199 protein-coding genes and 11 pseudogenes (2 of these 210 running past the window's edge) are annotated in these 230,686 nt (G+C 61.6%); 133 read left to right on the top strand and 77 right to left on the bottom strand.

The features are described 5' to 3' along the window. On the bottom strand, positions 1-789 hold the 5' portion of the coding sequence (locus V1279_RS23100) for an alpha/beta fold hydrolase (protein ID WP_334440555.1). It extends 18 nt beyond the left edge of the window; 789 of the gene's 807 nt are visible here — the first part of the coding sequence; it begins with the start codon at positions 787-789; the stop codon falls past the left edge of the window. Positions 790-1,522: 733 nt separating this feature from the next. Here V1279_RS23100 and V1279_RS23095 point away from each other — a divergent pair. After that, positions 1,523-1,729, top strand: coding sequence for a hypothetical protein (locus V1279_RS23095; RefSeq protein ID WP_334440551.1), 207 nt, complete (start codon positions 1,523-1,525; stop codon positions 1,727-1,729). A gap of 179 nt (positions 1,730-1,908) precedes the next feature. Here V1279_RS23095 and V1279_RS23090 read toward each other — a convergent pair whose 3' ends face one another. The 5 genes from V1279_RS23090 to amrS form a co-directional block, all read right to left on the bottom strand. Next, positions 1,909-2,340 carry an adenylate/guanylate cyclase domain-containing protein gene (locus tag V1279_RS23090; protein WP_334440549.1) on the bottom strand — a complete coding sequence of 144 codons (432 nt, stop codon included), beginning with the start codon at positions 2,338-2,340 and terminating at the stop codon, positions 1,909-1,911. A 122-nt stretch (positions 2,341-2,462) separates the two neighbouring features. Then, a complete protein-coding gene (locus V1279_RS23085; protein WP_334440546.1) occupies positions 2,463-3,005 on the bottom strand; it encodes an alpha/beta fold hydrolase in 543 nt (180 codons plus the stop codon). A gap of 260 nt (positions 3,006-3,265) precedes the next feature. Continuing rightward, a complete protein-coding gene (locus V1279_RS23080; protein WP_334446543.1) occupies positions 3,266-4,024 on the bottom strand; it encodes a C13 family peptidase in 759 nt (252 codons plus the stop codon). Between the two features lie 5 nt (positions 4,025-4,029). Continuing rightward, the gene (locus V1279_RS23075; protein WP_334440544.1) at positions 4,030-4,386 is read right to left on the bottom strand and encodes an Mth938-like domain-containing protein; all 357 of its coding nucleotides are present in this window, start codon (positions 4,384-4,386) and stop codon (positions 4,030-4,032) included. Positions 4,387-4,448: 62 nt separating this feature from the next. After that, entirely contained in the window at positions 4,449-5,549 is a 1,101-nt protein-coding gene (gene amrS, locus V1279_RS23070; protein ID WP_334440542.1) for an AmmeMemoRadiSam system radical SAM enzyme, read from the bottom strand. 358 nt (positions 5,550-5,907) lie between these two features. On the opposite strand from amrS, the pseudogene V1279_RS23065 reads away from it, so the two are divergent. Beyond that, positions 5,908-6,337 (top strand): annotated as a pseudogene (locus tag V1279_RS23065) (SOS response-associated peptidase family protein); the annotation flags it as partial. A gap of 34 nt (positions 6,338-6,371) precedes the next feature. Here V1279_RS23065 and V1279_RS23060 read toward each other — a convergent pair. From V1279_RS23060 to V1279_RS23050, 3 genes are all read right to left on the bottom strand, one after another. Continuing rightward, positions 6,372-8,435, bottom strand: coding sequence for an ATP-dependent helicase (locus V1279_RS23060; protein WP_334440540.1), 2,064 nt, complete (start codon positions 8,433-8,435; stop codon positions 6,372-6,374). A 64-nt stretch (positions 8,436-8,499) separates the two neighbouring features. Beyond that, the gene (locus tag V1279_RS23055) at positions 8,500-8,949 is read right to left on the bottom strand and encodes a hypothetical protein (RefSeq protein ID WP_334440538.1); all 450 of its coding nucleotides are present in this window, start codon (positions 8,947-8,949) and stop codon (positions 8,500-8,502) included. A 38-nt stretch (positions 8,950-8,987) separates the two neighbouring features. Beyond that, complete coding sequence (locus tag V1279_RS23050) at positions 8,988-9,356, bottom strand: hypothetical protein (RefSeq protein ID WP_442894800.1); 369 nt, start codon at positions 9,354-9,356, stop codon at positions 8,988-8,990. A gap of 215 nt (positions 9,357-9,571) precedes the next feature. Here V1279_RS23050 and V1279_RS23045 point away from each other — a divergent pair, with 215 nt between their 5' ends. Next, entirely contained in the window at positions 9,572-9,781 is a 210-nt protein-coding gene (locus tag V1279_RS23045) for a hypothetical protein (RefSeq protein WP_334446778.1), read from the top strand. A 6-nt stretch (positions 9,782-9,787) separates the two neighbouring features. On the opposite strand, the pseudogene V1279_RS23040 reads toward V1279_RS23045, so the two are convergent. Then, positions 9,788-9,838, bottom strand: a pseudogene (locus tag V1279_RS23040) (hypothetical protein); the annotation flags it as partial. A gap of 273 nt (positions 9,839-10,111) precedes the next feature. On the opposite strand from V1279_RS23040, the gene V1279_RS23035 reads away from it, so the two are divergent. Both V1279_RS23035 and V1279_RS23030 read left to right on the top strand, forming a co-directional pair. Continuing rightward, positions 10,112-11,338, top strand: coding sequence for an acyl-CoA dehydrogenase family protein (locus V1279_RS23035; protein ID WP_334440532.1), 1,227 nt, complete (start codon positions 10,112-10,114; stop codon positions 11,336-11,338). A gap of 10 nt (positions 11,339-11,348) precedes the next feature. Continuing rightward, on the top strand, positions 11,349-11,903 hold the full coding sequence (locus V1279_RS23030) for a flavin reductase family protein (protein WP_334440529.1): 555 nt from the start codon (positions 11,349-11,351) through the stop codon (positions 11,901-11,903). 53 nt (positions 11,904-11,956) lie between these two features. Here the strand turns inward: V1279_RS23030 and V1279_RS23025 are convergent, their stop codons facing one another. After that, positions 11,957-12,832, bottom strand: coding sequence for a polysaccharide deacetylase family protein (locus V1279_RS23025; protein WP_334440526.1), 876 nt, complete (start codon positions 12,830-12,832; stop codon positions 11,957-11,959). Between the two features lie 25 nt (positions 12,833-12,857). Continuing rightward, positions 12,858-13,964: an LLM class flavin-dependent oxidoreductase gene (locus V1279_RS23020; RefSeq protein ID WP_334440524.1), complete on the bottom strand. Its 1,107-nt coding sequence runs from the start codon at positions 13,962-13,964 to the stop codon at positions 12,858-12,860. 175 nt (positions 13,965-14,139) lie between these two features. On the opposite strand from V1279_RS23020, the gene V1279_RS23015 reads away from it, so the two are divergent. Both V1279_RS23015 and V1279_RS23010 read left to right on the top strand, forming a co-directional pair. After that, positions 14,140-15,021: an FAD binding domain-containing protein gene (locus V1279_RS23015; protein WP_334440521.1), complete on the top strand. Its 882-nt coding sequence runs from the start codon at positions 14,140-14,142 to the stop codon at positions 15,019-15,021. Then, positions 15,018-17,891 carry a molybdopterin-dependent oxidoreductase gene (locus V1279_RS23010; RefSeq protein WP_334440518.1) on the top strand — a complete coding sequence of 958 codons (2,874 nt, stop codon included), beginning with the start codon at positions 15,018-15,020 and terminating at the stop codon, positions 17,889-17,891. Before V1279_RS23015 ends, V1279_RS23010 begins: the two co-directional genes overlap by 4 nt. A gap of 37 nt (positions 17,892-17,928) precedes the next feature. Here V1279_RS23010 and V1279_RS23005 read toward each other — a convergent pair whose 3' ends face one another. Next, positions 17,929-19,083 (bottom strand): zinc-dependent alcohol dehydrogenase, encoded by a 1,155-nt coding sequence (locus V1279_RS23005; protein WP_334440515.1) that lies wholly within the window; start codon positions 19,081-19,083, stop codon positions 17,929-17,931. Positions 19,084-19,271: 188 nt separating this feature from the next. Here V1279_RS23005 and V1279_RS23000 point away from each other — a divergent pair, with 188 nt between their 5' ends. From V1279_RS23000 to V1279_RS22970, 7 genes are all read left to right on the top strand, one after another. Further along, positions 19,272-20,279: an ABC transporter substrate-binding protein gene (locus V1279_RS23000; RefSeq protein ID WP_334440512.1), complete on the top strand. Its 1,008-nt coding sequence runs from the start codon at positions 19,272-19,274 to the stop codon at positions 20,277-20,279. Between the two features lie 37 nt (positions 20,280-20,316). Beyond that, positions 20,317-21,132 (top strand): ABC transporter permease, encoded by an 816-nt coding sequence (locus V1279_RS22995; protein WP_334440509.1) that lies wholly within the window; start codon positions 20,317-20,319, stop codon positions 21,130-21,132. A gap of 4 nt (positions 21,133-21,136) precedes the next feature. Beyond that, positions 21,137-21,922, top strand: coding sequence for an ABC transporter permease (locus V1279_RS22990; RefSeq protein ID WP_334440505.1), 786 nt, complete (start codon positions 21,137-21,139; stop codon positions 21,920-21,922). Continuing rightward, positions 21,919-22,980, top strand: coding sequence for an ABC transporter ATP-binding protein (locus V1279_RS22985; RefSeq protein ID WP_334440502.1), 1,062 nt, complete (start codon positions 21,919-21,921; stop codon positions 22,978-22,980). The genes V1279_RS22990 and V1279_RS22985 overlap by 4 nt, the downstream gene beginning before the upstream one ends. 8 nt (positions 22,981-22,988) lie before the next feature. Next, entirely contained in the window at positions 22,989-23,828 is an 840-nt protein-coding gene (locus tag V1279_RS22980; RefSeq protein ID WP_334440500.1) for a phosphodiesterase, read from the top strand. A 142-nt stretch (positions 23,829-23,970) separates the two neighbouring features. Further along, positions 23,971-24,939 carry a Bug family tripartite tricarboxylate transporter substrate binding protein gene (locus V1279_RS22975; protein WP_334440498.1) on the top strand — a complete coding sequence of 323 codons (969 nt, stop codon included), beginning with the start codon at positions 23,971-23,973 and terminating at the stop codon, positions 24,937-24,939. 477 nt (positions 24,940-25,416) lie between these two features. Continuing rightward, positions 25,417-26,163: a Crp/Fnr family transcriptional regulator gene (locus V1279_RS22970; RefSeq protein WP_334446541.1), complete on the top strand. Its 747-nt coding sequence runs from the start codon at positions 25,417-25,419 to the stop codon at positions 26,161-26,163. A gap of 26 nt (positions 26,164-26,189) precedes the next feature. On the opposite strand, the gene V1279_RS22965 is transcribed toward V1279_RS22970, so the two are convergent. From V1279_RS22965 to V1279_RS22925, 9 genes are all read right to left on the bottom strand, one after another. Continuing rightward, complete coding sequence (locus V1279_RS22965; RefSeq protein ID WP_334440496.1) at positions 26,190-26,876, bottom strand: cyclase family protein; 687 nt, start codon at positions 26,874-26,876, stop codon at positions 26,190-26,192. 35 nt (positions 26,877-26,911) lie between these two features. Then, positions 26,912-28,201, bottom strand: coding sequence for a TRAP transporter large permease (locus V1279_RS22960; RefSeq protein ID WP_334440494.1), 1,290 nt, complete (start codon positions 28,199-28,201; stop codon positions 26,912-26,914). Positions 28,202-28,206: 5 nt separating this feature from the next. After that, complete coding sequence (locus V1279_RS22955) at positions 28,207-28,653, bottom strand: TRAP transporter small permease (RefSeq protein ID WP_334440492.1); 447 nt, start codon at positions 28,651-28,653, stop codon at positions 28,207-28,209. Between the two features lie 169 nt (positions 28,654-28,822). After that, positions 28,823-29,824, bottom strand: coding sequence for a TRAP transporter substrate-binding protein (locus tag V1279_RS22950; RefSeq protein ID WP_334440490.1), 1,002 nt, complete (start codon positions 29,822-29,824; stop codon positions 28,823-28,825). Positions 29,825-29,870: 46 nt separating this feature from the next. After that, positions 29,871-30,569 (bottom strand): GntR family transcriptional regulator, encoded by a 699-nt coding sequence (locus tag V1279_RS22945; protein ID WP_334440489.1) that lies wholly within the window; start codon positions 30,567-30,569, stop codon positions 29,871-29,873. 160 nt (positions 30,570-30,729) lie between these two features. Then, complete coding sequence (locus V1279_RS22940) at positions 30,730-31,449, bottom strand: molybdate ABC transporter substrate-binding protein (protein WP_334440486.1); 720 nt, start codon at positions 31,447-31,449, stop codon at positions 30,730-30,732. Continuing rightward, a complete protein-coding gene (locus tag V1279_RS22935) occupies positions 31,446-33,587 on the bottom strand; it encodes a xanthine dehydrogenase family protein molybdopterin-binding subunit (RefSeq protein WP_334440483.1) in 2,142 nt (713 codons plus the stop codon). The genes V1279_RS22940 and V1279_RS22935 overlap by 4 nt, the downstream gene beginning before the upstream one ends. After that, complete coding sequence (locus V1279_RS22930; protein ID WP_334440480.1) at positions 33,584-34,054, bottom strand: (2Fe-2S)-binding protein; 471 nt, start codon at positions 34,052-34,054, stop codon at positions 33,584-33,586. Before V1279_RS22930 ends, V1279_RS22935 begins: the two co-directional genes overlap by 4 nt. Positions 34,055-34,075: 21 nt before the next feature. Beyond that, positions 34,076-35,050, bottom strand: coding sequence for a Bug family tripartite tricarboxylate transporter substrate binding protein (locus V1279_RS22925; RefSeq protein WP_442894906.1), 975 nt, complete (start codon positions 35,048-35,050; stop codon positions 34,076-34,078). 156 nt (positions 35,051-35,206) lie between these two features. Between V1279_RS22925 and V1279_RS22920 the strand changes: the two genes are divergently transcribed. From V1279_RS22920 to V1279_RS22860, 13 genes are all read left to right on the top strand, one after another. Next, positions 35,207-36,295 carry a hypothetical protein gene (locus V1279_RS22920; RefSeq protein ID WP_334440475.1) on the top strand — a complete coding sequence of 363 codons (1,089 nt, stop codon included), beginning with the start codon at positions 35,207-35,209 and terminating at the stop codon, positions 36,293-36,295. Between the two features lie 19 nt (positions 36,296-36,314). Then, on the top strand, positions 36,315-39,089 hold the full coding sequence (locus V1279_RS22915; RefSeq protein ID WP_334440472.1) for a xanthine dehydrogenase family protein molybdopterin-binding subunit: 2,775 nt from the start codon (positions 36,315-36,317) through the stop codon (positions 39,087-39,089). Next, complete coding sequence (locus tag V1279_RS22910) at positions 39,086-39,610, top strand: (2Fe-2S)-binding protein (RefSeq protein ID WP_334440470.1); 525 nt, start codon at positions 39,086-39,088, stop codon at positions 39,608-39,610. Before V1279_RS22915 ends, V1279_RS22910 begins: the two co-directional genes overlap by 4 nt. 22 nt (positions 39,611-39,632) lie before the next feature. Continuing rightward, positions 39,633-40,250 carry an Isoquinoline 1-oxidoreductase subunit gene (locus tag V1279_RS22905; RefSeq protein ID WP_334440468.1) on the top strand — a complete coding sequence of 206 codons (618 nt, stop codon included), beginning with the start codon at positions 39,633-39,635 and terminating at the stop codon, positions 40,248-40,250. A 117-nt stretch (positions 40,251-40,367) separates the two neighbouring features. Then, entirely contained in the window at positions 40,368-41,435 is a 1,068-nt protein-coding gene (locus V1279_RS22900; RefSeq protein ID WP_334440466.1) for an ABC transporter substrate-binding protein, read from the top strand. A 5-nt stretch (positions 41,436-41,440) separates the two neighbouring features. After that, positions 41,441-42,814: an MmgE/PrpD family protein gene (locus V1279_RS22895; protein WP_334446539.1), complete on the top strand. Its 1,374-nt coding sequence runs from the start codon at positions 41,441-41,443 to the stop codon at positions 42,812-42,814. Positions 42,815-42,820: 6 nt separating this feature from the next. Continuing rightward, complete coding sequence (locus V1279_RS22890) at positions 42,821-43,573, top strand: 3-oxoacyl-ACP reductase family protein (protein ID WP_334440463.1); 753 nt, start codon at positions 42,821-42,823, stop codon at positions 43,571-43,573. An 84-nt stretch (positions 43,574-43,657) separates the two neighbouring features. Beyond that, complete coding sequence (locus V1279_RS22885; RefSeq protein WP_334440460.1) at positions 43,658-45,754, top strand: molybdopterin-dependent oxidoreductase; 2,097 nt, start codon at positions 43,658-43,660, stop codon at positions 45,752-45,754. A 71-nt stretch (positions 45,755-45,825) separates the two neighbouring features. Further along, entirely contained in the window at positions 45,826-46,608 is a 783-nt protein-coding gene (locus tag V1279_RS22880; RefSeq protein ID WP_334440457.1) for an enoyl-CoA hydratase/isomerase family protein, read from the top strand. A gap of 449 nt (positions 46,609-47,057) precedes the next feature. Further along, complete coding sequence (locus V1279_RS22875; RefSeq protein ID WP_334440454.1) at positions 47,058-47,393, top strand: helix-turn-helix transcriptional regulator; 336 nt, start codon at positions 47,058-47,060, stop codon at positions 47,391-47,393. Next, a complete protein-coding gene (locus tag V1279_RS22870) occupies positions 47,383-48,663 on the top strand; it encodes a type II toxin-antitoxin system HipA family toxin (RefSeq protein WP_334440451.1) in 1,281 nt (426 codons plus the stop codon). The genes V1279_RS22875 and V1279_RS22870 overlap by 11 nt, the downstream gene beginning before the upstream one ends. Before the next feature lie 184 nt (positions 48,664-48,847). Next, positions 48,848-49,291: a DUF2384 domain-containing protein gene (locus V1279_RS22865; RefSeq protein WP_334440448.1), complete on the top strand. Its 444-nt coding sequence runs from the start codon at positions 48,848-48,850 to the stop codon at positions 49,289-49,291. Beyond that, positions 49,292-49,987 (top strand): RES family NAD+ phosphorylase, encoded by a 696-nt coding sequence (locus tag V1279_RS22860; RefSeq protein ID WP_334440446.1) that lies wholly within the window; start codon positions 49,292-49,294, stop codon positions 49,985-49,987. A gap of 60 nt (positions 49,988-50,047) precedes the next feature. On the opposite strand, the pseudogene V1279_RS22855 reads toward V1279_RS22860, so the two are convergent. After that, positions 50,048-50,326: pseudogene (locus V1279_RS22855) on the bottom strand (SOS response-associated peptidase); the annotation flags it as partial. A 121-nt stretch (positions 50,327-50,447) separates the two neighbouring features. Here V1279_RS22855 and V1279_RS22850 point away from each other — a divergent pair. The 7 genes and pseudogenes from V1279_RS22850 (at position 50,448) to V1279_RS22820 (ending at position 59,819) form a co-directional block, all read left to right on the top strand. Next, the gene (locus V1279_RS22850; protein WP_334446537.1) at positions 50,448-50,945 is read left to right on the top strand and encodes a thermonuclease family protein; all 498 of its coding nucleotides are present in this window, start codon (positions 50,448-50,450) and stop codon (positions 50,943-50,945) included. 1,092 nt (positions 50,946-52,037) lie between these two features. Next, positions 52,038-53,000 carry an ArdC family protein gene (locus tag V1279_RS22845; RefSeq protein WP_334440443.1) on the top strand — a complete coding sequence of 321 codons (963 nt, stop codon included), beginning with the start codon at positions 52,038-52,040 and terminating at the stop codon, positions 52,998-53,000. Between the two features lie 183 nt (positions 53,001-53,183). Beyond that, a pseudogene (locus tag V1279_RS22840) lies at positions 53,184-55,952 on the top strand (strawberry notch family protein); the annotation flags it as partial. Then, positions 55,952-57,016, top strand: a complete 1,065-nt coding sequence (locus tag V1279_RS22835; RefSeq protein ID WP_334440441.1) for a DUF7146 domain-containing protein — start codon at positions 55,952-55,954, stop codon at positions 57,014-57,016. The pseudogene V1279_RS22840 and the gene V1279_RS22835, both read left to right, overlap by 1 nt. A 315-nt stretch (positions 57,017-57,331) precedes the next feature. Then, a complete protein-coding gene (locus V1279_RS22830; protein WP_334440439.1) occupies positions 57,332-58,264 on the top strand; it encodes a DUF2493 domain-containing protein in 933 nt (310 codons plus the stop codon). A gap of 173 nt (positions 58,265-58,437) precedes the next feature. Next, complete coding sequence (locus V1279_RS22825; RefSeq protein ID WP_334440436.1) at positions 58,438-58,962, top strand: hypothetical protein; 525 nt, start codon at positions 58,438-58,440, stop codon at positions 58,960-58,962. A 536-nt stretch (positions 58,963-59,498) separates the two neighbouring features. After that, positions 59,499-59,819, top strand: coding sequence for a DUF736 domain-containing protein (locus tag V1279_RS22820; RefSeq protein ID WP_334440433.1), 321 nt, complete (start codon positions 59,499-59,501; stop codon positions 59,817-59,819). Positions 59,820-60,157: 338 nt separating this feature from the next. Here V1279_RS22820 and V1279_RS22815 read toward each other — a convergent pair whose 3' ends face one another. Further along, the gene (locus V1279_RS22815) at positions 60,158-60,409 is read right to left on the bottom strand and encodes a helix-turn-helix domain-containing protein (protein ID WP_334440430.1); all 252 of its coding nucleotides are present in this window, start codon (positions 60,407-60,409) and stop codon (positions 60,158-60,160) included. 196 nt (positions 60,410-60,605) lie between these two features. On the opposite strand from V1279_RS22815, the gene V1279_RS22810 reads away from it, so the two are divergent. The 24 genes and pseudogenes from V1279_RS22810 (at position 60,606) to V1279_RS22695 (ending at position 82,382) form a co-directional block, all read left to right on the top strand. After that, entirely contained in the window at positions 60,606-60,887 is a 282-nt protein-coding gene (locus tag V1279_RS22810; RefSeq protein WP_334440427.1) for a DNA -binding domain-containing protein, read from the top strand. Between the two features lie 153 nt (positions 60,888-61,040). Then, positions 61,041-61,229, top strand: coding sequence for a transcriptional regulator domain-containing protein (locus tag V1279_RS22805; RefSeq protein WP_334440424.1), 189 nt, complete (start codon positions 61,041-61,043; stop codon positions 61,227-61,229). 205 nt (positions 61,230-61,434) lie between these two features. Continuing rightward, a pseudogene (locus V1279_RS37895) lies at positions 61,435-61,810 on the top strand (DUF2285 domain-containing protein). Between the two features lie 132 nt (positions 61,811-61,942). After that, positions 61,943-62,224: a helix-turn-helix transcriptional regulator gene (locus V1279_RS22790; protein WP_334440415.1), complete on the top strand. Its 282-nt coding sequence runs from the start codon at positions 61,943-61,945 to the stop codon at positions 62,222-62,224. Positions 62,225-62,245: 21 nt separating this feature from the next. After that, positions 62,246-63,127, top strand: coding sequence for a replication initiator protein A (locus V1279_RS22785; protein WP_334440412.1), 882 nt, complete (start codon positions 62,246-62,248; stop codon positions 63,125-63,127). A 250-nt stretch (positions 63,128-63,377) separates the two neighbouring features. Further along, complete coding sequence (locus V1279_RS22780) at positions 63,378-63,842, top strand: DUF2840 domain-containing protein (protein WP_334440410.1); 465 nt, start codon at positions 63,378-63,380, stop codon at positions 63,840-63,842. After that, positions 63,839-64,351, top strand: coding sequence for a S26 family signal peptidase (locus V1279_RS22775; RefSeq protein ID WP_334440408.1), 513 nt, complete (start codon positions 63,839-63,841; stop codon positions 64,349-64,351). The genes V1279_RS22780 and V1279_RS22775 overlap by 4 nt, the downstream gene beginning before the upstream one ends. Before the next feature lie 285 nt (positions 64,352-64,636). Beyond that, positions 64,637-65,701, top strand: a pseudogene (locus V1279_RS22770) (IS110 family transposase). Between the two features lie 548 nt (positions 65,702-66,249). Further along, a pseudogene (locus tag V1279_RS22765) lies at positions 66,250-68,008 on the top strand (relaxase/mobilization nuclease domain-containing protein). 263 nt (positions 68,009-68,271) lie between these two features. Further along, on the top strand, positions 68,272-68,850 hold the full coding sequence (locus V1279_RS22760; protein ID WP_334440406.1) for a ribbon-helix-helix domain-containing protein: 579 nt from the start codon (positions 68,272-68,274) through the stop codon (positions 68,848-68,850). A 130-nt stretch (positions 68,851-68,980) separates the two neighbouring features. Next, entirely contained in the window at positions 68,981-70,162 is a 1,182-nt protein-coding gene (locus V1279_RS22755) for an MFS transporter (protein WP_334440404.1), read from the top strand. 229 nt (positions 70,163-70,391) lie between these two features. Then, positions 70,392-72,395, top strand: a complete 2,004-nt coding sequence (locus V1279_RS22750) for a conjugal transfer protein TraG (protein WP_334446535.1) — start codon at positions 70,392-70,394, stop codon at positions 72,393-72,395. Positions 72,396-72,406: 11 nt separating this feature from the next. After that, positions 72,407-72,841 carry a CopG family transcriptional regulator gene (locus V1279_RS22745; protein ID WP_334440401.1) on the top strand — a complete coding sequence of 145 codons (435 nt, stop codon included), beginning with the start codon at positions 72,407-72,409 and terminating at the stop codon, positions 72,839-72,841. Positions 72,842-73,021: 180 nt separating this feature from the next. After that, the gene (gene trbB / locus V1279_RS22740) at positions 73,022-73,942 is read left to right on the top strand and encodes a P-type conjugative transfer ATPase TrbB (protein ID WP_442894799.1); all 921 of its coding nucleotides are present in this window, start codon (positions 73,022-73,024) and stop codon (positions 73,940-73,942) included. 11 nt (positions 73,943-73,953) lie between these two features. Next, a complete protein-coding gene (locus V1279_RS22735) occupies positions 73,954-74,262 on the top strand; it encodes a TrbC/VirB2 family protein (protein WP_442894905.1) in 309 nt (102 codons plus the stop codon). Next, positions 74,262-74,525, top strand: coding sequence for a VirB3 family type IV secretion system protein (locus tag V1279_RS22730; RefSeq protein ID WP_334440396.1), 264 nt, complete (start codon positions 74,262-74,264; stop codon positions 74,523-74,525). Before V1279_RS22735 ends, V1279_RS22730 begins: the two co-directional genes overlap by 1 nt. 7 nt (positions 74,526-74,532) lie before the next feature. Next, on the top strand, positions 74,533-76,974 hold the full coding sequence (gene trbE, locus V1279_RS22725) for a conjugal transfer protein TrbE (RefSeq protein ID WP_334440394.1): 2,442 nt from the start codon (positions 74,533-74,535) through the stop codon (positions 76,972-76,974). Further along, positions 76,971-77,708: a P-type conjugative transfer protein TrbJ gene (gene trbJ, locus V1279_RS22720; RefSeq protein WP_334440392.1), complete on the top strand. Its 738-nt coding sequence runs from the start codon at positions 76,971-76,973 to the stop codon at positions 77,706-77,708. Before trbE ends, trbJ begins: the two co-directional genes overlap by 4 nt. Next, positions 77,705-78,091, top strand: coding sequence for a putative entry exclusion protein TrbK-alt (gene trbK-alt / locus V1279_RS37890; protein ID WP_442894798.1), 387 nt, complete (start codon positions 77,705-77,707; stop codon positions 78,089-78,091). The genes trbJ and trbK-alt overlap by 4 nt, the downstream gene beginning before the upstream one ends. A gap of 5 nt (positions 78,092-78,096) precedes the next feature. Next, positions 78,097-79,335, top strand: coding sequence for a P-type conjugative transfer protein TrbL (gene trbL / locus V1279_RS22715; protein WP_334446531.1), 1,239 nt, complete (start codon positions 78,097-78,099; stop codon positions 79,333-79,335). Further along, complete coding sequence (gene trbF, locus V1279_RS22710) at positions 79,335-80,018, top strand: conjugal transfer protein TrbF (RefSeq protein ID WP_334440389.1); 684 nt, start codon at positions 79,335-79,337, stop codon at positions 80,016-80,018. Before trbL ends, trbF begins: the two co-directional genes overlap by 1 nt. Positions 80,019-80,050: 32 nt before the next feature. Continuing rightward, on the top strand, positions 80,051-80,995 hold the full coding sequence (trbG, locus tag V1279_RS22705) for a P-type conjugative transfer protein TrbG (RefSeq protein WP_334446529.1): 945 nt from the start codon (positions 80,051-80,053) through the stop codon (positions 80,993-80,995). Further along, positions 80,995-82,185, top strand: coding sequence for a TrbI/VirB10 family protein (locus tag V1279_RS22700; protein WP_334440386.1), 1,191 nt, complete (start codon positions 80,995-80,997; stop codon positions 82,183-82,185). The genes trbG and V1279_RS22700 overlap by 1 nt, the downstream gene beginning before the upstream one ends. Further along, entirely contained in the window at positions 82,182-82,382 is a 201-nt protein-coding gene (locus tag V1279_RS22695) for a DUF2274 domain-containing protein (RefSeq protein WP_334440384.1), read from the top strand. The genes V1279_RS22700 and V1279_RS22695 overlap by 4 nt, the downstream gene beginning before the upstream one ends. A 19-nt stretch (positions 82,383-82,401) precedes the next feature. Here V1279_RS22695 and V1279_RS22690 read toward each other — a convergent pair whose 3' ends face one another. From V1279_RS22690 to V1279_RS22675, 4 genes are all read right to left on the bottom strand, one after another. Then, positions 82,402-83,529, bottom strand: a complete 1,128-nt coding sequence (locus V1279_RS22690; protein ID WP_334440381.1) for a LysR family transcriptional regulator — start codon at positions 83,527-83,529, stop codon at positions 82,402-82,404. 936 nt (positions 83,530-84,465) lie between these two features. Then, on the bottom strand, positions 84,466-84,894 hold the full coding sequence (locus tag V1279_RS22685; RefSeq protein ID WP_334440379.1) for a GlcG/HbpS family heme-binding protein: 429 nt from the start codon (positions 84,892-84,894) through the stop codon (positions 84,466-84,468). Between the two features lie 29 nt (positions 84,895-84,923). Continuing rightward, complete coding sequence (locus V1279_RS22680; RefSeq protein WP_334440377.1) at positions 84,924-87,866, bottom strand: FAD-binding and (Fe-S)-binding domain-containing protein; 2,943 nt, start codon at positions 87,864-87,866, stop codon at positions 84,924-84,926. Positions 87,867-87,964: 98 nt separating this feature from the next. Beyond that, positions 87,965-88,690 (bottom strand): GntR family transcriptional regulator, encoded by a 726-nt coding sequence (locus tag V1279_RS22675; RefSeq protein ID WP_334446528.1) that lies wholly within the window; start codon positions 88,688-88,690, stop codon positions 87,965-87,967. A gap of 120 nt (positions 88,691-88,810) precedes the next feature. Between V1279_RS22675 and V1279_RS22670 the strand changes: the two are divergent. The 3 genes and pseudogenes from V1279_RS22670 to V1279_RS22660 all read left to right on the top strand — a co-directional run bounded on the left by V1279_RS22670 (position 88,811) and on the right by V1279_RS22660 (position 92,204). Then, positions 88,811-90,014, top strand: a pseudogene (locus V1279_RS22670) (pyridoxal-phosphate-dependent aminotransferase family protein). 156 nt (positions 90,015-90,170) lie between these two features. Then, positions 90,171-91,370, top strand: a complete 1,200-nt coding sequence (locus tag V1279_RS22665; RefSeq protein WP_334440374.1) for a pyridoxal-phosphate-dependent aminotransferase family protein — start codon at positions 90,171-90,173, stop codon at positions 91,368-91,370. A 36-nt stretch (positions 91,371-91,406) separates the two neighbouring features. Beyond that, entirely contained in the window at positions 91,407-92,204 is a 798-nt protein-coding gene (locus V1279_RS22660) for an enoyl-CoA hydratase/isomerase family protein (RefSeq protein ID WP_334440371.1), read from the top strand. Positions 92,205-92,242: 38 nt separating this feature from the next. On the opposite strand, the gene V1279_RS22655 is transcribed toward V1279_RS22660, so the two are convergent. After that, positions 92,243-92,572: a hypothetical protein gene (locus V1279_RS22655; RefSeq protein WP_334440369.1), complete on the bottom strand. Its 330-nt coding sequence runs from the start codon at positions 92,570-92,572 to the stop codon at positions 92,243-92,245. Positions 92,573-93,247: 675 nt separating this feature from the next. On the opposite strand from V1279_RS22655, the gene V1279_RS22650 reads away from it, so the two are divergent. Further along, a complete protein-coding gene (locus tag V1279_RS22650; protein ID WP_442894904.1) occupies positions 93,248-94,225 on the top strand; it encodes a Bug family tripartite tricarboxylate transporter substrate binding protein in 978 nt (325 codons plus the stop codon). Between the two features lie 104 nt (positions 94,226-94,329). Here V1279_RS22650 and V1279_RS22645 read toward each other — a convergent pair whose 3' ends face one another. Then, complete coding sequence (locus tag V1279_RS22645) at positions 94,330-94,980, bottom strand: class II aldolase/adducin family protein (RefSeq protein ID WP_334440364.1); 651 nt, start codon at positions 94,978-94,980, stop codon at positions 94,330-94,332. A 91-nt stretch (positions 94,981-95,071) separates the two neighbouring features. Between V1279_RS22645 and V1279_RS22640 the strand changes: the two genes are divergently transcribed. From V1279_RS22640 to V1279_RS22625, 4 genes are read left to right on the top strand one after another with little or no spacing between them, the layout of a single operon-like run. Continuing rightward, positions 95,072-95,947 (top strand): S-methyl-5'-thioadenosine phosphorylase, encoded by an 876-nt coding sequence (locus V1279_RS22640; protein WP_334440361.1) that lies wholly within the window; start codon positions 95,072-95,074, stop codon positions 95,945-95,947. Continuing rightward, positions 95,944-97,047 carry an S-methyl-5-thioribose-1-phosphate isomerase gene (gene mtnA, locus V1279_RS22635; protein ID WP_334440359.1) on the top strand — a complete coding sequence of 368 codons (1,104 nt, stop codon included), beginning with the start codon at positions 95,944-95,946 and terminating at the stop codon, positions 97,045-97,047. Before V1279_RS22640 ends, mtnA begins: the two co-directional genes overlap by 4 nt. Positions 97,048-97,107: 60 nt before the next feature. Continuing rightward, positions 97,108-97,650 carry a tripartite tricarboxylate transporter TctB family protein gene (locus V1279_RS22630; RefSeq protein ID WP_334440357.1) on the top strand — a complete coding sequence of 181 codons (543 nt, stop codon included), beginning with the start codon at positions 97,108-97,110 and terminating at the stop codon, positions 97,648-97,650. 37 nt (positions 97,651-97,687) lie between these two features. Then, positions 97,688-99,199, top strand: a complete 1,512-nt coding sequence (locus V1279_RS22625; RefSeq protein ID WP_334440354.1) for a tripartite tricarboxylate transporter permease — start codon at positions 97,688-97,690, stop codon at positions 99,197-99,199. A 595-nt stretch (positions 99,200-99,794) separates the two neighbouring features. On the opposite strand, the pseudogene V1279_RS37885 reads toward V1279_RS22625, so the two are convergent. The 5 genes and pseudogenes from V1279_RS37885 to V1279_RS22595 form a co-directional block, all read right to left on the bottom strand. After that, a pseudogene (locus V1279_RS37885) lies at positions 99,795-100,968 on the bottom strand (IS110 family transposase). Positions 100,969-101,763: 795 nt separating this feature from the next. Continuing rightward, complete coding sequence (locus V1279_RS22610; RefSeq protein ID WP_334446526.1) at positions 101,764-102,357, bottom strand: GIY-YIG nuclease family protein; 594 nt, start codon at positions 102,355-102,357, stop codon at positions 101,764-101,766. A gap of 821 nt (positions 102,358-103,178) precedes the next feature. Beyond that, positions 103,179-103,898, bottom strand: coding sequence for a methyltransferase domain-containing protein (locus V1279_RS22605; RefSeq protein WP_334440345.1), 720 nt, complete (start codon positions 103,896-103,898; stop codon positions 103,179-103,181). A gap of 79 nt (positions 103,899-103,977) precedes the next feature. Beyond that, positions 103,978-106,029, bottom strand: a complete 2,052-nt coding sequence (locus V1279_RS22600) for an acyltransferase family protein (RefSeq protein ID WP_334440343.1) — start codon at positions 106,027-106,029, stop codon at positions 103,978-103,980. Continuing rightward, complete coding sequence (locus V1279_RS22595; RefSeq protein ID WP_334440340.1) at positions 106,029-107,435, bottom strand: hypothetical protein; 1,407 nt, start codon at positions 107,433-107,435, stop codon at positions 106,029-106,031. Before V1279_RS22595 ends, V1279_RS22600 begins: the two co-directional genes overlap by 1 nt. A 351-nt stretch (positions 107,436-107,786) precedes the next feature. Here V1279_RS22595 and V1279_RS22590 point away from each other — a divergent pair. Beyond that, positions 107,787-109,173, top strand: a pseudogene (locus V1279_RS22590) (recombinase family protein). A 225-nt stretch (positions 109,174-109,398) separates the two neighbouring features. Continuing rightward, positions 109,399-109,605, top strand: a complete 207-nt coding sequence (locus tag V1279_RS22585; protein WP_334440337.1) for a hypothetical protein — start codon at positions 109,399-109,401, stop codon at positions 109,603-109,605. 556 nt (positions 109,606-110,161) lie between these two features. Here V1279_RS22585 and V1279_RS22580 read toward each other — a convergent pair. From V1279_RS22580 to V1279_RS22560, 5 genes are read right to left on the bottom strand one after another with little or no spacing between them, the layout of a single operon-like run. After that, complete coding sequence (locus tag V1279_RS22580) at positions 110,162-110,821, bottom strand: hypothetical protein (protein WP_334440334.1); 660 nt, start codon at positions 110,819-110,821, stop codon at positions 110,162-110,164. A 15-nt stretch (positions 110,822-110,836) separates the two neighbouring features. After that, on the bottom strand, positions 110,837-111,313 hold the full coding sequence (locus tag V1279_RS22575) for a type II 3-dehydroquinate dehydratase (protein ID WP_334440331.1): 477 nt from the start codon (positions 111,311-111,313) through the stop codon (positions 110,837-110,839). A gap of 54 nt (positions 111,314-111,367) precedes the next feature. Then, positions 111,368-112,648, bottom strand: a complete 1,281-nt coding sequence (locus tag V1279_RS22570; RefSeq protein WP_334440329.1) for a TRAP transporter large permease subunit — start codon at positions 112,646-112,648, stop codon at positions 111,368-111,370. Positions 112,649-112,675: 27 nt separating this feature from the next. Next, positions 112,676-113,191, bottom strand: a complete 516-nt coding sequence (locus tag V1279_RS22565; protein WP_334446524.1) for a TRAP transporter small permease — start codon at positions 113,189-113,191, stop codon at positions 112,676-112,678. A gap of 15 nt (positions 113,192-113,206) precedes the next feature. Beyond that, a complete protein-coding gene (locus tag V1279_RS22560; RefSeq protein ID WP_334440326.1) occupies positions 113,207-114,214 on the bottom strand; it encodes a TRAP transporter substrate-binding protein in 1,008 nt (335 codons plus the stop codon). A 192-nt stretch (positions 114,215-114,406) separates the two neighbouring features. Between V1279_RS22560 and V1279_RS22555 the strand changes: the two genes are divergently transcribed. Then, complete coding sequence (locus tag V1279_RS22555; RefSeq protein ID WP_334440324.1) at positions 114,407-115,081, top strand: GntR family transcriptional regulator; 675 nt, start codon at positions 114,407-114,409, stop codon at positions 115,079-115,081. A 179-nt stretch (positions 115,082-115,260) separates the two neighbouring features. On the opposite strand, the gene V1279_RS22550 is transcribed toward V1279_RS22555, so the two are convergent. Next, complete coding sequence (locus V1279_RS22550; RefSeq protein WP_334440321.1) at positions 115,261-116,454, bottom strand: CaiB/BaiF CoA transferase family protein; 1,194 nt, start codon at positions 116,452-116,454, stop codon at positions 115,261-115,263. Positions 116,455-116,797: 343 nt separating this feature from the next. Between V1279_RS22550 and V1279_RS22545 the strand changes: the two genes are divergently transcribed. From V1279_RS22545 to V1279_RS22510, 8 genes are all read left to right on the top strand, one after another. Continuing rightward, positions 116,798-119,869: a M10 family metallopeptidase C-terminal domain-containing protein gene (locus V1279_RS22545; RefSeq protein WP_334440318.1), complete on the top strand. Its 3,072-nt coding sequence runs from the start codon at positions 116,798-116,800 to the stop codon at positions 119,867-119,869. Positions 119,870-120,325: 456 nt separating this feature from the next. Further along, complete coding sequence (locus V1279_RS22540; protein ID WP_334440315.1) at positions 120,326-121,504, top strand: acyltransferase family protein; 1,179 nt, start codon at positions 120,326-120,328, stop codon at positions 121,502-121,504. A gap of 394 nt (positions 121,505-121,898) precedes the next feature. Then, positions 121,899-123,452, top strand: coding sequence for a lipopolysaccharide biosynthesis protein (locus V1279_RS22535; protein WP_334440312.1), 1,554 nt, complete (start codon positions 121,899-121,901; stop codon positions 123,450-123,452). A 3-nt stretch (positions 123,453-123,455) separates the two neighbouring features. Beyond that, entirely contained in the window at positions 123,456-125,291 is a 1,836-nt protein-coding gene (gene asnB / locus V1279_RS22530; RefSeq protein WP_334440309.1) for an asparagine synthase (glutamine-hydrolyzing), read from the top strand. A gap of 1 nt (position 125,292) precedes the next feature. Beyond that, positions 125,293-125,883: an acyltransferase gene (locus tag V1279_RS22525; RefSeq protein WP_334440306.1), complete on the top strand. Its 591-nt coding sequence runs from the start codon at positions 125,293-125,295 to the stop codon at positions 125,881-125,883. Between the two features lie 4 nt (positions 125,884-125,887). Continuing rightward, positions 125,888-126,955 carry a glycosyltransferase family protein gene (locus V1279_RS22520; protein ID WP_334440303.1) on the top strand — a complete coding sequence of 356 codons (1,068 nt, stop codon included), beginning with the start codon at positions 125,888-125,890 and terminating at the stop codon, positions 126,953-126,955. 32 nt (positions 126,956-126,987) lie between these two features. Further along, complete coding sequence (locus V1279_RS22515; protein ID WP_334440301.1) at positions 126,988-127,845, top strand: class I SAM-dependent methyltransferase; 858 nt, start codon at positions 126,988-126,990, stop codon at positions 127,843-127,845. After that, the gene (locus V1279_RS22510) at positions 127,842-128,771 is read left to right on the top strand and encodes an NAD-dependent epimerase/dehydratase family protein (RefSeq protein ID WP_334440298.1); all 930 of its coding nucleotides are present in this window, start codon (positions 127,842-127,844) and stop codon (positions 128,769-128,771) included. Before V1279_RS22515 ends, V1279_RS22510 begins: the two co-directional genes overlap by 4 nt. Here V1279_RS22510 and V1279_RS22505 read toward each other — a convergent pair. Further along, positions 128,759-129,145 (bottom strand): hypothetical protein, encoded by a 387-nt coding sequence (locus tag V1279_RS22505; protein WP_334440295.1) that lies wholly within the window; start codon positions 129,143-129,145, stop codon positions 128,759-128,761. The two genes, V1279_RS22510 and V1279_RS22505, sit on opposite strands and share 13 nt — an antisense overlap. A gap of 156 nt (positions 129,146-129,301) precedes the next feature. Here V1279_RS22505 and V1279_RS22500 point away from each other — a divergent pair, with 156 nt between their 5' ends. Next, positions 129,302-129,928, top strand: coding sequence for a glycosyltransferase (locus tag V1279_RS22500; RefSeq protein WP_334440293.1), 627 nt, complete (start codon positions 129,302-129,304; stop codon positions 129,926-129,928). A 73-nt stretch (positions 129,929-130,001) separates the two neighbouring features. Here the strand turns inward: V1279_RS22500 and V1279_RS22495 are convergent, their stop codons facing one another. Next, complete coding sequence (locus tag V1279_RS22495; protein WP_334440291.1) at positions 130,002-131,354, bottom strand: hypothetical protein; 1,353 nt, start codon at positions 131,352-131,354, stop codon at positions 130,002-130,004. 550 nt (positions 131,355-131,904) lie between these two features. Between V1279_RS22495 and V1279_RS22490 the strand changes: the two genes are divergently transcribed. From V1279_RS22490 to V1279_RS22450, 9 genes are all read left to right on the top strand, one after another. Next, positions 131,905-132,969 (top strand): Gfo/Idh/MocA family protein, encoded by a 1,065-nt coding sequence (locus tag V1279_RS22490; RefSeq protein ID WP_334440289.1) that lies wholly within the window; start codon positions 131,905-131,907, stop codon positions 132,967-132,969. After that, complete coding sequence (locus V1279_RS22485; protein WP_334440286.1) at positions 132,966-133,433, top strand: acyltransferase; 468 nt, start codon at positions 132,966-132,968, stop codon at positions 133,431-133,433. The genes V1279_RS22490 and V1279_RS22485 overlap by 4 nt, the downstream gene beginning before the upstream one ends. Positions 133,434-133,444: 11 nt before the next feature. Continuing rightward, positions 133,445-134,545: a DegT/DnrJ/EryC1/StrS family aminotransferase gene (locus tag V1279_RS22480; protein ID WP_334440284.1), complete on the top strand. Its 1,101-nt coding sequence runs from the start codon at positions 133,445-133,447 to the stop codon at positions 134,543-134,545. Between the two features lie 179 nt (positions 134,546-134,724). After that, positions 134,725-136,020 (top strand): O-antigen ligase family protein, encoded by a 1,296-nt coding sequence (locus tag V1279_RS22475; RefSeq protein WP_334440282.1) that lies wholly within the window; start codon positions 134,725-134,727, stop codon positions 136,018-136,020. 218 nt (positions 136,021-136,238) lie between these two features. Further along, positions 136,239-137,237, top strand: a complete 999-nt coding sequence (locus V1279_RS22470; protein ID WP_334440280.1) for an NAD-dependent 4,6-dehydratase LegB — start codon at positions 136,239-136,241, stop codon at positions 137,235-137,237. Between the two features lie 5 nt (positions 137,238-137,242). Beyond that, a complete protein-coding gene (locus tag V1279_RS22465; RefSeq protein ID WP_334440278.1) occupies positions 137,243-138,469 on the top strand; it encodes a LegC family aminotransferase in 1,227 nt (408 codons plus the stop codon). After that, positions 138,469-139,857 carry a capsular polysaccharide export protein, LipB/KpsS family gene (locus tag V1279_RS22460; protein ID WP_334440275.1) on the top strand — a complete coding sequence of 463 codons (1,389 nt, stop codon included), beginning with the start codon at positions 138,469-138,471 and terminating at the stop codon, positions 139,855-139,857. Before V1279_RS22465 ends, V1279_RS22460 begins: the two co-directional genes overlap by 1 nt. Positions 139,858-139,915: 58 nt before the next feature. Next, positions 139,916-141,241 (top strand): lipopolysaccharide biosynthesis protein, encoded by a 1,326-nt coding sequence (locus V1279_RS22455; RefSeq protein ID WP_334440272.1) that lies wholly within the window; start codon positions 139,916-139,918, stop codon positions 141,239-141,241. Positions 141,242-141,337: 96 nt separating this feature from the next. Then, on the top strand, positions 141,338-142,960 hold the full coding sequence (locus V1279_RS22450; RefSeq protein ID WP_334440270.1) for an O-antigen polymerase: 1,623 nt from the start codon (positions 141,338-141,340) through the stop codon (positions 142,958-142,960). Here V1279_RS22450 and V1279_RS22445 read toward each other — a convergent pair. Next, the gene (locus tag V1279_RS22445) at positions 142,957-143,925 is read right to left on the bottom strand and encodes an NAD-dependent epimerase/dehydratase family protein (RefSeq protein WP_334440268.1); all 969 of its coding nucleotides are present in this window, start codon (positions 143,923-143,925) and stop codon (positions 142,957-142,959) included. The genes V1279_RS22450 and V1279_RS22445 overlap by 4 nt on opposite strands. 143 nt (positions 143,926-144,068) lie before the next feature. Between V1279_RS22445 and V1279_RS22440 the strand changes: the two genes are divergently transcribed. Beyond that, positions 144,069-144,869, top strand: a complete 801-nt coding sequence (locus V1279_RS22440; protein ID WP_334440266.1) for an FkbM family methyltransferase — start codon at positions 144,069-144,071, stop codon at positions 144,867-144,869. Positions 144,870-144,908: 39 nt separating this feature from the next. Here the strand turns inward: V1279_RS22440 and V1279_RS22435 are convergent, their stop codons facing one another. From V1279_RS22435 to V1279_RS22425, 3 genes are all read right to left on the bottom strand, one after another. Then, positions 144,909-146,063, bottom strand: coding sequence for a phytanoyl-CoA dioxygenase family protein (locus V1279_RS22435; RefSeq protein WP_334440263.1), 1,155 nt, complete (start codon positions 146,061-146,063; stop codon positions 144,909-144,911). Between the two features lie 101 nt (positions 146,064-146,164). After that, positions 146,165-147,343 carry a UDP-N-acetylglucosamine 2-epimerase gene (gene neuC / locus V1279_RS22430; RefSeq protein WP_334440260.1) on the bottom strand — a complete coding sequence of 393 codons (1,179 nt, stop codon included), beginning with the start codon at positions 147,341-147,343 and terminating at the stop codon, positions 146,165-146,167. Continuing rightward, positions 147,340-148,086 carry an acylneuraminate cytidylyltransferase family protein gene (locus V1279_RS22425; RefSeq protein WP_334440257.1) on the bottom strand — a complete coding sequence of 249 codons (747 nt, stop codon included), beginning with the start codon at positions 148,084-148,086 and terminating at the stop codon, positions 147,340-147,342. The genes neuC and V1279_RS22425 overlap by 4 nt, the downstream gene beginning before the upstream one ends. Before the next feature lie 139 nt (positions 148,087-148,225). Between V1279_RS22425 and neuB the strand changes: the two genes are divergently transcribed. The 8 genes from neuB to V1279_RS22385 are packed head-to-tail and all read left to right on the top strand — an operon-like array spanning position 148,226 to position 155,150. Next, positions 148,226-149,308: an N-acetylneuraminate synthase gene (gene neuB / locus V1279_RS22420; protein ID WP_334440254.1), complete on the top strand. Its 1,083-nt coding sequence runs from the start codon at positions 148,226-148,228 to the stop codon at positions 149,306-149,308. Then, entirely contained in the window at positions 149,305-149,937 is a 633-nt protein-coding gene (locus V1279_RS22415) for an acetyltransferase (protein WP_334440251.1), read from the top strand. The genes neuB and V1279_RS22415 overlap by 4 nt, the downstream gene beginning before the upstream one ends. Before the next feature lie 6 nt (positions 149,938-149,943). Continuing rightward, positions 149,944-150,984 (top strand): nucleotidyltransferase family protein, encoded by a 1,041-nt coding sequence (locus tag V1279_RS22410; RefSeq protein WP_334440248.1) that lies wholly within the window; start codon positions 149,944-149,946, stop codon positions 150,982-150,984. Beyond that, positions 150,981-151,793 carry an SDR family oxidoreductase gene (locus V1279_RS22405; RefSeq protein ID WP_334440245.1) on the top strand — a complete coding sequence of 271 codons (813 nt, stop codon included), beginning with the start codon at positions 150,981-150,983 and terminating at the stop codon, positions 151,791-151,793. Before V1279_RS22410 ends, V1279_RS22405 begins: the two co-directional genes overlap by 4 nt. Before the next feature lie 37 nt (positions 151,794-151,830). After that, positions 151,831-153,009, top strand: coding sequence for an N-acetyl sugar amidotransferase (locus V1279_RS22400; RefSeq protein ID WP_334440243.1), 1,179 nt, complete (start codon positions 151,831-151,833; stop codon positions 153,007-153,009). A gap of 42 nt (positions 153,010-153,051) precedes the next feature. Beyond that, complete coding sequence (gene hisH, locus V1279_RS22395) at positions 153,052-153,690, top strand: imidazole glycerol phosphate synthase subunit HisH (protein ID WP_334440239.1); 639 nt, start codon at positions 153,052-153,054, stop codon at positions 153,688-153,690. A gap of 13 nt (positions 153,691-153,703) precedes the next feature. Next, entirely contained in the window at positions 153,704-154,480 is a 777-nt protein-coding gene (locus V1279_RS22390) for an imidazole glycerol phosphate synthase cyclase subunit (protein WP_334440236.1), read from the top strand. A gap of 4 nt (positions 154,481-154,484) precedes the next feature. Then, positions 154,485-155,150 (top strand): hypothetical protein, encoded by a 666-nt coding sequence (locus tag V1279_RS22385; RefSeq protein ID WP_334440234.1) that lies wholly within the window; start codon positions 154,485-154,487, stop codon positions 155,148-155,150. Here V1279_RS22385 and V1279_RS22380 read toward each other — a convergent pair whose 3' ends face one another. From V1279_RS22380 to V1279_RS22345, 8 genes and pseudogenes are all read right to left on the bottom strand, one after another. Next, positions 155,151-156,464 carry an aminotransferase class III-fold pyridoxal phosphate-dependent enzyme gene (locus V1279_RS22380; protein ID WP_334440232.1) on the bottom strand — a complete coding sequence of 438 codons (1,314 nt, stop codon included), beginning with the start codon at positions 156,462-156,464 and terminating at the stop codon, positions 155,151-155,153. Positions 156,465-156,645: 181 nt separating this feature from the next. Next, on the bottom strand, positions 156,646-157,815 hold the full coding sequence (locus tag V1279_RS22375) for a glycosyltransferase family 4 protein (protein WP_334440230.1): 1,170 nt from the start codon (positions 157,813-157,815) through the stop codon (positions 156,646-156,648). A 44-nt stretch (positions 157,816-157,859) separates the two neighbouring features. After that, positions 157,860-158,867 (bottom strand): GDP-L-fucose synthase, encoded by a 1,008-nt coding sequence (fcl, locus tag V1279_RS22370; protein WP_334440228.1) that lies wholly within the window; start codon positions 158,865-158,867, stop codon positions 157,860-157,862. Then, positions 158,848-159,924: a GDP-mannose 4,6-dehydratase gene (gene gmd / locus V1279_RS22365; RefSeq protein ID WP_334440225.1), complete on the bottom strand. Its 1,077-nt coding sequence runs from the start codon at positions 159,922-159,924 to the stop codon at positions 158,848-158,850. The genes fcl (V1279_RS22370) and gmd (V1279_RS22365) overlap by 20 nt, the downstream gene beginning before the upstream one ends. A 1,124-nt stretch (positions 159,925-161,048) precedes the next feature. Further along, positions 161,049-161,546, bottom strand: coding sequence for a D-glycero-alpha-D-manno-heptose-1,7-bisphosphate 7-phosphatase (locus V1279_RS22360; RefSeq protein ID WP_334440222.1), 498 nt, complete (start codon positions 161,544-161,546; stop codon positions 161,049-161,051). Between the two features lie 373 nt (positions 161,547-161,919). Further along, the gene (locus tag V1279_RS22355; protein WP_334440219.1) at positions 161,920-162,918 is read right to left on the bottom strand and encodes an NAD-dependent epimerase/dehydratase family protein; all 999 of its coding nucleotides are present in this window, start codon (positions 162,916-162,918) and stop codon (positions 161,920-161,922) included. A 186-nt stretch (positions 162,919-163,104) separates the two neighbouring features. Further along, positions 163,105-163,281, bottom strand: a pseudogene (locus V1279_RS22350) (DUF968 domain-containing protein); the annotation flags it as partial. A gap of 87 nt (positions 163,282-163,368) precedes the next feature. Continuing rightward, the gene (locus tag V1279_RS22345; protein ID WP_334440216.1) at positions 163,369-164,595 is read right to left on the bottom strand and encodes a phenylacetate--CoA ligase family protein; all 1,227 of its coding nucleotides are present in this window, start codon (positions 164,593-164,595) and stop codon (positions 163,369-163,371) included. Between the two features lie 92 nt (positions 164,596-164,687). Here V1279_RS22345 and V1279_RS22340 point away from each other — a divergent pair, with 92 nt between their 5' ends. Continuing rightward, on the top strand, positions 164,688-165,848 hold the full coding sequence (locus tag V1279_RS22340) for an AGE family epimerase/isomerase (protein WP_334440213.1): 1,161 nt from the start codon (positions 164,688-164,690) through the stop codon (positions 165,846-165,848). Between the two features lie 72 nt (positions 165,849-165,920). On the opposite strand, the gene V1279_RS22335 is transcribed toward V1279_RS22340, so the two are convergent. The 7 genes from V1279_RS22335 to V1279_RS22305 form a co-directional block, all read right to left on the bottom strand. Continuing rightward, positions 165,921-166,757, bottom strand: a complete 837-nt coding sequence (locus tag V1279_RS22335) for an ABC transporter ATP-binding protein (protein ID WP_334440210.1) — start codon at positions 166,755-166,757, stop codon at positions 165,921-165,923. A gap of 172 nt (positions 166,758-166,929) precedes the next feature. Continuing rightward, positions 166,930-168,210, bottom strand: a complete 1,281-nt coding sequence (locus V1279_RS22330) for an ABC transporter substrate-binding protein (RefSeq protein ID WP_334440208.1) — start codon at positions 168,208-168,210, stop codon at positions 166,930-166,932. Between the two features lie 56 nt (positions 168,211-168,266). Further along, entirely contained in the window at positions 168,267-169,340 is a 1,074-nt protein-coding gene (locus tag V1279_RS22325; protein WP_334440206.1) for a branched-chain amino acid ABC transporter permease, read from the bottom strand. 6 nt (positions 169,341-169,346) lie between these two features. Continuing rightward, a complete protein-coding gene (locus V1279_RS22320; RefSeq protein ID WP_334440204.1) occupies positions 169,347-170,240 on the bottom strand; it encodes a branched-chain amino acid ABC transporter permease in 894 nt (297 codons plus the stop codon). Next, complete coding sequence (locus V1279_RS22315; protein ID WP_334440202.1) at positions 170,237-170,392, bottom strand: hypothetical protein; 156 nt, start codon at positions 170,390-170,392, stop codon at positions 170,237-170,239. The genes V1279_RS22320 and V1279_RS22315 overlap by 4 nt, the downstream gene beginning before the upstream one ends. Continuing rightward, a complete protein-coding gene (locus V1279_RS22310) occupies positions 170,389-172,320 on the bottom strand; it encodes a long-chain fatty acid--CoA ligase (protein WP_334440200.1) in 1,932 nt (643 codons plus the stop codon). Before V1279_RS22310 ends, V1279_RS22315 begins: the two co-directional genes overlap by 4 nt. Next, positions 172,317-173,138 carry an ABC transporter ATP-binding protein gene (locus V1279_RS22305; RefSeq protein WP_334440198.1) on the bottom strand — a complete coding sequence of 274 codons (822 nt, stop codon included), beginning with the start codon at positions 173,136-173,138 and terminating at the stop codon, positions 172,317-172,319. Before V1279_RS22305 ends, V1279_RS22310 begins: the two co-directional genes overlap by 4 nt. A gap of 303 nt (positions 173,139-173,441) precedes the next feature. On the opposite strand from V1279_RS22305, the gene V1279_RS22300 reads away from it, so the two are divergent. The 4 genes from V1279_RS22300 to V1279_RS22285 all read left to right on the top strand — a co-directional run bounded on the left by V1279_RS22300 (position 173,442) and on the right by V1279_RS22285 (position 177,312). Beyond that, a complete protein-coding gene (locus V1279_RS22300; RefSeq protein ID WP_334440196.1) occupies positions 173,442-174,116 on the top strand; it encodes a Crp/Fnr family transcriptional regulator in 675 nt (224 codons plus the stop codon). A gap of 91 nt (positions 174,117-174,207) precedes the next feature. After that, entirely contained in the window at positions 174,208-175,293 is a 1,086-nt protein-coding gene (gmd, locus tag V1279_RS22295; RefSeq protein ID WP_334440194.1) for a GDP-mannose 4,6-dehydratase, read from the top strand. Further along, complete coding sequence (gene fcl / locus V1279_RS22290; protein ID WP_334440191.1) at positions 175,274-176,218, top strand: GDP-L-fucose synthase; 945 nt, start codon at positions 175,274-175,276, stop codon at positions 176,216-176,218. The genes gmd (V1279_RS22295) and fcl (V1279_RS22290) overlap by 20 nt, the downstream gene beginning before the upstream one ends. Before the next feature lie 113 nt (positions 176,219-176,331). Beyond that, positions 176,332-177,312 carry a Bug family tripartite tricarboxylate transporter substrate binding protein gene (locus tag V1279_RS22285; RefSeq protein ID WP_334440188.1) on the top strand — a complete coding sequence of 327 codons (981 nt, stop codon included), beginning with the start codon at positions 176,332-176,334 and terminating at the stop codon, positions 177,310-177,312. Here V1279_RS22285 and V1279_RS22280 read toward each other — a convergent pair. After that, positions 177,309-178,154, bottom strand: coding sequence for a uroporphyrinogen-III synthase (locus V1279_RS22280; protein WP_334440186.1), 846 nt, complete (start codon positions 178,152-178,154; stop codon positions 177,309-177,311). The genes V1279_RS22285 and V1279_RS22280 overlap by 4 nt on opposite strands. A 139-nt stretch (positions 178,155-178,293) precedes the next feature. Here V1279_RS22280 and purU point away from each other — a divergent pair, with 139 nt between their 5' ends. After that, positions 178,294-179,157 (top strand): formyltetrahydrofolate deformylase, encoded by an 864-nt coding sequence (gene purU / locus V1279_RS22275; RefSeq protein ID WP_334440184.1) that lies wholly within the window; start codon positions 178,294-178,296, stop codon positions 179,155-179,157. On the opposite strand, the gene V1279_RS22270 is transcribed toward purU, so the two are convergent. Continuing rightward, on the bottom strand, positions 179,154-179,432 hold the full coding sequence (locus V1279_RS22270; protein WP_334440181.1) for a hypothetical protein: 279 nt from the start codon (positions 179,430-179,432) through the stop codon (positions 179,154-179,156). The two genes, purU and V1279_RS22270, sit on opposite strands and share 4 nt — an antisense overlap. A 355-nt stretch (positions 179,433-179,787) precedes the next feature. On the opposite strand from V1279_RS22270, the gene V1279_RS22265 reads away from it, so the two are divergent. The 9 genes from V1279_RS22265 to ahcY all read left to right on the top strand — a co-directional run bounded on the left by V1279_RS22265 (position 179,788) and on the right by ahcY (position 190,195). Next, positions 179,788-180,966, top strand: a complete 1,179-nt coding sequence (locus V1279_RS22265) for an ABC transporter substrate-binding protein (protein ID WP_442894797.1) — start codon at positions 179,788-179,790, stop codon at positions 180,964-180,966. 180 nt (positions 180,967-181,146) lie between these two features. Then, positions 181,147-182,016 (top strand): branched-chain amino acid ABC transporter permease, encoded by an 870-nt coding sequence (locus V1279_RS22260; protein WP_108513269.1) that lies wholly within the window; start codon positions 181,147-181,149, stop codon positions 182,014-182,016. A 7-nt stretch (positions 182,017-182,023) separates the two neighbouring features. Next, positions 182,024-183,055: a branched-chain amino acid ABC transporter permease gene (locus tag V1279_RS22255; protein WP_334440171.1), complete on the top strand. Its 1,032-nt coding sequence runs from the start codon at positions 182,024-182,026 to the stop codon at positions 183,053-183,055. Further along, on the top strand, positions 183,052-183,804 hold the full coding sequence (locus V1279_RS22250) for an ABC transporter ATP-binding protein (RefSeq protein ID WP_334440169.1): 753 nt from the start codon (positions 183,052-183,054) through the stop codon (positions 183,802-183,804). The genes V1279_RS22255 and V1279_RS22250 overlap by 4 nt, the downstream gene beginning before the upstream one ends. Further along, on the top strand, positions 183,797-184,513 hold the full coding sequence (locus tag V1279_RS22245) for an ABC transporter ATP-binding protein (protein WP_334440167.1): 717 nt from the start codon (positions 183,797-183,799) through the stop codon (positions 184,511-184,513). The genes V1279_RS22250 and V1279_RS22245 overlap by 8 nt, the downstream gene beginning before the upstream one ends. Before the next feature lie 20 nt (positions 184,514-184,533). Beyond that, on the top strand, positions 184,534-185,652 hold the full coding sequence (locus V1279_RS22240) for a cobalamin-independent methionine synthase II family protein (RefSeq protein ID WP_334440164.1): 1,119 nt from the start codon (positions 184,534-184,536) through the stop codon (positions 185,650-185,652). Between the two features lie 288 nt (positions 185,653-185,940). Continuing rightward, positions 185,941-187,296: a hypothetical protein gene (locus V1279_RS22235; protein WP_334446522.1), complete on the top strand. Its 1,356-nt coding sequence runs from the start codon at positions 185,941-185,943 to the stop codon at positions 187,294-187,296. Between the two features lie 57 nt (positions 187,297-187,353). Further along, positions 187,354-188,547: a methionine adenosyltransferase gene (metK, locus tag V1279_RS22230; protein WP_334440161.1), complete on the top strand. Its 1,194-nt coding sequence runs from the start codon at positions 187,354-187,356 to the stop codon at positions 188,545-188,547. A gap of 214 nt (positions 188,548-188,761) precedes the next feature. Then, the gene (gene ahcY, locus V1279_RS22225) at positions 188,762-190,195 is read left to right on the top strand and encodes an adenosylhomocysteinase (protein WP_334440158.1); all 1,434 of its coding nucleotides are present in this window, start codon (positions 188,762-188,764) and stop codon (positions 190,193-190,195) included. Between the two features lie 21 nt (positions 190,196-190,216). Here ahcY and V1279_RS22220 read toward each other — a convergent pair whose 3' ends face one another. Both V1279_RS22220 and V1279_RS22215 read right to left on the bottom strand, forming a co-directional pair. Then, positions 190,217-191,488 (bottom strand): S8 family serine peptidase, encoded by a 1,272-nt coding sequence (locus V1279_RS22220; RefSeq protein ID WP_334440155.1) that lies wholly within the window; start codon positions 191,486-191,488, stop codon positions 190,217-190,219. 168 nt (positions 191,489-191,656) lie between these two features. After that, positions 191,657-191,950, bottom strand: a complete 294-nt coding sequence (locus V1279_RS22215; protein WP_334440153.1) for a hypothetical protein — start codon at positions 191,948-191,950, stop codon at positions 191,657-191,659. Between the two features lie 239 nt (positions 191,951-192,189). Here V1279_RS22215 and V1279_RS22210 point away from each other — a divergent pair, with 239 nt between their 5' ends. Both V1279_RS22210 and V1279_RS22205 read left to right on the top strand, forming a co-directional pair. Further along, positions 192,190-193,653: a flavin-containing monooxygenase gene (locus tag V1279_RS22210; protein WP_334440151.1), complete on the top strand. Its 1,464-nt coding sequence runs from the start codon at positions 192,190-192,192 to the stop codon at positions 193,651-193,653. Positions 193,654-193,813: 160 nt separating this feature from the next. Continuing rightward, a complete protein-coding gene (locus V1279_RS22205) occupies positions 193,814-193,966 on the top strand; it encodes a hypothetical protein (protein WP_213290892.1) in 153 nt (50 codons plus the stop codon). Between the two features lie 46 nt (positions 193,967-194,012). Here the strand turns inward: V1279_RS22205 and V1279_RS22200 are convergent, their stop codons facing one another. Both V1279_RS22200 and V1279_RS22195 read right to left on the bottom strand, forming a co-directional pair. Continuing rightward, on the bottom strand, positions 194,013-195,230 hold the full coding sequence (locus V1279_RS22200; RefSeq protein WP_334446262.1) for an IS4 family transposase: 1,218 nt from the start codon (positions 195,228-195,230) through the stop codon (positions 194,013-194,015). Between the two features lie 1,048 nt (positions 195,231-196,278). Next, positions 196,279-196,593 carry an EthD family reductase gene (locus V1279_RS22195; protein WP_334440148.1) on the bottom strand — a complete coding sequence of 105 codons (315 nt, stop codon included), beginning with the start codon at positions 196,591-196,593 and terminating at the stop codon, positions 196,279-196,281. 200 nt (positions 196,594-196,793) lie between these two features. Here V1279_RS22195 and V1279_RS22190 point away from each other — a divergent pair, with 200 nt between their 5' ends. Beyond that, the gene (locus V1279_RS22190) at positions 196,794-197,459 is read left to right on the top strand and encodes a class I SAM-dependent methyltransferase (protein WP_334440145.1); all 666 of its coding nucleotides are present in this window, start codon (positions 196,794-196,796) and stop codon (positions 197,457-197,459) included. A gap of 157 nt (positions 197,460-197,616) precedes the next feature. Here the strand turns inward: V1279_RS22190 and V1279_RS22185 are convergent, their stop codons facing one another. From V1279_RS22185 to galE, 3 genes are all read right to left on the bottom strand, one after another. Further along, entirely contained in the window at positions 197,617-198,318 is a 702-nt protein-coding gene (locus V1279_RS22185) for a fumarylacetoacetate hydrolase family protein (protein ID WP_334440143.1), read from the bottom strand. 44 nt (positions 198,319-198,362) lie between these two features. Next, positions 198,363-200,183: an ABC transporter ATP-binding protein gene (locus V1279_RS22180; protein ID WP_334440141.1), complete on the bottom strand. Its 1,821-nt coding sequence runs from the start codon at positions 200,181-200,183 to the stop codon at positions 198,363-198,365. 103 nt (positions 200,184-200,286) lie between these two features. Next, positions 200,287-201,300, bottom strand: a complete 1,014-nt coding sequence (galE, locus tag V1279_RS22175) for a UDP-glucose 4-epimerase GalE (RefSeq protein ID WP_334440139.1) — start codon at positions 201,298-201,300, stop codon at positions 200,287-200,289. Between the two features lie 168 nt (positions 201,301-201,468). Between galE and V1279_RS22170 the strand changes: the two genes are divergently transcribed. Beyond that, positions 201,469-202,524 carry a glycosyltransferase family 4 protein gene (locus V1279_RS22170; RefSeq protein ID WP_334440137.1) on the top strand — a complete coding sequence of 352 codons (1,056 nt, stop codon included), beginning with the start codon at positions 201,469-201,471 and terminating at the stop codon, positions 202,522-202,524. A gap of 90 nt (positions 202,525-202,614) precedes the next feature. On the opposite strand, the gene waaF is transcribed toward V1279_RS22170, so the two are convergent. Continuing rightward, positions 202,615-203,679: a lipopolysaccharide heptosyltransferase II gene (gene waaF / locus V1279_RS22165; protein WP_334440135.1), complete on the bottom strand. Its 1,065-nt coding sequence runs from the start codon at positions 203,677-203,679 to the stop codon at positions 202,615-202,617. Positions 203,680-203,840: 161 nt separating this feature from the next. On the opposite strand from waaF, the gene rfaD reads away from it, so the two are divergent. The 5 genes from rfaD to V1279_RS22140 all read left to right on the top strand — a co-directional run bounded on the left by rfaD (position 203,841) and on the right by V1279_RS22140 (position 210,849). Continuing rightward, on the top strand, positions 203,841-204,818 hold the full coding sequence (rfaD, locus tag V1279_RS22160; RefSeq protein WP_334440132.1) for an ADP-glyceromanno-heptose 6-epimerase: 978 nt from the start codon (positions 203,841-203,843) through the stop codon (positions 204,816-204,818). A gap of 18 nt (positions 204,819-204,836) precedes the next feature. Further along, positions 204,837-206,309 carry a D-glycero-beta-D-manno-heptose-7-phosphate kinase gene (gene rfaE1 / locus V1279_RS22155; protein ID WP_334440129.1) on the top strand — a complete coding sequence of 491 codons (1,473 nt, stop codon included), beginning with the start codon at positions 204,837-204,839 and terminating at the stop codon, positions 206,307-206,309. 65 nt (positions 206,310-206,374) lie between these two features. Then, positions 206,375-207,595 carry an O-antigen ligase family protein gene (locus V1279_RS22150; protein WP_334446520.1) on the top strand — a complete coding sequence of 407 codons (1,221 nt, stop codon included), beginning with the start codon at positions 206,375-206,377 and terminating at the stop codon, positions 207,593-207,595. Positions 207,596-207,683: 88 nt separating this feature from the next. Next, entirely contained in the window at positions 207,684-209,600 is a 1,917-nt protein-coding gene (locus V1279_RS22145; protein WP_334440127.1) for an SDR family NAD(P)-dependent oxidoreductase, read from the top strand. Between the two features lie 46 nt (positions 209,601-209,646). Then, positions 209,647-210,849, top strand: a complete 1,203-nt coding sequence (locus tag V1279_RS22140) for a glycosyltransferase family 4 protein (RefSeq protein ID WP_334440126.1) — start codon at positions 209,647-209,649, stop codon at positions 210,847-210,849. Here V1279_RS22140 and V1279_RS22135 read toward each other — a convergent pair. Then, the gene (locus tag V1279_RS22135) at positions 210,846-211,868 is read right to left on the bottom strand and encodes an MraY family glycosyltransferase (RefSeq protein ID WP_334440124.1); all 1,023 of its coding nucleotides are present in this window, start codon (positions 211,866-211,868) and stop codon (positions 210,846-210,848) included. The two genes, V1279_RS22140 and V1279_RS22135, sit on opposite strands and share 4 nt — an antisense overlap. A 28-nt stretch (positions 211,869-211,896) precedes the next feature. After that, complete coding sequence (locus V1279_RS22130) at positions 211,897-212,856, bottom strand: lysylphosphatidylglycerol synthase transmembrane domain-containing protein (protein ID WP_334440122.1); 960 nt, start codon at positions 212,854-212,856, stop codon at positions 211,897-211,899. 181 nt (positions 212,857-213,037) lie between these two features. On the opposite strand from V1279_RS22130, the gene V1279_RS22125 reads away from it, so the two are divergent. The 8 genes from V1279_RS22125 (at position 213,038) to V1279_RS22090 (ending at position 223,602) form a co-directional block, all read left to right on the top strand. Further along, entirely contained in the window at positions 213,038-214,027 is a 990-nt protein-coding gene (locus V1279_RS22125) for an NAD-dependent epimerase (RefSeq protein ID WP_334440120.1), read from the top strand. A 7-nt stretch (positions 214,028-214,034) separates the two neighbouring features. Further along, the gene (locus V1279_RS22120) at positions 214,035-215,447 is read left to right on the top strand and encodes a mannose-1-phosphate guanylyltransferase/mannose-6-phosphate isomerase (protein WP_334440117.1); all 1,413 of its coding nucleotides are present in this window, start codon (positions 214,035-214,037) and stop codon (positions 215,445-215,447) included. A 171-nt stretch (positions 215,448-215,618) separates the two neighbouring features. Further along, on the top strand, positions 215,619-216,635 hold the full coding sequence (locus tag V1279_RS22115; RefSeq protein ID WP_334440114.1) for a Gfo/Idh/MocA family oxidoreductase: 1,017 nt from the start codon (positions 215,619-215,621) through the stop codon (positions 216,633-216,635). A gap of 27 nt (positions 216,636-216,662) precedes the next feature. Next, positions 216,663-217,814, top strand: a complete 1,152-nt coding sequence (locus V1279_RS22110) for a DegT/DnrJ/EryC1/StrS family aminotransferase (protein WP_334440111.1) — start codon at positions 216,663-216,665, stop codon at positions 217,812-217,814. Between the two features lie 36 nt (positions 217,815-217,850). After that, positions 217,851-219,395, top strand: a complete 1,545-nt coding sequence (murJ, locus tag V1279_RS22105) for a murein biosynthesis integral membrane protein MurJ (RefSeq protein WP_334440109.1) — start codon at positions 217,851-217,853, stop codon at positions 219,393-219,395. Positions 219,396-219,565: 170 nt separating this feature from the next. Continuing rightward, on the top strand, positions 219,566-220,438 hold the full coding sequence (locus tag V1279_RS22100; RefSeq protein WP_334440106.1) for an outer membrane protein: 873 nt from the start codon (positions 219,566-219,568) through the stop codon (positions 220,436-220,438). 302 nt (positions 220,439-220,740) lie between these two features. After that, positions 220,741-223,050 (top strand): xanthine dehydrogenase family protein molybdopterin-binding subunit, encoded by a 2,310-nt coding sequence (locus V1279_RS22095; RefSeq protein ID WP_334440103.1) that lies wholly within the window; start codon positions 220,741-220,743, stop codon positions 223,048-223,050. Between the two features lie 105 nt (positions 223,051-223,155). Then, positions 223,156-223,602 carry a c-type cytochrome gene (locus V1279_RS22090; RefSeq protein ID WP_334440101.1) on the top strand — a complete coding sequence of 149 codons (447 nt, stop codon included), beginning with the start codon at positions 223,156-223,158 and terminating at the stop codon, positions 223,600-223,602. A gap of 212 nt (positions 223,603-223,814) precedes the next feature. On the opposite strand, the gene V1279_RS22085 is transcribed toward V1279_RS22090, so the two are convergent. Next, entirely contained in the window at positions 223,815-224,237 is a 423-nt protein-coding gene (locus V1279_RS22085; RefSeq protein WP_334440099.1) for a CHRD domain-containing protein, read from the bottom strand. Between the two features lie 168 nt (positions 224,238-224,405). On the opposite strand from V1279_RS22085, the gene V1279_RS22080 reads away from it, so the two are divergent. After that, the gene (locus V1279_RS22080) at positions 224,406-225,341 is read left to right on the top strand and encodes a c-type cytochrome (protein ID WP_334440096.1); all 936 of its coding nucleotides are present in this window, start codon (positions 224,406-224,408) and stop codon (positions 225,339-225,341) included. Positions 225,342-225,365: 24 nt separating this feature from the next. Here V1279_RS22080 and V1279_RS22075 read toward each other — a convergent pair whose 3' ends face one another. After that, positions 225,366-226,169 (bottom strand): J domain-containing protein, encoded by an 804-nt coding sequence (locus V1279_RS22075; protein ID WP_334440094.1) that lies wholly within the window; start codon positions 226,167-226,169, stop codon positions 225,366-225,368. A gap of 326 nt (positions 226,170-226,495) precedes the next feature. Here V1279_RS22075 and V1279_RS22070 point away from each other — a divergent pair, with 326 nt between their 5' ends. After that, positions 226,496-227,752: a lanthionine synthetase C family protein gene (locus V1279_RS22070; protein ID WP_334440092.1), complete on the top strand. Its 1,257-nt coding sequence runs from the start codon at positions 226,496-226,498 to the stop codon at positions 227,750-227,752. Positions 227,753-227,884: 132 nt separating this feature from the next. Beyond that, the gene (locus V1279_RS22065) at positions 227,885-228,247 is read left to right on the top strand and encodes a DUF6665 family protein (protein ID WP_334440089.1); all 363 of its coding nucleotides are present in this window, start codon (positions 227,885-227,887) and stop codon (positions 228,245-228,247) included. 229 nt (positions 228,248-228,476) lie between these two features. On the opposite strand, the gene V1279_RS22060 is transcribed toward V1279_RS22065, so the two are convergent. Then, on the bottom strand, positions 228,477-228,722 hold the full coding sequence (locus tag V1279_RS22060) for an Lrp/AsnC ligand binding domain-containing protein (protein ID WP_029583462.1): 246 nt from the start codon (positions 228,720-228,722) through the stop codon (positions 228,477-228,479). 133 nt (positions 228,723-228,855) lie between these two features. On the opposite strand from V1279_RS22060, the gene thiD reads away from it, so the two are divergent. Then, positions 228,856-229,656 (top strand): bifunctional hydroxymethylpyrimidine kinase/phosphomethylpyrimidine kinase, encoded by an 801-nt coding sequence (thiD, locus tag V1279_RS22055; protein WP_334440087.1) that lies wholly within the window; start codon positions 228,856-228,858, stop codon positions 229,654-229,656. A gap of 248 nt (positions 229,657-229,904) precedes the next feature. Beyond that, positions 229,905-230,686 carry the 5' portion of a UDP-2,3-diacylglucosamine diphosphatase gene (locus V1279_RS22050; RefSeq protein ID WP_334440084.1) on the top strand. 31 nt of this gene lie beyond the right edge of the window, so 782 of the gene's 813 nt are visible here — the first part of the coding sequence; its start codon is at positions 229,905-229,907; the stop codon falls past the right edge of the window.

The following is a 230,686-nucleotide window of genomic DNA, read 5'->3' as shown; positions in this document are numbered from 1 at the left end:
GAGGAAAGCAAGCATGACGCTGTTGAATTGCCTCGGCCTTTGCAGCGGCGCGAAATGGCTCACACCAGGCAGGATCTTCAATTCCGCTGTCGCGATACTCCGTGCAAGATATTCGGCATGTTCGGGCTTGATGAACTCGTCGTGCTCGCTCTGCACGATCGCAACAGGCACACGGATGTGGGCGAGCTCGCCTGCAGAATAATTCGGTTCGGTCTTCATCATCTGGCCGACAGCTTCAACCAATGCGTCGAACTGGTCCGGCGTGGCTGATAGCTGGGCATAGTCCTTGGCGTGCCGTCCGAAACACCGGTCGAGAACCGGGCTGGGCTCGATTTCTTTTGTGCCGCTGGGGTCCATGTTGCAGCCGAAGAAAAACACGCCTGCAACGTGTTCGGGGGCCTTCATGGCGAGGATCAAGGCGGTGCAGGCGCCATCGCTCCATCCGACGACGGCTGCCTTGTCCACTTGCAGCGCATTCATCACGGCCAGAACGTCGGACGCCATCAACTCATACGTGAAAGGCCGCGAATCGCGCGTGCTGCGGCCATGGCCGCGGCTATCGATCAGCACGGCGCGATAACCCGACGCGACCAGCGCCGGAACCTGATAGCCCCAGTTGCCGCTATGCCCAAGGCCGCCATGCAGCAAGATCACGGGAGCTCCCGACCCGTACGTCGCGTACCGGATTCGAGCACCGTCGTGTTCCACAAAGCCTTGATTGATCGCGGTGGGCAGGGGCGCAGCGCCATGCGCCTCGAAACATTTAAGGTCGTCGTCGTATGATCCCATTCGGATTTGACCCAAAGCTTAAGATAGGGAGACCTGCAACCGCCGCTGATATCACCCCGACAAACTGTTGACGGTCGATATAGCACCCGCGACCTGACTGAATCAAATGTCCGCTTCTAGGCGCTTTCTGCTCGTACTCGACGAACGACGCCATTCCACCATTGCCAATGTTCGATCCTTGCTATCGAATGTCCGCAACGGGTCTTGGCCGTGTAAAAACGCCCTTCCCGGGGAAGTCGATATCGGCGTTCGATCACGGCACGTCGCGAAGCGGCGAACTCATCCGCTCGCATGTATTTTGCTTTCACATGACCGTCTCGGGGCCATAGGCGCTTGAAGCGGACCGTCCGCGCTAAACGCGCGAGAGCCGCCGGGATGTCCCCAGCGGCTCGCGCGTTGCGTAGCGATGTGGTGCGACGCGCAGCGTCGCGTGGCGGAACGTTGCGATGCGCCAAAGCGCGCCGCGTTGCTTACCGTGATGTCGACAAGTCCTACGCGTCTCATCAACTACGCTAACATAGCTGGGCGCGAGGCGACTTCAAGACAGCGCTGCTGCCGTAGTCGCCATCTCTTTTGATTGCGCCGCAAAGCCGCGACCGTCGGAGGGGGATGTAACAAAACCTGTAACGGTCAGTTTTGGCGCTGACGACTACGGTGCTTGCACATGGTGCCGTTGAGCCATCGCACCTGCCAAAAGCGTGATATGCTTAGCGGAAAGCAGCGGGAAATCTAGATGTCAGAAGACGCCCTTATCGTCATAACAAGCGCCATCAAAACCGCTCTCATTGATCATCCCAGTTCTGGGCACGGCACGACGTGGGACCAAGTCACGAAAAGTGACGAAGAAAGCATTCATCTCGCCAAGGCTGTGCTGGTTGCTCTTCGCAAAGCCGGATATTCCGTTAACAAGGTTGAAGACGAGAATGCCCCGAACCCCTAAGGACGAGAGGCTCATGCCGACGCAATTGGGGATGCCATTTGCAGGTACCGGGTCTGCTTGCTCGTGCGTTGAATTGGTGTGCCGGTAAAGCAACCCTAGCGGCGAACATCGACGCATCCCGCGTCTGCTGTTGCGCGGTAAGCAGCCGTCCGCACTTCCGAGAAGTGCCGTGCACGGACTTATTGAGCGGCAGCGAATAAATCCCATTGGCCGGGAATGCCTTTGAGATCGAACGCGCCGCGTTCCGTAAATTGGAGTCCGGCGCCGGCGACAAGATCGGTTACAACGCGCGACACAAGAACCTCGTTCGCGCCGCATTGCGCCATGACGCGCGCGGCGGCGTGCACCGCGATCCCGCCGACATCCTGGCCCCGTACCTCGATTTCGCCGGTGTGAAGGCCAGCGCGTAGAGGGAGACCCATTTGCTGCGCGGCTGCGCCGAAGGCGAGCGCGCAGCGCACCGCGCGCCCCGGTCCGTCGAAAGTTGCGAGAATGCCGTCGCCTGTGCTTTTCACGAAATTTCCGCGATGCTTCTCGACCGTCTGTTTCGCCAGACGATCGTGACGATCGAGCAGTTCGTGCCAGCGGTGGTCTCCGACTTCCACCGCCATACGCGTGGAGCCGACGATGTCGGTGAAGAGAACGGTCGCCAGGACCCGATCCGTTTCCGAAACAGCGCCATCGCGATGTCCGGTGACGAATTCCTCAATGTCGCCGATCAGCCCCTCGCAAGCTACTTGCCCAATAGCGCCATTTCGCGCTCGTTTCCGTCGTGGGTACCGGTCACGCGCTTCATCGACAGGCCGGTGCCCCATGCTGCAACGGTGGCCGTGAAGAAGGCTTCGAACGCTTCGTCGGTCCTCAAGGAGTTAGCGTAACCGCCGAAAAGAATTAGATGCGATACCCGTTCGAGATAGGTCGCGGCGAACAATACGCTCATGGGGCTGCCCTCGGAGAACCCAAGCAAGACAGCCCGCTTCGAGCCGACCGCATCCATGACGGCGCGAACATCGTCCATTCGTTCTTCCAACGACGGCACACCGGACACGCGATCCGACAGGCCTTGTCCTCTCTTGTCGAAGGTTACAACGCGCGCGAACCCGGATAGCCGGTGCAAGAACGCCGTAAATCCGAGCAGTTCGTGGTGGAATTCGACTTGGGAAATCGAACCCGGCACGATGACGATGTCGAGCGAACCATGCCTTATCGTCTGATAGGCGATATTGATGTCGCCGCTTTGTGCGTAGCGCGTCTCGGGCATACCCAAGTCGGTCATGGGTCCCCCAATCTCCGCCCATATTACCCTGACGACCGATCTGGAACAATCATGCAACTGGGCTTCGTCGACGCGACACAAGGTCCGGGTCAGAAACGGACTTGCCGGGAATGGCGGCTATTAGCGCGCAAAGCGGACATCGGGCGCGATAGCGAATTCGGTCGAGTGCCATTGGCAGACATGCGGCGCGCTTCGGTTATTAGATCAATACGGACGCGGTTTTTGGCAGACAGTCGTCGGCCGCGAAGGCGGCCGGTCGCTCAAGGACGCGAAATGAGCAACGGCTGCACGTTTTCGCCGCCTGCCATTAGGGGATTCGACGGCTCGAAGCGCTCGCGCGCTTCTCGCTTTTTGACGAGCGAGCGCGCAACAACAAAGGCGTCCTTCAGGCTCTTGGCTTGCCGAAGTGCTATATTGAAAAAGGCGTTGCCGAAATAGGTCCATTTGGCTTTGTCCCGGCAGCCGAACGATGGATGGTCGGCATCGGCCGCGGTGATTACCAGCGTATCGGGGTTTGCGAGACGAGGGATAAAGATCCCGGAATAGCAGGCCGAGATAACCACCACCTTGTATCGCATGCCGGTGCGCGCCAGCATGTAGGCGAGATTAGACGGCGTGAGCGTTTGCGTAAGCCGCCCCGCTTTGACTGCAAGGCCGGCGCGGGAGCCGTGCGAGGTGAGAATCAAAAACAGAATGTCGTTGTTGGCGTCCATCCCGTTGGCCGCCGCTTGCAAGGACATGGCCAGGCCTTCGATCGTTGCACCTCCGCCTTTCTTCGAATTGTATTGCACGTTGATCGGGGCGCCCCCGAAACGGCCCGCTACGATCCGGGCTGCGCCGGTCGCCTCGCTTCTAAACACGCCTTGATCGCCGAAAAGGCCGAAGGACACCACGCTCACCTTGCGAGCATCCTCAACGGCGTGCACCGTCGAAACCGACGGCGCAACGGTCAAAACAAAAGCAATGAGCGGCGCGCCAATCCGGCTGATCCAACGTGCATACACAGCGTCACCAGGCATTTCTTTCAACAGGTCACGTGAAAGAGTCCGCTTCTCTTTGCGCGCGACCGGTTGAACATCCGGATTGCATCGGGTGTCGGCTTCAACACGACCTCGCAGCCCTTTCTTTCAAAATAGGCTTCAGCTTCCGGTGATAGGTGCACGTTGCCCATCTGACCCGAGCCAATGACGACCTGATCGCACCCCTTCTCGAAGAGAAACTTTGCCTCGTCTTTTGAAAGCACGTGCGAGGTACCATACAGCTTCTCTGATAGCTTCTTTTTCCGCTTCACAACTTCGCCGGAAAGACGAACGACCACGTCGTGCTGATACGTCTTTCCGTCAATCGTAATCGCGCCAAATATGGTGCTGTCAATCTTCATCGTGACCTCCTAATCACGCTCCCGCAGCAGGGAGGCGCCTCGGCGTCGGCAATCATTCTCATTCACGACCGTTCCAGTCTGCCGATCCGGATCGGGACGCGCCGCTGCCCCCAGTTGCCCGGGTGCGCCTCGAACAAGCCGGGGATTGCCGTGGAGCAAATACCGCAGCGGCCGTCCCCTGTGAGCCGCCAAGTGGTGATGTCATACCAATCTCGGCCGATGATCCGCTCACTGCAGCCCGGGCAGTACGTGCTTTGGCCCCTCTCGTCATGGACATTGCCGGTGTAGACGAAATGCAGCCCGACCTTGCGCGCGATATCGCGAGCCGTCGTCAGCGTGAAGGCCGGCGTACGGGGCAGATCCAGCATCTTGTAGTCAGGGTGGAAGGCGGTGAAATGCAAGGGCACGTCAGGTCCTAGTCTTGTCATCACCCACTCGCTAAGCTTTTTTACCTCCTCTGAGCTGTCATTGTGACCCGGGATCAGCAGCGTTGTGATTTCGAACCAGACCTTCGTCTTGTTCTTCAGATACTCGAGCGTCTCGAGCACGGCGCCAAGACGCCCCGTGCACATCCGCTTATAGAACGCCTCGGTGAACGCCTTGAGGTCGACATTGGCGGCGTCCATGAAGGTGTAAAACTCCTCCCGCGCCGCCGCGTCAACGTAGCCCGCTGTGACCGCCACGTTCTTGATCCCGCGCCGGCGCGCCACCTTTGCAACATCCACGGCATATTCCAGGAAGATGACGGGGTCATTGTAGGTGTAGGCGATGGAGCGCGAGCCCGTGGCAATCGCGGCCTCGACAATATCTTCCGGCGAGGCTGCGTCCTGGAGCCGGTCGAGTTCGCGCGCTTTGGAGATGTCCCAGTTCTGGCAGAATTTGCAGGTCAGGTTGCACCCGGCGGTGCCGAACGACAACACGGGAGTTCCGGGCAGATAGTGGTTCAGTGGCTTCTTCTCTATTGGATCGACACAGAACCCCGAGGAGCGGCCGTAGGTCGTGAGCACGATCCGATCATCTTGCCGGCCACGCACAAAGCACAGGCCGCGCTGGCCTTCGTTAAGCCTGCAATAGCGCGGGCAGACATCGCACTGGACACGCCCGTCTTCGAGCCGGTGCCAGTAGCGGCCAGGAACGCCTTCCAAATGCTCGGGTTCAGTCATGGAATTCGTCGTGTGGATCGCTGCGCAGACCTCAGTGTGTGGCCAACGGGCGTGACGGAGAGTTGCCACGATATCTAGCCGGGCCCGCCTAAGGGCACGAACGCCCGTGGACGTCGGCTCATCTTATTCCTGATGGGCGGAGATGGTAAGCCGAACCGTCGACAATCTCGGCCGTTGAGGTCCAAGGGTGCTCCCGCCGCTGCGGCATTGTTACTCCCTGCCAGTGGCGCAGGCCATCGTTCCTGGTGGCCTGGCGATGACGGCCTCCTGTTGATGCTGAGTCATTCAAGGATCATGAGGGGACAGGTTTGCTCTAAACGGAGCCGTTGCGAACCATGGGGGCTTCTCGAGCTCAGCGAAGCTTCAAGCCAAGGGCAAGCCGGTCGACTTCAAGGAACTGCTCCGAATGGAGCCTGACGGCGGAACGACAGTATCCGCACTGTAAAGAGCAAGCATTGGACGAGATGGCTCGGAACCAATAGCCGCTGCGTGGTGCCGTTCACGTCATTCAGCGAATTCAACAAAGCCGAGGGAGGCGATATCTGATTCGCCCTTGACGAGAGCCTACCCTGCTTCGCCGGCATCTGGACAAACTGGACGTCCGTGCGAAAGGTGAGACTATCAACGACCTATTCGCGTTCCTCACGACTGAGCCGAACTCGGAGGTCGGCGCCATCCATCCGAACGCAATGCCAGTAATCCTGACAACGCCGGCCGAAGTGGAGACCAGTCCCCTCACGACGCGAAACAGCGCGATGATGGCGGCCTGGTTGGTGGTGATCGAATAGAGATTGCACACGGTGGTTCCTTAGCATCCCCCGTCTATCGCCACATGCCGCGCATGCGGGATCCAATATCGAGCCTTGGTCCCTGGCCGGCGGTGCGTGCCGTGGCGCCGGCCGGCACGACTGGCCAAGCCGTCCGCTCGAACAGACCCAGCAGTTTTTCGGGAATGAAGCGCGTCCTGGAGGCATAGAGGTGACGATCTCCCTGTGCGTGCTGGCCGTGGACGAAGAAGCGCTGCGGCACGACCAGATGGAGGTCATCCTTTGCGCGGGTCATAGCCACATAGAGCAGGCGGCGTTCCTCCTCGATCTCGGCCGAGGTGCCGGCTCCAAGGTCGGAGGGCATGCAGCCGTCGACGACGTTGAGCAGATAGACCGACTTCCACTCCTGGCCCTTGGCGGAGTGGATCGTGGACAGGATGAGGTAGTCCTCGTCGAGCAGCGGCACGCCGGCCTGGTCGCTGGTCGCGTCGGGCGGATCCAGGGTGAGCTCGGTCAGGAAACGCTCGCGCGAAGGATATCCGGAGGCGATCTGCTCGAGCTGGATCAAGTCAGCCCGCCGCGTGTCAGCATCTTCGTGGATGCGCTCGAGATGTGGTTCGTACCAGAGGCGGGCACGCTCCAGGTCGACGGGCCATTCCGAATATCGGAGATTGCCCAAGGTCTCGACGAAGCCCTTCCAGTCGTCGCCAGCGCGCGGTGGCGTCGGTAAGCCCGCGAGCGCTGTGATGGGGTCGGCAGCCTCCGCCATGTGATCGAGCACGCGCTGCGCGGTTGCGGAGCCGATGCCAGGCAGCAGATGCAGCAGACGGAACCCCGCGACACGATCGCGCGGGTTTTCGACGAACCGCAGCAATGCCAGCAGGTCCTTGATATGCGCGGCATCGAGAAACTTCAGTCCGCCAAACTTCACGAACGGGATGTTCCGACGCGTCAGTTCGATTTCAAGCGGACCGCTGTGGCTGGACGTCCGGAACAGGACGGCCTGCTCTTTGAGGAGCGTGCCGGACTCGCGGTTCTCCAGGATGCGTTCGACGATGAAGCGGGCCTGGTCGGCCTCGTCGCGGACCGAGACGAGTTGGGGCTTCGCGGCGGAGGTGCGTTCGGTCCAGAGGTTCTTGGTGAAGCGTTCCTTGGCGAGACCGATTACGCCGTTGGCCGCGGCGAGGATCGTTTGCGTCGAGCGATAATTGCGATCGAGCGTGATAATGTTCGCGGGCGGCGAGAATTGGTCGGGAAAGTCGAGGATGTTACGTACGGTCGCGGCGCGGAACGAGTAGATCGATTGAGCGTCATCGCCGACGACCGTCAGACCACGGCCTCCGGGCTTGAGCGCCAGCAGGATCGAGGACTGCAGGCGGTTCGTGTCCTGATACTCGTCGACGAGAACGTGATCGAAGCGGCCGCCGATGTCGTCGGCCAGGCCGGCGTCGCCGACCATCTGCGCCCAATAGAGCAGGAGGTCGTCGTAGTCGAGTACGTTCTGCTTCTGCTTGGCCTCGACATAGGCCGCGAACAGTTCCTTGAGCTCCGTCGCCCACCCGGAGCACCATGGATACGACGTGCCGATTACCTGCTCGATCGGCATCTCGGCATTGACGCAGCGCGAGTAGATCGAGAGACACGTCCCTTTGGTCGGGAAGCGGCTTTCGGTCTTCGAGAAGCCCTTCTCATGCCTGACCAAGTTCATGAGGTCCGCGGAGTCTTCGCGGTCGTGGATCGTGAAGGCGGGGTCCAGGCCGATCTGTTCGGCGTATTCGCGCAGCAGCCGGGCGCCGATGCCGTGGTAGGTGCCGGCCCAAGTCAGCGCGTCCGTCATGACCCCGGCGTTGTTGCCCATCAAGTTGCGCGCGATGCGTTCGACCCGCTTGGTCATCTCGGACGCGGCGCGACGTGAAAACGTCATCAACAGGATCCGGCGGGGGTCGGCACCCTGGACGATCAGATGGGCGACCCGATGGGCGAGGGTGTTGGTCTTTCCGGACCCTGCTCCTGCGATGACCAGCAGCGGCGGCGCCGCCAATCCTCCCGCAGCGCCGTACTCGACGGCACGCCGCTGCTCCGGATTGAGAGTTTCGAGGTAGGCGGTTGCCGTCTGCACCTTGGGCGTCCGTTCATGGTCGGAATAAGCGACGGTCGATGATTCCTGCTGTGACCGCAACCTTCTAGACCTCCGCTCGGGGGTGGCGCGACTGCCAAGCAAGCTGGAGCAACGTCGCCGGCGGACGCCGCCCGGTCTCGGCGCACTTCCGGCACCGCAGCCGGCTCGCAAGATCGTGCACGAATGTCGTCGGCGGATGCTTAAGCGCCGCGAGATCGACGTCATTCGGAGTCATGCATCTGGCGCACTGGATCTCCAACCTTGGGAAGCCGCCGTTGACGGCCTGGTCAATGGTGGGCGACGGGTCGCCCGGCTCGTCATCGCTCCACATCCGCTCGTTCCAGCTTTCGCAGAGAAGCTTATCGGCCTGCTGGATCAGCGCAGCGCCCTTGGCACGCATCTCCGCTGACTGCGTAGCCAAAATGCCGGTCATCGCGCGTGCCTTGCCGAGCTCCTTCATCAGCCCCTTTCGATCGCCGCTCGAAAGGGGCGTGGGGTGGTGTTTCGGCGCCATCCGGACAAATCCAAACGCAGACCAAATCGGTGTGCAGGCTAGGTCATATCGAACCCCGGCCAGCACCCATCGTCCTTATGGCTACCGGTCCTTTGCCGGCAGGTATCGTCCAGGAGCCACTGCCCGACGTCTTTCCAGATCGCGTTACGGCCATAGAGGCGGACCGCATCTGCGGTCTGGATTTCCACGGTACGCTCGCAGCGGCGGCAGGAGACGCGCAGAAGGCGGCGGTGGATATCCGAAAGCCTTCGTTGCGATAGTCGAAGCCCATTCGTGCCGGCGCGAGGATCCTTGAGCACCGATTCCCAGTATTCGGCGGGGAGCGCCGCGTCCGGAGCCGGAGCGGGATTCGTTAATTTCCGGACCGCTTCCGCGGCCAGCTTTTCCATCTGTTTCGGGGTCGGCATGCGCCAGCTCGCGGGTCGGTCGGCCATTTTCTTGACTAGAACATAACGAGAACAAAGTCGAGTCCGCCCAGGTTGAAATTTGGGCTGGGTCAGCAGGCCGGCACCGATGGGGGACGATCAAGATCGTCTCGCGTATTGAACGGCCGGCATCCTTGTCGGACAAGGAGGCGGCGTCCTACTGGCGTAGCGCAGCGGCCTGAACCGGAGAAAATGTAATGTCAGCGACCATCCCACCGGCCACCATGAAGGAGCCCGCAATTTTTCTGGCGCATTTCATTGGCGATGCGCAGCCGTTTGACAGCTTCGATGCCATCTGCGGCTGGGCGGCTGGACTCGGTTACAAGGGCGTTCAGGTCCCGACCTCCGATCCACGCCTGCTCGAGCCCACCGCGCGCCGCCATTTCCCATTCGCCTTCGGTCGATAGCCGCGTTCCCGACCAGTGGCAATAAGCGACGGCGTCGTCCCAAGAGACATGCGCCACGGGGTGATCGAGCCGGCCGACGACGGTGCTTTCCGGCCCCCGGCTGCGCCCAATAGCAAGGGGAGACCAAAACGTCTCAATAATATGCGCGGCTGTATAATATGCGCGGCTGTCGCAGGTTCATCTGTAGATACTAGCCCGACATCCAGTTCACGACATCGAAGATGAGAGCGAAGTCAGCTTCGGGTCACGATCGACGCCTTGATCATTGCCGGTCAGCCGGTAGACTGACAAAGCTCGAGCGGCGCAAAGCACGGAGCAGGCGAGGAAAATATGGCTGGAGACGGCGGAAAGCCGGATGCAGGTTCGCCCGCGGGGCCGGACGCGGACAGCTATGTCGCCATGGTCGCGCGTGCCAAGGCCCTGATTCCAGAATTGCGCGATCGTGCGTCAAAGACGGAGGAGCTTCGGCGCCTGCCTCCGGAGACCGAGCGCGATTTGCATGACGCAGGTTTGTTCCGAATCGTGCAACCCAAACGCGTTGGAGGTGCCGAGCTTGACTATGTCGCTCTGGTCGATTGCGCCGAGGCGCTGGGGCAGGCGGACGCGTCCGTGGCGTGGAACTTCGCCAATCTTGCCAGTCATCACTGGATGCTGGGCATGTTTGACCGGCAGGCGCAGGACGCCGTCTGGGACAGGAATGCCGATGCGTTGATCGCGTCGTCCTTCATATTTCCAGCCGGCCGCGCGAGAAAGGCGGATGGGGGATATTTCCTTCGTGGTCACTGGCCGTTCTCCTCGGGCGTCGAGTCTTGCGACTGGAACATGCTTGCCGGCGTGGTATCTTCCGAAGATGAGGCTGACGGCATCGAGTATCGAATATTCCTGCTTAACAGGAGCGACTACAAGATCAACGACACCTGGAATGCGACGGGGCTGTGCGGCACCGGGTCAAATGACGTATGGGTTGAGGATGCCTTTGTCGCGGAGAAAATGACTGTTGCGGTGAGCGAGCTGACCGGCGGACCGACGCCGGGAAGCATAGTCAACCCAAACGCGCTGTATGCGCTGCCGGTATTCACTCTCTTCCCTTACGTGTTGTCGGGCGTTGGCTTGGGTAATGCGCAGGCTTGTCTGAATGACTACGTCGAATTCGCGCGGCATCGCGCCTCGACCTACAATCGCGCCAAACTAAGCGACCTGCAGACGACCCAAATCAAGATCGCAGAAGCCTCCGCCAAGATCGACGCGGCCCGCCTCGTCATGCGCACGAACTGCGCCGACGCGATGGCTGACGCAAGGCGGGGCCACGTTCCCGACCTTGCGGCCAAGACGAGATTGCGGCGGGATGGTGCGTTCGCGGTGAACCTCTGCACCGAAGCGGTCTCGTTGTTGTTCGCGGCAAGCGGTGCGCGCAGCCTGTTCACGTCAGGCGCACTGCAGCGGCAATTCCGCGACGCCCACGCGGTGAATTCGCACCTCGCATTCAATTTCGATGCGGCAGGAACCAATTATGGACGCGTGGCGCTTGGCCTGCCGTCCGAAAATCTGACGCTCTGAGGCCTGGCGGATGTCCGACGCACCCAAACATCCGGCCGATCCGGCCAACGAATTTGCCAGCGACAATTCGGCGATCGATCCCCGGGACTTTCGCAATGCACTTGGCACTTTCGCCACGGGCGTCACCATCGTCACGGCGATGGCGGCGGATGGAAGGCCGTATGGCGTGACCTGCAACTCCTTTGCCTCAGTGTCGCTCAATCCGCCGCTGGTATTGTGGAGTCTGGGGATGTTTTCTCAAGGACTCACGATCTTCCAGAATGCCAGCCATTTCGCGGTCAATGTTCTCGGAGCTTCCCAAGAAGCACTGGCGTCTCGGTTTGCAAAATCATCGGACGACAAGTTCGCTGGCGTGAACTGGACGCCGGGTCTTGGCAACGCGCCGGTGTTGACCGACAGCGTCGCCAATTTCCAGTGCCGCGCGGCAAATCGATATTACGGCGGCGACCACATCATCTTCCTCGGCGCCGTCGAAGCCTACGCCTATAATCGGCAGGAACCGCTGCTGTTTGCGCGCGGCGGCTTCGGCCGGTTTATTGCCGGGGATGGCAACAAGTCCTCGTGAGCGGACCGCCGAATCTCGTTGGACCTTCTGCGGCCCTGTCACAGACCCGCAATCTAAGTCCTTGCCATCTCTGCGCGATACCAGTCGCCAATCTCGCTGGCTGTCATCAGTGCCACGCCGTCGTGGCCGAGGACGTAGTCGAGCAGCGCCTCCAGATATTTGATGCGATGCGGTATGCCCGTAATGTAGGGGTGAATTGAGATCGCCATGATCCGCGCGTTCGATGTGCCTTCGAGATATAGCCGGTCGAACTGATCGGTGCAGCGTTTCAGGAATTGCTCGGAAGGCAGATGCTGCAGCGCGTGGATGACGATATCGTTGGTTTCGACCGAATAGGGGATCGTGGTGATGGTGCCGTGAGGCGTCGCAATGTCCTGCGGCAGATCGTCGATCACCCAGTCCGCGACATACTCGATGCCGTTCAGGCGCAGCAGATCGAGGGTCTCCTCGGTCTCGGTGAGGCCGGGGCTTTCCCATGACCGTGGCGGTTTCCCTGCAAATTTCGAAATTGTCTCGACCGAGCGCTTGATGGCGTCCGCCTGGTTCTCGACCTTGTGCATCGGCCCCTGCACGAAACCGTGACCCATGAATTCGAATCCGGCGTCGAGCGCAGCGGATGCGACGCGCGGGTAGGCGTTGCAGACATTGGCATTGAGCGCCAATGTCACCGGCATTTTGCGATCGGTCAGCGCCTTGAACTGTCGCCAGAATCCGGCGCGCATGCCGTATTCATGCCATGACCAGTTCGGCACGTCGGGCAAGAGCGGCTGACCCATTGGCGGGCTCAGCACCGTGCGAGGCATGGCGTTCTCGATCCGCCATTCTTCGACATTGAGGATAACCCATACCGCAAGTTTCTTGCCGCCGGGAAGCGTCAGCTTCGGTCGGTCGACTTGTGCTTGATAGGGGATGCGATCGCTCAGTGCCACGGCAAGCTTTCCTGGTGTAGATGGTCTATTCGGCGGCCTTGGAGGAGCCGGATGCGCTGGCATTGACTCGTGGCATGACCTTTTCGGCCATCAGGATCATCGACTGGCGTCCGAGTTCGCGATCCTTCCAATCCTTGCCGGCATAGAGCAGTGTGCCGAAAGGCCCGGTCTCCTCCTGAAAAGCCAGCAGTTGATCTGCTACGCTCTCCGGCGTGCCATGAATGATCAGCTTGTCGCAGATCGACTCCAGCGTCACCTCGTCATCGGGCTGATCGCGGCGCGTTTTGAACAATTCGATACGGCCACCGCGCTTCAGCTTGGTGAACAGCGAGTGATAGTAATAAACATAGGGCCCATTCGGATCGGTGGCGTAGGCCTTCGCCGTTGCTGCGTCCTTGGCGACGAACACGCTCTTGGCAACGCGCCAATTCGCCGGATCCGCAGGGCGGCCGGCGCGTTCGCAGCCTTCGACATATTTCGGCCAGTGGCTTTTCACCCAGGCTGGCATCAGGAAGTTTGCTGAGATCGGTTCCCAGCCGCGTGCGGCGGCTTCCGTCACGCCCTTTGAGAACGGCGCCACTGCGGTGACCACGATCGGCGGGTGCGGCCGTTGCAGTGGGCGCGGGATGAAGCCCTGGCCGATGTCCTCTATCTGGGTCTTCTGAACCGATATGTTCCAGAATTGGCCTTGCAGATTGTAGGGCGGCTCGCTCGCCCAGATCTGAAGCACTTGATTGATCGCCTCCAGGAACATGGCATTCCTGTCGGCCTCGAGATTACCGAACACTTCCGCGTCCGATAGCAGGCCGCCGGGGCTGATGCCGAAGATCAGGCGTCCGTCGAGCATATGATCGAGCATCGCGATCGAGGCTGCAACTGCCGCCGGATGAGTGTTCGGCATGTTGACGGTGCCGGTGCCAAGCTTGATCTGCCTGGTTGCGGCTGCGAGCCACGCGATGAAAGCTATGCAGGAAGTGATATTCTCGGCCTTGTCGGTGACGTGCTCGCCGACATAGGCTTCGGTAAAGCCGAGTTCATCGGCCAGCAGGAAAGCCTCGCGATCCTCCTTGAGCGAAAGCCGCCAATCCTTGTCGACAGGATGAACCGGCATCGTAAAGAACCCAAGCTTCATGGTCTGCTCTTCCCCAAGGCAGGGCTTTTTGTTTGGCACCGAACGTGCGTCGTTCGCCGCACGAAAACAAGCTCAAAGTCGAAATAATCACCCGACAACAAACTTGACCTTTGGCGGTCTCAGCCGTCTAATCCCGCAAAAATGCCGATAGTTGGTCGGGGAGGTCACGCAAAAAATGAAGGCCTCGGCTTTCGCTTACGCCCGCGCAACCAGCGTCGCAAATGCGCTGGAATTGCTGACCGCACATGGCGAACGGGCCAAGGTGTTGTCGGGCGGCCAGAGCCTGCTGCCGGCGATGAATCTGCGCCTGGTCGCGCCCGAACTCATTATCGATATCGGCGAGTTGGCCGAATTACGAGGAGTTGTGGTGAAGGGAGGCATCCTCACCATCGGTGCGCTGACACGCCATGCCGATCTCTTGAAATCTCCGGAAATAGCAGCCCATGCTCCCTTGCTGACGGATGCGGTCGCCCATGTCGCCCATCCTGCAATCCGCAACCGCGGCACCCTCGGGGGAAGCCTTGCGCATGCAGATCCAGCTTCCGAACTGCCGGCCTGCATGCTCACGCTTGGCGCCACCATCATTGCTCGCGGGCCGCGCGGCGAGCGGCGGATTGCGGCAAGCGAGTTTTTCGCCGGGATCTACGAAACTGCGCTTACGCCGCAGGAATTGCTGGTCGGCGTTGAGCTGCCGGTGCTTCCTAAAAACCCGACCTATTTCTTTCATGAGTTTGCCCGTCGACATGGCGACTACGCGATCGTCGGTCTCGCAGCGCAGGCCTTCGTCAAGGATGGACGGTTTACTGATGTTCGCCTTGGTTTCTTTGCGGTCGGCGATCGCCCGTTGCTAGCCAAGTCTGCCGGCAGACTGGTCGATGTCGCCATTACGTCTACGGTGTTGTCCGAGGCGTTTTCCGCGTTGGATGAAGAGCTCGACCCTCTGGAGGATCATCAGGCGACACCCGCCATGCGCCGGCACCTGGCGAAGGTCCTGTTGGCGCGTTGCGTATCCTCGCTGCTCGATTGCCCTGATCTCCACGCGGGAGCATCAGCGTGACGACTGCGGCTGCGATTTCGCTTGTTGTCAATGGTGAACGTGTTGAAGCGAATGTACTGCCGCGCCTGAATTTGGCGGATTTTCTTCGTGAGCATCTTAAGCTGACCGGCACGCATGTCGGTTGCGAACATGGAGTGTGCGGTGCATGCACGGTCCGCGTCGATGGCGATATCATCCGTTCCTGTCTGCTGCTTGCGGTGCAGGCGCACAATGCGACGGTTGAGACGATCGAGGGGGTCTCCGACAGCGGCGAGATTGCGGATTTGCAGTCTGCATTCCGGGAGCGTAACGCACTGCAATGCGGCTTCTGTACGCCGGGAATGCTGATGGCGGCGCAGGATCTGCTGAAGCAATCGCCGTGTCCGGATCGAGAACAGATTCGCGAACATCTTTCCGGCAACTATTGCCGCTGTACAGGCTATCAAGCGATCGTCGACGCCATCGCGACTACAGCGCGGGCGCGCCGGGCGCTTGCCATGACGTCAGCACAGGAAAATTCGGAAACGCTTTCTGTGCTGGACCGTCCGAACTCCTATATCGGCAAGACGGTGCCGCGGCCGAACCTCGACCGGCTGATGCAGGGGCGCGGGCTCTATGTCAGCGACATCGAGCTGCCGCGTATGGCGCATGTCGTGTTCCTGCGCTCGCCGCATGCGCACGCGAAGATCAATGGCATCGATGCTTCGGCGGCCAAGCAGATGCCGGGAGTGATCGCCGTCGTCTCGGGCAGTGAACTCTCGACCGTCATCACGCCGTGGGTCGGCGTACTCTCGCATTTGAAGGGTCTCAAATCCGCTCCGCAAAGCGCTATCGCGGTTGACCGCGTGTGCTGGCAGGGCGAAGCGGTCGCGGCCGTGGTGGCGAGCAGTCGCGCTCAGGCCGAGGACGCCGCGGAGCTTGTCTTGGTCGATTATGAAGAACTCGATGCCGTAACGGACATGCGCACCGCGCTTGATCCGGCAACCGTCGTGATCCATGCCTCGCTCGGCGACAATCTGGCTTTTGAGCGCAATCACGATGCGGGCACCGTCGATCGGGCCTTTGTCGAATCCGACGAGGTGGTGGAGGCAGAGTTCGTTTTCGGACGGCACACCGGCGTGACACTCGAACCGCGCGCGGTGGTAGCAGACTGGAACGCCGCGGAAGCGAGACTGACCATCTATCAAGGCACGCAGGCGCCGCATATGGTGCAAAATATCGCGGCGCTCCATCTCGGTTTAAGGGAATCGCAGGTCCGCGTGATCTGCAAGGACGTCGGCGGCTCCTTCGGCATCAAGGTTCACATTTATGCCGACGAGATGGCGACTTACGCGCTGTCAAAGCTCCTGCGGCGTCCGGTCAAATTCGTCGCCGACCGAGTCGAGAGCTTCAATACCGATATTCATGCCCGCGACCATCGCTGCAAGGGAAAGATCGGCGTCAAGCGCGATGGCACCATCACGGCATTCGAGATCGACGATCTCACGGGGATCGGGCCCTATTCGATGTACCCGCGCACCAGCGCGATCGAGGCCAATCAGGTCGTCAATCTCGTCGGCGGTCCCTATGTGACGAGGAATTATCGTGCCCGGGCCCGCGTCGTGTTCCAGAACAAGAACGTGATGTGCCAGTATCGCGCCGTCGGTCACCCGATCGCCTGCTCGGTGACGGAAGGCCTGGTCGATCTGGCGGCCATGAAGATCGGCATGGATCCGATCGAGATCCGTCGTCGCAATCTGATTGCCGATGACGCTTATCCCTGCGCTTCGCCGTCAGGTTTGCGCTTCGAGCAATTGTCGCACCATGCAGCGCTCGCCAAGCTCGTCAAGATGATGGACTACGAGGCGTTGCGCACCGAGCAGGCTGCCCTGCGAGCGAAGAACATCCATCGCGGCATCGGCATCGCCAGCTTCATCGAAGTTACCAATCCCAGTGCGGCGTTTTATGGCGTCGGCGGTGCTAAGATATCTGCGCAGGATGGCGTCGCGGTGCGGCTCGACGCGCAGGGGTCAGTGATCTGCCAAACAAGTATCACCGAACAGGGGCAGGGATCGGAATCGCTTACCGCACAGATCGTCGGAAGCGTGCTTGGCGTCTCGATGGATCGCGTCCGCGTGATCCTGGGCGATACCGACAATACACCGTATGGCGGGGGCACCTGGGCCTCCCGCGGCGCCGGCATTGGTGGCGAGGCCGCGCTGCAGGCTACCAAGGTACTGCGCAGGAACATCCTCGACGTTGCGGCCGCCATCCTGCAATCGACGCCCGGAGAACTCGACATTGTCAACAATGGCGTCGTGAATACCGTCGATGGTACGCTGCGGATCGATTTGAGCGAGCTCGCGCGTATTGTTTATTTCCGTCCCGATACGCTGCCGCCAGGCATTCAGCCTGAACTGATGGCTGTCAGGCATTTTGTCCCGCGCGCATACCCCTTCGCCTTCACCAATGGCGTTCAGGCCTCTTGGTTGGAGGTCGATACCGATACCGGCTTTGTGAAGCTGCTGAAGCATTGGGTGGTCGAGGACTGCGGCACCATCATCAACCCCCAACTGGTCGATGAGCAGATCAGGGGTGGCGTGGTGCAGGGCCTTGGTGCCGCGCTGTTTGAGAAATGTGTGTATGACGAACGCGGCCAGCTCACCAACGCCAATATGGCCGATTATCTGGTTCCGATGTCCGGTGAGATGCCGGATATCGATGTCGGGCATGTGGTCTCACCGACCTTGGAATCGGAGCTCGGTGCGAAGGGCGCGGGCGAGGCCGGGACGGCAGGTGCGGCAGCGGCCGTAACCAACGCGGTCAACGACGCCCTCCGGCCGTTTGGGACAATCATCACGGAGATTCCACTGACGCCTCAGGTTATCCTGACCGCCTTGGGGCGAATCTAGTACGAAGTTCGAAGGGCGGTGACCGCCGCCACTTACGCTATTCAGCCGCCGCGCTCGCGATCGCGCCCGCCTGCCGGTTGGTGACAACGACCTTGATCGCATCTTCGACGCGCTCGCGGGCATAGCGCAGCGCAGTCGGCAGGTCGGCCAGCGGAAATGTGTGGGTGTGGATCTTCGTCGCATCAAAGCGCTTTTCCGCCATCAGCGCCATGGCGCGGCGGGTGGCGCTGCGGCCTTCGCCGCGAATTCCGTAGGCATAGATATTGTTCTTCACGAGATGCGCGAGATCCATCGTGACTGGATCGTGCGGAAACGCAGCGAGGCAGATTTTCCCGCCGCGGTTGGTCATGTGAATGGCCTGGTTGATCGTCGATTCGCTTCCGGCACACTCGACCACATAGTCCGCGCCGATGCCGCCGGTGAGTTGCCTGACCACCTCAACCGCATCCTCGTCGTTGATATTGACGACACGGTCGGCGCCGAGCTCCCGGCCGATCGCCAGCCTTCTGTTGCGCGTCCCGGTAAGGATGACCGGGCTGGCGCCGAGCGCCTTGGCGACGGCCACCGCGAGTAGTCCGATCGGCCCCGGACCAATCACCACGACGCTCTCGCCGGCTACCAACCCTCCCAACTCCGTCAATCCATACATCGAGGTACCCGCGGTGACGACCAAGGTCGCCTCGGCGTCGCTCATGGTGTCGGGCACCCGCGCGAGCGTATTGATGTGATTGATGGCGTATTCGGCAAAGCCGCCGTCCGTCGTGAAGCCGTTTGCGCGATGGCCCTTCTCCGGCTTCCCGTAATTCAGACACGACGTATACATGCCCTGGCGGCAACGCTTGCACTGGCCGCAGCCGGCGTGGATCTCCACGCTGATCCGCTCTCCGATCTTGAATTCGTCGACGTCGGGCCCGAGTGCGGCGACCGTCCCCATATATTCGTGGCCGGGCGTAAAATTCTTGTTGAAGGGCAGGCCGCCTTCGATGCTGGCCGGCGAACCTGAATGAATGACTTCGAGATCGGTGGCGCAGATCGCAACGGCGTCGATCCGGATCAGAACTTCGGCGCGTGAAGGGACGGGCACCGGCTTTTCAAGCAGCAACAGCTGGTCCGGGTCGCCCAGCACCCAGGCCTTCATCCGCTCGGGAATGGGCAGTGCGGGCGATGTCTTCACGCCTGAGGGTTGGTACATGGGCGTATCCTTTCGCTTCGGATGCTACCGGAAATCGCCGGCCGACAAAATTGCCGAATACGGGCGGCGTTTGCCGGGGGCATTTGCTGCATAGCAAAACGCATGTCGCAAAACCTTCATACGCGGCCTATACTTGCACACCGGTTGGTAATGAGATCGTCAATTGCCGCCCTAAACCGGAGTGACCCATGAAGACCGCTCGTTTTGTACTTGCCTTGCTCGCGCTGTCGCTGATCGCGCCCTGGCACTCAGCCAAAGCGGCCGACGTCATCTGCTACAATTGTCCGCCGGAATGGGCGGACTGGGCTTCCATGCTGAAGGCGATCAAGGCTGACCTCAACTACGATATTCCGCACGACAACAAGAATTCCGGCCAGGCGCTGGCTCAGATCCTCGCCGAGAAAAACAATCCGGTCGGCGATATCGGCTATTTCGGTGTCACCTTCGGCATGAAGGCCAAGGCGCAGGATGCGCTCGAGCCCTACAAACCTGCGAAATGGGATCAGGTTCCTGCCGGCCTGAAGGATGCCGATGGCCACTGGACCACGATTCATTCCGGCACGCTTGGCCTGTTCGTGAACAAGGACGCGCTTGGCGGCAAGCCGGTGCCGGCCTGCTGGAAGGATCTTCTGAAGCCTGACTATAAGGGCATGGTCGGCTATCTCGATCCGTCGTCGGCGGCCGTGGGATATGTCGGCGCGGTCGCACTCAATCTGGCGCTTGGCGGCTCCGAAGCAAACTTCGATCCAGCGATTAACTTCTTCAAGGACTTGCGGAAGAACGATCCGATCGTTCCCAAGCAGACTTCCTATGCCCGCGTCGTCTCCGGCGAGATGCCGATCCTGTTCGACTATGATTTCAATGCCTATCGCGCGAAATATTCGGAAAAAGGGAATTTTGAATTCGTGATCCCCTGCGAGGGATCGGTGGTGTTTCCCTACGTCGTCGGCCTCGTCAAGAACGCGCCCGACAAGGACAAGGCCAAGAAGGTGCTGGATTATCTTTTGTCCGACAAGGGGCAGGCGATCTGGACCAACGCCTACCTCCGCCCGGCGCGGCCGATTGACCTGCCCGAGGCGGTGAAGAAGAAATTCCTGCCTGACAGTGACTATGCGCGCGCGAAGAACGTTGACTGGGGACGGATGGAAAGCATGCAAAAAGGCTTTGTCGACCGCTATCTCGCCGAGGTCCGCTGAGGCAATATGGCGCCTCTCGCCGGGGCGCTATCTTCTGATGTCACATAGGTCTTTTGTCTGGTTTTGCCTGCTGCCGCTTGCGGTGGTGACGGCGGCATTTTTCCTGTTGCCTATGGCGCGGCTCGTCGTAACCGGGGCAGGCGGATCGCAGGGGCTCGCGGGATATCTCGCGATCGTGACCGAGCCGCGTTACCGTGCGACGCTTGTCAACACCGTCCTGCTTGCCGCCGCGACCACTATCGTGACCCTGATCGTGGCGACGATTGCCGGGATGTTTCTGCAACGGCATCGTTTCCCGGGTCGCGCCGTTCTGATTGCGATGCTGACCTTTCCGCTGGCGTTTCCCGGCGTGGTGGTCGGCTTCATGATCATTCTCCTCGCCGGGCGACAGGGCCTGATCGGCGATTTCTCCAACCGCCTGTTTGGTGAGAAGCTGGTTTTTGCCTATTCGATCTACGGCCTGTTTCTCGGCTATCTGTATTTCTCCATTCCGCGCGTCATTCTCACCATCATGGCCGCGGTGCAGAAGCTCGATGTCGGCCTGGAAGAAGCCGCGCGTTCGCTCGGCGCGGGCCCGTGGGCAGTGCAGCGCGATGTCGTCCTGCCGGCCCTGGCGCCGGCTTTCGTTGCCTCCGGCGCCATTGCCTTTGCGACCGCGATGGGTGCGTTCGGTACGGCGTTTACGCTGGCGACGAACATCGATGTACTCCCGATGCTGATCTATACCGAATTCACGCTGGCCGCGAGTTTCTCCACCTCGGCCGCGTTGTCGGTCGGGCTTGGCATCATTACCTGGTTCATTCTTGCGCTTGCTCGCTCCTTCAGCGGAAGCGCCGTCGCTGCGACCGGATGAGACCATGCGCGATCGTCTGATCTTCACCGGCCAATTCATCTTTACGCTGCTCGTCGCGGCATTCCTGGTGGTGCCCGCGATCCTGTCGATCTCCGCCGGCGTCACGGTGAACTACTTTCGCGGCATCCAGTCCGGCGTGACCCTGCAATGGGTCGTGCAGGTATGGGAGCTCTATGCCGGCACTATCCTGCTGTCATTCGTGGTCGCATTTGCGACGCTTGCGGTAACGCTCGCCGCGGGCGTTCCAGCCGCCTATGCCTTGCACGTGCGGGGAGGGCGCCTGTCGCGGATCGTCGAGGAGATCATCACCCTGCCGTTGGCGATCCCTGGCCTGGCCATCGCGCTGGCACTGCTGTTGACCTACGGAGGTTTCGGCGATTTTCGCCGCTCCTGGCTGTTCATTCTCGTGGGCCATGTCATCTTCACCATGCCCTTCATGGTGCGATCGGTCATGGCCGTGTTCGCGACAGTCGACATCAAGACGCTGGACGAGGGCGCGGCGTCGCTCGGTGCATCGCCGTGGCGGCGCTTCCGCGATGTGATCGTACCTAATGCCGTGCCGGGGATATTGGCGGGCAGCCTGATGGTGGTGACGTTGTCGCTCGGTGAATTCAACCTGACCTGGATGCTCCACACGCCGTTGACCAAGACGCTGCCGATCGGACTGGCCGACAGTTACGCCTCGATGCGGCTGGAGGTGGCGTCTGCCTATACGCTGATCTTCTTCGTGATGATCATTCCACTGCTGGTTGCCATGCAATTGTTTGCCGAGAAGGAATCGAAGAGATGAGTGCGCAGGCCGGACACGGCGCCTCGGTGCGTATCGAGGCCTGCGGCAAGACGTTTGCCGACGGAACGCGTGCGCTCGAACCTGCAACGCTGGACATCTCCCGTGGTGAGACGCTGGTGCTGCTCGGCCCCTCTGGTTGCGGCAAGACTACCATGCTGCGCATCATCGCGGGGCTCGAAGTGCCCGATACTGGCGGCAGGGTGCTATTCGACGGCAAGGACATGACGGCGGTGCCGATCGAGCGGCGTAACGTCGGCATGGTGTTCCAGTCCTACGCGCTTTTCCCCAACATGACCGTATCGGACAATATCGGCTATGGTCTGAAGATCCGCGGGATACCGGCCAAGGAGCGGGTGGCACGCGTCGCCGAACTGGTGGCGTTGACCAATATCTCCGGGCTTGAAAACCGCCGCATCGACCAGCTTTCCGGCGGGCAGCGTCAGCGCGTCGCGCTGGCGCGCGCGGTTGCGATCCGGCCGGGCATCCTGTTGCTCGACGAGCCGCTGACGGCGCTCGACGCCGCGCTGCGCGACCGGCTGCGCGGCGAACTGAATCGCCTGCTGCGAGCGCTGGGTATCACCACGATTTACGTGACCCACGATCAGTCCGAGGCCATGGAGCTCGGCGATCGCATCGTCGTTATGCAGAAGGGAGCGATTGCCCAGATCGGCACGCCACGCGAGATCTACTTCACGCCGCAAAGCCGCTTTGTCGCCGAATTCATTGGCGCCGCGAATATCGTCGAAGCGGCTATCGAGAATGGTCACTTGGTATTGCCGGGCGGACGGCAGCCGATTGACGACGATGCAAATATGCCGGCGGCTGTTGCGATGATCCGCCCCGAGACCATAAGCGTGGTGGAAGCCGGAAGCGCGCCGCTGTTGGGCACGATCGACAGCGTCAGCTTCATCGGCGACAGGCAGCGGCTGGTCGTTAGTGGCGCGTCCAACAGGTTGCTCACCGTCGACGCGCCGAATACGGTTCAAGTCAGGCCCGGCGAACGGATCGGATTGTCGATTTCGCCGGACGCCGTCCGCCTGTTGCCGCTCGGTAACTGAGAAGGTCGATGTCGCCAAAGCCGGTTCATATTGCCCAGATCTCCGACCTGCATATCAAGCCGCCCGGATCGCTTGCCTATGGCAGGGTCGACACCGCCAAGGCGCTCGAGCGGTGCGTCGCCGCACTGAACGAATTCGAGCCGGTACCCGATTTCGTGGTGATCTCCGGCGATCTGGCGGACACGCCGACGGCCGAGGAATATCAATATCTCAAGCGGCTGCTGTCGCCGCTCAAGCTTCCGTTTGCCGGCATTCCCGGCAATCACGATTCGCGCGAGTTGATGCGTGCCGCGTTTCCTTCCGCTTCGTATGCCTTCGTGTCCGGGCCACTTAATCAGAAGATCGAGGTCGCCGGGCTCGATCTGCTGTTGCTGGATTCAAGCGTATACCGAAAGCCGCATGGCGAACTCGACGGGCCCACGTTGCAATGGCTTGATGGGATGCTGGCTTCGTCGCCCGACAGGCCGGCGCTCTTGTTTCTGCACCATCCGCCGTTCAAGGCGGGCATTTGGCACATGGACCGCCAGAACCTCCTCAACGCGGGCGATCTCGCGCCCATCGTGCGCCGTCATCCCCGCGTGCAACTGATCGCAACGGGGCATGTCCATCGCGCGACACTGACCATGTTTGCGGGCGTGCCGACCACGATCTGTCCAGCCCCGAACCATGCCGTCGATCTCGATCTGGCCGAGCTGCGCGAACCCTCCTTCAAAGTCGAGCCGCCCGCCTTCCACCTCCATAGCTGGTTTCCAGGCGAGGGGTTCGGCACGGTCGTGACGCATCAAGTCCCCATAGGTACCTTCGATGGGCCGCATCCGTTTTTTGGACCGGACGGCAAGCTCCTTTAGTCACCGCGCGCCCCTTGGTCGGCATTCGCTGCCCCGGGGCAGTCCACTTTCCGGACCGATTGCAAAGCGGAGAGTTCGAGCGCAATCTTTCCTCAAGAGAGGCGGCTGCGATTGCGCAAGCCTGCCCGATCAGGGGAAATGTATGCGTCTGGTCCATTTGCTGATTCCGGCGCTCGCGCTGCTCTCAAGCCAGCAAGCGATTGCCCAGGGGAGTTATCCCGACCGGCCGATCAAGATGATCGTGCCGCTTGCCGCGGCAAGTGCGGTCGATGTTGCTGCGCGGATCGTCACCCAGAAGATGGCCGACAATATGGGCCAGCAAATCGTGATCTTGAATCAACCGGGCGCGTCGGGGCTGATCGGGGCGGAGGCCGTCGCCCGCGCCGAACCGGACGGTTACACCATTGGCGGATTCAATGACAGCATCATGACGATGGTGCCGAACCTGCAGTCCAGGATGCGCTGGGACATCCTGAAGGACTTCGAGCCGGTGTCGCTGGTTGCGACGGTGGAGTGGGGGCTGATTGCCAACAATCAGGCCAGCTTCAAGAGCGCAGCGGATCTGATCGTGGCAGCGAAGGCGGCGCCCGGCAAGATCGACTATGGCTCGGGCGGGCCAGGAAGCCCGCAGCATCTGGCGATGGCGATGTTCGCGTCGGCTGCCGGCATATCGCTGACGCATGTGCCCTACAAGGGCGCCACCCAAGCCGCAACCGACATTGCCGCCGGCCAGATTCCCGTTGGTTTTCAGGGCTTGGGCACGGTCGCAACGCTTGTGCGCGGCGGTCAACTCAGGCTGATCGGGGTGACCACCGAGAAAAGATTGTCGCAATTCCCTGATGTGCCGACCGTCTCGGAATCCGGCCTGCCCGGCTTCTTCTTCAACTCGTGGTTCACGATTCTCGCCCCTGCCAATACCCCGAAGGACATCATTGCCCGTTTGAATGCCGAGGTGCTGAAGGCCGTCGGTGATCCCGACGTGCGCCGCAAACTTGAAGAGCTGGGTTTTGCGGTGCGCGGCAGTTCGGCGACGGAATTGCGTGTCATGACGCGCGATCAGCTCGCCAAGTACGCGCGCGTGATCAAGGAAATGGGAATCGCCAAGGAGTAGCCGCCGACGGATGGCGACACAGGCGCCAGCGGCCGGCAGTCCGTCTCGCAAATCAATAGCAGGAGTAACGGCGGCCGCCGCGGCCGATCGCAGGTCTCTTTACCCATGCCGAAGGAGTTGTCTCTGCGGCATCCGGCTATTTCTACGCGACGGGCCTGGTTTACGGGTTTATGGCCGCATTTGTGATACTGTTTTCCGCCTATCAGGGATGGGACAGGCGACGGCTCCGCTTCTTGTCAGCCTGTTGAGGGTAGCTATCGTACTGGCCGGCGGATGGATGCTGCTGCAGCAAGCGCCTCGGCTCGATTGGCTGTACTACCTTGTCGCAGGTTCCACGGTTATTGGAGCGTTAACACTGGGCATCGTTTTCGCATACCGGCCGCCAAATCGACGCGTTTTGATGCTTTCCGGTTGAAAAGCCGGCCCGCGTTGATTACGGAAGGGCTGCAATCCCGTGTTCCCAGGAGTTTGACTGGCGTGCCTCAACAAAGGACGGGTGAAGCTCACGGATTCTCGAGCAGCAAACTGTCGGTCTTGCGCAAGCACCCGATTTTTGCCGACCTCGAGCCAGAGGCTTTCGAGCAGCTCTGCCGTTACGCCAAACACTCCACGCTGAAGCGGGGGACCACGCTGTTTTCCAAAGGGGACCCCGGTCACAGCCTGTACGCGGTCATTTCGGGTACGGTGAAGATGAGCATTTCCTCGCCGGACGGCCGCAACGCGATCCTGAACATCGTTGGGCCTGGGGAAATTTTCGGCGAGATCGCGCTGCTCGACGGACAAGCCCGCTCGACCGACGCCATCGCAAACAGCAATTGCGAACTCTTCGTCATCGACCGGCGCGAATTCATCCCCTTTGTGAAGGCTCAACCGGCGTTGGCAATGAAATTCATCGAATTGCTCTGCGAGCGGTTGCGATCGACCAGCGATCAGGTCGAGCAGATTATCCTGCAGAATCTGCCAGGACGGCTGGCCAGTGCGCTGCTTCGCCTGTCCGAAAAGCACACCTCTGCCCCGCAAGGCCGAACCATCGCGATCACGCAGCAGGAGATCAGCGAGATGGTCGGCATGACCCGGGAGAGCATCAACAAGCAGTTGCGCGCCTGGGCCGGCCGCGATTGGGTGCGTCTCGAGCACGGTGCCATCGTTGTGCTGAATGCCGAGATGCTTCGTGAGACGGCAGAAGCGGGGTCCGGGCACGTCGAGAAGGGAGATTGGGCCTAACCGGCTGACACCGCCCCTCGCGACCTTCACATGTCAAACACCGCAACCGCGCGGATCGGCGAAGCCGTCCCGCCGCGCCACTTCATCGGCAGGCCGATGAAGGTGAATTGGCCGCGGCCAAGCAGCGCTTCGAGATTACACAGGCTCTCGATATGGGTGATGTCGAGGTCGAGACAGGCCTTGTGGACAAGGGCATTCACCTTGCCCTCGGGTCCCGGCCGCATCGAATCGATGCCGAAATGCACGACGCCCTGCTGCGCCAGCCATTCGGTGGCAGCGACGTTTACGCCGGAATTGTCGCTGGAATATTCCTTGCGGGGGAATGTTCGCGCGTGGTGACCGGTGCAGAGCAGCACGGTGCCCCCCTTTGGCACCGGCACGCCGGCCTTCGTCACCGCCGCCTCGAGATCGGCGGGCGTAATCTCGGCGCGCGGCGCAATGTGGCGCAGGTCGATGCAGATGCCCGGCACGATGCATTTTTCCAGCGGATACTCATCGATGGATATGCCGCTCTTGCCGAAATGTCTGGGTGCGTCGATATGGGTTCCGGCGTGGTCCACCATGGAGATGAACATCGACGCCAGCCCGTGCACATTGCCGGACTCGGCAAAGGATTCCTCGTGGGTCTTCCAGACGCCGTGCATGACCGGCGGATGGCCGGGATAGCTCGGCGTGCGGTGATAGAGCTCGCGGCTGAGGTCGACGATCTTCACGCGGAGTCTCCCCGCCGCGAACTGCGGCGCCTACTCTAGAACCCGAACGCCCTTGGCAGCGCCAGCGACAGCCAGGGCACGTAGGTCACGATCATCAGCACCGTAAACATCACGTAATAGAATGGCCAGATGCCGCGCATCACCTCATCGACCGAAACCTTGCCGATGGCGCAGCCGACGAACAGGGTGGTCCCCACCGGCGGCGTCAGCAGGCCGATGCCGAGATTGAGCAGCATGACGATGCCGAAATGCACGGGATCGATGCCGAAGCTCTTCACGACCGGCAGCAGGATCGGGGTGCAGATCAGCAGCAAGGGCGCGAGATCGAGCGCCGTTCCAAGAACCAGCAGCATGATGTTCAGCCACATCAGCAGCACGTATTTGTTGGCGGATATGGCAACGAAGAATTCGGTCATTTTCGCCGGCATCTGCATCAGGGCGGCGACATAGCCGAAGCATGATGCTGTGGCCACCAGCGTCAGTACCATCGCCACGGTTTGCAGCGTCTTGTAGACCAGCAGCGGCAGTTCGGACCATTTGTAGTCGCGATAAATGAACATGGTGACGAAGAACGCCCAGACACATGCGACTGCACCCGCTTCGATCGGGGTAAAGACGCCGGTGAGGATGCCGCCCAGAACGATGACCAGCGTCACGATCCCCCATACGGCGTCACCGAGCATCCTGATCGCCTGTCGGATCGGCACAGGCTCCCCCTTGGGATGCTTGTCGCGATAGGCGTAGAACAGGCAGAGCACCATCAGCGAAAAGCCGAGCAACAGGCCGGGGAGCACGCCGGCCAGGAACAGGCTGGTAATCGACACCACGCCGCCTGTCGCCAGCGAATAGATCACGGAATTATGGCTCGGCGGAATGATGATGGCCTGCAGCGAGGCGCTGATGGTCACATTGGTTGCGAACACGCGCGGATAGCCTTTGGCGGCCATCTGCGGAATCATCACCGAGCCGATCGCGGATGTATCGGCGACCGACGATCCAGAAATGCCGCTCATGATCGTGGTCGCGAGAATATTGACCTGCGAGAGGCCACCCCGCATCCGCGTGAAACCGACGACGACGGCTGCGAAGTCGACCAGTCGCTTGGCCATGCCGCCCTCGGCCATGATGGCGCCTGCCAGCACGAAGAACGGGATGGTCAGCATCGAAACCTTTCCGACGCCGCTGGCGAATTGCTGCATGACCGCGCCAACCGGCAAGTCGATCCAGAGCGCGCCGACCAGCGAGGACATGGCCAGCGCATAGGCGATCGGCATGCCGATCGCGAAGAAGAAGCACATGCTGAGAAGCAGAACCGCGATATCCATGGAAATTACTCGACCGGTACGTGGGCGTCGCTGCCGTCACGCGGCGGCGGGCCAATGGTGAGGCGTTCGACGACGAACAGAAGCATCATCGCGCCGCTGACCACGATCGGGAGATAAGTGATGCCGACCGACAGCCACGGAAATTCGTCGACCGAATTATCCCAGGTGGTCTGAACAAGCCGCAGCCCCCAAAAGACCATGAAGATCGCAATCACGCCCATCAAAACTTCGCTGAGGAAGAGAGAAGCGCGGCGTAACGGCGGCGGCAGCAAATCGGTGCCGACAGTCATGTTCATGTGGATGCGCTGGCGATAGCAGTTGGCCGAGCCGATGAAGGTAATGCCGACGGTCAGCAGCACAGCCATCGGCTCAGGCCATGACGAGGCGCTGTTCAGGATGTATCGGGTATACACGGCCCACGGGATGACCGCGGAGACCAGCACGAGCGCCACGCACGCGATCACGGCGCCGGTCCAGTAAACTGCATCGTTTACACGCCGGAAAATTCCGGCCGGAGAATTCGACATTTTGACCTCGGAGAATAACAGCGCTTCAACCGCTTCGGCGGCTCGGAGAGGCGGTGGCCGGAACGGACGTCGCCGGCCACTCGCCAACCGCGAGCTAGTTCACCGCCTCGATGCGCTTGACCATCGCAGCGTATTTCGCGCCGTACTTGTCCCAGACCGGTTTGACGGCATCCTGGAATGGCTTCTTGTCGATGTCGGTGATGATTTCGGTTCCGGACGCCTTCATTTTTTCGATGGCCGCGTTCTCCGCTTCATACCAGAGCACGCGCTGCTCGGCCTGCGCTTCCTTCGAAAGTTTCTTGATCAGCGCTTGATCTTCCGGCGACAGCTTCTGCCAGGAGATTCGTGAGAAGACCAAAAGCTCCGGAATGATCAGGTGCTCGGTCATCGTGAAATATTTGGCTACTTGATAGTGGTTCTGCGCTATGAACGATGGCGGATTGTTCTCTGCGCCGTCGACCACGCCTGTCTGCATCGAGCTGAAAACCTGATCGAAGCCCAGCGCGACGCCGTTGCCACCCAGCGCATTCATGGTGTCGACGAAGAGCGGATTGCCCATCATGCGGACCTTGAGGCCCTTGAGGTCGGCAATGGTCCGGATCGGCCGCTTGTTGTTGTAGACGTTGCGCGAGCCGGCGTTCATCCAGCACAGCGCGATCAGGCCGGTCTTTTCGGCCGAGGAAATCTTCGCCAGCAATTCGTCGCCGATCTCGCCGTCGATCACCTTCTCCATGTGCTTGGAGTTGCGGAAGACGAACGGCATGTTGAAGACATTGACGTCGTCCACAACGGGGCCGACGGCGCCGACCGAAATGCGGGCGATCTGCAGCGCGCCGAGCTGCGCCTGCTCGATCATTTCCTTTTCGCCGCCCAACTGCATCGAGGGGAACATCTGGATCGTCAGCCGGCCGTTGGTGGCGGCTTCCAGCTTCTTGCCCATCCGGACGACGGCTTCGACCGTCGGATAGCCCAGCGGATGAACGTCCGATGCCTTCAGCACTATCTTCGTTTGAGCAAATGCGGATGACAGCGGCGTTGTGGCCGCCATCGTGGCTCCGAGCCCTGCACTCAGCTTGATGAAGTCGCGGCGTTTCATGGTGTTCCTCCTGATGTTGTTTATCGTTGTATGAGCTTTTCGAACTCTAAGGTCGCTCGTCGAAGTACTCCGGATTGATATGTTGAGTAGCTGAGATGTTCTCGAGAAGGCTTTCGAGGTGGATTTCCATCGCCCGCCTTGCGCCCTCTGCGTCATGCGCCTCGATCGCGGTGAGGACGGCCTGGTGTTCGACGATCACTTTTGCGATCCGCCCGTACTGGGGCAGGGTTAGCCGCCGATAGCGATCGACGTGGACCTTCACCTGCTGGATATATTTCCAGATTCCAGGATAGCCGGCGACATCGGCGACTGTAGCATGAAACATTTCGTCGGCCTGATGAAACGTATCGCTGTCTCCGGCGGCGCTGGCCTCGCGCTGCCGTTCCAGGATCGACTGCAGCGCAAGAATCTGGCTCGACGTCGCGCGTTCTGCGGCGAGCCGCGCGGTGGTTTCCTCCAGCGCTTTGCGTATGATGATGGCCTCGGGGAGTGCGGCGACCGGGATGCGCGAGACGAAGATGCCGGACTGCGGATAGATCTCCAGCAGGCCTTCATCCGATAATTTGAGGATCGCCTCGCGAACGGGGGTGCGGCTCACCCCGTAGGCGAGCGCGATCTGCGCTTCCGAGATGGCCTCGCCGGGCCGGCGCTGCAGCGACACCAGTTCGGCCCGAAGATCGGAATAGATCTTCGACGCCGCCGTTGCCGCGCGCGGCCTGCCGCTGCGGCGCGTGCCGGCGGCCATTCGGCGAACCGTTGGATCCGTCTTTTTCGATGCGCGGGAGGGCATGGCTGCTTTCTCGATTGATATATTAGTATATGAATTGGCTTTGACAATCAGAAATCGAGCCGCGCAGTAGTTTTGTGCTGTGCGCCCGGGAGAGCCTCATCCAATAAATTGAGCTCTACGCTGGCACCTGGTCCCGGCCGCCGATGAAGCCGGCGCGTTTCCGCTGTTCATGTTGTCCGGCGCCGGTCAACAAGCCGATCAGGTCCTGCGCTCGTTGCGGGTGGGCGGCGGCGGTCGTGATGCCCGCCGTGTACATCGTTGCAAGTTCGCAGCCCGATGGCAGCGAACCGGACAAGGTTACGCCCTTGGTGCTGATGATCTCGGTCGATTGCGTGCACCCGATCGGACGTCGCGCCTCGGACGCCGCCAGCTCGCGCATCGCGGTTGCGCCATTCGGGAAAATCCTGAGGCGAGCGGAAACCTCATCGGCGACGCCGAGCTGCTGAAGGACATTAGCCACGTGAATTCCGGCTGTGGAGGCCCTGGTATCCGGCACGAAGATCGCGTCGGACGCCAGCAAGGCCTCGCGCAAATCAGCGGCATCCCTGACGGTGGTCTGGGGATCGCCGGTGCGAAAGGCGAGGGCGGTCTCGACCAGGCCGACATCAGCCATCGAACCGGCAACCACCAGCTTCTCCTCAGCCAGTTTGGCGACGAGGGCCGCGGTCAGGATGACGACGTCTGCCGGCGTGCCCTTGCGCAATTTGTCGGCCATGGCGCCGACCGCGCCAAATTCGCCGGCAATATCGAATCCGGTCAGGCCCTTGAAGGCCGACGTCAGGCTTCCGACCAGGCCCTGTGCCGCACCGCCACTCAGGATGTTCAGGGTGCTCACGAGGTCAATTCCATCGCGGCAATGATTCTGTCACGCGTAATCGGCAGATCACGCACCCGCACGCCGAGCGCGTCGAACACCGCGTTGGCGATGGCTGATGTAACCGGTCCATGGGCAGCCTCGCCGGCGCCGACCGGGTCGATATCAGGCCGCTGGATTACCTCAACCTCGACATCGGGCACTTCGCTGAAGCGCAGGATCGGATATTCCGTCCAGCTCGTGCTGGTGATGCGTTGGCGGTCGAAGCGGACGCGTTCCTTCAGCACCCAGCTCGTGGCTTGAATGGCGCCGCCCTCGATCTGGTTGATGACGCCGTCGGGATTGATCGCTTCGCCGACATCGACGGCCAGTGTCAATTTCCTGACACAGATCTCCTCGGCGCCCTCGATCTCGGCGATCGCGGCGCAATAGGCGCCGGTGTTCTTGTAGCGGGCAAAGGCCACGCCGTGACCGATGCCCGGTTGCTTCTCGGGCTTCCATTTGGCGCGAGCGGCAACGGCGCGGATGACATCCTTGGCCCACTCATCCCGCAAGTAACGCAGCCTGAACGCGACCGGATCCTCGCCGCGCTCGGCGGCGATTTCATCGAGGATGGATTCAATCGCAAACACGTTGCCCTGCGCGCCGAGCGTTCGCAGCGCCGAGGTGCGGATCGGCATGGTCGCCAGACGATAGCTCTCGATACGCCAGGATGGAAAATCATAGAGCGGGACCGAGTTGCGATCGCTGCCACCGCCGTTTGCCTGCGGCGGATTGGTCGAGACCATGCGCGGAAACGGGTCCGCCAGTTCGAATCCCGCCAACAGCGCGGGAAGCGCCGCGCGTCCCGGCCGCGCCACGTGACCGTTGCCCCAGATCGAGTGCCGCCAGTCGATGATTTCACCCTGCGCGTCAAGATCGGCCTCGATCTCGATCGCCATCGCGGCGCCAAAAGGTGCGTCCGACATTTCGCCGTGGCGCGACCACTGTACGCGCACCGGTCGGCCGCCGGCGCTTCTGGCGAGCAGCACGGCATCGAGTGCGACATCGTCGGCGGCATTGTGGCCGTAGCAACCGGCGCCCTCCATATGCTCGACCGTGATGTTTTCGACGGGCAGCTTGAGAACCAGCGCCAGATCGGCGCGCAGGAGATAGACGCCCTGGCTGTGGGTCCAGACACGAACGCGGTCGCTGCTCCACTGCGCCATTGCGCAGGATGGGGCGATCGACGCGTGCGCAATGTAAGGGCGGGTATATTGCCGCCTGACAGTCCGCGCTGCCGTGCCGGGCGACGCAGCCGTTTTCTTGCTGATTGTCGTCGATTCCGATGGCTGAGCTTTCAGGAATGAGGCCAGATCGTTTTCGTCGGGCAGGGGCTCGCCGTCGGACCAGGACGCGCCTTTGCACAAGGCGTCGAGAGCCGCCTCCGCGCCATGTTCGGTCTCGCTGACGACGCCGGCAAAACTGCCGTCGCGCACGACTGCAACAAGACCGGCCACCGTGCGAGCGCCATCTTCCTTCAATTCGGTAAGTTTCGCGCGCGTGTTCTCCGGCCGTAGCACGCGGCCATGCAGCATTCCCGCCAATGCATGATCGTGGATGAATCGCGGCCGGCCCAAAACCTTGTCCGGAATGTCGATCCGCTGAATTGAATTCCCAGCCAACGCCCGGCGCGATGCGATCTTTGGCGTTGCTCCGGGCGTGGCATCGCGATCGAGCGAGACTTCCTCGGCAAGTTCCCAATAGCTGGTTCTGACATTGCCCGGTCCTGAAATGGTGCCGTCCTCGATGTCGAGCGCATCGATATCGACCCCCAGCCGTTCCGCCGCCTGCTGAAGAAAGATCCGGCGGACCTCGGCACAGGCATGGCGCAACGCTCGGCCCGACTGCTGGATGGAGAGACTGCCCGATGTGACGCCTTCGTTGGGGCTACTTGCCGTCGACGCGCGGACCATCTGCACGCGCGACAGATCGATATCGAGCTCGTCGGCGGCGATCTGTGCCAATGCCGTGACAATGCCTTGCCCGATCTCCACCTTGCCCGGCGAGATCGCTACCTGTCCGGTGCTTGAGAACTTCACCCACAACGACAGCCTCGGGTTCGCTGCAAGGCTTACCGGCAATGCGGGCGGGGAGGGAGCGGGCGCCGGCTGGTTCATCCTGCCGCCATTTCTTCCGCCGCGCGCAGCACCGCCCGCACCATGCGATTATGCGAACCGCAGCGGCAGAGATTGCGGTCGAGCGCTTCCTTCACCTCCCGGCTCGTCGGTGACGGATTTCGCTTCAACAGTGCCGCCGCGCTCATCAGGATGCCGGAGACGCAATAGCCGCATTGCAGCGCCTGCTCGGCGATGAAGGCGCGCTGCAGCGGATGTGGCTGCTCGATCGTTCCCAGCCCTTCTATGGTGGTTACATCCTTGTCGGCCACGGACCACAGCGGCGTATCGCAGGCGGATACCGCACGATCGCCAATGATGACATTGCAGGCGCCACACTCGCCGGCGCCGCAGCCAAAATGCGGTCCGGTCATGCCGATTTGCCCGCGCAAGATATCCAGCAATGCCCGGTCGGGATCGGCGTCTATTTCCATCTCGGCGCCGTTGAGGCGAAATCGAACGTTCGGCATCGAGGGTGAACCTTCGGCTTCTTATTGCGGCGGCTTGTCGAATTTCTTGACCACTTCCGCCCATTTCACAATATCGCCGCGCAGGAATTTGTCGAATTCATCCGGCGTCATCGACATCGGAACGGCGCCTTGCTGGGTCCAGAGCTTGACCACGTCGGGCCGTTTCACAACTGCGTTCACGGCCGCATTGATTTTGTCGATGATCAGCTTTGGCGTGCCCGCGGGCGCCATCAAGCCGAGCCAGATCGTGGCCTCATAGCCGGGAATACCGGCCTCGATCACCGTCGGTGCATTGGGCAGGACGGTCGACCGCGCCTTGCCTGTCGTGGCCAGTGCGCGCACCTGATTTTCGGCGACGTTGGGTGCCATTGCCGGAACCGCGTCGATCATCATCTGCACCTGGCCTCCAATCACGCCGCTGCGCGCTTCGCCGCTATTGCGATAGGGCACGTGCACGAGATCGATGCCGGCCATGGCTTTGAACAGCTCGCCCGCCATGTGGTACGGCGTGCCCTGACCTGACGAGGCGTAGTTCAGTTTCCCGGGCTGCGATTTGGCCAGCGCGATGAATTCCTGCAGCGTTTTCGCCTGCACCGAGGGATGAACCACGATGACGAGGTCGGAGTAATTGACCGGCGCGATCGGCGCGAGATCGCGCATCAACTCGTATTTGCGCTGTGGAACCAGGGATTCATTCGCGGTCTGGGTGTTCGACATCATCAGCAGCGTGTAACCATCCGGCGGCGACTTGACGGCTTCCTGCGTGCCGATGACGCCGCCGGCGCCGGTGCGGTTTTCGATCACGAAGGCCTGGCCGAAACTTTCCTGCAGAATGTTGCCAATCTGGCGGGCGGTGACGTCGGCAGGACCGCCGGCGCCGAAGGGAACAATCACCTTCACCGGTCGTGACGGATAGTCCTGCGCCAGGCCGGGCGCAGCCAGAAGAGATGGCGCCGCAACAATTGCTGCCAGCGCGAGCGCCGTTCTCAAGCGCATCATATCGACCTCCCCAACTTGGTCTTTTTCTGCAAGGGCCCGTTTACCGGCCTCGTGCCAAGTCTAGCTATCCGCGCACCGACCGCTAGTCCCAAGAATCAGATATTCGTCTGCGCCGGGGCTCATACAAAGCCACGGCGCCACAAGGAGCGTGACATGAAGATCTCCCCCTGCCTTGCTGTCGTTGCGATCCTGCTCTCGGGCGGTAGCATCGCCGGTGCCCAGACCCTGCCGGCCTATATGGCGCCGATTGCCGGCAAGACCGCCGCAACATCTTCTGACATAGCAACCAAGGATATGCTGGCCCTCAACACCGGCATGTTCGAGCTCTATGGCGATGCAGCAAAGATTTTCCAGAAGAACATCCTGAGCAAGCACCCGGTGATCCTCGGCCTGTTTTCAGGCGCCGGCGGCCGGATGATCCTCTATCGGCCGGGTATGGCGCCGATCGACGCGCCGCAGGTGCCGATCGTGTATCAATTGCTCAAGTCGGTCGGCCACAGCACGATGGCGCTGGCCCAGGTCGTCGGTCCCTACATCGATAGCCCCGATAACAAGTCCTGGCGCGGCTCGATGCTGGCCTATCGCAGCCGCATGCAGTCGGCGCTCGACGGCCTCGATGCGACACCGATGGAGCCGGGCTGGCGCGACAACAACCGCACCATCCTGCAGAACAACATCGCCTTCATGGACGAATGCGTTGCCAAAGGCGTCATTCCTTTCGCCGCGCTCGAAGCTTTCGGCAAGAAACAGGCGCCATATCTGGCAAAGAACGTGGCCTGGGCGGCCCAGACGCAGGTCGCGCACTGGATGACGGTGCTGGCCGAGTGGAAGGCGCAGCTCGGCGCCGACTGGGACAAGACATACGCGGCGAGCAACACGATCTACGTCGCGCGCCAGAACAACGTGCTGTTCAGCGTGCTAGCGCAGTTCTTCGGCGCCGACGCCATCAACAACCGCTTGCTGTTGATCGAGACGATTTCCTTCACGACCACGCCGGCCGACATGCTGGAATCGCTGACCCGCATCATCGCGGATCGCTCGGTAGGTGCACTGTTCTTCGGCAATTACCATCTGATGGATTATGAGTTGATGGGCGGCGACGCTCGCGCGGCGATCATCGCCGAGACCGGCAAGCGCGGCATGAAACCGTTCCTGCCGCCCGTCGTTCCCTTTGGTTCGAAGCAATGGCCGACACTGGTCACGTCGGGGCCGGGGCCAGCGACCATCACGGATCTTAAGTAATTCCGGCAAAGGTGAGAGCATGCGGCCTTCGCGGCGCGAGTTTCTGAATTGGGTGTCGGCGGGCGGCATCGCGCTCAGCCTGTCGCGTTTGGGGTCGGCGGAAGCCGCCGGCTTGCCGCCGCGCGCGTCCCTTCCGGGGCGGGCGAACTGGAACCCGGCGGCCGATGGCGCGGGCCGGGTCGATGGCGTGGCCAAGGTGACCGGCGCGAAGCTTTACGTATCCGATTTCCGCGCGGCAGACCTTCCGGGCTGGCCAAAAAATACCTCGCGCGCGATGCTGATCCGCGCGCCTGATGCCACACACGTCTACATTGGGATGGATCTCGCGCGGCTCAGCGGCGCCCTCAAGCCATCGGCGGTGGTGACATCAGCCGATCTCGACAGGATCGGCACGCGCGTTCCGGGATTCTACACCGGCGATCTGTTCTGCCCGCTCGGCAAGACACCGCTCTATTTGGGGCAGCCAGTCGCACTGTTGGTCTTCGAGACGTTCGACGCCTTCGATCAGGCGCGCCTCGCATTGCGCGATGGAACATTTGTGAGGTTCGGCGAGGAGACCGGCCCCGTTACGATGCCGGCCTATGGCGCGTTTCGGTTCACACGCGTCGCCGGTGCGACGCCGGACGCGCCCGACGTCTATTCGCCGATCCAGGCCGGTTGGGTCAGCCCCGGACGCTCCCAGAACTCGCCGCTGCCGATATGGTCGCCGGCCGCAAAGGACACCGAGGCTTCCTATGCCAAGGCCGCGATCCATGGCGAACAGATCCGCGCTGAACTCGCGGCCAAAAATCCGAATCTTTTGGTGCTCGATCGCGAGTTCGAGACGCAATCGGTCGATCCGATGTTTCTCGAACCGGAATCCGGTCTCGCCTGGTACGACAGGAAGGACGGCAGCCTCGAGCTGGTGCTGGGCGTGCAGTCGCCCTACGAGGCGGCAGACTCGATCGCACATCTGCTCGGCGAAGCCCGCGCTCCCTTCAAGCCGGCGCGGATCAATACCCAGTTCACCCATATGGGCGGCGGCTTCGGCGGACGCGATCACACGCCGTTTGTGCTGTATGTGGCGCTGGCGGCGATGTTCGTTCCCGGTCATCCGGTCCGGCTGGCGCATGATCGCTATCAGCAATTTCAGGGCGGCATCAAGCGTCATGCCTTCAAGATGCGTTCACGCATTGGCGTCGATCGCTCAACCGGCAAGATCCAGGCCTTTGCCGCGGACCATGTCCTTGACGGTGGTGGGCTGGCGAATTTTTCACCTAACGTAGCCACCGTCGGTGCGACCGCAGCAATTGGCATCTATGACGTTCCAAAGGTCGATGTGACTACGGTCGCGCTGCATTCGCGCGGCGTGACCGCGGGATCGATGCGCGGTTACGGCACGCTGCAGACGATGACCGCGCTCGAAGTGCTGGTTGATGAAGTCGCAACCGCTTTGCCGCTCGACCCGATCGAGTTCCGGCGGCGCAATGCGCTCGCGCCAAAGGGCCGGACCATGACCGGCAATCCCTACAGCGTTTCGGTCCGCACGTCGGAAATTCTCGACAAGCTCGAGAAGCATCCGATCTGGCAGCAGCGTGCGCAGCAGAAATCGGCTGCGCCGCAAGGAGTGCTCGTCGGCACCGGCGTTGCCTGCGTCACCAAGGACTATGGCACCGGCGCCGATTGTTCGCTGGGGCGTGTCGAACTATCTGCCGACGGCAAGATCACGATCTATTGCGATCATACCGAGATGGGCAACGGCATCGGTACCGCACTCGCGAACCGGGTCGCGCTCCACCTCGGCGCGGTCGCCGACGAAGTCTCGGTGGCGCGGGTCGATACCTATGACGCGCTCGGATTGGTCACGTCGGGCGATTCCTACACGATGGACCAGAAGACGCAGGACGCCGCGGAGAAAAATCCGCGCTGGGTGCCCGCCATCAGCTCGGCGACCAGCGCCTCGATTGGCGCGCATGTCGGCACGCACTCGGCTGCCGAAGCCGCGCGCGTCATCTTCCGTTTTGGGCTGTGGCCGGCGGCGCTGGAACTATGGCGCATCGCGCCGAACGATCCGCGCGCAAAGGATTTTGCGAAAGCGCAGTGGAAGGACGGCCAGCTCATCGTATCCGGTCTTGCGCCACTGCCGCTGCCGGCCCTCGCCGCAAGAGCGCATGCGCGCAATCTCGTAACCGGCGCCGTGGCCCACAGTTTTTCCCGCTGGGCATGGTCGCGCGCGCGTTTTCCCCTTTTTGGCGAACAGTATCGCGCCGAGATCGACGCGCTGGCCTTGCGCAGGGGCAACGGCAAGTTCGAGCGCATCAACCGCGTCAGCGTCAAATTTCCGCCGACCGACAACAACCGGATCGGCACGACCTATACGTCGATGTGCGGCACGCTGGTCCGCATCGAGATCGAGCGCGCCACCGGCGCTCTGCGTATCGCCAAGGCCTACAGCGTGTTCGAATGCGGCAAGGCGCTGGTGCCCGAGGTGGTGCTGGGCCAGGCGCAGGGTGGCTTTGCGATGGGTGTCGGCTATGCCTTGCTCGAGACGCTACCGCCTTATGAGGGGGGCCCGGGCAACGGGCAGTGGAATCTCGGGCAATACCTCGTCGCGCGCGGATCGGATCTGCCGCTGCACGACCTCGAAATCGAAATGCTGCCGCCGCTGACGCCGGACGAGCCACCAAAGGGCATGGCGGAAGTCGTCATGGTTCCGGTGGTGCCCGCCATCCTGAATGCGATTTTCGACGCAACCGGCCGCCGGTTTCAGTCGCTGCCGGTGACGGCAAGCCTGCTCAAGGGAGTTTTGGCGTGACCAGATTGAGCCTCACGATCAACGGCCGGGCGTACGGACCGGTTGAGGTGCGCGACGAACTCTCGATGAACGATTTCCTGCGCGAGTATCTCGGCATGACCGGCACCAAGTTCGGCTGCGGTGCCGCACAGTGCCTGAGTTGCGCGGTTATCGTCGATGATCCCGGTGGCACAAGTCATACGAGCCCGACCTGTATCGTCTCGGCGGCAAGCTTCGACGGCAAGACTATTCGCACCGTCGAAGGACATGCGAAGGGCGACGAACTAACCGCGCTGCAAAAGGCTTTCATCCGGCACTTCGCCTTCCAGTGCGGCTATTGCACCGCGGGCTTCCTCAACGAGGGTCAGGTGCTACTGGAGCGTCTGGCCAAGGCGCCCGTGAAGCGCGCTGATCTCGAAAGCACTATCGCTGATGCGCTCGATGGCCATATCTGCCGCTGCACCGGCTACATCAAATACCACGAGGCCGTGCGGGATGTGATCCTGGCGGATTCCAAACGCTATCTCGCGGCCAGCCAGTGAGCGGACGCCAGGGCCAATCGACATGAAATCGGAATTGCGGGTTCAGCTTGTGGTCGCCGTCGTGACAGTCGCGACGAGTGTGCTCACCGGCTACGCCGTTTCCGAGACCGCGCCGCAATCGCTTGCAAGCCCGGAAAGCTTTGCGTCGATATCGGATACGGACGCACGATCGGCGGCCATGTTCACCGAGCTTGGCAAGGTGCTGACCCATCCGCGCTGCACCAATTGCCATCCAGCGAGCGACAGGCCGCGGCAGGGCGACGAGGGCCGGCTGCACCAGCCGCCGGTGACGCGCGGCGCGGACGGCAATGGCCTTCCGACGATGCGCTGCTCGATTTGCCACAAGCATGCGAACTTCGAACCCGGCCGCATGCCGGGCCATCCGGAATGGCACCTCGCACCGCGCGAAATGGCGTGGGAGGGCAAGACGGTTGCCGAAATCTGCGCACAGCTCAAGGATCCCGCACGCAACGGTGGACGCAAACTCGAGGAACTCATCCATCACATCGGTGAAGATACGCTGGTCGGTTGGGCCTGGGCTCCGGGCGGGACGCGCAGCCCCGTGCCCGGCACGCAGAAGCAGGCCGGCGCCCTGGTCGAGGCGTGGGTGAAGACCGGAGCGGCCTGTCCTGCGCAGTAACATTTAGGCCTGGCTGCCATGGCCAGGCGTTGCCGGCGATGGACAGCGGGCAATCCATAGGAATAATGCGGGGGCTCAGGGGTACCTAACTTCGCCAACAGCGCGGGGAACGAAAACATGAAACACCCAGGGATTTCACGCCGCCATGTGCTGGCCGGCGCAGGCGCTGTTCTCGCAGGCGCAGCATTTCCCACGCGCGTCATGGCGGCTGCGCCGCCACCGGAAACCGTTACTCCGGCATTGATCGAGGCGGCGAAGAAGGAAGGCAAGGTCATCTATTACACCTCGACCGATTTGCCGGTCGCGGAGAAGCTGGCCAAGGCGTTCGAGGCGAAATATCCGGGGATAGCGGTGCGTGTCGAACGCACCGGCGCGGAGCGCCTCTTCCAGCGCATCGGCCAGGAATATTCCAGCAACATCCATGCCGTCGACGTGGTGAACTCGTCCGATGCCGCGCATTTCATCGTCTGGAAGCGCGACGGTATTCTGGCGCCTTATGTGCCGGAGGAGGTCGCAAAATTCTATCCGGCCGAGCACAAGGACCCCGATGGCCAGTTTGCGAGCTTCCGCGTCTGGCTCAGCATCATTGCCTACAACACCAATTTGGTGAAAGCGGAGGACGCGCCGAAGAGTTTTGCCGATTTGCTCGACCCCAAATGGAAGGGCAAGATCGTCAAGGCGCATCCGGGCTACAGCGGCACCATCATGACCGCGACCTACCAGATGCAGCGTGATCTGGGCTGGAGCTTCTTCGAACAGCTCGCCAGGCAGAACATCATGCAGGTGCAGTCATCGGCCGATCCGCCGAAGAAGCTCGATCTTGGCGAGCGCGCGGTGATGGCTGACGGCAACGAATACAACATCTTCCAGATGAAGGAGGCGGGGCGTCCGGTCGAGCCGGTTTATGCCGCGGAAGGATCGCCGCTGATCATCGGACCGAACGGTGTATTCAAGGATGCACCTAATCCGAATGCGGCAAGGCTATTCCAGTCGTTCAGTCTCAGCCGCGAGGCCCAGCAACTGATCATCGATGTCGGCGGCCTCCGCTCGGTGCATTCGCAAACCGTCGAGAAGGCGGGGCGCAAGTCGCTCAAGGACATCAAGACCATGAAGGACGACGCCGCGGCGGTCGAGAAGGAGAGCGAGTCGATCAAAGCGCGCTACACAAAAATCTTCCGCATTTGACCGATATGGCCTCGGGACTGCCCAGGATTTCGGTCGCCGAAACGCTGGCCGAAAAGGTCATCGCACTGAAGCCCGGCGCATTGCCGGCTGCAACCGCGCGCAAATGCGAAGACCTGTTGATCGATGTGGTCGGCCTGTGCGTCACTGCACGCAACGAGGACTACATCGCAAGCGCTTTGGCAGGTTGCGACGATGACGGCCCGTGCACGGCGATCGGGCACCAGCGCACACTGAATGCGGCAGGCGCCGCCTTCGTCAACGGCACCGCCGCGCATGGCGAGGATTTCGATGATACTTTTGAGGGCGGCCCGGTCCATGCAGGCGCCGTGATCGTGCCGGCGGTGCTCGCGGCCTGCGAGCGGCACAGTCCAGATGGCCGCATGGCGCTGTTCGGGATCGCCGTCGGCACCGAAGTGCTGTGCCGGTTGAGTCTCGTGGTGCCGAAGGCCGTTCACAAGACCGGTTTCCATCCGACAGCGGTCTTTGGCGCGATGGGCGCGGCCGCCGGTGTCGGCGCAGCGCTCGGCCTCAACGCCAGGCAGATCGTCGATGCGCTCGGCGTCGCCGGCAGCATGGCCGGCGGCATCATCGAATATCTCGCGGAAGGCGCCTGGACCAAACGGCTGCATGCCGGATGGGCGGCGCAATCGGGGATTCGCGCGGCGCTATTGGCGCGGGCAGGGTTCGTCGGGCCACGCACGGTGTTCGAGGGCGTGCACGGGTTGTTCCACGGCTTCGCGCACACCACGGAGGGCGATTACGATGCGCTGACCGGCGAATTCGGCACGCGCTGGGTGACGAACACGCTGGCCTTCAAGCCATATCCATGCGGGACCATGGCGCAGCCCTATATCGATTGCGCACGCCGGCTGGCCGCGCGCGGCATCAAACCCGAGGACGTCGCCGAGATCCTCTGCGAGGTGGCGGAGGGAACGGTGCACCGGCTATGGGAGCCGCTCGCCGACAAGCACCGTCCGCGCAACGGCTATGCCGCCAAGTTCGCGGTGCCTTATCTTTTGGCGACTGGATTCGTGCATGGCGGCGTCGGGCTCGGGGCGTTCACGGAAAGCGCGATCCGCGATGAGCGCGTGCTGGCGCTCGCCGCCAAAGTGACGTTCGTGATCGATCCGGACAACCCCTATCCTAACAATTACACCGGCCATATCCGAGCCACGCTCCGGGATGGCAGCGTGGTGGAAGAGCGGCAGCCATATCTGCGGGGCGGCGCGCAGGAGCCGCTGACGCGGCAGGACGTGATCGAAAAATTTTGGCTCAACGCCAAGCATGGCGGCTGGAGCGCTGCACAAAGCGATGCGGCGTTGAAAGTGATGGCGGGGCTGTATAGTGGCCGCATCGATCTCTCCTCATTGCGCGGGTAGCGGCTCATGACCCAGGAACTCGTAGGCAAGGTTGCTGTCGTCACCGGCGCTGGCCGCAATATCGGCCGCGCGATCGCCCTGACCCTGGCGGAAGGCGGCGCGCCCGTGGTGGTGAATGCGCGCAGCAACCGCGCCGAGGCGGACGCCGTCGCCCGCGAGATCGAGGCCGCCGGCGGCAAGGCGCTGGTTCATATCGGCGACGTCGCCGACGCCGGCGCGGTGCAGGCCATGGCAGATGCTGCAGTGAAGCAATTCGGCCGCATTGATATCCTCGTCAACAATGCGGCGCTGCGGCGCGAAAAGCCCTTTGCCGAGATGAACTACGCGGCGTGGCGCGAAATCCTCGATGTGACTCTTGATGGAACGTTCCACTGCGTGAAGGCCTGCTTGCCGGCTTTGCGAAAGTCCGGTGCCGGGACCATCGTCAACATCGGTGGCCTCAGCGCGCATACGGGTGCGAAGAATCGCGCGCATGTGGTGACAGCGAAGGCCGGTATCATCGGCTTCACCCGGGCGCTGGCCCACGATCTTGCCGATGACGGCATCACCGTGAACTGCGTGGTTCCCGGCCTTATCGGCACGCCACGGCCCAAGGACAAACCGGAGCCGGCGCACCATTTGATCCATCAGACCATCGCCGGCAATCGTGGCCTGCCGGAAGACGTCGCTGCAACCGTGCGTTTTCTGTGCGGGCCCGGCGCGCGCTACATCAACGGGCAGGCCATCCACACCAATGGCGGCGCCTATTTGGGCGCCTGATGCATGGCTAAAGGCCGTTTTTGCAGGTGCACTGCCGGACAAACCCTCTCGGCGACCGCGGCGTTTGATGTTACCTAGAAACGCATGAACCAGCACGCCAAGGTCGATATCCGCCACTCCACCTGTCCGCACGATTGTCCGTCGGCCTGCGCGCTCGACATCGAGGTGATCGACGGTCATTCGATTGGCCGGGTCCGCGGCTCCAAGCTGCAAACCTATACCGCCGGTGTCGTCTGCGCGAAGGTCGCGCGCTACGCCGAGCGCATTCATCACCCTGATCGGCTGCTCCATCCAATGCGCCGCACCGGCCCAAAGGGTTCGGGCCAGTTCGCGCGGATTTCCTGGGATGAGGCGCTCGATGAAATCGCCGCGCGCTTCGATCAGGCCGAGCGCGAATTCGGCGCCGAATCCGTCTGGCCCTACTACTACGCCGGCACCATGGGACTGGTCATGCGCGACGGCATCAATCGCCTTTCGCATGTGAAGAAGTATTCGCGCTTCTATTCGACCATTTGCGCCAACATTGCGCGTGTCGGCTTTGCCATCGGCACCGGCAAGATCGCCGGCGTCGATCCGCGCGAGATGGGTGTCTCCGATCTCGTCGTGATCTGGGGCACCAATCCGGTGAATACCCAAGTCAACGTGATGACGCACGCCTCGCGCGCCCGCAAGGAGCGGGGCGCGAAAATAGCGGCCATCGACATCTACAACAACGACACCATGAAGCAGGCCGATATCAAGATCATCCTGCGGCCGGGGACCGATGGCGCTTTCGCCTGCGGCGTCATGCACGCGCTGTTTCGCGAAGGTTACGCAGACCGTGCCTATATGGATCGCTACACCGATTGCCCTGACGAACTGGAAGCGCACCTGGCGATGCGCACGCCGGAATGGGCCTCAAGGATCTCCGGCGTGCCGGTGGAGGAAATCGAAGCTTTCGCCCGCCTCGTCGGCCAGACCAAGCGTACGTTCTTCCGCCTCGGCTACGGCTTCACCCGCAGCCGCAACGGCGCGGCGCAGATGCATGCCGCGCTATGCATCCCGGCGGTGACGGGCGCCTGGCAGTACGAAGGCGGCGGCGCGTTCTTCAACAATGCCGGGATCTGGAACTTCGACGAATCCATCATCGAGGGTCACGATGCGATCGATCGCACGACGCGCTGGCTCGACCAGTCCAAAATCGGCCGCATCCTGACTGGCGATGCCGACGCCCTGAAGGGCGGCGGTCCCGTCAAGGCGATGCTGATCCAGAACACTAACCCGGTGACGGTAGCACCCGAACAGGCGCTGGTACGTCAGGGCTTTGCGCGCGACGATCTGTTCGTCGCGGTGCATGAGCAGTTCATGACCGAGACAGCCGCCATGGCCGACATCGTGCTTCCGGCCACCATGTTCATGGAGCATGACGATCTCTATTATGGCGGCGGCCACCAGCATATTTCGGTGGGCGCGAAGCTGATTGATCCGCCCGGCGAGTGCCGTTCCAATCACGAGGTGCTGCAAGGCCTCGGCCGCCGTCTCAACGCCGTGCATCCCGGGTTTGAGATGACGCCGCGTGAGCTGATCGACGCGACGTTGAAGAAGAGCGGCCACGGCGATATCGAAACGCTGGAGGCCGATTTATGGCGCGACATCCAGCCGGATTTTCGCACCTCGCATTATCTCGACGGCTTCGCGCACGCGGACAGGCAATTCCACTTCAAGGCCGACTGGGCGAACCCGCCGTGGGGCAATCCGGGCCTGGGCCCTTGGGCAGAGATGCCCTCGCTACCTGATCACTGGACCATCATCGAGGAAGCGGATGAGAAGCATCCGTTCCGCTTAGCGACTTCGCCGTCGCGCAGCTATCTCAACACCAGTTTCAACGAGACGCCGGGGTCGCAGGCCCGCGAGGGTATGCCTTCGGTGATGATGCACCCGGAAGACGCTGCAAGCCTTTCGATCGCCGATGGCGACGCCGTGACGCTTGGAAACATGCGAGGCGAAACCACGCTGACCGTGAAATTGTTCGACGGCCTGCGCCGCGGCGTGCTGATCGCCGAGTCCATCCATCCGAACAAGGCCCATATCGGCGGCCGCGGCATCAACATGCTGACCGGGGCCGAAGCGGTTGCTCCGGTCGGCGGCGCGGCGTTCCATGACAACAAGGTCTGGGTCAGGAAGGCTGCGCCCGCAGCATAATTCCCGCTTGCAGTCCACCGCCATACTGCCGCAAATGATTGCCATTTCATGGCAAACAGGCGAGCGGGACAATGACTGATACGAGCAGCGTGATACGCGAGAAGCGCGGACAGGCGTTCTGGATTACCATCAACCGGCCGGACAAGCGCAACGCCATCAATGCCGATGTGGTTGCCGGCATCGCCCGCGGATATCGTGAAGCGCATGACGACAAGGATGTCCGCGTCATCGTGCTGACTGGCGCAGGGGGCAAGGCGTTTTGCGCCGGCGCCGACCTGCAGCACAGCGGCGCTGCCTTCGCGATGGATTATTCCAGGCCGAACGTCGACTACGCCGATCTGCTTCGGCTGTCGCAGAACGCCACCAAGCCCGCGATCGCACGTGTGGGCGGCGTCTGCATGGCCGGCGGCATGGGTCTGTTGTGCATGACCGACATGGCTGTCGCCGCCGATCACGTGATCTTTGGACTGCCCGAGGTGAAGGTTGGCGTATTCCCGATGCAGGTGTTGAGCCTGTTGCAGTCGATCGCGCCAAAGCGGCTGGTCAGCGAATGGTCGCTGACCGGCGAGCCGTTCGATGCGCACACGGCGCAGGCTGCCGGACTTCTGAACTACGTGGTGCCGCTGGCCGAGCTTGACGCCAAAGTCGACTGGCTGGTCAGCCGCATCGTCGACAAGTCGCCAACCGCGATCCGGCGCGGCAAATATGCGATGCGGGCGATCGCTTCGATGTCGTTCGACGAGAGCATCGCCTATACCGAAAGCCAGATCGCGTTGCTGGCGATGACGGAAGACGCCAAGGAGGGCCTCAAGGCCTTCGGCGAAAAGCGCAAACCATCGTGGCCGGGCAAATAGATCATTCCGAGAAGGGACCAGAGCTGCATTCCTCCGAACGTCCCCTTCTTCTCCACGCCTCGACGGGGCACGGCATCCCGCTTCGATCCCTCGCCCCATCATGAGTCGCTCGCCGGAGGCACTCGCCTTCGGGGCCCGCCGTCATTTCATGCCGGCGTCGCTATCACTGCCCCTCTGCGGGTGCCTTGTTAACCGGTCTCGCGACTGCAGTCGGTCCCGCGTCCCGCCGCGGTTCCCGCGTCGGCGCTATGCTGACGCTCCTGCGGCTGCCTCTTTCTCCGGCCTGCGCTTCGCTTCGGCGCGATTTCTCCAATCAAGCTGACACGCGACCCATAAATAGTCCATTTAAGGTAAAATGGTCCATTTATGAAGCAATAACTTGGACAATTTTGCGTTTTGTGCTATAAAAAGAGCACAGAGCCAAATATGCGCCGTTTATGGACCGCAAAATGTCGAAAGCCCAACGCCCTCTTTCTCCCTATGCCGCTGACGGGGTGGCCCTCCTTGGTCAGCTCATTCGCAAGGCGCGTATCGAACGCAAGCTCAAGGCCGTTGATGTGACCGACCGGGCAGGGATCTCGCGTGGTCTCCTGCGGCGCATCGAAACGGGTGATCCCGGATGCGCGATCGGGGCGGTCTTCGAAGTCGCAACAATAGTCGGCGTGCGACTATTCGATACCGATGAAGCAGCACTTTCAAAGGCGGTCGAGGCTAGTCGCGAAATAATGACGCTGCTGCCGAAATCGGTTCGAAATCCACGTGTCGAGGCCGACGATGACTTCTGACGCCAACTACACTCAGGCCTTTGTCTGGGTCTGGCTTCCGGATCAAACAGAACCCGTCGTCGCCGGCCTTCTATCGGCAAGTGGCAAGCAACTCGTATTCAACTACGGGCGAAGTTACCTCGCGCGCAAGGATGCCATTCCCCTCTACGAACCGGAATTGCCGCTGCGGAGCGGAATCTTGCCGCTCACGGCGGGGTTGAGCATGCCGAACTGTATTCGCGATGCGGCTCCCGACGCATGGGGCCGCCGCATCATCATCAATCGAAAATTCGGTGTGCAAAGCAAGAACGTCGATCCGGGTAGCATCGACGAGTTCACCTATCTGTTGGAATCCGGCTCAGACCGCATCGGCGCATTGGATTTTCAGGCATCCTCCGCGAATTACGTGGCACGAGAAGGAGCCGAGGTCCCTCTCCACGAACTCCTGAACGCCGCAGCGCTGGTGGAGAAGGGAGTTCCGCTCACGGCCGAGCTCGATCGGGCTCTTCTCCATGGAAGCTCGATCGGGGGGGCTCGCCCCAAGGCGACGATCACATCGGACAACAAGAAATTTGTTGCGAAGTTCTCATCGCAAAACGACCTCTACGGCGTCGTCAAAGCCGAGTACGTCGCCATGCGTCTGGCCTCCGAAGTTGGCCTGACCGTTGTCCCGGCGCACCTTAAGCGCGCAGCGGGAAAGGACGTTCTCCTTATCGAACGCTTTGATCGCGTGAAAGTGGAAGGAGGCTGGAGCCGGAAAGCCATGGTTTCTGCCCTCACGCTCCTTGAGCTCGACGAACTAATGGCCCGCTATGCCAGCTATGAGCAACTCGCGACCATCATTCGTCATCGGTTTCAGGCGCCAAGGGAAACGCTTAAAGAACTCTTTGCACGAATGCTGTTCAACATTCTCTGTGGAAATACCGATGACCATGCCCGCAATCACGCCGCTTTCTGGAACGGCAACGAACTGTCCTTGACCCCTGCCTATGATATCTGTCCGCAAAATCGGACGGGTGGGGAGGCAACGCAAGCCATGTTGATCATGGGCCAGGAGCGTACAAGCCAAATCGCTCTGTGCCTGAAAGCGGCGCCGCTATTTCTGATGAGCGACGCCGAGGCAACCCTGCTCGCGACCAAACAGGTCAAAACAATCAAGCAGCGCTGGTCTGCCGTCTGTGACGAGGCAAATCTGAGCAAGGTAGATCGAAATTTCCTCTGGCGCCGCCAGTTCTTGAACCCATTTGCCTTCCTGGAAGCGCCGAAAGCCCTGACCAAGTTGATTGACTAGAAATCATCTCGGACACGCTGCGCCTTCCGCCTGGGGCGGCTCAATGTCGAATAAGGCAAATGGAGTCCGAGTTTGGTTGCGAATTCCTATTTATTCACAATAGCTTAGAAGCTCCATTTCAAATGACTTGAAATTCCTGCCAATTGGCAGTATTTTGTCTGCCAAATGGCGGAGGCTCGCTTCAATGAATCAGGCAGCGGTTAGACCGGTGATAGACCCAGGGGTGGGGCAGTCAGTGCCGAACCTCTCGGATGCTTCCACGCGTGAACGACTGACGCCGTCTGCGGTCGACGGCATGGTTCGTCTTGCCGAAATCTGGCGTCTAACTGGGCCCGAGGTCTGCGCACTGCTCGGTGACGTGTCGGAACGAACCTGGTTCCGAATGAAGAAAGGTGAGTGGTCTGGCACGCTATCGCAGGACACGCTGACCAGGATCAGTGCGCTTATCGGCATCTTCAAGGGCCTTCGGTTGCTATTTTCCGAGCCCCTATCGGATGAATGGGTGCGGTTGCCCAACAAGGGGCCGCTCTATGGCAGCCGACGTCCACTCGATACGATGATAGAAGGCGGCATTCCGAGGATGCTGGAAGTGCGCCGGCATATCGACGCGCTACGCGGCGGTTTATGAATGCCCTTGCCACCAACGTTCAACCTGACACAGCGCGACACGGTGCGGCTGATCTCAACCGGTCGGCTCAAAGACCCGGTGTTGCTTCCGCTTGCTGCCAATCACGGCGCGCTTGAAGATCTAGCTGCGCTAGAGAGTGCTACAAATGGTCGCCTGGTCGCGCAGGAGACGGGGCTTCCGCAGCTAGATCCACGCGAACTCGTGTTTGGTCGGGCCGGCTTCACGTTCATCAACGCTGCGTTCACGCATACGCGCCCGGGCGGCAATCGTTTCAATGATGACGATCGCGGTGCCTGGTATTGCGCCTTCGATGGCGACACCGCGATTGGCGAGGTCTCCTATCACCTGACACGCGAACTCGAAGCTGTCGGTCGCTTTGAAAACATCACCGACTACGCCGAACTGATTGCCGACTTTTTTGGCCCATTTCACGATTTGCGTGATGTCGATGTCGAGGTCGACCCCGTCCTGCACAAGGACCCGGCAATTGCTTATCCGGCTGGCCAGAACCTGGCCCGACAGTTGCGGATCGATCACGCGAGCAACGGAATTATCTACCCCTCAATTCGGCACGCCAGGGGCACCTGTCTTGTTTGCTTTCGACCCGACCTTGTCCAGAATCTTCGGCAAGGTAGCATTTGGCGTCTCGAATGGCAGGGAGCGCCAACGCCGACTGTGACTCGTCAAGATCAATAGGGCCATCTTCGACATTGGCGTCGTGCTCGCTACTGCACCTTTCCATTCTGAGGGGACCCTTCAAGCTGCGGCTCTGTCCTCCTTCTCCGCGCCGCGTGCAATGATCTTCAGACCTGCCTCGGGTAGCAGTCGCTGCAATTCCCTTGCTTCATCCCAAGGTGCGCACATCCACGCATCGCGCTCTTCTTCCGTGGTCAGGATGACAGGCATCGCCTTAGGGTGGATCGACTCAACGATTGCATTCGGCGCAGATGTCAGAAATCCGTAGACAAGGTGAGGGCCGGGAATCGGTTTTGACTTCGTGCCGCGGTCACCTTTGAATTCCGTCCATAGCGCGGCCATCTGGTGCGGGTAAGCAAAACGAACATCACGACGGCTGAAGTCGATGAGCCTTGGTATCCGGGAGAGCAGCGTGATCGGCATTAGAGCAAGCGCGAGTGTTGGATTGTTCGCTGCATCGATGATCCTTGCCTTGAGCAACGCCGCATTGCCGACCGAATTGACGGGGCAGGCCAGCGTCATCGACGGCGACACGCTCGAAATTCTTGGGATGCGCGTTCGTCTTTGGGGGGTCGACGCGCCAGAAAGCACTCAACTATGCCGAGGCGCCGACAGCAATTTGTATCGATGTGGAGCAAAGGCCGCAAACGATCTTGATGCCTTCATTGCGCAGCGTCCGGCGAGCTGCAAGCCAGTCTCCCAGGACCAATACGAGCGGACCGTCGCGAAGTGTTTCGTCGGCGACATCGATCTCGGAGAGTGGCTGGTGCGCAATGGTCTCGCGCTCGATTGGCCTCAGTATTCGAGGGGGCAGTACGCGGTCGCGCAGCGCGCCGCCGATCGTGCCGGACGCGGGGTGTGGGCGGGCAGCTATGTCGAACCTTGGTTATATCGCGCGTGCATTCGGTTGGGCGGCCGTCCTGCCGGCTGTTCAGATGACGTGAATGCGCATCCTTGACCGGCATTTCGGAGACCAGCAGAAACTTGCGCTGGAACATCGCGTTGCAAGAAGATGCCAATCACCAGCCGCTGGTCCGGTCCGGGCGACTCAGGTTAAGCAAAGTTATTGATCAGTCCAATGCGCCAAGGGAATAAAATGGCTGCAGCTACTCGTGAACTACCCGCTCCTGGTTATGCGCTCGAAGTCGACGGCCGATTGAAAGCCGAATTCGCGACCAAAGATGGGGCTTGGGCGGGAGCAGAGGAGCTAAAGAAGCGTTTTCCCATGCTTCAGGTCAGAATCTACGACGCTCTGACAAAGGCCAGGGAGGAAGTCCCGCTTCCACGAGCCTAATTTTCTGTTCGCTCGTTTGCTGAGCGTGCGACCAATCGCCGTCATGAGCCGAACGGTATCGTTCGGACTAAATCACGTTCATGACTTGTGGCCGAAGTTGTTCTGCACCGATCAGGTAGGACGTGAGCGTTGCTGGCTAATGCCCAGCAAAATCCATTATGATCTTGACGCTTCGGATCATCACGCGTCCATCCGCAACAGCGCGCCGGAGTATCGTGCGTGCAAGCCGCACGGAGTGGGCGCGTCCGCTGGCCGCGGACCGGGCTCTCGTGCACCGAGCCGCAAGGCGTCTCGGCCATCCGGCTTCGATCCCTCGCGCGGTCATGAGTCGCTCGCCGGAGGCACTCGCCTTCGGGTCCCGCCGTCATTTCATTCCGGCGTCGCTATCACTGCCCCTCTGCGGGTGCCCTCTTAACCGGTCTCGCGACTGCAGTCGGTCCCGCGTCCCGCCGCGGTTTCCGCGTCGGCGCTATGCTGACGCTCCTGCGGCTGCCTCTTTTTGCTGCCTGCGCTTCGCTCCGGCGCTTTTCGGCGGCTCCCTGCGAGAATGGTCTTTCCGGCTGCGCTGAGGCCCCGCTTCGCGGGTCGTCACCCTTTGGCGTCCATCCCTGTCGAAAAGCCATGCGAATGCACAGTCCATTTCCCCCCGAAGTGCGTGGGGCGTCACCGCCGTTGAGAGTGAGAGTGCGGGCCGGGACTGCGCGACGGGTTGAAGATCGGAGGAGAGGCTTCCGGCGCCCGTCGCGGAGAACCGCGATGTCCAGACACCCCACACAAGTCGGCGACGGCAACGACCGCGCAGGCCTTTACACCGAAATCACCAACAAGATCATCGCCGAGCTGGAGGCCGGACGTGTCCCCTGGGTGCAGCCATGGGGGACGGCGGCGATCAAGGCGCCGCTCGCTATGCCGCGCAACGCCGCCACGCAGCGCCGCTATTCGGGGATCAATGTGCTGATCCTGTGGGGCGCCGTAGTTGAGCGCGGCTTCTCCGGACAGAGCTGGCTCACCTTTCGCCAGGCTCTCAGCCTCGGCGGCCATGTCAGGAAGGGTGAACGGGGAACGACCGTTGTCTATGCCGATCGCTTCACCCCGGAAGACGAACGTCGGCGCGCTGCGGAGGCCGGCGAGGAGCCGGGCGCCATCCCGTTTCTCAAGCGCTTTACCGTCTTCAACACCGATCAATGCGACGGGTTGCCTGCGGACATCGCGACCACCGCGCCGCCCCCGCTTCCCGGCGTGATCGAACCGACGGTTGAGGTCCTGATCAAGACGATCAGTATCGACTTCCGCATCGGCGGCAATCGTGCTTTCTATGCGCCGGCCGAAGATTACGTACAGGTGCCGCCGCCGGCGGCCTATTTCGAGCCGATCAATTGGCACCGCACCGCGCTCCATGAACTTTGCCATGCCAGCGGTCATCCCTCGCGCCTCAATCGCGATCTCGGCGGCGCCTACGGCACCAAGAAATATGCCTTCGAGGAACTGATCGCCGAACTGGGCGCTGCATTTTCCTGCGCGTCGCTCGGCATCGTGCCTACCGTGCGCCACGCCGACTATATCGGCTCATGGCTCGAGGTGCTGCGTGGAGACAACCGAGCGATTGTGCGGGCCGCGTCTTGCGCGAGCAAGGCCGCGGACTACCTGCTCGGATTCCTCCCCAAAATGACAATGGACGTCTCGACCCAGTGTGACGACGCGGATCAGGAGGCGGCGTGATCGCTTTCCGTCAACGCCGTCGAGAGGAAGAGGGCGGCGCGGAGCGCCACGACGGGTTGGAGGCCGAGAGAGAGGCTTTCGGCCGCCCGTCGTGGAGTAACCGACATGGCCAAGGCTGCCAAGAAGATCGTCTTCTCGCGATCGCGCTACATCCCGTTCAACAAGCTCCTGTTCAGGCGTCGACACTGGCTGAAGGGACGTCCCCGGGCAGTCTGGATCTCCAAGAGCGACAAGCTGATCGACGACGCGCAGCGAGACTGGTCCGCGCTCGGCATGGAGCCGCTCCTGGTTACACTGCTTTCGCGCTTCCGCCAGGGCACGTCGATCCGATTGTCGGAAGGCATCCTATTTACGACCTACGCTACGCTGCGGTCCGACGAGCGCGGCGAGAAGATTTCGCGCGTCCGGCAGATCGTCGAATGGTTGGGCTCCGACTCCGACGGGATGGTCGTTTTCGACGAGAGCCACGCGATGCAGAATGCCGTCGGCGGAAAGGGTGACCGCGGCGACCAGGCCGCCTCGCAGCAGGGGCGTGCGGGCCTGCGGCTCCAGCACGCCTTGCCCAATGCGCGCGTGGTCTACGTCTCAGCGACCGGCGCCACGACGGTCCACAACCTCGCCTATGCTCAGCGGCTTGGCCTCTGGGGCGGCGAAGACTTCCCGTTTGCGACGCGCGCTGAATTCGTCGAGGCGATCGAGGAGGGCGGCGTTGCGGCGATGGAGGTGCTGGCGCGCGATCTCAAGGCGCTCGGCCTCTATGCGGCGCGTTCACTTTCCTACGACGGCGTCGAATACGAGCTGGTTGAGCACGAACTCACGCCCGAGCAAATTCGCATCTACGACGCCTATGCCGGCGCGTTCAGAATTATTCACAACAATCTCGACGCGGCGATGCGGGCGGCGAACATCACCGGCGAGATGGGGACGCTGAACGCGCAGGCCAAGTCGGCGGCCCGGTCGGCGTTTGAATCCGCGAAGCAACGCTTCTTTGGCCATCTTCTCACCTCGATGAAGACGCCTTCCTTGATCCGCTCGATCGAGCAAGATCTTGAACAAGAACACGCAGCCGTCATCCAGATCGTCTCGACCGGCGAAGCGCTGATGGAGCGGCGGCTTGCAGAGATCCCAACCGAGGAGTGGGGCGACGTCCAGGTCGATATTACGCCGCGAGAATACGTGCTCGACTATCTCGCCCATTCCTTTCCGGTCCAATTGTACGAACCCTTCACCGACTCGGAAGGTAATCTTTCTTCCCGGCCCGTGTACCGCGACGGTCATCCGGTCGAGAGCCGGGAGGCCGTTAGCCGGTGCGACCGGCTGATCGAGAAGTTCGCCTCGCTCCCACCGGTGTCCGGCGCGCTCGACCAGATCGTCCAGCGCTTCGGTTCCGACATGGTAGCCAAAGTCACCGGACGCTCGCGCCGGATCATCCGCAAAAGCGAGCGCCTCATGGTTGAGAACCGCGCCGGGTCGGCGAACCTCGCCGAGACCGCGGCGTTCATGGATGACGTCAAGCGCATCCTCGTCTTCTCGGACGCCGGCGGGACGGGGCGCAGCTATCATGCCGAGTTGTCTGCCCGGAATCGGCGCCTCCGTGTGCACGACCTGCGCGAGCCCGGCTGGAAGGCGGATGCTGCGATCCAAGGTCTCGGCCGCACGAACAGGACCAACCAAGCGCAGCCGCCGCTGTTTCGTCCCATTGCAACCAATGTGAAAGCCGAGAAGCGCTTTCTCAGCACCATCGCGCGCCGGCTTGACACGCTCGGGGCGATCACCCGCGGTCAACGCCAGACCGGCGGGCAGGGGCTCTTCCGGCCCGAAGATAATCTCGAGAGCAGCTACGGGCGTGATGCTCTCCGCCAGCTTTACATGCTCCTGGTCCGGGGCAAGGTCGACGGCTGCTCCCTTCAGACGTTCGAGGATGCGACCGGGCTGAAGCTCACCGACTCCAACGGCATCAGGGATGACTTGCCGCCGATCACCACCTTCCTCAACCGCCTGCTGGCGCTGACCATCGACCTGCAAAACGTGCTGTTCACCGCCTTCGAGCAGTTGCTGACCGCTCGGATCGAAGGCGCCACGGCGTCCGGGATCTACGACCTCGGTCTGGAGACCCTCGGGGCCGAAAGCTTCGTGGTCACGGACCGCCGCGCGATCTACACCCATCCCGGTACCGGCGCGCAGACGTGGCTGCTCACCATTGCGCAGCGGGAGCGCAACCGGCCATTGACTCTAGATGACGCGCTCCGCCGTCTATCGGACCGCCGCGCCGTCCTGTTGGTCAACGAGCGCTCCGGCCGCGCCGCCGTGCAGGTCCCGGCGTCGAGCCTCATGCTCGATGACGGTGAGATCGAGCAACGCGTGCGGTTGATCCGGCCGATGGAAAGCCACGGTGTTCCGCTGAAGGCGATGGCGGAAAGCCATTGGATCGAGACCGATCGCGAGCGATTCGGCGCAGTCTGGCAAGCCGAGTTCTCCGAGGTGCCGGAGTTCACGAAGAGCACGATTCATGTCGTCGCCGGACTGCTCCTGCCGATCTGGAAGTGGCTGCCGAACGAGTCGACACCTGTTTATCGTCTCCAGACCGACGCCGGCGAGCGCATCATTGGGCGGAAGGTTTCGCCCGCCTGGGTCGCCAACACACTGATCGGGGAGCGGCCGGCGCTCAAACCCGAGGAAGCCTTCGCCGCGCTGCTCGAAGGTCGCACGGTTCTCGACCTCGCCGAAGGTTTGAAACTTAGGCGCGTGCGCGTCATGGGCGCTTATCGGATAGAGCTGTCTGACTTCAGCGACACCATGCGCGACCGCTTGTGCGCCTATGGACTCTTAAGTGAGATCATCTCCTGGAAGCTGCGCATGTTCGCGCCGACGGACGCCGGCGGCGTCGGCGTTCTCGCCAAAGTACTCGAACGCTATCCCGTCAACCGCGTTGGCGGACGGGAGGCCGCGTGATGCCCCGCGATGCTTCCGAACTCGCACGCTGTCTCGCGCGTGAGGCCGAGGGGGTATGCCGCCACTATCTCTCCAACGGCAAGCGCGAGGGGCGCTATTGGCTGGTGGGTGACGTCCAAAATACACCGGGCCGCTCCTTGTTTGTGCGACTCTACGAATCCCCGAAGGGGCCGGCGGGCAAGTGGACTGATGCTGCCACCGGCGAACATGGTGATTTGCTCGACATCATTCGCGAACGTCTTGGTCTCCACGATTTCCGCGATGTTGCCAACGAAGCGAGGCGATTTCTGAATCTGCCTCGTTCCGGCCCAGAGCTTGCCCAAAAAGCGGTTCGTCCAGCGGTGCAGCGCGGATCGCGAGAAGCGGCGAGACGCCTCTTTGCGATATCTCGGCCGACTGAGGGGACTCTCGTGGAGCTGTATCTGCACCGTCGGGGTATTGCCGAGCTGCACCACGGTGGCAGTCTCCGGTATCAGCCTCGCTGCTATTACCGGGGGGCCGATGAAGCGTCACCTCCTGAGATCTGGCCGGCAATGATCGCCTGCGTCAGCGATCTTGACGGCATTATCACTGGCGTCCACCGCACATGGCTCGATCCGGAGAGCTTTGATCCAAATCGGCTCGGCAAGGCGCCGATCGAAACGCCACGACGGGCGATGGGTGATCTACTCGGCAACGCAGTTCGCTTCGGTGTGGCGAGTGACGTGCTCATTGCGGGCGAGGGCATCGAGACCATGCTCTCGCTTGGCTGTGTGCTTCCGACCATGCCGATGGCGGCGGCACTCTCAGCCAACCACCTCGCGGCCCTGCTGCTCCCGCTGACGCTGCGACGCCTCTACATCGCTTGCGATGGGGATGCGGCCGGGATGGGCGCGGCGAGGACCTTGACGACGCGCGCGGAAGAGGCCGGCATCGAGGCGTTTCCACTGTCGCCCAGGCTCGGCGACTTTAACGAGGATCTTCGCACGTTAGGCGTTGAAGAACTTCGGGCAGCCACACGCGTACAGCTTCTGCCAGAGGACGTCGCCCGCTACCTTCCTCGATCTGCAACCGATACGGGGTAATGGCAGGCGATTTGAACTTGATATCGTCATCGACTGTCAGTGCGCGGTCAGAGTTGCCGGACAGAGTCGCGCGCACGGCCTTCTAGAGGGCGATCGGACGGCAAGCGGCCCGGACCGGCAATGGCTGAGGTGCGGCTATTTTCCGCCGGCGCTGTCGCGCCTTTGCATCGCGAAACAAAATAGCCGCACCTCAGCCATCCTCCGCCTCGCTCCGGCCCTGCGCTTCGCTTCGGGTTCTGGTCCACTCCGCCCGCCGTCTGGTGATCGCCAGGAAGGCCGCGATGGGCGCGGCGATCCGGCAAAGGACCTCTCATCATGACGACCGACCATGACGATACCGAGTTCGAACCGCGGCACGACTCATCACCGACCGATCACATCCTCAACGAGCTTCAGCTTTACGGTCACCGTCCCTTCCAAGACGAACCTGACCCGAGGCCGCTACCCGAAGGCAAGGTCATCGCGGGTGCCATCGCCGATATCTTCGACGCTTTCGTAGCGACGCTGAGCGATACCCGGCTCGAACCCGACCTGGAAAATCTGCTTTGGTCGACCGTCAACCTGTTCCACCGCGCCACCAGCCGCATCGAGCGCGAGCTCGACGACAACGAGCAGGCGCAGCAGAAGAGCCAGCGCGAGCAGAATGGATCGGAGGTGCGATCGGTCGAACTCGAAAGGCTGACGGCCGAAGGCATCACGTTGATCGAACGCCGCAACGCCATGGAGCTGTTCCGCGACCTCGCCACCGAGCAATTCGAACTTCACACCGGCTCGCCCTGGCGTCCCCGTTCAGGATCACTGGTCAATCATCGCACGCTCACGTCAGCGATGATCGATAGCCGCGACTTTCTGGCCGCCAAACACCGCGCCGAAACCGAGACGATGCTACCATCCGGACCCAAGATCGCGCTTACCGGTGGACTCGATTTCAACGATCACCGCATGATCTGGGATCGACTCGACAAGGTCCACACCAAGCACTCTGACATGGTCCTGCTGCATGGTGGCTCGCCCAAGGGCGCTGAGCTGATTGCCGCCAAATGGGCGACCAACCGCAAGGTGCCGCAGATCGCATTCAAGCCCGACTGGACCAAGCATGCCAAGGCAGCTCCGTTCAAACGCAATGATGCCATGCTTGCGGTGCTGCCGATCGGCGTCATGCACTTCCCCGGCACCGGAATACAGGACAATCTTGCCGACAAGGCCAAGAAGCTTGGCATTCCCGTTTGGAAATTCGGCGGCGCGTAAGCGCCGCCGAACGGGTGGGGGGTTAAGCGTCGACGCTACTAAGCCCCCGTAGATCGTCTGACCTCGACAGAATCAAGGCATGAGCAGAAAGGTCCCGCTCTTGCCCACGGGCGGCGAGTGAAGATTATCACTCCCATAACCCGGTTGTTCTCCGTTATATTCACGACTGCGCCGTGGTGGTGGAAGGCGCGACCGTCATGTCCTTTGTCGCGGAGACCGCCACCATGCTTATCCTCGGACCCATTCTCAATATGCTCGGCATCGGCCTGTTTTGCTGGCTGATCTTCACCCTCTCTGTCTACGCGCTGCCGTTCTTCGTCGCGCTTTCTGTGGGGCTAGCTGCGGTTCATGGTGCGGGCATCCCCGGTGCAGTTCTTATCGCTATTCTTTCCGGCGCTTTCACTCTTGTCATTGGGCAGACGGCCTTTGCCTTCACTCGATCCGCAATTCTTCGTGCCATAGTTGCGGCTGCTTTTGTAGTTCCGGCAGCCGTCGCGGGCTATTACGTCGGTCATGGCCTATCGCAAATCGGGATGTCGTCATTGCTATGGCGGGACGCCTTTGCCTGGATCGGCGCTATAGCGATCGGCACCGCAGCCTGGACACGGATGACCATGTTTGCCGAGCCCGTGCGACCGGTCGACGCTTTGCCGAACGGACCTCAGCCGGCTCTCACTGCCTCCACGCAACAGGGATGAGCCTCTGTCTCGTCGAGCAAGGTTACCTGCAATCGGGGCGTTGATTGGCCGCGTGATGGACCGCTGGGTAATGCGGTCGGTCTTGGAACGCTTGGTTCCTGGCGTCTCACCTTGCTCGGACCACTAATGCAGGGCACGGGCATCTCATCGCGATTTGTTCAAGACAATCGATTCCGCCTATTCCTTCGCTTTTGTTTCCTTCTCTTTGGTTGAACGTAGCGACATCTTGTGCAGCACAACCGAGATTCGCCACGACTTCTCCTGAGGGTACAGTTCAGCGCACGGACGCACCGGGCCTTTTGATGGCTTGATCTGGCCGAAGACCGGCTGCGCCTCGATCGCCTAACCGCAACGCCGCGGGTCAACTTTCTTCCCCTGGGCTAACGCCCATTCCTCGCGAGACAAGAAAGTCTCCCCTTTGGCGTCCTCCGCTGCGCTCCGGCCCGCAGGCGGGTGCGTCGTCGATCGTCCTCGGCCTGTAGATCGCCATCGAGGCCGCGGTGGTCGCGGCTCGAAACTAGCTAAGGAGAAGTAACATGGCTAACATCGGTTCTTTCAAGAAGGTCGGCAACGACTTCCAGGGTGAGATCGTCACCCTCAGCATGCCGGCCCGCGGTGTCCGGATCGTCGCCGAGACCAACCGCACCAACGAGAACGCCCCCAGCCACCGCGTCTTCGTCGGCCGGGCTGAGATCGGGGCCGCCTGGGCGAAGCGTTCCGAAGAGGGCCGCGATTACCTCTCGCTCAAGCTCGACGATCCCTCGTTCAACGCGCCGATCTACGCGAACCTGTTCGACGACGAGGAAGGCGATGGCTACACGCTGATCTGGTCGCGGCCGCGCAAGAACGGCAAGTGAGGATCTGCATCGGCAAGTGCCCCGCCTGGATCCGCCCGGCGGGGCTTCCTCACCTGTGAGGTGAAATCGAACAGTCAGGGGTTCTTTACTCCTCGCTCCGTTCCGGCCAGCCAAACGCTTGATGGAACGCGCTGTCTAGAACGTGAGCCGCGCAATCTGAGAAAATTGCGCGGCCATTTTTCATTTATTGCCCAGGCGCCCCAAGCGCGTAGCTGCGGATCCGGCAAGCGGGTCAGGGGCGGACGCGTGTCCGCGCCGGCGCTCGCCGGACCTTCGGTCCGGCTCGCGGAAGAGCTGAGAGGCACACTCGTCAGTGCTAGATATTCGGATGGAATCGTTCACTTTTTCCTGGTCAGCTTGGACCTTTCGCTACGTGCTTCATCATCTGGTAGCACAAGATCGATATGGCTCACGCCCAAGGTCGTTGCGAGTTCAAACAGTGTAACGATGGTCGGATTGCGACGTCCGCGTTCGAGACCGCTGATGTATTGTTGGGTAAAGCCGGATGCTTCCGAAAACTTCTCCTGCGTGAAGCCCTTCTGCTTCCGCAATCGCTCGAAGTTTCGGCCAACCAACTTGCGCATATCCATTCGCGCAAGTTGCTTCTTTACATACTATGAGGTTTATCTCCTATAGTGTGTATTCCCAAGTGCGTCGGCATTCGAATGTCCTCCAGGAATGGCTGCCTTCGTAAAGCTTGGCTGCGAAACTGTGCCGAATAGGACTAAAGTGGGGCTATCACTGAATGGGGACAGCCGCAGCTGCGCGCCGTCTCGAAGGAGCTACATGCCGTCACCCCCGCTTGATCCCGATGTTGCGGACCTGGCACCGGTTGATCCCGTGCTGACGGCCTACGACGAGCAACACGTCGTCACCTATCTCCGGCTGCTGGATGCTGACGCCGACAATGCGGACTGGCGGGACGTTGCAAGAATCGTTCTTCACATCGATCCCGAACGCTACCCGGAGCGTGCGCGCAGCGCCTTCGAGAGTCATTTGGCTCGCGCCAGATGGATGACGAATCACGGCTATGGACATTTGCTGCGCGGTGGACCCGCCGATCAGTAGGACAAACAATCTGCAAAATAAAATCGGGAGGGAAAAATCTTCTGAACTGCAGATAATTCGCGTAACTAAACGGTGGGATACGTTATGCAACCATAAATGGCCCATATTTGCAGTGTTGCAATGCGGCATTGTTACGCGTGAGGATCAAGCACAATGCCGGATTTCGATTGGCGCTCGCCCGAGGCCTATTCAAAACTGCAGAACGCCGACCTGACCGGTCTCGCCTGGGAATGCCTCCGTCGTAATCCCGAATACAAAAAACACTATCGCGCGCTTGAAAACCCGCTTGCCGGCGCGCCAGCCGAATTCCGGAAAAAATGGGGCCTGTCTTTTCGCGGCTGATCCGCAGAAGGCCTGTCACGAGCAGATCGTCTTTTGGGCGCCTGAAGTTCTGCCGACCGTTTTGTCGGTAGGGCCTTCGTCGTCGCAAACTTCAGCTCAACCGATCGCTCTGGATCTAACAAGACTGCCGCCCGGCGAGTTGCGGCAGAACGCGGACGGCTGGCATGCCGTGCTACGGTTCGATGGCGCCACGCATCGCGTGTGGATGAGGAAACTGCCTGCCGCCGGCTCGCCGCAAGCGATTGAGCTGCCAATGGACTCGTCGTTCGAGCTCCGCGCCCAGGCTGCCCAATCGCTTTGGCGTACGCTGAGTGGCCGTTCGCCTGGACCACCGCCGTCCGGCTTTTCTCCGGAGCGGCGCCAGCGATTTACGTTGGTTTTGCGCGCCCTGGATGGGCGCAATGAAAACAAGAGCTATCGTGCGATTGCCGAAGGTCTTTTTGGCAAGAAGCGCATCCCGGAGCGGCGCCTGGAAGACGCATGATCTGCGCAATCGTACCATCCGCCTCGTGCAGCGCGGCCTCGCTTTGATGCGCGGCGGTTATCGCGAACTCCTGCGTCCAAGACGCAAGGACAAATAGCCGCTCGCTTGGGGGTGTCGAAAATCCACCCCTCGATCTTCGGCATCCCCCTGCGAAGGGCTGCTCCTCCATGATCACTGCACACACGCTGGCACCGCCAGCATTCGCGCGATGTCTTCATGGAGTTCTCAAATGCCCGATCCCATGGCCGGTCTGCCGCCACGTTTCCTGCGCACACCCGAGGCCGCGCGATATCTCGGGCTCTCCGGCCGCACCTTGGAGAAGCACCGTACCTACGGCACCGGTCCGACTTATCGGAAGATTGGCGGCCGGGTCGTCTATGCGCTCGATGATCTGAAAGCCTGGGCCGATCTCGGGTCCAAGACATCGACGTCCGATCCCGGGAAGGGGACGGTCCTGCCTGCCAAGAAGCATCCGGCACTGCGCCCCTATGCGGGCCACGAACGTCGCTGATTGCTGCGGGAGCATTGGTAAATGCGGCGCAAATCTCGATCCGAGCGCAGCCAGCTCGAGCTGTTTCGTGCCTTGCCGGGCGATCTCGCGCCGCGCGACGCCCAGGACCTGATGGCTTATCCGTTCTTCTCGCTCGCAAAGTCAAAGCGGATTGTACCGATCGATTTCCGGGCGGGGGCAATCTCCATTCGCGTTGAAGCGGTGCCCGAACACGGCATGGCGACGATCTGGGATGCTGATGTCCTGATCTGGGCCGCCTCGCAAATTGTCGAGGCGCGCGACGCCGGCCTGAAGACCTCGCGTCTGATGGCGGCGACGCCTTATGAAATCCTGACCTTTGCTGGCCGCGGCACCAGCGCGCGCAACTACGAGCGCCTCAAGGCAGGTCTTGACCGGCTGCAGGCGACGTCGGTGCTGACGTCGATCCGCCAGCCGGCAGAACGGCGGCGGCATCGTTTTTCCTGGATCAACGAATGGAAGGAGACGGCCGACGCCAACGGGCGCCCAACGGGTCTCGAACTGATCCTGCCGGACTGGTTCTTTGCCGGCGTTCTGGATGACGCGCTCGTGCTGACCATCGACCGTGCCTATTTTGGTTTAACCGGAGGGCTCGAGCGTTGGCTTTACCGGCTCGTCCGCAAGCATGGCGGCCGCCAGCAAGGCGGCTGGAGTTTCGACTTTCTGCATCTCCACGCCAAGTCCGGCAGTCTCTCGCCTCTCAAGCATTTTGCGTTCGACCTGCGCGAAATCGTCAGTCGGCAGACCTTGCCCGGCTATGAGCTCGTGATCACGCGCGACCCAAACGGCGTCGAACGGTTGAACTTTGCGCCGCGTTGCACCGATCCGTTCGAGGAGCGGCTTCGCAAGCGCGGGCTGGCGCCGGAGGCTGGAGATAAGCTGTGAATCAACTCGTGCTATCGGGGACCACAACCCTCGTGCCATCGGGGACCGGATCCTCGTGCTATCGGGGACCGGAATCGGGCTTAAGCGCTTGTGATCACGTGCGTTCGAGCCGCCGTAACTCTTCTAACCAGAAATCCTTCGGATTTCTTCTAACGGACCGCGCCGTTTTCCCTGCTGTGCATAACCCGTCGCCGCGCGATCTGCGTGCGCGTCCGCAAGCGTTGGACCTCCGGGTAGACGGAGGGGCCTCATGAGCGATCTCACGCAGGTCGAGCTTCTCTGGCTTGAAAGGCGCATCGAGAACCGAATTCGTTTCGGTCGCGCTGCCGAGGAGAGAATCCTCGATCGCAACAGGCGCGTCCTGTCATTCGCACCCGGCAGCATCTTTGCTTTCGTTCGCTGGATGTCGAACGATTTCGGAACGAACGTTTCCCGCATCGACATCTTGCGGGCGGTCGCAACCGGCCAACGCTGCTCGACCGTCCCCTATGTCAAACCCGGCGGCGAGAGTCTCTTGCGCCTTTCAGGCTGGCCAAAGGTCGAACGCGTACTGCAGTTGATCGATGCCGTAGAGGCCCTCGGCATTGATCCTGCCGACGCCGCACCCGACTATTGGCATCACGTTCACAACCGCCTGTCCGTCAACGAAACCCCGCGCGCCTACACAAAGTCACGCCATCAGGCCTGGCTCCGTCGGCGGAGGGTCGCACTGTGACGCCCCGAAACCGAACACTCGCGGTGACGATCGGCGCAGCTGCCATTCTCGCTGGGACAATCGTCGCAAAGCCGTTCCCAATCTGCATCTGGAACAGTTCTGAGAGTGTCCCTCTTGGCCTCTATCGCATGCGCGCGGCCAGCAATTACTACGTCACCGAACTCGTCGCCGTTCAGCCGCCCGAGCCGCTGGCGACCTACCTGGACCGAAATGGCTACCTGCCGACAGGAGTTCCGATGTTGAAGCGTGTGCTGGCGCTTCCCGGACAAACCGTCTGCAGAACCGGGAGCACCATTACGATCGATGGCATCGAGATGGGCGAGGCGCGGGAGCGCGACAGACGCGGCCAGCCATTGCCGATCTGGCACGGATGCAACGTCGTCGGAGACGCCGAGCTCTTTCTAATGAACTGGCAGTCGGCAACCTCGCTCGACGGCCGTTACTTCGGAATGATGCCGGCAAAGGCTGTCATCGGTCGCGTACTTCCCGTGTGGACTTGGGAGGATTGATCGTGGGCACGCTCATCTTCTGTTGGGATTGCCGCTTGTTCCGCTGTGGCGGCTGTCTTGTCTGCAGTTCTGACGGTTGCGTCCGCCGCCAGTGAGCTGAATCGCATTCTGTCGAAGCTATTCGCATTCTTGGCGGTGCGTGGTTGGGAGCAGGGGCAGACTGACCGTGGACGGCTCTTCAAATCGGGCTTCGAGAAACCGGTGCACGGGTTTAGCCCACTGGTGGCCGAATCTGGAGCCTGGGTGCAACGACTTAGGTGGTAGTTGGCACAAAGGAGAGCTCCGATGAAACTTTACGTTGGATTGGACGTCGGCCTTGAGGAAACCAGTCTTTGCGTTGTCGACAGCGAGGGCCAGACGGTGCGCGAGCTGAAGGTTAGCACGGAGCCAGAGGCGATCCGCTGCGCTCTTGAAGGCTCCGCGGATCGCCTCGATCGCGTGGGCGTCGAGGCGTCCTCGCTGGGCATCTGGTTGTACCGCGAATTACAACCGGTCGGGATCCCGATCATCGTTGTCGAAGCCCGTCATATGCGCGTTTCACTGTCGACAATGCGCAACAAAACCGACCGGAACGACGCGCGCGGCATCGCACAGATGATGCGCTTGGGCTGGTACCGCGCCGTTCACGTCAAGAACATCGACATGCAGAAGATGCGTACGCTGCTGGCCAATCGGAAGCTGCTCAAACGCAAATTGATCGACATCGAAAACCACATTCGTGGCGCGCTGCGGGCCTATGGGTTACTGGTTGGAGCCGTCGCTCGAGGTGCCTACGAAGCACGCATTCGCGAGCTGCTCTGACGTAGCGATCCGATTTTCGTGATGACCATCGAAGCCATGCTCGACGTGCGGCGAGCGCCCTTCGAGGGCTACGAGCGGTTACATCGCGTGCTCCTGCAAGTGGTCCAACATGATCCGGTCTGTCGGCGTCTGATGACGGTTCCCGGCGTCGGGCCCGTTGCCGCTCTTTCGTTCAAAGTGGGGTTAGATGATCCCCGACGCTTTGCGCGATCTCGAACGGTCGGAGCGCATTTTGGCCTGACGCCGAGGCGACATCAGTCTGGAACGTCGATCGACTATGAGGGCCGCATCAGCAAGCAGGGCGACGTTGCGGTTCGGGAGGCGCTATGCGAGGCGGCCGCAAGCCTGTTGCTACGGGTCAGGAAATGGTCGGCATTGCGGGCCTGGGGCCTGCGGATCGCCAAACGGTCGAGCATGCTGTGCGCGATCGTCGCGGTCGCGCGCAAGCTTGCCGGTATCCTGTACAGGATGTGGGTCAGCGAAACCGACTTCCACGTCGGGTTCGGCGCCAAGGTCACGCAACGATTGCGATTGAGGCCTGCACAGTAACTGCTGTAGCAGCACGAAAGATTAGCCTGGTGTTGCACCCAGCATGTTGAGGAGGAGCAAAGATTAAAGATCCGCGCGCGCGGTGAGCGTCCCCTGGCGGGGCCGCGAAACGGGGAATGTCCGCTATCTCTTGCCTGCTGCCGCCCTTCGGGGACGAGAGCGCCGGACTGCTTGGACAGCCCTGTTTACGAACCTGATGAAGAGTATGCGACAGCCCAAGTGCTGAACGCGAAGGAACGCATGGACCCCGCCTGGAGAATGCAAATCGCGACCGTGCTGATGGCGAACGCTGCTCGCAATCGAAGCAGCGGGATAAGGAGCGCTGCTTGTTTAGAGAAGTCGCAAAAAAGCGTAGGACGGAGTTGACTTTGCACGCCCGATTAGGAAGGCAAGGTAAAAGCGCCGCCTTCGGTCGGGCCCATGTGGTTGATGGAACTTAAGTTTTAGGGGACGACTGGAATGGTCATGGCGTCGCTCCATCGGGAAATGTCAAGAAAATCAACGGATCGAGAGCCGCCCTTCTTAGCGCAAGTCGGCGGGGTAGCATCATGAGCCGCGGCGATAATGACTTTCGCGTTCGCCCCGGCCGCATTCGCGACGGCGGGCGCCGCGACTTGCGTCCGAAAAGCTTTGTCGGCCAGGTCATGCGAGCTGCGAAGAGGGCCGGACATGTCGGGGACAGTTTTGGACGCGGCAAGGGCGGCGCGAGCCGGTCCCGCTTTGGACGAGGCCGGCGTGCCGCTCTCTCCTTGTCGTCGCTACGACCGACCTCGCGACGTGTGGCAATGAAGGCGCGCGTGGTCCGCCACCACGGCACGCGCTTTCGTTCAGCGCCTCTGTTCAAGCATATCACGTATTTGAAGCGGGAGGGCGTGACGCGGGACGGTGCCGACGCCCGGATGTTCAACGCGAGATCGGATGTGGCGGATGAGCGCGCCTTTGCCGAACGCTGTGAGGACGATCGGCATCATTTCCGCTTCATCATATCTCCAGACGGACGCCGCCGAACTCGGCGATCTCCGTACCTTCACGCGAGAGCTAATGATCGATGTAGCAGCGGACCTCGAAACCAAACTGGACTGGATTGCGGTCGATCACTGGAATACCGACAACCCCCATGTCCACGTCCTGATCCGCGGCCGCGACGCGAACGGCCAGGATTTGGTCATTAGTCGTGATTACATCAGTCGCGGCTTTCGGAATCGCGCCACTGAGCGCGTTACTCTCGAACTCGGGCCACGCAGCGAGCGAGAGATCCGATCCGCCCTGACGAGGGACGTTGAGGCCGAGCGTTGGACGAGTCTAGATCAGGCGTTGCGTATTGTCGCCGACGAAGGGGCCGGCGTGGTGGACCTTCGGCCAAATGCAACAGGTGAAGACCCCGAACTTCGCCGTCTGATGGTCGGCCGGGCAACCAGGCTGGAACGTTTCGGGCTTGCCGAGCAGATTGCACCCGGTTGCTGGACCCTCAAACCTGGTATCGAGGACAAGCTTCGTGATCTCTCGATTCGTGGCGATATTCTCAAGACCATGCATCGGGCTATCGCCGGCATCGGTCGCGAACCAGATGTCTCGGGCTTTGCCCTGCACGGCGATGAGCCGGCAGACGCAGTGGTTGGCCGCCTGGTCGAGCGCGGGCTACACGACGAGCTGAAAGGTTCGGCCTATGCGATCATCGAGGGCATAGATGGACGAACGCATCACATCAGGTTCACTGATCTAGAAATGACCGGCGATGCCACGCCCGGCGCGATCGTGGAAGCACGGGCATACGAGGATGCGCAAGGCCGCAAACGCCTCGAGCTTGCCACGCGATCGGATCTCAGCATCGAGGCTCAGGTCACGGCGCAGGGCGCGACCTGGATCGACCGGCAGTTGCTTGCCCGTGATTCGGAGGTCGGCGGCGCCGGTTTCGGAACAGTAGTGCAAGATGCGATGGAGCGCCGGATCGACCATCTCGCAGACGAAGGTGTCGCGCGGAGACAAGGGCAGCGCGTTATCTTCGCCCGCGATCTCCTCAATACTTTAAGACAACGGGACCTTGATGCGGCTGCGTCGAGGCTCTCGGCCGAGACCGGATTGCTCCATCATCCTTCGTCTGAAGGTGAGCATGTCGCAGGTATCTATCGTCAACGCGTAACGCTGGCGTCGGGGCGGTTTGCCATGATCGACGATGGATTTGGATTCCAGCTTGTACCTTGGCGACCGGCGTTGGAGCAGCATCTTGGTCGGGAGGTGTCAGGCATCGCAACGAAAGGGGGCGGTGTGACCTGGACCTTCGGAAGGAAAATTGGTCTCGGAATTTGATCGCCGGACGCGCCGCGCATTTCGGCGTGCGAACTCTGCGTGGTGCCGCTACTCCAAGGCACTCACAAGCCTGAGTCAGTTTCTGTACCCGGATCTATCCGAACATGCGACGACAGCAATTGAGAGATTGCCCGGCGACGGGCGTAGCGCCTTTTGTAGGTCACGTTCCTGGCGGTCGAGGTACTTTCGGCAGTTGCCGAATTTCCGATCCCAAGGTGCGCGCCGCAAGCACAGTTCAATAGCGTTTCAAACAAGGTCCAAGCATGAAGCCCAGGATTGGCGTCTACCTCTCTGAACAAATGGCCGCACGGCTGACGGCGGCGGCCAAGCGTCCCGGTGCCAGCAAATCAGCGCTTGTTGAGGCCGCGCTCGCTCAGTTCCTCCGTGCTGACGACGACACTGATAACCTCTCGGTCGACCATCGCCTTACCCTTTTGGGCCGCCAACTCGAGCAACTCGATCGCGATCTTAGAATCGTAAACGAGACTGTCGCGCTTCAGGCCCGATACCACCTTGCAGTGACGCCACCGCTGCCAGCCGCCGCTCTGCGCACTGCCTGCATGCTAGGGGCGGAACGCTTTGACGAATTTGCCGCACAAGTCGAGCGACGCGTTCATTTGGGAACATCGCTCATGCAGGAAACGATAGATCGGATTGGTACGACGAAACGGGATACTCAGGCTAGCGTCGGGGAGGGGATGCCAGCGGCGTACTCCCCAGCTCAAGAGCCAGATGTCCACGCGTCAAATCAGCTTGGCAGTGACACACACAACCCCGCTGCTGTTCGGGAGGGCGGCAGCTTGATCAACTTTCCAGGCAAGGCGGGGATACCTCTGCACTAAGGTCGCCGCGACGTGGGAAATCGCTCGCGCAAATTCCAGCGATTTGTTGCGACGATCTGGACCATCTCAGGACACGAGTTCACGCCGACCTACTGGAAACCTGACAGCAAATTGGCGTCTTATTCTGTGCGTGTTCCTGCCGTTCGTTGCCGCCTATTACCTCGCGTTTCTGTTCCGGACTATCAATGCGACGATCGCGAACTCGCTTGCGTCGGAATTTGGCCTCGGCGCCGGCGATCTTGGCCTGCTGACGTCGGTGTACTTCCTGACTTTCGCGGCTGCTCAGATTCCGATCGCCATCTTATTAGATCGATACGGCCCGAGACGAATCCAGTGCGCTGTGTTGGTCGCCGCAGCGCTGGGCGCGGCGTTATTTGCTTTCTCGAACGATTATTTCCTGCTGCTCGGCGGCCGGGCGCTGATCGGTCTAGGCGTCGCGGCGGCATTGACGGCTGGCTTGAAGGCTCTCGTTCTCTGGTTTCCCAGCGAACGTATCCCGCTGCTCAACGGCCTAATGATCATGTTGGGGGCCTTGGGCGCCCTGACCGCAACGCTGCCCGCCGCAAACCTAATAGATTCGATCGGTTGGCGAGGGTTGTTTGAGCTGCTCGCAGTGGCGTCGGCTGGATGCGCTCTTATCGTCTACGTCGTCGTGCCTGAGGCGCCGGCTGCAAGCGGTGCGACCGCCAACAGTATAACGACGGTTTACGCCGACCCGCGCTTTTGGCGCTTGGCTCCGCTTTCGGCGACCTGTATCGGAACCGCTTGGGCGTTGCAGGGACTATGGGTGGCGCCATGGCTCAGCGATGTCGAAGGGCTCGACCGGACCGGATTGCTCCGGCATTTGTTCGTCATGGCAATCGCATTGGGTGTGGGCGCGCTTCTATTGGGTATCGCGGTCGATTGGTTGGGCCGGCGCGGTATCGGACCGAGGGTGCCATTGGGCCTCGTCGCTATGGTATTCATTGTGGCTCAACTGACGCTGATCTTCCGGTTGCCCATTCCATCGTATCTTCCATGGGCCGTCGTCGCGGCGGTCGGTACTGCGACCGTTCTCAGTTATGCGATCCTGGCCGAGTATTTTCCCAAGGAAATTGCTGGAAGGGCCAACGCGGCGCTGAACGTGCTCCACATCGGTGGTGCGTTTTTCGCGCAGTATATGACTGGCATGGTGGTTCAGCTCTGGACCCCTATAGAGGGGCACTACCCTGAGGTAGCCTACAAGACGGCGTTTGCCGTCAATGTCGGCCTCCAGTTCGCAGCGGGCATCTGGTTTGCTTTACCTTGGATCTTGCCACGCTTGCGCAGGTGATGGCGATACCATGCGGCGCATAGCAGTTGCGATGTGCTCTCAAGGCGCGTCAGGGCTGGCCATGCTTGACGAGGCTATGACGGCCCGAATTTCAGATGAGCGAGCTCTTTGGAGGATGCTTTCGGTCGGGGTAGACTAGCCGATTTGTTCGCCGGGATGCTCGGGAATGCGCTGACCATTCCAAAAGGCTTGTGTGTGGGGGGCGGGATCGTTTGATCTGCTGGTGCCCATGTCTGCCACCAAAATTCTCTGGGACCAGATTCTCGTCGTCTTCGTCATCGTGCTGATCACGATGTGGGCCGCGACGCAGTGGACCGCGTGGCGGCTCGGCTATCAGCCCCAACTCGGCGAACCCTGGTTTGAGCTCGCGCACGGTGTTCCCGTCTATTTTCCTCCGTCCTTCCTTTGGTGGTGGTTTGCCTTCGATGCCTATGCACCTGACGTGTTCGTCGAAGGAGCATGCGTTGCGGCATCGGGCGGGATCATTTCCATAGTGGTCGCATTTGCGATGTCGGTGTGGCGGGCTCGTGAGGCGAAGACGGCCGCGACATACGGTTCCGCGCGTTGGGCGAAGGGACCTGAGATTCGACGCGCTGGCTTCGTCGGGCCGGACGGAGTGATCCTCGGGCGTTTCGAGGGACGTTATCTGCGGCACGATGGACCGGAGCATGTGCTGTGCTTCGCGCCGACCCGATCAGGGAAGGGCGTCGGACTCGTTGTGCCTACACTCCTGACTTGGCCAGGAAGCTGCATTGTCCATGACATCAAGGGTGAAAACTGGACCCTGACCTCAGGCTTTCGGGCCCGGCACGGCCGGGTGCTGTTGTTTGATCCAACCAATTCTGAGAGCGCGGCCTACAATCCTCTTTTGGAGGTGAGGCGAGGGGAATGGGAGGTTCGCGACGTCCAGAATGTCGCTGATGTGCTGGTTGACCCGGAAGGGTCGCTTGAACGGCGCAATCACTGGGAGAAGACCAGCCACGCCTTGCTGGTCGGAGCTATCCTTCACGTTCTGTATGTGGAAAAGGACAAGACCCTTGCGGGCGTCGCGAGCTTTCTGTCCGATCCGAAGCGTCCGATCGAAACAACGCTTCGCGCGATGATGACTACGCGGCACCTTGGCGAAGCCGGGACACATCCGGTGATCGCTTCTGCGGCTAGGGAGTTGTTGAACAAGAGCGAGAACGAGCGATCAGGCGTACTATCGACGGCGATGTCGTTCCTCGGTCTCTATCGCGACCCCGTCGTTGCCCAGGTAACACGCCGCTGCGATTGGCGAATCCGCGATCTCATAGAGGATGACCGGCCGACGACGCTCTATCTCGTTGTACCGCCGTCAGACATCAGTCGCACCAAGCCCTTGGTGCGGCTTGTGCTAAATCAGATCGGTCGCCGTCTCACTGAAGACCTCCATGCCAAGGGCCGCAGGCATCGGCTGCTGTTCATGCTCGATGAGTTTCCGGCGCTTGGAAGGCTTGACTTCTTCGAGTCCGCGCTTGCCTTCATGGCTGGCTATGGACTCAAGAGCTTTCTCATCGCCCAATCTCTCAATCAGATCGAGAAGGCCTATGGGCCAAACAACGCTATCCTCGACAACTGTCATGTGCGCGTTTGCTTTGCGACCAATGACGAGCGCACCGCCAAACGGATTTCGGACGCGCTTGGGACTGCCACGGAACTGCGGGCAATGAAGAACTATGCTGGTCACAGGCTAAGCCCCTGGCTCGGCCATCTCATGGTTTCTCGGCAGGAGACGGCGCGGCCTTTGCTCACGCCGGGCGAGGTGATGCAACTTCCACCTGACGATCAGTTGGTGCTGGTTTCGGGGGCGCCTCCAATCCGCGCCAAAAAGGCGAGGTATTTTGAGGATCAACGCCTCGCTGAGCGTGTGCTGCCGCCGCCGGAATCATCCACCCGCGACCGCGAGGTCGGCGCTCCGCCGGATGATTGGAGCCGGTTGCTAAACTCACCGAATAGCAATGCTGGCAAGCCAGAACTCCTGTCGGACACCCAACGATCGTTCGATGATCCCGCAAATTCCGGCATTCGTCGCGAGCCGGAGCTTCCCAAGCATGACGATATCGCACCAGACGTTTTGAAGCCTCCGCCTGAGTTCGACTTTATGGAAGACGAGGACGACGGTGACACGGTGCGGGCTCGCGCGATGCGCAAGAATGGCGTTGGGCTGGCGCGCCAAGCCGCGCTGGACCCGGGCGATGGTCTCGAGCCCTAGGGGGTAAGATTGTGCGGACAAAACATACGTTTCGCTTGCCTCCGGACCTTGCGGTCAGGCTCGCCGATCATGCAAGCCGCAAGCGGGTGCCCCAAGCACTTGTCGTCGAAACCGCACTGGCCTCATTCCTGTCGCCGGACAATTCCGAGCGGATGGAGGCCGCACTCGGCCGTCGCCTTGATCGATTGACCAGGCAGGTCGAGCGGCTCGAGCGTCACATCACGATCTCGAATGAGGCCCTGGCCTTGTTCGTACGATTCTGGCTGACGGCAACGCTGCCGCTGCCCGACACGGCGCAACCCGCCGCAAAGGCCAAGGGCCGGGAACGATATGAGGGCTTTGTCGAGGCACTCGGGCGCCGGCTAGCCAGAGGCCAGACCCTCGCTCAGGAGGTCTCGCTCGACGTCGAGCCGGCCAAGACGTCGTCAATCATTGCTCAAGAGTGATTTCGCAGGCCCTTTCTTTTGCTACGCCACGGCACGCTGCCCGATCTGATCTTGTTGCGCGGATGCACGACCTGCCTTTTCTACTAATCCCGTCGCTGAGCCATTTTCGCACTCGGCGTCTTGGGAGCGAAGGTGGCAGTTCATTCTTTCCAATCCGAGGCGATATCGCGTGGTGCACGCATGTTGCGTACCGCGCTCGGACCCGCGATAGCGTCCTGGCTCGAAGACCCCATAGTCATCGAGGTGATGCTCAATCCTGATGGCCGGCTTTGGGTCGATCGATTGTCAGGAGGCCTCGCAGATACCGGCGAACGTCTCGCCGCAGCCGACGGCGAACGCATCGTGCGGCTCGTTGCCCATCATGTCGGCGTCGAGGTCCATCCGGAAAGTCCGCGGGTTTCGGCCGAATTGCCCGAGACGGGAGAGCGATTCGAAGGGTTGCTGCCGCCCGTGGTGACCGCACCAGCCTTCGCAATCCGCAAGCCGGCGGTCGCCGTCTTTACGCTCGACGATTACGTCGCCGCCGGCATCATGGCCGGAGTTCAAGCAGAAATGCTCCGCGAAGCCGTCCGTGAGCGTCGCAACATCCTCGTGGCGGGCGGTACCTCGACCGGCAAGACCACCTTAACGAATGCGCTCCTGGCCGAAGTCGCCAGGACGACCGACCGCGTGGTGCTAATCGAGGATACCCGGGAGTTGCAATGCAAGTCGCCAAACCTCGTAGCATTGCGCACGAAGGACGGCGTTGCCTCACTGTCTGACCTTGTTCGTTCTTCCCTACGGCTGCGTCCCGGCCGGATTCCAATCGGTGAGGTACGTGGCGCCGAGGCGCTCGATCTCCTCAAGGCTTGGGGCACCGGCCATCCCGGGGGAGTCGGCACCATTCACGCTGGCACGGCGCTTGGCGCGCTACGCCGGCTCGAGCAGCTCATCCAGGAAGCGGTCGTCACCGTGCCGCGCGCGCTGATTGCGGAAACTATCGATGTGATCGCCGTTCTCTCCGGCCGCGGCACCGACCGACAGTTGACAGAACTGGCGCGCGTCGAGGGCCTGACGTCCGATGGTGATTACCTCATCTCACTCTCAGGAGACCGATCGTGAAGGACATCACATTGCGAGCCGTGGTGGAAACGGCTGCCGCTACTTTCAGCTCTTTAGTGATCTCTCCCGCGGCATATGCGGCGGGATCCAACATGCCATGGGAGCAGCCGCTCAACCAGATCCTGCAATCGCTCGAAGGACCGGTCGCCAAGATCCTGGCCGTGATCATCATCATCGTCACCGGTCTTGCGCTCGCATTCGGCGACACCTCCAGCGGTTTCCGGCGCCTGATCCAAATCGTGTTCGGTCTGTCGATCGCATTTGCGGCGTCGAGCTTCTTCCTGGCGTTTTTCTCGTTCGGCGGCGGGGTGCTCATCTGATGGACGGACCCGTTGAAGGCTTCGCGGTACCGGTGCATCGCGCCCTGACCGAGCCGATCCTGCTTGGTGGTGCGCCGCGGGCGGTCGCTATCGTCAACGGCACCGTTGCCGCGGCGCTCGGCCTTGGCCTGCGGCTATGGGTCGCCGGCCTCTTGCTCTGGGCGATCGGCCATGCCGTCGCCGTTTGGGCCGCCAGGCGCGATCCGCTGTTTGTCGAGGTCGCAAGGCGGCATTTGCGCATCCCCATCCATCTGAACGTGTGAGCAGGCAATGATGAACCTCAGCGAATATCGCCGTTCTACCACGCGTCTTGCGGATTTCCTGCCATGGGCCGCACTCGTCGACGAAGGCATCGTCCTCAACAAGGATGGATCGTTTCAGAGGACTGCGCGCTTTCGGGGGCCCGATCTTGATTCCTCCGTTCCAGCGGAGCTCGTTGCGGTTGCCGGCCGCCTCAACAACGCCTTGCGTCGCCTCGGATCCGGCTGGGCTGTGTTTGTGGAAGCGCAGAGGTATTCATCGAACGCCTATCCACCGAGCAGCTGTCCGGATGTGGCGTCGGCCCTGGTCGATGCCGAGCGCAGAGCTCAGTTCGAGGAAGAGGGAGCTCACTACGAGTCAGCCTATTTCCTCACCTTCCTGTATATGCCGCCGGCGGAGGATGCAGCGCGCGCCGAGCGCTTCCTTTATGAAGGACAGGAGCGCGGGCAAGCTGCCGGCGCCCACGAAGTGTTGCGCGGCTTCGTCGACCGAACCGACCGCGTACTGCAACTGATCGAAGGATTCATGCCGGAGAGCCGGTGGCTCGATGACGGCGAGACTCTGACTTATTTGCATGCCTGCGTCTCGACCAAGTGCCACCGCGTCCGCGTCCCCGAAATTCCGATGTATCTAGACGCATTGCTGGCCGATCAGCTGCTGACGGGCGGGCTCGAGCCGATGCTGGGGAGTGCGCATCTGCGTGTGCTCACGATTGTGGGGTTCCCGACCGTGACCACGCCGGGGATCCTGGATGATCTCAATCGGCTGGCGTTCCCCTATCGCTGGTCCACTCGGGCGATCATGCTCGACAAGGCTGACGCGACGAAGCTCCTGACTAGGATCAGGCGGCAATGGTTTGCCAAGCGGAAATCCGTCGCCGCAATCCTGAAGGAGGTGATGACCAATGAGGCTTCGTCTCTCATCGATACCGACGCCAGTAACAAGGCTTTCGACGCCGACGCCGCGTTGCAGGAACTCGGCTCCGATCTCATCGGAGAGGCGTTTGTCACTGCCACCATTACGGTCTGGGACGACAATCCGCACACCGCGGATGAACGGTTGCGCCTGGTCGAAAAGGTCATTCAAGGACGCGATTTCACCTCCATGGTCGAAACCGTCAACGCGGTCGAAGCCTGGCTGGGCTCGTTGCCTGGCCACGTCTATGCGAACGTTCGTCAGCCGCCGGTCTCTACCCTGAACATCGCCCATATGGTTCCGCTGTCCGCGGTCTGGGCGGGGCCGGTAAGGGACGGGCATTTGGGCGCGCCGCCGTTGTTCTTCGCACGGACAGAAGGATCCACACCATTCCGATTCTCTCTTCACGTTGGGGACGTCGGGCACACGCTGGTGGTCGGTCCGACCGGTGCGGGCAAGTCCGTGCTGCTTGCGTTGATGGCGCTGCAATTCCGTCGTTATTCCACCTCCCAGGTCTTTGCCTTCGACTTCGGCGGTTCGATCCGGGCCGCAGCCCTCGCCATGAAGGGCGATTGGCACGATCTCGGCGGCGCGCTGTCCGACAGCGCCGCTGAACCGGTCGCGTTGCAGCCGCTTGCCATGATCGACGATGCGGCGGAGCGCGGGTGGGCCGCGGAATGGATCGCAGCCATTCTCGCCCGTGAAAAGATCGACATGACGCCAGAAGCCAAGGAGCATCTTTGGTCGGCGCTGTCTTCGCTGGCTTCTGCGCCCGCGGGCGAACGCACGCTGACCGGTTTGTCCGTGCTGCTGCAGTCCCAGAGCCTGAAAAGGGCGCTTCAACCCTATTGCCTCGGTGGCCCCTTTGGGCGCTTGCTCGATGCCGAGACCGAACGGCTTGGAACAAGTTCAGTCCAGGTGTTTGAAACCGAGGGGTTGATCGGCACCGGCGCCGCACCGGCGGTCCTATCCTATCTCTTTCATCGGATTGAGGGGCAGCTCGACGGGAGGCCGACACTGCTCATCATCGACGAAGGTTGGCTCGCGCTCGATAATGGAGGGTTTGCCGGCCAGATCCGCGAATGGCTGAAGACGCTGCGCAAGAAGAATGCCTGCGTCGTCTTCGCCACGCAGTCGCTCTCGGATATCGATGGCTCCGCGATTGCGCCGGCCATCGTCGAGAGTTGCCCGACGCGGCTGTTCCTCCCGAACGAGCGCGCAATCGAGCCACAGATCACGGCTATCTATCGGCGCTTCGGTCTCAACGACCGGCAGATCGAGATCCTCGCGCGCGCCACGCCCAAACGCGACTACTACTGCCAGTCACGGCGCGGCAATCGCCTGTTCGAGTTAGGTCTTGAAGAGTTTGCGCTCGCCTTCACGGCGGCGTCATCAAAGTCCGATCAGGCAATGATCGAGCGCGTGCTGGCCGAACATGGCCGCGACGGTTTTGTCACCGGATGGCTCGCCGCGCGTGGACTGGGTTGGGCCGCCGATCTCATTCCCGGTCTCGTCAAGCAGGAAGGTTTGTCATGATGCGTCGCCGTCACCTTTCAGCAATGAGCGCGCTCGCCATTGCGATCGCGTGTACCGCCTTGCCAAGCTCCGCTCAGTTGATCGTGTTCGATCCCAACAACTATGCGCAGAACGTGCTCACGGCCGCGCGTGAGCTGCAGCAGATCAACAACCAGATCACCTCGCTGCACAACCAGGCGCAGATGTTGATCAACCAGGCCAAGAATCTCGCCAGCCTACCATATTCCTCTTTGCAGCAGCTTGAGCGGTCGATCCAGCGAACCCAAGAGCTGCTCACCCAGGCCCAGCGCATTGCCTACGATATCAAGCAGATCGATCGCGCGTTCTCGACGACCTATGCGCCGGTCTCGACGAGCGAGTCAGATCAAGCACTGATCGCGAATGCGCAAACACGCTGGCAGAATTCCGTGGCAGGCTTGCAGGATGCCTTGCGCCTTCAGGCGACCGTGGTCGGCAATCTCGATACCCACCGTAAAGAGATGTCGGCCCTCGTCAGTTCAAGCCAGGGCGCGACCGGCGCGCTGCAAGCCAGTCAGGCTGGGAATCAGCTCCTTGGTCTGCAGGCGCAGCAGCTCGCTGACTTGACTGCAGCAGTTGCCGCGCAGGGACGTGCGCAAAATCTCGAAACTGCCCAGCGTACCGCCGCCCAGGACCAGGGCAGGGAGCAGCTCCGCCGCTTTCTCGCACCCGGTCGAGGCTATCAGCCTTCGATGGTTCGGATGTTTCACCAATGAGCAGAGGGGGTGGACTCAAGCGCATGATCATTGTGGTCACGGCAGCTGTCGTGCCCCTCCTGGTTGTCGCGGTCTGCACAATCCAGCTTCGCGGTGATGGTGATAGTCCACCAGCAGGATCGTCGGCGTCCCGCGCAATCAATCCGCTTGGCGCCAAACTCGAACACTGCCGGAAGGTCACCTCCGAGCAGCTGGCAGAACTCCAGGAGTGCCGTCTGATTTGGGCGGAGAACCGCCGGCGCTTCCTGGGATCAAAGAAGACGCCATCCGTTACTTCCGCCGATGCTCAATCAAGCAGTCCGACACCGGCGTTGGCGCAGCCCAAGAATCTCGATCGTCTTCCCCAGGGCTGGCCACCCGTTGCAACACAAGAACGCGAGTGATTTCGATGGGTGGCACGGGCGTCATTGATCGATTTCTGGAAACTTTTACCCGCTATATCGACTCTGGTTTTGGGTTGCTTGGTAACGAAGTCGCCTTCCTCGCGACTACGCTCGCCGCGATCGACGTCACGCTGGCCGCCCTGTTCTGGGCTTGGGGTACTGATGAAGACATCATCGCCCGCCTTGTGAAGAAGACGCTGTTCGTTGGCGTCTTCGCGTACCTGATCGGCAATTGGAACAATCTCGCCCGCGTCGTTTTCGAGAGCTTTGCCGGTCTCGGCCTCAAGACCTCTGGCACGGGACTGTCCTCGGCCGAATTCCTGCGCCCGGGGCGGATCGCACAGGTCGGTATCGATGCCGGGCGGCCGATCCTGGACTCGATCTCGGGATTGATGGGCTATGTCAGCTTCTTCGAGAATTTCGTTCAGATCGTAGTGTTGCTGTTCGCCTGGGTGATCGTGCTGCTCGCTTTCTTCATTTTGGCAATCCAGCTCTTTGTCACCCTGATTGAATTCAAGCTGACGACGCTCGCTGGCTTCGTCCTGATCCCCTTTGGGCTATTCGGCAAGACGGCCTTCGCCGCCGAACGCGTGCTCGGCAACGTCATCTCGTCTGGCGTCAAGGTCATGGTGCTCGCCGTCATCGTCGGCATCGGCTCGACGCTGTTTTCGCAGTTTACCGCAGGCTCTAGCGGTGCACAGATCGGCATTGAAGATGCCATGGCCCTGGTGCTCGCAGCATTAGCGCTGCTGGGTCTGGGAGTCTTTGGACCCGGCATCGCCAACAGCATCGTATCCGGCGGCCCCCAGCTTGGCGCAGGAGCCGCCGTCGGCACGGGGTTAGCTGCTGGCGGAGTCGTGTTGGCCGGAGCGGGTCTTGCTGCAGGCAGCGCTGGTGCACTCGCGGGAGCCGCACGTGGAACTGCGACGCTAGCGGGCAGTGCGAGCGGTGCGTTTCGGGCGATCGGTGTGTCCGGCGCGTCCGCCATGACGAGCCCGCTTCGTCGCGCTGCGGCAAGTCCAGTTGGCAGCTCGGCATCAACCGGCGGCGCTGCGGCCGGTGAAGGCGGCGCAGCCCAGCCCCCTGCGAGTGCTTCATCTGCGAACACCCAGCCCAGTTGGGCCAGCCGCTTGAAGAGCATGAAGACCATGCGTCATGGGGCGTCCGCCGCCACCAACGCAGTCCGTTCTGCCGATCAGGATGGAGGCGGCGCCTCCGTCGATCTCTCGGAAGGAAAGCAGTGATGTTCAAGCGACCGTCCGTTCACTATGGCCGCACGCCTACGCCTGTGACGCCCTATCAGAAGGCGGCCCAAGTTTGGGACGACCGCATCGGTTCGGCGCGCGTGCAGGCGAGAAACTGGCGGCTGATGGCTTTCGGTTCGCTGATCCTGTCGGCAGGGCTCGCATCCGGTCTTGTCTGGCAGTCGACCCAAGGCACCGTTACGCCCTGGGTCGTTGAGGTCGATCGTCTCGGCCAGGCGCAGAGCGTCAGCCCAGCCAATCCATTCTATCAGCCGACCGATCCGCAGATCGCCTTCCATTTGGCACGCTTCATCGAAGACGTGCGTGGACTTCCAGCCGACGCTGTCGTGCTGCGTCAGGACTGGCTGCGTGCCTATGACTTTACAACGGACCGCGGTGCCGCGGCCCTCAATAACCACGCTCGCGTCAACGATCCCTTTGCCAAGCTCGGCAAGCTGCAGATTGCGGTCGAAATATCGAGTGTCATCCGCGCCTCGCCGGAGAGCTTTCGCGTCGCCTGGGTCGAGCGCCGCTATGAAAACGGTCAGCTTGCCGCTACCGAACGCTGGACCGCCATCCTCACCCTCGTGATCGAAACCCCGCGTGATGCCGATCGCCTGCGTAAGAATCCGCTCGGGGTCTATGTCAATGCCATCAACTGGTCGAAGGAGGTCGGGCAGTGAACGAGCCGACAATCAAAATCGCTAGCCGACGTATGGGCAAGATCATGTGCCCCGTGCTGTTTGCTTGCCTAGTTGCACTCAGTGGCTGTACCACCTTCAAGCCACCGCAGATCAGCTACGATGCCGATATCCCGCCGCCCGCCAGTCCATCAATATTAGCGGAAGGGCGTCCACGGTCGCAGCACGTTCCACCGTCCTGGACGCCAGCCAAAGGAGGAAAGAAAGGGGTGGCGGAGGCGAAAGAGCCTGTCGCCCGGATCGAGACTGCCAATGATGCCGCACGCGTCGAGCCCCGGAAGGAGGGCTACTTCAACGCGGTGCAGGTATTTCCGTTCAGTCCCGGCGCCCTCTATCAGATTTATGCCGCTCCTGGACAGATCACCGATATCGCGCTCGAGCCTGGTGAGCAGCTCACGGGTTCAGGTCCGGTATCGGCCGGCGACACCGTGCGCTGGGTTGTCGGCGACACCGAAAGTGGAAGTGGCGACACCAGACGCGTCCATATCATGGTCAAGCCGACACGGTCCTCGATCGAGACCAATCTCGTGGTCAACACTGACCGGCGCACCTATCTGATTGAGCTACGATCGCGTGAGAAGCCCTATATGCCCTCGGTGGCCTGGTTCTATCCCGAGGATCGGATGGCGCGCGCAGAGGCCGTTCCGCCGACGCCAGTTCTTCCCGAGCCTTCTCAGCGGCGCTATCGCTATACCATTGAGGGCGATGATCCGCCCTGGCGGCCGGTCGGTGCCTATGACGACGGTCGCAAGGTCTATGTGGAATTCTCTCCTGGCATAGTTCAGGGCGAGATGCCGCCGCTATTCGTCATCGGTCCGGATGGCAAGCCTGAAATCGTCAATTACCGAACCTATCGTAATGTGCTGATTGTCGATCGGCTATTTGCCGCGGCTGAGCTGCGGCTTGGTGGCGATGCCCAGCAAAAAGTTCGGATCGTTAGAAGCGACCGGAGGTCTTAATGACCAGCACCGAAGCGAATAGTGCCGGCAGCCCTCATTCGACCGCGCCGAAGACATCTGAGGAAATTGCTCGCTCTTTGCGCCTCCGCCCAGAACGCCCGCCTATTAAGCGTCTGTCGCGTAAGATTTTGGCTAGCGGGACAGCATTGGCGCTCCTTATGGTCCTTGCAGCCGTCCTCTGGGCCTTGCAGAACAATCGTACACGCCGGTCTGCTTCCGAAGAACTCTACAGCACTGATCACCACAATGTGGCCGATGGCTTGGCCGGACTGCCGCGCGACTATACGGGTATTCCGCGCGACGTGCCTCGCCTTGGACCGCCATTGCCCGGCGATCTCGGTCGTCCAATCGTTGCGGCTCAAGCGCAGGCAGGTCCGCTAGCGGTCGATGCCGAGCAGCAGCGAATGAACCAGGAAAGCGAGGCCGCGCGCATCAGCAAGGTCTTTGCGTCAACGAATGCTCGACCACCCGCGGCAATCACTCCCGCTGAGACCACCTCGAATGCTGTGGCATCGCCCGATGAGGCCTATGCTCAGAACGGACAAGATCGCAAGCTCGCGTTCATCAATGCCTCGATAGATCGCCGGACCACGAGCCCCGATCGTGTGACGAAGCCGGCTTCGCCTTACGTCGTGCAGGCCGGGTCCGTGATCCCCGCTGCGCTTATTACGGGGCTTCGCTCCGATCTGCCGGGTCAAATCACCGCGCAGGTGACGGAGAACATCTATGACACGCCGACGGGACGCTCGCTGCTAATCGCCCAAGGAGCGCGGCTGATCGGAATCTACGACAGCCAGGTTGCCTTCGGCCAGTCGCGCGTCCTCTTGGTCTGGACACGCCTCATCATGCCGAATGGCCGATCGATCATCCTTGAGCGCCAGCCGGCTGCCGACGCCGGGGGATATTCGGGGCTGCAGGACGAGGTCGATCATCATTGGGGCGAGCTGTTCAAGGCGGGGCTGCTGTCAACCTTGCTCAGCGTCGGGGCGGAGCTCGGCTCCGATGCCGGCAACAGTGACAGTGGTGTCCTCCAGGCGCTTCGCCGTGGGGCAGGGGACTCTTTCAACCAGACCGGCCAACAGATCGTTCGGCGTAACCTCAACATGCAGCCTACGCTGACAATCCGGCCGGGTTTCCCGGTGCGGGTAATCGTCAATCGCGATCTGGTCCTTGAACCATACAGAGTGTGAGAAAAGAAAGGGCCAAGCCGAAGCTCGGCGCCGTTGCCGATGACAATCCTGTCAAGCCTACTGTGAATTTGCCAGCAAATGTTTATCGGGACCTCGTCGCTTACACCGACCTGCTTGCTCGTGAGACTGGCAGCCAACCTCGGATCCAGCAAAACTGGTTGCGCCGATGCTTGGCGCGGTTCAAGGCGACCGATTAAGCTTTTGCGAAAGCAAGAGTCAGCCTGCAGAAGGCAAGGGAAAGCGTTCGCTCAACAGTTTGAAGAAATTTGCGAGCGCTGGATTGTCGTTATCCTTGCGCCAGTGTGCTGAATAGTGAACTTGGCTTGGCCCCGTGCCGTCACGTACCTCTCGATATGTGAGGCCAGCAAAATTGACGCCGATGTCGGATTCGGCCACGAGGCTAACACCGAAGCCTATAGTGATGAGAGTCTTGATGATGCCTCTGCTGGCGTCATGGCGTTCGATTTTGGGGCGGTCTACTGTCGAAACGAGTTTTGCTATCAAGAGATCTTCGAGTTCTCGCCCCGGATCATACTGGCTGAGAAGAACTGTCTCATTCCGCAGGTCGGTCCAATAGATCGACTTCTTTGTAGCGAGTTGATGACCCTCCGGCAGGGCAACTAAAATGCGTTCGCTCCACAGCGGCAAAGCCTTACTATTAAAGAGCGGCCCCGCATCCCTAGCTATGACAACGTCAATTGCGCCGTTGCGTAGGGCGGTCACGAGACGCATCCGGGATCTCTCAACCATGCGAAGCTCGACTTTCGGGCACCGCTGCCTGAAATCCACCAAGGTGGCACGCAAGTTGCCGGCTGACAGAGACGTATAAAAACCCACAGTTAGCCGACCAGCCTCTCCGCGGCCGTCGTAGCGCGCTGACGTAACGAGCGCATCCATTTGTTCGAGTATCGATCGCGCTGTTCGAAGAAAGTTTCGTCCGGCAGTCGTCGCGCATATGCCGCCGCTCGATCGCTCGAACACGGTCACGCCGAGGGATTCTTCCAATTGGCGAATGCAGCGACTTAGCGTCGACTGCTGCATGAGAAGGGCCTCGGCAGCTCGGCGAAAGCTGCCATATTCCGCAGAAACCACTGCGTATCGGAGGTGCTGGAGAGCGACAGTCGATGATCTATTGTGAAGAGACAGGTACTTGTATTCTGGTTCGTGAATCATCTCGATCGTCTGATGCTTTTGAACGGGCAGGAGCACCGACAAGATACTCAGAATCGGGTGATTTTCAGCGGCTGGTTGTGTTATTTCGTGGGCGTTGTTATTCGCGACAATGATCGCCGACCGCTGGTGGCGCAGAGTGCGAGCGCGCTCTGCCACGCACTGCCAAGCCATACGGCGCTCAGAACCTCTTGGATTCAACCATCCGCGAGCATCTGGGAGCAGTGATGAAATATGAAAGCTGAGCAGTGATGGGCACGACTTTAGGACCAGGTTGATAGGCCGCATCCGCGACGAGCGCACGCAACTTTCCTTCGACTACGCAAAGGAAAGAGAGTATGACACCGGCAGGAATTTAGGAAAGAGGTCGCCAAACCAGGCGGCCTTACGTGTCCGTCATCAACATTAGGCCCCAGCCCATGGTCGCCAACCCGGGTATGGCCATGAGGGACGGCTGGCGGCAAAGGCTCTCAACCATCGAGCAGATGGGACCGCCGGACCATCCATTGCCGTGAGCCTAGTCCGATGAAAATGATCGAAAGCGTGGCGAGGGCCACAGCTGTGACGATCGCGGAAAATACCGAGGGTACGCATGGTCGGCACTCGAAAAATGACTTACCAGAAAATATTGGAATGGAACCTGAGCTGAATTCTGTTGGGAACAAGACGGTTCTATAACCAGTCACGGTCAACACCGAGGCAGCCCTTATGCGCGGTTATTCCTGGACTTTGCGCGTTCGGCGGCTTCACGCCACCGTCGAACAACTTCGGCAACGATGATGTATGTGCCGACAATCAACAGAATGGCTTCGATCATGATTTGTCCCGCCGAGGTAGTGCCGCTGGTACACTACGATCTCTATGTGTGGTTGCCAAGGCGGGTGTCTACACTAAAAACGGGTTCCGAGGACGAAGTCCCTGAGGGGTCGGTGATCCGTTCCTATCGTGAATTAGAGCAGGGCAAACACGGACAACACTCCGATTGACCACTCAATTATGGCCAAAGACCATTGTTCTTATTGATCTTTTTGGGCGCTAGGTTCATAGGGCTTCGTACGAAGCGGGCTGTAGACATGATAGCCTACTGACGGTCGCGGCCGTCGACGAGCGTTACCCCACATTCGCCTTCAGTCCGGCGGCTTCGATGCCGGCGACCGCGCAAGCCTCGTCGTTATCAGACGTATCGCCGCTGACACCAACCGCCCCAAGTAACGTAGGGCCGTTCATGATCAGCACGCCGCCGGGCACCGGCACAAGGCGGCCTTGCGCCAGCGCGTTCATGGCGCTGACGAAGTAGGCCTGCTCCTGGGCGCGCTGGAACAACGCCCGCGATCCCATGCCCATCGCGAGCGCGCCATAGGCCTTGCCGTGCGCGATTTCGGCCCGCATCAGGCTGGTGCCATCCTGCGCCGCCGTGACCTTCACGCAGCCGCGGGCATCCAGAATGGTGATGACCAGCGGCTTCAGTTTCTTCTCGACGCCCTTGGCAAGGGCGGCATCGAGAATCTTGCGAGCGACGTCGAGGGTAAGTTCGGCCATAAATAGGTTCCTTTGCGATTGAGTAGGGATTAATGGTTGGGCCGCGCGCTGTCGAGGCTCATCGCGAGCACTCGGGCGACGTGCAGTGCTGCACGGTTCGTGCCGTCCTTGATCTGGTGCCGGCACGAGGTGCCGTCGGCAACGATCAGCGTGGTAGCGTCGGCGCGGCGTACTGCCGGCAGCAGCGACAGCTCGGCCATTTCCATCGAGGCTTGATAGGTGTCGGCGCCATAGCCGAACGCACCGGCCATGCCGCAGCAACTTGATTCGATGGTTTCGACACCGAGATCGGGAACAAGGCGAAGTATTTTTTCGACCGGCTTGAAGGCGCCGAATGATTTTTGATGGCAGTGGCCGTGAACAAGCGCTTTTGCCTGGATAGCGCCGAGTGGCAGCTTGAGGCGGCCGGCCTCCGCCTCGCGAACCAGAAATTCCTCGAACAGCAATGCATGCGCGCTGACGCTCTTGGCGTCATTGTCCGACCGGAGCGAGAGCAGTTCGTCGCGAAGCGTCAACAGACAGCTCGGCTCCAATCCGACGATCGCCACGCCGCGCGCCGCGAACGGCGCGTAGGTCGCGACCAGCCTGTCCAGTTCGCTGCGCGCCTGTTCGACCAGACCGGCCGAGAGGAATGTCCGCCCGCAACACAGCGGACGGGCGCGGCCCATGGGTCTTGGAACATGCACGCGATATCCGCCTTCAACCAAAACACGCAAGGCTGCGTCGAGATTCTCACGCTCATAAATGCGGTTGAAGGTGTCGGCGAACAGCACGACCTCATGGCCGTCTGCGGGGCCAAATACCTCGGCGTCGGCCTTGAACACATCGCGGCGGAACGCGGGCAGGGCGCGCTTCGCACTGATGCCGGCAAGTTTCTCGAACAGCGCACGCAGCAATGGACTGTTGTTGCGGAAGTTGGCGAGCGGGGCGAAGCGGGACGCCAGATCAGCATAGCGCGGCAGATAGCCGACCAGCCGGTCGCGCAGGGAAAGCCCGTGCTTTGCCGCGCGTGCGGCCAGCACCTCGATCTTCATCTTGGCCATGTCGACGCCGGTCGGGCATTCATGGCGGCAGGCCTTGCAGGAGACGCAGAGTTTCAGCGTATCCATCATTTCATCTGAGGCCAGTGCATCCGGGCCCAACTGCCCCGAAATCGCAAGCCGCAGCGTGTTGGCGCGGCCTCGCGTGACGTCCTTCTCGTTGCGCGTCGCGCGATAGGACGGGCACATCACGCCGCCCTCGAGTTTTCGGCAGGCGCCGTTGTTGTTGCACATCTCGACCGCGCCCTGAAAGCCGCCGCCGGCGCCGGGATAGGCCGACCAGTCGAGCGCGGTCTTCAGCTCACCTATGCGATAGTCCGGCCGATAACGAAACAACGAACGATCGTCCATTTTTGCAGGATCGACGATCTTGCCGGGATTGAGCTGATTGTCCGGATCGAAGCGTTGCTTGACCTCCCGGAAATCGGCCACGATGCGGGAGCCGAACATCGCTTCGTGAAACTCGGAGCGAACCAGCCCATCGCCATGCTCGCCGGAGTGCGAGCCCTTGTATTCGCGCACCATCTCGAAGGTCTCTTCGGCGATGGCCCGCATCGCCTTGACGTCCTTTTCGAGCTTCAAATTGAGGACGGGGCGCACGTGCAGGCAGCCTTCGGAGGCATGCGCATACATGGTGCCGCGGGTGCCGTGCCTGGCGAAGATGGCGTTGAGCCGTTCGGTATAGTCGGCGAGATGCGGCAGCGGCACCGCGCAATCCTCGACAAAGGAGACCGGCTTGCCCTCCTGCTTCATCGACATCATCACGTTGAGGCCGGCGGCGCGGAAATCGGCGATCCCGGTTTGCAGTGCGGGCTCGGTGATCTCGACCACGCCGCCCCATTTGCGTTGCGGCTTGTCCCAGCCAAAGCCGAGATCGGCCATCAGTTCGCCGAGCTGTTTGAGGCGATGCAGATTTTCAGCCTGATCTTCCTCCGCGAACTCCACGACCAGCACCGCATCGGGATCGCCGCGCACGGCGGTCGCGATGATCGGCTGGAACATCGCGATGTCGCGGCCGAGCGCAATCATGGTGCGGTCGACCAATTCCACCGCGATCGGACGCAGCTTCACCAGATGCTGCGCCGCATCCATCGCCTCGTAAAAACTGCCGAAATGGCAGACGCCCAGCACCTTGTTTCGGATCACAGGCCACAGCTTGAGCTCGACCTGCGTGGTGAACGCCAGCGTGCCTTCGGAGCCGACCAGAAGATGCGCCATGTTGTTCGGCGCATTGCGCGGCACCAGCGCATCGAGGTTGTAGCCGCCGACGCGGCGCTGCACTTTTGGAAATCGCTCCGATATCTCCGCGGCCTCGCGCTCGCCGAGATCGAGCATGTCCCGGAACAGCGCGAGCCCGCTCTGGGGCGAGTTCACTCGCGCCAGATCCCGCGGCACCTCGCCGAAATGCAAGAGCGTGCCGTCGGTCAGCGCCGCGTCCATGGACAGCGTGTTGTCACGCATGGTGCCGTAGCGCAGCGAACGGCCGCCGCAGGAATTGTTGCCGGCCATGCCGCCGATGGTGGCGCGCGAGGCGGTGGAGACGTCGACCGGAAACCAGAGTCCGTGCTTTTTGAGCTGGCGATTTAAATCGTCGAGCACGATACCGGGCTCGACCACGCAAATGCGGTTTGCGACGTCGAGCGAAAGCACCCGGTTCAGGTGTTTGGAAAAGTCGACGACGATTCCCTCGTTGACGGTCTGGCCGCATTGCGAGGTGCCGCCGCCGCGCGGGGTGACGATCACGCCGTCGCTCCGGCAAATGGCGAGCGCCCTGAGGGCTTCGTCCATGCTGCGGGGTACCACGACGCCCGCCGGCATGATCTGGTAGAACGAGGCGTCGGTGGCATAGCGGCCGCGGTTGAAGGCATCGAAGAACACGTCGCCGGTCATGTTTGACCGCAGGCGTCGCTCAAGCGTTGAGGCGTTTTTCATCCCAAATCCAAAGTGATCCAAGAGGGCTGTTGCAACCCCTCAACGGGATTATGCACTTTTTTAAGGACGAGTTACATTATGAATTCATAATCGGCAAGCTAGCTGACCGCGGTCGCAGCTGCGCCCCGTGCCACGGCCAGATGTTCAATGGCTGCGGCTCGCTTGTTGCGCAAGTGCTGGAACAGGATGTCGCTCAGCTCGCTTGCGGCGCGGCGGCGCAGCGCATCCAGGATCGCTTCGTGCTCGCGCATGGCCTCGCCCCAGCGCTGCCGCTTGCGCGCGAAATTGGCGGAATAGCGGACCCGGCGAATCCGGCCGGCAAAACTGGCGTAGGCCGCGCGCAGGGTCTCGCTGCGTGCGGCAGCAACGATGCTCTCGTGGATGCGCTGGTTGACCTGAAAATAGCCGTGCATGTCGCTATTGAGGTAGTGGCCGTACATCTCATAGTGCAGCCGCTCGATCGCGGCGATTTCCTCGTCCGTGATGGCCTCGCAGGCAAGGCGTCCGGCGAGGCTTTCCAGGCCGGCCATTACGTCGAAAAGCTCCTCCAGATCCCGCGCACTAAGCTGGCGCACGCGTGCGCCGCGGTTGGGCAGGAGTTCGATCAAGCCCTCCGCAGCCAGCACCTTGAGCGCCTCGCGCAGCGGCGTCCTGGAGATTCCAAACATCTCGCAGAGCTGCCGTTCCGGAACACGTGCACCCTCTGGAATGTTGCCTTCGACGACGTAATCGCGAAGCCGCAGCAGGATTTCCCCGTGCAGCGAGGCCTCCTCGCGGTCGGACTGGGCAATCGGCACCCCGGCTTCGGGAATCGTGGATTTCATTTGCATAACAGTAGTTTGCGGAATCTGCGACGTCGACGATCTAAATCGAATACCAAAAATGAGTTGAAAAGGCAAAAAATGAATGCAAAATAGCTCAAGGCGCTTTTTTGGGAGGTTGTCATGCGGCAAGGACGGCATTTTCTGCAGATTCCAGGGCCGAGCCCGGTCCCGGATCGGGTTCTTCGCGCGATGGACATGCCCGTGATCGATCACCGCAGCGCCCAGTTCGCCGAGCTCGGGCGGGCGGTGCTGGAGGGCAGCCAGAGGATTTTCCAGACCGCTGGACCGGTGTTGATCTTCCCGTCGTCCGGGACGGGCGCCTGGGAGGCGGCGATCGTCAATACACTTTCGCCCGGCGACAAGGTCGTGATGGTCGAGACCGGCCACTTTGCGACCCTGTGGCGCCAGATGGCGGGCCGCTTCGGGATCGAGGTCGATTTCATTGCCGGCGATTGGCGTCGCGGCGCCGACCCCGCCCAGATCGAGGCCAGGCTCGCAGAGGATGCCGCACACGCGATCAAGGCGGTGATGGTCGTCCATAACGAGACGTCGACCGGCGCCACAAGCCGTATCGCCGACATCCGCGCCGCGATCGACCGGACCGGACATCCCGCTCTGTTGATGGTCGACACCATCTCCTCGCTCGGGTCGGTCGACTACCGACATGACGAATGGAAGGTCGATGTCAGCGTCAGTTGTTCGCAAAAGGGTTTCATGCTGCCGCCCGGCCTCGGCTTCAACGCGATCTCGGAGAAGGCCCGAGCCGCCGCCCGAACCAACCGGATGCCGCGCTCCTACTTCGACTGGGAGGAGATGCTGAAGCCGAACGCGAAGGGCTTCTTCCCGTATACGCCGGCGACAAACCTGCTCTACGGGCTGCGCGAGGCGATCGCGATGCTGCTGGAAGAGGGGCTCGACAATGTGTTCGCGCGTCACCTGCGGCTCGCTGCAGCGACGCGTGCCGCGGTCAATCACTGGGGGCTGGAGGTGCTGTGCCAGGAACGCGCAGGAGTATTCGCCCGTGCTGACCGCCGTGCTGATGCCGCCGGGGCACGACGCCGATCAATTCCGTCAGGTCGTGCTCGACAACTACAACATGTCGCTCGGCTCAGGCCTGTCGAAAGTCGCGGGCAAGGTGTTTCGCATCGGCCATCTCGGCGAATGCAACGAGCTCACGCTGCTCGGTGCGTTGACCGGCGTGGAGATGGGCTTGTCGGTCGCCGGCGTTCCGCACCGCTCCGGAGGCGTCGATGCCGCGATGACGTATCTGGAGCAGCGTCCGCAAGGCAATTCCCCGGCGCATCTCAAGGTCGTCGGCAGCTAGCCGGCAGCTCGCGCCTGCCCGGCGGGGGCCGCTCCAGCCCTGCTCCTTATGCATTGACGTGCTGCGTCCGGCGGGCGACAAGCCCGCCAAATGGTGATATTCGAGCGGCTCGAAACGCCAAGACAAGACGCCAAGGCAAGACCGGGAAGGACGCCCATGACCGTGCATACTGGAAGGCATTTTCTGCAGATTCCGGGACCGACCAACGTGCCGGACCGGGTGCTGCGCGCGATGGACATGCCGACCATGGACCACCGGGGCCCCGAGTTCGCCGAGGTCGGCCACGCTGTGCTGGACGCCATGCAGCGGGTGTTTCGCACCAGGCAGCCGGTGATCATCTACCCGTCCTCCGGCACCGGCGCCTGGGAGGCAGCCCTCGTCAATACGCTGCAGCCCGGTGACAAGGTGCTGATGGCGGAGACCGGGCAGTTTGCCGTGCTGTGGCGCGGCATCGCCGAGAAGTTCAAGATCGAGGTGGATTTCCTGCCGGGTGACTGGCGTCACGGCGCCGACCTTGAGCAGATCGAGGTGCGGCTGTCGGCCGACAAGGCGCACAAGATCAAGGCCGTGTGTGTGGTTCACAACGAGACCTCGACCGGCTGCGTCACGCATCCGCTGGACGTCCGCAAAATTCTCGACCGCATCAACCATCCCGCGCTGTTGATGGTCGATACCATCTCCGGTCTGGGATCGCTGGAATATGAGCACGATGCCTGGGGCATCGACGTGTCGGTCGCCGGATCGCAGAAGGGCCTGATGCTGCCGCCGGGTCTCGGCTTCAACGCCATCTCGGAAAAGGCGCTTGCCGTGGCGAAAGCGAACCCCGCGATGCGCTCCTATTGGGACTGGCAGGAAGTCATCGCCATCAACAAGGCGGGCACCTGGCCCTACACGCCGGCGACCAATTTGCTGTTCGGGTTGCGCGAAGCGGTCAAGATGCTCGAGGAGGAGGGGTTGGAAAACGTCTTCGCCCGGCACAAGCGCCACAGCGCTGCGACGCGCGCAGCCGCCAAGGTGTGGGGCCTGGAAACGCAATGCCAGGAGCAGGGCGCACATTCGCCTGCGCTGACCGGCGTCGTCATGCCGGAAGGCCATGACGCCGACAATTTCCGCAAGGTGGTGCTGGAAAATTTCGACATGTCGCTCGGCACCGGCCTGAACAAGATCAAGGGCAAGGCGTTCCGGATCGGTCATATCGGACACTTCAACGATCTGATGCTGATGGGCACGCTGTCGGGCGTCGAGATGGGCCTCGATCTCGCCAAGGTACCGCACCGCGGTGGCGGCGTGCTGGCGGCGATGGAAGTGCTCAAGGGACGCGATATCGTGCCGATGCCGAAGGCTGCCGTCGCCTGAGATCGTTTGACCGAAACAAAAACAGAGAGAGCTGCGATGAACGCTCCGGTAGCTTCGACCGAAGACCTGATTTATTCCGTTGAGGACGGCATCGCCCGGCTGACATTCAACCGTCCGCAGGCGCGCAATGCGCTGACCTTTGCCATGTACGAGCAAATGGCGGCGATCTGCGAGACCGTCAACAATGATCGCTCGATCAAGGCGATGATCCTGACCGGCGCCGGCGACAAGGCGTTCGCGTCGGGCACCGACATCTCGCAGTTCCGCGCCTTCAAGACCGCGCAGGATGCGCTCGACTACGAGGCGCGGATCGATCGCGTGCTCGGCGCGCTCGAGGCATGCCGGGTGCCGACGATCGCGGCGATTGCCGGCGCCTGCACCGGCGGCGGCGCCGGGATCGCGGCTTGCTGCGACATCCGTATCGGCACCGAGACCACGCGGATGGGCTTTCCGATCGCGCGCACGCTCGGCAATTGCCTGTCGATGTCGAATATCTCCAGGCTGGTTTCGCTGGTCGGCCCCGCACGGACCAAGGACCTGATCTTCAAGGCGCGGCTGGTCGAGGCGCCGGAAGCGCTGGCGCTTGGGCTGCTCAACGAAGTGGTGCCTGATGTCGCGACGTTGCAGCGCCGCGCCGACGAAACCGCGAAGCTCGTTGCCAGCCAGGCGCCGATCACGCTCGAAGTCACCAAGGAAGCGGTGCGCCGCATCCGGCGGACGCTGACGCGCGACGAAGGCGAAGACCTGATCCTGCGCGCCTATATGAGCGAGGATTTCCGCGAGGGAATGGACGCGTTCCTCAACAAGCGCTCGCCGAACTGGAAGGGTAAGTAGCCGAACGGGGCAATAAGCGATCAAACCTGCCCCTTCCGCTATGGCTTGGCAGCCTTTCTTGCCAGTTCCATACCCAGATCGAGCGCCGCGATACCTATTCTGTCTGACGGGGTGGTGCGGCAACGTTGATCCATCCACGCAATGATCGCGTCAAAGTCGCCGCCACCAACCATGTCCCGTTCACCGCTGATGTTCAGGCCGCTGATGAACCCAACCAGCCAGGATTCAAAGCTTCCTTTGACGACCGCATTCTTCTTGCGGTTGGTCCAAGCCATGCAGGTTTGAGAGCCCGCGCCGATTATTGAGGAACCGGCGTCCGCGGCGGTGGCAAGACAAGCCAGGAGCAAACCCACCGCGAACGCTTTCATGCTTTTTCGCCGAGCGTCATTCTTCGGATCGTAGCGCAATGGGACGGCTACTTCTTGAGACAAAGACCAATGGCCGGACCGCTGCCGCACTTGGCGCCGTCGGGTGCACCGCCAGACGGACAGAACACCGACACCAGGTTTTCATTTGCATCGCAGCTGACTTCGCCGTTGGCCTGAACCGACCTGATGGAAACGCCAGCCGGTCCGGGATCGCCCTTTGCGCCGGGCGCGCCCTGCGGTCCTTGTGGCCCTTGGGGACCCTGTTGCCCTTGAGGGCCGGGCACGCCTTGCAAGCCCTGTGCGCCCTGCGGCCCGGCTGGTCCTTGTGGGCCGGTATCCCCTTTCGGTCCTGGATCCCGCCCGCACCCCGCGAGGGTCAGCGCCGCACCCATGAGGGCGGTCATCACAATCCTTCTCATTCAGCGTCTCCTCCTGATGCTTCTTGTAGCGTGCATTAATTAAATGGGCTCACTCGCCGCCGCACAACGGAATTCGGCTGTTCGTAGCCGCAGGCTCTCCTGCCGGAAGGACTTGCACCTCATGCGAAAGTTATAGGCGGCACATTGCGGTGCAGCTTGAACTCTCGTCGGTTCGCTCGCAAGATGTGGCAAGCAACCAGCCAAGTCTGATTTTACAAAGCCTTGCAAATACATAGGGATGAAGCTCGTGGGACAGATGCTGAAAGCTGCGGCCGCCTTGACGGCCATGATCGCAAGCACCCCGGCGCTTGCCGCTTGGGAGCCGACCAAACCGGTTGAAATCGTGGTCGCAGCCGGCGCGGGCGGTGCGTCCGACCAGATGGCGCGTATGATGCAGGCGGCCATTCAGAAGAACAATCTGATGAAGCAGCCGATGGTTGTATCGCTCAAGGGCGGGGCGTCGGGTGCCGAGGCGCTGATGTACATGAAGTCCAGCGACGGCGACGCCAACAAGGTCCTGATCGCCTATTCGCTGATCTACATGCTGCCGCTGTCGGCGAAGATTCCCTTCAACTGGCGTGACCTGACGCCGGTGTCGGTAGTTGCGATGGATCAATTCGTGCTGTGGGACAATGCCGACGGACCGAAGACGGTGAAGGACTTCATCACGGCCGCCAGGGCTGCAAGCTCGCCGTTCAAGATGGGCGGCACCGGCTCCAAGCGCGAGGATCACGTGTTGACCGTGTTCATGGAGCAGAAGACCGGCGCGAAATTCTCCTATCTGCCATACAAGTCCGGCGGCGAGGCGGCGACGCAACTGGTCGGCAAGCACACCGAAGCCAACGTCAACAACCCTTCCGAGAATCTGGAAGTCTGGCGCGCCGGCCAGGTCCGTGCGCTGTGCGTGTTCGACAAGGAACGCATCGCCTACAAGACCAAGGTCACCGAAACGCAGTCGTGGAACGACATCCCGACCTGCAAGGAGGAGGGCCTCGACGTGCAGTATCTGATGCTGCGCGCGATGTTCCTGCCCGGCAAGGTGACGCCGGAACAGCAGGCGTTCTATGTCGACCTGTTCCAGAAGGTGACGCAGACTTCGGAGTACAAGGACTATATGGAGAAGCAGGCGCTGAAGCCGATCTTCCTCACCGGCAAGGACATGCTGAAGTTCCTCGAGGAGGACGACAAGCTCAACGCCTCGCTGATGAACGAAGCGGGCTTCGTCGCGAAGTAACGCGTTAGAGCTTCGGTTTAAGACCGAAGCTCTAGATTCTTGTTTTGGCGCGTTTTCTTGACGCGAAGCAGTATCCACTTCGCTCGAAAACGCTAAAGTGATTGTCACTCGTCCGCGTGGCCGTATCCGGCCATGCGGAGGCGAACCTTCTCGATCTCCGCACTTGACAGCAATGGCGGCGTGCCGATCTGCAGGCAGCCGTGATACTGGCGCGCCAGCGTCTCGACCTCGACCGCCAGCCACATCGCCTTCGGCAGCGACGGCCCCACCGCGATCATGCCGTGATGCGCCAGCAGGCAGGCCTGTCGGCCTTCCAGCGCACGTACGGCATGTTCGGAAAGCTCCTGGGTGCCGAAGGTCGCGTACGGTGCGCAACGGATGGTGTCGCCCCCGGCGACGGCGACCATGTAGTGCACCGGCGGAATCTCCATGCCCATGATCGCCAGCATGGTCGAATAGGGCGGATGGGCGTGGACGATCGCCTGCACCTCCGACCGGGCCTTGAGGATGTCGCGGTGAAACCTCCACTCGCTCGATGGGTGCTGGGCGGGATCGTGGTTGCCGTCGAGATGCATATAGACGATCTGCTCGGGCTTCATCGCCTCGTAGGGCGTGCTGGTCGGCGTGATCAGCATGCCATCGCCGTGGCGCTGGCTGATATTTCCCGACGTCCCCTGATTGATGCCGAGCGCATTCATGCGCAGGCAGGCATCGATGATGGATTGGCGTTTTTCCCTGTCCTTCGTGGTCGGCATTGTGAGACCCCTTGCAACCGCGCGACAATGCTTGATTATTGCGCCGCAGTATAGTCGAACATCTTGCGTGAAATCCTGACTGGGAGAAGTCATGACGCGTGCCGTGCTTGGCATCATCGGCGGATCCGGCGTCTACGACCTGCCGGGGCTGGAGGACGTCCGCGAGGAGGCCATCGAGAGCCCCTGGGGCGAGCCGTCCGCAGCCCTGACGCGCGGTGTCATCGCCGGGCTGCCGATCGTGTTTTTGCCGCGGCACGGCAAGGGCCACGTGCTGTCGCCCTCGGACATCAACTACCGCGCCAACATTGACGTGCTGAAGCGGGCAGGGGTCACCGACCTGGTCTCGCTCTCGGCCTGCGGTTCGTTCAGGGAGGAGCTGCCGCCGGGCACGTTCGTGCTGGTCGATCAGTTCGTCGACCGCACCTACAAGCGCGAGAGCTCGTTTTTCGGCAAGGGCTGCGTGGCTCACGTCTCGATGGCCCATCCGGTGTCGCCACGCCTGCACGTGCACCTCGTGGCAGCCGCCAAGGCTGAAGGCATCGAAGCGGTACAGGGCGGAACCTATGTCTGCATGGAGGGGCCGCAATTCTCCAGCCTGGCGGAGAGCCTGACCTACAAGGCGCAGGGCTATTCGGTGATCGGCATGACCAACATGCCCGAGGCCAAACTCGCCCGTGAGGCCGAGATCTGCTACGCCAGCGTGGCCATGGTCACCGATTTCGATTGCTGGCATCCTCATCACGACGCGGTCACCGTGCAGGACATCATTCGCGTGCTGAACTCGAATGCCGGCAAGGCCAAGGCGCTCGTTGCGCGTCTCGCCGGGGATTTTCCACGCGAGCACGAGCCGTGTCCTGTTGGATCGGACAAGGTGCTGGATACGGCCCTGATCACCGCGCCGGAAGCGCGCGATCCCAGGTTGCTCGCCAAGCTCGATGCGGTGGCGGGGAGGGTGCTGAGCTCATGAAGGTCGACGGCCGGCATTTTCGCAGCATCTGGCTCGAGGACGACGGCTGGACGGTCGGCGCGATCGACCAGCGCCGGCTGCCGCATGAATTTGTGGTCGCGCGTGTCGCAAGCGCCGCTGATGCGACCGAGGCCATCCGCTCCATGCTGGTGCGCGGCGCGCCGCTGATCGGCGCCACGGCCGCTTACGGCATGGCGCTCGCCATGCGCGCCGATGCTTCCGATGCGGCGCTCGACCGCGCCTATGCCATGCTGCTGGCGGCGCGGCCGACGGCGATCAACCTGAAATGGGCGCTCGACGAGATGCAACGATTGCTTCGGCCGCTGCCGGCGTCGGAGCGCGCTGCGGCGGCCTACAAGCGCGCCGGCGAAATCGCCGAAGAGGACGTCGCGATCAACCAGGGGATCGGCCGGCATGGTCTGGCGCTGATCGAACAGATCGCGGCGAGGAAGGGGCCCGGCGAGCCCGTCAATGTCCTGACCCATTGCAACGCCGGCTGGCTCGCGACGGTCGACTGGGGCACGGCGACGGCGCCGATCTATCTCGCACACGATCGCGGCCTGAACGTTCATGTCTGGGTCGACGAGACCCGGCCGCGCAATCAGGGCGCCTCGCTCACCGCCTGGGAACTTGGCCACCACGGCGTGCCGCATACGGTGATCGCTGATAACACCGGCGGCCATCTGATGCAGCACCGGATGGTCGATCTCGCGATCGTCGGTACCGACCGGGTGGCCGCCAATGGCGATGTCTGCAACAAGATCGGGACCTACCTGAAGGCGCTCGCCGCCCACGACAATGGCGTGCCGTTCTATGTTGCACTGCCGTCGCCCACCATCGACTTTAGCATCGATGACGGCATCAGGCAGATTCCGATCGAGCAGCGCAGCGCCGACGAAGTGGCGACCATGACCGGCCGCACCGCCGATGGACGCGTCGAAACCGTGCGCGTGGTTCCCGAGGGCTCGCCTGTGGCCAACTACGCCTTCGACGTCACACCGGCGCGGCTGGTGACGGGATTGATCACCGAACGCGGCCTGCTCCGCCCAGAGCGTGCTGCACTTGCGAGCGCATTCCCGGAGCGCAGCGCGGGACATTGACGTCAGCGACACCGGCACGTATCCCCGTTCAGGTCTGTCGTATCAGGGTTCACTGTCTCCATGTCCAATACCGACATCGAAATCGTCGTTGAGGATCCGACCGCACCCGAAGCCAATTCGCCTGCGGTGACGAGCGTTCGCGCGATCGACATCGTCGTCTGCCTCCTGTTGCTCGCGCTCGCAACGACGCTCGGGTACGACAACTGGCGTACGGGAGCCGGCTGGGAATCGACCGGCCCGCAGTCCGGGTACTTTCCGTTTTATCTCTCGGTGATCCTCGGCGGCGGCAGCCTTTATGGACTGGTCGCCGCGTTCCTGTCGCGGAAGGAGGCTTCCGAGGTCTTCGTGACGCGGGCGCAGCTTCGCCGCGTGATGGCGGTGTTCGTGCCGACCGTGCTGTTCTGCCTCGGCATGCAGTTCCTCGGTCTCTATGTCGCGAGCTTCCTGCTGATCGCCGGTTTCATGCGCATGGTCGGCAAGATCGCGCTGTGGAAATCGCTGCTCACCGCCTTGGTGTTCACCGCCGTGATGTTCGTGACCTTCGACATCACCTTCGACGTCATCATGCCAAAGGGCCCGCTCGAAGCGGCGCTCGGCCGCTAACACAGGTCGGTGGGACTCACGCCATGGAAGCCTTGTAATGGAAGCCTTGGGCCTCTTGATGCACGGCTTCGCCGTGCTGCTGACCTGGAAGACGCTGCTGCTGATGATGCTCGGGCTGGTGCTGGGCATTTTCGTCGGCGTGCTGCCCGGCCTCGGCGGTCCCAACGGCGTGGCGATCCTGCTGCCGCTGACCTTCACGATGGATCCGACCTCGGCCATCGTGATGCTGTCCTGCATCTACTGGGGCGCGCTGTTTGGCGGTGCCATCACCTCGATCCTGTTCAACATTCCCGGTGAGGCCTGGTCGGTCGCGACCACCTTCGATGGCTATCCGATGGCGCAGCAGGGCAGGGCGGCGGAAGCGCTGACCGCGGCGTTCACCTCGTCGTTCATCGGCTCGCTCGTCGCGGTGATGCTGATCACCTTCCTGGCGCCGATGATCTCCTCCTTCGCGCTGAAATTCGGCCCGCCCGAATTCTTCGCGGTCTATCTGCTGACCTTCTGCTCGTTCGTCGGCCTCGGCCGCGAGGCCAAGCACAAGACGGTGATTTCGATGTCGCTCGGCCTCTTGCTCGCCGGCATCGGCATGGACACCGTGTCCGGCCAGTTGCGCATGACCTTCGGCTCGGCAGAGCTGTTGCGCGGCGTCAACTTCCTCGTCGCCGTGATCGGCCTGTTCGGCATCAGCGAAATCCTGCTCACCATGGAAGAACGCCTCGCACTGCGCGGCCACGCCGCCGGCATCTCGCTGCGCGTGGTGTTGTCGGTCTGGAAGGACCTGCCGAAATACTGGGTGACGCTGTTTCGTTCCTCGTTCATCGGCTGCTGGCTCGGCATCACGCCGGGCGGCGCGATCGCCGCGTCCTTTATGGGCTACAATCTCGCCAAGCGCTTCTCCAAGGACCAGGACAGTTTTGGCAAGGGCCGCATCGAGGGCGTGTTCGCGCCCGAGACTGCGGCGCATGCCTCCGGCACCGCAGCGCTGCTGCCGATGCTGGCGCTCGGCATTCCCGGCTCCGGCACCGCGGCGATCCTGCTCGGCGGCTTGATGGTGTGGGGCCTCAACCCCGGTCCGCTGCTTTTTGTCGAGCACAAGGATTTCGTCTGGGGCCTGATCGCCTCGATGTATCTCGGCAATGTCGTCGGCCTGGTGCTGGTGCTGACGACGGTGCCGATCTTTGCCTCGATCCTGCGCGTGCCGTTCGCAGCGGTCGCGCCGATGATCGTGGTGTCTTGCGCGATCGGCGCCTACGCGATCCAGAATGCGATGTTCGACATCTGGCTGATGCTGGGCTTTGGCGTTGTCGGCTATGCCTTTAAAAAAATCGGCATTCCGCTCGCGCCGTTCACGCTGGCGCTCGTGCTCGGCAACCGCGCCGAGGACGCGTTCCGCCTGTCGATGATCGGCGCCGGCGGCGATCTGAAGGTGTTCTGGTCGAACGGCCTGGTCGGCTCGATCACCACGCTTGCGATTGTGCTGTTGTTCTGGCCTGTCATCGACTGGGCGTTCGGCAGCGTCACGCGCATGCTGCGGCCGGCGAAGGCGTAGCGGCAAGCGGTCTGCGAAGCTATCCAGACCCATCGACGTAAACCAGGTCGTCATCCTCCGCGCATGCGGGGGATCCAGTACGCCGCGGCCTTTCGATTCCATCACTGCTGCCTCTGGAATACTTGTATGGGGGTGATCAAGAGTGATCGTTGTCAGATCATTGCTGTCGTCTCCTTGTTCGACGAAGACCGACATCTCCTCGTCCCGACCCCGAGACGACTAGCCGCCTGGGCGGAACGACGGTCAAGGGTGGCCGCAGGCCATCGCGGAGCGACGCAGCCCTTGACGGTCGTGAGCCCGGCGGCAGGCTTGAGGGCGGGACGAGGTTTGGCGTTAGCGGCATAGGGACGACTTCCGAGGCGAGCCCACCGTGGACGCGATACCGCGTCGCAGACTTGTATTCGGTTGATCGATCGGGACCAGAACCATGATGCATGCATGCGCATCGGGGGGGCGAAGCTCCGGGGCGGCGGGTCCATTCTGGGTCGCGGCGCAAAGGCCATGTATTCCGGCGGATCACCGCCACCTCGGATGTCGTCGGCAGACTGCCGGCTGCCGAACTGTCAATCGTGTTGGGGTTGCGGAAGCTGCATGGTCAGGTTCCGGCCGGGCGCAGCTTGAGCCCCTCCGTCATCTCGCCGGTGGTTGCCAGCCGCCACAGCGCGATGAGCAGCTTGCGCGCCAGCGCCACGATCATGGTTTTGCGCGTGGCGCTGCGGCCATCTGCGGTGCGCTCGCGGAACCAGCGGACGAGCCGGCTATCCTTCTGGAAGATCAGAAAGCGCCAGGCCAGTTGGATCATGCCGCGGCGGACCCGACCGTTGCCGGCGCGGGCCAGTCCCTTCTCGCGGTGGCGCTTGCCGCTTTCGTCCGGCGCGCCGGTTAGTCCGGCATAGCGCGCCACGGCTCTGCGATCGCGCAGCTTGCGCGCCAGCGCCTCATTTACCAGCATGTCGGCGGTCTCAATGCCGACGCCAAAAACCCTTGCGATCAGACGAACCATCGCGTGAGGCCTTGTCGTTGCGGCCGGCGCGAGCGCGAGCCGGCGCAACCGTTCACTTTCGATGATGTGGATCTGGTCGTGCACCAGGCGCAGCCGCTCCAGATCGCGGCGCAATTCGGCGTGGGCATTTTCCGGTAACGGTGTTCCTTCCGCGGTGTGCAGTGTCTCCAGCTTCTGCGCCGCCTTGCGCAGCCTCGGATTGAACCCGCCGATGCCGAACAGGGCGAGGACAGCCTTGATCCGGTTGACGATCCGTGTTTGCTCGCCCACGAGGCTCTCCCGCTCACGACTCGGCCGCCGCGCATCTTCTTCCGCCATGGTCGGGATCGCGACCATGCTGCAATGGCGCTTCTCGCCACGCAGCCAGCCGAGAAAACGAGCGCATCAGCAGTTCCGTATCGATCCGATCGGTCTTGGCCCGGCGGTGCTCGCGGGACACTGCGATGCTTGCGGCATGGATGACGTAGGCCTCGATGGCGCGCGCCTGCAGCCAGCGCGCCAGCCAGAATCCGTCTCGCCCGGCCTCATAGGCGCAGACGATCCGCCTGACCGTCCGCCCGGCCTTGCGCGCTTCATCCTGCCAGCGCTGCAACTGCTTCAGCAGGGCGCCCGCATCGGCCTCAAGCTTCTTCAGCGGCTGGCGCGCGACTCCAGGGATCACAGCCGCAACGAGCCACTTCGACTGGCTCATCTCGATCACTGCGACCAATGTGCTATCCTGTTCGAAGGCGGTGAGGGACCTGCTGGCGTCAAACGATTGCGACATGGGGTGCTCCATTGCGTGATCACGGCGCTCGAGGGCATTCACACCCTCGCCGCCGCTCCCCATAGCATCTGGGCGCCCGGTCAAGCCGGGCGATGACGACTGAGTATGCGTTGGCGTTCTCGCGGCGCATTTCGCCCGAGGTTTGCAAATCATTCGCCCAAAGAAGAGGGCGCAGGGAAGACCGGGTGCACGCTGGACCCGCGGTCTCGTGTGCAATTTGCGCATAGAAACGCGCACACGAGCATACAGGTTCAGCGGAAACACTCCGGCCTTCCCTGCGCAATGGCTTTACGGCTTACTTCGAGCTCTCCCCGGTGAACGGCTCGCTTGCCACCGTCGCCCCCAAGAAGCTTGCTTCTCGAGAACGTGACGCCAGCACCGCGGCGTCAGGACCACACGACTTGATGTCTAGCGATATTTTACCCTTGGGGAAAACTCTAGAAACCCCTGCGAATTAAAGGTTTCTGCGAATTGGCGGCCCGCGCCGCTCTGCTCGCGAAACCGTGCCGGGCCCTATTAGGCCCTAGTTTCACATCCTGCCGTTTGGGCGAGGGTTGGGGCTGCTCCCGGCAAGGCTCGATCCGGTCGGGCTGCGCCCGGTGGCGGGCCGATCGCGGCGTGTCCCCTGTGCGCTCGCGCGGCTTGCGCGGTGTTGTCCTGTAGCCCGCCGCTGGCGGCGCGCTGTACGGCCTTCTAATGGCCTCGACGCTGATGCCTGCGCTTGTCGTGGTGGCGGTGCCGTGCTCGACGCTGACTTGCCCGTTCGCCCTCATTTGAGGTTGGGTCGATGCTGTCTCAATCGGACTTGTCCTCGATTTCTCGTCTCAGGTCGTCCAACCGCTTGCCTTGGTACGTCCAAGCCCATGGACCGGAAACTGCAGGCCAATCGTCGCCGAGCGCGTTGTGTGCTTGAAGCGCCGCATCCGACAACGAGGTCATGTTGCCCAGATAGTCCACCTTGTTGGCGTCATCGACGGTCGTGCAAATGATCTTCGGGTCTTTTGCAAGTTGAAGTTCAGTGCCCGGCACAACTCCTATCTTTGAGAGGCGGAAGCGGCTTCGGCGCTTGGCGGCTTCTACCTCGGCCTTGATTTCATTCGTTTCAAATATCTCGTCGCCAAGCCGCACCTCGCGGATTTCGGCCAGCGAAAGAGCGGCCTTTACCCGTTCAGGAGCTATGCGAAAGAACTCCCGGCCCTTACTTATACGGTGATCCCCAAAGGCATCATGGAGTTTGCTCTCAACAGAACCGCAATCGGTCACTTCGCAAGCGTAAAACAGTTCAAAGGGCAGCGGCACGCCAGTCGAATACAGTTGCTTAATTCGTGAGGCCAATTCGCCGTTAGTACAGCCAATCTTGATCAAACCCAGCATGGCTTCGTTTGTCAGAATGTATAGCGGTCCTTCGCTTAGTCTTTGAAACTGGGTTTATTGCCGCCATAAGGTGGCTGGCGCGGATCGATGGTGATGCCGTCCATGCCGGAAGCCTACCGCGTCGTGCCGCGCAAGGATAGCGATGCGCGCGAGCGCTGGCGATGGTGGCGGCGCTGCCCGGACGCTGGCGCGCTGCCTGCCACCTGTCGTCGCCAGCTTCCATATCCCCAAACTTTGGGGATTTGCTCCCGCAGTCGTCGTGACGATGGCGTCGTGGTGCGGTCCCTCACCCGGTGAGGGATTGGTGAGGGTCGTGCGCTTGATGCTGGCGCACGGTCGCGTCGTGGTGACGATGCGTCATGGTTGGAACGGTGACGACGCAGTGTCCCCTCAGAACGGGACCGATGGTGTTCCGAGCCGGTTAACGATCCGTTAACGACACGGGGACACTTGGCCGCATTGATCGACGGGCGGTGTCCGTCGTGGTGACGCGCGTCGAGGTGATGCGAGCGCTGGCGCAGACCGTCGAAGGATGGCGTCCCCCGCAATCGCTCGCCAAGGTACTGTGAGGGCCGCGACCCTCCGGGGGGACCGCGCGACCGCGCCCCTTGAGGATATTTGCAATCGCGCATTCTCGGCTTAATTTTATGCGAGCTGATACACATATGGCGGCGCGCGAGGTGGCGCATGTCGAATACGGAAACCGTGATCTTCATGGGGTTGGAACGCCCGGAGCCCGCACGAGGTTAGATAGATTGCGCACCATCGCGGGCCGCATGAAATATGCCGCCAACCGCCTCTTCGCTGCCCGCGCGGCCAACGAAAGGCGTATGCTGCTATGACATGCGGACCATCTCAGAATCCGCCATCCACGGCTGGAGTTGCCTAGTCCGCGTGATCGCGAAAGCGAACTCATTGCATTGCTTCGGGAAGAGAAGGACAAATAGCCGCGAAAGCGGCTCTATGATCAGGGAGAAGGTTCTTAGCGCCGCTTGTCCGGCTCGCGCGAAACGCTGGACTGGCAGTCTCAGGTCATAGAAGAAATCTATCTTCGGAATATACGCCGGGTCAAAGCTGACGATGGTCTCTTTCACGCCGCGCTCGGTCCACCGAAAGATATAGTTTGGAACGCCGGTATTGGCAACGCCTCCTGCTTTGCCGTCCGCTGAGACGGCATTGACCTCATACTCAAGCGTCAGGCCTAAGCGAATTGCCGCGCGCATCACAAGGCTGTCACGGGACTCGAAGGCAACGACGCATTTCCGGGAGACCCGGTACATTTCGAGAAGCGCCCGATGCGGCGAATGACAATGATGAAGGCCTGCGTGAACGATCACGAGATCAAATGAACCATCTTCATACGAAAGATTCTCTACATCCTGTCGGTTGTTCGACATGCCGTCGTCCAGGTTCGTGACCGTCGCATTTGTAAATCCGACGATGCCCATAGCAAGCTGATCCAACGGGCCACCGCAAACCACGAGAACTCTGTCATCCAGCGATGCGGTGCCGTTCGCAATCAGCTTTCGAAGAACGTCAACATAGAAACCTGTCACTACGTCTCGCATACACCCTCCGGCGAGGAACTCGCTATCACAACCAACTTGAGAACATCAAAAGCACGCGCGGGAATAGTCACTTTAACAATGGGTCGAGGAAGCGCAGGTGTTCCCGCACGAAGATCGGACGTAGATGCACGCGGTCTGAGAATTTGGGCTCGCCCACTCCGAAGAAGGGCGAGCAGCCTTCGCCGCCGCCGCAGATGTCAGGAAGGGGATCGAGCAGCACCGCCCCAGTGTGCTCGCTGACGGTGCGCAGCTTGGCGTCGGCGGCACCATGGGCGGATCGTAGGCCGGCGATGGGCACTGCATTCTCAACGTCTGGAGCAATTCGAACGCCGGCGACGCCGCGTGTTACCATCTCCCCGGGATTGAACCGCTGGTGTTGGGGCACCCCTAGCACCAGATAGACCTTGGCCCCGTGGCGCTGCAGCAACCGTACATAGTCTTCAAGATTGGCGTAGAAGGCGTCCATGCCCTCCTTTATGTTCAGGGGCAAACGCCCACCATCTCGCTCGATCAGCATACCTTCGTCGCTGTAGCCTGCCCATGCAGCACCGAGAACTACCGATTGGACGTTCTGACGCCGCACGAGATCGACTAAAATGCCGGGCAAATCGATGCAACGGGCAAATTTGTCCCGCTGGATCACCTTCGGCACCGGAGGGCACCTTGGGCCAGTCACGAAATACGTGTTGGCCGCCAGTTGCCCATCGTCGGCAAGCTGCTGCACCCGGGGACCATAGTGAAACAGCATGCTATCGCCGCTTAACGCCACCTTGCGCTCGCCGTGGCCCAGCTGGGTCACCAAAGTCCAACCGTGGTCTAACACCTCCATGCCGTTGGTAGCTTTGAAGTCCGCATCGAGTTTGGCGTCGCCGATCTTCCGGATATCTATTCCGGGAAGGAGTGGGAACCGTTCTGGGAAGCCACTTTTCGTCCACACTGCGAGCCCGCAGGCGCCGAGGGCAGCCACGCAGGCCGCGACGATCTGAGTACGACGATGGCGGTGCGCCCCAAAGCGGACCGGATTCTCTACGAAACGGTAGGTGGCCCAAGCCAGTAGCAAACTCGCAGCCACAAGCCCCAAGGCCATCAGAGGCGTCGGCGGCTTACCTAGGCGAATAATATAAGCATAGGAAATCAGTGGCCAGTGCCAGAGATAGAGCGGATAGCTTATTAGTCCGACGAAGATGACAGCACGGTTAGAGAGGACAATACGGTTCACCATAGCCTCGCGCCCGGCTAGGATCACTGCAACCGCTCCGGCCACCGGGAGCAGAGCAAGCCAGCCTGGAAAGCGTAGCTCGGGTGTGAACAACGCCACCGATATCAGCAGGGCAGTTAAGCCACCAAAGGAAATCCAGGACCGGGCGCTGGACGTAAGAACAATCGGACGCCACCAAGCCAGACCTGCCCCTGCTAGAAGCTCCCAGAAACGTGAGACGGGTAGGTAGAAGTCATCGACAATGTTGTTGATGGATAGGGCGATGTTGATTGCGAAGGAGGCCAGGAAGAGCACGGCCAGCAGTCGGCCCATCCTTGCCTTCATCCGGAAGGCCATCCATAGCAACGCTGGCCAGAGGATGTAGAACTGCTCTTCGATACCCAAAGACCATAGATGCAAGAGTGGTTTCAGACTGGCGGCATGATCGAAATAGCCGCTTTCGCTCCAGAGCACTATGTTGGAGAGGAAGCCTGCGCCGAAGAACACATGTTTGCCCAGCTGCGCCAGCTCGGACGGCATCAGGGAGATGAAACCGAAAGCCAACACGGCGACCAAGCAAACAGCAAGCGCCGGGAAGATGCGTCGTATGCGCCGCCCATAAAATGCCCTAAATGTGAAGCGGTGCTCCGTTATTTCAGCGAAAAGTATTTTCGAGATAAGGAAGCCCGAGATGACGAAGAAGACGTCTACGCCCACATAGCCGCCGGTGATCACCTTCGGAAAGGCGTGATAGAGCACGACAGAAACTACGGCAAAGGCTCGCAGCCCATCGATGTCCGGGCGGTAGTTGTCGGTAACGTGCGGCGTTGAGGCATTCAACGACTTGCTAAAGAATCGGGGAAAGCGGTTCGTGATTGAAAACCAGCTGTGGGATTGAGATTCGCGCTCACTTTGTAGCATTAGGACCGCCACCACCGCGAAATCGACGTGCTCGCTTCCGGGCCTGTCGGCAGCGCCTTTGGGTGGTACTCGATCCTATTTGCCTTCAAGAGCGCAACGATGTCGGCTGGTGTTGCCTTTCCTGTCGCGACAAGTTCATCCGTCTTAAACTCGTCTACTGCAAACGGTTTGCCTGCTTGGCGGCAGACTAGCTTGGTAAAGCAAGCCACGTCGCCAGACGTCGCAGCGACGGCGCGAGCCTCACTCAGGACGTTGCGCTCGCTGGCATAGAGCGACGCTCGAAACTCGGGGCTGAGCAATAGCAGGGCGGTTTCCTGCCGATCGGATAGAAAGAGCCGCAACAGTAACGCCACCATCATGGCGTCTCGGCAACGATTCACACCGAAGCGCGCCGCAAGCCAGCTTGCTTTCATCCGATTGAACGTCAGTCCTAGTCCAATCGCGAGCGCGAGAATCAGATCAAATTCAGCGTTGCCGAACACGCCATGGCCAAACCACTGCAGGATGCAGGCTGCGAGCGCGAGCCCGATATGTAGTGCCGTGAACCTCGCGGCTTGCGATCCGCGGTCGAAGAAGGCCCAGGCGGCCCATATCACGAGCGCCAGCGCGGACCATTGCAAATGTCCGATTTGCCCCAGGATGTTCGACCAAGCATATTGCCGCGGCGCTAACAGATCGGGAATGAAATTCGGACCGAATACAACTACGCAAGCGGCCAGACCGACGAGGACAGCAACAGTGCTTACAGCCAGCGCGCGGTGGGAATATCGGCTCCGATCAACATAGAGCCACGCCAGCGACGCTAAGGGGATTGCAACGTTGTTGTGTTTCCAAAATCCTGAAATCACCATCAACAGGAGTGCCGGCGTCGGCGAGGCCTGCCGCTGCCAGCGCTGGAGAAACCAAACTAGCGCTGCGCCCATAATCGCCAGTCCGGCTATCTGCGGGTCATTGGTGCCGACGTAGACCGTAGAATTACGGGCCATCATGGCGAGATACCAAAGCGCCGCGACAACAGCCCCGAGCAGCCCACCACTTAGGATCCTGACCGCTGCAAAAACCTCAACCGCGATGGTCCCGAGCGCGATCAGCGAAAGCCAGCGTCCGACAAAAAGATTATCGGCGGTGAACACTTTGCCGAGGATCCCCACCGCATAAAATGAAAGCGGTGGATAGTTATTCCCAATCAGACTCTCGGGCGCAGGATAGATCGGCAACCAGGCCGCCGCGGCATCTTGCCAATAGGCATTCCAGGATTCGGTGAACCAAATCTCGACAAGGAATTGCGCTCGCCAGATCGGCCACGCAAGGAAATAGGCCGCCGCGAATGACAGCGAGGCGACGTAAACTGTAGAACGCGCATCAACCCGCCACGGCGGTTGCACGCCGGCAATAGAAGAATTCAACTGAGCCCCCGGCCCACCAACAAACGGTCAACGGGCGGGAGCATATAGACCGACCGTTGCTACCTTAACAAGTGGGCTTGAAGTCAGATCAGATCTCGGATGCCCCGAGGTGCAGGTGGTTGGAACCAGCACTATCGATTTCAATTGATCGGCTGAAGTTGGTCGCAAAACCGCTACAAGCGTGAACCGGCAGGCGCCTGGTCCGCTGGCTTTGGAGGTGCTGGAAAGAGGTTACGACAGTCAGCATTGTGCTTGCAGCCATGCCGCAGCAGGGGTTCAATTGCGATCTGACGGGACGCGTAAGAAGCTCAGCGAGCATCACCGCTGCGCCTACCTTTTGGGAGGCGGACGATGGGGAATGCTCTGTTGGCCGAAAACGGCATTCGGGCGGCACAGTACGTCCGCATGTCCACCGACCACCAACGCTACTCGACGGCAAACCAGAGGGACGCGATTGGCGCCTACGCAGCGGAGCGCAACATCGATATCGTAGGCACTTACGTGGACGATGGCCGGAGCGGCCTCACCATTGCCGGCCGAGATGGGTTGCAGGAATTGATCGCTGACGTGCAATTCGCACGGAGCGATTTCGATTGCATCTTGGTTTATGACATTAGCCGGTGGGGTCGCTTCCAAGATGTGGACGAAAGCGCCTACTACGAATTCATCTGCAGGCGATCCGGTATCAACGTTCACTACTGCGCTGATGAATTTGAAAACGACGGCAGTCTGGCTTCAACAATCATTAAAGTCTCAAAGCGGTTCGCGGCGGCCGACTTTAGCCGGCAACTGTCAAAGAAGGTATTCATCGGCCAGTGCCGGATCACCGAGCTGGGGTTCTGGCATGGCGGGGCGCCAGCCTTTGAACTGCATCGCGAACTGCTGAATGAACACGGGGGTTCTAGAGGTTTGATGAAGAATGGGCAGCGGAAGGCCCTGCAGACCGACCGCACCATTCTTAAGCCCGGTCCAGCTTCCGAAAAGAAGGTCGTCCGTCGCATATTCCGCATGCTCGTGAGTGAACGCAAAGGATTCAAGGAGATTGCAGCCGAACTCAACGCGAGCCAACTTACGACGGCGCGGGGCAATCCAAACGGTTTTGAAGGTTCTCACCAACGAAGCCTATATCGGTAACATCGTTTTTAACCGGATATCCTACAAGCTGAAGCAAAAGCCGATCAAGAATCCTCCCGATATGTGGATCCGACACGACAATGCTTTGGCTCCAATCATCTCTCCTGAGATTTTTGCCAAAGCACAGGAGATAATCACGGAGCGCCGGCAAGGACTCACCGACCAAGAGGTGCTGGACCGGCTGGCGGCTCTGCGGACGCACGAGGGCCACCTTTCGAGCGAGCTGATCTCTGCAGCGCCGGATGTGCTCAACCGCACGACGCTCATCACGCGGTTCGGTTCGCTCACGGCCGCCTATAAACGTATCGGATTTCAACCCGCGCAGCGTTACCGCTGGCTAGAAACCGAGGCGCGCATGCGCGGTGTGATCGACGCCGACGTAACCGAGATGGTGACCCAACTTTCCCGGGACGGAATCCATGCGAGCTTTGAACCTCAAAATAGGATTCTCAGTTTGGATGGCAAAGACGTCACGGTAACCATCGGCGCTGCCAGATCTCTCTGTGAAGGACATTCTGGGAAACGCTGGCGCGTGAAGACTGACCGAAGCGCGACCACGTCGTTGACCTTGATCTTCGAATGGATGAGACGAACACCAGCTTGAAGGACTACTACCTGTTGCCGACATCGGAAATCGCCCGCACACGAGTCAAAAAGCTGCGCATGACAAGCCGGGTGTTCTCGAACTCCAGCCGACTCGAAACCCTCGACCAGGTCGTCCATGCGTTACGAGCGGTCAAGGTCCAGGGCCCTCGCTGTGGAAGCGGCGTTTCTCCGCTGCGTTAATTGAGATGCACATGGGCGTTCTTACTGCGCCCCCGGAGGACCTATGAGCAGGGATGCCTTCGATCAATGGTGGGAATGGGTAGAGAAGCCGCTCGATAGTCACCTGACGATTCCTGCTGAGCTGCACGATGCGGTTATGTCTCTTCAACCTCAAGAACGGCGGGACCGCGCGAAGGTCAACACGGCTGCGGAGCGGCGCGGAGCAGATCGCGGTGCGGCTGACGGAGGCACGCTTCTTGCGGCGAGCTAGTGAAAAACCGACGGCTTACGCTGGAGATCATCCGCTGCTTCTCTGATCTCCTGCGCGAGCCGCTTGGTGTGTGGGAATGCCGATAAACCTGCATGGCACCTTATGGGGATTATTTTTGGTAATCAATGGCTTACGGAGTCCACACGCCTCTCTACAATTCCATACGCATCATTATTTTCCCTGCGCAATGGCTTTACGGCTTACTTCGAGCTCTCCCCGGTGAACGGCTCGCTTGCCACCGTCGCCCCCAAGAAGCTTGCTTCTCGAGAACTTGACGCCAGCACCGCGGCGTCAGGACCACACGACTTCGCCGTACGCGTCCGGCGCGTACGTCTATCGCGCCATTTGCGTCCATCGCATCTCACCGCACGTTCGTGACGATCGCGAGCGCCCCTCAATTGGGTGAGACGAGCGGAGTTATGCGGGTGATTTGCCCGACGACGGAAGCGGAATATTTTTGCGCGGAGGGCTGGATGACCAAAATCAGCTTGAGATTGCTCGCGAAATTCGATTTTTGGCGCAGCGGCTTTGAGGCGCTCAGCCGGTGCGGCGTCGGTCAGCCCGGCAAAAGCCGCTTCGGCAGGCTGAAAGCGAGCCGGTAGAGCGGCAGGCTGTCGATGACACCGTGATCCTCGGCAGGGAGGGCCTTACGCGCATGATGGAGCGCGTCGCGGACCGCGGCCTCGTCTAGTCCCTCGATCAGCAGCAAAGCAGCGAACGAGCCGTCGTTGCTTCGCATGCCCTTCTCGCGGGTCTTGATCGAGGTCTGCGCGATGTCGGTGAGCAGGACCCGCGCGGCGATGATGCGGTCGAGGCGGGCGAGCTCCGCGACGAGCGTGGCGGCGTCCCACGACGGCGCGGTGTCGAGGCGTAGGGGAGCGACGATGCCGCCCTGGCCGGTGCCAGCTGAGGCTGCGAGGCGGCCGCCGCCGCGTGCGAAATTGCCGAGCCGGGGCATGATGCGTTGCGACCACGGCGTCGGCGCGTTCAGCCGCGCCAGATAATCCGCCCCGCCGACGACGCGCTCGTCCTCGAGCTCGTAGAGGATGAAGTAGCGGTTCACCGCCAGGCCCAGCGCACGGAAGATGCGGCACGCCAGGAAGCCATTGACGCCGACGCGCTCGGCGGCATGTTCGCGCGTGATCCAGTGCGCCCAGTCGGTTTCGTCCTGCGGTGTCAGATCGCTCCAGATGGCGAGATAGCCGGCTCCCTGCATGTCAGGCTCCATCCGTCATTTCGGTCCGCCGCGTACGGCCGCCGGCAGCGATGCCGGCAACTGGCCGGCGCCCTGCAGCGCGGCCTGCATGGCGACGATGTAGCCGTAGGGACCGAGGCCCGCGATCACGCCTTTCACCGCGGCCGAGAGCTTGGAGTGCCGGTGCAGCTCGTCACGGGCGTGGATATTGGAGATGTGCACCTCGTAGATCGGGCCCTCGAAGATCTTCATGGCGTCGAACATTGCGATCGAGGTGAAGGAGTAGGCGGCGGGGTTGATGATGAGGGCGTCCGCCGAATTGCGCGCGGACTGGATCAGGTCGACCAGCTCGCCCTCGTGGTTCGACTGATGAAACGCCAGTTGAGTGCCGGTGAAGGTCGCGAACTCCTCGCATGACGCCTTGATGGCGTCGAGCGTGGTCGAGCCGTAGATGTGCGGCTCGCGGATGCCGAGCATGTTCAAATTCGGGCCATTGAGGATCATGATGCGCATGGAATGCCTTTCACGGGAGAATGACAGGGCAGTGTAGCCGATCGCGGCCACATGTCAGCCGCCGAACCATTTCGCCGGCACGGTGACGACGGACGGAAACAGCACCATCAGGAACAGCACGATCAGCTGGGCGATCATGAAGGGCCAGACGCCTTTGATGATCTCCTCCATGCTGATGCGCGATACGCCGCAGACCACATTGAGGACGACGCCGACCGGCGGGGTGATCAGGCCGATCGCGCAGTTGATGATGAAGAGCACGCCGAAATAGACCGGGTCGATGCCGGCCTGCTTGACGATCGGCATCAGGATCGGGGTGAGGATCAGGATGGTCGGCGCCATGTCGAGCGCGGTGCCTACGATGACGACCAGCAGCATGATCGCCAGCATCAGCAGCGTCTGGTTGCCCATGAACGGGCGGACAAGGTCGACGATCTGGGTGGCGATTTCCGACACCGTGATGAGCCAGGACGACACCAGCGCGGCCGCCACCAGGAACATGATGACGCTGGTGCTGAGCGCAGCCGAGACGAAGACTTCGTAGAGCTCGCCGATCTTGAGCTCGCGGTAGATGCAGGTCGCGACAAACAGCGCGTAGACGGCGACGACAACGGCGGCTTCCGTCGGCGTGAACACGCCGAACCGCAAGCCCACGATGATGATCGCGGGCAGCATCAGGGCCCAGAAGCCGTCGACGAAGGTCCAGACGATTTCGCGGAACGACTTGCGCGGCGGGCTTTCGACATTCTCCTGACGCGCGACCCACCACCAGGCGAAGCACAGCCCGGCGCCGAGCATCAGGCCGGGGAAGATGCCGGCGAGGAACAGTTTTGAGATCGAGACGCCGCCGGCCACGCCGAACAGCACGAAGCCGATGCTCGGCGGAATGACGGGCGCGATGATGCCGCCGGCAGCGACAAGGCCCGCCGCATACATTTTGCGGTGGCCGGCCGCGACCATCATGGGAACGAGCAGCGCCGCCAGCGCCGCGGCGTCCGCCGCCGCAGAGCCGGATAGAGACGCGAGCACGCAGGACGCAAGGATGGTGACGTAGCCGAGGCCGCCTCTGACATGGCCTACCAGTGCCAGCGCGACGTTGACAATTCGTTTGGCCAGCCCGCCGCGGTTCATGATCTCGCCGGCCAGCATGAAGAACGGCACGGCCATCAGGGGAAAGCTGTCGGCGCCGTTGATGATGTTTTGGGCAACGATCTGCGAGTCGAAAATATCGAGCGAATGCATCAGCGCGACGCCGCAGACGATCAGCGCGAAGGCAATCGGCATGCCCAGCGCCATTGCGCCGAGCAAAGAGAAGATGAAGACCGCGAGCGTCACGACAGGCCCCGCGCGATCAAGGGATGATCAGGTGTGCTCATCGCTTTCCTTCACCAGGATCAAGTCTTCCTCGGAGGCCGATCCGCTCAACACCCGCACGAGATCGACGAGCAGGATCACGGCCGCCGAGACGCCGAACACCAGCCCGGAGGAATAGAAGAACAGCCCGACCGAAATGCCGGAGGCGGGCGCGCTGTCGCCGAAGGTCAGCACCGCCTGTTTCCAGCTTCCGAGCGTGAGCAGCGCGTCCACGTAGAGCATCAGGAGATAGCTCACCACGAAGCAGACGAGCTTGCCGCGCGGCGGGAGCGCGCGGACCAGCGTGTCGACGCCGAGATGGGCATGTTGGCGCAACGCCACGATGGCGCCGAGAAAGGTCAGCCAGACCAAGAGCCAGCGCGACAGTTCCTCCGAGATCGCTATCCCCGAATTGAAGAGATAGCGCAGCACCACGTTGGTAAAGACCAGCACGACCATCGCAGCGAGGCAGATCGCGATCGCGATCCTGAGCAGCCGGCAGTAGAGATCGATCAGCCGCTCGATCGCGCCCATGACGGCCTACTTGGCACCGCGGATGCGCGCCAGCTCGCCGGTGAAGAGCTTTACGCGCGCCGGATCATATTCGGCCGAGAATTTTTCGACGACAGGTTTGGTGGCGTCCTGCATGCGGGCGTATTCGGCCGGCGCGATCTCGTTGAACTGCATGCCCTTGGCTTTCAGTTCACCCAGCGCCTTGTCCGCGGCGAGCTTGGTCTGGTCGCGCTGGTACTCGCGCGTCTCGGCAAAGCTGTCGCGCAGCATCTTCTGCTCTTCCGCCGACAGGCCGTCCCAGAACTTCTTGCTGACGATGATGACGTTCTGCGTGAAGGTGTGGTTGGTGGCCGAGACGTATTTCTGCACTTCGTAGAACTTGTTGGACAGGATGACGCTGTAGGGATTCTCCTGGCCGTCGACGGTCTTGTTTTCCAGTGCGGTGTACAATTCGCCGAACGCCATCGGCACCGGGTTCGCCTTCAACGCCTTGAAGGTTTCGAGATAGACCGGGTTCGGGATCACGCGCAGCTTCAGCCCGGAGAAATCCTCGACCTTCGCGATCGGCCGGCTGCTGTTGGTGGCGTTGCGGAAGCCGAGGCCCCAGTAGCCGAGACCGATCAGCTCCTTCTCTGGCAGCAACTCAAGCATGGCCTTGCCGAACGCGCCCTGCGCCAGCGCCTCCGCCTGCTCGAACGTGCTGACGGTGAAGGGGAAATCAAACAGGCCGAGATCCTTGACCACGCTCGCGAGCGAGGTCGTCGACGCCGAGAGGATTTCCTGCGTGCCGCCGCGCACCGCCGATTGCTGCTGCATCTCGTTGCCGAGCTGGGACGCTGGAAACTCGCGGATCTTCAGCTTGCCGCCGCTCTTGGCCGCTAGCACCTCGGCGAACTTCTTCACGCCAAAGCTGATCGGGTGGTCGGTGTTGTTGAGGTGGCCCCAGCGGATGGTGCGTTCCTGCACCTGGGCGGCAGCCGGTGTCCCCAAAAGCGCGCAAAGGCTGACAGCAGCGCACAGCAATCCGATCCGCATGGCGGTCTCTCCCCGTTGGTTCGCGATCTTCTGGACGTCGCGGTGGGGGGAGTATTCATATGATAAAAGCAAAGTCAAAATATAATTTAGGAATTATCATATGAAGTGTATTATATAGGACGAATAGTGACGCTTGAGCGGAATCGGCTGACGTGGCACTTGCCGGTTGGCTGCCTCGCGCATGGATTGGCAATGACACTGGTCGAACGATCGGAAGAGCAGGAAGCGGTCGGCGATGACGGCTATCGCCGTATCCGCGCCGACATCGTGTTCGGCCGGCTCCGCCCGGGACAGAAGCTCCGGCTCGAAGGCCTCAAGGAGGAGTACGGCGTCAGCGTCTCGACGCTGCGCGAAATCCTCAACCGGCTGGCCGCGGAGGGCTTTGTGCTGGCCGAGGGCAGGCGCGGCTTCGAGGTGGCGCCGATCTCGGCCGAGAACTTGCGGGAGTTGGCGGAGCTTCGGCTGCTGCTGGAGCAGCATGCGATGGGCGTGTCGTTCGCCAATGCCGATGTGGAGTGGGAAGGGCGCGTGGTCTCCGCCCATCACAAGCTGGCGTCAACCGAGCGGCTGATGGAAACCGGCCTCGGCGAGCTCGAGCAGTGGAAGCGCTATGACGGTGAATTCCATCAGGCCCTGATCTCCAATTGCGGTTCGCGCATGCTGCTAGAGACCCATGCCTTGGTGTTCGACAAATATTTCCGCTACCAGATGATCGCGTTCAGCTACCGCGGCAGCGAACCCGCCGCCCAGCACAAGGCGCTGCTCGAGGCCGCGCTGAAGCGCGATGCCAAGACCGCGGCTGAAACGCTGCGCGCCCACGTGAACAATTGCGTCGAGCACGCGCTCGCAACGGCGGCGCTGAAGTAGGGCGATCGTAGCTCTTACGGCTTCATTGCGAGCCAACGGGTCGCGCGAATGCGCGCCCGATGACAGGCTCCGCGAAGCAATCCATCGTACGGCACAAAGAAAGATGGATTGCTTCGTTGCTTTCGCCCCCTTGCGCAAACGCTTCGCGTTTGTCGCAGGCAATGACGGCACGGTTGGAATCACACCACCTTCCGCTGGCGCAGCTCCGCGATCTCGTCTTTCGCAAAGCCGAACTCGGCCAGCACTTCTTCGGTCTGCTCGCCGAACTCCGGCGGGCGCGCGGCCATGCTGCTTGGCGTGCGCGACATTGTCACCGGCTGGCCGACGAGTTGGATGTGGCGGTTCTCGTCGTTCGGCACATGCTGGGCGATGCCGAGGTGCTTGACCTGGGCGTCGTCGAACATCTGGTCGATCGAATAGATCGGGCCGCAGGGAACGCCGGCGTCGTTCAATTCCTTGACCCAGGTTTCCGTCGACTTCTTTTCGGTGAGCTTGCCGATCGCTTCGTTCAGCGCGTCGCGGTTCTTCGAGCGCGCAGGTGCGGTGGCATAGTCGGGGTTGGTGACGAGTTCGGGCGCACCGATCGCCTGCGCGCAGCGTTCCCAGATCCGGCCGCCTGTCGTGGCGATGTTGATGTAGCCGTTGGAGGTCTTGAACACGCCGGTCGGGATCGAGGTCGGATGGTTGTTGCCGGCCTGCTTGGCGACGTCTTTTTCCATCAGCCAGCGCGAGGCCTGGAAATCCAGCATGAAGATCTGCGCCTGCAGCAGCGAGGTCTGCACCCACTGGCCCTCGCCGGAGACATCGCGCTCCAGCAGCGCGGTGAGGATGCCGAGCGCGCAGAACAGCCCGGCGGTGAGGTCGGCTACGGGGATGCCGACCCGCATTGGCCCCTGACCCGGCGCGCCGGTGATCGACATCAGTCCACCCATGCCCTGCGCGATCTGATCGAAGCCCGGCCGCTTATGGTAGGGGCCGTCCTGCCCGAAGCCAGAGATGCTGCCATAGACGATGCGGGGATTGATCTGGCGCAGGCTCTCATAGTCGATGCCGAGCTTTGCTTTGACGTCGGGGCGAAAATTCTCGACCACGACGTCGGCTTGCTCGGCGAGGCGCTTGAACACTTCGAGGCCCTTGGGGTCCTTCAGGTTCAGCGTCATGGCCCGCTTGTTGCGGTGCAAATTCTGGAAATCCGATCCCTGGCGCGGGCCGCCCGGCTGCTCGCCGCCGCCGTCTTCCAGCAGCGCGTCGATCTTGATGACGTTGGCGCCCCAGTCCGCCAGTTGCCGCACACAGGTGGGCCCGGAGCGAACGCGGGTCAGATCGAGCACGGTGAAGCGGGAAAGAGCCTGCGAAGCGCGTGGGAAAGGCATTGAAAGACCTTGTCTTTTTGGGTTTTCGCCTGGGACGGCAGACCGATCTGACCTGAAACAATAACGATCTGGCGCCGATTTCCAACTCCTCGTTCTGCGTAAGGCGGGGTCCGCATGGGCGGCAGGGCGAGGTGACATTTGGATCGGAAGCCCGGCGCGGCCGAAATCCGACCCCGCAAGACTACGGACTGGTACCGGTGATTCTGCTTTTCGCCGTAATGCGCCGTAAAGCAAGCGCGCAATAGCCCGGCTGGTAAACAAGCGTTAATAGGCGCGATTCTAGTTTCCCGTGTGCTTTTACGATTCTCTCGCAACCGAACGACCTGCTGATGGGCCCCGATCGATGAGGAAGAACGATTCGCAATTCGATGACGCCTGGGCATTTGCGGCGCCGGACGCCGGCAGCGGCGCGCCTGTTGAGGCGCACGAGGGGATGAACGAAACGCTCTTCGTCGATGAAGGCGAACCTTACGCGTTCGCGGCCGATACCGTTACCACGATGGTTACGAGCGCTGCGAAACCGGTTGCGTCGATAGCAACGCTCGCCGATTACCTCGTCAACGGCTTCTGGCAGTACAACAACACCATCGCCCATCATTGGGCTTCCAATACCATCAGCTACAATATCAATGCGCTGAACGCGGCCGAGCAGTTTCTTGCGCAATCGGCGCTGCAGGCGTGGTCTGAAGTCGCCAACATCACTTTCGTCCAGACGTCCGGCACGGCGAACATCACGTTCAGTAACACCGGGAACATGCAGGCCTATGCCAGCGGGAGCTGGTACGGCTCGGGCGCGATCGCGTCGATGAACATCGTCATCAGCTCCAACTGGGTCACGACCGACGGCGGTGCGAACGACGGCAAGACCGGCATCGATAGCTACGCCTACCAGACCTACATCCACGAAATCGGACATGCGCTCGGCCTCGGCCACCAGGGGCCGTACAACGGTAGCGCGTCGTATTCGACCAATGCGGCCTATGCCAACGACACCTGGCAATATTCGATCATGTCGTATTTCTCGGAGCCCAATTATTCCGGGAGCTCATACCGCTATGTGGTGACGCCGCAGATGGCGGACATCTACGCCGTGGCTTCGATGTACGGCGCGGCGACCTCGACGCGAACCGGCGACACCGTCTACGGCTTCAACAGCAATGCCGGTGCGGTCTTCAATTTCGGGAACTACACTTCGGCGCCGGCGCTGACGATCTATGACAGCGGCGGCAACGACACGCTCGATTGCTCCGGCTATTCGGCGGCGCAGACCATCGACCTGCGCTCCGGCGCCTTTTCCTCGGTCGGCAGCCTCGTCAACAATATCGGGATCGCGCTCAATGCGGTCATCGAGAAAGCCATTGGCGGCAGCGGCAATGACAAGCTGATCGCGAACGATTCAAGTTGCACACTGTCGGGCGGCGGCGGCGCCGATACGCTGACTGGCGGGACGGGCAACGACATCATCGTGGGCGGTTCCGGCACTGACCTTGCGATATTTTCAGGTGTCCGCAGCAACTACGTGATTGCTTACAATTCGGCCACGCAGACGTTCACCGTGATCGACCAGCGCTCCTCCGGTCAACTCGATGGCGTAGATACCCTTACCGGCGTGGAGAACTTTCAGTTTTCAGACGGAACGTTTGCGAGCACGACATTTCTGGGCCCTCCAACGGTCATTGAGGCGCTTGGGGTAACCAGTCTGGTCCAGATTTCCTCCTATTACTTTCTTCAGAGCAACAGCAGCGGAGCCGGCCCCCAGCTTTATTGTTACGGAGCGCCAGTCACCGCCAGCCAGTTTGGCGCATGGACGCCGATCGGAACAGAGCAGACCGCCAGCGGCTATCAGGTTGTCTTGAAAAACGGGACGGCTGACAGCTACATCATCTGGAGCGTCGACAGCAACGGCAACTACATCACCAATACCGCGCCTGCATCGGGATTCAGCTCCGGCATCGAGTCGCTGGAGACTAGCTTTCAGCAGGATCTCAACGGCGACGGCACGGTCGGTGTTCCCATCGTGTCCGGAACAGCCATCGAATCCTTCGGATCGACCAAGCTGGTTCAGGTCGGCAATAACTATTATCTCGCCAGCGTCAGCAGCAATTCTGGCCCCGAGCTGAAATGCTACGGAGCGCCGGTCGTCGTGGGCCAGTTCGGCGCCTGGACACCGATCGGCACAGAGCAGACGGTGAGCGGCTATCAAGTTGTCTTGAAAAATGGGACGGCTGACAGCTACATCATCTGGAGTGTCGACAGCAACGGCAACTACATCACCAACACCGCGCCTGCGTCGGGGACGAGCTCAACCATCGAGACGCTTGAGACGAGCTTCCAACAGGATCTCAACGGTGACGGCACGATTGGCATTCCCATCGTGTCCGGAACAGCCATCGAATCCTTCGGATCGACCAAGCTGGTTCAGGTCGGCAATAACTATTATCTCGCCAGCGTCAGCAGCAATTCCGGCCCCGAGCTGAAATGCTACGGAGCGCCGGTCGTCGTGGGCCAGTTCGGCGCCTGGACACCGATCGGCACAGAGCAGACTGCGAACGGCTACCAGGTTGTCTTGAAAAACGGGACAGCTGACAGCTACATCATCTGGAGCGTCGACAGCAACGGCAACTACATCACCAACACTGCACCTGCATCGGGATTCACCTCTGGCATTGAGTCGCTGGAGACCAGCTTTCAGCAGGATCTCAACGGTGACGGCACGATCGGCATTGCCGTCGCGTCAGGGACAGCCATTGAGGCCTTTGGGTCGACCAGCCTGGTCCAGGTCGGAAATAATTATTATCTTGAGAGCATCAGCAATGGCTCCGGCCCCGAGCTGAAATGTTACGGTTCGCCGGTTGTGGCGGGTCAGTTTGGCGCCTGGACCCCAATCGGAACAGAGCAGACGACCATCGGTTATCAGGTCGTGTTGAAGTATGGGACGGCCGACAGCTACATCGTCTGGAGCGTCGATAGCGGCGGCAATTACATCACCAATACCGCGCCTGCATCGGGGGCGAGCTCAACCATCAAGACGCTTGAGGCGAGCTTCCAACAGGATCTCAACGGCGACGGTGTGATTAGTGTGGGAGCTTCTGTCGCACCCAGTGCAGCTTCATCCCTCGAAGCCTCATCCCTCGATATGTCGCAAGTGGCCCCGGCTACGCCCGGTTCTCATGACGCGTTCCTGTTCCGGGCAGATTTCGGTGAGCAGGGCGGAGGAACTGATTCAGTCTGGCTGGCTGAATTTTCAGCGCCGGCCAGCGATGCGAACCTCGGGGCGCTTCTCAGGGTTGCGCAGGCAGATTTGTTGTTCCATGCGGCGAATGGCGGTCAGGATGCGATAGTCAATATCTACAACCATGACGACGCAAAGCTTCAGGCGACCGAGCTGCACGCTGGCTTTTTCTTCCTGCATTAGCCAAACCAGCCCAGAACACGCCGGCACTTGTTTAGCCTGACGTTCCACTCAGCGCTTCTCGTTCCGCCGCGCATGTTGGCCGCCCGGTCCCGTGCCCCTGTGTTTAGGGGGCAGACAGGTTGCCCAGCAAAGAGAGGGCGAGCCTGAGCAGTAGTATTCGGTCATCTCGATAATTGTAACCCGATGCTTGCTGGAGATGTGCCGAGTGCATGCAATTGGACGCTGGCCCAGTGGTGGGAGCAAAGGAACGTACGATCGGGTAGAGCGATGGCTGCATCGCCTCTGAGAGCCCGTACAGAAAATTTGAGCACTTGAAACGAGAGGCCTCTCATGTTGTTAATGACTAGATCAGGCTTGAGATGAGCTACCATCAATGATTAACGGCGCCTTCTTCAGTGCGACAATTCAGACGTCCGAATTTTCAGAGCGCCACGTTATCCAATCGCGATTCATCAGATGAACAACGGAGGCAAGGTCAAGGTCGATGCAGCAACGTCGAACTTGATGGATGCTTTGCGCGGCGTGAGCGCAATGATCGTTGCGTGCGTCCACGGATTCCAGGTGTTCGTCTTGCCCTATTATGGGGTCGGTTCTCCGAGCCATATCCTGACGAGTCTATTGGCCACTCACGCAGTGACCATGTTTTTCATCGTCAGCGGGTTCATGATATACGTTAGCACTCTTCGTCACAGAAATGCGGATGGGTCATTTCAATCGGCAAGATTTGCCGAAGCGCGAATACTCAGGATTTATCCGCCGCTGATTGCGGCAATTGTTATCACCATCCTGGTTTACCTGACAATCCAACTTCTGGGCCTGCATGGCCGGGAGAGCTTTCGGCTTGGGGGAGAATTATTTGTTGCCCGAGAACGCGCGACACTCGAATGGTCGGCGCTTCCCAGCACATTCTTTCTGCTCTATGGAGCGGTCCCGGGGGCTCCGCCGCCCATTAATATGGACGGGCCGCTCTGGACCTTGAGCTACGAATGGTGGTTCTACATTCTCATATTCTTGTCAGCGCGACTCTGGAACGGCTGGTCATTTTCTACCTTGCTCCCGCTCGCCGCCGTTGGCGTCATGCTGCTATATGGTCGCAACACTCTGTTTCTTTGGTTTTTCCTGATCTGGCTCAGCGGCTTTTGGCTCGGGCACATTTACGTCAAGGGCCAACTATTCACCGACAAGTTTTGGCCAAGGGCAGCGGCATTAACCGTTAGCGCCTTGATCATGATGTTCGTCATGGGGCGCGGGCACTTGGTCAGCGATCTGCTTAATCCTTTCGATACACCTTCTGCGCAGAGGATGATGGTGATTATGGGCGTCTTTCTTACGCTCGTGGTGTCGATCCTGATACGCTGGGCGACTTTTTCAGGTGTACGGATATCCAAGGCAATCAGCGGATCGGCACGATTTTCCTATACACTTTATGTCATCCACTATCCGCTACTTCTGCTGAGTTTCAGCTTGCTGCACCCTTTGCTTCACAATCGTGACTGGATGATATCACTGATCGCAGTGTCGGCTGTCCTCGCGCCGATTACATATATCGCTTCAAAGGTTGCCCTTCTCGTAGAGAACAGGAGACTGCTGAGCCATTTGGTGCCTCGTACACATCGCTTGCAGCAAAAGGCTTGATGCTATCACGAAGCCGTAGCGCGCCTTCCACGTCCGCACAGATGAACTTGTATTCGGATCAGCTACTGGGGATCTCTGCAAAAGCCCGCCAAGCTTTAAGGGACGAAAATCGGAGCAGGCGCCATCCAGCCGAAGAGAGCTGGTTTGATCGTCTGTATCATTAAAGCAAATATATTTCAATGACTTGCAGGGGCTGTATTGCGGCCTCTTAGCCGCTACTGTAGATAGGCTAGAGTGGGGCAAGTCAAACACTTAGCGACCTCCCGGCTCGGTTCTTCGGCCAAGCCGGCAAGTGCGCTTCTAAATCATTCGCGGCGCGGCTTGTTCCCTGGTCGTTGGGTAGGTGGGCCAACTCCTGATCGACCGATCCATGTCGCGCCTGCCTGAAGCAGATATGGCATTGAAAAAAAGTCCGACCGATTTGCTGGGTAATTCTGCCTGGAATGCGATCGCTTTTGTCGTGGCCGTGGCACTCAATCTCGCTGTCCTGCCGTTCGTGGTCTTCCGCCTCGGCGTGGCTGTGTTCGGCGTCGCAGGCCTGGTCACGGCGTGTGTTGCACCCGCGCTGGCGTTCAGCAACGCGCTGGCGCTGTCGACTACGCGAGAACTCGCCCAACGATTAGGGCCATCCGAGCGTGACGATGCGCGACGCTTCTTCGCCACGGCCGCGATGCTGGCGTTGGCAGTGGGCGGCGTGATCGCGGTCCTCTTCGGATTGGCCGGGGCACCGCTTGCGCGCCTCGGATTTCGCTTGAGCGGACCGTCCGGGGATGATCTCGGATTAGCGTTTGTGCTGGCCGGTGCCGGATGGCTGTGCCAATGCCTGTCTGCCGTCTTTCTGGCCTTGTTCACGGCGCGCCAGGATTATCGAAGCGTTGCTTCGATCAGCATCATCAGTACCGTGGCTGCAACGAGCTCGATGCTGCTGCTCATTCCGCGCTGGCCTCAAGCCTCGACGTTTCTCGGCTGTCAGGCACTTGGTTTTGCAACGACCCTACTTCTGGCCTTCGGATGGTCCCGACGCGTCATAGGCGATTGGATGGCGCGCCCGGCGATCGATCGCGGAGCGCTCGGTAATCTGGTCAAGCTGGGTGGCTGGCAACTGGCCGCACAGGGCAGTGCGCTCATTGCGGCACAGGCGGATCGTTATTTGCTCGGAGCTTTGCTGCAGCCGCAGTTCGTCGGTTTTTACACGATTGCGCAGCGGCTGGAAGAAGCCGTGTATATCGGCGTCCTGAAGGTCGGCGAAATCCTCTTCCCGTTCTTCAGCGCGCTGCAAAAAGAGACTGACGATCGCAAGGCCGGTCTGCTGTTCCGCTCTTCCTGGATCCTCAACGTGCTCGCCGCGAGTGCGCTTGGCGGTCTGATCCCCGTCGCGGGCCCGTTGCTTCACCTGTGGACCGGCGCCGAAGTGGCTGCCGAGGCCCAGCGTGTACTAGTGATACTGTCGATCGCCGGCATTCTTGGATCGAGCTCGAACGTGTTTGCCTTCTATCTTCTGGCGCAAGGGCGATCGGGCTCGAATGCCCTAATTGCGCTGCTCACGGGTGTGTTCACGCTGGCGACCAGCGCGATCGCCTTGCCTTATTTCGGATGGCAGGCAGCGGGATGGAGCGCCTGCATCGGCATGATCGCTCAAATGATCACCGTCGTGATCCTGCTGCGCCGGCATTTCAGCCTCACCGGCATGTGGTCGCGTCTGATCCACTTCGTGTTGATCCCAATCGGCGTCGGCATCGCAACCGCGCTGGCGTTGCGATATGGCTTCCGCAGCACGCAGCTCGACCAGGCGATTGGCTGGTGGTACGTTGGGGGCCTCTATGTGCTGGCGGCCGGTATCATCTTCGTCGTCGCGGTCGCGGCATCGCAGGCCGGCCCCTACGGCGCAGCCTGCTGGCGGGATCTCCGCGTCATCGCCAGCCGCTTCCTGCCCCTCAAGGCGATCTGACGAATGTGCGGAATTGCAGGCATCGTGAACCTCCGCGGCAACGCGGTCGAACCGGCGGAAATCTCAGGACTGACGAACCTGGTCGCGCATCGCGGGCCGTTTGGCGAGGGAAGCTGGTTCAGCGCGAACCGTAATCTGGCATTCGGCCACCGTCGGCTGGCAATCATCGACCCCGGCGAAGGGGGCTATCAGCCGATGGTTTCCAGTGATGGTCGCCATGTGATCGTGTTCAATGGCGAGATCTACAATTTCCTGGAACTGCGGCGCGAACTCGAGGCACGGGGAGCCATTTTTCGCAGCCAGTCAGATACCGAAGTCATTTTGGCCGCGTGGCAAGCGTGGCAAGAAGGCATGCTGACGCGCTTCAACGGAATGTGGGCGCTGGCGATCTTCGACACCCAAACCGAAGAACTGTTTCTGGCGCGCGACCGCTTCGGCATCAAGCCACTGTTGTATGCGTTGACACCGGAGCGCTTCGTCTTTGCATCTGAGCAGCGCGCATTGGAGCGAAGCGGTCTCATCAGCGTCTCGCTGGATGTCGATGTGGCCCGGCGGCTGCTGCTCGATGCTTTTGGGGTGGAGGGAAGCGAACGGACGCTTTGCCGGGAGGTGCGACGTCTGCAGGGTGGACACTGCATGTGGCTGCGCCGGGGAAAACTGGAGATCCGACGCTGGTGGCGGACGGCGGATCATCTGCCGGCGATACCAGCCACCGAAGCCGAACGCGTGGAACGCTTTCGCGAGATTTTCAAGGATGCCGTTGCGCTGCGAATGCGCAGCGACGTCCCGATCGGAACCTGCTTGTCGGGAGGATTCGATTCGTCGGCCGTGATCTGCACCATGGCCGCGCACGAGAAGGCCGGCATGGGTCCACGCGACAGCACCTCGTGGCGCCACGCCTTCGTGGCGACGTTTCCCGGCGCCTCCAATGACGAGCGGCCGATGGCGGAGCAGGCCGCGGCCTGGGCGGATGTCGTGCCGGCGTTCCTCGAGATCGGCCGGGCCGATGCGTTGACCGAGCTCGACCGAATTCTCGACGACAATGACGACGTCTATATCGGGCTTCCAAGCGCGCCCTGGTTGATCTATCGAGAGCTCGGGCGTCACAACGTGACGGTGTCGCTGGACGGCCATGGGGCGGACGAATTGATGGGAGCCTATCTCCAGGAGGGACAATCGGGCGCGTTCCGGCTGCGAAACGCGGCTGCCGCACTTGGCTCGAACTCGGCACTGGCGAGGCGAGGCGTCGATCTCGTTCGGGCGCTGATGATCCGCCGCCAGGGGCACTATTTTCTGCGCGGTGGCCTGCGCGATCTCCCGGGTTCGCTTCCGCTGGTCGGCGAGGATGACGTGTTGCCACGTGAATGGGGCGCATTGAACCGGCGTCTCTATCGCATGTTCCACAGCACCGTGCTGCCGACCATCCTGCGAAACTTCGATCGACTGTCGATGGCGCACGGCATCGAGGTCCGGATGCCGTTCATGGACTGGCGCCTGGTGACGTACACCATGGCATTGCCGGAGGCATGCAAGTTCTCCGATGGCTATTCCAAGGTGATTGCGCGGCAGGCGATGGCCAACCTGATGCCGGAATCCATTCGCATGGGGCGCCGGAAGGTGGGATTCAATTCGCCGATGCCGGAATGGCTGAACGGGCCGCTCGCCGGCTGGACTGCCAGTCTGCTCGATCAGAAGGTGCCGGCGTTCGCCGAACTGGTCGACGAGGAAGGCTTGCGCAGGACGGTCGGCCGCCTGACTTCGTCAAAGCAATGGGATTGGGACACGGCCAGCCGAATCTGGCCGTACCTGAATATGAAATGGATGCTGGCAAGGTTCTGACATGCGACTCATCCTGATAGGCGTGATCGACGCCATCCTCGGCTGGAAGAGCCGGCTTTCCGGGGCGGTGAATATCGGACGTGGGTCCACGATCGCGTGGCGTCGTATCAGGCGGGCGGCCGGCAACGCGCTGTCAGTTGGAGAAAATTCAATCGTCCACGCTGATATCAGTTTCGAGGAATCTGGAGGCGAAATTCAGATCGGAAGCCGCACATTCATCGGACGCAGCCATCTGGTCTGCTATCGAAGCCTCGCCATCGGCGACGATGTCATCATGTCGTGGGGCGTCACGATCGTGGATCACGATTCCCACAGCATCGATTGGACGGATCGCCGGAACGATGTTCTCGAATGGGGCGCCGGCCGGAAAGATTGGGAGAAGATCGCGCATGCGCCAGTCGTCGTGAGCGATAGGGCATGGATCGGATTCAACGTGAGTGTGCTGAAGGGGGTCACGATTGGAGAGGGTGCCGTGATCGGAGCGTGTTCGGTTGTAACCCGCAATATTCCGCCATACACCCTGGCAGTTGGAAATCCGGCCAGAGTAATCCGCTCATTAAGCTCCCCGCCAGATGCAAATCCCCCGGGTTGATTGCATGCGTATGTTCCAGAACAACGGCTTGTCACGCGGATTCCGTGTCCATCGTCGCCAATCGCCCTATCAAAGCTTTGCCGCCGGACGAGCACAATTTCTGGATACGAGATTCACTGCGTCTCACATCCTCCTGCCCGTACTCGCCAATAGCCCGGATGCATTTTACACCAATGGAGACGATGAACAGCTGCAGATGCTGTGGGCGAAAGAGAATGGTCTGCGGACAAAGAATCTGGAGCAAATCCTGCTCGCGCAGATCGAGCAGCATCGCACCGAAGTATTCTATAACCTTGACCCGATCCGTTACGGCAGTGAGTTTGTCGCGAAATTGCCGGGTTGCGTGAAGAAGTCGGTTGGCTGGCGAGCCGCGCCCTCCGGAAGTGCAGACCTGACGAAGTACGACCTGATCGTATGCAACTTTCCGTCAATCCTCGATAGCTGGCGACAGAAGGGCTGCCGGGTGGCGTATTTTTTTCCGGCGCACGATCCTGTGATGGATGCCTATGCCGCTGCCCGAAGTGATGAACTTGACCTCATCTTCATCGGAGGATTCTCGCGCCACCACGTCAAACGTAGCCAGGCACTCCGGGCTGCGGCTTCGACGCCCGGTGTCCGGGCACGGTTTTACCTTGAAGATTCACGCCTCACCCGACTGGCAAATTTTCTTCCTCCCGTGCCGGCGCTTCGCTCGTACCGTCATCCGGACGAAATTCGTGAGATTCGCGCCGATCCTTTGTATGGCCTGGATGCGTATGCCGCGATCGCCAAAAGCCGCATCGTATTCAACGGTGCGGTAGACATGGCGGCAGAGGATCGCGGCAATATGAGATGCTTTGAGGCGACGGGATGCGGAGCGGTGCTTTTGACGGACGCAGGGCGCTATCCTGAGGGTTTCGTTGATGGCGAAACCATGCTGGAATATTCCTCGCCCAAGCAGATACCGGAGCTGATCCACAAGCTGATGAGAGATCAAACTTTGGCCAGATCCATCGCTCAGACGGGTTGCGCCATGGTGAAAGAGCGCTATAGCAAACAACTGCAATGGACGAAATTTCAGGATCTGATCTGACCGGTGCGCCGGGCTAGCAAGTGCGAGTTTGCGTGTTAGACGAAAAGCCTCTCATCACTTGGGAAGATGCCGTGGTCTGCCTGCGCAACCAGCCGGACAAGCGGCAACTCGTGCTCGACGCGTTCTATGACGACCCCCTGATCGATGCGGCCAAGCGCTATTTTGCCAGTGCCGAATGGCAGGCGGTTTCGAAGTTGCTGGCACACCGGACCGGTAAGGCGCTTGACGTCGGCGCCGGGCGCGGAATTGCGAGCTATGCGCTGGCGCAGAGCGGATTTACGGTCACCGCGCTGGAGCCTGATCCGAGTGCCGTGGTTGGGGCGGCGGCGATCCGTGGGCTCGCGGCCGAGGCCAGTCTGCCGATCGAGGTGGTCGGGGAATTCTCCGAGCGCCTTCCGTTCGCTGACGGCACGTTCGATGTCGTGTTCGCGCGCGCCGTGCTGCACCATATGCGCGATCTCGACGGTGCCTGCCAGGAAATGTTCCGCGTGCTTCGCCCTGGCGGAATGCTCATCGCCGCGCGCGAGCATGTGATCTCAAAGGAATCCGACCTTGGCGCATTCCTCGATCAGCACCCCCTGCATCACCTTTATGGCGGCGAGCACGCTTATCTTCTCGATCGGTATGTCGGCGCACTAGGGGCTGCGGGATTTGCCGAGATCGAGGTGCTTGCGCCGCTGAAGAGTCCGATCAATCTGTTTCCCTATACAATCGAGACGCTTCGGGCAGCCGTCGTGGAGAGATTGACAGCCAAGATTCCGGTCAGGCCCGTTTGGCGGGCCGCACTCGCTTCCAGGAGCGTCCTCACATCGCTGCTTTCGATGGCAGAGCGCTTTGACCACCGGCCGGGCCGGCTCTACTCATTCGTCTGTCGCAAGGCATCGGCATGAACGTGTGGGTTACCGGCGCCAATGGCTTCATCGGTAGGCATCTCGTTCGGGTGCTGGCTGATCGGGGTTATTGCGTTCACGGCATCGGCCACGGCGCGATCGGCGAGGCCGAAAGACATCGCATCGGCCTTGAGCATTGGTTGAACGGTGAGATCGATGCGGCCAATCTCAATGCGCTTGCGGAACACTCCGGATTGCCGTCGACGATTTTCCATCTGGCCGGCGGCTCGTCGGTCGGGCTATCGATCGCGCAGCCGTTTGAGGACTTTTCGCGCACTGTTGCAAGCACGGCCAGATTGCTGGAGTGGCTGCGCAGCGCCGCCAGGGATTGTCGCTTGATCGTCGCGTCGAGCGCGGCGGTCTATGGCGCCGATCACGAGGGGCCGATCGGAGTGGATGCAGCAACGCTTCCGATGTCACCCTACGGGCAGCACAAGCTGATGATGGAGCAGTTGTGCCGAAGCTACGCCGTCACCTTTGGCTTGCACAGCATGGTGGTGCGGCTGTTCTCGGTCTACGGGCCGAATTTGCGCAAGCAATTGCCCTGGGACATCTGCTCGCGCCTGCAGGCCGGTGAGCGAAAGCTGGTGCTGGGCGGCACAGGCGCGGAGGTGCGGGACTGGACCGATGTCCGTGACGTCGCCCGGCTGCTGGTCGAGATCGACCAAAGACCACAGGTGGAGACCTTTCAGGTGATCAACGGCGGAACCGCGATTGGCACGACCGTGGCGCGGGTTGCCGAAACCCTTGCAAAATGTTGGGGCGGAAGCACTTCCGTGCAGTATTCCGGCATCGTTCGCGCCGGCGACCCGACAAGTCTGCTGTCGGACGACACGATGTCGTGCATGCTACCCTTCGACTGGACGATCCCGGTTGAACAGGGTCTTGCGGATTATGTTTCGTGGTTCAAGGATCAGATCCGGTGAACCCGGCCGCGCCGGTGCGTCTCGCGTTTACGCATATTCCCCGCCGGGTCTGGGCCGGTGGCTACAACTATCAAAGCAATCTGTTCGCGGCACTGAGCAAGTTCCGCCCCGGCGAGTTTGCGCCCGTTCTGTTTGCCGGGATAGGCGACGATGCCGATCTTGCGCCGCTCGCCGCGATAGCGGGCGTGGAGGTGGTGCGATCGGGGGCGTTCGAGGGCCGTGCCGGTTTGGTTACGGCGCTGGCGCTGGGGCTGGACCGCGAGGCTGCGGCAAAATTCCGGACGCATCGCATCGATGCCGTCTTCGAATCCGCCCGCTTCTTCGGCTGGCGTCTGCCTTATCCTGCAATAGCATGGTTTCCCGATTTTCAGCATCGACGGCTGCCCCAACTGTTTCCGACAACAGCTCGGTGGCGTCGCGAAGCCGGTTTCCGGATGCAGATCGCATCCAGGCGGACCGTCATGCTGAGCAGCGAAAGCTCGCATCGCGATTTCAGGAAATTCTATCCCCGTGCGAAGAACGAGGTCTGTGTGGTTCGTTTCGCGACCGGGCCGTCGCCGGCGTTCCTGAACGCAAATCCGGCCGAGATAGTCGCCCGGTATCAGTTGCCCGAAAAATACTTCTACCTGCCGAATCAATTTTACACCCACAAGAACCATCAGGTGGTCGTGGATGCACTGGCCATCGTGGCGGAGCGCGGGGGCGAGGCGGTCGTGTGTGCATCGGGCAGCACCGAAGATCGGCGCGAGCGCGGCTATTTCGAAGAGGTCATGGCGCGGGTGCGCAGCCGTGGGCTCGAAAAGCGTTTCCGCCATCTGGGAATGATTCCGCTATCGCATGTTTACGCGTTGCTGCGGGCATGCACCGGGCTGATAAACCCATCCCGATCGGAGGGATGGAGCACAACGGTCGAAGAAGCGAAATCGTTTGGGGTGCCGATGATATTGTCCAATCTCGATGTGCATCGCGAGCAGACCGCCGGCATGGCGCACTATTTCGGAACTGACGATCCTGACGCCCTTGCGAACGAACTCATGCGTCTCTCAGAGGATTCGGAGGGACCTGTGATCCGCAACCTCCTTCCGGATCAGGATGTCCGCGTCGCTGCCTTTGCGGCGGACTTTGCCAGGACCGTTCGGCTTGCAATGCAGGCTTGAGTTCGGTTGCTGATTGAGTGACCGGCACGGGCAAATTTTCTGCACCCGTCACTCAATGCTCCAGCCATATTGATCACCGGCTAAGATCTTGCGGGCGCGGCGTCGCCGTCACTCCGAATGCGTCGCGCGGTATAATGTACCAAAGAACAAATAGCGCGCCGGCGCCATGGGACAGCAGGACCGTTGTCAGAGGTACGTTAAGGAGCGCTTGGACAAGAATAGCGCTCGAGATTAGAATGAACTGCGGCTGCAAACCGGCAGAGAGGCGGTTGCCTATCGCAATTACAAGTCCTGCGGCGAATGCCGTGACCGGGGCAAAGAAGGCTCCGACCGACGCGATACCCTCCGTCGCAAACAGCGACGCATTGAACTGTCCGCCAATGCCAAATGCATCGTAAATGACGTTCGCCAGTTGGTCCTGATAGGGGCAATCGACGAAGGGCTTGAGAAAGCGTATCTGACAGAAATTTGTCACGGGATGAGTGAAGAAAAAGCTATTGTAATAGTCCATGGCCAACGAGGGAATCGCGATCATCCGAAAGTTCACGAGTCCAAAATAGGAGATGGCCATACCGTGAGGCAGTATCTCCTGCTGGAACAGGGTGATCAGCAATAATCCGACGGTTATTGGCACAAGCAGCGAAAGAGTGATGGCAAGCTTGAAGTTGAAATACCTCGAAAGGGCCGAAATTGCCACGAGCCAGAACGGCGCAAACAGGGCCAGTTTGCTCAGCGTGATCGGATAGAACATCAAAAGTAGAAGGAGAGCCGCGCCGGCACGCCAGACGTTTCCTCGTGCCACAAAACAGGCGAATGCAAACGGCAGCAGCGCGTTGGATATTATTCCGATCACGTAGTTAAGGATCACCGGAAATTTGAGTTCGGAGCGATACGTATAGATGTTTTCAATGCTGACAAATTTGAAGCTGTAGCTGGCACCGACGAGGATCGTCGCAAAACTCAGCAACAGGATCAGTGTGAGCAGACGATCCAATGCCGATAGGGACAAAATATAGATTTGGCGAACGGGCGACGAGATGAACAGGGCGGGCAACAAGAATGCGATCGCTGATGCTGCAGCAGAAAGCGCGGCTAATCGATGATTGTAGATCAACTCCGAAAAACTATTCAGCCACAGATATCCCGAGAGCATCACATAGGAATAGAAGCCGACGACGTAACCGAAGCTATTGCCCGCAAATGCAAAAAGCACTGAAAGGAGGGCAAAGGCAGCTATCAGCACAAAAGCGCTAGGCAAGCCCGAAGGACGAAAGGATATGAAATACTCCGAATAATAATGAGCCACATAAACAAGAGAAATACAGGACACCGCGATCAGAACCCAGTTTAAGAGGATCAAGCCCCGACGCTTCCCAAACAGGAGGTTTGGTACGGGCGTTTGCTTTTGTTCGGTCAGATTTTCCATTTTTCGGGCCGACATCCAGGTTCGCGAGGGTTTACAATCGACGTTTTCCGAGCTTAAGCAAGCGAAAGCTGGCGGGCACTCTACCATTTGAGGAATCAACTAGGGCAGGTTGCCGCAAAGGCTGCTTTCAGGTTGCTAACGCCGGGTGGTTTGGGACTGTGTAATGATGATCTCAATTGTGCATTGGGATAATCGGACGAAGCTGCTGTTCGCAGTTGTCGCAATCAGTGCCTGTTTCCTCACGGCCAACTGGCTGCGGTTCAAATATTCGCCGCCTACAATGTCCCGAGCCGAGCCAAGAATTGCAGGCGAAAAGGTTTTGTTTTACGCAGGCCGTTCGTCGCGCGTTTGGCTGAGGTTGTAAAAAATTCGGAGCTTTTGCGCCTGATGACGCAGTCGCGTCCGGTAGGTCTAGTGTCCTGAGTTGACAATACTTGAGCGGCCAGTGACATACATATTGAATGTATCAAGCGATCGGATCCGCGGAAAAGGTGTCTGTTTGACTATCGAGATTTTCTTATTGCAATGTAGTCGGTCAGTATAGGGACGTATGATGATCAAATTCGGCCTGCTCGGATGCGGGCGTATCGCAAAGCGCCACTCGGAACTCCTGGGCGGCAATCGTATCGACGGAGCCAGGCTCGTGGCTGTTTGTGACACCGTTCGCAGCCGCGCCGACGCGATCGGCGCGAAGTTCGGCGTCCCGGCAGCCTATGACATCGATGACTTCCTCGCGCGGACCGACATCGATGCGGTGGCGGTGCTGACGCCGAGCGGGATGCATCCCGCCCATGTCATCGCCTGCGCGAGGGCCGGAAAGCACGTCGTTGTCGAGAAGCCGATGGCGCTGCGGCTGCAGGATGCCGACGACATGGTTCGCGCCTGCGACGAAGCTGGCGTCAAGCTGTTCGTCGTCAAGCAGAACCGCTTCAATGTTCCCGTGGTGAAGGCGCGCGAGGCGCTGGAGGCCGGCCGCTTCGGCCGCCTGATTCTCGGCACGGTCCGCGTCCGCTGGTGCCGCGACCAGGCCTATTACGATCAAGATGCCTGGCGCGGCACCTGGGCCTATGACGGCGGCGTGCTCTCCAACCAGGCCAGTCACCACGTCGACATGCTGGAATGGTTCTTCGGCGACGTCGTCAGCGTTCATGCCCGTGCTGTGGCGGCGCTGGCAAAGATCGAGGCCGAGGACACGGCGGTCGCAACGATGAAATTCCGCAACGGTGCGCTCGGGATCATCGAGGCGACGACGGCCGTCCGGCCAACCGACCTTGAAGGCTCGCTTTCGATTCTCGGAGAGAAGGGAACCGTCGAAATCGCGGGCTTTGCCGTCAACCAGATCCGGCACTGGCGCTTTGTCGAAGAACTTCCGTCGGACAAGGACGTGGTCGAGAAATTTTCCGTCAATCCGCCGAATGTCTACGGCTTCGGCCATCAGGCCTACTACCAGCACGTGATCGACTGCCTAGTGAACCAGCGTTCGGCGCTTGTCGACGGTCTCGAAGGGCGCAAGAGCCTGGAACTGATTTCCGCGCTCTACGAATCGATCGAGACCGGCGCCGAGGTGCCGCTTCGCTTCGCGCCGCGGCTGGGCCGGCTCGGTGTCGTCTCGTGAACCGGCCCGAAATACATCAGGCCGGCGTCCGTGACGTTGATTTCGGCACAGGCGTCAAAATCGTCGAGCCGTGCAATCTCTACGGCTGCAAGATCGGCGACGACTGCTTTGTCGGGCCGTTCACCGAAATCCAGAAGGGCGTCGTGATCGGCGCCCGCACGCGGGTGCAGTCCCACGCCTTCATCTGCGAACTGGTCACCATCGGCGAAGACTGCTTTGTCGGCCACGGCGTTATGTTCGTGAACGATACGTTCTCGACCGGCGGCCCGGCTCGCGGCAACAGGGAGTTGTGGCGCGAGACCGTGATCGGCAACCGCGTCTCGATCGGCTCCAACGCCACGATCATGCCGGTCAGGATCGTCGACGATGTCGTCATCGGCGCCGGCTCGGTGGTAACCAGGGACATCACGACGCCGGGGAAATATGCAGGCAATCCGGCGCACTGGCTGCTGGCGGACAAGTAGGAAAGACGAAGATGCCGGTGCCCTTTGCGGATCTGCAACTGCAGTATCAGACCATCAGAAGCGAGATCGACGGCGCGATTGCCTCCGTCATCCGCGACAACGCTTTCATTCGCGGGTCCTACGTCGATGCCTTCGAACGGGAGTTCGCCGCTGCCGTAGACGTCAAGCATTGCGTTTCCTGCGCGAACGGCACCGATGCGCTGTATCTCGCGATGGCCGCGCTGAAGGTCAAGCCGGGTGACGAGGTGATCACCACGGCGCATTCCTGGATCAGCACTTCGGCGATGATTACGCACTCAGGCGCCACCGTGGTGTTCTGCGATACCGATGGCGCTACGTTCACGATCGATCCGGCGGCGATCGAGGCCGCGATCACGCCACGCACCGTCGGGATTATTCCGGTTCATCTGTACGGCCAGCCGGCGGACATGGATGCGATCATGGCGATCGCGAACAAGCACAAGCTCTGGGTGGTCGAGGATTGCGCGCAGGCGCATCTGGCTCGCCATAAAGGCCAGCAGGTCGGTACCTTCGGCGCAGCCGCGACCTATTCGTTCTATCCGGGCAAGAATCTCGGCGCGATGGGCGATGCCGGCGCCGTCGTGACCAATGACGATGCGCTGGCCGAACACATGACCATGCTGGCGCGGCACGGCGGGCTGGTGAAGCACCAGCATCATATCGAGGGCATCAACAGCCGGCTCGACGGCATGCAGGCAGCGATCCTGTCGGCGAAACTGCCACATCTTCCGCAGTGGACAAGCGCCCGGCAGCACGCCGCCAAAGTTTACGATGCAGGCCTCAACCAGATCGAGGATGTCGTCGTGCCGCAGGTCGCCCCTGACCGCACCCATGTCTATCATCTCTACACGATCAAGCATCCGCGACGCGACGCGCTGGCCGCGCACCTGAACGCCAACGGCGTGCAGACGGCGATCAATTATCCCACCGCGCTGCCGTTCCTTGCCGCGTATGCCCGCTTCGGGCTCCGTCCCGAGCAGTTTCCCAATGCATTCGGCGATCAGGTGCAAATCCTATCGTTGCCAATGTTCGCGGAGATCACGGCGGATCAGCAGCGGGCAGTGATCGACGCCGTTCGCCGATTCAGTTGAAGTATATCGTGTTTTACCCGCTCGACGTTCGCGATAGGCGTGTCACTCCTTGTCGACAACGCGCGCGAATGGCTAACCTCATCAATAGATTGCTGGAACGATACGATTTATGGTGTTCTCTCAGAGCGACAACGGTAGTCCGAATACTAGTGGCCGGATCTATCGGGTAGTGCGGAGCAATGAGTGATCCGGATGTGGGCACCAACAAACAGCTGGCGCAAATGGACAATTTAGTCGCCGGCACAAGGTCACGTCCCTTTATTGCTCTCGACTTTCACTTCGTTCTCGCCATCATTGTTTCGAGCGGGTCCATCATCGTTACCGCGAGCGGCGGCCCGCTAGTTACCGCGTCTATCCTCGTCGGATCGATCCTGGCGGCCGCCGCGCTTAACCGCTACCGAGACTTTAGGATCATTGATGTCGACCTGCTATTCGCAACTTTTTGCTTGGCGATCGTCGTTTCGTTCGCTCTGAACGGATACGGCGATTTGAAAGAAGCCGGACTTCTCTTCTTGAGCTTGCTTGCTTACCTGGTGGGGCGCTTCGCCCCGACGGGAATGCGGCGCACCTCGTTCACTCTCTTGACAGCAGTCATCGTCTTCATCGGGGCCGGCGCGACATTCATCTCGCTGGCGACGCAAACAGCCGCTTTGTTTAAGCCGATAGTTTTCGGCTCCGATCACAGCGCTATCGTGTTTCTCTCATCACTCAGCTTCCTCATCATCGCCTTGGCATCGACCGAGATGAGCCACCGTCAGGGCATAGTAATCGCGATGTTTCTCGCGTTGCCGCTCGGTATTTTTGCGGCAGCACAAGTGCGTTTCACCTTCGTCGCACTCGCCGCGACCATGGTTTCCATGCTCCTACTGTCGCGGCGGGGACAGCGCCAGTTCAGTTTCGCGATATGCTTTGTCATTGCGCTCGCTGCGGGTATCGGACTGGCGAGCCGTTTCCAAACGACCAGCACCTATTTGAAGATGGTTCTCGAACCAAGCTCCATGATGACGCGAGAAGACTCGCTCCAGGGGGCGCTGCCTGCGACGGCCTGCCTCGGCGGAGCATCCGCCGGCAATTCGTTCGTGGTTCGCAAAGTCCTCCTGCGTGATGCGCTCAAGGCGATTCCTTCGTCCGGCTTCTTCGGTACAGGCCTCGCTTCGTTCCCAAGCATGACCTGCGTTCCCAATTCCGAGCCGCATAACTCGTTTCTGCAGGCTACAATCGAATTCGGTTGGCTGGGCGGGCTTGCTCTGCTCGGCCTGACTTTCCTTGCGCTCAGGCAGCTTGTTCCCCTCGTCCGGATCGATTCCGAGGCTCGGTTCGTTTTCGGCAGCCTCGTGTTCGTCGTCGTCCTAGATCTGGCGCACGGAATTTTGAGTCGCGACACGCTGCTCTTTCTATTCGCGGGCTATGCAGCGCGGCTCGTTTCAACACGACAAACTGGTCAAATCACCCGATCGCGGAACTTAAGCGCATGATTGGGAATCCGAACGGGCCACAGCCGCATCTCTTGGTAACAGCTTGACGTAGCTTGGGTAATTCGGCCGCCATGGGGACCGCCGCCTCGAGCATCGGGGGTAGGGCCGGCAAAATGCTGATTGGGTTCTAGCTCATTCGATCTGGCCTCCGGTCACGATACTGTTTAGAAGCCGTGCAGGGCCGAAGGTGATTCAGTCAGGCTGAACGGAAGGGAACATTGCGAAAGATATTGCTTACTGGTGCCGGAGGATTCATCGGCTCGCACCTTGCGGAGGAACTGGTCCGCAGGAACTATGGCGTGCGCGCGTTCGTGCATTACAACAGCCTGGGCGCTCACGGCTGGCTGGATTCGTCGCCAGCCGAGATCCGCAAGGAACTCGACGTCTTCGCGGGCAACATCTGCGATCCAAACGGCGTGCGCACTGCGATGAAGGGGTGCGACGCTGTGCTGCATCTGGCCGCCCTGATCGCTATTCCCTATTCGTATCACTCGCCCGACACTTATGTCGAAACCAACATCCGCGGCACGCTCAATGTGCTTCAGGCGGCGCGCGATTTCGACGTCTCCCATGTCCTCCACACCTCCACCAGCGAAGTGTATGGCACGGCGCAGTTCGTTCCCATCACTGAAGATCACATGCTGCAGGGGCAGTCGCCCTATTCGGCCAGCAAGATCGGCGCCGATCAGCTGGCGCTGTCGTTCGAGCGCTCGTTCGGCACGCCTGTGACGGTGGTGCGGCCTTTCAACACCTACGGCCCGCGGCAATCGGCGCGCGCGGTGATTCCGACCATAATTACGCAGATTGCGGCCGGCGAGCGCACCATCAAGCTCGGCAGTGTTCACCCGACGCGCGATTTCAATTTCGTCGCTGACACGGTCGGGGGCTTTCTTGCTGCGCTCGAGACCAAGGCCGGCGTCGGCGAAGTCATCAACATCGGCAGCGGGTTCGAGATTTCGATCGGAGATACCGCACGGCTTATTGCCGAACTGATGGACGCGAAGATCGAAATCGAGCAGGACGCCGTCCGGTTGCGGCCGGAGCGCAGCGAAGTTGATCGGCTGTGGGCCAGCAACGCCAAGGCGCAAAAGCTCTTGGGATGGTCGCCGCGCCTGGCCGGCATCGAAGGACTTCGCAAAGGCCTCAAGCAGACGATATCCTGGTTCACGAAAAACGAAAATCTGTCCCGCTATCGCACCAACGCCTACAATTTGTGAGCCTGATGAGCCATTCTTCAGCTATCGCCGACCGCTGCGCCGAGCTTGATGTGCGTGCCGTGCTTGAAGCGGTCGATACCGTTCTTGCCTCTGCGACCCGCCCGGTGGCGCTGCATGAACCGCGACTTGGCGCACGCGAGCGCGAACTGGTGCTCGATTGCATTGATACCAACTGGGTATCGACTGCCGGGAAGTATGTCTCCCAATTCGAGCAGATGGTCGCGGCCGCCACCGGGGCCCGTCACGCCATCGCCATCGTCAACGGCACCGCGGCGCTTCATGCCGCGTTGCTGCTCGAGGGCGTCCAGGCAAACGATGAAGTTATCCTGCCAGCGATCACGTTCGTCGCGACCGCCAATGCCGTCAGCCATGCAGGGGCCATCCCGCATATCGTCGATTCCAGTTGGAATACGCTGGGCCTCGATCCGGCCGCGCTGGATGCGCATCTGGACGAGATATCGGTTCGCCGCAACGGCGAACTCGTGAACAAGCAGACCGGCCGGCGGCTTCGCGCCATCGTTCCGGTCCACATCTTCGGGCATCCGGTCGACATGGCGCCGCTGCTGGCGGTCGCCGCGAAGTACGGCCTCGTGGTCGTTGAGGACGCAACAGAATCGCTAGGCTCGACGTGGAAAGGCCAGGCGTGCGGCACGTTCGGCCATTCCGCGGTGCTCTCATTCAACGGCAACAAGATCATCACGACCGGCGGCGGAGGCATGATCCTGACTGACGACGACGCGCACGCCACGCGCGCACGGCACTTCACCACCACGGCTAAGAAGTCGCATGCCTGGTCGTTCGATCACGACGAGGTCGCCTACAACTACCGGCTTCCCAACATCAACGCGGCGCTCGGCTGCGGTCAGATGGAGCGGCTGTCGGCGATGGTCGAGGCCAAGCGCGAACTGGCCGGGCGTTACCTCGAGGTGTTCGACGGTTTCGCCAATGCCGGCATTTACCGCGAGCCGAACGGCGCGCGGAGCAACTATTGGCTCAATACGCTGGTTCTGGATCGCGAATACGCCGGTGAGCGCAACCGGCTGCTGTCGGCGCTCCATGCCAATGGCGTTCATGCCAGGCCGCTGTGGACGCCGATGCATCTGCTGCCGATGTATCGCAACTGCCCGCGTTCACGGTTGCCGGTCGCGGAGGACATGTATAATCGCTGTGTCAATCTTCCCAGCAGCCCGTTCCTGGCCGCCAGCGAGCAAACGGACGCGAACCGGAACTGATGCCCCGTCTGGTCTTCTTCACCATTCACAGCACGACGCCGTGGTGGAAATATCTGGGCTCGCGAATTGATTTCGCCGACGTCACCGTGCTCAGCGATTTGCGCGGGGAGGGCGACCGGTGCCTGGTCGACGACTTCTGCCGCTTCATGGCCAAGGGCGATGCGGCAGCCGTCGCGCTCGCGCGCTTTGGCGACGACGGATGTGCTGATATCATCCTTCGCTGCAGGGTTCTGCGCAGTGTTGATCGCACCCTCGCGCTCAGGATGGTCGGCGGCATGACGCAGGCGATCGAGCGTGCCTTCGACGAGCTTGACCCCGATCTCGTCATGACTTTCACCATCGACCGTTACGTCATGGACGTGATGGCGAGAACGGCAAACGCGCGCGGCATCGACTTTCTGGAAATGACGACGTCGATCATTCCTGACGAAGTGATGCTGATGCGCCGGGGGCGGCCGGTCTGGCTTCGCGAGCCCTCGAATGACGAGGTCGACGCCGCGGTCGACGTGCTGTGCAACGCAGATTTCGCGCCCGCCTATGTGCGCGACGCAAAGAGATTTTCGACCCGGCAGTTCTGGCGCGTGTACGGCTACTATGCGGTTCGCGGCGCGTTCTTCAACTTTTGGCGCTTTTTCAAGCGCGACCGGTTCAACATCCACTACCTCGACGCGCTGAAGCGGCTGAAGCACAAGGTCCACTTCGCCGACGTGGCGGCGCTCAAGCTGCTCGACCGGAATTGGGAGGCGCGGCTTGCCGAAGTGCCGCGCGAGCGGCGCGTCTTCCTCGGGCTGCAGCTGTTCCCGGAAGCCTCGATGGACTACTGGCTGAAATCCGCCGACATGCTTGCGCATGACGACGTCCTGGTGCGGTATTGCGAGGTACTCGGCCAGGCCGGCTACCGCATTTTAGTGAAGGACCACCCGCTCCAGTTCGGTTTTCGTCAGCGCGAACTGTTCGAGCGGTTGTCAAAGCTGCCTTCGGTCACGCTGGTCCCATACGATGTTCCGGCCAATCTGCTGATCGAAAAGTGCGCGATTTCGCTCACGTTCACCGGCACGATCGGTTTTCAAGCCGCGCTGGCGGGACTTTGCTCGATTGCCACCGATCCGTATTACGCGACCGAAAATCACTTCCTGCATGTTCGCAGCGTCGAGGAAATCGGCGGTCTAGTCGAGAGACTGAAGCGTTGGCGGTCGCCTGACGATCTGGTTGCGACCCGTCGCGCAATCATGAGACATTTGGCGTCGGTCAGCGTCGAGGGCGACTATTTCGGCTGGCGCAAATTCGATCCCGACAATGAAACAGCGTGCAAGGCTGTTGAACCGTTGGCGCGTTCGTTGAATGAGTATCTGCCGAGATTTCTGAAGTCTCGCAAAACCGCTGCATAGTGTCTTGCTTTGCTCGCAATTCACGTGGATGCCCATGTGAGCTCACTGGAATGGCGCGATGCCGGCTCGTCTGCTTGGTTTCCTGAAGCGTCCCGCGGTTGCCGGCACGGGCGCAGCCTTCATCTTGCGTGGGCTGACGCTGGTGAGCCGATTTTTGCTGTCTTTGCTGCTCGCCAGGATGCTGACACCCGCCGAGATGGGAGACTACGGCCTTCTCACGGCCACGCTGGCCTTTGCGCTGCTGGCGATCGGGCTCGAATTCTATTCGTACACGCTGCGTGAAATGGTGCCGGCGACGCCGGCGAGGCGGACCCGGATCATTGCCGACCAGATCGTGCTCGGCGTGCTAGCGCTGGTGGTTATCGGCGTTCTCGTGCTCGTGGCCGCCCTTGGGGGGCTGTTTCCATCGAGGTTGGCTCCGTGGTTTCTGCTGATCTTGATCACCGAGCACATTTCGCTTGAAGCGACACGCATCCTGATCATCACCGAGCGTCCGGTTCGCGCTTATGTCGGGGTGTTCTTGCGCGGCGGCATTTGGGTCTATGCGATGACGGTCCTCATGTTCGCAACGCCGTCGACGCGGAAACTTGAAACGGTGCTGGTCTGGTGGGCGCTCGGCGGCGCGCTCGCGATCGCCTTTTCGGCGGTGTCGCTGTCGAACCTCCCGTGGCGGGAACTACGAGGCTACCGTCCCGACTGGAATGTAATTTTCGTGGGCCTGCGGACGGCGCGTCCCTTCATGCTGAGCGCGGCCGGGGCGCTTGTCATTTCCTATGTCGACCGCTTCGTCATTGACAGGTTTGTCGGGCGGGAGGCGCTGGGCATCTATACATTCTACTCGACGATCCTGATCGGTCTGTTGTCGCTCGGCGGATCGATATCGCACCAGTTCCTGCCAAAGGTCATCTCCGGATATGCAGCCGGCGCGAAAGCCTACCGGGCGGCTCTTCGCACGTTTTTCTGGTCGTTGCTGACCCTTGCGCTGGGAACGACGATTATTTCCGGTCTGCTGATGGGGCCAATGCTCAACATCCTTGGTCTCTCCCTGTATGCGTCCAGCATCTGGGTCTTCTATGCGATGCTGCCCGGAATATTCCTGCGCATGATGGCCGACGTTCCGTCATATGCCCTCTATGCAGCGCGATCCGACAATTATCTGCTGTTCTGCAATCTCGGCGCCGCATTCATATCGACGCTACTTAACGTGTTGCTGGTTCCGGTCCTCGGGATGTACGGCGCGGCATTGACCGGCGGGATCGCCAGTGCCGTTCTGTTTTTTTTCCTGGCATTATTGGCTTGGCGCAAGATGCGCGAAGATTGCCGGGAACCCGGCGCAACGGCGACGGTCGGTCTTCCCACCGATCCTGACATGCTCTACCCATAAAACGCTGCGGGCACTGCGCCGGTCAGGCTGTCATTGCGAAGCCAATATGACCTTGCTACACAACCACGGGTTATCAGCTCACCGTCGAACGCCAGAATGCAGCAGTTTTCAAGGCTAGCCAGTGGTTTCTCGTCACCAGCGATTCTAATCGTCGTAATCTGGTGTTCGGTATTTGCCTGCGTCGCGATCGGGCCGATCGACTACCCAGGACAGCCGTCGTCAACCGTGCTGGTGATAGTGGCCGCAGGCCTTTCTCTGTTCATTCTGGGGCACGGCGCAGGCGCGTGGTGTTTTGGACGCTGGTTTGCACCCCAGGCGAATGTGTCTGCACCGTCGTTGCGGAGTCTGAACAGCGTCGTCATCGCAACGTCATTGATCGGCATCGGCGGGATCGGGATGATTGCGTTCGATCGTGGGGTGCTCAGCGGTATCAGCAATAGCGGCTATGCGGAATTGCTGCGTTGCGCCCCCGGACTGGTTGACCTTATCGAAATCCGGCGGACACCTTTACTTTACATCGGATATCTAACTTTCTCCTTTGGCTTTGCTTCGCTGGCGTTGTTCCTCCTGAAAGGGGAAGAAATCAGAGGGTGGGCGGCAATCGCCGCGCAGCTTTCGATCGTCTGTCCTGTCGGCTACGCGCTGCTCTATTCCGGACGCATGCCGATCCTGTTCGTCCTCATTCTGATCGTTTCGATCATGCTGGTGCGCATCAGCCAGGGACGGCCATCTTTGCCGCGCGGGCATTACCTCCTTCTGAAGACGGTCGTTCTCGTCTTGCTTTTCGCAATCTATTCCAGCGCGATATGGTCGCGCAGATCGAATTTCTGCGTCCAGATGAGCGGGGTGATTCAGGAACTGGAGCAAAGAAAGGCCGGGCGGGATACTGAGGACGCCGAAGCCAGGCGCGAACCGGAACCGAACATGCAAGCTCCGGTTGGCGACCGCGCCAGGCGGCCGCCGCCTCCCGGTTCGATCCAGGCGACCGACGTCAGTAAAATGGTCATCGACGCAACCAGGACGGCGAGCGAAACAACGGCGCCGCCGGCTGCCGCTCCTACGCCGACAACGGTGGTCGCTCCGGCGGTGAATTCGACCGAGGCTCTGCTGGCGGTGATGCGAGAATCGTGGAACGTGCAGCCGCGTGCCTATGTCCTCTCGGCGATCGACTCGGGCAGGCTGTCGTCGCGGGCCGCCATCACCTTTCTGAGTACGTATTTTTATCTTACCCACGGCATTCGCGCTGCAGATAATACCTGGCACGCGCGCGAGAAATTGTCGCCGCAATGGGGTCTCTATGAGGTCGGCATCCTTTCGCCGATTCTGCGTGTCTTTCGCCCGGACGATCAGCGGGTGGCGGACATGGAAGCGCAATTGAAGGATGCTGGAATCTACGGGTTTTTCCCAACGGTTTGGGCTGCTGCCTATATCGACTTCGGTATCGTGGGGGGTATCATCTATATCCTGATATGGGGATTTGTGGGCGGCTGGAGTTCTGCCGGGGCCAGGCGTTCCGCTTTGGTGACGCCGTTATTGCTGCTGGTTTTCATTCTCGCCAGCATTGTTCTCAGTCCCGTCCAGGGTCCCTTTGGCATCGCGAACTCAGTGCTGGTGTTGTTCTCGATGATCGTCACGGGGGCGACGATCGATTTCATGCGCATGAGGGACTATTCCCGGCACGCGTCTCGCCAATTGAAGCTCGGACGCTCCGTAAGCTAAGCCGCCCCGCGCGCCGAAAGGGTACGGAGCCATGCCGCCGTCTCGGCGACGCCTTGCTCCATATTGTACGGCAGCGGTCCGCAGACTGCCTCGGTTGGCTTGAGGTCGAACTGATATTGCGTCAGCACATTGTTGAGCCGGAATGAATTGAACGGAAATTTCTGCACGCCCACGGCGTTCACGGCATCCCCGCAGCGCGCGAGCATGCGGGCGATACCGAGCGGCATATGCGGGATTGGGCGCGACTGGAACGCGCGCTGAAACGCATCGCTCCAGGTGAGCAGATCGATCGGCTCGTAGTCCGCCAGATAAAACGTCTTCCGATGAACGAGGTCCGTGGGAGCCTCGAGCAGCCGCAAATACTGAAACGCGATGTTCTCGATGTAGCTGTAGGATTTCCATAGCGGGCTGTTGCCGACGTGGAAGTAGTGACCGCGCTCGATCATGCGCAGAAAACGCTGGTAATGCGCGCTCATACCAGGCCCCCAGACCGTTGTCGGGCGGGCCAGGCACCATTCGCGTCCTGCGCCGTCCTGCTCTCGAACGAGTTGCTCAGTGCGGACCTTGCTCTGGCCGTAGAGAGTATCGGCGGTGTAGTCGGTGTCGTTGCGCGGAACGTAGCCGACGCGGCACACGAGCTGTGACGACGTCCAAATCGCCCGCCGGATCGACGGCGCGAGTCGGACGGCGGCAATTACGTTCTGCACGCCCTCGATGTTGGCCGCGTAGCCTGCGAGATTGGTTTTTTCGTCGAGATCGATGCGCGCGGCGAGGTGGACCAGCGCGTCCGGCGAAAATTCCTGCACGGCTCGATTGAGCCGCCCGGCGTCCAGGATGTCGCACACATGGTCCGTCGTCGCGCCGGCGTTCTTGTCGAGGCCTGCGACTTCAAACCCTGCAGTCCGCAACCGACGCACCAGCGCCTGACCGATGAAGCCGGAGCTACCGGTTACAAGTACTTTCATGCCGGAATTCGCTGTTTTGATGAAATAGCGGTCGCTTGACCTGCCTGTCCCGGTGATTTACCAAACCGCACAATCAATTGCAAATTGCAGCACGCGTTTTGGATTCGGTCTGACTGGAACGCCTCGGGCGTGCGTGGAGCCTCATGAAGAGATTCATCTCAGCCGTGTTCCAGGCCATCAATGGTGTGCTGGAGATCATCGGTCTTCGGTTGTTGCGAACCAATGCGCCGGTTCGGAATTTCAGCCTGTTTTTCAAGCACCTCAAGTCGCTCGGCTTCGAGGTTCGCACCGTCATCGACGTCGGAATTGCGTTCGGGACATCGCCAATTTACAAAGCGTTTCCGCGCGCAAAATATTTTCTGGTTGAGCCGGTGGCCGAGTGCCGTCCCGTTTTGGAAAAGCTGAAACAGCGCCTCAACGCGGAGTATTTTCTGGTCGCCGCCGGTGCGGAGAACGGCGAGGTCACCTTCAACGTCCACGACGATATTTCCGGATCCAGTCTTTTCTCGCAGGTCGAAGGCAAGGTGCTCGACGGTGAAGCACGGCCGACGCCGATGCGACGGCTTGATTCGCTGCTGCCGGAAAATCTGGAGCATCCGGTTTTTCTTAAAGTCGATACCCAGGGCGCCGAGATCGAAGTGCTCAAGGGACTGGGCTCCCGGATCAGCGAGATCGACCTGCTGATCCTGGAGACCACGATGATGCCGATGCGGCATGGCATTCCGCAATTCGCCGACATCGTGCGCTTCTGCGACGAGGCGGGATTTGCGGTTTATGACGTGCTGGAAGGGCACATGCGCGCCCTGGACGGCGCGCTGGCGCAGATTGATCTTGCCTTCGTGCGCAAGGATAGCGCCTTGCGCAGCCAGGCTGCGTATTTCAGTTCCGACCAGTTGGCGGATTATATCAAAACGTCGAGCAAGATTCGCAGCGCGAGTAACTGACCGGCGTTTGGCTTGCAGGTGCTGGCGGCAGCGATCGCCTCAGATTTCCGCCAGCAGGATGAAGAGGCAGCGCCGCTCGCCTTTGTTGACCATGCCGCCGCGATGCATGCCGTTGCCATCGAACAGCACGCAGTTGCCGTAGTTTGATGTCGCGCTGAAATGCCCCTCGCGCAGGCGCTGGACGTCGGCAGAATCATCCCGCAGGTCGCCGCCAAAATCGGCCTTCTTTCGCAGGAATGCCGGCAGCGCCATGAACAGCTTGCGCGCTTCGGGCTTGCGGCCGGAGAAGCCACTAAAGTCGTTGGTACGCCGGACCATGCCTTCGAACCAGCCCATCTCGGCGTTGTGGCTGCCGCGGACGTAGCAGAACGGGCCGCCGTCGGGACCGATGTCGTGGACATAGATCGCGCATTTCAGCATGCCATAGGTGGCGTCGATGTGCAGATAGCTGCCCCAGGGATCGGCCAGCTGGGTATCCGGGAACACGCGCTTCCAGAACGCCAGGTCCTGGTCGTTGATCTGCGCGTTGACATGTTTCACGCCGACCGGGCGGCCGAGATAGGCGCTGGCGGCTTCGACGATGCCGTAGCGGTTGAAGATATTTTCCACCGTCGCGAAAGCTTGCGGATCGGAGGTGCGCGTGCACCAATAGACGTTATCGTCGAACTTGCGCTTTTCGGCAGGGATGCCGGCGCGGCGTTCGTCGAGCTTCGCAAATCCGGGATTGATCACGCTGCGAATCTGCTCGATCTCGTCGGGCGACAGCGTCAGCGGCACGATGCCGTCGGCCTTGATCTGGTCCAGGAGAGCGGGGTTCGCCGGGGTCGCCGGGCGGCGAGCTCCGGTCAACGTGCCGATCATGCGGCTGGCGCGGATGCGGGTAAACATCGAGATGTAGCGCAACGCCGTTCTGAAACTCAGGCCGCTGAAGCCGGCTTCCTTGCTCAACAGCGGCATGTTTTCGTAGTCTGCGATGCGCCGAATGGTGACGAACGCAAACGTTCGCAGGAAAACGTTCAGCGCGCGAATCCGCTCGCGCAGCGTCGCCTTGGGGAACAGGCCGCCATAGGCGGGATGGGCGTCGTAATCGATCCTTGGCAGGGACTTGCCGCTATAGGGAGGAATCGGCAGCGCCTGCATCCGGGCTTCGCGCGTGCCGGGCGCCACATCGGACATCGAATCAAGTGTCGTCATGAAGATTCTCCGGGCGATGAGCGGTTCACCAAGCCAGCCGATCTATACAACCTGCGGCGTCATGCAAGCAACAAAGAAGGCTCCTGAGTGGCTGATTGCAGCTAGTCCGGAGGGGGCGCTAAGTCGTGGAAATGCTTTTGAAAAGCCGACCTCGGGTCGATCTTTCGAAGGGTTCTAGCAATCTTCTCGGACGCGCCGCCGCGGCCATAGGGCGGTTCGCTTGACATGTCCGGCTGGAACAGGCCCTCGAGGATGCTCCGGAGTGCTGCGAGAATCGCAGCCTGGTCGGCGGGGCAATCAATGATCGACGCCGCGCGCAGCCGGCCCAGCTGACGGTCGCCGATATTGACCGAGGGAATCCCGACCGCAGGCGCCTCCAGAATGCCGCTCGATGAATTGCCCACCACGGCGTCCGCAAGTCGCAACGCCGCCCAGTAGCGCTCGCTGCCGAGCGAAGCAAACAGATGCGCCTGGCCGGGCCGCTCGGCCACGAACGCCCTGACGGCATCGTCGATCACGCGGTATCCGGGATCGGCGTTGACGCCGGTGAAGATGAAACTGCGATCCTCGATCTGGGCCAGCGCGCCCAGCAGCGCGGCGACATTGGCGGCATCGGCATCCGGCCGCGCCGTGGTCGGATGCACCGTGACGAGCAGGAACCGTTCCGGGCCACTGATGCCGAGTTCACCAAACAAGGCGGCTCGGCCGATCGTTGGCGCGGTGGCCGCCAGATCGAGGCCGGGCGCGCCGACATCAAAGACAAAATCTGGATTCTCGCCCATCTGGATGACGCGCCGCCGATACGGCTCGGCGGCGGTAAAGTGCACGCAGGCCATCTTGGTGATCGCATGGCGGATGGCGTCGTCGAACGCGCCGGCCGTGACCTCGCCGCCATGGATATGGGCGATCGGAATGCTCAACAGCATTGCCGCCACCGCCGCCGATAGGATTTCGTAGCGATCGCCGAGCACCACCAGCAGATCGGGCGCCAGTCTCGGCAGCGCTTCGGCAAACCCGGCCACACCGATCCCGGTGCCGCGCGCCACGGTTTCCGCGCGATCGTCGCTCAGTTCGAGGTCGATCTTGGCCGCGATCTTGAAACCGTCGGCCTCTATGATGCGCCAGGTCTCGCCGAATTTCGGCAGCAGGTGCATGCCGCAGGCGATGACCTGCAGATCTACGTCATCCATCTTCTGCAACCGCGTCAGAACGCCTTTCAGCAATCCGTAATCCGCCCGCGATCCGGTCACCACGGCGATGCGGCGGGGGGCTGTCGTCATGGCTGTTTTCGCCACGGCGAGGCGTCGAGCATTCCGTGCTCGATGACGTAGGAGGCGTAGGCCAAGTCGGCCGCGGTTTCGATTTCGATCGAATGCAGGCGATCCATCAGGATGCCGTAGCTTGCGGCCGGGTCGGAGTAGATCTTGCCGTGCTTTCGCATGGAGTCCCACCCGATCAGATAGAGCGCGCCATTCATGGTCACCTCTAACGGCTGGTCCTGCCGCCGCTGCGCGGTCGTAGCGAGCATCTTGTCGACGATGGTGCCGATCGAACCGTCCTTGCCGAGCGGGCCGACGAAAATCGACGACACTTCGGTCTCGCGCATTCCAACCACGAGGCTGGCGTTGCGCGCCTTGAACAGATCGATCGCCTCGTCGAAATGCTCGGGGCGCGCGAACGGAGATGACGGCTCCAAAAGCATGATGGCGTCGTAGCGCCGCCGCTCATTTGCCTCGATCCAGTCCATGGCGTGGAGCACCACTTCGTTAGAAGACGCGGTATCGGTTGCAAGCTCGCGCGGACGCTCAAACAGCATCTCGGCGCCATGCCTGACGGCCTCGCTTCGGATCTCGGGGCTGTCGCTTGAGATGATCAGCCGCGAACAATGGCGCGACTGCAGCGCGGATCTGGCCTTGTAGCCAATCAGGCTGAGCCCGCCGATTTCGCGCAAATTCTTTCCCGGCAATCCCTTCGATCCGCCGCGTCCCACCAGCAGGAACAATATCTCCGCTTTGTCAGCCATTTGCTCTCGGTAAATCCCGCCCACAAGGAAACTCAGCGCCGTCCGCTTTGCGTTGCTTTTACCAGTGTACTCGACTAAGACAACCGCTTGATTTAGGAGGCAATTTCGGTTGTCCGCACCGGTCAGCGACGAAAAGCGCATGCATCGCCGAACCATGATCATTGCCGAGGCCGGCGTTAACCACAACGGCGATTGTGCCACGGCGCTGGCGCTGGTCGAGGCGGCGGCGCGTGCCGGCGCCGACGTCGTCAAATTCCAGTCATTTCGGGCTGACAAGCTGGCCACCGCCGAAGCCGCCAAGGCGAGCTATCAGCAGGTTACGACCGGCACCCAGCAATCCCAGCTCGAGATGCTGCGCGCGCTCGAACTGCGTGAAGACGACGAGCAGCGCATCGCGGCCGCCTGCGCCAAAGCCAACATCACCTATATGTCGACGCCGTTCGACGCCGACAGCGCGACGCATCTGGTCGAGCGCATCGGTGTCTCTACCTTGAAGGTCGGCTCGGGCGACCTGACCAATGCGCCGTTGCTGCTGCATCTTGCACGCTTTCGTCTTCCCATCATCCTGTCCACGGGCATGGCGACCCTCGCCGAAGTCGAGCAGGCGCTTGGCGTGATCGCGTTCGGCTATCTGCGTGAGGCAACCGCGCAGCCGACGGCGGCGGATTTCGCCAACATCCTGCTCGATCGCGAAACCTGGACGGAATTGCGCAGCAAGCTGACGCTGCTGCATTGTACGACGGAATATCCGGCCGATCCGCAGTCGATCAATCTGTGCGCGATGGGGACGCTCTCCAATGCGTTCGGGCTTCCCGTCGGTTTCTCCGACCACAGTCGCGGCATCCATGTAGCAGTTGCGGCGGTGGCGCTGGGCGCGACCGTTATCGAAAAGCATCTGACCCTTGATCGCAACCTGCCGGGCCCCGACCACCGCGCCTCGATCGAGCCCGATGAACTGGCCGCGATGATCGCCAATATCCGCGAAGTCGAAGCAGCGCTCGGCGACGGGCGCAAAATTCCGGCGCGGGAAGAGATCGCCAATCGATCGGTGGCGCGCCGAAGCCTGGTCGCGACCAGCGCGATCCGCAGCGGCGAGCGATTTACCGAACAAAATCTCGGTGTGAAGCGTCCGGGCGATGGCATATCGCCGATCGAATACTGGAGTTATCTCGGCAAGAAGGCCGATCGCGATTACGCGGCCAATGAGGCGCTGGAGCCATGAGCCTGATTGTGCTCTGTGCCGGCGGCCATGCCCGCGTTGTCATCGAGGCATTGCTCAGCCGAGGTACGCGTCCGAGCGCCGTGATCGACCGCGATTCCGCCCGCGTGGGCATGCTCATTGGAGGAGTGCCGATCACCGGTCCGGACGAAGACATCCTGAAGATGACGATCGACCAAGTCGAACTCGCCAACGGCCTCGGCAATCGGGCGTCGCGATCGAGTTCCGGACTATCGGCCCGGCGCGAGCTGTTCGACCGGTTTACGGCGCTGGGATACATGTTCCCGATTATAACCCATGCATCATCGGTGGTGGCATCCGATGCTTCCCTTGGCGACGGCGCTCAGGTAATGGCGGGTGCAATCATCCAGCCCGCGGCACGAATCGGCCGGAATGTGCTGGTGAATACCCGTGCGGTGGTCGAACATGATTGCCAGGTCGGCGATCACTGCCATATCGCACCGGGCGCGGTGCTGTGTGGCGGCGTCGTGGTCGGCGAGGGGGCGCATGTCGGCGCCGGTGCGGTGGTATTGGGTGGGGTTAGCGTGGGCGCCGGTGCCATTGTGGCCGCCGGGGCCGTTGTTGCGAAGAACGTCGAGGCCGGCGCGTTTGCCGGCGGCGACCGGGAATAACACGTTATGAACGGTGCATTTGTTGTCTGCGAGGATACACCCCTGATCGAGACGCTACGGCGCATCGATCAAGGCAATCTGCAGCTGGCGATCGTCGAGCGCGATGGAAAGATCGTCGGCACCGTGACCGACGGCGACGTGCGGCGCGCGCTGCTCGGCGGCGTCGGTCTCGATGCATCGGTCGATCTGGTCATGAACCGCACGCCGATCACCGCGCCGGTCGGGATCACCAACCCGGCGGCGCTCAACCTGATGCGCCGCCATTCGATCCATCAATTGCCGATTGTGGACGCGGACGGAAAAGTCGTCGAGGTCAAGCTGATCGACGATCTTGCGCTGGCCCAGCAAAGCGATCACTGGGTGGTGCTGATGGCGGGCGGCCTCGGTTCGCGGCTGAAGCCGCTGACCGATGAACTGCCAAAGCCGCTGATCAAGGTCGGCGACAGGCCGATCCTGGAAACCGTGCTCGGCGGTTTCGTGAAAGCAGGCTTCGGCAAGTTCTTCATCTCGGTCAACTACAAGTCAGAGATGATCCGCGACTACTTTGGCGACGGCTCGGCCTGGGGCGTCGACATCAGCTACCTCCAGGAAAACGAACGTCTCGGCACCGCCGGCGCGCTCTCATTGTTGCCGGAGCGGCCGAAGCAGCCGTTCTTCGTCATGAACGGCGATCTCCTGACTACCGTCAATTTCGAGCAGATGCTGAAATACCACCGCGAGCATCAGGCTTTCTCGACCGTCTGCGTGCGCGAGCATTCCGTCACCGTGCCGTTCGGGGTGATCGACTTCGACGATCACCGGCTGCTCGGCATACGCGAAAAGCCGACCCAGAAATTCTTTGTCAATGCAGGCGTCTATCTGCTGGACCCCGGCGTGCTCGATCATATCGACGAGAACGAAGTGGTCGACATGCCGACCTTGATCGAGCGGACCATTGCAGGCGGCAAGCAATCCGTGGTGTTTCCGCTGCGGGAATACTGGATCGACGTCGGCCGTCTCGACGATTTGCAGCGCGCTTCGGACGAATTTCAGAGGGTTTTCGGGTGAGCACCGACCGCTCCTTGCGCGAATTGATGTCGCTCGACGGGCGGGTTGCGCTGGTCACGGGGGGCGCCGGCCATATCGGCAGGGCGATCGGCGATGCGCTGGCCGAGCTTGGGGCCAGCGTCGCCGTCGTCGACCTTTCGCAGCCCGGCGCCGCGGCGGCCGCCGACGAGTTGAGCGGGCGCTGGACCGCCCCCGCCGCGGGCTTTGCCTGCGACCTGGAGCAGTCCGACCAGGTGCGCGATCTGCCCCGCCAGGTCCGCGGACGTTTTGGGCGGATCGATATCATCGTTAATTGCGCGGCCTTCGTCGGAACCAGCGGCCTGGAGGGCTGGGCGGTTCCCTTCGAACAGCAGTCGGACAAGACCTGGAGGAGGGCGCTCGAGGTCAATCTGACAGCCCCGTTCGTCCTGGTTCAGGCCGCTGCGGCCGACCTGAGGGCTTCCGGGCACGGCAGCGTCGTCAATATTTCCTCGATTTATGGGCTCTCCGGGCCCGATTGGCGGCTCTATGAGGGCACCAGCCTCGGCAACCCCGCCGCCTATGCCGCCAGCAAGGGCGGGCTGATCCAAGCCACCCGCTGGCTCTCCACGACCCTGGCGCCGCACGTCCGGGTCAACGCAATCGCACCGGGAGGCGTGTTTCGGGACACCCCGGAGCCGTTTTTGAGCCGCTATACCGCCCGCACGCCGCTGGGGCGGATGGGACGCGAGGAGGACTTCAAGGGAGCCGTGGCCTATTTGGCGACCGATTTATCTGCATACGTGACCGGCCAGTGCCTGGCGGTCGACGGTGGATGGACCGTGTGGTAATGGCACGGCAAATCATGAAACCGCGAGAACTCTTGAAATGTTGAGCTGTAGCAAGTGTCTGCTGCCGGAAACGGCAGAGGCAACGTCGTTCGACGACCACGGATCCTGCAGCGTTTGCGCGCAGATTGAAGTTCGCGACACCCAGATCAATTGGGATGAGCGCCATGCCCAGATGATGGAGCTTGTCGCGCAATACCGCGACAAGGGTCTTTACGACTGCATCGTTCCCTATTCCGGCGGCAAGGACAGCGTTTTCCAGCTCTGGTACGTGGTGAAGAAGCTGGGCCTGAAGCCGCTGGTGGTGCGCTTCGACCATTGGTTCTATCGTCCGCTGATCGAAGAGAACAACACCAGCGTGTTCAAGCAGCTCGGCGTCGACGTGCTGAACTTCACCCCGAACTGGCATGTCGTCCGCGAGCTGATGCTGGAATCGCTCAAGCGCCGCGGCGATTTTTGCTGGCATTGCCATACCGGCATCTACGCCCACACCATGCAGATCGCGATCCGCTACGAGACGCCGCTGTTGTTCTGGGGCGAGAGCCTTGCCGAATACCAGTCGTTCTATTCCTACGACGAGATGGAAGAGGTCGACGAGAAGCGCTTCAACCGCGCCATGAACCTCGGCATCACCGCCGACGACATGTACGAATTTTTGGGCGGCCGCGTCGCCAAGCGCGACCTGTATCCGTTCGTCTATCCGCCGCGCAAGGAACTGATGCGGATCAAGTGCCGCTCGATATGCCTCGGCAGCTACATCAAGTGGGACACCAAGAAGCACGTCGAGATCATCAAGCGCGAGCTCGGCTGGAAAGGCCAGGAAGTCGAGGGCATCCCACCGGAATACGACTACGAGAAGATCGAATGCTTCTTCCAGGGCGTGCGCGACTATTTGAAATACATCAAGCGCGGCATGGGACGCACCAACCATCTCGCCAATATCGATATCCGCAACAAGCGCATGACCCGCGAGGAGGGCGAGGCGCTGGTGCGGGAATTCGACGGCAAGCGGCCGCCGAGCCTCGACCTGTTCCTGGATTATCTGCAGCTCACTGAAGAACAGTTCCTTGGCATCGCGATCAAGCACGAGGTCAGCCCGTGGCAGTTTTCCCCAAACGCGGTGGAGCCGGGCAGGAAAATGCCTGACATGGACAAGTGGGACCGGACCTCGGTGCCGTGGCCGAACCATCCGGGTGTCGAAATCGGCGGCAAGGGGTGATTTTATCAGCGGCGCTGGGGTAGCGGCGGGGGAGCTAAGGCGATGTCAGACGTTGCGATCGTCGACTACGGCATCAACAATGTGCGATCGGTCCGCAATGCCGTCGAGTACTGCGGCTACAATCCGATTGTGACCCACGACGCCGACGCGATCGCCGATGCATCGCATGTGATCCTGCCCGGTGTCGGCGCCTTCGGCGACGCCATGCTCAACATCCGCGCCCGCGGCATCGACGAGTTGCTTGAACTTCACGTCCGTGAAAAGGGCAAGCCGTTCCTGGCCGTATGCCTCGGCATGCAATTGCTGGCGCAGTCTTCGGAAGAGCATGCCGATGACGGCGTCCTGCATCGCGGGCTCGGCTGGTTCGATGCCGATGTCGTGCGCCTGATGCCGAACGATCCTGCGCTGAAGATCCCGCATATGGGCTGGAACATGGTGGCCAGGGAGCGCGACCATCCGATCCTGGCCGGTATCCGCGAGAGCAATCTCGCATTCTATTTCGTGCACTCCTTCGCCATGCGCTGCAATAACTCGGGCGACGTCGTAGGCTTTGCACAATACGGTCAGTCCGTGACCGCGATCATCGCAAAAGACAATATCGCCGCCACTCAGTTCCACCCCGAGAAGAGCCAGGACAGCGGGATCGAGCTGATGAGCAATTTCCTGCGCTGGAATCCTTGAAAATTAGCCTGCGATGCTGAAGAAGCGCCTTATCCCGAAATTCCTGCTGCGCGACGGCAGGCTCGTCAAATATGTCCGCTTCTTCGAAAACGAGCGTGCCGCCGGCAATCCGGTGACGACCGCAAAAGTCTATAACGACTACGGCGTCGACGAGTTGATCGTGCTCGACATCGTGCCGAGCGAAGCCTCGCGCAGCCGCGTGGTCGATATCATCGAGCGGATGTCGGAAGAGATCTTCATGCCATTCACGGTCGGCGGCGGAGTCAAGACGCTTGAAGAAGTCAACATGCTGCTGCGCGCCGGCGCCGACAAGGTTTCGGTCAATTCGGAAGCGGTGCGGCGTCCCGAATTCGTCCGCGACGCGGCGCGGGTGTTCGGCGACCAATGCATCACGGTGTCGATCGATTACAAGAAGATCAGCCCCAACCACGCCAGCGTTTTCATCGACGGCGGCCGCGAGCATGCGGCCCTCGACCCGATCGAATGGGCGCGGCGCTGTGAGGACCTGCATTGCGGCGAGGTGCTGCTCGGTTCCATCGATCGCGACGGTACCATGAGCGGTTACGACCTCGACATGATCCACAGGGCTGCAAACGTGCTGGGCGTGCCCTTGATCGTCTCCGGTGGCTGTGGCTCACTGCAGCATGCGATCGATGCGCTGGAGGCCGGCGCGTCCGCAGTGGCGATCTCTTCGATGTTCCTCTTCACCGATCACAGCCCGATCAAGCTGCGCAGCCATCTCTTCTCGCGCGGCCTCGAGGTGCGGGCGAGCTCCAGCAGCAGGAACTAGTACCGTGCAGCTCTCGCTTCAGCGCAATGACCTCGCCGGCTATGTGCGGAAGCAGTTCGAGAACCTGTTTCCGGATGGCGCCGATCTCGGCGACTTGCCGAATTTCGTCGATCTCGCGCTTGGCCGGATCGAACATTGCTTCTCGCGCGTCAGGCTGAAAGGCTTTTTCGCCGATGGCGAAGCGCGTTTTTCGCATTGGCACTCCGACCAATACGCGATCTTTCTCTACTATCTCGCAAACAGCGCGTTCCGCGAGCGGCCCGGCCATCCCATCGCCGACAAGGCCTATGCGCTCAACAAGGCGCTGCACGCGCTGGATGCGTTCTATGAGGTCGAGCTGCCCGACGTGTTCGCGGTCCAGCATCCGGTCGGCACCGTGCTCGGCCGTGCGAACTATTCAGATTACTTCATCTGTTATCACAACTGCACGGTCGGCGCGAACCTCGAGAACGACTATCCGTCGTTCGGCCGCGGCATCGTGATGTATGGCGGCAGCCGCGTGATCGGGAAGACCGCCATCGGCAATAACACCTTCGTGTCGACCGGAGCGATCATCATTGATGGCGGCGCGCTCGCCGCCGACAGCGTGCTGCACGGCATCTATCCGAAGGCCGCGCGCTCGCCGACGTCGCGCAACGTGAGGCGCGATATTTTCGGGGTAGACGCCTGATCAGGTCAGACGCTTGAACCCGGAATGGGCGACCGGGCCGCGCAGCAATTGCTTGACGGCCTTCTGCTCCACTGCGGTGCGCAGCTCGCGGAACACCTCGTTCACGGTTTCCAGATAGCGGTCGACATGGGCGTCGGTATGCGTCCACATCGCGTAGAACGAGCCGGTGGCTAGAATGCCGCGGTCGAGCATCATCTGCGTGAACAATGTACGCACCTCCTGGGCGTCAGGCAGATCGAAGGCGAAATGCCCGAGCGGCGAAATGCCGGAGACATGCACCGGCAGGCCGGTTGCCTGTGACACCTCGGTCCAGCCCTTCTGAAGGCGGGTGCCGATCCGCATCAGATGCCTGGCGACATTCTGCTCGCGATGCTTGCGCAGAGTGGCAAGGGCTGCGACCGGTCCGACGCGCTCGGTCCAGGCGGTCGAGCTGACAAAGGTTTCCTGCGCAGCATCCATCACCGATGCCCGGCCGACGATCGCCGCCATCGGAAAACCGTTGGCGATGGCCTTGGCGAACACCGCGATGTCGGGGTCGACGCCATAGGCGAGGTGCGCGCCGCCGGAATTGATGCGAAGGCCCGACGTCACCTCGTCGAAGATCAGCACCGCGCCGCAGCGGTTGGCGAGTGCGCGGATGCCCTTGATAAAGGCGGGCTCGGGCTCGCTGGAGCGCACCGGCTCCATCACGATCGCGGCGAGCCGCTCGCCGTTCGCGGCAACGATCGCCTCGATCTCGTCGAGCTTGTTGAAGTGGAACGGATGCATCAACCCGGCGAGACCGCGCGGCACGCCCTTGGTGTCGAGGCCCGGCAGCAGGTGGCCGTCGAGTGCGGTGGTCTCGCCGAGATTGGCACTGAGATACCAATCGTGCCAGCCGTGATAGCCGCAGAATGCCACCATGTCGCGGCCGGTGGCCGCACGCGCGATTCGGATCGCGATCGCCATCGCTTCGCCGCCGGCGCGGCCGAAGCGGACCATGTCCGCCCAGGGATGCAGCTCGACCAGGAGTTCCGCGAGCTCGATATCCTCCGCGCAATTTAGCGTCGACATCGAGCCCATGTCGATTGCGGTCTTCACCGCCGCGTCGACGTCGGGATCGGCAAAGCCCAGGATAGTGGCACCGATGCCGCAATAGCTCATGTCGAGATAGGTCTTGCCGTCGAGATCGACGACTTCGGCCCCCTTGGCCGACTTGAAATAGGTCGGCCACTGCTCGGGCAGGAACATTTCGGGCCGTTTGGAGAGCAATTGCGTTCCGCCGGGCATGACCTTGCGCGCGCGCCGGTAAAGCGTTTGGCCAGTGCTCGACATCGCATGTTTCTCCCGTATGGAAAGCAGGCGGTGGATACCCCAAGCCTTTCGGTCAGGCAAGGTGCCGGGCCCAGCCTATGCTCGCAATCGAATTGTGTAAGCGTGTTCGCGACGGCACCGCCTGTCTTGGCGAGCCGTGCGTGACGCTCACCCGCAGAAAGATCTGCGGCCAAGGGCGTCTTCAGCTCGTTTGACCGCTTCTGCGGTCCATCCTTGCCCGCCTGACATCGTTGACGACGCGGCGATAAAGCGCAAGTGCAGCTTCTGCGCGGTATTTGTGGGCAACGCTGACCGCTCGTATTCCCTTTTCGGTCGTCGCCTGACGGTCTCGTGCAGCCTCCCGGATCGCCCGGGCAAGCTCTATCGGATCCTCGGGCGGCACGACCCATCCGATGGCCTCTTCGGCGAGCACAAGGGCGCCTTCAGAATTTGCCTCTGACGCGACAACGGACGGCCGGCCGACGGCCAACAGGTTGTAGAGGCGGCTCGGAATCGACACGCCGGCGATATTTCGGCGATAGGGTATGACCCAAAGATCCGCCGCGGACAGAAACTCGATCAGCTCATCCTCGGGGACCGGGCTCAGGATCGTGACGTTGGCGAGTTTTTCCTGCGCGAGCAGATCATTCAGTTCTCTCCAGCCAACGCCCCATCCGGACAGGATGAAATGAATGTCGTTCTCCGACTGCAGCAGTTTTGCGGCTTCAAACACCGTTGCAGGGGAGTGGGTAAAGCCCAGATTGCCTGATAGTCCGACGATGAATTTGGAAGCATCCGGAGCGCGGAAACGGCTGGATGGGTCGATCTTCTGATATCCGATCGGGATCAGCGGCCAATTGGGGATGATGTGAAGCTTGTCCGGTTTGACGCCTGGATACTTCAGGATCAGGGGCGGCACATCGCGTCCGATGACGATGACGGCGTCCAGGCTTCGAAACAGGAGCGTGTTGGCGGAACGGATGAGCCGGGCTGCAAAGGACCTGGATTGGATCAGGCCGGCCGCTTCGAGCGCTTCGGGATAGAGATCATGGATGAGGAGCAGCGTGGCCGCGCCGCGCAGTTTCGCCGCCAGAAGCACGGTGTAAGGCAATGTGAAAGGAGACGTTATGCAGAAGACGACGTCGCTGGATGTTGCTCGCCTCAAGACCGAGAAGAACATCCGCACTGCCACTAGGCATACCGCCGCCGCGCGTTGCACGAGCGCGGACTTGCGCGGGCTCCAGTTTCTGATTTCGACAATGGCCGGATTGCTGCGCGGGTCTGCGCTGAGCGAATCCGGGTTGGGCGTGGCGGAAATAACGACAACCTGGTTATCTGCCGCAAGTGTATCGGCGATCTTGCCCAGATACACCGCCGTCGTGCTCGTATCCGGAGGATAGAACTGAGTAGCGAGGATCAGCTTTGCAGAGTTGTGCATGTGTGAGGGCTGTCTGAAATATGGAGCTCTGATAGTCGATCTGTCGACTGTTCCATTCGGTATGTTTTGTAGACGAGTCTGATACCTTCCTCCAGCGGCGTGCTGGCGCGCCAGCCGAGCCTGGCCAGCCGGCTGACGTCCAGCAGTTTTCGCGGGGTGCCGTCGGGTCGTGAAGTGTCGAAACTTATTTCCCCGGCATAGCCGACGGTCGCCGCGACCACGCGGGCGAATTCGGCGATCGTGATGTCCTCGCCGGTGCCGATATTGACCAGCTCATCGCCGGAATAGCTCTTCATCAAATGGATGCAGGCATCGGCAAGATCGTCGACATAGAGGAATTCGCGCCGCGGCGTGCCGGTGCCCCAGACCACGACTTCCCTGGCGCCGGACATCTTCGCCTCGTGGAAGCGGCGGATCAGGGCGGCCACGACGTGGCTGTATTCGGGATGATAATTGTCGCCGCTGCCGTACAGATTGGTCGGCATCACATTGATGAAGTCGGCGCCATACTGGCTGCGATAGGCCTCGACCATCTTGATCCCCGCGATCTTGGCGATCGCATAGGGCTCGTTGGTCGGCTCCAGCGGCCCCGTCAGCATCGAGTCCTCGCGCAACGGCTGCGGCGCCAGCTTCGGATAGATGCAGGACGAGCCTAAGAACATCAGCTTCTCGGCGCCGTTGACATGCGCCGCATGGATCACATTCGCCGCAATCGCCAGATTGTCGTAGAGAAATTCGGCGCGCAGCGTGTTGTTGGCGACGATGCCGCCGACCTTGGCGGCGGCGAGAAACACCACCTGCGGGCGCTTGGCGGCAAACCATTTGTTGACCGCGGCCTGATCGCGCAGATCGGCCTCGCTGCGGCTCGCCGTCAGCAGTTCGACATCTTCCGCCGCCAGCCGGCGCATCAGCGCAGACCCGACCATGCCGCGGTGCCCGGCGACGTAGACCGTCTTGCCCTTCAGCTCAAACGGAAGGCTTGCCATTGGCGACCTCCCGCCTTGCGTCATCGAGATCGCTCGCGACCATTTCCTTGACCAGCTGGGCGAACGACGTCCTGGGCTGCCAGCCGAGCTTCTCGCGCGCCTTGCTGGCATCGCCGACCAGAAGATCGACTTCGGTCGGCCGGAAGTAGACCGGATCGATCCGGACCAAGGTCTTGCCGGACTTGGCGTCGACGCCGGTCTCGTCGACACCCTTGCCGCGCCATTCAATGCGGCGGCCGACTTCAGCAAACGCCAGTTCGACGAACTCACGCACCGAACGGGCCTCGCCGGTCGCCAGCACGAAATCGTCGGGCGCGTCCGCCTGCAATATCCTATGCATGCCCTCGACGTAATCCCGGGCATGGCCCCAGTCGCGCTTGGCCTCGAGATTGCCGAGATAGAGCACCTCATCGATGCCGGTTTCGATGCGGGCGACACTGCGCGTGATCTTGCGCGTCACAAAGGTCTCGCCGCGGATCGGGCTCTCATGGTTGAACAGGATACCGTTCGAGGCATAGATGCCGTAGGCCTCGCGGTAGTTCACCGTGATCCAGTAGCCGTACAGCTTGGCGACGCCGTAAGGCGAGCGCGGATAGAACGGCGTGGTCTCCTTCTGCGGCACCTCCTGGACCAGACCGTAGAGTTCCGAGGTCGAGGCCTGATAGAACCGCGTCTCCTTCTCCATGCCGAGAATGCGGATCGCCTCCAAGAGCCGCAGCACGCCGATGGCGTCGGCATTGGCGGTGTATTCCGGGCTTTCGAAGCTGACGCCGACATGGCTCTGGGCGGCGAGGTTATAGATCTCGGTCGGCCTGATCTGCTGCATCAGCCGGATCAAATTGGTCGAGTCGGTCATGTCGCCGTAGTGCAGCAGGAACGGCACGTTGCGGGAATGCGGATCCTGGTAGAGGTGGTCGATGCGGGCGGTGTTGAACGAGGACGATCGCCGCTTGATGCCGTGGACCTCATAGCCGAGGCCGAGCAGATATTCGGCAAGATAGGCGCCGTCCTGGCCGGTGACGCCGGTGATCAGCGCAACAGGCGGTTTTCCTATCATGCCTTCAACCTGTTCAAGAATTTCGGATCCGACGTACCATAGGCGCGCAACGCGAAACTAGCGATTATTAGCTGCGCAGTATCGTCATCGAATTGAAGCCATACTCGTTGGACGAATTCAGTTCAAGAAATTCGTCACAACATTCGGTCAAAAGCGCCTAGTCAAGCCAAATCACTTCAATCCGTGCTACTCAAGCACCGATTCTCCGCATGGCCTGCCTAAGGAAGTCGAGCGCGAACCAAGTCACGTCCGAGCCTCGCCTCCTGGCAAGGCTTGGGCCCGCCAGCGTGAACCGGCGGGCCAGTTAGAAAAGCAATACTATGGCTGCTGATGTGGCAGGACGGCTCGGTATGAACGGCCATTCGTCGCTGGGTTACTATTGTCGCTTGACGAAAATACGAAACCCTGGCCTCGCCAATGTGAGAAACGGCCCCTTCCAAGCTTTATAATGTCTGCGTGTGAGCTGTGAGGCGGACCGAGGGGCTTGTCGTCTTCGTATATCATTACGGACGAGCGCTGGTTGTCGTCCTCGGAATCGGCTTCGCCCAATCGCGCGCTTTTAGGAACCCAACTATGTGCGACCACAGCATGGTGCGAGTCTCCCAATCGCTCGAAGCCGCGAAGGACAATCTCTTTTCCTGAGGAAGGGGGATAGGAATACTTGAAATAAGAGGCGAGCGCGAAATAGCTGGTGATGCCGGCTATCGCTAATGCGCATTTCAGTTTTCGACTGACTTGCACGGGCGGTATTCCACCGTGAGCTTGTGCAACTACTACGGGTAGTATGGATTTTCTATCACTTGGCCGACATAAGACCGAAATCGAGGAGTTGGACGATTAGGCACCTGAGTTTCCGATCACGAGGTTCGCTCTACAATCAACTTTACGAGAATGGCGCATGTCTTGGATCGGCACAGCAGCAATCTCGGATGTAGCAATTTAAGTCAAGGCCGCTTTTTTACATCGAGAAGTACCGGACGACGATGTGTTGGTCTTCAAGCGATAATACTGATCCTGTGATAAATGGTAGAAAACCTATTGGATAGTCAGATCACCGAAATTTGAAAAGCCACATTAGCATCGTGCATCAATTGCCGCTGGAAGAAATTTGGTCCCGCGTATGATTACAAGATTGACTTCAAGAAATGTTCGAGGTTATCACCCCGAAACAAATATCCTTTTATCCCTGCTGCTCGTGCGGCCTCTAAATCAGTGAGCTTATCTCCTACGAGACTGCTTCGACTGACGTCCACTGGAAACCGGTCCAAGAGATCGTTGATCATACCCGGTGCGGGCTTGCGCCGATTGCTTACTTGACGATACCGTTCTATTGGCGCTTGGGGATGATAAGGGCAGTACTCGAAGGCATCTATGTGAGCTCCAATCTTAGCTAAATCGTGCGCCATCCACGCATGTATCGCTTCAACATGGCTTTCCTCGTAGAAGCCTCTGGCTACGCCAGATTGGTTCGTAATCACGAATACAAAATATCCAGCATCATTGGCGAGCTTCACCGCTGCGCGTGCGCCATCTATCCACTTTAGCTTGCTGATTTCGAAGACGTAGCCGCAATCTTCGTTCAGCACGCCGTCCCGGTCAAAGAAAATTGCTGGCCTCTTCATCTCACTGTCTTAACGCGGGGAGTACTATCATGCCAAGACTGCTCCAGCCGCGAAACTGTTAGCCGTATACAGGGATGTCGGATCGTAGGGATTTTTCAAGCGATCTGATCGCCAATACCAATCGAGGCTCGCCGATCCAATCGTTGTACGTCTGTAAGCGAGACGATCGAAGGCGCCACGCCGTTCGACAGGGCTCTACGCTTCCGCGCGATCTGCCGATGCAGCATGTCTTGTTGCGTGGCTGCGAGGGCAGGAATGCTTCAGGATCTTACCATGCTGCGAAAGATCCTGTTATCTGCGAATTCTGCGAAAAATGAAACCGGGCTCGCCCGTGTCCGGTGCCAAGGTATTGGCAATCACGAACGCTATTCGCTCAAGATGGTTCCCAGCCGATCGCAAGTAGCTTCGTTGGCGGAGCTACCAGTGGCCGACCAATCCGGTCCCAGGTCGAAATTTGGCCCGTCGCCTTCAGGCACGCCTTGATCCAGCTTTCGGGGAAGGGGATCAAGCCGGGTGATCTGCCGAGACCGGCGCGGTGACGCGCGATGAGATCTGCGACCGTGACCAGTTTCGGGTCCGATACGATAAAGGTCTCTCCCCGAGCGCGGGGGTTGCTCAAGGCGGTCTCGACCGCCAAGTTGAAATTCTGAATCGACAATATGGACCGTTGTGCCGTTAGCGCTCCGAATGGTAGCGGGACCGGCAGCCGCGAAAGCCGATGGACGATAGCGAAATTTCCTTTCTCACCTTCGCCATAAATTACGACCGGTCGCAAGATGGTAAAGGAAATGCCGGCTGCGCGAATGGCCTGTTCGCCGGCAAATTTGGATCGTCCATACGCATTGCTTGGTGTCGGAAAATCATCCTCAGTCAGGTCATGATCCGCGTAAGCACCGGACTGGGCGGCGATGGACGAAATGAATACCAAATGTTTCGTCGCGCCGCGAGATATGGCGCGCGCTAGCGCCGATGTCGCGCGATGGTTGATGCGATCGTAAAGGGCGTCACCGGCGTACTTGTGAGCGATGCCCGCAAGATGAACCACAGTGTCGCATTGGTCTAGAACGGGGCACCAATCGAACAGCTTCGAGAGATCCGGCAACGGAACTGCGGTGACGTTCGGATTCTCGAAAGTGGCTGTCGCTCTCGATGCGGCAATCACCCTGTATCCCCGCGTGGCAAGGAAGGGAACCAAGTGTCGCCCGACGAACCCGTCGGCGCCCGTCACAAGCACCCTGGGTTTTTCCTTGTTGGTGCTATTGTGTGAGCCGGACGCGGCGGAACGCATTTGCGCGTCGACCGGGCCGTGAGCCGGCCTCGCTCGTGAAATCATCACTGGGATATCCACCTTCCGCTGAATTTCCCGCTGCATATCCTGCGCACAAGGCTCTTGAGGTCAATTGAATGATTTACTCGCCTCAGTATAGCCGTACGAATCACCCGAGGGCAACCGAGGGTTTAACCACGAGTTCCCGCCTCATGGACATGACTGTGGAATGGGTCCTTAGTCCGCATTGCGACCGCTTGTGTTCACACCAGCTTGAGCAAGATGATTGCAGTGGTGGGTGCGACAGAGTGGCACTGTGAACTCATCGCTGACCTTGCGTCCTAATGCTCTCGGTTGAGCGAATTTTAGGTGGTGTGGATCAGACGGGGTTTGTTGGCAGATCAGGCAAGGCTGTCCTCGTACGAAAGATAGGTGGAGCTTGCTTCGCTTACGCACCGGCTCTTTCGGCAGGAGAGCAATTCCGACGTACGCATTCGAGTTAGTGAAGAGGGATTTGGCAGAACGAACCCAAAGCCGAGCACCAAGCAAGCGGGGCTAGTTGCGCTCGTCGGATACCACCTTGCCGTCATTCGGCAGCGCGCCAGCGCCGACCAGTTCCACATTGCCGCCGAGTTTCGTCACCGCGCGCAGGCTCGCGGCTAGTTCCTCCTTGAGCGTCTCGCCGGGCGCCGCCGTTTCCGCCTTCAGCGTCATCAGATCGCTTTCGCCGGAACGCGTAACCACGAGGCGCAGTCGTCCGAGTTCGGGATGGCGCTTGCCGATCTCGGCGATCTGCTCGGGGCGCACGAACATGCCCTTGACCTTGGTGGTCTGGTCGGCGCGGCCCATCCAGCCCTTGATGCGCATGTTGGTTCGTCCGCACGGGCTTGCGCCCGGCAACGCCGCCGTGAGGTCGCCGAGCGCGAGGCGGATCCAGGGATGCTGCGGATCGAGCGAAGTGACGACGATCTCGCCGACGTCGCCGGGCGCTACGGGGTCACCGGTGCCGGGACGTACGATTTCCATGATCAGGTCCTCGTTGACGACCATGCCATCGCGCGCCGGCGTCTCGAAGGCGATCAGGCCGAGGTCGGCGGTGCCGAATGCCTGATAGGCATCGATGCCGCGCGACTTCACCTCGTCCTGCAGCGATTTCGGAAACGCCGCGCCTGATACCATCGCGCGCTTGATCGAGGAAACGTCGCGCCCCGCACTTGCGGCGGCGTCGAGCAGAATCTTGAGGAAGTCCGGCGTGCCGCTATAGCCGATCGGCTGATAGGCCTCGATCAGTTCGAACTGCTGCTCGGTATTGCCGGGGCCGGCCGGAATCACCGCACAGCCCAGCGCCCGCGCCGAAGCGTCGAAGATGAAGCCGCCGGGCGTCAGATGGTAGCTGAAGGTGTTGAGCACCACGTCGCCGGGCCGGAAACCCGCCGCAAACAACGCCCGCGCGCCGCGCCAGGGGTCGGCGTGAACGGGCTCGGGCTCGAAGATCGGCCCCGGCGAGGTGAACAGCCGCCCGAACGACCCCAAAGGCCCGGCCACGAAACCGCCGAAGGGAGGCGCAGCCTTGTGCAGGGCTGGGAGTTCCGACTTGCGGAGCACCGGCAGGCGCGCCAGCGCGGCGCGGCTGGTTATAGCAGCGGGGTCGACGCCCTTCAGGCGCTCGGCATAGGCCGGCGCGGCCAGTGCCTTGCGCAGGACGTCCGGCAGCCGGGACAACAACTCCGCCTCGCGTTTGGCCGGCTCGCGCGTCTCGAGCGCGTCGTAATGGTCCGTCATGACGAATTCCCCAAGTTAGGGTCGATTGCGCGCCGCCTCTGACGTGGTATCAGACGGCGGCTACCGGTTTTGTTGATGTTCCAGGGGACGCAATGGCTGAAGGACACCCCGCTGCGGCGGCAGATGCTGGCGTTTCGGCCGACATCGTCGCCAAGCTGAAGCTTCGCATGATCGACCACTGCCTGCCGCTGTGGTCGACCGAAGGCTGGGACCACAAGGCGGGTGGCTTCGTTGACCGGCTCGATTCCGACGGCCGTGCCGATGCCTCGGCGCCGCGGCGGGTTTTCGTGCAGGCGCGCCAGATCTATTGCTACGCCAAGGCGGCGCAGATGGGCTGGTATCCCGACGGCCGCACGATCGCGCTGAAGGGGCTGGAGCACCTCTTGAGCAAGGCGAAAGCCCCCGACGGCAAACCCGGCTTCGTCCACACATTGACGCCTGATGGCACGGTGCTGGATCCGCTGCGCGATTCCTACGACCACGCCTTCGTGCTGCTGGCGCTGGCCACCGTCTACGGGCTCGATCGCGACGCGCAGATACGCGCCGAGATCGATGCGCTGTGCCATTTCATCGACACCCAGTTGCGCTCGCCGCACGGCGGGGTTCACGAAGGATTGCCGGTGTCGCTGCCGCGGCGGCAGAATCCGCAGATGCATCTGTTCGAAGCGATGATCGCGGCGTTCGACGCGACGCATGACACGGTGTTCCAGAACAGGTCCGGTGACTTCTTCGCGCTGTTCCTTGCCAATCTCTACGACAAGCAGCGGCAGGTGCTTGGCGAGTACTTTGAGGAAGATTTTTCGAAGATCGAGCCCGTCAGCGTGGAACCTGGACACCAGGCGGAATGGGCTTGGCTGCTGAAGGGCTTTGAACGCATCACCGGCTGCCCGACCGGGCGCTACCGCGGCGAACTGCTGGCGTCGGCGCTGCGCTATCGCGACGAGGCCACCGGCTGCCTGATCGACGAGGGCGGCGCAGGCGGCAACATCAAACGGCATACGCGCCGGCTGTGGCCGCAGACCGAAATCGCCAAGGCGTGGATCGCGCAGGCTGAGTCGGGCGAGGCGGGGGCTGCGGATGAAGCGCGCGCGGCGTTGGCGCGGCTCGAACGGCATTATCTCAGCCATCCCGTGGCGGGCGGCTGGTACGACCAATTCGATCGCGACGGCAACTCGCTGGTCGCCACCATCCCTGCATCTTCGTTTTATCATGTTCTTTGCGCGGTTGCGGAAGCGGAGCAGGTGCTCGAGTGAGCATCTGATTCTTTTGTTTTGACGCGTTTTCTTCACGCGAACCGGTCTCCACTTCGCTCGAAACGCTATGGTTCACAGCCACCGCTTTCGCCGCTTGAAGCTTTTCAGGTTCTTGAAGCTCCTACGCTGGTCGCCGGCGCCACCGAGGTAGAATTCCTTGACGTCCTCGTTGTCGCGCAATTCGTCGGCCGTGCCGTCGAGCACCACCTTGCCCTGTTCCATGATGTAGCCGTGGCTCGCGACCGACAGCGCCGCGCGCGCGTTCTGCTCCACCAGGAGGATGGTGACGCCGAGGTCGCGGTTGATTGCCTTGATGATCCCGAACACCTCCTTGACCAACAGCGGGGACAGGCCCATCGACGGCTCGTCCATCAGGATCATCTTGGGCCGCGCCATCAGCGCGCGGCCGATCGCCAGCATCTGCTGCTCGCCGCCGGAGAGATAGCCGGCGAGCCCGGTGCGCTCCTTCAGCCGCGGGAAATATCTGAAGACCATGTCGATGTCGTTGCCGACCTCGTTGTCGGTGCGGGTGAAGGCGCCGAGCTTCAAATTCTCGATCGACGTCATGTCGGAAATGATGCGGCGGCCTTCCATCACCTGAAAGATGCCGCGGCGGACGATCTTGTCGGGGTCGATGCCGTCGATGCGCTCGCCGTCGAAGACGATTTCGCCGCGGATGACTTCGCCGTCCTCGGTCTTGAGCAGGCCCGAGATCGCCTTCAGCGTCGTCGACTTGCCGGCGCCGTTGGCGCCAAGCAGCGCCACGATCGCGCCCTTCGGCACCTCGAGGCTCAGGCCGCGCAGCACCAGGATGACCTTGTCGTAGACCACTTCGATGTTGTGGACGCTGAGGAGTGGGGCGGCGGCTTGCGCCGCCGGTGCGCGATCCATTTGAGTTGCTTCAGTCATGTCTGATCACCTCTTGCCGTCATCACCCGCCTTGTGCGCAATTGCGCACTGGAGCGGGTGATCCAGTATTCCAGCGGCGCCTGCAATCGACCGAAACGCTGCGGCGTACTGGATCCCGCTTTCGCGGGGATGACGACGGAGTGTTGGGGTCGCCCGGAGGCGACCCGGGAAATCACCAGCCGAGCCACTCGGGCTTGCGCGGCAGGTCGATCGTCTTCACCTTCTCCATCTTGATGCCGCCATTCTTGATCAGATCGTTGAGCGGGGCGTCGGTCGAGCCTGCAACCTTCATGCGATAAAGATCGACCTTGAGCGTGCCGCGGTGATCCTTCTCGGTGAAGGTCGAGGGATTGCAGACGCCTTCTCCTCCTGCGGGCACCCAATCCTTTTTCTGATAGAAGCCCTTCTTGACGTTCTCGCCGGTGGCGCCGCCGTTCTTGGCTGCCCATTCGACGGCTTCCTTCATGTAGAGCGCGGTGCAGACGCCGGCGAGGTAATGCACGGGACGGTAGGTGGTACCGGCCGCGTCCGACATCTTGGAGATTTCCATGAAGGTCTTCATGCCGGGAGCGTTGCCGCCCCATGCTACCGCGGTGCGCAGCGGGAACACCACGCCGTCGGCGGCAGCACCTGCGGCCTTGGCGGCGTTCTCGTCCATGCCCCAGACGTTGCCGAGGAACTGCACATCGACGCCCGCCGCCTTGCAGGCGTTGAGTACGGAGATGTTCGAGCCGGCGGTGTTGCCGAGATAGGCGTAGTTGGCGCCCGAGCTCTTCAGGGTCAGGCACTGCGCGCTGTAATCGCCGGGCGTCAACGCGAAGACGATCGGCGGCAGCAGTTCGAAGCCGAGCTCGGCGGCAATCGCTTCACCGGCGGCCTTCGGCGCGTTCGGATAGGGGTGGTTGGCGCCCATATGGACGAATTTCGGCTTGCCGGGCTTGCCCTTGGACTTCCAGTCCTCGGCGGCCCAGGTCAGCATGCCGCGAACCGCGTCCGAGTAGCTCGGGCCGTAGAAGAAGTTGTAGGGAGCAGGCTTGGCCTTGCCACCGGCGCCTGTCGGATCGGAGAGCGCCGCGGCATAGGATGCCGAAATATCCGGGATCTTGTCCTGGGCCAGGAATCCCGTCAGCGCTTCGGTGTCTGCGGTGCCCCAGCCGAGAATGGCGGCGACCTTGTCGGAGCCGGACCACTTCTTGTACTGGGCGATCGCGCGCGGCACCTGGTAGCCGTAGTCGACGGTATCGAGGTTGACCTTGGCGCCGTTGATGCCGCCGCTCTTGTTGATCCACGCATAGGTGTCCGCGACACCCTGTCCGAACGGCGTTCCGACGTCCGAGGTGGGGCCCGAATAGTCGGTGAGATGCCCCAGCGCGACCTGGGCCTGCGACGTCGTTGCGGCGCTCGCCAGCAGGAGAGCCAGTGAGGCGGTGCTCAGTAGAGTCTTCATCGTCATGGACTAATCCTCCGGTTATTTCTCGAGGTCTTCTTGTTGTCCGTCCCGTTCCGACCTCAATGCGAGAACGGGTAGAGTTTCCAATATGCCTTGATCTGCCGCCAGCGATGCGCGAGCCCGTCCGGTTCGAACACCAGAAAGACGATGATGATGATTCCGATCGCCATCTCGCGTAGGAAAGCGATGTTGTTCTTCAATCCCAGGAACTGGTCGATCGGACTGCCGCGCAGTGCGACGCTGAGCCATTCCATCGATTCCGGCAGCAGCACCATGAAGGCCGTTCCCATCAGCGTGCCCATGATCGAGCCGAGCCCGCCGATGATGATCATCGCCAGGAAGATGATCGAGCGATCGATGCCGAAACCTTCGTTGGAGACCACCTGATTGTAATGCGCATAGAGCGCGCCGCCGACGCCGGCAAAGAACGCGGCGAGACCGAACGACAGCGTCCGGTACTTGGTCAGGTTGATGCCCATGATCTCGGCGGACAGGTAATGGTCGCGCACCGCAATCAGCGCGCGTCCGTCGCGCGAGCGGATCAGGTTGGTGACGAGCAGGTAACAGACGACGACATAGGCCAGCACGACGTAGAAATACTGCTTATCGCCGCGCAGCATGTAGCCGAAGATCGAGAACGGCTCGGCGCTGGCGGGAACGCTGCCGCCGGTGAACCATTCGGCGCGGGCAAAGAAGTCGAGCAGGATGTATTGCGCCGCCAGCGTGGCGATCGCCAGATAAAGCCCTTTCAGCCGCGCCGCGGGCAGGCCGAAGATCAATCCAACGGCCGCCGTCACGACACCCGCGAGCGGAATGCAAAAGAAGACGGGAATCCCGAACCGGTTCGAGAGATAGGCCGACGTGAAGGCGCCGAAGCCAAAAAACGCGGCGTGGCCGATGGAAATCTGGCCGGTGAAGCCGACGACGATGTTGAGGCCGAGCGCGGCGATGCCGAAGATGCCGATCTGGATCAGCAGGCTGAGGATATATTCGTTGACGACGTGCGGCGCAAAGCAGACCAGCACGATGCCGGCGATCATGGCGTTGCGGCTGGTCGCGGTCGGAAACACGGTGGTATCCGCCGCATAGCTGGTGCGGAAATCGCCGGCGGGAATGAGGGTCTGGCCTGCCATAATTGTTTACACCCGCTCGATGTCTTTAGTGCCGAACAGGCCGTACGGCTTGATCATCAGGATAATGATGAGCGCATAGAACGGCGCGATCTCGTACAGATTGCCCCAATGCAGATACTCGCTGTCGAGAAAATGCGCGAAGTTTTCCAACAGCCCGATGATGATGCCGCCGAGCACCGCGCCGCCAACGCTGTCGAGACCGCCGAGGATCGCGGCTGGAAACACCTTGACGCCGTAGGCCGATAGCCCGGCCGAGACGCCGTTGACGACGGCCACCACCACGCCCGCGACGGCGGAGACGGTCGCCGAAATCGCCCAGGCCATCGCGAACACGCTCTTCACGGAGATGCCGAGCGATTGCGCCACCTGCTGGTTGAACGCGGTGGCGCGCATGGCGAGACCATATTTGGAGAGGCGAAAGAACCACGCCATTCCCACCATCATCGCCACCGAGACCGCGAGGCTCATCAGATAGACGGTCTGCACCTGCAGCCCGAGGATGTTGACGTTCTGCGTCTGGAAGATGCGTGGGAACGGCTGCAAATTGACGCCAAACATCCACTTCATCAGCGCGGAAAATACCGTCGACAACGCGATCGTCACCATGATCACGGAAATGATCGGCTCGCCGATCATCGGGCGCAGGATGACGATCTGGATGGCGATGCCGAACAGGAACATGAAGACCAGCGTGATCGGCATACCCAGATAGAACGGCACCTGATATTTGGTGAGCAGCCACCAGCATACCCAGGCGCCGACCAGCAGCAATTCGCCCTGCGCGAAGTTCACGACCTGGGTTGCCTTGTAGATCAGCACGAACGACATCGCGACCACGCCATAGAGCGTGCCGACCACGAGGCCGTTAACCAGAAGCTGGATCAGGAGCTGGGTGTTCATGCGAAGTCACCGAACGTACACGCTGTCATCGCCGGGCTTGACCCGGCGATCCATCGCCTAAAAAAGTGATTTTCCGAAAGAGGATGGATGCGCGGGTCAAGCCCGCGCATGACGATCAGTTTTGCGGGGCCGCTGGTAGACATCAGCTTCATTCCGCGGCCTCCGCCATCGGCGCATCATGGCCGAGATCGACCACCCGGAGCGTGGTGCGGATGCGCTGGGTGGTGCCGTCCTGGAAACGGATTACGGTGTCGACGGGAATATCGCTCTTGCCGCCATAGATCGCGTCGATGATGTCGGCGTATTTCTCGTTGATGACGTTGCGGCGCACCTTTCGGGTGCGGGTCAGTTCGCCGTCATCGGCGTCGAGCTCCTTGTAGAGCAGCAGGAAGCGGGAGATGCGTTGCGGCGGCGGCAGCGTGGCGTTTACGCCCTCGACCTCCTTGCGCAACAGCGCATAGACCTCGGGCCGCGAGGAAAGATCGGTGTAGGTCGTGAACGAGATGCGGTTCTTCTCCGCCCATTTCGAGATGATCGAGTAGCGGATGCAGATCATCGCCGCCAGCGTGTCGCGGCCGGCACCGAGCACGACCGTCTCGGCGATGTAGGGTGAGAACTTGAGCTTGTTTTCCAGATATTGCGGCGAGAAGCGCTCGCCGCGCGAGGTCTCGGCGAGATCCTTGATGCGGTCGATGACGACGAGTTGGCTGTCGGCGTTGAAATAGCCAGCGTCGCCGGAGTGCATCCAGCCGTCCTTCATGTCGGCGGCCGAGGCTTCCGGATTCTTGTAATAGCCCACGAACATGTTGGGGTGACGTACCACGATTTCGCCGACGCCGTTGACATCGGGATTGTCGACGCGGATCTCGATATCGGCCGCCATCGGCACGCCCGTCGTATCCGGATCGACCTTACCGAAGGGGTGCAGCGTGTAGGCCCCAAGCATCTCGGTCTGGCCATAGAGCGTGCGCAGCGGCACGCCCATGGCGCGGAAGAACTTGAAGGTATCCGGCCCAAGTGCGGCACCGCCGGTCGCGGCCGAGCGCAGCCGCGTGAAGCCGAGCCGGTCGCGCAGCGCGCGGAACAGCAGCTGGTCGGCCAGCATCGAACGCTTTCCCTGCGCCAGCGCCGAAAGCCCCGCCTTCATGCCGATGTCGTAGAGTTTTTGCTTGAGCGGCGAGGAGTCCATCACGTTGGCGCGCACATCGGCGGCGATCGATTCCCAGAGCCGCGGCGCGAACAGCACGAAGGTCGGCGCGATCTCGCGGAAGTCGTGCATCATGGTCTCGGGTTCTTCGACGAAGTTGACCTTCATCCGGCAGAGCAGCCCTTTGCCGAGCGCGTAGACCTGTTCCATGATCCAGGGCAGCGGCAGCACCGAGACATATTCGTCGTCCGGCCCCTTCGGATCGAACGCCAGATAGGTCGCGCAATGCTTGAGAACGCGCCCGGCCGCCAGCATCGCCAGCTTGGGGTTGGCCGTCGTGCCCGAGGTGGTGCAGAGGATCGCAACATCCTCGCCCTGAGTCGCGTCGACGAGGCGGTCATAGAGGCCGGGCTCGCGCGCGGCGCGGTCGCGCCCCATCGTGGCGAGTTTTTCGGCTTCCATCAGGCGCGGATCGTCGTATTTCCGCATGCCGCGCGGATCGGAATAGACGATGTGCTTGAGATTGGGCGCGCGGTCGGCCAGCGCCAGCAGCTTGTCGACCTGCTCCTCGTCTTCGGCGAACACCAGTTTGGCGTCGCCATAGCTGAGCAGATAGGCCGCTTCCTCGTCCAGCACGTCGCGATAAAGGCCGAGGCTCATGGCGCCGATGGCATGCGTCGCGATTTCGGCGGCCACCCAGTCGGGGCGGTTGTCGCCGATGATGCCAATGACGTCGCCACGCCCAAGACCGAGTTCGACCAGGCCGAGCGCGAAGTCGTGCACGCGCGTCTGATAGGCGTTCCAGGTGAAGACGCGCCACAACCCGAGATCCTTTTCGCGCAACGCGATCTCGCCGCTGTGCTCCCGGGCATTGAGGCGCAACAGTTTTGGAAAGGTATCCGCCTGGGCGGCGCGTCCGGCGTAGTCCATCATGCCACGCTCTCCCGTGGCGCCGGCGTATCGTCGGGATCGACCAGGACCTCATCCTCTTCGCCGAGATAGGCGCGCTTCACATGGGGATCGGCGAGCACCGACGCCGGATCGCCCTCGGCGATCTTGCGGCCGAAATCCAGCACCATAACGCGGTGGGAAATGTCCATCACCACGCCCATATCGTGCTCGATCATCATGACGGTCATGCCGAACTCTTCGTTGAGATCAACGATGTAGCGCGCCATGTCCTCCTTTTCCTCGAAGTTCATGCCGGCCATCGGCTCGTCGAGCAGGATCAGCTGCGGTTCCAGCGCCATGGCGCGGGCGAGCTCGACGCGCTTGCGCAGGCCGTAGGGCAGGGTGCCGGCGGTGGCCTTGCGCACCGACTGCAGGTCGAGGAAATCGATGATCTCCTCCACCTTGCGGCGATGCTCGAGTTCCTCGCGCCGGGCGCCGGTCAACCAGTACAGCGAGCCCGTGATGAAATTGTTCTTCAGGAGGTGGTGCCGCCCGACCATGATATTGTCGAGCACGCTCATATGATGGAACAGCGCCAGGTTCTGGAAAGTGCGGCCGATGCCTAGGGCGGGCCGCGCGTTCGGATTGAGGCCGGTGATGTCCTTGCCGCGGTAGAACAGCTGGCCTTCGGTCGGCTTGTAGCGGCCCGAAATGCAATTGACGATGGAGGTCTTGCCGGCGCCGTTCGGGCCGATGATCGAGAACAATTCGCCCTCGTTCACGCCAAACGAGACTTCGGTCAGCGCACGAACGCCACCGAAGCGCAGAGAAACCCCGCGCACTTCCAACGTGTAAGCCACTCATTCCCTCCAGATACGGCGCTTGAGCAGCGCTCTTTATCTATCGTTTGCAATGCGCGATCCTACATCGGCGGTGACGGGCAAGCCATCCGACTATCGGTAGTGGCCGATGCCCCGCGTCACGCGTGGTAGCGTCGCACCCCCGCCGCGCCATAGGCCGCGCGTATCGAGGTGGTTCTCCTTAGGGCAATGCGATAGTTTGAAATGTCTTTTGCCTGACAATTGGTCAGGAAATTTCACCAGGCGGCACTCCTGTTGCAGTGCAGCACGAGAATCGATGGGGACGCGACGGTCGATGCGATCATGATTGCTGCGGATTACCTCAAGCGCATCGCGGCCTGGTCGCGCGAACTGAACGAACGGGAAATCGAGGTCGCTCGTGCCGGCATCGTGGAGAAATCCTATCGTGCCAATGAGCACATTTTCATGCGCGGCGATGCCTTCGACTACTGGACCGGCATCGTCACGGGTCTTGCCCGAATGAGCACCGTGTCGAGCGGCGGCAAGGCTGCGACGTTCGCCGGCCTCACGGCAGGCGCCTGGTTTGGCGAGGGTTCGGTGCTGAAAGGCGAGCCGCGCCGCTACGATGTGGTGGCGTTGCGGGATACGAGGCTGGCGCTGATGGACCGCAGCACCTTCTTCTGGCTGTTCGAGAACAGCGTCGCTTTCAACCGCTTTCTGGTCCGGCAGCTCAACGAGCGGCTCGGCCAGTTCATCGGCGCGGTGGAACATGGCCGCACGCTCGATGCCACCGGCCGCGTCGCGCGCTCCATCGCCTCGCTGTTCAACCCGATTCTCTATCCGGACATGACGCGCCATCTCGAGATCACGCAGGAAGAAATCGGAGCGCTTTCGGGTATTTCGCGGCAGAATGCCAACCAGTGCCTGAAGCGGCTGGAGAAGGAAGGCCTGCTGCGGCTCGAATATGGCGGCGTCACCATCATCGAACTCGAACGCTTGCGTCACCATGGCGAATAAGCACCTAAGGGGCTGATTCCAAAGGGCTTTGGCGATAGACTTGGCGGGGGTCGAATGCTATGGCCTGCGCGAGGACGCATTTGGAGATGATATGGCGGCTCAGGATTCACAGCGGCGCGTGGCGCTGATCACCGGCGTCACTGGCCAGGACGGCGCCTATCTTGCCGAATATCTGCTCGGCCTCGGCTATGAGGTCCACGGCATCAAGCGGCGGTCGTCCTCGTTCAACACCGCCCGCATCGACCACCTCTACCAGGATCCGCATTCCCGCAACGTGCCGTTCCTGCTGCATTACGGCGACATGACCGACTCGACCAATTTGATCCGGCTGATGCAGCAGATCAGGCCGACCGAGATCTATAACCTCGCCGCCCAGAGCCATGTCGGCGTCAGCTTCGAAAGCCCGGAATACACCGCCAATGCCGACGCCATCGGCGTGCTGCGGCTCTTGGAGGCGATCCGCATTCTCGGCATGGAGAAGGAGACGCGGTTCTATCAGGCCTCGACCTCGGAACTCTACGGTCTGGTCCAGGAGGTGCCGCAGAAGGAGACCACGCCGTTCTATCCGCGCTCGCCTTACGGCGTCGCCAAGCTGTACGGCTACTGGATCACGGTGAACTACCGCGAGGCCTACGGCATCTATGCCTCGAACGGTATCCTGTTCAACCATGAGAGCCCGATCCGCGGCGAGACCTTTGTGACGCGCAAGATCACGCGCAGTGTCGCCCGCATCGAAACCGGCATCGATGAGGTGCTCTATCTCGGCAATCTCGAGGCCAAGCGCGACTGGGGCCATGCCCGGGATTACGTCGAGGGCATGCATAGGATATTGCAGGCGGACGCGCCCGACGATTTCGTGCTGGCGACCGGCGAGGCCCGTTCGGTGCGTGAGTTCGTCGAACTGGCGTTTGCTGAAGTCGGCCGCCGCATTGAATGGCGCGGCAAGGGTGTCGACGAGACCGGCGTCGACGCCAAGTCCGGCAAGACCTTGGTCCGGATCGATCCGGTCTACTTCCGGCCGACCGAAGTCGATCTTCTGGTCGGCGATGCCAGCAAGGCGCGCGAGAAGCTCGGCTGGCAGCCCAAGACGTCGTTCGCCCAGCTGGTCAAGGAAATGGTCGCGAGCGATCTCGATGACGCAAGGCGGGAGGTCGCCAATGGCAAGCCTTCCGTTTGAGCTGAAGGGCAAGACGGTCTACGTCGCCGGGCACCGCGGCATGGTCGGGTCTGCGCTGATGCGCCGGCTGGCGGCGGAAGATGTCGAACTGCTGACGGCGAGCCGCAGCGAGGCCGATCTGCGCGATCAGGCCGCGGTCAACAAATGGTTTGCCGCCAAGCGCCCGCAGGTGGTGTTTCTCGCCGCCGCCAAGGTCGGCGGCATCGTCGCCAACAACACGCTGCGCGCCGAATTTCTCTACGACAATCTGGCGATTGCGGCGAATGTGATCCATGCGGCGCATGTCAACGGCGCCGAGAAGCTGATGTTCTTAGGCTCGTCCTGCATCTATCCGAAGCTGGCGCCGCAGCCGTTGCGCGAGGACTGTACGTTGACCGGGCCGCTGGAGCCGACCAACGAGCCCTATGCGATTGCGAAGATCGCCGGGATCAAGATGGTGGAGGCCTATCGCAGCCAGTATGGCGCCGACTTCATCAATGTGATGCCGACCAACCTTTATGGAAGCGGCGACAATTATCATCCGGAATACAGCCACGTCGTGGCCGCCCTGATCCGCCGCTTCCACGAAGCCAAGGTTTCCGGCGCTGACAAGGTCATGGTCTGGGGTACCGGCACGCCACGGCGCGAATTCCTCTATGTCGACGATCTTGCGGACGCCTGCATCCACTTGATGAAGACCTATTCCGGCGATGAGCTGGTCAATATCGGCACCGGCGAGGACATCACGATCGCCGAATTCGCCCGCGTGGTCGCAGCCACCGTCGGTTATGCTGGGGAGATAAGTTTCGACACCTCGCGCCCGGACGGCACGCCGCGCAAACTGCTCGACGTCAGCCGGCTGGCCAGGCTCGGCTGGCGGGCCTCTGTCCCGCTGGAGGACGGCATCAAGCTCGCCTATCAGGCGTTCCTCAGCGAGACGAAGTGACGCGGTGAAACTTCCGCGTCCGGACTGAGAATATCTGTCGGCTTCACGACGCTCCACGGATAGGATGCACGCACCCAGGTGGCCGCAAGAGCCGCCAGTGCGTCGGAGGAAACATGAAAAAATTTCAGCGCCGTCAATTTTTGCAACTTGCAGCCGGTGGAGCTGCGCTTCCGCTCACATCTGGAAACGCAAGCGCGCAGGCCTATCCGGCGCGGCCGGTTCGCCTTGTCATCGGCTATACGCCCGGCGGCTCGGCGGACCTCACGGCGCGCCTGATGGGGCAGTGGCTGTCGGAAAAGCTCGGGCAATCCTTCGTCATCGAGAACCGGCCGGGCGGCGGCACCAACATCGCCACCGAGTCCGTGCTGCGCGCCACGCCTGACGGCTACACGCTGCTGCTGGTCGCGCCGGCCAATGCGATCAACGCCACGCTCTACGACAAGCTGCCCTTCGATTTCATGAAGGAGATGGAGCCGATCGCCGGCATCATTCGCTTTCCCAACGTCGTGCTGGTGCATCCGTCACTGCCGATCAAGTCGATCCCCGAACTGATCGCCTACGCCAAGGCCAACCCGGGCAAGCTCAATATGGCGTCATCAGGCAATGGATCCACGATCCACATGTCGGGTGAACTGTTCAAGATGCTGACCGGCATCAACATGCAGCATGTGCCCTACCGTGGCGGCGCGCCGGCGCTCACCGATATGCTTTCCGGGCAGATGCAGGTGATGTTCGACAATCTTCCGACCTGCGCCGAGCACGTCAAATCCGGCAAGCTGCGCGGCCTTGCGATAACCAGCACGACGCGATCGGAAGTGCTGCCGGATTTGCCGCCGGTCGCCGATTTTCTCCCCGGTTACGAGGCGAGCGCCTGGTATGGCCTCGCGGCGCCGAAGGGCACGCCGCCAGAAATCGTCGAGAGGCTCAACAAGGCCGTCAATGAAATCCTTGCCGATCCCAAGGCGAAGGCCCGGTTCGCCGAGATCGGCGCCATTCTGCTGCCGGGCTCGGCTGCCGACTTCGGCAAGCTGGTGGCGGACGAAACCGAGAAATGGGGCAAGGTGGTCAAGTTCGCCGGCGCCAAGGTGGATTAGCTTCTCGCCATCGCGCGCGGCGGATTTTTCGAAAGCGCCACCGCCATCGCTGAGATCAGCGGCCTCATGAAAAAGGCGTCCTCGGCTGGATAGATATCGGTGCGCAAGCCGTGCGACTTGAGTTCGTCGGATACCGCTGGCCCGACCGAGGCGATCGGCGTGCGGTCAAGCCCCTGCCGTAGCCGGTCCTCGCATCCGCGCGCCTTCGCGACTTCGATCAGGCGGCGGACCTGGCCAAGATTGGTCAGCGCGATCGCATCGATGCGGCCGGCCGCCATCTCGTCGATCGCGCTGATGATATTGGTATCTGCAGCCTGCGCGTCATAGGCATAGGGCAGCACGGTATCGACCTTGGCACCTTGCGCCTCGATCGCGCTGATCAGGACGCTGTGATCCTTGTCCGGGTAAAGCTGCAGGCCGAGGCGATGGCCGCCAAGATCGAGGCGCGACAGCATCTCGGCGACGCCTTCGGAGGTCGGCTTTTCCGTGGTCATCTGCGGTTCCAGCCCGATTTCGCGCAGCGCCTTGCCCGGTTTGGGGCCGCGCGCAAATTTGCGCGCCTTGCCGAGGGAGGCAACGAACTCCTGTTCGACACCGATGCGCCGGACCACCTTCATCAGCCGGCGCAGGCCTTCGCCCGTCATCAGCACGACGTCGTCAAACGGCTTTTCAATGCACCGCCCGATCCATGCTTCGACCGGCGCCGGGTCCGGCGCGTCGTGGATGGTGAACATCGGACATTGCAGCACGTCGGCGCCTTGCTCGGTGAGCAGGCGGGAAAACTGCGCTTCCTCGCGCGTTTCCAGGATCAGGATGCGGTAACCGTTCAATCTGTCAGCCATGATCTTGCTCCAACGCTTTTGCTTCGCGCTTTGTTTATCCTGACCCCGGTTTCGGGATTGGCGCAAGCGTATGCGCGGTGATAGAGCAGGGTCGCAATCGCCGCTTCACCCTTTTGCCTGAATTGTAGTCAGCTTCGTCATGCCCGATCACCAGTTCGTCCTGACCCTGTCCTGCCCGGATCGCCCCGGCATCGTTTCCGCGGTGTCGACCTTTCTTGCCCATAACGGACAGAACATCCTGGACGCCCAGCAGTTCGATGACATCGAGACCGGGAATTTCTTCATGCGGGTGGTGTTCACCGCCGCCGATCTCGCCGTCGAACTGCAGGCCTTGCAGACCGGTTTTACCGCGATTGCCGATCGCTTTACCATGGAATGGCAGATGCGCGACCGCGCCAATCGCCGCCGGGTGATGCTGCTGGTCTCCAAGTCGGATCACTGCCTGGTCGATATCCTCTATCGCTGGCGTACCGGCGAACTCGAGATGATCCCGACCGCAATCGTCTCCAACCATCCGCGCGAGACCTACGGCAGTCTCGATTTCGGCGAGATCCCGTTCCACTATTTGCCCGTCACGAAGGAGACCAAGCGCGAGCAGGAGCAGGCGGTCCTGAAACTGGTTCAGGACAGCGGCACCGATCTCGTGGTGCTGGCGCGCTACATGCAGATCCTGTCGGATGAGATGTCGGCAAGACTGTCGGGGCGCTGCATCAACATCCATCACTCGTTCCTGCCGGGCTTCAAGGGCGCGCGGCCCTACCACCAGGCGCATGAGCGCGGCGTCAAGCTGATCGGTGCCACCGCGCATTATGTTACACGCGATCTCGACGAGGGCCCGATCATCGACCAGGACGTCGAGCGCATCAGCCACCGCGACACGCCGGAAGATCTGTCGCGCAAGGGCCGCGACATCGAGCGCCGCGTGCTGGCGCGCGCCATGCGCCATCATCTCGAGGATCGCGTCATCCTCAACGGCCGCAAGACGGTCGTGTTTATGGACTAGCGAGCCGCATCCTGCGATGAGGGCGCGGGGTTGGCTTCCTCGCCGCGTTCGGAAGCCGGCAGCAGGCGCTTTCGCTCGCGCTCCCGCATGTACTCGTCGTATTTTGCAGTCCCCGGGCGCGGCGGTGCGTCCGCCGGCATGCCGCCGATCGCCGCCGGAATGGCGTCGCTGATTCCGGCTGCGAGTTTCTCGTTGATCGTGCCGCAACCGGCCAAGCCGCAGCCCGCGAGGGCAACGGTGATGATCGTGACAATATGGCGCGCGCTGGTTGGCATCGGCAGAAGGTTACAACCTGACCCTTTAAGGATGATGGATTTAGGGCGCTGCCTTTCGGGAACCGGCGAGGGCGCTTCTTTGTTGACAGGACCATTTGATTTGTACAATCGTACAAATGACGCCAATCACGGGGAGACGTCGGGCGGCGATATCGGATCATATAATACCGTCGCGTCTTTCATGACAGCTCTGGCTGGCCTGGCCTCTTCGCCACGGCACGCCAATGGTCCGATTGACAAAAGGGCGCCCGAGGACGCCATGTTGCCGCGCTACCCGGCCGAAAAATCTGGGTTATGGTGAGAGATCAAGGGCCGGGGACTCGGTTCGAGGACACAAGGCCGATCAGGGGGAGAGATGCTCATGTCTATTCGCAGTCACATGTTGCTGGCCGCAGGCGCCGTCGCCGGGATGCTGACGCTCGCGCCGGCTCACGCCCAGGGGACCGTCAAGATCGGCCTGATTCTGCCGATGACCGGCGGCCAGGCATCCACCGGCAAGCAGATCGACAACGCGGTCAAGCTCTACATGCAGCAGAACGGCGACACCGTCGCCGGCAAGAAGATCGAAGTTATCCTCAAGGACGACGGGGCGGTTCCCGACAACACCAAGCGCCTCGCGCAGGAACTGATCGTCAACGACAAGGTCAATTTCATCGCGGGCTTCGGTGTGACCCCGGCAGCCCTTGCTGCCGCGCCGCTGGCGACGCAGGCCAAGGTTCCGCAAATCGTGATGGCGGCGGGCACCTCGATCATAACAGAGCGTTCGCCCTATATCGTGCGCACTTCTTTCACGCTGGCGCAGTCGTCGACCATCATCGGTGACTGGGCCGCCAAGAACGGCATCAAGAAGGTCGCTACCCTGACCTCCGACTATGCGCCCGGTAACGACGCCTTGAACTTCTTCAAGCAGAACTTCACCGCCGGCGGCGGCGAGATCGTGGAAGAGGTGAAGGTCCCATTGCAAAACCCTGATTTCGCTCCGTTCCTGCAGCGCATGAAGGATTCCAAGCCCGATGCCGTGTTCGTGTTCGTGCCGGCAGGACAGGGCGGCAACTTCATGAAGCAGTATGCCGAGCGCGGGCTCGACAAATCGGGCATCAAGGTGATCGGACCGGGCGACGTGATGGACGACGATCTGCTCAACGGCATGGGCGATGCGGCGCTCGGCACGGTCACGGCGCACCTGTATTCTGCCGCTCATCCGTCGGCCGCGAACAAGGAATTCGTTGCCGCCTACAAGAAGGCCTTCGGCTCGCGCCCGGGCTTCATGGCGGTCGGCGGCTATGACGGCATCCGCCTGATCTACGAGGCGCTGAGGAAGACCGGCGGCAAGACCGACGGCGATGCGCTGATCGAGGCGATGAAGGGCATGAAGTGGGAGAGCCCGCGCGGCCCGATCTCGATCGATCCGGAAACCCGCGACATCGTGCAGAACATCTACATCCGCAAGGTCGAGAAGGTTGACGGCGAACTCTACAACGTCGAATTCGCGACCTTCGAGGCGGTGAAGGATTCCGGCAAGACGAAGAAGTGACGCTGAAAGCGTCATTCCGGGGCGCATGCCCTGCACCCGCCACGTCATGCCCGGGCTTGTCCCGGGCATCCACGACTTTCTTCCGTTGCGGTCGCAAAGGAAGACGTGGATGGCCGGGACAAGCCCGGCCATGACGCCATAGTTTCAGTTTCGCTTTCAGACCTTGGCTAAGTTCTTTACATGACCACGCTGTTCACCATCCTGTTCGACGGTGTCGCCTACGGCATGCTGCTGTTCGTGCTCGCCTGCGGGCTTGCGGTGACGCTGGGGTTGATGAATTTTGTCAATCTGGCCCATGGCGCCTTCGCCATGACCGGGGGCTATATCTGCGCGGTGCTGGTAAATAATTCCGGCTGGCCGTTCTTTACGGCGCTGCCGCTCGCTTTTGTCTCGGCCGCGGCGATCGGCGTGGCACTGGAGCGCACACTCTACCGCCATCTCTACACCCGCAGCCATCTCGACCAGGTGCTGTTCACGATCGGCCTTACCTTCATGTCGGTGGCGGCGGTGGACTACATCATGGGATCGTCGCGGATCTTCATCAAGCTACCGGCGGCGCTCGAAGGCCAGTTCGATTTCTTCGGCGTCGGCATCGGCCGCTACCGGCTGATGATCATCGTGATCTGTGGCCTGCTCACGGTGGCGCTGCAATTGATCCTGGCGAAAACCCGATTTGGCAGCCGTCTGCGCGCAGCGGTCGATGATCCCCGCGCCGCCAGCGGCCTCGGCATCAACGTGCCGCAGGTGTTCGCCTTCACCTTCGCCTTCGGCTGCGGCCTTGCCGGCCTCGGTGGCGCGCTCAGCGCCGAAATTCTCGGGCTCGACCCATATTTTCCACTAAAATTCATGATCTACTTCCTGATCGTGGTCACCGTCGGCGGCTCCTCCAGCATCACCGGGCCGTTCCTTGCTTCGCTGCTGCTCGGTATCGGCGACGTCGCCGGCAAGTATTACGTGCCGAAGATGGGCCCGTTCGTCATCTACACCATCATGATCGTGATCCTGATCTGGCGCCCCAACGGCCTGTTCGGCCGCACCGCTACGCGATGAGTCCGCGATGACCGCAGTTTCCGACGTCTCATCTTATGCCATCGCCCGCGCCCGCTGGCGCCCCGCCGAAATCGCGTTCTGGATTCTCGCGGCCTCCTGCGCGTTCCTGTTTCCGTCCCGCTATCTGATCATGACCGACATTATTCGGCTGGCGTTGTTCACGCTGTCGCTGGATCTGATCCTCGGCTACGCCGGCATCGTCTCGCTCGGGCATGCCGCCTTCTTCGGCGTCGGTGCCTATTCGGCAGGGCTGCTGGCGCTGCACGGCATCATCAACGAGCCGGTGATCGCGCTCGTCGCGGCCGGCCTGATCGCCATGGTGCTCGGCTTCCTCACCAGCTTCCTCGTCATCCGCGGCGTCGACCTGACCCGGCTGATGGTGACGCTCGGCATCGCGCTGCTGCTGGAAGCACTGGCGGAACGCTTCTCCAACATCACCGGCGGCACCGACGGGCTGCAGGGCATCGAGATGCAACCGATCCTCGGCCTGTTTGCGTTCGACATGTTCGGCAAGACCGGCTTCTTCTACTCACTGATCGTGCTGTTCGTGCTGTTTCTGCTGGCGCGCCGGATCGTGAATTCGCCGTTCGGCCTGTCGCTGCGCGCGATCAAGAACAATCCGTTGCGGGCGTCCGCGATCGGCGTGCCCGTCAACCGTCGCCTGATCGCAATCTATACGGTAGCGGCGTTCTATGCCGGCATTGCCGGGGCGCTATTCACCCAGACCACGGCATTGGCCTCGCTCGACGTGTTCGCGTTCGAAAAATCCGCCGATCTGATGCTGGTACTCGTCATCGGCGGCACCGGTTATCTCTATGGCGGGCTCATCGGGGCGGTCGTGTTCAAGATGCTGCAGGAGCTGTTTCAGACCATTACGCCGCAATACTGGATGTTCTGGATCGGGCTCGTTCTGGTCGTGATCGTGCTGGTCGGCCGGGACCGCATGCATCGTTGGGCGCTGTGGCTCCCCAACCTCGTCATCCGGCAAATCGCCGGCCGCAAGGCCGTCGTGGCCGTTCCCGAAAGCGATGCGCCATGACGATCGCGCTGGAAACCAAGGGGCTGGAAAAATCCTTCGGGGGCCTTCGGGTCACCCGTGATCTGTCGTTGAAGGTGGAGCAGGGCGCCCGTCACGCCCTGATCGGACCGAACGGCGCCGGCAAGACCACCGTTATCAATCTCCTGACCGGCGTGCTCAAGCCCAATGCGGGACGGATTGTGCTCGAGGGCAACGACGTCACCGATCTGCCGGTTCACACCCGGGTGCTGCGCGGTCTCTCGCGCACCTTCCAGATCAATCAGCTCTATGCCGATTTGACCCCGCTCGAAACCGTGGGGCTCGCCGTCTCCGAGCGGCTCGGCCGTGGCGGCGACTGGTGGCGGCGGATGGGCACGCGCGCCGACGTCAACGAGGAGATCGCGGACACGCTCGGGCGCTTTCATCTGCTCGACGTGATGAACGAGCGCACCGCGACGCTTCCCTATGGTAAGCAGCGCCTGCTGGAGATCGCGGTCGCGATTGCGACAAGGCCGCGCGTGCTGCTGCTCGACGAGCCCGCCGCCGGCGTGCCCGAGAGCGAACGCCACGATATTCTGGCAGCTGTCGCAGCGCTGCCGCGCGACGTCACCGTGCTGCTGATCGAGCACGACATGGACCTGGTGTTCTCCTTCGCCGATCGCATCTCGGTGCTGGTCAATGGCGCCATGCTCGTAGAGGGTCCGCCCGACGAGGTGGCGCGGGACCCCCAGGTCAAGGCAGTCTATCTCGGCGAGGCTGCCGATGACTGAGCTTCTTGCCATCGATGCCTTGCGCGCCGGCTATGGCGAAGCCGTGGTGCTGCCCTCGATGTCGCTGGCGCTGGGCGAGGGCCAGGTGCTGGCGCTGCTCGGGCGTAACGGCACCGGCAAGACCACGCTGATCAATTCGATCGTCGGCATCACCCGCCGTTTCGGCGGCAGCCTTGCACTCGGTGGATTAGACATCACCGCGATGCGCCCGGATCAGCGGGCGCGGGCAGGGATCGGCTGGGTGCCGCAGGAGCGCAATATCTTCCGCTCGCTGACGGTCGAAGAAAACATGACCGCGGTGGCTCAGCCAGGTCCCTGGACCGTGGATAAGGTTTACGAAATGTTTCCGCGGCTGAAGGAACGCCGCAGCAATTTCGGCAACCAGCTCTCCGGCGGCGAGCAGCAGATGCTGGCGATCGGCCGCGCGCTTACCCTCAATCCGAAAGTTCTGCTGCTGGACGAGCCGACCGAGGGGCTGGCGCCGATCATCGTCGAGGAACTGCTCCGGGCGCTCGGCACCATCACCCGGGCCGGCGGCATCTGTTCGATCATCGTCGAGCAGAATGCGCAAAAGATTCTGGGGCTGGCCGATCGGGTTGTGATATTGGAACGCGGCGCAATCGTGCATGATGCGGCCAGCAGTACGTTGAGGGCCGATCCCGCGGTGCTCGAACGCTATCTCGGCGTCGCCGGTGCCGCCGCGCATTAGATTAGATGGGAGTTGAGACCATGCAAAGAACCAAAGCCCCGTTCCGCGCCGACGAGGTCGGCAGCCTGTTGCGGCCACAGCGCATCAAGGAAGCGCGCGCCAAGCTTGAGAAGGGCGAGATCACGGCGGAGGACTTGCGCAAGGCCGAGGACCTCGAGATCGAAAAGGTCGTACACAAGCAGGCCTCGATCGGCCTGAAGCTTGCGACCGACGGCGAATTCCGCCGCTCCTGGTGGCATTTCGATTTTCTCGCCAAGCTCACCGGCTGCGAACTCTTCCACCCCGAGACCGGTATTCAGTTCGCGGGCGTCGAGACCCGCCATGACGCCGTCCGCGTGATCGGCAAGCTCGACTTCCCCGATAACCATCCGATGCTGGATCATTTCCGCTTTCTGAAGAAGCATGCCGACACCGCCCACGTCACGCCGAAGATGACGATCCCGTCGCCCGCGGTGCTGCATTTCCGCGGCGGCCGCAAGTCGATCTCGAAGGAGGTCTATCCCGATCTTGAGGAATTCTTCCTCGACCTCGGCAAGACCTATCGCAAGGCAGTGAAGGCATTCTACGACGCCGGCTGCCGCTACCTGCAGTTCGACGATACCGTATGGGCCTATCTCTGCTCGCAGGACGAGTTGCAGAAGGCGCGCGATCGCGGCGACAACCCTGATGGCCTGCAGGAAATCTACGCGCGTGTTATCAACTATGCGCTGGCGGAGCGGCCGGCCGACATGGTGATCACCACGCATGTCTGCCGCGGCAATTTCCGCTCGACCTGGATTTCGTCCGGCGGCTACGAGCCGGTGGCCGAGACCATGCTGGCCGGCACCAACTACGACGGCTACTTCCTCGAATATGATTCCGACCGTGCCGGCGGCTTCGAGCCGCTGCGGTACCTGCCGAAGGGCAACAAGGTGGTCGTGGTCGGCGTCATTACGTCGAAATTCGGCGAACTCGAGAAGAAGGACGACATCAAGCGTCGTCTCGAAGAGGCCGCCAAGTTCGCGCCCCTCGACCAGCTCGCGGTCTCGCCGCAATGCGGCTTTGCCTCCACCGAGGAAGGCAACATCCTGTCCGAGGAAGAGCAGTGGGCCAAGCTCAGCCTCGCGGTCGAAGTCGCGAACGAGGTGTGGGGGAAGTAGCAGCCGCCTTCACCGTCGTTGCGAAGAGCGACTTGTCCGCCGTGGCTCAACGAGCGAAGGCGGATGGCGATCACGCAATCCATTCTGCCTTTGCGTGGAGATTGCTTTGCGGAGCCTGTCATCGGCCGCGCATCGCGCGACCTGTTGGCTCGCCACGACAAAGGGGCATGCCGATCGGTGGCGCGCCCAGTGCCGGAGGGCGAACGCCAACATTCCCCCGTTGGGCAGATGGTGGTAGGACATCTGGGCAATCCGAAGCTGCCCACTGGTGTCTCCCAACCTCGCCCGATGAAGAACGACCAGATTCTCAGCCAGATAACGGAGTTCTGCCGCCAGGCCGACATGGCGGAGACGACGTTCGGCCGCCGGGCCGTCAACGACGGCAAGCTGGTGCATCGCCTGCGCGAGGGTAAACGCATCACCATCGACACGCTGGATCGTATCCAGGCCTATATCGCGGCCTCGACGCCGGGCGGGCTGCCGCCGCCACGCGGCCTCGAAGTGCCGCTGGAGAAGCGCGATCCGCGGGGCAATTTCCGTTTTTTCGAGAACCGCCAGAAATACCTGCTGTTCGTCCATACCTGCAGCGAGAAGCGGGTTATCGCCGAGCGGGTGGCGCTGGAGCTTTCCAGCCTGCACCCGCGCCCGCCGGCACTGCGGGTATTCGACGCCGGCGTCGGTGATGGCACGGTGCTGGCGCGGGTGATGCGCTCGATGCACGGCCGCTTCCCCCATATGCCGTTCTATATCGCCGGCAAGGAGTTGAGCCTGGAGGACGTCCGGCTGACGCTGGACAAGGTGCCGGACCGGCTGTTCGAGCACCCGGCGACCGTCGTCGTCCTGACCAACATGCACTACGCCGAGGCGCCCTGGCTGACCCCGGCCTCGCCCGCGGCCGCCGCCGGAATGATCTGGCATGAGGTCGCCCTGCGGGGGGCCTCCTCGGGCGAGTTCGAGACCCAAATCGCCGAATTGGGCTCGTTTCTGGAACAAAATTGGCGAGCCAATATCAGCCCCAAATCGGGCATGCCGATCTATGAACGACCTGTGGCGCTGGTGGTGTACCGGGAGGACCACCGGTTCCTGCTTGATTCGATCATCCCCCGGGCGGGCCGGACCGAGGCCAATTTCGATCTTGTGATCGCTTCCCAGCCCTATCGGGCCAAATCCTCTGTGAATTTCCGCGCCAAGCGGATCATTGCGCCGCTGGCCCGTTCCCTGCGGGCAGGGGGCCGTTTGATTGGAATTCACTCCCACGGGCAGGATCCAGGCGTGGAAATCATCCAGTCGGTCTGGCCGGGAGAAAATCCTTTCGCCGTGAGCCGTCATGAGCTATTGCGCGCGGTGAAATACGAGCTGGGGTCGGCCGGGCGCGACCTTAACTTTAATGCCTACGCCGATAACCGTTCCATCTTCCGTTATGATATGGAAGCGCTGCCCAACGAGGTCACCGGCCAGATCGGAACCTCGACGGCCTTTGCAGCGTGGAATGCGGCGGTGTATGTCGCCCAGATCGAAGACGACCGGTTGACGGAAATGACTGAAAACAGCCGAACCCTCGATGCCACCAGAGAGGTTCTGCGCAAGCATAATGGGCTTTGGTTCTACGACGAATCCTACGTCATTTCGCGCCGTCGCGACTGACATTCCGGGATAGATCACAAACAGCCGCCGGCATCCGGCGGGAACAAGGGGTTGTTGATGCGCGCGTCCTATTTGTTCACAAGCGAGTCGGTTTCCGAGGGTCATCCGGACAAGGTTTGCGACCGGATCTCCGACGAGATCGTCGACCTGTTTTACCGCGAAGGCCCGAAGGCGGGCATCGATCCGTGGGCGATCCGCGCGGCCTGCGAAACGCTCGCAACCACCAACAAGGTGGTGATCGCCGGCGAAACCCGCGGCCCGGAATCGGTCACCAATGAGCAGATCGAAAACACCGTGCGCGAGGCGATCAAGGATATCGGCTACGAGCAGGAAGGTTTTCACTGGAAGACCGCCGACATTGAAATCCTGTTGCATCCGCAGTCCGCTGACATCGCGCAGGGCGTCGACGCCAAGCAGCCCAGCAACCAGGAAGAGGGCGCGGGCGACCAGGGCATCATGTTCGGCTACGCCACCAACGAGACACCGGATCTGATGCCGGCGCCGATCTTCTACGCCCACAAGATTTTGCGATTGATCTCCGAAGCGCGCCACTCCGGCCGTGAGAAGGTGCTGGGTCCGGACTCCAAGAGCCAGGTCACCGTGCAATACGAGAATGGCAAGCCGGTCGGCGTCCGCGAGATCGTGGTCTCGCACCAGCATCTGGTCGAGGACCTGACCTCCAATCAGGTACGCGACATTATCGAGCCCTATGTGCGCGAGGCGCTGCCGAAGGAGTGGATCAACGGCAAGACCATCTGGCACATCAATCCCACCGGAAAATTCTACATCGGCGGACCCGATGGCGACTCCGGCCTCACCGGCCGCAAGATCATCGTCGATACCTATGGCGGCGCGGCCCCGCATGGCGGTGGCGCGTTCTCCGGCAAGGATCCGACCAAGGTCGACCGCTCGGCGGCCTATGCGGCGCGCTACGTCGCCAAGAACATCGTCGCGGCCGGTCTTGCCGACCGCTGCACGCTGCAGCTCGCCTACGCGATCGGCGTGGCGCGGCCGCTGTCGATCTATATCGATACCCATGGCACCGGAAAGGTGCCAGAGGACAAGCTCGAGAAGGCGGCTGCGCAGGCGATGGATTTGACGCCGCGCGGCATCCGCACCCATCTCGATCTCAACCGGCCGATCTACGCGCGTACCTCGGCCTACGGCCATTTCGGCCGTACGCCGGACAATGAAGGCGGCTTCTCCTGGGAGAAGACCGATCTGGTCGAGCCGCTCAAGCGCGCGGTCTGATCTCTTCTTACCTCGCCCCGCTTGCGGGGAGAGGTCGCCGCGACTTCGCGGCGGGTGAGGGGAGCCGCCGCACACGCCGCCGCTCGGTATTCGCGGCAGCGCCCCTCACCCCAACCCTCTCCCCGCAAGCGCGGGCGAGGAAGCTGACCGTCACAATGCGTCCAGTGTCGCCCTGTACCGATACGCCCGAATTCATCGTGTTAGGAAAAATGATATGACCACCGCCGCCGCCAAGAAGCCCGCCTTCACCGACTACATCGTCAAGGATATCTCGCTCGCCGAATTCGGCCGCAAGGAAATCTCGCTGGCCGAGACCGAAATGCCCGGCCTGATGGCGACGCGCGAGGAGTACGGCCCGAAGCAGCCCCTGAAGGGCGCCCGCATCGCAGGCTCCCTGCACATGACGATTCAGACCGCGGTCTTGATCGAAACGCTGGCCGCGCTCGGCGCCGACATCCGCTGGGTGTCGTGCAACATCTATTCGACGCAGGACCATGCGGCAGCTGCCATCGCCGCCGCCGGCATTCCGGTGTTCGCGGTGAAGGGCGAAACGCTCGCCGAATACTGGGACTACACCGCAAAGCTGTTCGACTGGCACGGCGGCGGTACGCCCAACATGATCCTCGATGACGGCGGCGACGCCACCATGCTGGTGCATCACGGCCTGCGCGCCGAGCAGGGCGACGTGGCCTTCCTCGACAAGCCGGGTTCGGAAGAAGAGGAAGTATTCTTCGCGCTCATCAAGCGGCTTCTGAAGGAGAAGCCGAAGGGCTACTTCGCCGAGATTGCCAAGAACATCAAGGGCGTCTCGGAAGAGACCACCACGGGCGTGCATCGCCTTTACCAGATGGAGAAGGAAGGCAAGCTGCTGTTCCCCGCCATCAACGTCAACGACAGCGTCACCAAGTCGAAATTCGACAACCTCTATGGCTGCCGCGAGTCGCTGGTCGACGGCATCCGCCGCGGCACCGACGTGATGATGTCCGGCAAGGTCGCGATGGTCGCGGGCTTCGGCGACGTCGGCAAGGGCTCGGCCGCGTCGCTGCGCCAGGCCGGCTGCCGCGTCATGGTCTCCGAAGTCGACCCGATCTGCGCGTTGCAGGCGGCGATGGAAGGTTATGAAGTCGTGACCATGGAAGACGCCGCTCCGCGCGCCGATATCTTCGTCACCGCGACCGGCAACAAGGACATCATCACCATCGACCACATGCGCGCGATGAAGCATCGCGCCATTGTTTGCAACATCGGCCACTTCGACAACGAGATCCAGATCGCAGGCCTTCGTAATCTGAAGTGGACCAACATCAAGCCGCAGGTCGACGAGATCGAATTCCCCGACAAGCACCGCATCGTCCTGCTGTCGGAAGGCCGCCTGGTGAACCTCGGCAACGCGATGGGTCATCCGTCCTTCGTGATGTCGGCGTCGTTCACCAACCAGACGCTGGCGCAGATCGAACTCTGGGCCAACAACAAGGACGGCAAGTACGAGAAGAAGGTCTACGTGCTGCCGAAGTCGCTGGACGAGAAGGTGGCGCGGCTGCACCTCGCCAAGATCGGCGTCAAGCTGACCGAACTGCGCAAGGACCAGGCCGAATATATCGGCGTCAAGCCGGAAGGCCCGTTCAAGTCGGATCATTACCGGTATTGAGCCTCGATCGGGTGGCCAGGGTCAGACCGTCGCCGCAATGAACTCGCAGGCGGATCTGACGCTGGCCAGTCCGGCGCCGGTCGCAAGATCGGCACCAGCGCCAGCCTTGTCGCCCATCGCGGTCTTGCCGGTCGTGACGTCGGTCGCTGTCTTGATGAGGGCGGTGCGGGCCTGATCTGCGCCGACACTCTTGCGGATTTCCTTGAAGAGCGCGATCGCCCCCGCCAGTTGCGGGCATGCTGCGGAAGTGCCCGAGAAGATGCCCCAGCCAGTTTTTTTCCGGCCTGAAGGAAAGTTATGGCCGTCGAGTTCGCTCGTTGGCGGAACCGGCAGCATGATGTGATTTTTTTGCGGTGGCGCACCGGCCGCACCAACTACGCCACAGAGATCCGGAATGTTTCGTCCCGGATATATCTTGCTCTTGAACGAACTCGCGTAGCTCGAGGCCTCCAGGGCGCCTTCTTCCAGTACGGTAACGCCACCTGCAGAGATCACCTGCGGCATGCATCCGGGAAACGCGTGATGGCCGTTGCCGGCCGAGAAAACGACGATGATGCCGGATTGAATGGCGTCTGATAGGATCGTCTCGATATCCACCAGTTCATTGAAGAAGTTGGGGTCAGCAGCCTTGAGCTGGTCGCGCGATCTGACGTCGACGTCGAAGCCCCAGGAGTTCGACATCACATCGGGGCCAAGTGCGATTGCGGCCTCGAGAGAAGTTGCCGCACTTGGGCCGCTCTTCACGCCATAGACCGTGCAATCAGGTGCGATGCTAAAGATGTTGGCGCATTCACCGGTTCCGTGCCCGCTGGGATCGTCGTCGGGATTGGTCGCGCCGGGCGACGCGGAGGCGACTAGCTTGTAGCCGTTCGCTGCGAAGAACGGGTGAGGGAAAAAGCCGCTGTCGACCATCGCCACCTTGACGCCGCGCCCGGTCCAATCCTGCCGGTGGGCACGGGGAGCGTTCAATGCTGCCCGGACGTCATCGAGACGAAGATGCAGAATGTCTTCCACCGGCGGACGATACGAGGCACCGTAAAATTCGATGGGGCGCGGTATGTAGGCGAAATCGACAGTGTCCTTCAGTTCGTTGGGGACCGACAGCACGGTCTCCGGGACAAGAAAACTGTTGGTCGCCGTTACGCGATTCTCGTTGCGACCGGAAAACTCGCCTTGGCGGAGCGTTGCTCCGAACAATTGATCGAAGTCTTGCCGCTTCATCTCCACTTCGATCCGGTCTTTTTCCGTTGGCTTGACCTCGACCGGCAGCCTTGCGGCGAAAAAGTTCAGCACGGAGCGCGTGCGTGCGGGATCTGGCGAAAATTCCTTGGGTTTGATTTGTATGGATTCCAGGCCGAAATCGAGCCTTGGTGCGCGGCTCCGCGATTTTGGAACCAGCCTCACAATAACGTTGGATGCCATGTTCAAGTCCCCCAAAATTCTGAAGGTGATCAAATAGAACTAAAAGTAAGTCGGCTCCTTCGGGAAATACGCGCGGTAGCCGACCCCACCAGGCAGCCGTCCAAAGGCCGGCTCCCCCTTAAATTGTGGCACTTTCTGACTCAAATCAATACGTGTATCAAAAAATTGTTCGATCAAGGATCTTTCGCCGACGATCAGTAGTCCGCGGGGTGACACCGACTCGACCTTGAAGCCTGCTGCATCAAGCTCACTGCTTGCGGACGTCGAAACCCCGGCGCTCGGCGAGTCGAGCGCGATCCTCAAAGTAAGTACCGGATCGATTTTGCTGGGCATCCTTAGTCCTGGCTAGGGTGCACGCTTGAGGCCGCAAAATATCACATAAATCGGCGACCGTACGGCCGGTTTAGGCGACACAGGCTCGGCTCCGCCGACGCGGTTGCGTTGACCCTCGCAATGGCAAATAATGCCGTTAGCGGTGGTAGCAAGTGTCCCATTGGCTGCAACGCCTGGCGGATGGGCAAATGACGCGGGCAGGCGGTTGTGCATTCGTGCGTCTTCAAGCGATGGAGCCAATGGCATCAAACGAACATTTCGACGTCCTCATTGTCGGTGCGGGTCTCTCCGGCATTGGCGCGGGTTATCACCTGCAGGAGAAATGTCCGGGTAAGAGCTACGTGATCCTCGAGGGACGCGACTGCATTGGCGGCACCTGGGACCTGTTTCGCTATCCCGGCATCCGCTCCGACTCGGACATGTACACGCTCGGCTATTCGTTCAAACCGTGGACCGAGTCGAAGGCGATCGCCGACGGGCCGCGGATTCTGAACTACGTCCGCGAGACCGCTGTAGATAACGGCATCGACAGGAAGATCCGCTTCCACCATCGCGTCAAGCGCGCGTCGTGGTCGTCGCCGGAGACGCGCTGGACGGTGGAGGCCGAACGCGCGGTGGGCGAGGGCGCGACTGAAATCGTGCGCTTCACCTGCAATTTCCTGTTCATGTGCTCGGGCTATTACAAATACGAGGAAGGCTATACGCCGGAATTTTCCGGCACGGCCGACTTCGCCGGCCAGATCGTGCATCCGCAGAAATGGCCCGAGGATCTCGACTACGCCGGCAAGCGCGTGGTGGTGATCGGCTCGGGCGCCACAGCGGTGACGCTGGTGCCTGAAATGGCCAAGACCGCGGCGCATGTCACCATGCTGCAGCGCTCGCCGACCTACGTGGTGGCGCGGCCGGTGGAAGATGCGCTCGCCAACAAGCTGCGCCGCAATCTGTCCGCGAAGCTCGCCTATCACATGATCCGCTGGCGCAACGTGCTGTTCGGCATGTATTTCTTCCAGCTCTGCCGGCGTAAGCCGGATCGCGCCAAGCAGTTGATCCTCGGCGGCGTCAAGATGGCGCTGGGGCCGGAATACGACGTGGCCAAGCATTTCACGCCGCGCTACAATCCGTGGGAGCAGCGGCTGTGCCTGGTGCCCGATGGCAACCTCTTCAAGTCGATCCGGGACAAGCGCGCCTCCGTCGTTACCAACGAGATCGACACCTTCACCAAGGGCGGCATCAAGCTCAGGGACGGCAGCGAGCTCGACGCCGACATCATCGTCACCGCGACCGGGCTGAACCTGCAGGTGCTCGGCGGGCTCGAAGTCAGCGTCGACGGCCGCACGGTCGATTTCGCGCGGACGCTGAACTACAAGGGCATGATGTATTCGGACATTCCGAACTTGGCCTCTGCGTTCGGCTACACCAACGCGTCGTGGACGCTGAAATGCGATCTCACCTGCGAATATGTCTGCCGGCTGATCAACTACATGGATCGCAACGGCTACAAGCAGTGCATGCCGCACAATGTCGATCCTGACGTCACGGAACTGCCGTCGCTGGATTTCTCGTCCGGCTATGTGCAGCGTTCGATCGCGAAACTGCCCAAGCAAGGCTCGAAGCGGCCGTGGCGGCTGTATCAGAACTACGCGCTCGACATCGTGACGCTCCGCTACGGCAAGGTCGACGACGGGGTGATGCGGTATTCCTGAGCGGTTCCGCCGCGCGAAGTGCGTCCCGACGTCCCATGCGTTATTTCGCGTATACGTATGTGAGCGCGAATCGTCCAACATGTCCTCACGGTTAACGCCGGATTAACCGGCGTCGCTATACGCTGCGTGGCTTGTGGCCCCTGACAGCACGAGGAAGCCCATGGACGCCCAGCGAATTGCCGTCGATGCCATCGTGGCGCTGACCGATTGCGACCGCGAGGCGGCCGCCGCCTTCATCCGCAAGCTCTATCTGGCCGGCGTCCGCGATCCGAAGCGGCTCACGTTCAAGGGTCTGCAGGCGCTGCGGGGCTGAGGGCGGGGCTCTCTCCTCTGTCGTCCCTGCGAACGCACTAGGGCATCTACACGTTTGCCGGGCCATATACGAGGATTTGGAAGCGAGCCATTCCGATGTGGAAGGTGATTGGTCCAGGTGGGCGATGCGAGGCGTAGCCGGTCCATCCGCCGAGCTTTGCGATGATCCATGCGGCCCAGGCGATAGTGTTGGGGCGATGGTGGTTCTTCTGAAGCTCGGTCCGGCCTTTCAGGGTTTTGTTGATGGCCTTGAGCGCTTCGATCTCGTCCGGTGTGAACGCAAAATCTGCCGGCAATTCTTCGCCGCCATTGCGGGCTTGAACCAGCTGGATGACGATACATGCCACTCTGGTAGCGATCGCCGCGAGTTTGATCAGGCCTTCAGCGCTGTCGAGCTGACTATCCTCGATGCGCAGACCCTGGCTCTTCAGCGAGCGAAAGAGCTGTTCGATGATCCAGCGCTGCTTGTACCAGGAGACGATCCGCCAGGCATCGGCGGCAGCGGCAATCGGATGCGTGGTCAAGAGCAACCAATGAATGGGCTTGGCGCCCTTCGGGGGGCGCAACTCGACGACTTCCACGAAGCTGACTTTGACGCCCTCCGGCAGGTCTTTCACGCCGGGGCGCGGCGGCCGTTTGAGCACAACGGTTCCGAAGCGCATGGAGAGGTGGGCCTGGCGACCGCGGCGATCCATTCGCTTTGGCAGATCGATCACCGCCTTGTCGCAGAAGCGGGCCCGTTCGACTGCCTGATAAAGCGTGCCGCCGTCGACCAGCGCATGGTCGTGCATGGCGCGCGACAGGAGGTGGACATTGTCAGCGGGTGTCAGCGCCCAGTGAGCAAAGAAATCCCCCTCGCGGTCGTTGACAACGGTGATCATACGAGCAGCGGCCAGAACATCGCGGCCTTGCTCAGCGGTCGTCACCCAGCGCGCCGACTCCTTGTCGGCCAAGGCGCGCTTCTCGTGAGCGATCTTGGCCTTGCGCTTGCGCGTCCACACCTCACCGCCGGTGAGCCCGAGACAGACCCCGCTGTCGGCATCGACCGCCATCATGGCATGCAGCAACACGCCGCGAGCATTGCCTTTGCCGACCTTGCCCAAGCCGCGCCGATGTCCAGGACAGGTGTGGAACTTAATCTCGCTGGTATCCTGGATTGACAGCACATGACGCCCGCTGACCGCGATCGACGTCTGCAGGCTCCAGCCTTCAATCAGCTTGTCGATCGTGACCTGTGGATTGTTCACAAACCGCCAGAACGCCATGTTCGCAGCCCAGTCGCCCTGCGCCATCTGGCGCAAACAGACGCTGCGCGTGCAAAGCATAGCCCGGAGAAGCGCCGCCCCCTTTTATCGAGGCGAACGTCTCCAAACTTACCCAGGGACAAACCCGGTTCCTGCTGCATCTCTGGCGCTCCTTCGAATCAAAGCGCCAGAGAGAGAATCATACAAACGCTGCGGCGACAGCACATCATGCCGCTCCGAGTCAATCTGTCGCGTCCCCAAGGTGTGTAGATGCCCTAGTGCGAACGCAGGGACCCATAACCACCGATATTTGTTGCTGACGCAAAGCCGTCGACCATCCTTCCAAGACAACATCCGCCGCGGCGTATGGGTCCCTGCGTTCGCAGGGACGACGGAGGAGTTTTCGGATTCAATCTTCAAGAGCTGACGCACCTTCGCGATCTCGCGACGCATTGCGTCCGAGGTTTGCATCTTCGTTTGCCCTCTTCGTAATTAGAGGGCGCAGGGAAGACCGGGTGCTTGCTGCACCCGCGGTCTCGCGTGCGATTTGCGCAAACAAAAGTGCACACGAGCATACAGGGCAGCGGGAGCATTCCGGCCTTCCCTGCGCAATGGCTTTACGGCTTACTTCGTGCTCTCCCCGGTGAACGGCTTTCTTGCCACCGTCGCCCCCGAGAAGCTTCGCTTCTCTTGGACTTAACGCCAGCACCGCGGCGTCCGGACCACACGACTTCGCCGTACGCATCGGGCGCGTACGTCTAGCGCGCCATCTGCGTCCATCGCATCTCACCGCACGTTCGTGACGATGGCCAACGCCCTCATCTGCCGTGAGACAAGCGGAGTTATGCCGATGATTTGCTTTGGAAGTTAAGCAGAATATTTTTGCGCGAAGGGCTGGACAGGTTTTGACTGATTTGCCCGTCGTGCCAGTTTGTCGCAGGCCGCTGCATGAAGTTACGCTTGTGCGCGAAGCAAATCAGTCCGCAGCGCCGTAGGGCGGATTAGTTGGCGCAAAGATCGGCGGGTTATGCTTCGCGAATCCGCCCCATGAATCCGCGCGACTACGCCGCTAGCCTACGACAACTTCGCTGATCTGGATGACCGGTGACTGGTCGGTATAGTTCGGGATGTCTGCCATGATTTCCTTGGCGTGAGGTCCAAAGCCGGCCTGGAAGGCCTCGATCGAGTCGCAGAAGATGTGACACATTCCGACATAGGTTGCGGGAGCGCCGGGTGCTCCGCCGGCCAGGCCCTTGTCGACCGTGTAGGACTTGCACGCATCGCCCATGCGCGCTTTCAGGAGCGGCATATGCTTGTCGCGATAGTAGTCGTGATCGAAGCGCCCGCCGGGTGTATTGGGATACATTACGCTTACCTTGATCATCGTGTGTCCTCCGATCCGACGTTCGCCGTTGGTCTCCGGCAATAGTTGAAATCTGTGTCAGTTTTGCGGATCTTGCAACCGGGAGGCGGTGGGGCCGGTGGTCGAATATGGTGCCCTTTTGTTGCGGTGCACGAGTCTGAAGGTGGCACAAAGCAAGTAATGTAACTGCACCAAGTTGTTGCGCTAGAAGGTACGATGCCATGGATAGCAACGAGGACGCTCCAGACCATATTGCCCAGAACGTCGCTACCTACGACAGCATAGCAGAGCACTACAAAGTCACCGCAACTCCGGAGCTGCGTGCTTGGAAAGAGGCCTCCATACGGCGCTTCGCCGACTTTCTCCCGGGTCAAAGAGTGTTGGTGCCAGGCTGCGGAGATGGGCGGGATTCACGCTTCTTGTCTTCGATTGGACTTCGCGTCACATCGTTTGATTTATCGGAAGGCATGCTCAGACAGGCAAAAGCGCAGGACCCTGACGGAACCTATCTAAGATTGGATTTCCGAGACATTCGTTTGCTCGAAGGATCATTCGACGGCATTTGGGCGAGCGGTTGCCTGTATCATTTAACGAAACCTGAGTTTGCAGTGTGCGTCAAATGCTGTTGGGAAAAGCTAGCGGCCAAAGGAGTGTTCTACCTCAGCATGAAGGAGGGCAAAGGTGAGCGATATGAGGAGACGCCTGGACCACGATATCCGGGCGGAGCACAAGCGAAAGCCTTGCTCCGAGGCCGGCGGTTTTATGCGTACTATGAACGACAAGAGCTTATGCGGATGCTGACGGGCTTCGCGCTATTGCATGAGCAAAGAGTCCTTCCCGCAGAGGGGGGCTTCGAGCTATGGCTGCGCAAAGAGAGTCCTCGGTGATAGCAATGTGTAGGATGGGTGGAGCGAAGCGATACCCATCATTTGCACCCGATGATCGCGATGGGTTTCGCAGGGACTCAACCCATCCTGCCGGCTCAACGAAAAAGCCCCGGACCGAGGTCCGGGGCTTTGCATTTCGCGAGCTCTCAGTCGCAGATTATTCCGGCTTGCCGATCGCGACCTTCAGCGTGCCGACGCCGTCGACGCCGCACTCGATGTTGTCGCCGGGGTTGAGCTGGGAGACGCCGGCGGGCGTGCCCGTCATGATGATATCGCCCGCTGCGAGTTTTACCTGCTGCGAGAGCTGCCAGATGATCTCGGGCACGCTCCAGATCAGTTCGGTGAGATCGCCCTTCTGGGCTTCCTTGCCGTTGACCGTCAGCCAGATCTTGCCCTTCGCAGGGTGGCCGATCTTCGAAGCCGGCTGGATCGCGGAGCAGGGCGCGGAATGGTCAAAGGACTTGCCGACTTCCCACGGCCGCTCCTTCTTGCGCGAGGCAAGCTGCAGGTCGCGGCGGGTGAGGTCGATGCCAACCGCATAGCCGTAGACATGGTCAAGCGCCTTGTCGGCGGGAATGTTGAGACCGCCGCTCTTCATCGCGACGATCAGCTCGACCTCGTGATGCAGATCCTTGGTCAGCGGCGGATAGGGAATCGTGGTGCCGTCGGGCACCAGCATGTCGGCGTGCTTGGCGAAGAAGAACGGCGGCGCGCGCTCGTCATTGCCCATCTCTCGGATGTGCTCGAGATAGTTGCGCCCGACGCACCAGATGCGGCGGACCGGATAGGAGCCTGTCTCGCCGACGACGGGAAGCGTGGGCTGCGGGGCTGCTGATATGACGTAGGAGGCTGCGTTCATGAAAAGAGTCTCGGTGGGTTACGGTTGAACTTCAGTGTGTAGCCTTACGCGGTTGCGCTGATCGGCGCCAGACTGGGCGTGCTGGCGTCGCGTTGCTGCAGGCGGAAGAACGAGGCGTAGCGGCCGCCGCGGCGCAGCAAATCGTCGTGCTGGCCGTGCTCGACGATCTCGCCAGTCTCGACCACCAGGATAGCGTCGGCGTGCATGATGGTGTGCAGACGGTGGGCGATGACGATGGTGGTGCGGTTGCGGCAGAGATGCTCGATCGCCTCCTGCACGGCTTTCTCGGATTCCGAATCCAGCGCCGCGGTGGCTTCATCGAGCAGGATGATCGGCGCATTCTTGACCAGCGCCCGCGCCACCGCGATGCGCTGGCGCTGGCCGCCGGATAGCTGCGTGCCGTGCTCGCCGACCGGGGTGTCATAGCCGAGCGGAAAGCCCATGATGAAGTCGTGCGCGCAGGCTGCCTTTGCCGCGGCCATGATCTCGTCCTGTGTGGCGCCGACTTTGCCAAACGCAATGTTGGCGCCGATAGTGTCGCGGAACAGATAGACGTCCTGCCCGACATAGCCGGTCTGCTGGCGCAGCGAGTGGCGCGACACGCCCGAGATCGCCTGGCCGTCGATCAAAATGGCGCCGTCATTGACCTCGTAGAGCCGCAGCAGCAGCGCCAGCACGGTGGACTTGCCGCCGCCGGACGGGCCGACCAGCGCGGTGGTCTTGCCGGGTTCGGCGACAAATCTCATGCGGCGCAGCACCGGTTCGTTTGGCCGGTAGCCGAAAGTGACGTCGCGGAACTCGACGCGGGCTTCGCTGAGTTTCAACGCCGGCTTGTCGCCGTCGTCAGGCTCGCTCGGCGGGCTGTCGACGATTTCCAGCAGCTTGCGTGCGCCGATCAAATTGCTGTTGAGCTCGATGTTGAGCCGGGCCAGCCGCTTGGCCGGCTCGTAGGCCAGCAGGAACGCGGTCAGGAAGGAAAAGAACTGGCCGGGCGAAGCGCCCATCGCGACCACCCGGTAGCCGCCGTACATCAACCCGCCCGCGATCGCGAAGCCGCCGAGCGTTTCCATCAACGGGCTGGAGCGGCTGGAAACGCGGGCCATCTTGTTGGCGTTGCGCTCGACCGCGGCGATGCTGGCGTCGATGCGCTCGCGCATCGCCTGTTCGAGCGTAAAGGCTTTTACCGTGCGGATGCCCTGCAGGGATTCCTGCATCGTTTCCATGATGTCGGCGGTGCCGGAGAACTGGTTATGCGCAAGGCCCTTGATGCGCTTCACCAGCTTGCGCAGCACGATCATCGCCGGCGGCGCCACCGCGAAACCCAGCAGCGCCATCAGGGGATCGGTCATCAACATGACGACGACGAGCGCGATCAGCGACAGCAGATCGCGTCCGATGGCGTTGATCAGGAGATTGAGAACCTGCGTCACCGCGGTGGCGCCTGCGGTCAGCCGCGCCAGGAATTCCGAGGAATGTCTCTCGGAGAAGAAGGCGATGTTCTCGCTCATCAGCTTGGCGAACAGCGCCCGCTGGTTGTTGGCGAGGATCGCGTTGCCGATCTGCGACAGGATCACGGTGTGACCGTAGGTCGCCGCGCCCTTGATGGTGAAGATGACGATGGTGACCAGCGACAGGATCGCAATCCCGCGCACATCCTTGTCGACATAGGCCTTGTTGATGACCTCACCGAGCAGATAGGCGGAACCGGCCGTGGTCGCCGCCGCAATCCCCATCAGCGCGAACGCAACCAGATAGCGCCGCCAATAGCCAAGCCCCTGTTCGGCGACGAGACGCCTGATCAGGATCGCCGCGCCATAGGGGTCGTCAGTGATTTTTCTCGGTAGTTTGCTTGGAAGTTCGGTCATCCGCGTTCCATTGACGGCGCCTGATAGCCCGGCGCGTCAGGGCTGCTGCGATGACTCCTTGCCTGCTTGGCGGGGCTTTTTCAAGCCAAATAAGCGATTGATTTCAGGCCGATTCCGCATGCTGCGGAAGGCCGCCGCGGTCGCGGAACAGTTTCTCCTCCCAGGCCAGCGCGTGGGCCGCGATGGTCTCGAGATTGTCGTATTGCGGCGTCCAGTCCAGCGTCGCGTGGATGCGGCTGACATCGGCGACCATGGTCATGATGTCGCCGGGGCGACGCGGCGCATAGGAAACCGCGAAATTGCGCATGGAGACGCGGCGGACGGCCTCGATGGTATCGAGCACCGAATAGCCGCGGCCGTAACCGCAGTTCAATGTGATCGAGCTTCTGCCGCCGCGCAAATAGGCCAGCGCGGCGCGATGGGCCTGCGCGAGATCGCTGACATGGATGAAGTCGCGGATGCAGCTTCCGTCCGGCGTCGGATAGTCGGTTCCGTACACGTCGATCTTGGCGCGCTGCCCGGTGGCGGCTTCGACCGCCATCTTGAGCAGATGTGTAGCCCCAACGGTGGCAAGGCCGCAGCGGCCTTTTGGGTCGGCGCCGGCGACATTGAAGTAACGTAGCACGACATAGTTCATGCCGTGGGCGGAAGCCACGTCGTGCAGCATGATTTCCGTCATCAGCTTGGAAGAGCCGTATGGCGACGCCGGCCGCGTCGGCGCATGTTCCGGCACCGGCACCTGGTCCGGATTGCCGTAGACGGCAGCCGTCGACGAAAAGATGAAGCGGTTGACGCCGCCCTTGACCGCAGCATTCAAGAGGCTGCGGGTCGTCATGGTGTTGTTGCGGTAATAGCCGAGCGGATCGCGCACGGAATCCGGCACCACGATGGAGCCGGCGAAATGGATGATGCTCTCGATGCCGTGCTGGGCGATCACGCCTGCGACGAGGTTTTCATCGCCGGCATCGCCGATGAACAGCGGCACGCCTTCCGGCAGGAAGGCGGTGAATCCGGTGGACAGATTGTCGATCACGACGACGCTTTCGCCGGCATCCGCCAGCGCATGAACCATGTGACTTCCGATATAGCCGGCGCCACCGGTGACGAGCACGGTCATGGGCCACCTCTCGCTCTTGAATTTGGAGCGCCCGGACGCAAAGCCGGTTTCCACTTTTGCTGGTCGCGCTCTATTGGAGGCGATGCTAGCCGTGGCGCGGTGAAGAGTGGGTTTCGGCGCCGGCGAACTGGCCACTATGCTTAATGTTGCGTATAGGAACTGGCCGAAATGGAGCCGGACGTGCCGATCGAGAACAATTTGGCCAGTGATCTGCAACTGATCGTGCCGAATCTGCACAGGCGCTATTCGGGCGTCACGGCGACCAACCGGATGGTGGCGCCGAAGCTTGCCCAAATGTACCGCGCGGCGTGGCTCGGGCCGCATGCGCCCGACGGCATCGCGCGGATGGGTTTTGCGGATCTGTTGAGGCTCTGGCGCCATCGCAACTCCCTGATCTGGCACGCGCGGCGCAATGACGAGATGATCGCGGGCGTGTTGCTGCGCGCGCTCGGCTGGCCGCTGAAACTCGTCTTCACCTCGGCGGCGCAGCGGAATCACAAGCGGCTGACGCGCTGGCTGATCCGGCAAATGGATGCGGTGATTGCCACTTCCGAACTCTCGGCGTCGTTTCTCAAGCGCGAGGCGACGGTCGTGATGCATGGCGTCGATACCGACAGCTATGCACCGCCGGCCGATCGCGCGGCGGCGTTTGCGGAAGCCAAACTGCCGGGGCGTTATGCGATCGGCTGCTTCGGCCGGGTGCGCGCGCAAAAGGGCACGGACGTCTTCGTGGAAGCGATGTGCCGGCTGCTGCCGCGCTATCCCGATTTCACCGCCGTCATCGTCGGCGCGGTCGTGCCGGACCAGCAGGGTTTTGCCAACGGTTTGAAAAAGCAGATCGAAGCCGCCGGACTGCAATCGCGCATCGTCATCACGGGCGAGCTCGCGATCGAGGAGGTGCAGCGCTGGTATCAGCGGCTGACGATCTACGCCTTCACCTCACGCAACGAAGGCTTTGGCCTGACGCTGATCGAGGCGATGTCCGCTGGTGCGGCGCTGGTGGCCTCGCGCGCAGGCGCCGCCGAATTCGTGGTCGAGGAGGGCGTGACCGGCGTGCTGACGCCGCCGGGCGATGTCGACGCGCTGGTCGCCGCACTGGAGCCGCTGATGCGCGATCCGGCCTCGGCAATCGCGATGGGCGAGCGGGCGCGGGCGCGCGTGCTGCAAAAGTTCAGCCTCGAGGCGGAAGCGAACGCGATCGCCGCGGTCTATCGTACGCTATAGCGTTTTCGAGCGAAGTGGATGCCGGTTCGCGCAAGGAAAACGCGTCAAAAACAAAAGAACAGAACCCGGTTCTGATGCAATCAGAACCGATCAGGCTCTGGGCTGAGTGACCAGCAGGCGGTGCGCGACCTCGGCGACGTAAGAGGGATCAATGTCACGCATGCAGCGATGGTCGTTCATGGTGCAGACCGTACGCTGACAGGGCTGGCAGGGCAGCACGGCCTTGGTCTGAACAACCGTGGCCGCGAGTCCGTTCAGCGGCGCCCAGAGATAGGGATTGGTGGGGCCGAAAATGCCCATGGTCGGCGTGCCGATCGCCGCCGCGATGTGCATCAGGCCGGAATCGTTCGAGATGGCGACGCCAGCCGCCGCCATCGCCAGGATGCCGTTGCGCAGGTCTGACCCCGTGAGGTCGCGGACCTTGCCGCGGCCGGCGGCAACAATCTCCTGCGCCAGCGCCTTCTCGCCGGGGCCGCCGACCACCCAGACGTCGAGCCCGCGCTCGGCCAGCAGCCGTGCGGCGCCGGGGTAATAGGTCCAGCGCTTGGAGGCGCCGACCGAACCCGGGGCCAGCGCCACCGCGGGACCAGTGCCGAGGTCGTTGGCCTGCCGCCAGCGCGTGATTTCCTCAGGCGGCACGGCGAGCTGCGGCACCGGCCATTCGCCCGGCAGCGGCGCATGGGCGGGCAGCGCCAGCGCGGCATTCTTGTCGATGAAGCGGGGCAGGGCTTTCTCGCCCCATCGCATCCGGTTGATCAGCCCGAACCGGGCCTCGCCGAAAAAGCCCACCCGCTCGGGGATGCCCGCCAGCACAGGGGCAATCGCGGCCTTCCAGGTGCGGGGCAGGACGAGGGCGGTTCCATAACCCCGGGAGCGCAATTCGGACGCGAGACCCCACTGTTTCGCCACCGCCAACCGGCCGCGGGGCAGATCCCAGACGATTCCGGCGCGGACACCCGGCATGTAATCGACCAGCGGCGCGCACAGCGAGGTCACCAGCAGATCGACCGGCCGGTTCGGCCAGCGCTGCTTGAGGACACGCACGACGGTATGGCCGCGGACGTAATCGCCGATCCACATATAGGGGACGATCAGGATCGGCCGCGTGTCGGCGGCATCCTCCATCTCGATCCCGTTTGTTGAATCAGAATTCATTTCTTGTTAACTGACTTCAGGCTGATTCCGGCCCCGTCGGTAACTGCTCTGCTCCGGTAGGTAAAGCCGGGTGATCCGCCTTCACCCAGCCATATCAGCCAAGTTGCTTGCCGCGCGGGAGTGGGGCAAAGCTTTGCCGAACAATCATGGCAGGGGATGGCATGTTGCTGGTGACCGGGGGCGCCGGTTTTATCGGGTCGAACGTCGTGGCTGCGTTGAATGACGCCGGCCGGGACGTGGCTGTGTGCGACCTGCTCGGCCAGGACGGTAAATGGCGCAACCTGGCCAAGCGGCGGCTCGCCGATTTCGTGCCGCCTTCGGAACTGATGGACTGGCTGAAGGGCCGCCGGCTGGAGGCCGTCGTTCATCTCGGCGCCATCTCCGAGACCACGGCGACCGACGGCGATCTGGTGATCGAGACCAATTTTCGGCTGTCGATGCGGCTTTTGGACTGGTGCACGGCCAACGCCACGCCGCTGATCTACGCGTCCTCGGCCGCTACCTATGGCGACGGCAGCGCCGGCTTTGGCGACGACCAATCGATGGATGCCTTGAAGAAGCTGCGGCCGATGAACCTCTACGGCTGGAGCAAGCATCTGTTCGACATGGCGGTCGCCGAACGCGCCGCGCGCGGCGAACGGCTGCCGCCGCAATGGGCCGGGTTGAAGTTCTTCAACGTGTTCGGCCCCAACGAATATCACAAGGGCACGATGATGAGCGTGCTGGCGCGGCGCTTCGACGACATCAAGGCCGGGCGCCCCGTGCATTTGTTCAAGTCCCATCGGGAAGGGATCGCCGACGGCGACCAGCGGCGCGACTTCATCTATGTCGACGACGTCGTGCGCGTGATGATGTGGTTACTGGCGACGCCATCGGTCAGCGGCATCTTCAATGTCGGCACCGGCACCGCGCGCAGCTTCCGCGACCTGATGCTGTCGGCCTATGCGGCGCTCGGCGTTCAGCCGAACATCCAGTATATCGACATGCCCGAAGCGATCCGCGGCAGCTATCAATACTTCACCCAGAGCGAAGTCGATCGGCTGTTGCGCGCCGGCTATAATGGCGGCTTCACCGCGCTGGAAGACGCGGTCGAGCGCTACGTGACGGGTTTTCTCGATCGAACCGATCGCTTTCGCTGATGGGCACCAGGTAGACAGATGTTCGATTTTGAAGCCCTGAGCCAGGCGATCCCACGTCAGACCGTGCTCTGCGTCGGCGACCTCATGCTCGACGAATTCGTCTATGGCGAGGTGTCGCGCATTTCGCCGGAAGCACCGGCGCCTGTGATTGCCGTCCAGCGCAGCGAGACCAATGTCGGCGGCGCCGGCAATGTCGCGCGCAACATCGCCGCTCTCGGCGCGCGCTGCATCTTCGTAGGCCTGGTCGGCGAGGACGAGGCGGGCGCGAAGCTGAAGACCGATCTGGCGCGGGAGAGCCTGATCGAGGCCGTGCTGGTCTCCGATTCCTCCCGCCCGACGACGCGCAAGGTGCGCTTCGTCTCCGAGCATTTTTCCACCCATATGCTGCGCGCGGATTGGGAGCAGGCCGTTCCGGCCTCGGCCGAGATCGAGCAGCGGCTGATCGACGCGATCCTGCCGCTCGTGCCGCGCGCCGATATCGTGCTGCTGTCCGACTACGCCAAGGGCGTGCTGACGGCGCGCGTCATCCGCAACATCATCGACGCCGCCAAGAAAGTCGGCAAGCGCGTGATCGTCGACCCCAAGAGCGCCAATTTCGCGATCTATCGCGGCGCCACGCTCTTGACGCCGAACCGCAAGGAGTTTGCCGAAGCCACCCGCAGCCGCGCCGATACCGACCAGATCATTGCCGCCGCGGCGCAGGACGCGATGGTTCTCGCCGATTGCCAGGCCATGCTGGTGACGCAGAGTGAACACGGCATGACGCTGGTGGCTCGCGGCGGCGAGGCGATACACGTGCCGGCGTTGCCGATCAAGGTGCGCGACGTCTCTGGCGCGGGCGACACGGTCGCCGCTGTGCTGGCGCTTTCGCTTGCGGCCGGGGCCGACTGGGAGACGGCGCTGCGGATGGCGAATGCGGCGGCCGCGGTCGCGGTCGGCAAGAAGGGCACCGCTACCGTGACGCCGGCGGAACTGCGGCGGAAAATCCTGCCGCATGCGTCGCTGGCGGCCGAGGAGAAGATCGTGCCGGCAGGTGGCGATCTCGCCATGCATCTGGCGGAATGGCGCCGGCAGGGACTGCGCATCGGCTTCACCAATGGCTGCTTCGACATTTTGCATCCTGGCCACGTCAAGGTGCTGACGGCTGCGCGCGGCGCCTGCGACCGGCTGATCGTCGGGCTCAACAGCGATGCCTCGACGAAACGGCTGAAAGGCGAGGGGCGCCCGGTTCAGGACGAGCAGGCGCGCGCCGAAGTGCTGGCGGCGCTGGAAGCGGTCGATCTCGTCGCGATCTTCGAGGAAGACACGCCGATCGACCTGATCGCGAAAGTGAGGCCGAGCGTGCTGGTCAAGGGTGGCGACTATACCCGCGAGCAGGTCGTCGGCCACGAGATCGTCGAGGCCGGCGGCGGCGAGGTCGTGCTCGTCGACATTCTGGCGGGCTACAGCACGACGTCGCTGGTCGACCGCGCGCGGGGAGGCAAGGCGTGAGCGCGAACGCAGCTTCGTCGCCGATCGCCAAGGCGCTGCCGATCTGGCGCGATCCGACCGCATGGATGAAGGCGAGCGACGTCGTCGCGGTCCTGCTTGCGCTGTCGCTGCCATGGTCGACCTCGCTGGTCGGTATTTTCGGCGCTGCGCTTCTGGTCACGGTTGCGCCGACGCTCGAATTGAAGAGCTTTCTGGCCTCGCTGAAGCGTCCGATCTTCGCGCTGCCGATCGCGCTGTTCGTTCTGGCGCTTGTCGGCACCCTGTGGTCGGACGCCTCCTGGGGCGCGAGGTTCTATGCCGTGGGGCCGGCCGCAAAGCTCCTTGTGCTTCCGGTCCTGCTCTATCACTTCGAGCGCTCGACGCGCGGGACGTGGGTGTTCGTAGCGTTCCTCGTCTCCTGCACGCTGTTGATGCTGATGTCCTGGATGGTATTTCTCCGCCCCGAACTTTCACTGCGGACTCCGGATCTCGCCGCGCGCGGCATCTTCGTGAAAAACTACATCGCCCAGAGCCAGGAATTCACGCTCTGCGCGGTTGCGCTGGCCTATCCGATCATCATGCTGCTGCGGGCAAGGCGGATCGCGCTGGCCCTGCTGCTCACCGCCATCGCCTTCGGCTTCTTCGTCAACATGGCGTTCCTGGTGGTGTCGCGCACGGCTCTGGTGACGGTGCCGATCATGTTCGCGGTATTTGCGCTGCTGCATCTGAGGTGGCGGAACATCCTCATCGTGGCCTGCGCGGCGGCCGCATTCTCCGCCGTGGCCTGGCAGACCTCGCCGGCATTGCGCCAGACCGTGGACATGTTTGCGCGGGACTACCAGCTCTACAAGGAACAAAACATACCGACATCGATCGGGCTGCGGCTTGAATTCTGGCGGAAATCCCTGGGCTTCTTTGCCGAGGCGCCTGTCATCGGCCACGGCACGGGTGCGACGCGCGGCCTGTTTGAGCGCGTCGCAACGCACGACTCCTACCAGGCCAGCAGCGAAGTGATCGGAAACCCGCATAACCAGACGCTCAACGTCGCGGTGCAATGGGGTATTGTCGGTGTCGTCATACTGTACGCGATGTGGCTATTGCACCTGCTGTTGTTCCGTGGCGACGGGCTTGCCAACTGGGTCGGTCTTTTGGTCGTGGTGCAGAACATCTTCACGTCGCTGTTCAACTCCCACATCTTCGACTTCCATGAAGGCTGGATGTATGTGCTGGGCGTCGGGGTCGCGGGCGGCATGGTGCTGCGCGGCAGATCCGAGGTCACGGAATCTTCCGGAACAGCCCGGCCATGATCGCTGGCATGCGCGCCGCAGATAAGATATCAGCGGGCGAGGGACGCGCCTCGCGAATCCCCCTCGCTCTTCGCAGCCGGCCACTGGAATGACGCCTCTTTCGCAACTGACCCGTCGCAACTACCTGATCGCAGCGCATGATGCGCTGGCGACCGCGTTTGCGCTGCTCGCAAGCTTCTATTTGCGCTTCGAGGGAGGCGAGGCCTTCTATGCCCGCCTGCCGCTATTGCTGCGCATTCTGCCCCTCTTCATCGTCTTCAGCGTCGTGATCTGCTACGTCTTCAACCTGACGACGACGAAATGGCGTTTCATTTCGCTCCCCGATGCGCTGAACATCCTGCGCGTGGCGAGTGTTCTGACGGTCGCGCTTGTCGTGCTGGATTATGCCTTCATTTTCGGGGCATCGAACGGCAAGGCGCCGGTGCTGTTCGGCCGTATCACCATCGTGCTCTACTGGTTTCTCCAGGTATTCGCGCTGAGCGCGCTCCGCTTCGGCTATCGCTATTTCCGCTATTCGCGCGTTCGCCGCCATGCCCGGACCGAAGGGGCGTCGTCAACCCTGCTGATCGGCCGCGCCGCCGACGCGGAGGTGCTGTTGCGCGCGATCGAGAGCGGCGCAGTCAAGCAGCTTTGGCCGATTGGCGTCTTGTCGCCATCGGCCGCGGATCGCGGCCAGTCGATACGCAACGTGCCGGTGCTCGGCGGGCTCGACGATGTCGAGGACGTGGTCCGAGACTATGCCGGACGCGGAAAGCCGATTTCGCGGGTCGTCATGACCCCGTCGGCGTTCGAACCCGAGGCGCATCCCGAGGCGGTCCTGATGCGGGCCAAGCGGCTCGGCCTGTTCGTTAGCCGCCTGCCTTCGCTCGAAAGCGGCGACGTGCCGAGGCTAACCAATGTCGCCGTCGAAGACCTGCTGCTGCGGCCGAGCGAGAAGATCGATTACGCACGGCTCGAAGCGCTGGTGAAGGGCAAGGCGGTGATCGTCACCGGGGGCGGCGGCTCGATCGGTTCGGAGATTTGCGACCGCGTCGCGACCTTCGGCGCCGCGCGGTTGCTGGTGATCGAGCATTCGGAGCCGGCGCTTTACGCGGTGACGGAAGCGCTGACGGCACGCGCCACCAATGCGGCGATCGAGGGCCGAATCGCCGATATCCGCGATCGTGACCGGATCATGAACCTGATGAAGGAATTCAAGCCCGATATCGTGTTCCATGCCGCAGCCCTGAAGCACGTGCCGATCCTCGAGCGCGACTGGAGCGAGGGCGTCAAGACCAATATCTTCGGTTCCGTCAATGTAGCCGACGCCGCGCTGGCGGCGGGCGCCGAAGCAATGGTGATGATCTCGACCGACAAGGCGATCGAGCCGGTCTCGATGCTGGGCCTGACCAAGCGCTTCGCCGAAATGTATTGCCAGGCGCTCGACCATGACCTGATGACGCAATCGGAAGGCAAGCCGCACATGCGGTTAATCTCGGTGCGGTTCGGCAACGTGCTGGCCTCGAACGGATCGGTGGTGCCGAAATTCAAGGCGCAGATCGAGGCCGGCGGCCCGGTCACGGTGACGCACCCGGACATGGTCCGGTACTTCATGACCATCCGCGAAGCCTGCGATCTCGTGCTGACCGCGGCGACCCATGCGCTGACGCCGGCGCGGCCCGATGTCTCCGTCTACGTCCTCAACATGGGACAGCCGGTCAAGATCGTGGAAATGGCCGAGCGGATGATCCGCCTGTCCGGCCTTGAACCCGGCATCGATATCGAGGTGGTGTTCACCGGCATGCGGCCGGGCGAGCGGCTGAACGAGATCCTGTTCGCCAGCGCAGAGCCGACGGTGGAGATCGGGGTCGCCGGCATTATGGCGGCCAAACCGAACGAGCCACCGATGCAGACGTTGCGCAAATGGCTCGCGGCGCTCGATGAGGCGATTGCGCGGGATGACCGCTCCACCATCCGCGCGGTGCTCAAGGATGCCGTGCCTGAATTCGGATCGCACGCCGCCTGATCTTTTTCGGTGTCCGCCGGCCGTGCAGGCCGCTTCGAAAGCCATGATGCAGAAGTCCGGAAAAGTCGTCGTCGTCAGCCAGCATTATCCGCCGGATCCGAGCACGACGGCCGCGATTATGGCGGCGATTTCGGAACGCGTGGCGCAGGAAGCCGAAGTGCTGGTGCTGTCGGGAACGGCAGGCTCCGCCTCTGCTGCGGCCGCCGGCAAGCCTGCGGTCGTCGAGGTAGGGAATTGGATGCCCGGCAAGGCCGCATTGCTCAAGCGCGCTTTCGCCGAACTGCTGTTCACGATCCGGATGTTCACCGCGCTATTGGTGAAGTTGCGCCGCGGCGACGTCGCGCTCACCGTTCCAGCACCCTTCATGCTGCCTTACGCCTTTGCCGCCGCCGCCAAATTGAGAGGCGCGAGGTCGGTGCTGATCATGCACGATCTCTATCCCGACGTCCTCATCATGGCGGGCCTCCTGAAGCCGAATTCGTTGCCGGCAAGTGCGATGCGCGGCTTGAACGCGTTGATGTTTCGCGCGCTCGATGCCGTCGTCATCATCGGCCGCGACACCGAAAAGCTGCTGCTGCGCTATGGCGGCATGACAAGCGACAAGATCCGTTTCATTCCGAACTGGGCGACGCTCGCGCGCGGCGTTCGCGCGGTCGATCCTGATAATCCGTATCGCCGTCCGCTTTCCGCTCGCTTTGTCGTCGGTCTGTCCGGCAATCTCGGCTTTACCCACGATCCCGTCATCGTATTCGAGGCCGCGCGCCTGTTGCGCGACGACAAGGATATTCACTTCCTGCTGTCGGGCTGGGGGGTGGGCTTCGACCAGTTGAAGGCCATGCAAGCCGAGGCCGGGCTTGCGAACGTCACCCTGGTCGATCGCGTCGAGGACGACCAACTGGAGGCATTTCTTTCGGCCGCGGACGTCTGGATCATTCCCTACCGCAGGAACGTCGCCGGCGTATCGGTGCCCAGCCGGTTCTACAATCTCCTGGCGATCGGCCGCCCGGTGATCCTGGTTTCCGAAGCGGATGCCGAGGCGGCGTTGACGGTGACCGAACACGATGTCGGCTGGGTCGTCGAGCCCGGCAAAGCCGATGAGCTCGCGAAAACGGTCAGTCGTGCCGCCGGCGCCAAGGATCCGCAGCGGGCCGAGCGCGCGGCCGAAATCGCAGGGCGTTTCGACTTTGAAATCGCCATGGCCGACTATTGCGGCCTGATCCGCGAGCTCTCGCAAAAGAAGCCGGATTAGCCTGACGGCGATTGCCGGCGCGAGAAGCGGTGCATCAGGAGCGCCGTGGCGATGCTGCCGATGACGAAAAGCAGGATTGCGATTGCCACCGACGAGGTCATGGCCGAGCCGATCGCCAGCGCAGCGAGCAGGACATTGAGCGCGAACACCTCGCTCACTACGCGCCACACCGGAAAGCCGTTGTCGGTGGCGCGCTGATAGAAATGGGTGCGATGCGCTGCCCAGAACGGCTCGCGCCTGATAATGCGCCGCATCAGGGTGACGGTGGCGTCAGTGAGATAATAGAGCGGCAACAGCAGGGCGGCTGCGAAGTGCTGATGCCAGGCGAGCTGCAGCAGGCACCAGCCAACTAGCAGGCCGATCGGCAGGCTGCCGACGTCGCCGAGAAAAATTTTCGCCACCGGCCGGTTGAAAGGCGCAAATCCAAGCATCGCCCCGAACAGCGCCGCGGCGGCAAGGGTCGCGGGCGCGGGAAGTTCGGCGAGCCAGCCGAGCAGAACGACAGCGCCGGTAATCGGGACAATCTCGGCCACCGTCATCAGGTCCAGCCCGTCCATGAAGTTGACGAGGTTCACGAACCACAGGCCCGCGAGGAACAGCAAGCCGCGCTCGAGCCAGAGCGGGCAGGCGGGAACGATCCGCAAGCTTTCGGGCGCGGCAAAGATGACAACCGCGACCGCGAGCCCCTGCAGCAGCAGCCGCGGCACGACCGGGATGGTATTGACGTCATCGGCAAAGCCTACGGCCGCGATGAACAGCGTCGCGCCGAATACCGCGACGGGGATTTTCATTTCCGCCGTGCCGGCAAATGCGATGACCGTGACGGCCACGATCAGCGTGGCCGCGATCACCGCGATGCCGGCGCCCTGCGGTGTCGGAATGCGATGGGAAGAGCGCGCATTCGGCCGCGCCAGCGCTTTTCGCACGAGCAGCGGCCGGATCGCCCATGTCAGGACGCCCGACAACAGCGCCGCCGGCACTGCGGCGGCAAACGACAGCAGTAGTTGCGAACTGGCCATTCTATCCGCGTGAAAAGTTGCTCGGAGATTATTTGCGAACTTCGATGGGCACCGTGCCCTGCGCGGCTTTCTCGGCGCTCAATATCCAGACCAGCCCGCCGACCGCGCCGACCATGAAGGATACCGCGCCATAGAGCAGGGAGATGTTGACGCCCTCGTTGGCCATCAGGCCGGCATAACCGAACGCCAGCCCCATGGTGGCCTCGCGGACGCCCCAGCCGGCAATCGAGATCGGCAGCATGGTGATCAGCATGACAGGCGGAACGAGCTGGAAGATCTGGCTGAACAGCACGGGGGCTGCGATCGATTGCACCACGCACCAGGCGATGACGACGGCGAGCACGTGCACCAGCAACGACAGTACCGCGACTTTCGGGCCGTGAACGCGGCTGAACAGCACGCGATTGGCGATCACCGAACAGGCGTGGATGTGATGAGTGCCCCACCAGTGCTTCAGCCACGGCCACGGCAGCCGGCCGAGCAGAAGAAATCCGAGGCCGCCGGCAAGGGCTGCGAAATCGACGAACAGCAGCGCCGACCTGCCATGCGGATCGGTGATCAGGCGGTAGCTCCAGGGCAGGCTCGCGACGATGACCACCGCGAGCGCGATCAGGCCGATGGCGCGGTCGACGAAGATGGAATAGGTCGCGGCCCGCCAGCCGGCGCCGCTGCGGGCCACCAGCCATAGCCTGACCGCGTCGCCGCCGATCGAGGAGGGCAGCGTCTGGTTGAAGAAGGTTCCGATCACGTTGAAGCGCATCGCCTGCCTGGTCGGCAGCGGCGCGCCGCACTCCGCGCTGATCTCGCGCCATCGCAGGACGCCGACGAATATCTGCAGGAACGTCACGGCAATCGCCACGCCGATCCAGCCCAGGCTGGAAACGTCGATACGGGCGACGAGTTCGGCAAGGTCGACCTTACGCAGCGAGAAATACAGGAGCGCCGCCGAGACCAGTATCTTCAACGTCGAAAGCAGGATACGGCGCATCTCGCCCGTGCTGGGTTTGAGAAGGGGGTGCAAAAAGCGATGCAATTCGGCGCCTTGGTATGGTTTTCGGGCCGATCTGGCAATAGCGGGGCTGGAAGGTGTTGCGGCGGCCTCGGCAACGCAGGTAAAGAGGCCGGGACAGAGATTTTTCAGCCTTTGAGCGGCGCCTTCCAAGGATACGATGCCCGATCAACCCATCTTGGTCACCGGAGCTGTGGGTTTCATCGGCTTCCACGTCGCGCGCCGGCTGCTTGCCGAAGGCCGCACCGTGGTCGGTCTCGACAATCTCAACGATTATTACGACCCGGCGCTGAAGGCGGCGCGGCTGGACATTCTGCGCGGGGAACGAGGTTTCGCGTTCGAACAGATCGATCTCGCCGACCGCGCCTCAATGGAACGCCTGTTTGCCGAGCACCGCTTTGCCAGGGTGGTGCATCTCGCGGCACAGGCCGGCGTGCGTTACTCGATCGATCATCCGCATGCCTATGTCGACGCCAACCTCGAAGGCTTCGTCAATGTGCTGGAAGGTTGCCGGCATCACGGATGCGGCCATCTGGTTTATGCGTCATCCTCGTCGGTCTACGGCGCCAATACGAAACTACCGTTTTCGGAGGACGACAAAACCGACCATCCGGTCAGCCTGTACGCCGCCACAAAGAAGGCCAATGAGCTGATCGCGCATTCCTACAGCCATCTCTATCGTCTGCCGGTGACGGGCTTGCGGTTCTTTACCATTTACGGGCCGTGGGGACGGCCCGATATGGCGTATTTCCTCTTTACCAAAGCGATCGTGGAGGGCACTCCGATCAAGCTCTTTAACCATGGCAGGATGCGGCGCGACTTTACCCATGTTGCGGACGCGACGCGTGCCATACTGCACCTGGTCGATCAGGCCCCGCGCGATGGCGGCCCGGCGGCCGATGCGCCGGCACGGATTTACAATGTCGGCAACAATCACCCGGAAGAATTAACCCATGTGGTAGCGGTTCTGGAGCGGGAATTGGGCCGCGCGGCAGTCAAGGAGATGCTGCCAATGCAGCCTGGAGACGTGACCGAGACCTTCGCCGATGTCGAAGGGCTGATGCGCGACACCGGCTTCAGGCCGCAGACCTCGATCGAAGACGGGCTTGCCGATTTCGTCGCCTGGTATCGTGACTACTACAGGATTTGAGACGCCGATGAACCGACGAATTATCCCCCTGATCATGTGCGGCGGCGCGGGCACGCGGCTGTGGCCGGCCTCGCGCGAGGTTCACCCCAAGCAGTTCCTGTCCCTGTTCGGGGCGCGCTCGACGTTCCAGGACACGCTGTTGCGGGTTTCTGATGCTGGTCTGTTCGAACGGCCCGTCATCATCACCAACAACGCCTATCGCTTCATGGTGCTCGAGCAACTGGCCGAGATCGGGCTCGAGGCCGACGTGCTGCTCGAGCCGATGCGGCGCGATTCCGGGCCCGCCATCGCGGCCGGTGCCGCCTTTGCAGAGGCGCGCGACAAGGATGCGATCGTGCTGGCACTGGCCGCCGATCACGTGGTGAGCGACACGCCCGCCTTCCTTGCCGCCTGCCGCGAAGGACTGGCTGCCGCGGAAGCCGGGCACATCGTGACGTTCGGCGTGCAGCCCGAGCGCGCCGCCACCGAATATGGCTACATCAATCCCGGCGAGGTCATTGCCGGCAAGGTCCGCGCGGTCGCAAAGTTCGTCGAGAAGCCGGATCCGGCAACCGCCGCGAGTTATGTCGAGGCCGGCTATCTCTGGAACAGCGGCAACTTCATGTTCCGTGCCGCCGTACTGACGGATGAATATCGCAAGGTCGATGCGGAAAGCGTTCAGGCCGTGAGCGATGCGGTGGCGAAGGCGGGCACCGACCTCGGATTCGTCAAGCTCGACGAGGCCGCGTTTGGATCGGCGAAGTCGATCTCGATCGATTATGCTGTCATGGAAAAGACAGCGCGCGCCGCGGTCGTGCCGGTCGCGTGCGGCTGGTCCGACGTCGGCTCCTGGCATGCGGTGTGGGAATTGTCCGGCAAGGATGGCGAGGGCAACGCGGCGCGCGGCGCCGCGGTGTTCGAGGACTCCCGCAATTGCAACGTATCGACCGACCGCGCGCTGGTCGCGCTCGAAGGCGTCGACGACCTCGTGGTGGTCGCGACCCAGGACGCCGTGCTGGTCTCCAGGCAAAAGGATGCAAACGGGCTGAAGCGGCTGGTCGCGAAGCTGAAGACGGTCGCGCCGCAGGTGACCGAGGATCACATCAGGGTGCACAGGCCCTGGGGATCCTATCAGTCGGTCGACAATGGCGACCGTCATCAGGTCAAGCGCATCATCGTCAAGCCGGGCGGGCGGCTCTCGCTGCAGAAGCACCACCATCGTGCCGAGCACTGGATCGTGGTGCGCGGCACGGCGCAGGTCACCGTCAACGAGCTGGTCAAGACCGTGCACGAGAACGAATCGATCTACATCCCGATCGGCGCGGTGCACCGCCTGGAGAATCCCGGCAAGATCCAGCTCGAACTGATCGAAGTCCAGACCGGCAGCTATTTCGGCGAGGACGATATCATCCGCATCGAGGACGACTACAAGCGCAGTTGAGCGACAGTAGTTTTACCGGGCCGGCGGTTGTAATTCTTTGAATCAAAACGTGTCCGAAAACCGTCGATCGCGTTCGCCACATCTGTGATGGCGTGCTAGAGAACCGCTGGGGATACTACCGGCGCAATTCTGCTTAGAATCCGCCTAAAATCTGCTTGGGGTCGACAAATCATGAGTTCCAAAGGGTCCGCATTCGATGCGAAGGCCGACGCAACACGCGGCTTGCGCGTCGGCGTGGTCGGCGCGGGCGTGATGGGCAGCAACCATGCCCGCGTGCTGGCCGGTCTGCCCGGGGTGACGCTGGTCGGTATCGTCGATCCGTTGCCGGAACACCGCGCGCGCGCCACCGCGCTCGTAGGCTGTCGCGCGTTCACCGATCTCGACGAACTGTTCGACGAGGGCGTCGATGCGATCACGATCGCGGCGCCGACCCATCTCCATCACGAGATCGCGCTCGCGTGCATCACGCGCAACATCCACATCCTGGTCGAGAAGCCGGTCGCCTCGACGGTGGAAGAGGGGCAGGACATCGTCAACGCGGCGCGCAGTGCCGGCGTGACGCTGATGGTCGGCCATGTCGAGCGCTTCAATCCGGCGGTCGCCGCGATCAAGCAGGCGATCTCGGGCGAAGATATTCTTTCGATCGGCATCACCCGCGTCGGCCCGTTCCCGCCGCGCATGTCCAACGTCGGCGTCGTCATCGATCTCGCCGTGCACGATATCGACCTGATCCGCTGGTTCACCGAGTCAGATATCATCGAGGTGCAGCCGCAGCTTTCCAGCGCGATCGCCGAGCGCGAAGATATCGCGCTCTTGCAGTTCCGCACCGCCTCGGGCGTGCTCGCCCACATCAACACCAACTGGCTGACGCCGTTCAAGGCGCGCAGCGTCACGGTTGCGACGCGCGGCAAATATGTGATGGGCGATCTCCTGACGCGCCAGGTGACCGAGTGCTTCGGCTTCAAGCCCGACGGCAGCTATTCGATGCGGCATCTGCCGGTCGGCCATGACGAACCGCTGCGCGCCGAGCTGATCGCATTCCTCGATGCCGTCCGCACCGGCAATGTGCCGGCGGTTTCCGGCGACGAGGGCGTCGCCAGTCTCGAAATCGCGATCCGGTGCCTCGAGCAGCCCGCGAAGCCCGCGGCCTCCGCCGCGCGCAAGGGCCCGCGCCGCATCGCCGGCTAAATTTCTTCTAGAACCGAGCAAGGCTCCATGAACCAGCACATGCGCCCAGAACCCATTCCCTTCACCGATATCGCCGCGCAACGCCGCCGGCTCGGCAAATCGATCGACGATGCCGTTGCCCGAGTGCTCGATCACTGCCAGTTCATCAACGGGCCGGAGGTCACGGAGTTGGAAGCCGCGCTTGCGAAATTTTCAGGCGCCAAACACGTGGTGAGCTGCGCCAGCGGCACCGACGCGCTGCTGATGGTGCTGATGGCGAAAAATATCGGCCCCGGCGATGCCGTGCTCTGTCCCTCCTTCACCTTTTGCGCGACCGGCGAGGTGGTGGTGCTGACCGGTGCCACGCCTGTTTTCGTCGACGTCGACGAGGTGACCTTCAACATCGACACCGGCTCGCTCAAGCGCGGCATCGCGACGGCGCGACAGCGTGGCCTGAAGCCGCGGGCGGTGATTCCAGTCGACCTGTTCGGGCAAAGCGCCGACCACGACGCGATCGGCGCCATCGCGGAGGCCGAGGGCCTGTTCGTGCTCAACGACGCCGCCCAGAGCTTTGGCGCGAGCTACAAGGGCCGCCGGCTCGGCACCTTCGGTCTGGCGACTACAACCAGCTTCTTTCCCGCGAAGCCGCTCGGCTGCTTCGGCGACGGCGGCGCGATCTTCACCGACGACGATGCGCTGGCCGAAATACTGCGCAGCATCCGCGTCCACGGCCAGGGCTCGGACAAATACGACAATGTCCGTATCGGCCTCACCGCGCGGCTCGATACCATGCAGGCGGCGATTCTGATCGAGAAGCTGAAAATCTTCGAGGACGAGATCGCGGCGCGCAACGTGGTTGCAGAGCGCTATGCGCGGGGGCTCGGAAATGTCGTGACCGTGCCCCGTCTTGCCAGCGGCTGCAGCTCGATCTGGGCGTGCTATACCATCCGCCTGCCTAAAGGCACGGACCGTGACCGCTTCGTTGCCGACCTGAAGGCGCAGGGGATTCCGACCGCGATCTATTACACGAAATCGATGCATCAGCAGACCGCGTACAAGAGTTTCCCGGTGGCGGATGGCGGGCTGCCGGTGAGCGAAAAGCTCTCGGACGATGTCGTCAGCCTGCCTATTCACGCCTACCTCGACGAGGCGACGCAGGCGCGGGTGATCGAGGCGGTGCGCGGCGCGCTTTCTTCCTGATTTCACGGTTGGGCGAATTTGCGCTAGAAACGGCGCATGCTCGGACGCATCTTCACCGTCGGCGGTTACACGCTGCTCTCGCGGCTAACCGGATTTGCACGCGATATCATGCTCGCCGCCATTCTCGGCGCCGGGCCCGTCGCGGATGCGTTCTTCGTGGCGCTGCGGCTGCCCAATCATTTTCGCGCGATCTTCGCCGAGGGCGCCTTCAACGCGGCCTTCGTGCCGGCCTACGCGCATCTGCACGGCAAGAGCGAAGCGTCGGCGCGGCTGTTCGCCGACCGCATCTTCACGCTGCTGTTTGCCGCCCAGGTGGTTTTGCTCGTCGTGGCCTGGATGTTCATGCCGGAGGTGATCGCTATCCTCGCGCCGGGGTTCAAAGACGATCCGGCGCGCGGCGAACTGGCGATTTCGCTGACGCGGATCACGTTTCCGTATCTGCTGCTTATCACGCTGGTGACGCTGTACGGCGGCATGCTCAACGTGATGCATCGCTTCGCAAGCGCTGCCGCCGCGCCGATCTTTCTCAACCTGTCGATGATGGCGACGCTGGCGCTGGCCGCGTTCTTTCCGGGTGCGGGCTACGCCGCCGCATGGGGCGTCCTGCTCGCCGGCATCCTTGAATTCCTGCTGCTGGCAGGCGACGCGGCCAAGTCCGGCATCCTGCCGAAATTCGCGTCCATCAAATTCGACGAAGACGTGCGCGCGTTCTTTCGGGCGCTGGGCCCCGCGACCGTCGGCTCAATGGGAACGCAGATCGCGCTGTTCGCCGACACCATCATCGCGACCTTTCTGGCGGCGGGCGCGCTTTCGGCGCTGTACTACGCCGACCGTCTCAACCAGTTGCCGATCGGTGTGATCGGGATCGCGATCGGCACCGTGCTGTTGCCGGAAATGTCGCGGCGCCTCACCGCGAACGATGTCACCGGAGCATCGGCCGCGCAGCGGCGGGCCTTCGAATTCTCGCTGTTGTTTTCGGTGCCGTTCGTCGCCGCCTTCCTGACCGTGCCTGATGTCATCATGCGCGCGATGTTTGCGCGCGGTGCGTTCTCGAAGGCGGATGCCGCAGCCGCGGGCGCCACGCTGGCCGCTTACGCGATCGGGCTGATTCCGTTCGTGACCATCCGCAGCGCGGTGGCGACCTTCTACGCCCGCCACGACACCGCGACGCCGGTCAAGGCGGCGTTGACCGGCGTGGCCGTCAACTTGGCGCTGAAGGTCGCGTTGATGGGCGCGCTGGCGCAAATCGGCCTGGCGCTCGCCACCGCCATCGGGGCCTGGGTCAATCTTTTGCTCGTGCTCTTCTTCGCGGTGCGGGCAGGCTACCTCGAACTCGACCGTGCCTGGATGACATCGCTCGCCAAGTTCGCGGCGGCCGGTGTCCTGCTCGCCGCCGCGCTTTGGGCCACCGCACGATTCGCCAGCTTCTACTTCGCGCAGATGCGCACCTTCCGGGACGAGACCGCATTGCTGCTGCTGATCGCGGCCGGCGCCTTCGTGTACGGGGTCCTGATCCTGCTGTTGTTTGGCAGGGGGTGGCTATTCGTGCTGCTGCGCGACCGGAGATCTGGCCGCAATTGACTGTAAATAAAGGAAAAATTTTGATTGGGGCGTGTTGTGGCCGCATTCTGGCATTTTTGCAACAAGTTCCCGAAAAGCGCCATTTGCGGCCGATCCGTACATGATTGAGAGGCGACTCCGCGTTAGCTTGATCCCAGTTTCAATTAACGGTTTTTCAAAGAGGGTTTTCCATGCGCGCTTCAGCCTTCAAGGCAATCGCAGCTTCGGCACTGGCTGTCATGGCCGCGACTTCGATGGCATCTGCAGCGGACATGGCGCCGCGCTACACCAAGGCACCGCCGGCCATGGTTGAGGTCTGGAACTGGAGCGGCTTCTATATCGGCGGCAACGCCGGCTATAGCTGGGGCCGCGGCCACTCGGACGTTTCGTATTTCAACACCGTCACTGGATTGCCGATCGCTCCGCCAGCGGGCTCCATCACCAGCGCCGGCTACAACATGGACGGCGCCATTGCGGGCGGCCAGATCGGCTACAACTGGCAAGCCAACAACTGGGTGTTCGGTTTGGAAGCCGACGCGCAGTGGTCGGACGAGAAGGGCAGGGGCGTGTTCAGCTGCGCCGCAACCGGCATCGGCGGACCGTGCCTTCCCGGCCTGACGTTCCTGCCCCCGGGCGTGACCGGAACCAGCCTTGCCGTCGATACGCACCTCGAATGGTTCGGCACTGTGCGCGGTCGCGTCGGCGTGCTTGCGACCCCCAGGGTCCTGTTCTACGGCACGGGCGGTCTGGCCTATGGTTCGTTCAAAACGACGGGCACGATGGCTGGCGTAACGCCGGCCGGCATTGCCGTGGCTTCGGTTACCTCGAACGACGATATCCGCTTCGGCTGGACGGTCGGTGCCGGTGTCGAAGGCAAAATCACCAACAACTGGAGCGCCAAGCTCGAATACCTCTATATGGATTTCGACAGCTTCCGCGCTGGTAGCTTCACGCTCGCGCCGGCCAGCGCGATCAGAGCCGATGTGGACACGCGCTTCCACGACCACGTCCTGCGTGTCGGCTTGAACTATACCTTCGGCGGCCCGGTGATCGCGAAGTATTGATCTCGACGTAGTCTCCTCCCTGAACTCGAAGCCCCGGCATCGTCCGGGGCTTTTTGTTGTGCAGTCGCGAAAAATTCCGCTGAGCGGGCACCGGGTCTGTTGCGCCAGGCCAAGACCAGGTCATGACCGGTGTGCCGAAAGCGGTTTGCGCTGACGCCCGAACCGCTGCAATATGGAACGCTTCTAGAGCATGATCCGGAAAAGTGGCTACCGCTTCTCCGAAAGGGCCATGCTCAAACCAAAAAGATGGGGCGGATGACAGTTCGAAGGCGTCATCGTGCTCCAGGACAATTGGAGATACGATGGCAGCTCCCATCAAGTTCGGCGTCGGTCAAAGCGTTCTTCGCAAGGAAGACGACGCGCTCATTCGCGGCAAGGGCCGCTATACCGACGACCATTCGCCACAGGCTGCGATGCACGCGCTGATGCTGCGCTCGCCGCATGCGCACGCGAAATTCACGCTCAACGTCACCAAGGCCCGCGGGATGCCGGGCGTATCGTTGATTCTGACCGCGGCCGAGGTCGGCGATCTCGGCGATCTGCCGTGCCTGTTCAACCTGGAAACCGATCCCTTCACCGGTCCGCCATACCCGATCCTCGCCAAGGACGAGGTGCGCCATGTCGGCGACGCCGTGGCCTTCGTGGTCGCCGATACCATCGACCAGGCCCGCGATGCGATCGAGGCGATCGACGTCAAATGGACGCCGCTGCCCGCGGTGGCCGGCGTCGTCAACGCCGTCAAGCAGAGCGCGCCGCAGGTCTGGCCCGACAAGCCCGGCAACGTGCTGTTCGACGTGCCGGTCGGCGACAAGAAGGCGGCGGAAGCCGCCTTTGCCAAAGCGCATGCGGTGGCTGAAGTGTCGATCGTCAACCCGCGCGTCATCACCAACTTCATGGAAACGCGCGCTGCGGTTGCCGAATACGACGCCAAGCGCGATCATCTGACGCTGACGATCGGCAGCCAGGGCAGCCATCGCCTGCGCGAGATCTTGTGCGGCATGGTGCTGAAGATGCCGATGGAGAAGATGCGGGTGATCTGCCCCGACGTCGGCGGCGGCTTCGGTACCAAGCTATTTCCCTACCGCGAATACGCGTTGATCGCGGTGGCCGCGCGCAAGCTGCGCAAGACCATCAAATGGACCGCCGACCGCTCCGATCACTTCATGGGCGATGCGCAGGGCCGCGACAACGTCACGATCGCGAAGATGGCGCTGGCCGAGGACGGCAAGTTCTTAGGGATGGACGTCGACCTGATGGGCGACATGGGCGCCTATCTCTCGACCTTCGGGCCCTATATCCCGCATGGCGGCGCCGGCATGCTGCCCGGGCTCTATGATATCCAGGCCTTCCACTGCCGCGTCCGCACCGTCTTCACCAACACCGTGCCGGTCGATGCCTATCGCGGCGCCGGGCGTCCGGAAGCTGCTTACGTGATCGAGCGTCTGGTTGATGCGGCCGCGCGAAAACTTGGGCTGACGCCCGATGCGATCCGGCGCAAGAACTTCATCCCGCCGAAGGCGATGCCCTACAAGACCGCGACCGGGAAGGTCTACGATTCCGGCGACTTCACCGCGCATATGAAGCGCGCGATGGAAGTCGCCAACTGGAAGGAATTTTCCAAGCGCGCCAAGGCTGCGAAGAAGGCTGGCCTCGTGCGCGGCATCGGCATGGCCTGCTATGTCGAGGTTTGCGGCACCATGGGCGAGGAGACCGCCAATGTCGCGCTCGATTCCAATGGCGACATCAACATCCTGATCGGCACCCAGTCGAGCGGGCAGGGCCACCAGACCGCTTACGCGCAACTCGTCGCCGAGCAGTTCGGGGTGCCGCCGGAGCGCGTCCACGTCCTGCAGGGCGACACCGACAAGATCGCCACCGGTCTCGGCACCGGCGGCTCGGCGTCGATCCCGACCGGCGGCGTCAGCGTCGAGCGCGCGACCCGCGAGCTCGGCGCCAAGCTGAAGGAAATCGCGGCCGAAGCGCTGGAGACCAGCGCCGGCGACCTCGAGATCAGCAATGGCGTCGTGCGCATCGCCGGCACCGATCGCTCGATCAGCTTCGCGGACCTCGCAAAGCGCCCGGGCGTCGATCCCTCGAAATTGAATGCGAGCGCGACCTTCGCGCAGGCCGACGGCACTTACCCGAACGGCACGCATCTCGCCGAAGTCGAGATCGATCCGGCAACCGGCATCATCAAGATCGTCAACTACGTCATCGTCGACGATTTCGGCGTGACGCTCAATCCGCTGCTGCTCGCCGGCCAGGTGCATGGCGGTGCGATGCAGGGCATCGGTCAGGCCTTGATGGAGCAGGCGGTCTACAGCTCAACCGACGGCCAGCTCGTCACCGGCACCTTCATGGACTACGCGGTGCCGCGGGCGTCCGACGGCCCGTCATTCCATTTCGAAACGCACAACGTGCCGTGCACGACCAATCCACTCGGCGTCAAGGGCGCAGGCGAGGCCGGGGCGATCGGCTCCTGTCCCGCGGTGGTCAATGCGATCATCGAGGGCCTGTGGCGCGAGTACAAGATCGATCACATCGACATGCCGGCCACACCCGAGCGGGTCTGGATTGCAATCCGCGAGGCCCAGAAACGGCATAATCTCTGATATTTTGTCGCATGCGGAATGATGCGCCGCATGCGGTGTTTACAAACAACCGGTCCGCACCACCTTTGGGGCCGGTACAAACCCGAATTGAAGGGGATTTAGCCAATGAAGCGGATCGTCGTCGTCGCAGCTGTGCTTGCATTCAGTGCCGGTGCGGTCGTTGCACAGCAGGATCAGGTCAAGCGGACCCAGGCCATGATGAAGGACAATGGCAAGAACGCCGGCGCGTTGTCGGCGATGGTCAAGGGCGATAAGCCCTACGACCAGTCGACCGTCAATGCCGCGCTGGCCCAGTTCGAAGACACCGCCAAGAGCCTTCCAACGCTGTTCCCCGAGAGCATGAAAGGTGTCAAGCTGGAGGGTGATTACGATCCCTCGCCGAAAATCTGGGAAGACAAGGCCGGCTTCGAGTCCCAAATTAAGAGCTTCGCCAAGGTCGTCGCCGATGCCAAAGGCAAGATCAAGAATCTCGACACGCTAAAGGCGGAAATGCCTGTCATCGGCAAGCAGTGCGGTGGCTGCCACGAGACATACCGGATCAAGAAGGGTTGATCGCATTCCAACTTTGAGCATGATCTCCGCGCAAACGCGTTCCGCGTTTGTCGCGAGGGAAAACCGCTACACATTTTTCCGGATCATGCTCTGGCCTCAAAAAGGGGCGGACACCGCGAAGCGTCCGCCCTTTTTGTGTTAGCCTTTTCTTTTTTTGTCTATTCGTGTTCGAACTTATCTGCTTCGTCACCAAATTTACTTGGTGACTTGATTTATTTGGTTACCTGGCCGCGGATTTCGCCGCCCGGATTGGCTGCGGTGTGAATGTTGATGTAGTACTTGCCGGCCGCGAGGTCCGCGGCCTGCGCATCGGTCAACGTCGCGCTGCCTTCGACCGGGCTCGACGCCGCATTGGGAATGGCGACCGCAACACCGGCATTCTTGCCGGCTTCGGCGGGCCCGTGGAAATGGGCGGCGGTGGCAGGGCCGGACAGGCCGGAATAGCTCAGCTTCCAGCTCAGCTTCTTGCTGGCGGGATCGTAGTCGATGTCGGCGGTGCCCTTGGCCGCGCTGGTGTTGGGTGGCACCTGGGCCTTGCCGTCGAGCGTCGCCTTCATCTTGTCGGCAGACGCGGGCCCTGCAAACGCAATCGCTGCCCCGAGCGCAAGCGTGACCAGCATGATCTTGTTCGACATGGTGTTTCTCCCTGGTTGACGTCAAACGGAAGCGTCAGCCTCAAAACAATGATTTTCCGGATTTATTCCCGAAACGCCACCAAACGCCTCGAAATTTCGTGCAAGCCTATGGCGCAAAGTGCGTCCATACTGGTTATTGAATTGAGACGCGTGACGACGGATCGGTGAATGCTGCGACGAATTCTCCTTGGCTTGATTTTTGTCGGCGTCGCCGGCGCTGGCACCTTCTGGTGGCTGACAGTCCCGGCGGTCGTTGCCTCGGCCTCGCTTTCGCCCCGCACGCCGAACCTTGCCAATGGCGTCACAACGTTCAATGCCGGAGGCTGTTCCTCCTGCCATGCTGTGCCCAACCAGCCCGACCGGCTGAAGCTGGGCGGCGGGCTTGCCATGCCGTCGCCGTTCGGGACGTTCTACGTTCCCAACATCTCGTCCGATCCCACTTACGGTATCGGCCGGTGGAGCGAGGCGGATTTCGTGACGGCGGTGCTCAAGGGGACTTCGCCCGACGGCGCGCATTATTTCCCGGCCTTTCCATACGCGTCCTACCAGCACGCGACGGTCGATGACGTTCGCGACCTCTTTGCCTATCTGAAGACGCTTGCGCCGGTGGCCGGCAAGCCACGCGACCACGACGTGCCGTTTCCATTCAACATCCGCCGCAATGTCGGCATCTGGAAATGGCTGTTCATGGACGGCAAGCCTTACACGGCGGACGCTTCACGTTCGGCGTCGTGGAATCGCGGCGCCTATCTCGTCAATGGTATGGGCCATTGCGCCGAGTGCCACAGCCCGCGCAACTTCCTCGGAGGTATCGTCCAGGCGCAACGCTTCGCAGGTGGCCCCAATCCGGAGGGCGAGGGCTGGGTGCCCAACATCACCCAGAAGAGATTGGCCGAGTGGAGCGCGAGAGACATCGACTACTTCCTCGAAACCGGGCAAACGCCGGATGGCGACACCGCCGGTGGATCGATGGCGCGGGTGATCAGGAATACGTCGCAGTTGCCGCCGGAGGATCGCGCCGCCATCGCGGAATATGTGAAGTCGTTGCCAGCGGTCGAGGGACCACCACGGCCGAAGAAGGCAAAGGACGATCAAAAGTCTTGATGGAAAGCGTGACTTCGCGCGTCGTCAGTTAGTCAAGGCGGCGGTGATCGGCTCACGCCTTTCCGGCAATGTCGGCACGATCGTCAACGGCTTGCGCGGCACGGGCGGCGCGGCGGTTTTGGTTCGTTTCAAATCAGTGGGGCGCTTGGTCGAAGCGATGTCAGCTTGCGGGCGATCGGAATCGCCGATCCGGTACATCACGACGCCGCGATCGAAATAGGCCGCTGCGAAGCGCGGATAATATTGAACCCCCAAATTGTACGTGACGAAGCCCGGGACAGGCTCGAAGCGGCCGATTGGCGCGGCGTTGGCTTCCTTCGCTGCGGGCGCTGCGGCGGCCATTGTGACCGCTGCGCCGGTTGAAACCTCTCCCTCGCTCTGGAGGCGCGGTTCGTCCTGCGCCGGAGCCCCGGGCTGCAGCGCGGCAACCTCCAGTGCGCCGCCGGCGGTTCTGTCGGTCACCATTTCCGCCGCCCCAGGCGGTTTTGAAAACAGTCCGAACAGGGTGTAGCCGCCCACCAGCACCGCCGAAATGATCGTTGCCGCCATCGTGTTGGAGGCGACCTTGCGCATGGTCTCGTAGGTGTGGGTCGCCGGCGTCGCCGGAGGCTGCAGCGCTATGGCGAGCAAATGATCGTAGGTAGCGCGCTGCTCGGTATCGGTCAGGATGTCATAGGCACGCATCAGCTCCCTGAACCTCAGCGCAGCATCGGGATTGTCAGGGTTCATATCGGGATGCGTGGCCTTCGCGGCCTTGCGGAAGGCAGCCCGCAATCCCTCGGCGTCATCACTCGGAAGCGCTCCGAGCAGATCGTACAGCGTCCCCATTGGTGGTACTCGCGACTGTTTCACCCCTCGGAAGGTCCCCCGCCGCGGAGCTCCCGATTGACGACGCTTAAGCTAATGAAAAACTTCAAGGCGGTAGGATGATGCTCTGATGGCAAAAGCATGCCATTGAGATCGGTCGTTAACCATATGTTGCCGCAAAGCTATTCGGCCTAGCCTAGCAGGACGATACGGAGGGTTCCAGCCCCATCTCTCCGGGTAAGCGGCCCTGAACGAGCCATCCTTCTGATGGTGGTGAGGAAGACCTTGGGCGGTGCGTCCTGCATCTTTGCTTGCCTTCATCGAGCGGCTCAAGAGCCTGCACCATCGTGACGCTGGCGTGTGGTCTCGACATGTCGGAAGATGGCAGCGCCCAGGAGGCCCCCTCAGGCATGATTGTCGCCGGTCGTCATTGCGCGCTTACACAGGATGCCTGGAGTGAATTGGCTGCCCGGGCGGTGATCGAAGAAATCGCAGCCGATGCTATCGCGCAGTTCGATCCCGAGACGTTCTGGCCGGGTCATCCAAGCGACGACGGCGTGGGAGACGGTCACGCCAGTTTCTATACGGGCGCGGCCGGCGTTATTTGGGCGCTAGACTACTTGCATCGAATCGGTGCGACCAGCGTTGCCGAAGACTTTCGCCCTGTTCTGCCTCGGCTTCTGGAGCGGACAATCGCCGCCTTCGAAAACAATTCGCCTACCGATTACGGGAAGCATGGCTCGCTGCTCAAGGGCGACATGGGTGCGGCGCTTCTCGCCATGCGTCTCGCACCCACATCGAGCCTGGCTGATCTTGTGCATAGGCGCGCAGAAGCAAATATCGGACTGCCGATCCGAGAGCTCATGTGGGGCATGCCTGGGTCCATGATTGCCGCAATCCACATGGCCGAGATGACAGGGGAAACGCGATGGCGCGGGATGTTCGAAATGCAGGCGGCCCGGCTGTTAGGCGCTCTCGAGGACACGCCGCAAGGTCAACTTTGGACACAAGATCTCTATGGTGAGAACGACCGCTGGCTGGGACCCGTTCACGGCTTCGCTGGCAACGCCATCCCGTTGCTGCACGGGTGGGACTGGTTGACGCCGACGCAGCAAGCGCAGGTAGCCGGATTTGTGCCGGCGACACTCGCAGCAAATGCGTGGCAATCTGAAATGGGGACAAATTGGAGCGCGAGAAGCAAGCGCGCGAGGCCGCCTGCCTATTGTCAGCATTGTCACGGCGCGCCCGGCATGGTGACGACATTTGCGGATGCGCCCTTTGCTTCCCCTGAATTGGACGCACTTCTTGTGGATGCCGGTCGCTTCACCTGGGCCGCCGGACCACTTACCAAGGGCTCGGGCCTTTGCCACGGCACGGGCGGGAATGGCTACGCATTCCTCAAACTCTACCGCCGCACGAACGACCCGATGTGGCTCGACCGCGCACGCCAATTCGCTATGACGGCCATCGTCCAGTATCGCGGCGCTCAGGTAGCCGTTGGTCGCGGACGGTATACGCTTTGGACTGGCGATGTCGGTCTTGCAATTTACCTTTGGGACTGCATCACCGGGGAGCCTCGCTTCCCGACGATCGACGTGTTCTGATCCGGACACGGCGACACGTCACCAGCACAACTCCCATTTCGCTTTGCGTACTGCAGCGTTTTGTCTTGAACAGACCGCCGCCGACCAATAAAATGAGAGGTAGTTGGCAGGCACGTTTCGGAGTGCGCCTATATGGCGTTGGATTTGGTTCGTTCCGGATACGCAACTCTCGAACATGAGATCGCCCAGGAGAGGGCGTCGGCGCTCGGACGGCTTGGACGGCGGCTTGAGGCCGCGCTAGCGGCACTTGCCGCATGCCCGCGGACGGCCAATTCCGATCGAAAAATCCGCGATGGTCTCGTCGAGCAGGCGGGATATGCGCTCTGGCTCTTCGTCGTGCAACGCGAGGCCTACGGTCTCAACAAAATCGACCACGTGATACAGGTCTACGGGGTGCCGAACGACGTGGTTGCCCGCATGGGTCCATTGGCCACGCCGAGCATCCATCCGATGAAGACCATAGAGGTTGAGGACGCGCCGGCGCCAATGTTCTGAAACTCGCCCTTCGCGGCGTGTCGCCGCTAACTCGCCGCCATCAGGGCTGCGATCGTTTGCCGCATCGGTGTCCGGCAAGCCCACCGCGATGAGCGCTTGCTCAATGAAGGCCTTCAACCGACCAGAAGTGACTGATGTCTCGGACAGGACGCGCACTCCCTGAGGCCGCGGGCGTGGCCGTGCGCCGGGCGAAGTCGACGGCGATTGCGGGCAGGCGGGGCCGCCGTTGCTAGCCCGTACCGAACGCCTTGAAGGTGATGATGGTGTGGGTGTCCTGGATGCCCGGAATCACCTGCACCTTCTCGTTGACGAAATGGCCGATGTCGGTGTCGTTGTCGACGTAGAACTTGACCAGCAGATCGTAATCGCCAGCGGTGGAATAGATCTCCGAGGCGATCTCGGCCTCCGCGAGCGCATTGGCGACGGCATAGGACTGGCCGAGCTTGCATTTGAACTGAACGAAGAAGGGAACCATCGCTATCGTCTCCAAAAATGTTGGCCCCAATAGGCCAAAAACCGCTGACAATGGCAAGCCAGCTTGCTGCCCATGCCATGGCGCGGTAGAACAAATCCATGGTCCTCAACACACGATTTGCGCGAGGCTTGCGATGACGACGCCAATCGCGCTGACCATCGCGGGCTCCGATTCCTCTGGAGGCGCCGGCATCCAGGCGGACCTGAAGACGTTTGCCGCGCTCGGCGTCTACGGCGCCTCCGTGATCACGGCGCTGACCGCGCAGAATACCGAGGGCGTCAGCGGCATCCACCAGGTGCCGGCCGAGTTCGTGACCGCGCAGATCGACGCGGTGTTTTCCGATCTGGCGGTAGGCGCGGTCAAGATCGGCATGGTGGCGCAGCCGCCGGTTATCGACGCTATCGTCGCGGGGCTGGCGCGCTGGTCGCCGAAGCAGGTCGTGCTCGATCCGGTGATGGTCGCAACCTCGGGCGACCGGCTGCTCGCGACTGAAGCCATCGATGCGCTGCGGACCAGGCTCATTCCGTTGGCGTCGGTGATCACGCCCAACTTGCCGGAAGCCGCAGCGCTGCTCGACGAAGGCGTGGCGGCCGACGAAGCTGCCGTTGAGAAGCAAGGCAGGCAATTGCTGGCCCTGGGATGCAAGGCGGTGCTGATCAAGGGCGGCCACGGCGAGGGCGCCGAGTGCATCGACTATCTGATCGATTCCTCTGGTGTCATCGCACTCGCCGCGCCGCGCATCGCCACAAAAAATACCCACGGCACCGGCTGCTCGCTCTCCTCGGCGATTGCCGCGGGGCTCGCGAAGGGCGAGGGCATGGAGACCGCCGTGCGCAACGCCAAGGCGTGGATTAGCGCTGCGATTGCCGCAGCAGATCGCTTCAGCGTCGGGCATGGCCACGGCCCGATCCATCATTTTCACAAGTTTTACTAGCGGTCGCTACGAGGGGCGTCTTGTAGCCCGGATGCAGCGAAGCGAAATCCGGGGCGACCGAATCCGCTCGCGTGACCGGCCCCGGATTGCGCTGCGCTCCATCCGGGCTACGTATTGCCTCTCCAATGTCGCCTGCCTGTCGCATCGCGCTGCTATCCGCAAGTTGCGGGGCGCGGCATTGATTCTCGTGGGTTATCGCGGCGTGAACAAGTCATCGCCCTGTCACAGAAATCTGTCAGGGGACAGGTATGGGTAGTGACTCCTTGAGTGAAGAAAGCCCGGAACGGCGCTTTCGGACCTTGTTTATCTCCGACGTTCATCTCGGAGCCCGCGGCTCGCAAGCCGACCGTTTGCTGGATTTCCTCAAGAGCCACGACGCCGACACCATCTACCTCGTCGGTGATATCGTCGATGGCTGGGCGCTGAAGTCGAGCTGGTACTGGCCCCAATCGCACAACGACTTCGTGCAGAAGATGCTGCGCAAGGCGCGCAAGGGCGCCAAGGTCGTCTACGTGCCGGGCAACCACGACGAGTTCCTGCGCAACTATTACGGCACGCATTTCGGCGGCATCGATGTGGTGGAAAACACCATTCATGAGGGCGCCGACGGCAAGCGCTACCTCATCATCCACGGCGACATCTTCGATCTCGTGGTGCAGAACGCGCGCTGGCTCGCTCATCTCGGCGACAAGGCCTATGACTTCGCCATTCAGATGAATCGCCTCGTCAATTTCTTCCGGCGCATGTTCGGCGTTCCGTATTGGTCGCTGTCGCAATGGGCGAAGCTGAAGGTCAAGAACGCCGTGAACTATATCGGCGCGTTCGAAAAGACCCTGGCCGGCGAAGCGCGGCGGCACGGCGCCGACGGCGTGATCTGCGGCCATATCCATTACGCCACCATTCGCGACGAGCACGGCATCCGCTACATGAATTGCGGCGACTGGGTGGAAAGCTGCACCGCGCTTGCCGAGCACGAGGACGGCCGGTTCGAGATCATCACCTGGACCGATCCGCAGCGAAGGGCAGCACC

It is taken from the genome of Bradyrhizobium sp. AZCC 1610 (assembly GCF_036924515.1).
In the GTDB taxonomy this organism is placed as follows: domain Bacteria; phylum Pseudomonadota; class Alphaproteobacteria; order Rhizobiales; family Xanthobacteraceae; genus Bradyrhizobium.
This window is presented reverse-complemented; position numbering and strand designations above follow the sequence as displayed.

Bases quoted from the DNA above. Each gene is read 5' to 3' on its own strand.
- V1279_RS23095 (WP_334440551.1), top strand. From the start codon at position 1,523: ATGTCAGAAGACGCCCTTATCGTCATAACAAGCGCCATCAAAACCGCT.
- V1279_RS23090 (WP_334440549.1), bottom strand. From the start codon at position 2,340: ATGGCGGTGGAAGTCGGAGACCACCGCTGGCACGAACTGCTCGATCGT.
- V1279_RS23085 (WP_334440546.1), bottom strand. From the start codon at position 3,005: ATGACCGACTTGGGTATGCCCGAGACGCGCTACGCACAAAGCGGCGAC.
- V1279_RS23080 (WP_334446543.1), bottom strand. From the start codon at position 4,024: ATGCCTGGTGACGCTGTGTATGCACGTTGGATCAGCCGGATTGGCGCG.
- V1279_RS23075 (WP_334440544.1), bottom strand. From the start codon at position 4,386: ATGAAGATTGACAGCACCATATTTGGCGCGATTACGATTGACGGAAAG.
- amrS (WP_334440542.1), bottom strand. From the start codon at position 5,549: ATGACTGAACCCGAGCATTTGGAAGGCGTTCCTGGCCGCTACTGGCAC.
- V1279_RS23055 (WP_334440538.1), bottom strand. From the start codon at position 8,949: ATGGCGCCGAAACACCACCCCACGCCCCTTTCGAGCGGCGATCGAAAG.
- V1279_RS23050 (WP_442894800.1), bottom strand. From the start codon at position 9,356: ATGCCGACCCCGAAACAGATGGAAAAGCTGGCCGCGGAAGCGGTCCGG.
- V1279_RS23045 (WP_334446778.1), top strand. From the start codon at position 9,572: ATGTCAGCGACCATCCCACCGGCCACCATGAAGGAGCCCGCAATTTTT.
- V1279_RS23035 (WP_334440532.1), top strand. From the start codon at position 10,112: ATGGCTGGAGACGGCGGAAAGCCGGATGCAGGTTCGCCCGCGGGGCCG.
- V1279_RS23030 (WP_334440529.1), top strand. From the start codon at position 11,349: ATGTCCGACGCACCCAAACATCCGGCCGATCCGGCCAACGAATTTGCC.
- V1279_RS23020 (WP_334440524.1), bottom strand. From the start codon at position 13,964: ATGAAGCTTGGGTTCTTTACGATGCCGGTTCATCCTGTCGACAAGGAT.
- V1279_RS23015 (WP_334440521.1), top strand. From the start codon at position 14,140: ATGAAGGCCTCGGCTTTCGCTTACGCCCGCGCAACCAGCGTCGCAAAT.
- V1279_RS23005 (WP_334440515.1), bottom strand. From the start codon at position 19,083: ATGTACCAACCCTCAGGCGTGAAGACATCGCCCGCACTGCCCATTCCC.
- V1279_RS23000 (WP_334440512.1), top strand. From the start codon at position 19,272: ATGAAGACCGCTCGTTTTGTACTTGCCTTGCTCGCGCTGTCGCTGATC.
- V1279_RS22995 (WP_334440509.1), top strand. From the start codon at position 20,317: ATGTCACATAGGTCTTTTGTCTGGTTTTGCCTGCTGCCGCTTGCGGTG.
- V1279_RS22990 (WP_334440505.1), top strand. From the start codon at position 21,137: ATGCGCGATCGTCTGATCTTCACCGGCCAATTCATCTTTACGCTGCTC.
- V1279_RS22985 (WP_334440502.1), top strand. From the start codon at position 21,919: ATGAGTGCGCAGGCCGGACACGGCGCCTCGGTGCGTATCGAGGCCTGC.
- V1279_RS22980 (WP_334440500.1), top strand. From the start codon at position 22,989: ATGTCGCCAAAGCCGGTTCATATTGCCCAGATCTCCGACCTGCATATC.
- V1279_RS22975 (WP_334440498.1), top strand. From the start codon at position 23,971: ATGCGTCTGGTCCATTTGCTGATTCCGGCGCTCGCGCTGCTCTCAAGC.
- V1279_RS22960 (WP_334440494.1), bottom strand. From the start codon at position 28,201: ATGGATATCGCGGTTCTGCTTCTCAGCATGTGCTTCTTCTTCGCGATC.
- V1279_RS22950 (WP_334440490.1), bottom strand. From the start codon at position 29,824: ATGAAACGCCGCGACTTCATCAAGCTGAGTGCAGGGCTCGGAGCCACG.
- V1279_RS22945 (WP_334440489.1), bottom strand. From the start codon at position 30,569: ATGGCCGCCGGCACGCGCCGCAGCGGCAGGCCGCGCGCGGCAACGGCG.
- V1279_RS22935 (WP_334440483.1), bottom strand. From the start codon at position 33,587: ATGAACCAGCCGGCGCCCGCTCCCTCCCCGCCCGCATTGCCGGTAAGC.
- V1279_RS22930 (WP_334440480.1), bottom strand. From the start codon at position 34,054: ATGCCGAACGTTCGATTTCGCCTCAACGGCGCCGAGATGGAAATAGAC.
- V1279_RS22925 (WP_442894906.1), bottom strand. From the start codon at position 35,050: ATGCGCTTGAGAACGGCGCTCGCGCTGGCAGCAATTGTTGCGGCGCCA.
- V1279_RS22920 (WP_334440475.1), top strand. From the start codon at position 35,207: ATGAAGATCTCCCCCTGCCTTGCTGTCGTTGCGATCCTGCTCTCGGGC.
- V1279_RS22915 (WP_334440472.1), top strand. From the start codon at position 36,315: ATGCGGCCTTCGCGGCGCGAGTTTCTGAATTGGGTGTCGGCGGGCGGC.
- V1279_RS22905 (WP_334440468.1), top strand. From the start codon at position 39,633: ATGAAATCGGAATTGCGGGTTCAGCTTGTGGTCGCCGTCGTGACAGTC.
- V1279_RS22900 (WP_334440466.1), top strand. From the start codon at position 40,368: ATGAAACACCCAGGGATTTCACGCCGCCATGTGCTGGCCGGCGCAGGC.
- V1279_RS22895 (WP_334446539.1), top strand. From the start codon at position 41,441: ATGGCCTCGGGACTGCCCAGGATTTCGGTCGCCGAAACGCTGGCCGAA.
- V1279_RS22890 (WP_334440463.1), top strand. From the start codon at position 42,821: ATGACCCAGGAACTCGTAGGCAAGGTTGCTGTCGTCACCGGCGCTGGC.
- V1279_RS22885 (WP_334440460.1), top strand. From the start codon at position 43,658: ATGAACCAGCACGCCAAGGTCGATATCCGCCACTCCACCTGTCCGCAC.
- V1279_RS22880 (WP_334440457.1), top strand. From the start codon at position 45,826: ATGACTGATACGAGCAGCGTGATACGCGAGAAGCGCGGACAGGCGTTC.
- V1279_RS22875 (WP_334440454.1), top strand. From the start codon at position 47,058: ATGTCGAAAGCCCAACGCCCTCTTTCTCCCTATGCCGCTGACGGGGTG.
- V1279_RS22870 (WP_334440451.1), top strand. From the start codon at position 47,383: ATGACTTCTGACGCCAACTACACTCAGGCCTTTGTCTGGGTCTGGCTT.
- V1279_RS22865 (WP_334440448.1), top strand. From the start codon at position 48,848: ATGAATCAGGCAGCGGTTAGACCGGTGATAGACCCAGGGGTGGGGCAG.
- V1279_RS22860 (WP_334440446.1), top strand. From the start codon at position 49,292: ATGCCCTTGCCACCAACGTTCAACCTGACACAGCGCGACACGGTGCGG.
- V1279_RS22850 (WP_334446537.1), top strand. From the start codon at position 50,448: ATGATCCTTGCCTTGAGCAACGCCGCATTGCCGACCGAATTGACGGGG.
- V1279_RS22845 (WP_334440443.1), top strand. From the start codon at position 52,038: ATGTCCAGACACCCCACACAAGTCGGCGACGGCAACGACCGCGCAGGC.
- V1279_RS22835 (WP_334440441.1), top strand. From the start codon at position 55,952: ATGCCCCGCGATGCTTCCGAACTCGCACGCTGTCTCGCGCGTGAGGCC.
- V1279_RS22830 (WP_334440439.1), top strand. From the start codon at position 57,332: ATGACGACCGACCATGACGATACCGAGTTCGAACCGCGGCACGACTCA.
- V1279_RS22820 (WP_334440433.1), top strand. From the start codon at position 59,499: ATGGCTAACATCGGTTCTTTCAAGAAGGTCGGCAACGACTTCCAGGGT.
- V1279_RS22815 (WP_334440430.1), bottom strand. From the start codon at position 60,409: ATGGATATGCGCAAGTTGGTTGGCCGAAACTTCGAGCGATTGCGGAAG.
- V1279_RS22810 (WP_334440427.1), top strand. From the start codon at position 60,606: ATGCCGTCACCCCCGCTTGATCCCGATGTTGCGGACCTGGCACCGGTT.
- V1279_RS22805 (WP_334440424.1), top strand. From the start codon at position 61,041: ATGCCGGATTTCGATTGGCGCTCGCCCGAGGCCTATTCAAAACTGCAG.
- V1279_RS22790 (WP_334440415.1), top strand. From the start codon at position 61,943: ATGCCCGATCCCATGGCCGGTCTGCCGCCACGTTTCCTGCGCACACCC.
- V1279_RS22785 (WP_334440412.1), top strand. From the start codon at position 62,246: ATGCGGCGCAAATCTCGATCCGAGCGCAGCCAGCTCGAGCTGTTTCGT.
- V1279_RS22780 (WP_334440410.1), top strand. From the start codon at position 63,378: ATGAGCGATCTCACGCAGGTCGAGCTTCTCTGGCTTGAAAGGCGCATC.
- V1279_RS22760 (WP_334440406.1), top strand. From the start codon at position 68,272: ATGAAGCCCAGGATTGGCGTCTACCTCTCTGAACAAATGGCCGCACGG.
- V1279_RS22750 (WP_334446535.1), top strand. From the start codon at position 70,392: ATGTCTGCCACCAAAATTCTCTGGGACCAGATTCTCGTCGTCTTCGTC.
- trbB (WP_442894799.1), top strand. From the start codon at position 73,022: ATGTTGCGTACCGCGCTCGGACCCGCGATAGCGTCCTGGCTCGAAGAC.
- V1279_RS22730 (WP_334440396.1), top strand. From the start codon at position 74,262: ATGGACGGACCCGTTGAAGGCTTCGCGGTACCGGTGCATCGCGCCCTG.
- trbE (WP_334440394.1), top strand. From the start codon at position 74,533: ATGATGAACCTCAGCGAATATCGCCGTTCTACCACGCGTCTTGCGGAT.
- trbJ (WP_334440392.1), top strand. From the start codon at position 76,971: ATGATGCGTCGCCGTCACCTTTCAGCAATGAGCGCGCTCGCCATTGCG.
- trbK-alt (WP_442894798.1), top strand. From the start codon at position 77,705: ATGAGCAGAGGGGGTGGACTCAAGCGCATGATCATTGTGGTCACGGCA.
- trbL (WP_334446531.1), top strand. From the start codon at position 78,097: ATGGGTGGCACGGGCGTCATTGATCGATTTCTGGAAACTTTTACCCGC.
- trbF (WP_334440389.1), top strand. From the start codon at position 79,335: ATGTTCAAGCGACCGTCCGTTCACTATGGCCGCACGCCTACGCCTGTG.
- trbG (WP_334446529.1), top strand. From the start codon at position 80,051: ATGGGCAAGATCATGTGCCCCGTGCTGTTTGCTTGCCTAGTTGCACTC.
- V1279_RS22700 (WP_334440386.1), top strand. From the start codon at position 80,995: ATGACCAGCACCGAAGCGAATAGTGCCGGCAGCCCTCATTCGACCGCG.
- V1279_RS22690 (WP_334440381.1), bottom strand. From the start codon at position 83,529: ATGGCTTGGCAGTGCGTGGCAGAGCGCGCTCGCACTCTGCGCCACCAG.
- V1279_RS22685 (WP_334440379.1), bottom strand. From the start codon at position 84,894: ATGGCCGAACTTACCCTCGACGTCGCTCGCAAGATTCTCGATGCCGCC.
- V1279_RS22680 (WP_334440377.1), bottom strand. From the start codon at position 87,866: ATGAAAAACGCCTCAACGCTTGAGCGACGCCTGCGGTCAAACATGACC.
- V1279_RS22675 (WP_334446528.1), bottom strand. From the start codon at position 88,690: ATGAAATCCACGATTCCCGAAGCCGGGGTGCCGATTGCCCAGTCCGAC.
- V1279_RS22665 (WP_334440374.1), top strand. From the start codon at position 90,171: ATGACCGTGCATACTGGAAGGCATTTTCTGCAGATTCCGGGACCGACC.
- V1279_RS22660 (WP_334440371.1), top strand. From the start codon at position 91,407: ATGAACGCTCCGGTAGCTTCGACCGAAGACCTGATTTATTCCGTTGAG.
- V1279_RS22655 (WP_334440369.1), bottom strand. From the start codon at position 92,572: ATGAAAGCGTTCGCGGTGGGTTTGCTCCTGGCTTGTCTTGCCACCGCC.
- V1279_RS22650 (WP_442894904.1), top strand. From the start codon at position 93,248: ATGCTGAAAGCTGCGGCCGCCTTGACGGCCATGATCGCAAGCACCCCG.
- V1279_RS22645 (WP_334440364.1), bottom strand. From the start codon at position 94,980: ATGCCGACCACGAAGGACAGGGAAAAACGCCAATCCATCATCGATGCC.
- V1279_RS22640 (WP_334440361.1), top strand. From the start codon at position 95,072: ATGACGCGTGCCGTGCTTGGCATCATCGGCGGATCCGGCGTCTACGAC.
- mtnA (WP_334440359.1), top strand. From the start codon at position 95,944: ATGAAGGTCGACGGCCGGCATTTTCGCAGCATCTGGCTCGAGGACGAC.
- V1279_RS22630 (WP_334440357.1), top strand. From the start codon at position 97,108: ATGTCCAATACCGACATCGAAATCGTCGTTGAGGATCCGACCGCACCC.
- V1279_RS22625 (WP_334440354.1), top strand. From the start codon at position 97,688: ATGGAAGCCTTGGGCCTCTTGATGCACGGCTTCGCCGTGCTGCTGACC.
- V1279_RS22600 (WP_334440343.1), bottom strand. From the start codon at position 106,029: ATGCTACAAAGTGAGCGCGAATCTCAATCCCACAGCTGGTTTTCAATC.
- V1279_RS22585 (WP_334440337.1), top strand. From the start codon at position 109,399: ATGAGCAGGGATGCCTTCGATCAATGGTGGGAATGGGTAGAGAAGCCG.
- V1279_RS22580 (WP_334440334.1), bottom strand. From the start codon at position 110,821: ATGCAGGGAGCCGGCTATCTCGCCATCTGGAGCGATCTGACACCGCAG.
- V1279_RS22575 (WP_334440331.1), bottom strand. From the start codon at position 111,313: ATGCGCATCATGATCCTCAATGGCCCGAATTTGAACATGCTCGGCATC.
- V1279_RS22560 (WP_334440326.1), bottom strand. From the start codon at position 114,214: ATGCGGATCGGATTGCTGTGCGCTGCTGTCAGCCTTTGCGCGCTTTTG.
- V1279_RS22555 (WP_334440324.1), top strand. From the start codon at position 114,407: ATGACACTGGTCGAACGATCGGAAGAGCAGGAAGCGGTCGGCGATGAC.
- V1279_RS22550 (WP_334440321.1), bottom strand. From the start codon at position 116,454: ATGCCTTTCCCACGCGCTTCGCAGGCTCTTTCCCGCTTCACCGTGCTC.
- V1279_RS22545 (WP_334440318.1), top strand. From the start codon at position 116,798: ATGAGGAAGAACGATTCGCAATTCGATGACGCCTGGGCATTTGCGGCG.
- V1279_RS22540 (WP_334440315.1), top strand. From the start codon at position 120,326: ATGAACAACGGAGGCAAGGTCAAGGTCGATGCAGCAACGTCGAACTTG.
- V1279_RS22535 (WP_334440312.1), top strand. From the start codon at position 121,899: ATGGCATTGAAAAAAAGTCCGACCGATTTGCTGGGTAATTCTGCCTGG.
- asnB (WP_334440309.1), top strand. From the start codon at position 123,456: ATGTGCGGAATTGCAGGCATCGTGAACCTCCGCGGCAACGCGGTCGAA.
- V1279_RS22525 (WP_334440306.1), top strand. From the start codon at position 125,293: ATGCGACTCATCCTGATAGGCGTGATCGACGCCATCCTCGGCTGGAAG.
- V1279_RS22520 (WP_334440303.1), top strand. From the start codon at position 125,888: ATGCGTATGTTCCAGAACAACGGCTTGTCACGCGGATTCCGTGTCCAT.
- V1279_RS22510 (WP_334440298.1), top strand. From the start codon at position 127,842: ATGAACGTGTGGGTTACCGGCGCCAATGGCTTCATCGGTAGGCATCTC.
- V1279_RS22505 (WP_334440295.1), bottom strand. From the start codon at position 129,145: ATGCTGAAAATCGGGAAACCATGCTATTGCAGGATAAGGCAGACGCCA.
- V1279_RS22495 (WP_334440291.1), bottom strand. From the start codon at position 131,354: ATGGAAAATCTGACCGAACAAAAGCAAACGCCCGTACCAAACCTCCTG.
- V1279_RS22490 (WP_334440289.1), top strand. From the start codon at position 131,905: ATGATGATCAAATTCGGCCTGCTCGGATGCGGGCGTATCGCAAAGCGC.
- V1279_RS22480 (WP_334440284.1), top strand. From the start codon at position 133,445: ATGCCGGTGCCCTTTGCGGATCTGCAACTGCAGTATCAGACCATCAGA.
- V1279_RS22475 (WP_334440282.1), top strand. From the start codon at position 134,725: ATGAGTGATCCGGATGTGGGCACCAACAAACAGCTGGCGCAAATGGAC.
- V1279_RS22465 (WP_334440278.1), top strand. From the start codon at position 137,243: ATGAGCCATTCTTCAGCTATCGCCGACCGCTGCGCCGAGCTTGATGTG.
- V1279_RS22460 (WP_334440275.1), top strand. From the start codon at position 138,469: ATGCCCCGTCTGGTCTTCTTCACCATTCACAGCACGACGCCGTGGTGG.
- V1279_RS22455 (WP_334440272.1), top strand. From the start codon at position 139,916: ATGCCGGCTCGTCTGCTTGGTTTCCTGAAGCGTCCCGCGGTTGCCGGC.
- V1279_RS22450 (WP_334440270.1), top strand. From the start codon at position 141,338: ATGCAGCAGTTTTCAAGGCTAGCCAGTGGTTTCTCGTCACCAGCGATT.
- V1279_RS22445 (WP_334440268.1), bottom strand. From the start codon at position 143,925: ATGAAAGTACTTGTAACCGGTAGCTCCGGCTTCATCGGTCAGGCGCTG.
- V1279_RS22440 (WP_334440266.1), top strand. From the start codon at position 144,069: ATGAAGAGATTCATCTCAGCCGTGTTCCAGGCCATCAATGGTGTGCTG.
- V1279_RS22435 (WP_334440263.1), bottom strand. From the start codon at position 146,063: ATGACGACACTTGATTCGATGTCCGATGTGGCGCCCGGCACGCGCGAA.
- neuC (WP_334440260.1), bottom strand. From the start codon at position 147,343: ATGACGACAGCCCCCCGCCGCATCGCCGTGGTGACCGGATCGCGGGCG.
- V1279_RS22425 (WP_334440257.1), bottom strand. From the start codon at position 148,086: ATGGCTGACAAAGCGGAGATATTGTTCCTGCTGGTGGGACGCGGCGGA.
- neuB (WP_334440254.1), top strand. From the start codon at position 148,226: ATGCATCGCCGAACCATGATCATTGCCGAGGCCGGCGTTAACCACAAC.
- V1279_RS22415 (WP_334440251.1), top strand. From the start codon at position 149,305: ATGAGCCTGATTGTGCTCTGTGCCGGCGGCCATGCCCGCGTTGTCATC.
- V1279_RS22410 (WP_334440248.1), top strand. From the start codon at position 149,944: ATGAACGGTGCATTTGTTGTCTGCGAGGATACACCCCTGATCGAGACG.
- V1279_RS22400 (WP_334440243.1), top strand. From the start codon at position 151,831: ATGTTGAGCTGTAGCAAGTGTCTGCTGCCGGAAACGGCAGAGGCAACG.
- hisH (WP_334440239.1), top strand. From the start codon at position 153,052: ATGTCAGACGTTGCGATCGTCGACTACGGCATCAACAATGTGCGATCG.
- V1279_RS22390 (WP_334440236.1), top strand. From the start codon at position 153,704: ATGCTGAAGAAGCGCCTTATCCCGAAATTCCTGCTGCGCGACGGCAGG.
- V1279_RS22380 (WP_334440232.1), bottom strand. From the start codon at position 156,464: ATGTCGAGCACTGGCCAAACGCTTTACCGGCGCGCGCGCAAGGTCATG.
- fcl (WP_334440228.1), bottom strand. From the start codon at position 158,867: ATGGCAAGCCTTCCGTTTGAGCTGAAGGGCAAGACGGTCTACGTCGCC.
- gmd (WP_334440225.1), bottom strand. From the start codon at position 159,924: ATGATAGGAAAACCGCCTGTTGCGCTGATCACCGGCGTCACCGGCCAG.
- V1279_RS22360 (WP_334440222.1), bottom strand. From the start codon at position 161,546: ATGAAGAGGCCAGCAATTTTCTTTGACCGGGACGGCGTGCTGAACGAA.
- V1279_RS22355 (WP_334440219.1), bottom strand. From the start codon at position 162,918: ATGCAGCGGGAAATTCAGCGGAAGGTGGATATCCCAGTGATGATTTCA.
- V1279_RS22345 (WP_334440216.1), bottom strand. From the start codon at position 164,595: ATGACGGACCATTACGACGCGCTCGAGACGCGCGAGCCGGCCAAACGC.
- V1279_RS22340 (WP_334440213.1), top strand. From the start codon at position 164,688: ATGGCTGAAGGACACCCCGCTGCGGCGGCAGATGCTGGCGTTTCGGCC.
- V1279_RS22335 (WP_334440210.1), bottom strand. From the start codon at position 166,757: ATGACTGAAGCAACTCAAATGGATCGCGCACCGGCGGCGCAAGCCGCC.
- V1279_RS22330 (WP_334440208.1), bottom strand. From the start codon at position 168,210: ATGACGATGAAGACTCTACTGAGCACCGCCTCACTGGCTCTCCTGCTG.
- V1279_RS22325 (WP_334440206.1), bottom strand. From the start codon at position 169,340: ATGGCAGGCCAGACCCTCATTCCCGCCGGCGATTTCCGCACCAGCTAT.
- V1279_RS22320 (WP_334440204.1), bottom strand. From the start codon at position 170,240: ATGAACACCCAGCTCCTGATCCAGCTTCTGGTTAACGGCCTCGTGGTC.
- V1279_RS22315 (WP_334440202.1), bottom strand. From the start codon at position 170,392: ATGAAGCTGATGTCTACCAGCGGCCCCGCAAAACTGATCGTCATGCGC.
- V1279_RS22310 (WP_334440200.1), bottom strand. From the start codon at position 172,320: ATGATGGACTACGCCGGACGCGCCGCCCAGGCGGATACCTTTCCAAAA.
- V1279_RS22300 (WP_334440196.1), top strand. From the start codon at position 173,442: ATGATTGCTGCGGATTACCTCAAGCGCATCGCGGCCTGGTCGCGCGAA.
- gmd (WP_334440194.1), top strand. From the start codon at position 174,208: ATGGCGGCTCAGGATTCACAGCGGCGCGTGGCGCTGATCACCGGCGTC.
- fcl (WP_334440191.1), top strand. From the start codon at position 175,274: ATGGCAAGCCTTCCGTTTGAGCTGAAGGGCAAGACGGTCTACGTCGCC.
- V1279_RS22285 (WP_334440188.1), top strand. From the start codon at position 176,332: ATGAAAAAATTTCAGCGCCGTCAATTTTTGCAACTTGCAGCCGGTGGA.
- V1279_RS22280 (WP_334440186.1), bottom strand. From the start codon at position 178,154: ATGGCTGACAGATTGAACGGTTACCGCATCCTGATCCTGGAAACGCGC.
- purU (WP_334440184.1), top strand. From the start codon at position 178,294: ATGCCCGATCACCAGTTCGTCCTGACCCTGTCCTGCCCGGATCGCCCC.
- V1279_RS22270 (WP_334440181.1), bottom strand. From the start codon at position 179,432: ATGCCAACCAGCGCGCGCCATATTGTCACGATCATCACCGTTGCCCTC.
- V1279_RS22265 (WP_442894797.1), top strand. From the start codon at position 179,788: ATGCTCATGTCTATTCGCAGTCACATGTTGCTGGCCGCAGGCGCCGTC.
- V1279_RS22260 (WP_108513269.1), top strand. From the start codon at position 181,147: ATGACCACGCTGTTCACCATCCTGTTCGACGGTGTCGCCTACGGCATG.
- V1279_RS22255 (WP_334440171.1), top strand. From the start codon at position 182,024: ATGACCGCAGTTTCCGACGTCTCATCTTATGCCATCGCCCGCGCCCGC.
- V1279_RS22250 (WP_334440169.1), top strand. From the start codon at position 183,052: ATGACGATCGCGCTGGAAACCAAGGGGCTGGAAAAATCCTTCGGGGGC.
- V1279_RS22245 (WP_334440167.1), top strand. From the start codon at position 183,797: ATGACTGAGCTTCTTGCCATCGATGCCTTGCGCGCCGGCTATGGCGAA.
- V1279_RS22240 (WP_334440164.1), top strand. From the start codon at position 184,534: ATGCAAAGAACCAAAGCCCCGTTCCGCGCCGACGAGGTCGGCAGCCTG.
- V1279_RS22235 (WP_334446522.1), top strand. From the start codon at position 185,941: ATGAAGAACGACCAGATTCTCAGCCAGATAACGGAGTTCTGCCGCCAG.
- metK (WP_334440161.1), top strand. From the start codon at position 187,354: ATGCGCGCGTCCTATTTGTTCACAAGCGAGTCGGTTTCCGAGGGTCAT.
- ahcY (WP_334440158.1), top strand. From the start codon at position 188,762: ATGACCACCGCCGCCGCCAAGAAGCCCGCCTTCACCGACTACATCGTC.
- V1279_RS22215 (WP_334440153.1), bottom strand. From the start codon at position 191,950: ATGCCCAGCAAAATCGATCCGGTACTTACTTTGAGGATCGCGCTCGAC.
- V1279_RS22210 (WP_334440151.1), top strand. From the start codon at position 192,190: ATGGCATCAAACGAACATTTCGACGTCCTCATTGTCGGTGCGGGTCTC.
- V1279_RS22205 (WP_213290892.1), top strand. From the start codon at position 193,814: ATGGACGCCCAGCGAATTGCCGTCGATGCCATCGTGGCGCTGACCGAT.
- V1279_RS22200 (WP_334446262.1), bottom strand. From the start codon at position 195,230: ATGGCGTTCTGGCGGTTTGTGAACAATCCACAGGTCACGATCGACAAG.
- V1279_RS22195 (WP_334440148.1), bottom strand. From the start codon at position 196,593: ATGATCAAGGTAAGCGTAATGTATCCCAATACACCCGGCGGGCGCTTC.
- V1279_RS22190 (WP_334440145.1), top strand. From the start codon at position 196,794: ATGGATAGCAACGAGGACGCTCCAGACCATATTGCCCAGAACGTCGCT.
- V1279_RS22185 (WP_334440143.1), bottom strand. From the start codon at position 198,318: ATGAACGCAGCCTCCTACGTCATATCAGCAGCCCCGCAGCCCACGCTT.
- V1279_RS22180 (WP_334440141.1), bottom strand. From the start codon at position 200,183: ATGACCGAACTTCCAAGCAAACTACCGAGAAAAATCACTGACGACCCC.
- galE (WP_334440139.1), bottom strand. From the start codon at position 201,300: ATGACCGTGCTCGTCACCGGTGGCGCCGGCTATATCGGAAGTCACATG.
- V1279_RS22170 (WP_334440137.1), top strand. From the start codon at position 201,469: ATGGAGCCGGACGTGCCGATCGAGAACAATTTGGCCAGTGATCTGCAA.
- waaF (WP_334440135.1), bottom strand. From the start codon at position 203,679: ATGAATTCTGATTCAACAAACGGGATCGAGATGGAGGATGCCGCCGAC.
- rfaD (WP_334440132.1), top strand. From the start codon at position 203,841: ATGTTGCTGGTGACCGGGGGCGCCGGTTTTATCGGGTCGAACGTCGTG.
- rfaE1 (WP_334440129.1), top strand. From the start codon at position 204,837: ATGTTCGATTTTGAAGCCCTGAGCCAGGCGATCCCACGTCAGACCGTG.
- V1279_RS22150 (WP_334446520.1), top strand. From the start codon at position 206,375: ATGAAGGCGAGCGACGTCGTCGCGGTCCTGCTTGCGCTGTCGCTGCCA.
- V1279_RS22145 (WP_334440127.1), top strand. From the start codon at position 207,684: ATGACGCCTCTTTCGCAACTGACCCGTCGCAACTACCTGATCGCAGCG.
- V1279_RS22140 (WP_334440126.1), top strand. From the start codon at position 209,647: ATGCAGAAGTCCGGAAAAGTCGTCGTCGTCAGCCAGCATTATCCGCCG.
- V1279_RS22135 (WP_334440124.1), bottom strand. From the start codon at position 211,868: ATGGCCAGTTCGCAACTACTGCTGTCGTTTGCCGCCGCAGTGCCGGCG.
- V1279_RS22130 (WP_334440122.1), bottom strand. From the start codon at position 212,856: ATGCGCCGTATCCTGCTTTCGACGTTGAAGATACTGGTCTCGGCGGCG.
- V1279_RS22125 (WP_334440120.1), top strand. From the start codon at position 213,038: ATGCCCGATCAACCCATCTTGGTCACCGGAGCTGTGGGTTTCATCGGC.
- V1279_RS22120 (WP_334440117.1), top strand. From the start codon at position 214,035: ATGAACCGACGAATTATCCCCCTGATCATGTGCGGCGGCGCGGGCACG.
- V1279_RS22115 (WP_334440114.1), top strand. From the start codon at position 215,619: ATGAGTTCCAAAGGGTCCGCATTCGATGCGAAGGCCGACGCAACACGC.
- V1279_RS22110 (WP_334440111.1), top strand. From the start codon at position 216,663: ATGAACCAGCACATGCGCCCAGAACCCATTCCCTTCACCGATATCGCC.
- murJ (WP_334440109.1), top strand. From the start codon at position 217,851: ATGCTCGGACGCATCTTCACCGTCGGCGGTTACACGCTGCTCTCGCGG.
- V1279_RS22100 (WP_334440106.1), top strand. From the start codon at position 219,566: ATGCGCGCTTCAGCCTTCAAGGCAATCGCAGCTTCGGCACTGGCTGTC.
- V1279_RS22095 (WP_334440103.1), top strand. From the start codon at position 220,741: ATGGCAGCTCCCATCAAGTTCGGCGTCGGTCAAAGCGTTCTTCGCAAG.
- V1279_RS22090 (WP_334440101.1), top strand. From the start codon at position 223,156: ATGAAGCGGATCGTCGTCGTCGCAGCTGTGCTTGCATTCAGTGCCGGT.
- V1279_RS22085 (WP_334440099.1), bottom strand. From the start codon at position 224,237: ATGTCGAACAAGATCATGCTGGTCACGCTTGCGCTCGGGGCAGCGATT.
- V1279_RS22080 (WP_334440096.1), top strand. From the start codon at position 224,406: ATGCTGCGACGAATTCTCCTTGGCTTGATTTTTGTCGGCGTCGCCGGC.
- V1279_RS22075 (WP_334440094.1), bottom strand. From the start codon at position 226,169: ATGGGGACGCTGTACGATCTGCTCGGAGCGCTTCCGAGTGATGACGCC.
- V1279_RS22065 (WP_334440089.1), top strand. From the start codon at position 227,885: ATGGCGTTGGATTTGGTTCGTTCCGGATACGCAACTCTCGAACATGAG.
- V1279_RS22060 (WP_029583462.1), bottom strand. From the start codon at position 228,722: ATGGTTCCCTTCTTCGTTCAGTTCAAATGCAAGCTCGGCCAGTCCTAT.
- thiD (WP_334440087.1), top strand. From the start codon at position 228,856: ATGACGACGCCAATCGCGCTGACCATCGCGGGCTCCGATTCCTCTGGA.